The 206,110-nt window shown below is 65.8% G+C and carries 197 protein-coding genes and 1 riboswitch (1 of these 198 cut by a window edge); of the genes, 83 read left to right on the forward strand and 114 right to left on the reverse strand.

The window, feature by feature from the left end; genetic code table 11:
• From JQ633_RS29190 to alaS, 3 genes are all read right to left on the reverse strand, one after another.
• On the reverse strand, positions 1-66 hold the beginning of the coding sequence (locus JQ633_RS29190; protein ID WP_211988633.1) for a hypothetical protein. It extends 324 nt beyond the left edge of the window; 66 of the gene's 390 nt are visible here — the first part of the coding sequence; the start codon lies at positions 64-66; its stop codon lies beyond the left edge, outside the window.
• 152 nt (positions 67-218) lie between these two features.
• The gene (locus JQ633_RS29195; RefSeq protein WP_433995705.1) at positions 219-1,472 is read right to left on the reverse strand and encodes a cyclic nucleotide-gated ion channel; all 1,254 of its coding nucleotides are present in this window, start codon (positions 1,470-1,472) and stop codon (positions 219-221) included.
• 15 nt (positions 1,473-1,487) lie between these two features.
• Positions 1,488-4,160, reverse strand: coding sequence for an alanine--tRNA ligase (alaS, locus tag JQ633_RS29200; protein ID WP_211988634.1), 2,673 nt, complete (start codon positions 4,158-4,160; stop codon positions 1,488-1,490).
• Between the two features lie 204 nt (positions 4,161-4,364).
• Positions 4,365-4,452, forward strand: a riboswitch (glycine riboswitch).
• A 140-nt stretch (positions 4,453-4,592) separates the two neighbouring features.
• On the opposite strand from alaS, the gene gcvT reads away from it, so the two are divergent.
• From gcvT to JQ633_RS29220, 4 genes are all read left to right on the forward strand, one after another.
• A complete protein-coding gene (gene gcvT / locus JQ633_RS29205; RefSeq protein ID WP_211988635.1) occupies positions 4,593-5,738 on the forward strand; it encodes a glycine cleavage system aminomethyltransferase GcvT in 1,146 nt (381 codons plus the stop codon).
• A gap of 17 nt (positions 5,739-5,755) precedes the next feature.
• Complete coding sequence (gene gcvH, locus JQ633_RS29210) at positions 5,756-6,121, forward strand: glycine cleavage system protein GcvH (protein WP_211988636.1); 366 nt, start codon at positions 5,756-5,758, stop codon at positions 6,119-6,121.
• Positions 6,122-6,144: 23 nt separating this feature from the next.
• Complete coding sequence (gene gcvP, locus JQ633_RS29215) at positions 6,145-9,018, forward strand: aminomethyl-transferring glycine dehydrogenase (protein ID WP_211988637.1); 2,874 nt, start codon at positions 6,145-6,147, stop codon at positions 9,016-9,018.
• A 147-nt stretch (positions 9,019-9,165) separates the two neighbouring features.
• Positions 9,166-9,615: an acyl-CoA thioesterase gene (locus tag JQ633_RS29220; RefSeq protein WP_211988639.1), complete on the forward strand. Its 450-nt coding sequence runs from the start codon at positions 9,166-9,168 to the stop codon at positions 9,613-9,615.
• Between the two features lie 6 nt (positions 9,616-9,621).
• Here the strand turns inward: JQ633_RS29220 and JQ633_RS29225 are convergent, their stop codons facing one another.
• From JQ633_RS29225 to JQ633_RS29235, 3 genes are all read right to left on the reverse strand, one after another.
• A complete protein-coding gene (locus JQ633_RS29225) occupies positions 9,622-10,605 on the reverse strand; it encodes a hypothetical protein (protein WP_211988641.1) in 984 nt (327 codons plus the stop codon).
• 106 nt (positions 10,606-10,711) lie between these two features.
• On the reverse strand, positions 10,712-11,800 hold the full coding sequence (recA, locus tag JQ633_RS29230) for a recombinase RecA (protein WP_211988645.1): 1,089 nt from the start codon (positions 11,798-11,800) through the stop codon (positions 10,712-10,714).
• A gap of 934 nt (positions 11,801-12,734) precedes the next feature.
• On the reverse strand, positions 12,735-13,556 hold the full coding sequence (locus JQ633_RS29235; RefSeq protein WP_211988647.1) for a hypothetical protein: 822 nt from the start codon (positions 13,554-13,556) through the stop codon (positions 12,735-12,737).
• A gap of 511 nt (positions 13,557-14,067) precedes the next feature.
• On the opposite strand from JQ633_RS29235, the gene JQ633_RS29240 reads away from it, so the two are divergent.
• On the forward strand, positions 14,068-14,970 hold the full coding sequence (locus JQ633_RS29240; protein ID WP_211988649.1) for a transposase: 903 nt from the start codon (positions 14,068-14,070) through the stop codon (positions 14,968-14,970).
• On the opposite strand, the gene JQ633_RS29245 is transcribed toward JQ633_RS29240, so the two are convergent.
• Both JQ633_RS29245 and JQ633_RS29250 read right to left on the reverse strand, forming a co-directional pair.
• Positions 14,967-15,179, reverse strand: a complete 213-nt coding sequence (locus JQ633_RS29245) for a hypothetical protein (RefSeq protein WP_211988651.1) — start codon at positions 15,177-15,179, stop codon at positions 14,967-14,969. The genes JQ633_RS29240 and JQ633_RS29245 overlap by 4 nt on opposite strands.
• A 38-nt stretch (positions 15,180-15,217) precedes the next feature.
• A complete protein-coding gene (locus tag JQ633_RS29250) occupies positions 15,218-15,499 on the reverse strand; it encodes a hypothetical protein (RefSeq protein WP_211988652.1) in 282 nt (93 codons plus the stop codon).
• A 624-nt stretch (positions 15,500-16,123) separates the two neighbouring features.
• Here JQ633_RS29250 and JQ633_RS29255 point away from each other — a divergent pair.
• From JQ633_RS29255 to JQ633_RS29270, 4 genes are all read left to right on the forward strand, one after another.
• Positions 16,124-16,303 carry a hypothetical protein gene (locus tag JQ633_RS29255; protein ID WP_211988653.1) on the forward strand — a complete coding sequence of 60 codons (180 nt, stop codon included), beginning with the start codon at positions 16,124-16,126 and terminating at the stop codon, positions 16,301-16,303.
• Positions 16,304-16,713: 410 nt separating this feature from the next.
• Positions 16,714-16,887: a hypothetical protein gene (locus tag JQ633_RS29260; RefSeq protein WP_211988654.1), complete on the forward strand. Its 174-nt coding sequence runs from the start codon at positions 16,714-16,716 to the stop codon at positions 16,885-16,887.
• A 64-nt stretch (positions 16,888-16,951) separates the two neighbouring features.
• Positions 16,952-17,143 carry a hypothetical protein gene (locus tag JQ633_RS29265; protein ID WP_211988656.1) on the forward strand — a complete coding sequence of 64 codons (192 nt, stop codon included), beginning with the start codon at positions 16,952-16,954 and terminating at the stop codon, positions 17,141-17,143.
• Between the two features lie 1,552 nt (positions 17,144-18,695).
• A complete protein-coding gene (locus JQ633_RS29270; protein WP_211988994.1) occupies positions 18,696-18,899 on the forward strand; it encodes a hypothetical protein in 204 nt (67 codons plus the stop codon).
• Positions 18,900-18,907: 8 nt separating this feature from the next.
• Here JQ633_RS29270 and JQ633_RS29275 read toward each other — a convergent pair whose 3' ends face one another.
• The 3 genes from JQ633_RS29275 to JQ633_RS29285 all read right to left on the reverse strand — a co-directional run bounded on the left by JQ633_RS29275 (position 18,908) and on the right by JQ633_RS29285 (position 19,743).
• Positions 18,908-19,138 carry a hypothetical protein gene (locus tag JQ633_RS29275; RefSeq protein WP_211988658.1) on the reverse strand — a complete coding sequence of 77 codons (231 nt, stop codon included), beginning with the start codon at positions 19,136-19,138 and terminating at the stop codon, positions 18,908-18,910.
• A gap of 117 nt (positions 19,139-19,255) precedes the next feature.
• Positions 19,256-19,537: a hypothetical protein gene (locus JQ633_RS29280; RefSeq protein WP_211988660.1), complete on the reverse strand. Its 282-nt coding sequence runs from the start codon at positions 19,535-19,537 to the stop codon at positions 19,256-19,258.
• A 74-nt stretch (positions 19,538-19,611) separates the two neighbouring features.
• Complete coding sequence (locus JQ633_RS29285; RefSeq protein ID WP_211988662.1) at positions 19,612-19,743, reverse strand: peptidylprolyl isomerase; 132 nt, start codon at positions 19,741-19,743, stop codon at positions 19,612-19,614.
• A 166-nt stretch (positions 19,744-19,909) separates the two neighbouring features.
• Between JQ633_RS29285 and JQ633_RS29290 the strand changes: the two genes are divergently transcribed.
• Together JQ633_RS29290 and JQ633_RS29295 are read left to right on the forward strand one after the other, a co-directional pair.
• The gene (locus JQ633_RS29290; protein WP_211988665.1) at positions 19,910-21,385 is read left to right on the forward strand and encodes an amidase; all 1,476 of its coding nucleotides are present in this window, start codon (positions 19,910-19,912) and stop codon (positions 21,383-21,385) included.
• A 35-nt stretch (positions 21,386-21,420) separates the two neighbouring features.
• Entirely contained in the window at positions 21,421-21,885 is a 465-nt protein-coding gene (locus JQ633_RS29295) for a PaaI family thioesterase (protein ID WP_211988667.1), read from the forward strand.
• Between the two features lie 504 nt (positions 21,886-22,389).
• On the opposite strand, the gene JQ633_RS29300 is transcribed toward JQ633_RS29295, so the two are convergent.
• The 4 genes from JQ633_RS29300 to JQ633_RS29315 form a co-directional block, all read right to left on the reverse strand.
• Complete coding sequence (locus JQ633_RS29300) at positions 22,390-22,683, reverse strand: HdeA/HdeB family chaperone (protein WP_211988670.1); 294 nt, start codon at positions 22,681-22,683, stop codon at positions 22,390-22,392.
• Positions 22,684-23,042: 359 nt separating this feature from the next.
• Positions 23,043-25,067 (reverse strand): pyrroloquinoline quinone-dependent dehydrogenase, encoded by a 2,025-nt coding sequence (locus tag JQ633_RS29305; protein ID WP_211988672.1) that lies wholly within the window; start codon positions 25,065-25,067, stop codon positions 23,043-23,045.
• A 72-nt stretch (positions 25,068-25,139) separates the two neighbouring features.
• Positions 25,140-26,600: a caspase family protein gene (locus tag JQ633_RS29310; protein ID WP_211988674.1), complete on the reverse strand. Its 1,461-nt coding sequence runs from the start codon at positions 26,598-26,600 to the stop codon at positions 25,140-25,142.
• 129 nt (positions 26,601-26,729) lie between these two features.
• The gene (locus JQ633_RS29315; protein WP_211988677.1) at positions 26,730-26,954 is read right to left on the reverse strand and encodes a hypothetical protein; all 225 of its coding nucleotides are present in this window, start codon (positions 26,952-26,954) and stop codon (positions 26,730-26,732) included.
• A gap of 159 nt (positions 26,955-27,113) precedes the next feature.
• Here JQ633_RS29315 and JQ633_RS29320 point away from each other — a divergent pair, with 159 nt between their 5' ends.
• The 4 genes from JQ633_RS29320 to JQ633_RS29335 all read left to right on the forward strand — a co-directional run bounded on the left by JQ633_RS29320 (position 27,114) and on the right by JQ633_RS29335 (position 29,411).
• Entirely contained in the window at positions 27,114-27,524 is a 411-nt protein-coding gene (locus tag JQ633_RS29320; protein WP_211988679.1) for a hypothetical protein, read from the forward strand.
• A 172-nt stretch (positions 27,525-27,696) separates the two neighbouring features.
• Positions 27,697-28,023: a hypothetical protein gene (locus JQ633_RS29325; protein ID WP_211988681.1), complete on the forward strand. Its 327-nt coding sequence runs from the start codon at positions 27,697-27,699 to the stop codon at positions 28,021-28,023.
• Positions 27,995-28,165 (forward strand): hypothetical protein, encoded by a 171-nt coding sequence (locus tag JQ633_RS29330; protein WP_211988683.1) that lies wholly within the window; start codon positions 27,995-27,997, stop codon positions 28,163-28,165. Before JQ633_RS29325 ends, JQ633_RS29330 begins: the two co-directional genes overlap by 29 nt.
• A gap of 52 nt (positions 28,166-28,217) precedes the next feature.
• The gene (locus JQ633_RS29335) at positions 28,218-29,411 is read left to right on the forward strand and encodes a GNAT family N-acetyltransferase (protein ID WP_211988686.1); all 1,194 of its coding nucleotides are present in this window, start codon (positions 28,218-28,220) and stop codon (positions 29,409-29,411) included.
• A 27-nt stretch (positions 29,412-29,438) separates the two neighbouring features.
• Here the strand turns inward: JQ633_RS29335 and JQ633_RS29340 are convergent, their stop codons facing one another.
• Together JQ633_RS29340 and JQ633_RS29345 are read right to left on the reverse strand one after the other, a co-directional pair.
• On the reverse strand, positions 29,439-30,077 hold the full coding sequence (locus JQ633_RS29340; protein WP_211988693.1) for an NIPSNAP family protein: 639 nt from the start codon (positions 30,075-30,077) through the stop codon (positions 29,439-29,441).
• A 79-nt stretch (positions 30,078-30,156) separates the two neighbouring features.
• Positions 30,157-30,822 (reverse strand): DsbA family oxidoreductase, encoded by a 666-nt coding sequence (locus JQ633_RS29345; protein ID WP_211988695.1) that lies wholly within the window; start codon positions 30,820-30,822, stop codon positions 30,157-30,159.
• 158 nt (positions 30,823-30,980) lie between these two features.
• Here JQ633_RS29345 and JQ633_RS29350 point away from each other — a divergent pair, with 158 nt between their 5' ends.
• The gene (locus tag JQ633_RS29350; RefSeq protein ID WP_211988697.1) at positions 30,981-31,778 is read left to right on the forward strand and encodes a thioesterase family protein; all 798 of its coding nucleotides are present in this window, start codon (positions 30,981-30,983) and stop codon (positions 31,776-31,778) included.
• Here JQ633_RS29350 and JQ633_RS29355 read toward each other — a convergent pair.
• Together JQ633_RS29355 and JQ633_RS29360 are read right to left on the reverse strand one after the other, a co-directional pair.
• Complete coding sequence (locus tag JQ633_RS29355) at positions 31,766-32,593, reverse strand: helix-turn-helix domain-containing protein (protein ID WP_211988699.1); 828 nt, start codon at positions 32,591-32,593, stop codon at positions 31,766-31,768. The two genes, JQ633_RS29350 and JQ633_RS29355, sit on opposite strands and share 13 nt — an antisense overlap.
• 54 nt (positions 32,594-32,647) lie before the next feature.
• Positions 32,648-33,472 (reverse strand): helix-turn-helix domain-containing protein, encoded by an 825-nt coding sequence (locus JQ633_RS29360; protein ID WP_211988701.1) that lies wholly within the window; start codon positions 33,470-33,472, stop codon positions 32,648-32,650.
• Positions 33,473-33,573: 101 nt separating this feature from the next.
• On the opposite strand from JQ633_RS29360, the gene JQ633_RS29365 reads away from it, so the two are divergent.
• Both JQ633_RS29365 and JQ633_RS29370 read left to right on the forward strand, forming a co-directional pair.
• Entirely contained in the window at positions 33,574-33,792 is a 219-nt protein-coding gene (locus JQ633_RS29365; protein ID WP_211988702.1) for a hypothetical protein, read from the forward strand.
• A gap of 30 nt (positions 33,793-33,822) precedes the next feature.
• The gene (locus JQ633_RS29370; protein WP_211988704.1) at positions 33,823-34,221 is read left to right on the forward strand and encodes a hypothetical protein; all 399 of its coding nucleotides are present in this window, start codon (positions 33,823-33,825) and stop codon (positions 34,219-34,221) included.
• A gap of 197 nt (positions 34,222-34,418) precedes the next feature.
• On the opposite strand, the gene JQ633_RS29375 is transcribed toward JQ633_RS29370, so the two are convergent.
• A complete protein-coding gene (locus JQ633_RS29375; protein WP_211988706.1) occupies positions 34,419-34,883 on the reverse strand; it encodes a group III truncated hemoglobin in 465 nt (154 codons plus the stop codon).
• 84 nt (positions 34,884-34,967) lie between these two features.
• Here JQ633_RS29375 and JQ633_RS29380 point away from each other — a divergent pair, with 84 nt between their 5' ends.
• On the forward strand, positions 34,968-35,396 hold the full coding sequence (locus tag JQ633_RS29380) for an RrF2 family transcriptional regulator (protein WP_211988709.1): 429 nt from the start codon (positions 34,968-34,970) through the stop codon (positions 35,394-35,396).
• A gap of 107 nt (positions 35,397-35,503) precedes the next feature.
• On the opposite strand, the gene JQ633_RS29385 is transcribed toward JQ633_RS29380, so the two are convergent.
• Positions 35,504-36,169 carry an SET domain-containing protein gene (locus JQ633_RS29385; RefSeq protein ID WP_211988710.1) on the reverse strand — a complete coding sequence of 222 codons (666 nt, stop codon included), beginning with the start codon at positions 36,167-36,169 and terminating at the stop codon, positions 35,504-35,506.
• Between the two features lie 194 nt (positions 36,170-36,363).
• Here JQ633_RS29385 and JQ633_RS29390 point away from each other — a divergent pair, with 194 nt between their 5' ends.
• Positions 36,364-36,936, forward strand: coding sequence for a hypothetical protein (locus JQ633_RS29390; RefSeq protein ID WP_211988995.1), 573 nt, complete (start codon positions 36,364-36,366; stop codon positions 36,934-36,936).
• Positions 36,937-37,102: 166 nt separating this feature from the next.
• On the opposite strand, the gene JQ633_RS29395 is transcribed toward JQ633_RS29390, so the two are convergent.
• Together JQ633_RS29395 and JQ633_RS29400 are read right to left on the reverse strand one after the other, a co-directional pair.
• Positions 37,103-37,723: a DUF6321 domain-containing protein gene (locus JQ633_RS29395; RefSeq protein ID WP_211988712.1), complete on the reverse strand. Its 621-nt coding sequence runs from the start codon at positions 37,721-37,723 to the stop codon at positions 37,103-37,105.
• Between the two features lie 59 nt (positions 37,724-37,782).
• A complete protein-coding gene (locus tag JQ633_RS29400; protein WP_211988714.1) occupies positions 37,783-38,508 on the reverse strand; it encodes a TetR/AcrR family transcriptional regulator in 726 nt (241 codons plus the stop codon).
• 125 nt (positions 38,509-38,633) lie between these two features.
• Here JQ633_RS29400 and JQ633_RS29405 point away from each other — a divergent pair, with 125 nt between their 5' ends.
• The 5 genes from JQ633_RS29405 (at position 38,634) to JQ633_RS29425 (ending at position 42,869) form a co-directional block, all read left to right on the forward strand.
• Complete coding sequence (locus tag JQ633_RS29405; RefSeq protein ID WP_211988716.1) at positions 38,634-40,034, forward strand: carotenoid oxygenase family protein; 1,401 nt, start codon at positions 38,634-38,636, stop codon at positions 40,032-40,034.
• 316 nt (positions 40,035-40,350) lie between these two features.
• On the forward strand, positions 40,351-40,926 hold the full coding sequence (locus tag JQ633_RS29410) for a hypothetical protein (RefSeq protein WP_211988718.1): 576 nt from the start codon (positions 40,351-40,353) through the stop codon (positions 40,924-40,926).
• A 51-nt stretch (positions 40,927-40,977) separates the two neighbouring features.
• Entirely contained in the window at positions 40,978-41,532 is a 555-nt protein-coding gene (locus tag JQ633_RS29415; RefSeq protein ID WP_211988720.1) for an inner membrane-spanning protein YciB, read from the forward strand.
• A 79-nt stretch (positions 41,533-41,611) separates the two neighbouring features.
• The gene (locus JQ633_RS29420) at positions 41,612-41,908 is read left to right on the forward strand and encodes a hypothetical protein (RefSeq protein WP_211988722.1); all 297 of its coding nucleotides are present in this window, start codon (positions 41,612-41,614) and stop codon (positions 41,906-41,908) included.
• Between the two features lie 19 nt (positions 41,909-41,927).
• Positions 41,928-42,869, forward strand: a complete 942-nt coding sequence (locus tag JQ633_RS29425) for an SH3 domain-containing protein (RefSeq protein WP_211988724.1) — start codon at positions 41,928-41,930, stop codon at positions 42,867-42,869.
• A gap of 62 nt (positions 42,870-42,931) precedes the next feature.
• On the opposite strand, the gene JQ633_RS29430 is transcribed toward JQ633_RS29425, so the two are convergent.
• From JQ633_RS29430 to JQ633_RS29445, 4 genes are all read right to left on the reverse strand, one after another.
• Positions 42,932-43,507, reverse strand: a complete 576-nt coding sequence (locus JQ633_RS29430) for a hypothetical protein (protein WP_211988726.1) — start codon at positions 43,505-43,507, stop codon at positions 42,932-42,934.
• 51 nt (positions 43,508-43,558) lie between these two features.
• The gene (locus tag JQ633_RS29435; protein ID WP_211988728.1) at positions 43,559-44,092 is read right to left on the reverse strand and encodes a hypothetical protein; all 534 of its coding nucleotides are present in this window, start codon (positions 44,090-44,092) and stop codon (positions 43,559-43,561) included.
• A gap of 174 nt (positions 44,093-44,266) precedes the next feature.
• Complete coding sequence (locus JQ633_RS29440) at positions 44,267-44,941, reverse strand: DUF429 domain-containing protein (protein ID WP_211988734.1); 675 nt, start codon at positions 44,939-44,941, stop codon at positions 44,267-44,269.
• A complete protein-coding gene (locus tag JQ633_RS29445; RefSeq protein WP_211988735.1) occupies positions 44,938-46,593 on the reverse strand; it encodes a fumarate hydratase in 1,656 nt (551 codons plus the stop codon). Before JQ633_RS29445 ends, JQ633_RS29440 begins: the two co-directional genes overlap by 4 nt.
• A 229-nt stretch (positions 46,594-46,822) precedes the next feature.
• Here JQ633_RS29445 and JQ633_RS29450 point away from each other — a divergent pair, with 229 nt between their 5' ends.
• The gene (locus tag JQ633_RS29450; protein ID WP_211988736.1) at positions 46,823-47,143 is read left to right on the forward strand and encodes a Kazal-type serine protease inhibitor family protein; all 321 of its coding nucleotides are present in this window, start codon (positions 46,823-46,825) and stop codon (positions 47,141-47,143) included.
• A gap of 130 nt (positions 47,144-47,273) precedes the next feature.
• Complete coding sequence (locus tag JQ633_RS29455; RefSeq protein ID WP_211988737.1) at positions 47,274-47,765, forward strand: hypothetical protein; 492 nt, start codon at positions 47,274-47,276, stop codon at positions 47,763-47,765.
• 4 nt (positions 47,766-47,769) lie between these two features.
• Here JQ633_RS29455 and JQ633_RS29460 read toward each other — a convergent pair whose 3' ends face one another.
• Together JQ633_RS29460 and JQ633_RS29465 are read right to left on the reverse strand one after the other, a co-directional pair.
• Positions 47,770-48,210, reverse strand: a complete 441-nt coding sequence (locus JQ633_RS29460; protein WP_211988738.1) for an SRPBCC family protein — start codon at positions 48,208-48,210, stop codon at positions 47,770-47,772.
• A complete protein-coding gene (locus JQ633_RS29465; protein WP_211988739.1) occupies positions 48,210-48,536 on the reverse strand; it encodes an ArsR/SmtB family transcription factor in 327 nt (108 codons plus the stop codon). The genes JQ633_RS29460 and JQ633_RS29465 overlap by 1 nt, the downstream gene beginning before the upstream one ends.
• Before the next feature lie 145 nt (positions 48,537-48,681).
• Here JQ633_RS29465 and JQ633_RS29470 point away from each other — a divergent pair, with 145 nt between their 5' ends.
• Together JQ633_RS29470 and JQ633_RS29475 are read left to right on the forward strand one after the other, a co-directional pair.
• Positions 48,682-49,356, forward strand: coding sequence for a methyltransferase family protein (locus JQ633_RS29470; RefSeq protein ID WP_211988740.1), 675 nt, complete (start codon positions 48,682-48,684; stop codon positions 49,354-49,356).
• Positions 49,357-49,377: 21 nt separating this feature from the next.
• Positions 49,378-49,737 (forward strand): GFA family protein, encoded by a 360-nt coding sequence (locus tag JQ633_RS29475; protein WP_211988741.1) that lies wholly within the window; start codon positions 49,378-49,380, stop codon positions 49,735-49,737.
• 102 nt (positions 49,738-49,839) lie between these two features.
• On the opposite strand, the gene JQ633_RS29480 is transcribed toward JQ633_RS29475, so the two are convergent.
• Positions 49,840-50,547: a glutathione S-transferase gene (locus tag JQ633_RS29480; RefSeq protein WP_211988742.1), complete on the reverse strand. Its 708-nt coding sequence runs from the start codon at positions 50,545-50,547 to the stop codon at positions 49,840-49,842.
• A gap of 154 nt (positions 50,548-50,701) precedes the next feature.
• On the opposite strand from JQ633_RS29480, the gene JQ633_RS29485 reads away from it, so the two are divergent.
• Positions 50,702-51,121, forward strand: a complete 420-nt coding sequence (locus JQ633_RS29485) for a DUF3606 domain-containing protein (RefSeq protein WP_211988743.1) — start codon at positions 50,702-50,704, stop codon at positions 51,119-51,121.
• A gap of 71 nt (positions 51,122-51,192) precedes the next feature.
• Here JQ633_RS29485 and JQ633_RS29490 read toward each other — a convergent pair whose 3' ends face one another.
• From JQ633_RS29490 to flgB, 9 genes are all read right to left on the reverse strand, one after another.
• Positions 51,193-51,870, reverse strand: a complete 678-nt coding sequence (locus tag JQ633_RS29490) for a lectin (protein ID WP_211988744.1) — start codon at positions 51,868-51,870, stop codon at positions 51,193-51,195.
• A gap of 151 nt (positions 51,871-52,021) precedes the next feature.
• Entirely contained in the window at positions 52,022-52,987 is a 966-nt protein-coding gene (locus tag JQ633_RS29495) for a Tim44 domain-containing protein (RefSeq protein ID WP_211988745.1), read from the reverse strand.
• 187 nt (positions 52,988-53,174) lie between these two features.
• Positions 53,175-55,754, reverse strand: coding sequence for a cell cycle histidine kinase CckA (gene cckA, locus JQ633_RS29500; protein WP_211988996.1), 2,580 nt, complete (start codon positions 55,752-55,754; stop codon positions 53,175-53,177).
• 142 nt (positions 55,755-55,896) lie between these two features.
• On the reverse strand, positions 55,897-56,970 hold the full coding sequence (gene flhB / locus JQ633_RS29505; protein ID WP_211988746.1) for a flagellar biosynthesis protein FlhB: 1,074 nt from the start codon (positions 56,968-56,970) through the stop codon (positions 55,897-55,899).
• A gap of 10 nt (positions 56,971-56,980) precedes the next feature.
• On the reverse strand, positions 56,981-57,751 hold the full coding sequence (fliR, locus tag JQ633_RS29510) for a flagellar biosynthetic protein FliR (RefSeq protein ID WP_211988747.1): 771 nt from the start codon (positions 57,749-57,751) through the stop codon (positions 56,981-56,983).
• Between the two features lie 106 nt (positions 57,752-57,857).
• Positions 57,858-58,121: a flagellar biosynthesis protein FliQ gene (gene fliQ, locus JQ633_RS29515; RefSeq protein ID WP_139484865.1), complete on the reverse strand. Its 264-nt coding sequence runs from the start codon at positions 58,119-58,121 to the stop codon at positions 57,858-57,860.
• A 121-nt stretch (positions 58,122-58,242) separates the two neighbouring features.
• Positions 58,243-58,554: a flagellar hook-basal body complex protein FliE gene (fliE, locus tag JQ633_RS29520; protein ID WP_211988749.1), complete on the reverse strand. Its 312-nt coding sequence runs from the start codon at positions 58,552-58,554 to the stop codon at positions 58,243-58,245.
• A 27-nt stretch (positions 58,555-58,581) separates the two neighbouring features.
• Entirely contained in the window at positions 58,582-59,007 is a 426-nt protein-coding gene (flgC, locus tag JQ633_RS29525) for a flagellar basal body rod protein FlgC (RefSeq protein WP_211988751.1), read from the reverse strand.
• 20 nt (positions 59,008-59,027) lie between these two features.
• The gene (gene flgB, locus JQ633_RS29530) at positions 59,028-59,438 is read right to left on the reverse strand and encodes a flagellar basal body rod protein FlgB (protein WP_211988753.1); all 411 of its coding nucleotides are present in this window, start codon (positions 59,436-59,438) and stop codon (positions 59,028-59,030) included.
• A gap of 383 nt (positions 59,439-59,821) precedes the next feature.
• Between flgB and JQ633_RS29535 the strand changes: the two genes are divergently transcribed.
• The 4 genes from JQ633_RS29535 (at position 59,822) to JQ633_RS29550 (ending at position 63,687) form a co-directional block, all read left to right on the forward strand.
• Positions 59,822-60,766 carry a flagellar biosynthetic protein FliO gene (locus JQ633_RS29535; RefSeq protein WP_211988756.1) on the forward strand — a complete coding sequence of 315 codons (945 nt, stop codon included), beginning with the start codon at positions 59,822-59,824 and terminating at the stop codon, positions 60,764-60,766.
• Positions 60,763-61,515, forward strand: coding sequence for a flagellar type III secretion system pore protein FliP (fliP, locus tag JQ633_RS29540; protein ID WP_211988762.1), 753 nt, complete (start codon positions 60,763-60,765; stop codon positions 61,513-61,515). The genes JQ633_RS29535 and fliP overlap by 4 nt, the downstream gene beginning before the upstream one ends.
• A gap of 86 nt (positions 61,516-61,601) precedes the next feature.
• Positions 61,602-62,489: a hypothetical protein gene (locus JQ633_RS29545; protein ID WP_211988763.1), complete on the forward strand. Its 888-nt coding sequence runs from the start codon at positions 61,602-61,604 to the stop codon at positions 62,487-62,489.
• Positions 62,490-62,538: 49 nt separating this feature from the next.
• Positions 62,539-63,687: an aminotransferase class V-fold PLP-dependent enzyme gene (locus tag JQ633_RS29550; RefSeq protein ID WP_211988764.1), complete on the forward strand. Its 1,149-nt coding sequence runs from the start codon at positions 62,539-62,541 to the stop codon at positions 63,685-63,687.
• On the opposite strand, the gene JQ633_RS29555 is transcribed toward JQ633_RS29550, so the two are convergent.
• The 5 genes from JQ633_RS29555 to JQ633_RS29575 all read right to left on the reverse strand — a co-directional run bounded on the left by JQ633_RS29555 (position 63,684) and on the right by JQ633_RS29575 (position 70,969).
• Positions 63,684-64,907, reverse strand: coding sequence for a YbfB/YjiJ family MFS transporter (locus tag JQ633_RS29555; protein ID WP_211988997.1), 1,224 nt, complete (start codon positions 64,905-64,907; stop codon positions 63,684-63,686). The genes JQ633_RS29550 and JQ633_RS29555 overlap by 4 nt on opposite strands.
• A 156-nt stretch (positions 64,908-65,063) precedes the next feature.
• Positions 65,064-65,774, reverse strand: coding sequence for an SDR family NAD(P)-dependent oxidoreductase (locus JQ633_RS29560; protein WP_211988766.1), 711 nt, complete (start codon positions 65,772-65,774; stop codon positions 65,064-65,066).
• An 88-nt stretch (positions 65,775-65,862) separates the two neighbouring features.
• Positions 65,863-66,828: a LysR family transcriptional regulator gene (locus tag JQ633_RS29565; RefSeq protein WP_211988768.1), complete on the reverse strand. Its 966-nt coding sequence runs from the start codon at positions 66,826-66,828 to the stop codon at positions 65,863-65,865.
• 24 nt (positions 66,829-66,852) lie between these two features.
• The gene (locus tag JQ633_RS29570) at positions 66,853-67,089 is read right to left on the reverse strand and encodes a hypothetical protein (protein ID WP_211988770.1); all 237 of its coding nucleotides are present in this window, start codon (positions 67,087-67,089) and stop codon (positions 66,853-66,855) included.
• A gap of 70 nt (positions 67,090-67,159) precedes the next feature.
• Entirely contained in the window at positions 67,160-70,969 is a 3,810-nt protein-coding gene (locus JQ633_RS29575; protein WP_211988771.1) for a tetratricopeptide repeat protein, read from the reverse strand.
• Positions 70,970-71,231: 262 nt separating this feature from the next.
• Here JQ633_RS29575 and JQ633_RS29580 point away from each other — a divergent pair, with 262 nt between their 5' ends.
• On the forward strand, positions 71,232-71,531 hold the full coding sequence (locus tag JQ633_RS29580; RefSeq protein ID WP_211988773.1) for a HigA family addiction module antitoxin: 300 nt from the start codon (positions 71,232-71,234) through the stop codon (positions 71,529-71,531).
• Here JQ633_RS29580 and JQ633_RS29585 read toward each other — a convergent pair.
• The 7 genes from JQ633_RS29585 to fliL all read right to left on the reverse strand — a co-directional run bounded on the left by JQ633_RS29585 (position 71,528) and on the right by fliL (position 78,311).
• Complete coding sequence (locus JQ633_RS29585; protein WP_211988774.1) at positions 71,528-72,385, reverse strand: DMT family transporter; 858 nt, start codon at positions 72,383-72,385, stop codon at positions 71,528-71,530. The genes JQ633_RS29580 and JQ633_RS29585 overlap by 4 nt on opposite strands.
• A 73-nt stretch (positions 72,386-72,458) precedes the next feature.
• A complete protein-coding gene (locus JQ633_RS29590) occupies positions 72,459-73,100 on the reverse strand; it encodes a TetR/AcrR family transcriptional regulator (protein WP_433995707.1) in 642 nt (213 codons plus the stop codon).
• Positions 73,101-73,131: 31 nt separating this feature from the next.
• Complete coding sequence (locus tag JQ633_RS29595; RefSeq protein WP_211988776.1) at positions 73,132-75,171, reverse strand: acyltransferase family protein; 2,040 nt, start codon at positions 75,169-75,171, stop codon at positions 73,132-73,134.
• Between the two features lie 148 nt (positions 75,172-75,319).
• Positions 75,320-76,141 carry a MotE family protein gene (locus JQ633_RS29600; protein WP_211988780.1) on the reverse strand — a complete coding sequence of 274 codons (822 nt, stop codon included), beginning with the start codon at positions 76,139-76,141 and terminating at the stop codon, positions 75,320-75,322.
• Positions 76,138-76,605, reverse strand: a complete 468-nt coding sequence (locus JQ633_RS29605; RefSeq protein WP_211988781.1) for a DUF6468 domain-containing protein — start codon at positions 76,603-76,605, stop codon at positions 76,138-76,140. Before JQ633_RS29605 ends, JQ633_RS29600 begins: the two co-directional genes overlap by 4 nt.
• The gene (gene fliM / locus JQ633_RS29610) at positions 76,602-77,804 is read right to left on the reverse strand and encodes a flagellar motor switch protein FliM (protein ID WP_211988782.1); all 1,203 of its coding nucleotides are present in this window, start codon (positions 77,802-77,804) and stop codon (positions 76,602-76,604) included. The genes JQ633_RS29605 and fliM overlap by 4 nt, the downstream gene beginning before the upstream one ends.
• A gap of 18 nt (positions 77,805-77,822) precedes the next feature.
• Positions 77,823-78,311, reverse strand: coding sequence for a flagellar basal body-associated protein FliL (gene fliL, locus JQ633_RS29615; protein ID WP_211988783.1), 489 nt, complete (start codon positions 78,309-78,311; stop codon positions 77,823-77,825).
• A 384-nt stretch (positions 78,312-78,695) separates the two neighbouring features.
• On the opposite strand from fliL, the gene flgF reads away from it, so the two are divergent.
• The 7 genes from flgF to JQ633_RS29650 all read left to right on the forward strand — a co-directional run bounded on the left by flgF (position 78,696) and on the right by JQ633_RS29650 (position 84,963).
• Positions 78,696-79,460, forward strand: coding sequence for a flagellar basal-body rod protein FlgF (flgF, locus tag JQ633_RS29620; RefSeq protein WP_211988789.1), 765 nt, complete (start codon positions 78,696-78,698; stop codon positions 79,458-79,460).
• A 15-nt stretch (positions 79,461-79,475) separates the two neighbouring features.
• Complete coding sequence (flgG, locus tag JQ633_RS29625; protein WP_211988791.1) at positions 79,476-80,264, forward strand: flagellar basal-body rod protein FlgG; 789 nt, start codon at positions 79,476-79,478, stop codon at positions 80,262-80,264.
• A gap of 2 nt (positions 80,265-80,266) precedes the next feature.
• Positions 80,267-81,322 carry a flagellar basal body P-ring formation chaperone FlgA gene (gene flgA / locus JQ633_RS29630; RefSeq protein WP_211988793.1) on the forward strand — a complete coding sequence of 352 codons (1,056 nt, stop codon included), beginning with the start codon at positions 80,267-80,269 and terminating at the stop codon, positions 81,320-81,322.
• Positions 81,323-81,327: 5 nt separating this feature from the next.
• Positions 81,328-82,080 carry a flagellar basal body L-ring protein FlgH gene (gene flgH / locus JQ633_RS29635; RefSeq protein WP_211988795.1) on the forward strand — a complete coding sequence of 251 codons (753 nt, stop codon included), beginning with the start codon at positions 81,328-81,330 and terminating at the stop codon, positions 82,078-82,080.
• Positions 82,081-82,395: 315 nt separating this feature from the next.
• Positions 82,396-82,650: a hypothetical protein gene (locus JQ633_RS29640; RefSeq protein WP_211988797.1), complete on the forward strand. Its 255-nt coding sequence runs from the start codon at positions 82,396-82,398 to the stop codon at positions 82,648-82,650.
• Between the two features lie 80 nt (positions 82,651-82,730).
• On the forward strand, positions 82,731-83,249 hold the full coding sequence (locus tag JQ633_RS29645; RefSeq protein ID WP_211988798.1) for a hypothetical protein: 519 nt from the start codon (positions 82,731-82,733) through the stop codon (positions 83,247-83,249).
• A gap of 124 nt (positions 83,250-83,373) precedes the next feature.
• Positions 83,374-84,963 (forward strand): alpha/beta hydrolase domain-containing protein, encoded by a 1,590-nt coding sequence (locus JQ633_RS29650; protein ID WP_211988799.1) that lies wholly within the window; start codon positions 83,374-83,376, stop codon positions 84,961-84,963.
• 21 nt (positions 84,964-84,984) lie between these two features.
• Here JQ633_RS29650 and JQ633_RS29655 read toward each other — a convergent pair whose 3' ends face one another.
• Positions 84,985-86,304: a TAXI family TRAP transporter solute-binding subunit gene (locus tag JQ633_RS29655; protein ID WP_211988800.1), complete on the reverse strand. Its 1,320-nt coding sequence runs from the start codon at positions 86,302-86,304 to the stop codon at positions 84,985-84,987.
• Between the two features lie 334 nt (positions 86,305-86,638).
• Here JQ633_RS29655 and JQ633_RS29660 point away from each other — a divergent pair, with 334 nt between their 5' ends.
• The 3 genes from JQ633_RS29660 to JQ633_RS29670 all read left to right on the forward strand — a co-directional run bounded on the left by JQ633_RS29660 (position 86,639) and on the right by JQ633_RS29670 (position 88,015).
• Positions 86,639-87,076, forward strand: a complete 438-nt coding sequence (locus tag JQ633_RS29660) for a hypothetical protein (RefSeq protein WP_211988801.1) — start codon at positions 86,639-86,641, stop codon at positions 87,074-87,076.
• A 99-nt stretch (positions 87,077-87,175) separates the two neighbouring features.
• Entirely contained in the window at positions 87,176-87,469 is a 294-nt protein-coding gene (locus tag JQ633_RS29665; RefSeq protein WP_211988802.1) for an antibiotic biosynthesis monooxygenase, read from the forward strand.
• A gap of 201 nt (positions 87,470-87,670) precedes the next feature.
• Complete coding sequence (locus tag JQ633_RS29670) at positions 87,671-88,015, forward strand: hypothetical protein (RefSeq protein WP_211988803.1); 345 nt, start codon at positions 87,671-87,673, stop codon at positions 88,013-88,015.
• 89 nt (positions 88,016-88,104) lie between these two features.
• Here the strand turns inward: JQ633_RS29670 and JQ633_RS29675 are convergent, their stop codons facing one another.
• From JQ633_RS29675 to JQ633_RS29685, 3 genes are read right to left on the reverse strand one after another with little or no spacing between them, the layout of a single operon-like run.
• Positions 88,105-89,376 (reverse strand): MFS transporter, encoded by a 1,272-nt coding sequence (locus tag JQ633_RS29675; protein ID WP_211988804.1) that lies wholly within the window; start codon positions 89,374-89,376, stop codon positions 88,105-88,107.
• A gap of 57 nt (positions 89,377-89,433) precedes the next feature.
• Positions 89,434-90,918 (reverse strand): class I adenylate-forming enzyme family protein, encoded by a 1,485-nt coding sequence (locus JQ633_RS29680; RefSeq protein WP_211988805.1) that lies wholly within the window; start codon positions 90,916-90,918, stop codon positions 89,434-89,436.
• Positions 90,919-90,920: 2 nt separating this feature from the next.
• Positions 90,921-92,081, reverse strand: coding sequence for an acyl-CoA dehydrogenase family protein (locus JQ633_RS29685; RefSeq protein WP_211988807.1), 1,161 nt, complete (start codon positions 92,079-92,081; stop codon positions 90,921-90,923).
• A 110-nt stretch (positions 92,082-92,191) separates the two neighbouring features.
• Between JQ633_RS29685 and JQ633_RS29690 the strand changes: the two genes are divergently transcribed.
• The 3 genes from JQ633_RS29690 to JQ633_RS29700 all read left to right on the forward strand — a co-directional run bounded on the left by JQ633_RS29690 (position 92,192) and on the right by JQ633_RS29700 (position 95,988).
• Positions 92,192-93,205, forward strand: coding sequence for an AraC family transcriptional regulator (locus JQ633_RS29690; RefSeq protein ID WP_211988809.1), 1,014 nt, complete (start codon positions 92,192-92,194; stop codon positions 93,203-93,205).
• Between the two features lie 136 nt (positions 93,206-93,341).
• Positions 93,342-94,205, forward strand: coding sequence for a DUF427 domain-containing protein (locus JQ633_RS29695; RefSeq protein ID WP_211988811.1), 864 nt, complete (start codon positions 93,342-93,344; stop codon positions 94,203-94,205).
• A 19-nt stretch (positions 94,206-94,224) separates the two neighbouring features.
• Positions 94,225-95,988: an MOSC and FAD-binding oxidoreductase domain-containing protein gene (locus JQ633_RS29700; protein WP_211988813.1), complete on the forward strand. Its 1,764-nt coding sequence runs from the start codon at positions 94,225-94,227 to the stop codon at positions 95,986-95,988.
• Here the strand turns inward: JQ633_RS29700 and JQ633_RS29705 are convergent.
• The 5 genes from JQ633_RS29705 to JQ633_RS29725 all read right to left on the reverse strand — a co-directional run bounded on the left by JQ633_RS29705 (position 95,975) and on the right by JQ633_RS29725 (position 98,040).
• Positions 95,975-96,472 (reverse strand): GNAT family N-acetyltransferase, encoded by a 498-nt coding sequence (locus tag JQ633_RS29705; protein WP_249159739.1) that lies wholly within the window; start codon positions 96,470-96,472, stop codon positions 95,975-95,977. The genes JQ633_RS29700 and JQ633_RS29705 overlap by 14 nt on opposite strands.
• Before the next feature lie 62 nt (positions 96,473-96,534).
• A complete protein-coding gene (locus tag JQ633_RS29710; RefSeq protein ID WP_211988817.1) occupies positions 96,535-96,969 on the reverse strand; it encodes a DUF1801 domain-containing protein in 435 nt (144 codons plus the stop codon).
• A gap of 33 nt (positions 96,970-97,002) precedes the next feature.
• Positions 97,003-97,233, reverse strand: coding sequence for a hypothetical protein (locus JQ633_RS29715; protein ID WP_211988819.1), 231 nt, complete (start codon positions 97,231-97,233; stop codon positions 97,003-97,005).
• Positions 97,234-97,288: 55 nt separating this feature from the next.
• The gene (locus tag JQ633_RS29720) at positions 97,289-97,720 is read right to left on the reverse strand and encodes an SRPBCC family protein (RefSeq protein ID WP_211988820.1); all 432 of its coding nucleotides are present in this window, start codon (positions 97,718-97,720) and stop codon (positions 97,289-97,291) included.
• Positions 97,717-98,040: an ArsR/SmtB family transcription factor gene (locus JQ633_RS29725; protein WP_211988821.1), complete on the reverse strand. Its 324-nt coding sequence runs from the start codon at positions 98,038-98,040 to the stop codon at positions 97,717-97,719. Before JQ633_RS29725 ends, JQ633_RS29720 begins: the two co-directional genes overlap by 4 nt.
• A gap of 449 nt (positions 98,041-98,489) precedes the next feature.
• On the opposite strand from JQ633_RS29725, the gene JQ633_RS29730 reads away from it, so the two are divergent.
• Entirely contained in the window at positions 98,490-99,233 is a 744-nt protein-coding gene (locus tag JQ633_RS29730; RefSeq protein WP_211988822.1) for a carbonic anhydrase, read from the forward strand.
• Positions 99,234-99,414: 181 nt separating this feature from the next.
• Here the strand turns inward: JQ633_RS29730 and JQ633_RS29735 are convergent, their stop codons facing one another.
• Entirely contained in the window at positions 99,415-100,200 is a 786-nt protein-coding gene (locus JQ633_RS29735) for a 2-keto-4-pentenoate hydratase (RefSeq protein ID WP_211988825.1), read from the reverse strand.
• 87 nt (positions 100,201-100,287) lie between these two features.
• Positions 100,288-101,316: an SDR family oxidoreductase gene (locus JQ633_RS29740; RefSeq protein ID WP_211988827.1), complete on the reverse strand. Its 1,029-nt coding sequence runs from the start codon at positions 101,314-101,316 to the stop codon at positions 100,288-100,290.
• Positions 101,317-101,412: 96 nt separating this feature from the next.
• Between JQ633_RS29740 and JQ633_RS29745 the strand changes: the two genes are divergently transcribed.
• Positions 101,413-101,841 (forward strand): winged helix-turn-helix transcriptional regulator, encoded by a 429-nt coding sequence (locus JQ633_RS29745; RefSeq protein WP_211988829.1) that lies wholly within the window; start codon positions 101,413-101,415, stop codon positions 101,839-101,841.
• A 30-nt stretch (positions 101,842-101,871) separates the two neighbouring features.
• On the opposite strand, the gene JQ633_RS29750 is transcribed toward JQ633_RS29745, so the two are convergent.
• From JQ633_RS29750 to JQ633_RS29760, 3 genes are all read right to left on the reverse strand, one after another.
• Positions 101,872-102,678, reverse strand: coding sequence for a phytanoyl-CoA dioxygenase (locus JQ633_RS29750; protein WP_211988831.1), 807 nt, complete (start codon positions 102,676-102,678; stop codon positions 101,872-101,874).
• Between the two features lie 243 nt (positions 102,679-102,921).
• Positions 102,922-103,287 (reverse strand): RNA polymerase-binding protein DksA, encoded by a 366-nt coding sequence (gene dksA, locus JQ633_RS29755; protein ID WP_211988833.1) that lies wholly within the window; start codon positions 103,285-103,287, stop codon positions 102,922-102,924.
• 209 nt (positions 103,288-103,496) lie between these two features.
• Positions 103,497-104,108, reverse strand: coding sequence for an NAD(P)-dependent oxidoreductase (locus JQ633_RS29760; protein ID WP_211988835.1), 612 nt, complete (start codon positions 104,106-104,108; stop codon positions 103,497-103,499).
• Positions 104,109-104,213: 105 nt separating this feature from the next.
• On the opposite strand from JQ633_RS29760, the gene JQ633_RS29765 reads away from it, so the two are divergent.
• Positions 104,214-104,600: a winged helix-turn-helix transcriptional regulator gene (locus tag JQ633_RS29765; protein WP_211988837.1), complete on the forward strand. Its 387-nt coding sequence runs from the start codon at positions 104,214-104,216 to the stop codon at positions 104,598-104,600.
• Between the two features lie 23 nt (positions 104,601-104,623).
• On the opposite strand, the gene JQ633_RS29770 is transcribed toward JQ633_RS29765, so the two are convergent.
• Positions 104,624-105,037, reverse strand: a complete 414-nt coding sequence (locus JQ633_RS29770; RefSeq protein ID WP_211988839.1) for a flagellar assembly protein FliX — start codon at positions 105,035-105,037, stop codon at positions 104,624-104,626.
• A gap of 266 nt (positions 105,038-105,303) precedes the next feature.
• Here JQ633_RS29770 and JQ633_RS29775 point away from each other — a divergent pair, with 266 nt between their 5' ends.
• The 4 genes from JQ633_RS29775 (at position 105,304) to JQ633_RS29790 (ending at position 107,863) form a co-directional block, all read left to right on the forward strand.
• Entirely contained in the window at positions 105,304-106,428 is a 1,125-nt protein-coding gene (locus JQ633_RS29775; protein ID WP_211988841.1) for a flagellar basal body P-ring protein FlgI, read from the forward strand.
• A complete protein-coding gene (gene flgJ, locus JQ633_RS29780; RefSeq protein WP_211988843.1) occupies positions 106,428-106,784 on the forward strand; it encodes a flagellar assembly peptidoglycan hydrolase FlgJ in 357 nt (118 codons plus the stop codon). The genes JQ633_RS29775 and flgJ overlap by 1 nt, the downstream gene beginning before the upstream one ends.
• A 22-nt stretch (positions 106,785-106,806) precedes the next feature.
• Positions 106,807-107,304: a hypothetical protein gene (locus JQ633_RS29785; protein WP_211988845.1), complete on the forward strand. Its 498-nt coding sequence runs from the start codon at positions 106,807-106,809 to the stop codon at positions 107,302-107,304.
• A gap of 172 nt (positions 107,305-107,476) precedes the next feature.
• Positions 107,477-107,863, forward strand: coding sequence for a hypothetical protein (locus JQ633_RS29790; RefSeq protein ID WP_211988847.1), 387 nt, complete (start codon positions 107,477-107,479; stop codon positions 107,861-107,863).
• 18 nt (positions 107,864-107,881) lie between these two features.
• Here the strand turns inward: JQ633_RS29790 and JQ633_RS29795 are convergent, their stop codons facing one another.
• The 3 genes from JQ633_RS29795 to JQ633_RS29805 form a co-directional block, all read right to left on the reverse strand.
• Positions 107,882-108,247 (reverse strand): hypothetical protein, encoded by a 366-nt coding sequence (locus tag JQ633_RS29795; RefSeq protein WP_211988849.1) that lies wholly within the window; start codon positions 108,245-108,247, stop codon positions 107,882-107,884.
• A 30-nt stretch (positions 108,248-108,277) separates the two neighbouring features.
• Positions 108,278-108,643 carry a flagellar biosynthesis regulator FlaF gene (gene flaF, locus JQ633_RS29800; protein ID WP_211988854.1) on the reverse strand — a complete coding sequence of 122 codons (366 nt, stop codon included), beginning with the start codon at positions 108,641-108,643 and terminating at the stop codon, positions 108,278-108,280.
• Between the two features lie 195 nt (positions 108,644-108,838).
• Entirely contained in the window at positions 108,839-110,005 is a 1,167-nt protein-coding gene (locus JQ633_RS29805) for a flagellin (protein ID WP_211988855.1), read from the reverse strand.
• Between the two features lie 367 nt (positions 110,006-110,372).
• Here JQ633_RS29805 and flbT point away from each other — a divergent pair, with 367 nt between their 5' ends.
• Positions 110,373-110,804 (forward strand): flagellar biosynthesis repressor FlbT, encoded by a 432-nt coding sequence (gene flbT, locus JQ633_RS29810; RefSeq protein WP_211988856.1) that lies wholly within the window; start codon positions 110,373-110,375, stop codon positions 110,802-110,804.
• 70 nt (positions 110,805-110,874) lie between these two features.
• Here the strand turns inward: flbT and JQ633_RS29815 are convergent, their stop codons facing one another.
• The 5 genes from JQ633_RS29815 to JQ633_RS29835 form a co-directional block, all read right to left on the reverse strand.
• Positions 110,875-112,752, reverse strand: coding sequence for a flagellar protein (locus JQ633_RS29815; RefSeq protein WP_211988857.1), 1,878 nt, complete (start codon positions 112,750-112,752; stop codon positions 110,875-110,877).
• Positions 112,753-112,757: 5 nt separating this feature from the next.
• Positions 112,758-114,644 (reverse strand): flagellar hook-associated protein FlgK, encoded by a 1,887-nt coding sequence (gene flgK, locus JQ633_RS29820; RefSeq protein ID WP_211988858.1) that lies wholly within the window; start codon positions 114,642-114,644, stop codon positions 112,758-112,760.
• 43 nt (positions 114,645-114,687) lie between these two features.
• Positions 114,688-116,499, reverse strand: a complete 1,812-nt coding sequence (locus JQ633_RS29825; protein ID WP_211988859.1) for a flagellar hook protein FlgE — start codon at positions 116,497-116,499, stop codon at positions 114,688-114,690.
• Positions 116,500-116,744: 245 nt separating this feature from the next.
• On the reverse strand, positions 116,745-117,245 hold the full coding sequence (gene msrB / locus JQ633_RS29830; protein ID WP_211988860.1) for a peptide-methionine (R)-S-oxide reductase MsrB: 501 nt from the start codon (positions 117,243-117,245) through the stop codon (positions 116,745-116,747).
• Between the two features lie 107 nt (positions 117,246-117,352).
• Positions 117,353-118,846 (reverse strand): NAD(P)/FAD-dependent oxidoreductase, encoded by a 1,494-nt coding sequence (locus tag JQ633_RS29835; RefSeq protein WP_211988861.1) that lies wholly within the window; start codon positions 118,844-118,846, stop codon positions 117,353-117,355.
• 95 nt (positions 118,847-118,941) lie between these two features.
• Between JQ633_RS29835 and JQ633_RS29840 the strand changes: the two genes are divergently transcribed.
• Entirely contained in the window at positions 118,942-119,484 is a 543-nt protein-coding gene (locus JQ633_RS29840) for a SixA phosphatase family protein (protein ID WP_211988863.1), read from the forward strand.
• 143 nt (positions 119,485-119,627) lie between these two features.
• Positions 119,628-120,053, forward strand: a complete 426-nt coding sequence (locus tag JQ633_RS29845; RefSeq protein WP_211988865.1) for a universal stress protein — start codon at positions 119,628-119,630, stop codon at positions 120,051-120,053.
• Between the two features lie 219 nt (positions 120,054-120,272).
• Here the strand turns inward: JQ633_RS29845 and JQ633_RS29850 are convergent, their stop codons facing one another.
• A complete protein-coding gene (locus JQ633_RS29850; protein ID WP_349631628.1) occupies positions 120,273-120,416 on the reverse strand; it encodes a DUF1127 domain-containing protein in 144 nt (47 codons plus the stop codon).
• A gap of 274 nt (positions 120,417-120,690) precedes the next feature.
• Between JQ633_RS29850 and JQ633_RS29855 the strand changes: the two genes are divergently transcribed.
• A complete protein-coding gene (locus JQ633_RS29855; protein WP_211988870.1) occupies positions 120,691-122,031 on the forward strand; it encodes a PLP-dependent aminotransferase family protein in 1,341 nt (446 codons plus the stop codon).
• Positions 122,032-122,048: 17 nt separating this feature from the next.
• On the opposite strand, the gene JQ633_RS29860 is transcribed toward JQ633_RS29855, so the two are convergent.
• The 3 genes from JQ633_RS29860 to JQ633_RS29870 form a co-directional block, all read right to left on the reverse strand.
• Entirely contained in the window at positions 122,049-122,642 is a 594-nt protein-coding gene (locus JQ633_RS29860) for a YdcF family protein (RefSeq protein ID WP_211988871.1), read from the reverse strand.
• A 179-nt stretch (positions 122,643-122,821) separates the two neighbouring features.
• Complete coding sequence (locus tag JQ633_RS29865; protein ID WP_211988873.1) at positions 122,822-126,145, reverse strand: adenylate/guanylate cyclase domain-containing protein; 3,324 nt, start codon at positions 126,143-126,145, stop codon at positions 122,822-122,824.
• A 225-nt stretch (positions 126,146-126,370) separates the two neighbouring features.
• Positions 126,371-127,003 (reverse strand): hypothetical protein, encoded by a 633-nt coding sequence (locus JQ633_RS29870; protein WP_249159742.1) that lies wholly within the window; start codon positions 127,001-127,003, stop codon positions 126,371-126,373.
• 71 nt (positions 127,004-127,074) lie between these two features.
• On the opposite strand from JQ633_RS29870, the gene JQ633_RS29875 reads away from it, so the two are divergent.
• Entirely contained in the window at positions 127,075-127,509 is a 435-nt protein-coding gene (locus tag JQ633_RS29875; protein WP_211988875.1) for a hypothetical protein, read from the forward strand.
• A 168-nt stretch (positions 127,510-127,677) separates the two neighbouring features.
• Here JQ633_RS29875 and JQ633_RS29880 read toward each other — a convergent pair whose 3' ends face one another.
• The 3 genes from JQ633_RS29880 to JQ633_RS29890 form a co-directional block, all read right to left on the reverse strand.
• Positions 127,678-130,080 (reverse strand): EAL domain-containing protein, encoded by a 2,403-nt coding sequence (locus JQ633_RS29880; RefSeq protein ID WP_211988877.1) that lies wholly within the window; start codon positions 130,078-130,080, stop codon positions 127,678-127,680.
• A 150-nt stretch (positions 130,081-130,230) separates the two neighbouring features.
• A complete protein-coding gene (locus JQ633_RS29885; protein ID WP_211988879.1) occupies positions 130,231-132,237 on the reverse strand; it encodes a S9 family peptidase in 2,007 nt (668 codons plus the stop codon).
• An 82-nt stretch (positions 132,238-132,319) separates the two neighbouring features.
• Positions 132,320-133,708 carry an MFS transporter gene (locus JQ633_RS29890; protein ID WP_249159753.1) on the reverse strand — a complete coding sequence of 463 codons (1,389 nt, stop codon included), beginning with the start codon at positions 133,706-133,708 and terminating at the stop codon, positions 132,320-132,322.
• A gap of 632 nt (positions 133,709-134,340) precedes the next feature.
• On the opposite strand from JQ633_RS29890, the gene JQ633_RS29895 reads away from it, so the two are divergent.
• On the forward strand, positions 134,341-135,417 hold the full coding sequence (locus JQ633_RS29895) for a lysylphosphatidylglycerol synthase transmembrane domain-containing protein (RefSeq protein WP_211988888.1): 1,077 nt from the start codon (positions 134,341-134,343) through the stop codon (positions 135,415-135,417).
• A gap of 79 nt (positions 135,418-135,496) precedes the next feature.
• On the forward strand, positions 135,497-137,458 hold the full coding sequence (locus JQ633_RS29900; RefSeq protein WP_211988890.1) for a hypothetical protein: 1,962 nt from the start codon (positions 135,497-135,499) through the stop codon (positions 137,456-137,458).
• A 27-nt stretch (positions 137,459-137,485) separates the two neighbouring features.
• On the opposite strand, the gene JQ633_RS29905 is transcribed toward JQ633_RS29900, so the two are convergent.
• Positions 137,486-137,938 carry a hypothetical protein gene (locus tag JQ633_RS29905; RefSeq protein WP_211988892.1) on the reverse strand — a complete coding sequence of 151 codons (453 nt, stop codon included), beginning with the start codon at positions 137,936-137,938 and terminating at the stop codon, positions 137,486-137,488.
• Positions 137,939-138,492: 554 nt separating this feature from the next.
• Between JQ633_RS29905 and JQ633_RS29910 the strand changes: the two genes are divergently transcribed.
• The 5 genes from JQ633_RS29910 (at position 138,493) to JQ633_RS29930 (ending at position 143,956) form a co-directional block, all read left to right on the forward strand.
• A complete protein-coding gene (locus JQ633_RS29910) occupies positions 138,493-140,082 on the forward strand; it encodes an ABC transporter substrate-binding protein (protein ID WP_211988894.1) in 1,590 nt (529 codons plus the stop codon).
• A 57-nt stretch (positions 140,083-140,139) separates the two neighbouring features.
• Entirely contained in the window at positions 140,140-141,072 is a 933-nt protein-coding gene (locus JQ633_RS29915; protein WP_211988896.1) for an ABC transporter permease, read from the forward strand.
• A 67-nt stretch (positions 141,073-141,139) separates the two neighbouring features.
• Complete coding sequence (locus tag JQ633_RS29920) at positions 141,140-141,961, forward strand: ABC transporter permease (RefSeq protein ID WP_211988897.1); 822 nt, start codon at positions 141,140-141,142, stop codon at positions 141,959-141,961.
• The gene (locus JQ633_RS29925; protein WP_211988899.1) at positions 141,958-142,938 is read left to right on the forward strand and encodes an ABC transporter ATP-binding protein; all 981 of its coding nucleotides are present in this window, start codon (positions 141,958-141,960) and stop codon (positions 142,936-142,938) included. The genes JQ633_RS29920 and JQ633_RS29925 overlap by 4 nt, the downstream gene beginning before the upstream one ends.
• Positions 142,931-143,956, forward strand: coding sequence for an ABC transporter ATP-binding protein (locus tag JQ633_RS29930; RefSeq protein WP_211988901.1), 1,026 nt, complete (start codon positions 142,931-142,933; stop codon positions 143,954-143,956). The genes JQ633_RS29925 and JQ633_RS29930 overlap by 8 nt, the downstream gene beginning before the upstream one ends.
• Positions 143,957-144,036: 80 nt before the next feature.
• Here the strand turns inward: JQ633_RS29930 and JQ633_RS29935 are convergent, their stop codons facing one another.
• A complete protein-coding gene (locus tag JQ633_RS29935; protein ID WP_433995708.1) occupies positions 144,037-144,606 on the reverse strand; it encodes a DUF2147 domain-containing protein in 570 nt (189 codons plus the stop codon).
• Between the two features lie 124 nt (positions 144,607-144,730).
• Positions 144,731-145,759 carry an NAD(P)/FAD-dependent oxidoreductase gene (locus JQ633_RS29940; RefSeq protein ID WP_211988905.1) on the reverse strand — a complete coding sequence of 343 codons (1,029 nt, stop codon included), beginning with the start codon at positions 145,757-145,759 and terminating at the stop codon, positions 144,731-144,733.
• Between the two features lie 164 nt (positions 145,760-145,923).
• On the opposite strand from JQ633_RS29940, the gene JQ633_RS29945 reads away from it, so the two are divergent.
• Positions 145,924-146,385: an acyl-CoA thioesterase gene (locus tag JQ633_RS29945; protein ID WP_211988907.1), complete on the forward strand. Its 462-nt coding sequence runs from the start codon at positions 145,924-145,926 to the stop codon at positions 146,383-146,385.
• A 105-nt stretch (positions 146,386-146,490) separates the two neighbouring features.
• Here the strand turns inward: JQ633_RS29945 and JQ633_RS29950 are convergent, their stop codons facing one another.
• Together JQ633_RS29950 and JQ633_RS29955 are read right to left on the reverse strand one after the other, a co-directional pair.
• Positions 146,491-146,811 (reverse strand): 2Fe-2S iron-sulfur cluster-binding protein, encoded by a 321-nt coding sequence (locus JQ633_RS29950; RefSeq protein ID WP_211988909.1) that lies wholly within the window; start codon positions 146,809-146,811, stop codon positions 146,491-146,493.
• A gap of 164 nt (positions 146,812-146,975) precedes the next feature.
• Positions 146,976-147,353 (reverse strand): Hpt domain-containing protein, encoded by a 378-nt coding sequence (locus tag JQ633_RS29955; RefSeq protein WP_211988911.1) that lies wholly within the window; start codon positions 147,351-147,353, stop codon positions 146,976-146,978.
• Positions 147,354-147,730: 377 nt separating this feature from the next.
• Between JQ633_RS29955 and JQ633_RS29960 the strand changes: the two genes are divergently transcribed.
• Positions 147,731-154,003, forward strand: a complete 6,273-nt coding sequence (locus JQ633_RS29960) for a negative regulator of septation ring formation (protein WP_211988913.1) — start codon at positions 147,731-147,733, stop codon at positions 154,001-154,003.
• Positions 154,004-154,248: 245 nt separating this feature from the next.
• Here JQ633_RS29960 and JQ633_RS29965 read toward each other — a convergent pair whose 3' ends face one another.
• From JQ633_RS29965 to JQ633_RS29975, 3 genes are all read right to left on the reverse strand, one after another.
• Entirely contained in the window at positions 154,249-155,127 is an 879-nt protein-coding gene (locus JQ633_RS29965) for an MlaD family protein (protein WP_211988914.1), read from the reverse strand.
• Between the two features lie 109 nt (positions 155,128-155,236).
• A complete protein-coding gene (locus JQ633_RS29970; protein WP_211988915.1) occupies positions 155,237-156,007 on the reverse strand; it encodes an ABC transporter ATP-binding protein in 771 nt (256 codons plus the stop codon).
• Between the two features lie 2 nt (positions 156,008-156,009).
• Positions 156,010-157,143, reverse strand: a complete 1,134-nt coding sequence (locus tag JQ633_RS29975) for an MlaE family ABC transporter permease (RefSeq protein WP_211988916.1) — start codon at positions 157,141-157,143, stop codon at positions 156,010-156,012.
• A gap of 138 nt (positions 157,144-157,281) precedes the next feature.
• Between JQ633_RS29975 and dgcA the strand changes: the two genes are divergently transcribed.
• Positions 157,282-158,283 (forward strand): N-acetyl-D-Glu racemase DgcA, encoded by a 1,002-nt coding sequence (dgcA, locus tag JQ633_RS29980; protein WP_211988917.1) that lies wholly within the window; start codon positions 157,282-157,284, stop codon positions 158,281-158,283.
• Here dgcA and JQ633_RS29985 read toward each other — a convergent pair.
• Entirely contained in the window at positions 158,253-159,452 is a 1,200-nt protein-coding gene (locus JQ633_RS29985; RefSeq protein ID WP_211988918.1) for an MFS transporter, read from the reverse strand. The two genes, dgcA and JQ633_RS29985, sit on opposite strands and share 31 nt — an antisense overlap.
• A gap of 75 nt (positions 159,453-159,527) precedes the next feature.
• Here JQ633_RS29985 and JQ633_RS29990 point away from each other — a divergent pair, with 75 nt between their 5' ends.
• Positions 159,528-160,841, forward strand: coding sequence for a hypothetical protein (locus JQ633_RS29990; RefSeq protein ID WP_211988919.1), 1,314 nt, complete (start codon positions 159,528-159,530; stop codon positions 160,839-160,841).
• A gap of 121 nt (positions 160,842-160,962) precedes the next feature.
• On the opposite strand, the gene JQ633_RS29995 is transcribed toward JQ633_RS29990, so the two are convergent.
• The 4 genes from JQ633_RS29995 to thiD all read right to left on the reverse strand — a co-directional run bounded on the left by JQ633_RS29995 (position 160,963) and on the right by thiD (position 165,023).
• Positions 160,963-161,952 carry a threonine/serine dehydratase gene (locus JQ633_RS29995; RefSeq protein ID WP_211988920.1) on the reverse strand — a complete coding sequence of 330 codons (990 nt, stop codon included), beginning with the start codon at positions 161,950-161,952 and terminating at the stop codon, positions 160,963-160,965.
• 42 nt (positions 161,953-161,994) lie between these two features.
• Positions 161,995-163,086, reverse strand: a complete 1,092-nt coding sequence (locus JQ633_RS30000) for a glycosyltransferase family 4 protein (protein WP_211988922.1) — start codon at positions 163,084-163,086, stop codon at positions 161,995-161,997.
• A complete protein-coding gene (locus JQ633_RS30005) occupies positions 163,083-163,895 on the reverse strand; it encodes a UDP-2,3-diacylglucosamine diphosphatase (protein ID WP_211988923.1) in 813 nt (270 codons plus the stop codon). The genes JQ633_RS30000 and JQ633_RS30005 overlap by 4 nt, the downstream gene beginning before the upstream one ends.
• Before the next feature lie 330 nt (positions 163,896-164,225).
• Entirely contained in the window at positions 164,226-165,023 is a 798-nt protein-coding gene (gene thiD / locus JQ633_RS30010; RefSeq protein WP_211988924.1) for a bifunctional hydroxymethylpyrimidine kinase/phosphomethylpyrimidine kinase, read from the reverse strand.
• Between the two features lie 188 nt (positions 165,024-165,211).
• Here thiD and JQ633_RS30015 point away from each other — a divergent pair, with 188 nt between their 5' ends.
• The gene (locus JQ633_RS30015; RefSeq protein WP_211988925.1) at positions 165,212-165,457 is read left to right on the forward strand and encodes an Lrp/AsnC ligand binding domain-containing protein; all 246 of its coding nucleotides are present in this window, start codon (positions 165,212-165,214) and stop codon (positions 165,455-165,457) included.
• Here JQ633_RS30015 and JQ633_RS30020 read toward each other — a convergent pair.
• On the reverse strand, positions 165,454-166,386 hold the full coding sequence (locus JQ633_RS30020) for a cytochrome c (RefSeq protein WP_211988926.1): 933 nt from the start codon (positions 166,384-166,386) through the stop codon (positions 165,454-165,456). The genes JQ633_RS30015 and JQ633_RS30020 overlap by 4 nt on opposite strands.
• A gap of 166 nt (positions 166,387-166,552) precedes the next feature.
• On the opposite strand from JQ633_RS30020, the gene JQ633_RS30025 reads away from it, so the two are divergent.
• The gene (locus JQ633_RS30025) at positions 166,553-166,975 is read left to right on the forward strand and encodes a CHRD domain-containing protein (protein WP_211988927.1); all 423 of its coding nucleotides are present in this window, start codon (positions 166,553-166,555) and stop codon (positions 166,973-166,975) included.
• 150 nt (positions 166,976-167,125) lie between these two features.
• On the opposite strand, the gene JQ633_RS30030 is transcribed toward JQ633_RS30025, so the two are convergent.
• Together JQ633_RS30030 and JQ633_RS30035 are read right to left on the reverse strand one after the other, a co-directional pair.
• The gene (locus JQ633_RS30030) at positions 167,126-167,572 is read right to left on the reverse strand and encodes a c-type cytochrome (RefSeq protein ID WP_211988929.1); all 447 of its coding nucleotides are present in this window, start codon (positions 167,570-167,572) and stop codon (positions 167,126-167,128) included.
• A 106-nt stretch (positions 167,573-167,678) separates the two neighbouring features.
• Positions 167,679-169,988, reverse strand: coding sequence for a xanthine dehydrogenase family protein molybdopterin-binding subunit (locus tag JQ633_RS30035; RefSeq protein ID WP_211988931.1), 2,310 nt, complete (start codon positions 169,986-169,988; stop codon positions 167,679-167,681).
• A gap of 312 nt (positions 169,989-170,300) precedes the next feature.
• On the opposite strand from JQ633_RS30035, the gene JQ633_RS30040 reads away from it, so the two are divergent.
• Positions 170,301-172,742 (forward strand): EAL domain-containing protein, encoded by a 2,442-nt coding sequence (locus JQ633_RS30040; protein WP_211988933.1) that lies wholly within the window; start codon positions 170,301-170,303, stop codon positions 172,740-172,742.
• A 240-nt stretch (positions 172,743-172,982) separates the two neighbouring features.
• Here JQ633_RS30040 and murJ read toward each other — a convergent pair whose 3' ends face one another.
• From murJ to JQ633_RS30060, 4 genes are all read right to left on the reverse strand, one after another.
• Positions 172,983-174,512: a murein biosynthesis integral membrane protein MurJ gene (murJ, locus tag JQ633_RS30045; protein WP_211988935.1), complete on the reverse strand. Its 1,530-nt coding sequence runs from the start codon at positions 174,510-174,512 to the stop codon at positions 172,983-172,985.
• 44 nt (positions 174,513-174,556) lie between these two features.
• Positions 174,557-175,708 (reverse strand): DegT/DnrJ/EryC1/StrS family aminotransferase, encoded by a 1,152-nt coding sequence (locus JQ633_RS30050; protein WP_211988936.1) that lies wholly within the window; start codon positions 175,706-175,708, stop codon positions 174,557-174,559.
• Between the two features lie 35 nt (positions 175,709-175,743).
• Positions 175,744-176,760 carry a Gfo/Idh/MocA family oxidoreductase gene (locus tag JQ633_RS30055; RefSeq protein ID WP_433995706.1) on the reverse strand — a complete coding sequence of 339 codons (1,017 nt, stop codon included), beginning with the start codon at positions 176,758-176,760 and terminating at the stop codon, positions 175,744-175,746.
• A gap of 393 nt (positions 176,761-177,153) precedes the next feature.
• The gene (locus JQ633_RS30060) at positions 177,154-178,566 is read right to left on the reverse strand and encodes a mannose-1-phosphate guanylyltransferase/mannose-6-phosphate isomerase (RefSeq protein ID WP_211988937.1); all 1,413 of its coding nucleotides are present in this window, start codon (positions 178,564-178,566) and stop codon (positions 177,154-177,156) included.
• A gap of 333 nt (positions 178,567-178,899) precedes the next feature.
• On the opposite strand from JQ633_RS30060, the gene JQ633_RS30065 reads away from it, so the two are divergent.
• Together JQ633_RS30065 and JQ633_RS30070 are read left to right on the forward strand one after the other, a co-directional pair.
• Positions 178,900-179,865: a lysylphosphatidylglycerol synthase transmembrane domain-containing protein gene (locus JQ633_RS30065; protein ID WP_211988938.1), complete on the forward strand. Its 966-nt coding sequence runs from the start codon at positions 178,900-178,902 to the stop codon at positions 179,863-179,865.
• Between the two features lie 9 nt (positions 179,866-179,874).
• Positions 179,875-180,900 carry a glycosyl transferase gene (locus JQ633_RS30070; RefSeq protein ID WP_211988939.1) on the forward strand — a complete coding sequence of 342 codons (1,026 nt, stop codon included), beginning with the start codon at positions 179,875-179,877 and terminating at the stop codon, positions 180,898-180,900.
• 18 nt (positions 180,901-180,918) lie between these two features.
• On the opposite strand, the gene JQ633_RS30075 is transcribed toward JQ633_RS30070, so the two are convergent.
• The 6 genes from JQ633_RS30075 to rfaD form a co-directional block, all read right to left on the reverse strand.
• Entirely contained in the window at positions 180,919-181,860 is a 942-nt protein-coding gene (locus tag JQ633_RS30075) for an NAD-dependent epimerase/dehydratase family protein (protein ID WP_211988941.1), read from the reverse strand.
• Positions 181,857-183,071: a glycosyltransferase family 4 protein gene (locus JQ633_RS30080; RefSeq protein WP_211988943.1), complete on the reverse strand. Its 1,215-nt coding sequence runs from the start codon at positions 183,069-183,071 to the stop codon at positions 181,857-181,859. The genes JQ633_RS30075 and JQ633_RS30080 overlap by 4 nt, the downstream gene beginning before the upstream one ends.
• Before the next feature lie 46 nt (positions 183,072-183,117).
• A complete protein-coding gene (locus tag JQ633_RS30085; RefSeq protein WP_211988945.1) occupies positions 183,118-185,031 on the reverse strand; it encodes a nucleoside-diphosphate sugar epimerase/dehydratase in 1,914 nt (637 codons plus the stop codon).
• A 136-nt stretch (positions 185,032-185,167) separates the two neighbouring features.
• On the reverse strand, positions 185,168-186,448 hold the full coding sequence (locus JQ633_RS30090) for an O-antigen ligase family protein (RefSeq protein WP_211988947.1): 1,281 nt from the start codon (positions 186,446-186,448) through the stop codon (positions 185,168-185,170).
• A gap of 8 nt (positions 186,449-186,456) precedes the next feature.
• Positions 186,457-187,929, reverse strand: coding sequence for a D-glycero-beta-D-manno-heptose-7-phosphate kinase (gene rfaE1, locus JQ633_RS30095; protein ID WP_211988949.1), 1,473 nt, complete (start codon positions 187,927-187,929; stop codon positions 186,457-186,459).
• An 18-nt stretch (positions 187,930-187,947) separates the two neighbouring features.
• On the reverse strand, positions 187,948-188,928 hold the full coding sequence (rfaD, locus tag JQ633_RS30100; protein ID WP_211988951.1) for an ADP-glyceromanno-heptose 6-epimerase: 981 nt from the start codon (positions 188,926-188,928) through the stop codon (positions 187,948-187,950).
• 136 nt (positions 188,929-189,064) lie between these two features.
• Between rfaD and waaF the strand changes: the two genes are divergently transcribed.
• Positions 189,065-190,129: a lipopolysaccharide heptosyltransferase II gene (gene waaF / locus JQ633_RS30105; protein WP_211988954.1), complete on the forward strand. Its 1,065-nt coding sequence runs from the start codon at positions 189,065-189,067 to the stop codon at positions 190,127-190,129.
• On the opposite strand, the gene JQ633_RS30110 is transcribed toward waaF, so the two are convergent.
• Complete coding sequence (locus JQ633_RS30110) at positions 190,111-191,142, reverse strand: glycosyltransferase family 4 protein (protein WP_433995709.1); 1,032 nt, start codon at positions 191,140-191,142, stop codon at positions 190,111-190,113. The two genes, waaF and JQ633_RS30110, sit on opposite strands and share 19 nt — an antisense overlap.
• A 145-nt stretch (positions 191,143-191,287) precedes the next feature.
• On the opposite strand from JQ633_RS30110, the gene galE reads away from it, so the two are divergent.
• Together galE and JQ633_RS30120 are read left to right on the forward strand one after the other, a co-directional pair.
• On the forward strand, positions 191,288-192,301 hold the full coding sequence (gene galE, locus JQ633_RS30115; protein WP_211988956.1) for a UDP-glucose 4-epimerase GalE: 1,014 nt from the start codon (positions 191,288-191,290) through the stop codon (positions 192,299-192,301).
• Positions 192,302-192,399: 98 nt separating this feature from the next.
• Positions 192,400-194,211 (forward strand): ABC transporter ATP-binding protein, encoded by a 1,812-nt coding sequence (locus JQ633_RS30120; RefSeq protein WP_211988958.1) that lies wholly within the window; start codon positions 192,400-192,402, stop codon positions 194,209-194,211.
• 90 nt (positions 194,212-194,301) lie between these two features.
• Here the strand turns inward: JQ633_RS30120 and JQ633_RS30125 are convergent, their stop codons facing one another.
• A complete protein-coding gene (locus JQ633_RS30125; protein ID WP_211988960.1) occupies positions 194,302-195,480 on the reverse strand; it encodes a dipeptidase in 1,179 nt (392 codons plus the stop codon).
• Positions 195,481-195,624: 144 nt separating this feature from the next.
• Here JQ633_RS30125 and JQ633_RS30130 point away from each other — a divergent pair, with 144 nt between their 5' ends.
• Entirely contained in the window at positions 195,625-196,326 is a 702-nt protein-coding gene (locus JQ633_RS30130; protein ID WP_211988969.1) for a fumarylacetoacetate hydrolase family protein, read from the forward strand.
• Positions 196,327-196,519: 193 nt separating this feature from the next.
• Here JQ633_RS30130 and JQ633_RS30135 read toward each other — a convergent pair whose 3' ends face one another.
• The 5 genes from JQ633_RS30135 to JQ633_RS30155 all read right to left on the reverse strand — a co-directional run bounded on the left by JQ633_RS30135 (position 196,520) and on the right by JQ633_RS30155 (position 201,551).
• Positions 196,520-196,738: a hypothetical protein gene (locus JQ633_RS30135; protein WP_211988970.1), complete on the reverse strand. Its 219-nt coding sequence runs from the start codon at positions 196,736-196,738 to the stop codon at positions 196,520-196,522.
• A 150-nt stretch (positions 196,739-196,888) separates the two neighbouring features.
• Positions 196,889-197,275 carry an SPW repeat protein gene (locus tag JQ633_RS30140; RefSeq protein ID WP_211988971.1) on the reverse strand — a complete coding sequence of 129 codons (387 nt, stop codon included), beginning with the start codon at positions 197,273-197,275 and terminating at the stop codon, positions 196,889-196,891.
• 19 nt (positions 197,276-197,294) lie between these two features.
• Positions 197,295-198,635 (reverse strand): MFS transporter, encoded by a 1,341-nt coding sequence (locus JQ633_RS30145; RefSeq protein ID WP_211988972.1) that lies wholly within the window; start codon positions 198,633-198,635, stop codon positions 197,295-197,297.
• Between the two features lie 129 nt (positions 198,636-198,764).
• Positions 198,765-200,447: an NAD-dependent malic enzyme gene (locus JQ633_RS30150; protein WP_211988973.1), complete on the reverse strand. Its 1,683-nt coding sequence runs from the start codon at positions 200,445-200,447 to the stop codon at positions 198,765-198,767.
• Positions 200,448-200,621: 174 nt separating this feature from the next.
• Positions 200,622-201,551, reverse strand: a complete 930-nt coding sequence (locus JQ633_RS30155; protein ID WP_211988976.1) for an aspartyl/asparaginyl beta-hydroxylase domain-containing protein — start codon at positions 201,549-201,551, stop codon at positions 200,622-200,624.
• 374 nt (positions 201,552-201,925) lie between these two features.
• Between JQ633_RS30155 and JQ633_RS30160 the strand changes: the two genes are divergently transcribed.
• The 3 genes from JQ633_RS30160 (at position 201,926) to JQ633_RS30170 (ending at position 205,867) form a co-directional block, all read left to right on the forward strand.
• Positions 201,926-203,125, forward strand: coding sequence for an ABC transporter substrate-binding protein (locus JQ633_RS30160; protein ID WP_211988978.1), 1,200 nt, complete (start codon positions 201,926-201,928; stop codon positions 203,123-203,125).
• Between the two features lie 10 nt (positions 203,126-203,135).
• Positions 203,136-204,854, forward strand: coding sequence for an FAD-dependent oxidoreductase (locus JQ633_RS30165; RefSeq protein WP_211988980.1), 1,719 nt, complete (start codon positions 203,136-203,138; stop codon positions 204,852-204,854).
• 209 nt (positions 204,855-205,063) lie between these two features.
• Entirely contained in the window at positions 205,064-205,867 is an 804-nt protein-coding gene (locus tag JQ633_RS30170; protein ID WP_211988984.1) for an IclR family transcriptional regulator, read from the forward strand.
• The last annotated feature ends 243 nt before the right edge of the window (positions 205,868-206,110 follow it).

A 206,110-nucleotide genomic window follows, 5' to 3' on the forward strand; every position in this document is an offset into this window, starting at 1 on the left:
CGGGATATCGGCTTCGCCAAAATGGGACTCCCCGTCAGGCGTTGCATATATGCGCAGGCACTTCATCCCCGGCCTCCATTCGCTCCATCTGGCTTGGCATATGGTGTGGCCGCTGTTCGTGTAATGCAATGTCGGGGTTGGGTCACGAGGCGATATTGCCGGAGTCGGGTCGCGTGTCCGCTTCGCCCTCGAAAGCGGGCGTCCTCGCGAGTACACCGCTAATCCCGGTTGCCGCCGTCGGTCTCGACCGGCTCGGCTTGCGCGATCTCCGCGGGCGCGACATCGCCGCCGTCGGTCGCGACGGTGTCGGCGAGCCGCGCTTCCGCGGTTTCCTTGACATGCGCGGCGAGCGCCGGCATGCGCTCGATCAAGGCGTGGAAATCCTGCGCGTCGAGCGCCAGCAGCCGGGTCTTGCGCAACGCCGTCACGGTGCCGGAACGCTTGGTCCGGCGCAGCAGCGCGATCTCGCCGAAGAAGGCGCCGTCGGCCATCCGCACCCGCTGGCTCGGCAGATCGATCTCGACCTCGCCGGCGGTGATGAAATACATCGACGCGGCGGCCTCGCCGCGCCGCACCAGCACCTCGCCATGCTCGATGGTCTGCGACCGCAACAGCCGCATGATGTCGGCGATTTCGGACGCGCCGAGGCGGGCGAACAGCGGCACTCGCGCCAGCATGCCCCAGGTGACGACGAAATCGCGGCGGCGGACCTCCTCGGCGAAGGCGGTCGAGACGATCGCCACCGGCAGCGCGATCATCGCAAAGCCGACCACGATGGCGAACACCGTGACGATGCGCCCGAGCGGCGTCACCGGCACGACGTCGCCATAGCCGACGGTGCCGAGCGTCACGATCGCCCACCACATCGCCTGCGGCATGGTGCCGAACTTGTCGGGCTGCACCTTGTGCTCGATGGCATAGAGCAGCGACGCGAACAGCAGCACCGCGCCGGTCAGGATCACGAGGCAGCCGAACAGCGTCCGCCGCTCGGCGTGCAGCGCCGCCAGCAGCGAACGCAGCGCCGGCGAATAGCGCACCAGCTTGAGGAACGGCAGCATGCCGAACAGCACCAGCGCGGTCTTGTCGCCGATCACGAGAGCAATGGCCGATGGCAGGAAGGCGGCGAGATCGATCAGGCCGAGGGCCGAGAGGGCGTAGTCCAGCCGGGCCCGCAGCGGGCTCACGTCGCGCAGCGAATGGCCGACCACGCTCCACAGCCGCGCCGCGTATTCCAGCGCGAAGGCGATCACCGCCACGACCTCGATCGTCGTCAGCAGCGCGCCGAATTGCGCCTCGATGTCGGGCTCCGAGGCGAGGATCGCCGCCAGCACGTCGACGGCGACGATGGCGACGATCAGCCGGGCAAAATGCGAGCCACCGGAATGAGGCAGGTCATCGCGTTCGAGCAGTTCGTAGAGACGATCCCGCAGCTCCGGGCCGCTGCGCCTGCGCTTGCCCGGAACCGTGGTCACGATGATGCCTCTCCGTCAGGCGCCGGCCATCGCCTGCTCGATCGCCGACAATGCGGCACCGGCCTTGGCGCCGTCGGGACCGCCGGCCTGCGCCATGTCGGGCCGGCCGCCGCCGCCCTTGCCGCCGAGGGCTTCCGAGCCCTTGCGCACCAGCTCGACCGCGTTGAAGCGCGAGGTGAGATCGGCGGTGACGCCGACCACGATGCCGGCCTTGCCGTCCTCGGTGACGCCGACGATGGCGACCACGCCGGAGCCGATCTGCTTCTTGCCGTCGTCGACCAGGCTCTTCAGATCCTTGGTCTCGACACCCTCGACCGCGCGCGCCAGCAGCTTGACGTCGCCGACCTCGCGGACGGCCGACGCCGCGCCGTTCGATGAACCGCCGCCGCCCATCGCGAGCTTCTTGCGGGCATCGGACAGGTCGCGCTCGAGCTTCTTGCGCTCCTCCATCAGCGCGGCGATGCGCGCCGGCACGTCCTCGACCGTGGTGCGCAGCTCCTGCGCCGCGGTCTTGGCCAGCGCCATGGTGTCGTTGGCATGCTTGCGGGCATGGCGGCCGGTGAGCGCCTCGATGCGGCGGACGCCCGACGCCACCGCGCCCTCGCCGGTCACCGAGATCAGCCCGATATCGCCGGTGCGGCGCACATGGGTGCCGCCGCACAATTCGACCGACCAGCCGAGCGCGTTCTGGCCGTGGTCGCGGGCGGAGTTGCCCATCGAGACCACGCGAACCTCGTCGCCGTATTTCTCGCCGAACAGCGCGCGGGCGCCGGCCTCGCGGGCGTCATCCACCGCCATGATGCGGGTGGTGACCTCGGCATTCTCCAGCACGACGTCGTTGGCGATGTCCTCGACCCGCGCGAGCTCCTCCGGCGTGATCGGCTTCGGATGCACGAAGTCGAAGCGCAGCCGGTCGGGCGCGACCAGCGAGCCGCGCTGGGCGATGTGATCGCCGAGCACCTGGCGCAGCGCCTCGTGCAACAGATGCGTTGCCGAGTGATGCGCACGGATCGACGAGCGCCTCGTGTGATCGACCTCGAGCTGCAGCGCGGTGCCGACCTTGAGCGCGCCCTGCTCGACCGTGCCGAGATGCACGAACAGATCGCCGGCCTTCTTCTGCATGTCGGTGACGCGGAACTTGATGCCTTCGGCCATCAGCACGCCGGTGTCGCCGACCTGGCCGCCGGACTCCGCATAGAACGGCGTCTGGTTGAGCACGATCGCGCCGGTCTCGCCGGCCTTGAGGCTGTCGACCTCCGCGCCATCCTTGAGCAGCGCCGTCACCGCGCCTTCCGCCTTCTCGGTCTCGTAGCCCAAGAACTCTGTGGCGCCGAGCTTCTCGCGCAGCGGGAACCAGACCGCTTCGCTCGCGGCCTCGCCGGAGCCCTTCCAGGATTCACGCGCCTTCTCGCGCTGACGGTTCATCGCATCGGTGAACGAGGCCTGGTCGACGCTGATGCCGCGCGACTTCAGCGCGTCCTGCGTCAGGTCGAGCGGGAAGCCATAGGTGTCGTACAGCGTGAACGCTGTGTCGCCGTCGAACATGTCGCCCTTCTTGAGGCCCGCGCTCTTCTCGTCGAGCAGCGACAGTCCGCGCGTCAGGGTCTTACGGAAGCGCGTCTCCTCCAGCCGCAGCGTCTCCTCGATCAGGTTCTCGGCGCGCACGAGGTCCGGATAGGCCTGGCCCATCTCGCGGACCAGCGCCCAGACCAGGCGATGCATCAGCGGCTCGCCGGCGCCCAGCAGCTGCGCGTGGCGCATCGCACGGCGCATGATCCGGCGCAGCACGTAACCGCGGCCCTCGTTCGACGGCAGCACGCCGTCGGCGATCAGGAACGCCGACGAGCGCAGATGGTCGGCGATCACCCGGTACGAGGCGACGTTCTGCTTGGTCGGCCCCCGCCCGAGCGCGGACGAGGCGGCATCGATCAGGTTGCGGAACAGATCGGTCTCGAACACGCTCTCGACGCCCTGCAGGATGGACGCCATGCGCTCCAGCCCCATGCCGGTGTCGATCGAGGGGCGCGGCAGCGGCACGCGCTCGTCCTTCGTCACCTGGTCGAACTGCATGAACACCAGGTTCCAGAATTCGAGGAAGCGATCGCCGTCCTCCTCCGGCGTGCCCGGAGGTCCGCCCCAGATGTGATCGCCGCGATCGATGAAGATCTCGGAGCACGGACCGCACGGCCCGGTATCGCCCGCCGCCCAGAAATTGTCCGAGGTCGCGATGCGGATGATGCGGTCGTCCGAAAAGCCCGCGATCTTCTTCCAGTAGTCGGCCGCCTCGTCGTCGGTGTGGTAGACCGTGACCAGCAGCTTGTCCTTGTTCAGCCCGAAATCCTTTGTGACCAGGTTCCAGGCGAGTTCGATCGCGCGCTCCTTGAAGTAGTCGCCGAACGAGAAGTTGCCGAGCATCTCGAAGAAGGTGAGATGGCGCGCAGTGTAGCCGACATTGTCGAGGTCGTTGTGCTTGCCGCCGGCGCGCACGCATTTCTGCGCCGTGGTGGCGCGCTGATAGGAGCGCTTCTCGATCCCGGTGAAGACGTTCTTGAACTGCACCATGCCGGCCGCGGTGAACATCAGCGTCGGGTCGTTGCGCGGCACCAGCGGAGACGACGCCACCACTTCGTGGCCGTTCTCCTTGAAGTAGTTCAGAAATGTCGACCTGATGTCGTTGACGCTGCTCATGTTCATCCAATCGGAAAAAAAGGGCCGGTCGGGCGCGAAATACCGAACTTTTCCGGCGTACCGCTTTTAGACATTGCGTGCGGCGGTGTCCAGAAACTGTGCAGCTAGATCATGAACTTGCCGCAGCACACAAAGCCCATTGGATAGCGCGAGAGGCGCGTTGACAGGCTTGGCGGTGCCGTGTTTCTTACCTACCTGTAACTAGTAGTCACGTCGGGAGAGACCGGCCTCGTGCCGGCGCCGAAGGAGCAACCGCCCCGGAAACTCTCAGGCAAAAGGACCGCGTGACGTCTGACATCTGGAAAGAGGCGCTGGGGTTCTCCCCGATGCGTCCGCCGACGGGATAATACTCTCAGGCACAGCGACAGATGGGGCTTTCTGCAGGTTTCTCAAGGGGAAATAGGTCCCCGCGGGAACCGCGAGGGCCCTTTGATGCTTGCGCACGAAACCACCCCGCTGAAACAGACCCCGCTGCACGCGCTGCATCTTGCGCGCGGCGCGAAGATGGTGCCGTTTGCCGGCTATGACATGCCGGTGCAATACGCCGCCGGCGTGCTGAAGGAGCACCTGCACACCCGGAGCGCCGCCGGGCTGTTCGACGTCTCGCATATGGGCCAGCTCAAGCTGACGGCCAAATCCGGCAAGGTCGCGGACGCCGCGCTCGCGCTTGAGCAGTTGGTGCCGCAGGACATCCTCGGCATCGCCCCCGGGCGGCAGCGCTACGCGCAGTTCACCAACGCCGACGGCGGCCTGCTCGACGACCTGATGGTCGCGAATTTCGGCGATCACCTGTTCCTGGTGGTCAACGCCGCCTGCAAGGCGGAGGACGAGGCGCATCTGCGCGCGCATCTCTCGGAGACCTGCGAGATCGTCTCGCTCGCCGACCGCGCGCTGATCGCGCTGCAGGGGCCGAAGGCCGAGGCGGCGCTGGCAAAATTCTGCGCAGATGTCAGTTCGATGAAATTCATGGACGCCGGCCCGCGCCGCGTCGCCGACATCGACTGCTTCGTCTCCCGCTCCGGCTATACCGGCGAGGACGGTTTTGAGATTTCCGTGCCCGCCGCCAAGGCCGAGACGCTGGTCACCGCCCTGCTCGATAATCCCGACGTGCTGCCGATCGGGCTCGGCGCACGCGACAGCCTGCGGCTCGAAGCCGGGCTCTGCCTCTACGGCCATGACATCGACACCACGACGACGCCGGTCGAAGGCGCGCTGGAATGGTCGGTGCAGAAAGTCCGCCGCAGCGGCGGCGCCCGCGCCGGCGGCTTTCCCGGCGCCGACAAGATCCTCACCCAATTCACGCAAGGCGCCGCACGCCGCCGCGTCGGCCTCAGGCCGGAAGGCCGGGCGCCGGTGCGCGAAGGCGCCGTTTTGTTTGCCGATCCGGCCTCGGGCGAGCCGATTGGAAAAGTGACCTCGGGCGGCTTCGGCCCGAGCCTCAATGCGCCGGTCGCGATGGGCTATCTGCCCACCGCGCTTTCCGCCGCAGGCACCAGTGTTTTCGCCGAAGTGCGCGGCCAGCGGCTGCCGCTGAAGGTCGCCGCCACGCCTTTCGTTCCCAATACCTACAAACGCTAAACGCCAGAGGACCTCCCATGACGACGCTCTACACGTCCGACCACGAATGGCTCCGCATCGAGGGTGACGTCGCCACCATCGGCATCACCGACTACGCGCAATCGCAGCTCGGCGACGTCGTGTTCGTCGAACTGCCCAAGGTCGGCCGCAGCCTGAAAAAGGCCGAGGCCGCCGCCGTCGTCGAATCGGTCAAGGCCGCCTCCGACGTCTATGCGCCGATCACCGGCGAGGTGGTCGAGGTCAACGAGGCGCTGGCGGCCGAACCGGCGCTGGTCAATTCGGATGCCGGCGGCAAGGCCTGGTTCTTCAAGCTGAAGATATCAGACAAGGGTGAGCTCGGCGGCCTGATGGACGAGGCCGCCTACGCCGCGCACACCGCCTGACGACTGACAACGAGGACCACGTCATGAACGCGCCCTTCAAGCCGAGCAACGAAGCCGCCACCGATTTCGTCCGCCGCCACATCGGCCCCTCGCCGCGCGACATCGGCGCGATGCTGGAGACGGTCGGCGCCGCGAGCCTGCAGGCGCTGATGGGCGAGACGCTGCCGGCCTCGATCCGCCAGCAGGCGCCGCTCGATCTCGGCCGCGCGCTGAGCGAGACCGAGGCGCTCGCCCATATGAGCGAGCTCGCCGCGCAGAACCAGGTGTTCACCTCGCTGATCGGCCAAGGCTATTCCGGCACCATCCTGCCCGCGGTGATCCAGCGCAACATCCTGGAGAACCCGGCCTGGTACACGGCGTACACGCCGTATCAGCCGGAGATCAGCCAGGGCCGGCTGGAGGCGCTGTTCAACTTCCAGACCATGATCTGCGATCTCACCGGGCTCGACGTCGCCAACGCCTCGCTGCTCGACGAGGCGACCGCGGCCGCCGAAGCGATGGCGCTCGCCGAACGGCATTCGCAGGTGAAGTCGAAACTGTTCTTCGTCGACAAGGAGGTGCATCCGCAGACGCTGGCGGTGATGCGCACCCGTGCCGCCCCGCTGGGCTGGGCGCTGGTGGTCGGCGATCCCCTCACCGAGCTCGACAAGGCCGACGTGGTCGGCGCGCTGCTGCAATATCCGGGCACGACGGGCGCGGTGCGCGACCTCAAGCCCGCGATCGCCTCGCTGCGCGCCAAGGGGGCGCTTTCGATCGTCGCCGCCGACCTGCTGTCGCTGACACTGCTGGCCTCGCCCGGCGAGCTCGGCGCCGACATCGCGGTCGGCTCGGCGCAGCGCTTCGGCGTGCCGATGGGCTATGGCGGACCGCACGCCGCCTACATGGCGGTGCGCGATGCGCTGAAGCGCTCGCTGCCCGGCCGCATCGTCGGCCTGTCGGTGGATTCGCGTGGCGCGCCGGCCTACCGCCTCGCGCTGCAGACCCGCGAGCAGCACATCCGCCGCGAGAAGGCGACCTCCAACATCTGCACCGCGCAGGTGCTGCTCGCCGTGATCGCCTCGATGTATGCGGTCTATCACGGCCCCGAGGGCCTGACCCATATCGCGCGCAGCGTGCATCGCCGCGCCGCGGTGCTGGCGGCGGGCCTGCGCAAGCTCGGCTTTGCGCCGACCAGTGAAGCGTTCTTCGATACCGTGACGGTCGCGGCTGGCGCGAAACAGAACGAGCTGATCGCCCGCGCGCTGGCGGAGCGCATCAACCTGCGGATCGGCGACACGACGCTCGGCATCGCGCTCGACGAGACCACGACACCCGAGATCATCGAGGCGGTGTGGCGCGTGTTCGGCGGCAAGCTGGCTTACGCCGAGATCGAGGCGACCGCGCGCGAGGCGCTGCCGAAGGAGCTGAAGCGCAGCAGCGCCTTCCTCACCCATCCGGTGTTCAACACCCATCGCTCGGAGACCGAGCTGCTGCGCTACATGCGCAAGCTCTCAGACCGCGACCTCGCGCTCGACCGCGCGATGATCCCGCTCGGCTCCTGCACCATGAAGTTGAACGCCACCTCGGAGATGATCCCGCTGACCTGGCCGGCGTTCGGCCAGCTGCATCCGTTCGCCCCGGCGGATCAGGCCAAGGGCTATCACGCGCTGTTCAGGCGGCTGGAGCAGTGGCTGTGCGACATCACCGGCTATGACGCGGTGTCGCTGCAGCCGAACTCCGGCGCGCAGGGCGAATATGCCGGGTTGCTGGCGATCCGCGGCTATCACCTCGCGCGCGGCGAGCCGCACCGCAAGGTCTGCCTGATCCCCTCCTCCGCGCACGGCACCAACCCGGCCTCGGCCGCGATGGTCGGCATGGACGTCGTGGTGGTGGCGTGCGACGAGCGCGGCGACGTCGATGTCAATGATCTCCGCGCCAAGGCGGAGAAGCATTCCGCCAACCTCGCCGCGGTGATGATCACCTATCCGTCGACGCATGGCGTGTTCGAGGAGCACATCAGCGAGATCTGCGACATCGTGCATGCTCATGGCGGACAGGTCTATCTCGACGGCGCCAACATGAATGCGCAGGTCGGGCTGTCGCGGCCCGGCGATTTCGGCGCCGATGTCAGTCATCTCAACCTGCACAAGACCTTCTGCATCCCGCATGGCGGCGGCGGCCCCGGCATGGGCCCGATCGGCGTCAAGGCGCATCTGGCGCCCTATCTGCCCGGCCATCCCGCGAGCGACGGCGCCATCGTGCATCCGGTCGGCCCGGTCTCGGCCGCGCCGTTCGGCTCGGCGTCGATCCTGACCATCTCCTACATCTACATCCTGATGATGGGCGGCGAAGGGCTGACGCGGGCGACTGAGGTCGCGATCCTCAATGCCAACTACATCGCGGCGCGGCTGCAGCCACACTTCCCGGTGCTGTACCGCAACGCCCGCGGCCGCGTCGCGCATGAGTGCATCGTCGACCCGCGGCCGCTGAAGACGACCAGCGGCGTCACCGTCGACGACATCGCAAAACGGCTGATCGACTACGGCTTCCACGCGCCGACCATGAGCTTCCCGGTCGCGGGGACGCTGATGATCGAGCCGACCGAATCGGAATCGAAGCTCGAGATCGACCGGTTCTGCGACGCGATGATTGCGATCCGCAACGAGATCGCCGAGGTCGAGAAGCGCCGCTGGACGATCGAGGCCTCGCCGCTGCGCCACGCCCCGCACACCGTGCACGACATCGCCGACGATGGCTGGGATCGCGCCTATAGCCGCGCCGAGGGCTGCTTCCCGGCCGGCGTGTCGCGATCCGACAAATACTGGAGCCCGGTCGGCCGCGTCGACAACGTCTACGGCGACCGCAATCTGGTATGTTCGTGCCCGCCGGTGGAGGATTACGCGGAGGCGGCGGAGTAAGCGCAAGTTTGTAGGATGGGTGGAGCGAAGCGATACCCATCAATTCCGTCCATTCGGTGAGATGATGGGTATCGCTTCGCTCCACCCATCCTACGATCGGCCAAGATCCGGCTGATTGCCGCCGGCGATGCCGCGGCAGGAGGATTCATGCGCGAGGAATTCTGGTTTCATTTCCCGTTCCGCGTCCGCTATTCCGAGGTCGACGCGCAGGCCGTGGTGTTCAACGCCCACTACCTGACCTATTTCGACACCGCGATCACCGAATATTTCCGTGCGCTCGGGTACGACTATCTCGGCGAGGTGGCGCGGACCGGCATCGACTTCCACACCGTGAAGTCGGTGGTCGAGTACAAGGCCCCGATCCGGTTCGACGAGGACATCGACGTCTGCGTGCGCGTCGCGCGGATCGGCCGCTCCTCGATCAACCTTGCGCTGGCGATCTTCGCCAAGGAATCTGAGAGGGGCTCCGAAGACCTCCGCGCCACCGGCGAGATCATCTGGGTCGCGACCGACCAGAAGACCCATCAATCCGTCGCCGTGACGGAGGATTTGCGAGCGCTGATCGCTAGCCGGGAAAAGACGCTGGCGCAGGGCTGATACTGATCACTCCGCCCTCAGCGTCGGCTTCCAGCGCCAGAAGTTATCGTTGGTGAGGTGCGTGCCGCCCCACCAGCGATCGATCGGATTGTGATCCGTAAAATCCACCTTATGGGCGAGCACTGCCTTGCCGAACTCAGTCAACGACAACCGACTTCGCTGATAGGCGGCAAGGTGATCCTGCGAATTTCTGCGGCCAATGGCCCGCAACTCATCGTCGAGTCCTTCTATCGCCGGGCGCGGTCCGTGCGCCAGCCCTTGCAGCAGCGTGCCGATTTCCATGTCACTAAACACGCCGCGCTGGCGAAAGCCGCGCAGGTAGAACAGCATGTTGGTACCCATGAATCCCGCGCCGATTAGCTCGAGCAGTCGCATTTCGGTTGCACCAAGCCCTGATCCACTCCACGGAAGTTCTTGAAGCAGGTCAAGCAGTGCGGGTCTGAGCAGGGGAAACGCGCTCAGGTCATGCTGGAGCGCATCGAAGCAGGCCTCCGGTGTCGAGGCGCGATACGCCCGCCAGACCCCGCTTGCGGCCTCGACATGCGCCGGTCGGACTTTGACGAGTGGCACTTCGCGCCATCCAGCCCACGGGGGCTCTTTCGGCTCTATGGTCATCAGATAGAAGCCGACCAGACGCAGTTCCAACTTGGCCACCGTCGCGGGATGCGATCGGAAATGCTCGAGCAGACAAGCAAGTTGCAATTGATCGTTCGGATCGGGATCGAACCAGAGTTCGATGCGATCGAACAACGCGCAATATTCGATGAACGTAAGTTGCCGGACCGCGTCGCGCTCCCGACTCCGGAAAAGCCAGTCGGACCAGTGATCGCCGGTGCTCTGATCGCTACCCACGCCGAAATAGGCGTCGAGCTGTTCCAGTGACGGCAACGGTCCGCCAATGAACCGAAACCAGATTGTAAGGACGCTGTCAGCCAGCCCCATACGCGCCAGCTCGTGGCCGGACGAACTGGTCAGAATCAGACGCTTCATCCGCCCGCTCACTCAACATCCCACACAAACGAGACGGGCACCGAGGACGTCGGCAACTCAACGTCTTCAGCGCCCGCTTGCAGCGAACTTATCTCAGCCTTGAGGCTTACTCCTCGGTCGGCTCCTCGCCTTCGGCGTCGCGCTCGGGCGTGCCGGCGAGGATCTGCTCGGAGATCAGGCCGGAGTTCTGGCGGATCGCGGCTTCGATCTTCGAGGTGATGTCGGGGTTGGCGCGCAGGAACGCCTTCGAATTCTCGCGGCCCTGGCCGAGCCGCTGGCTGTCATAGGAGAACCAGGCACCGGACTTCTCGACCAGCCCAGCCTTGACACCGAGGTCGAGGATCTCGCCCATCTTGGAGACGCCCTCGCCGTACATGATGTCGAACTCGACCTGCTTGAAGGGCGGCGCCAGCTTGTTCTTCACCACCTTGACGCGGGTGGTGTTGCCGACCACCTCGTCACGCTCCTTGATCGCGCCGATGCGGCGGATGTCGAGGCGGACCGAGGCATAGAACTTCAGCGCGTTGCCGCCGGTGGTGGTCTCGGGCGAGCCGTACATCACGCCGATCTTCATGCGGATCTGGTTGATGAAGATCACCATGGTGTTGGACTTGTTGATCGAGGCGGTGAGCTTGCGCAGCGCCTGGCTCATCAAGCGGGCCTGCAGGCCCGGCAGCGCATCGCCCATCTCGCCCTCGAGCTCGGCCTTCGGCACCAGCGCCGCGACCGAATCGATCACCAGCACGTCGACCGCGCCGGAGCGCACCAGGGTGTCCGCGATCTCGAGCGCCTGCTCGCCGGTGTCGGGCTGCGAGATCAGCAGCTCATCGATGTTGACGCCGAGCTTGCGCGCATAGACCGGATCGAGCGCATGCTCCGCGTCGATGAAGGCGCAGATGCCACCCTTCTTCTGGCCTTCCGCCACCGTATGCAGCGCCAGCGTGGTCTTGCCCGAGGATTCCGGCCCGTAGATCTCGACGATGCGGCCCTTCGGCAGGCCGCCGACGCCGAGCGCGATATCGAGCCCGAGCGATCCCGACGATATCGTCTCGATATCCATCGAACGGTCGTTCTTGCCGAGCTTCATCACCGAGCCCTTGCCGAACTGACGCTCGATCTGGGAGAGCGCGGCTGAGAGCGCCTTGGACTTGTCCATAGAGGATCCTTCGACAATACGCAGTGCGGTAGCGGACATTTGGGATGTGCTCCTTATGGCGAGGATTCGCTAGCGGGACAAACGGCGCGGCGCGATCAGATTGAATGCGCTGTTGATGGGAACGTCGTACCACGTTTGTTCTATGTTCGCAATATGTTCTTTTCGGCACGGTGGTGCTGGCCTGCTTCCAACGTCAGTGGCCTGCTTTGATTTTCGGAGTGGCCTGTTTTCGATTTAACGAAGCGTCAACCAAGCCTTAGCCGCCGTTCTCGGTAGGACTACCAAGGCCCTGATCACGAGATGTTCTAGGATATCACTGCCTCTTATGCAGGCATCCATCACTATGCAGTTTGTGCCACCGCCGGGCGCTGCCCAGAGCGTCCGGGTGTTCTCCGTGAGGTGAACGGAGTTCCGAAATGATGAGGCGGGATTATCCTATGTGAATGGACTCTGGCGGGTTCCCGGAGCATTTTTCGGCCGCTTGGGTGGACTGCCGTGAACGAGTACCGCATCTATATTCTCGACGATGACGGGCACATAGACGCGCCGTCAATCAACGTCAGATGCCAGACTGACGAACAGGCTTTGTCGGCCGCGCGCAAATTTCTCGATAGGCATCCCGTTGAGGTCTGGGCCGGCAACCGGCGCGTCGGCCGTCTAGAGCCGAGGAAGTAAGCCCCGAATAGGAACCTTGCGTTCCAAGCGGTTTTTATTCCCCGTTCGGGCAGGGAGCCGAACACAAGGGGAATGCATGGAACCAAAGAAACGCCGCCGTCGCGTTGTGCAAACGGACTCTCTTGAAGCCAGACTTCTAGAACGTGCCAGACAGCTACGCGAGAAGGCTGCTGCGCGCGCCCCAGGTATCGAGAAAGAAGCGCTGCTGAAACTCGCACGTCAGGCAGAACAAGGCGCGAGCATGAGCGAGTGGCTTACTTCCCCGGCGCAGTAAGGCCGCCTCAGTTGGCGGCCTCTTTCATTTCACGGCTTCATTTTTCGGCCACGGCAGTCCTTCCGTTCCAACGGGCTGCTTGTTCGCGGCGGCATCCTTGTAGATCAATTGGAAGCTGCCTTCCAACAGTTGTAGCCACAGCTTGCGCTCCGCAACTGGCCAAACATCGCCAGACTTTGGCAATCGCGCCAGAAGTCCAGCAATGATGGGATCGACCGGCGGCGGCTTTCCGCCTCCACCACCATTCCCACCACCGTTGCTCTCCTCCTCTTCACGAGGCTTCTCTTCTTCGCGCTGCGCTCCGGACGCTATGCCCGGCATCACAAGTCGATTGCGTCCGTGCTCAAAATAACCGGCCTGATCGGCTGATCGCTCAAACACCTGTCGCGCGCGCTCCTTTTGCTTTTCAGCAACTCCGAGCCCCACCATCTCTCGCTCAAGTGCTGCGGCGGGCGGGATCACTCCGCCCCTGTGGCTTTCAAAGATCGCGCGATAGAGTGGGACCATCTGGAACGCCTTTGAGCGTGCGTCCCGAGACCGGTTCGGGTCTACAATTGCACGACCAAGCTCCGACAGACGATGGCGACTGCCTTCACCCTCCAACACTCCGAACATTCGGCCAGCGTATATCTGAGTGCGAAAACCACTGCTCTTGGCACTTTGACCCGTCCAAGCGGCTAGCTGGTCATCATCACATTCGCCGGAGCCTACATGGCTGTGGATAGCGTTTGCCAGCTCGACGGCCGCATTGAGATCGGCATACGGGAAGCCGATCGTAGATCGTTGACGAAGCTGAGTTTCTTCCTTCTGGGCGGCATTAGCCGCCGTCGCCTGCTCGCCTTCCATAAGGTGTTCTCCTATCCATTCCCAAGAATGGCACGGACGGCTTTATAATGCACAGTATCCACAACGTCAAGAATTAATGCGCCTATCCGCACTATCGGTTGACACTATCCAAAATCCGCAGTAAGGATTGGTTTAAAGGTGAGGTTCCGATGACAACAGTTTGAGCCCCTTGGGAGCGCTGGCCGAGCACCAAGGGGCGAGGAAAAAGGAAGGGCCGCAGCGATCTCCCCTGAACAAGGAACGCGGCGGCCCTGCAATCGGCTCTAGGACTTTCAGGGATCGTCTAAAGGTAGGACACCCGCCCCTACAAGTGTGGAGATGTCGGTCCGAGTCCGGCTCCCTGAACCATCGAACTAGTGGGACCGCTTTGGTTGCAGCCGCAGCGGCCCCGATCAACCGCACCGGGGATGAGCCCGAAGCGAATGACCATCCGGCAAATATAAGCGTTGCAGCGCTGTTTTGCTAGAGTCCTCGCGAAGCCATCCCCCTTCACACAGAAGGATGAGCTTCCGTGAACGTACTTCCCCGCGAAAAACAGATTGAGGTCATTGCCGCGCTTTGCGAAGGCGTCGGCATCCGCACCGCTTCGCGCCTGACTGGCGTCAACCGTGGCACCGTGGCGAACCTGGCCCTGCGTGTCGGCTTCGGCTGCATGGAATTACACGACCGGATCATGGTCGGCATCCGCACCGAGCGCTTGGAGTTGGACGAGCTATGGAGCTTCGTCGGCAAGAAGCAGAAGAACGTCCAGCGCCACGAGATCAACGCCAAGGGCGACCAGTATGTGTTCATCGGCATGGCCGGGACGCAGAAGGCAATCATTAGCTGGGGCGTCGGCAAGCGTAACACCGAAAGCACGATGGACTTCCTGCACGATCTGCGCGCCCGCGTGATCGGCCAGCCCGAGATCAGCACGGACGGCTTCCATCCCTATCGCTTGGCGATCCGAGACGCCTTCGGCGACAGCGCCTCGCATGGCGTGATCGTAAAGACGTACTCGGTAACGCATCTCGTAAAGGAAGCGCAGGGCCGCTACTCGCCGGCTCAGGTAGTAGCCGTAAGCCGTGAGGTAGTAACTGGCGATCCCGAGCAGTACGTCTCAACCAGCTACGTTGAACGGCAGAACCTCACGCTGCGCATGGCGTCGCGCCGGTTCACCCGCTTGACCAACGGTTTCTCAAAGAAGCTGGACAACCACGTTGCGGCCGTCGCGCTGTACGTCTGCCACTACAACCTGTGCCGCACCCATGAAGCCCTGCGCACGACGCCAGCGAAGGCGCTGGGCATCGCTGACAAGGCTTGGTCGGTTGCGCAGCTTGTGGACGCAGCTCTCTCTATGGCCCCCGCGTTGCCCACGGAAACCCCTCCCGACCGACGTCGGAAGTTCACCGTAATTCAGGGCGGCAAGGCCTAGTGAACGCCGCGCACGCGCGGGTAGTCGATGCCCAAATACATCTTTGCCCGCTCAATGGCCGCCTTGCGGTCAGTCGGAGATAACTCAGAGGGGCGCGTTATGAAGATAGAACGCGTCCCGTCCGACCATTCTTCGGTGATGATGGTGCCCACCCCAGTGCGCTCAAAACCGGCACTGCGGAACCAGTTTTCAAATTCTTCCTCACTCACACGCGAATCATCCTTCCACCCGATAGAGGGCAGATAGATTACCGCGCAAGCGCCCGCGCTGCAATTTCTGCGGGAACTGGAATCATGGGTATTGTGCGGGTGTGGTCATGCTGAGTGACCGGCCCCTGAAAAACTTCAATGTCCATGCCCTTATTGCGCTTAAACCAGAGCCGCATAATATTGGGCACGTCGCTTAGGATTTTATTCAAATCGCGGTGGCTGACGCACACGCCGGCAAGCTGACGGCTGGTCGCCGTGTAGAGCCCGTCATTGTCCTCAATTACCTGAAGGACTACGATTCCGTGTGGTTGGTCCTGCATTGTCTTCTCCATGTGCGCGTGTCAGCGCCGGGCGACTCTATAGAGTCCCCCAGCTCGGTAAATGAAAGGTTAACGCGCATTGTTTGACGTTTCCCGGTGCCAGCTTAGCGCTTGGTCTCGGCACACCTTCTGGTGGGCCTCATTGAACAAACGCCATCCTACGAGAGCGGTTCTTCGGGAACAAGCAAATCTGGTGCCGGAGTTTTCCGGTTATTTATGCGGTTCGCCAAAATAGGGCAAGTGCCCTGACGCAACCGTGAGTGGGCGCCCAGCGCGCCAGTGGCCTATTTCGCAAGTGCGAGTGGCCTGTTTCGGCCAGTACCGGCACGGTGCCGGACTGTTTCCATCCACAGTGGCCTGCTTGGATTTTCGGAGCGGCCTGCTTTCGGTTTAACGAAGCGGCAACCAAGCCTTAGCCGCCCGTTCTCGGTAGGATTACCGAGGCCCCGATCACGAGATGTTCTAGGATATCACTGCCTCTTATGTAGGCATCAATCACTATGCAGTTTGTGCCACGAACCGGGGTTCTCCGTGGGTGAACGGAGTTCCAATCCAGGCTAATGCAGAAAGAAACTATCAACGCGCAGAGCGATACTCTGGGCTGACACAACTTTGGGAAGAGCCATGGATAAGGTCGTCTTCTATTTCGTTATGGGCCTTTTCTACTTCGTCGAAGCCATCCATGCGGTTGGGCGCTTCCTGAGCTTCTACGGGCCGGCGATATTGATTTTCTGGCTCGTGGCTGGTGCCGGGGTCGGGCTTTATTTGGCCGCAACCAGCAAGTCGCAAAAGAAATTCTTTTAGAGGGGCGCTGAGGTCCTCAGGCTCACCGCCCAGACATGCCAAACCCGAGACAAGAACCGAGACTGCCTCCGGGGTGTACGGTCTTCATCATCATCGTGGGGGTCCTCTTGCTGGCCCCAGGCACGCTAGCCGTCGTGATCAGCGTCGCCTGGCATGGCGGCCGTGAGTTGACTACGGTTTCATCGCTTGTTGCCTTGGCCGGGATAGTCCTGATCGTGTTCGCGCGAACATGGAAATAGCTCGGTGTCCTGGTTCTCAGTTTGTGCCACAGCCCTTGCGCCGGGCGCCCCGCCCCCCCCAAGTTCCCCGTGTTCTTCGTGGAACTGAGTTCCAGAACTTAATCTAGGTTGTTGCTCGCCGGGTTCCGCATGCAATAATTCGCCGGCTACCGGCACGGAAGGGGCGCGCCCATGAAGGACATGAAGGCGCACTTGGAGAAGCTTCGGCGCGAGGCCGAAGAGTGCGAACTAATCAGCAAGCTCGCGACCAACGCGGCCAAGAAGGAGCTTTTCGCCAAGCTGGCTGCGCATCACCGCACGCTCGCCGATGAGGTCGAGCGGGCGATGCAAGCCCAATCGCAATAGGAACATTGCGCCCCCTTGCAGCTTGGAGTCCCCGTTCGGGCAGGGAGCCGAACGAGGGAAATGCATGGAAGCGAAGAAGCGCCGCCGTCGCGTTGTGCAAACGGATTCTCTTGAAGCCAGACTTCTGGAACGTGCCGAACAGCTACGCGGTCAGGCCGCAGCGCTGCTCCCGGATCTTGAGAAAGAAGCGCTGCTGAAGTTCGCACGTCAGGCCGAGACCGGCGCAGGCGTGAGCGAGTGGTTACGCCCGACATGAGCCGATCAGCGAAGCCAGGTCGCGCGCTTACGATGGCGGCTGGGGCGTCCGTTTTGCTCGCTTTGCTGCTCATGGGCTTCTTCTTCAGCGCATTCTAGCAGCAAGGCCGCCTCAGTCGGCGGCTTCCGATCTCCCGAAGGGTACCCGCCGAGGCCACGGCAACCAGTCAAATCGAAGCGATACTTCAACGGCCGATTGCCAACTGTTCCCGAAAAGGAACGACCCCGGCATCCTTGGAGCAATGCCGGGGCCGTCTCTTCCTATGCTGTTGGTGGCCGTGCTTTGCACAAATTTAGCGGCCTGCTGGGTCTGCAAAAATTGCCTTGATGAAATCTAGCCCCGCCCAGCTCACGAATGATCCCAGACGCGTTCGGATTTAGCAACCACATTAGTGAATCAAAATTAACGAGTCTTCCCGAAACGAAAAAAGGACCCCGGAGCAATGAGGCCCCGGGACTAGTCGGCAAGGGTATTGCGGAAAATATCGGGGTGCGTCCCGACACGACAAGGCTAGCACGTAGTTCCGGGATTGCCACTTTTTCCCGACCCGTAGTCGCACGGAGTGCATACCCAGGTCTCCTCGGCCAGGTCTCCTCGGCCAGGTCTCGTCGGCCAGGTCTGGTCGGCTAGGTCTCGTCGGCCAGATGACTGGCGCAGCTAGTGGAGACTCTCTATGCCGATCAACGGGCCCAGGCCCTGGTCACCAGGCCATGACGCCGCGCTGAGAGCGCTGACCGGCGTATCCTCGGCGGGTGAACATAGTTCCGCCTTGCCGGTTTTGCTAAGTCGTCATCCGGCGAGCCGTGGGGTGCGGGATATGCGTAAGACAGACGTGACATGCGCGAGCTGCGGCGCAGGATTTCGGCGGCTGGAGTTATGGTCCGAACCCGGGGCCAAGGGCGAATATCGTTGCCCGGTCTGCGACTACACCGTCGAAGCCTACGATGGGGCCACCTTGGTCGCCTATCGGCTTACGATCCAGCCGGTTCGCGCACCGGCTGGCGGGGCCACCCGGGCCGCGTAACGCGAGTGACCCCGCCTTACCCGCGCTGGTGGTCACCCGCAGGCTAAGCGGATGACAATCTGACCAAGTCGCCATTGCAGTTTCGTGACGGCGCGCTGCTTGTCCACAAATCAGGGGGCGCGACGGTTCGCAGCCCCTCCTCACCTGACCTCGCAGCGGCTGAGTGCACGGGAAAGTTGCCGGCCGGCCGCCGGCTCGCGTGTCCGTAGTTCTCCGGCATAGAACAAAGTTCCGGGGCGCTGAAACCCTGCCGCGCGCCTCAATTTTCTTGTGAAGAGTCAATTGGTTACGAGGGAATGGGCGTCGCGCGTCCGGCTCCGGAAGGCGGCGTCAAGCACCGGATACCTACACCTTGGTACACTGACGGATGGTAAAGAAATTGCTTAACCTTCGGGGAACATGCCGGTTCCGGCGCACCGGGCGCCGGGTCGCCCGTTACCACATGGCACCCTATCATTTGACGAGCTAAAATTTATCAATACAACCTATAGTTTAGATTCCGGCTTGAAGCGCACGGAACCTTTGCTGATGATTCACCGGGGCATCGAATACAGCGTCACCCAGACGACGGCCGGCATCTGGAAATGGCGCTTCCAGATCGGTGACCGGGTGTTCGCCGGCAAGACCGAGGCAAAGCTCGACCTGCTGGCGATCCGCCGGGTGCAGTTGCGGATCGACCGTGAGCTGAAGAAGCTGGGTCAGGACCGCGGTGGACGCCGCGACGCGGACTGAGCTGCGGATCAGTCCGCGCTCGCAAGCCGCCGCATCGTGAACTCGATGTCGCCGCCCGGCAGCTCGCGCCAGCTCTCGACGGAGCTCATATAGGCCGCCTTCGGATAGCGATCGAGGAAGTCACGCGCCCGCAGCCGCGCCTGGTCGCGCGGCAGGGTGAAGGTCTCGCGCAGATAGCCGTCGCCAGCCTTGCGGCGCCCGGCCATTCGGCTGGCGAGGTCGCGCGGGCGAAACACCATTGTCGCAACTCCGGACCACATGACGACACCAGCCCAATATAGGGCCGGCGGCGGCGGAATCCGAGTCTGCGGGGACCTGCGTCGGTGCAGGACGGCTTCGGTGCAGGACGGCGAGCCCTACTGACCGCGCTGGGCGGTGCTTCCGGACTTGGTCTTCTTGGCGGGATTGGCGGACGCCTTAGGCGGGTCGCTGCGCACCTGCCCCCACGGATCGCTCGATCCCTTGGCGTCGGGGATCTTGCTGAGCGAGTCCTTGTAGGCGCGCTGATTGACGGCGTCCTGATCCTTCTCCTCCTGGGTCTTGGTCTTGACCTCAGGCATCAGGTTGATGTTCGGCATCTGCGCATAGGCCGGCGCCGTCAGCAGCATCGCGACCGCAACCGCGCTCAGAATTCTCATAAAGCCGCTCCCTTCCATATTCGCTGGGGGTATATCACCGCAGAAAAGCCGTCGCCAAGCGCGCCGGCTGCGGCCTAAAGGTTGTCCGACTTGCAGGATTTCGGCGACTGCATCCAGTCGTCCCAGATCGGACCGCATTTGGTGCAGCCACTCAGCGCAAGCCCGATCGCAATCGCGCTGCCGAGCATGATCAACCTGCGGAACATGATGACCCCATCCCCCTGACGAAGGCGCCATAGGGCGTCAAAACTGGGGCATTTTCAAGCCGTGGCAGCTGGCCGCGGCGCCGCTACGCCGCAATGTTCCGTGAGCGTTTGACCCGGCGCCACCGCAAATTACAGTGCGACACAAAGCAGAAAAGGAATCGACGGCATGACTTTGGCGATGAGCTGGGACGAGTGGGCGCGGCATGACGGCACGGCGCTCGCGGCCCGTGTCCGGAAGGGCGAATTGACGCCGCGGGACTTGGCCGCCCAGGCCGCCGCCGCCGTCGCCAGGGTCGATCCCCCGCTCTCCGCCGTCGTCGAGCTGTTCGACGACGTGATCGCCGACCCCGCCCGCGACGGCGCTAATCTCGACGGGCCGTTCGCCGGCCTGCCGTTCCTGATGAAGGACCTCGGCCCGACGCTGAAGGGCCGGCTGCAGGAGATGGGCTCGCTGATGATGCGCGGCAATCGCGCCGCCGCCGATACCTTCCTGACGGCGCAGATGCGCAAGGCCGGCCTCAACCTGATCGGCCGCACCACGACACCGGAGTTCGGTGTCTGCAGCTCGGCGGAAAATCCCGCGGTCTATGTCACGCGCAATCCCTGGAATACCGACTACACCACCTGCGGCTCGTCGGCCGGCAGCGCGGCGATGGTCGCAGCCGGCGCAGTGCCGATCGCGCATGCCACCGACGGCGGCGGCTCGATCCGGATCCCGGCCGGCGTCAACGGCAATATCGGATTGAAGGTGTCGCGCGGCGTGTTCTCGATCGCGCCGCATCTGTCCGATCTCACCGGCCTCGTCTCGATCCAGGGCTGCCAGTCGCGCTCGGTGCGCGACACCGCGGCTTTCGTCGACGCCTGCCGCGGCGGCGCGCCCGGCGAGTTCATGCCGTATTGGAGCGCGCCGGAGCCGTACACCGCCATGATCGCGCGCGATCCCGGCCGGCTGCGGATCGCGCTGTCGCACCAGTGGGGCGATTATCGCGCGACGCCGCACATCGCCGCCGAGCTCGAACGGGTCGGCCGCTTCCTCGAGGGCCTCGGCCATCATGTCGACTACGCCCTGCCCGCGATCGATTACACGGAGGCGTTCGCGGCGCAGACCACTTGCTACATCTCGAATTTCGCGGTCGTGATCGGCAACATGCTGGCCGCGCGCGGTCTGGAGCGGCCGCCGGCAGAGCTGATCGAGCCGGTCAACATCCGGATCTGGGAGCACGGCAAGGACACCAGCTTCGCCGATCGCGCCCGCATGCAGGCGGTCTTCAACACCACCTCGCGCGGCTTCGGCGCTTTCTTCGAGGATTGGGACATCATCCTGACGCCGATCACCGCGCTGCCGACGCCGAAGGTCGGCACCACGGAGTACCTGACCATCTCGGACAATCCGTCGGTGCTGGACTGGTTCGGCAATCTCTGGCGCAACTTCGCCTTCACCCCGCTCGCCAATCTCTGCGGCATCCCCGCGATCTCGCTGCCGCTCGCCACCAACGAGCACGGCCTGCCGCTCGGCATCCAGGCGATCGGAAAGCAGGCCGACGACGGCTTGCTGCTGCAGCTCGCCGCGCAGATCGAACGCGCGATCGGCGGCAAATGGAACGACGGCAAGACGCCGCGCGTGCATGTGACGCGTAGCTAAAACAATCACGGATAGCTCAGAGGGAACGCGACGTCATGCAGCAACAGGCCGGGGAATTCGGGATCGACGAGGCGAGGCGCGTGCTAGGCGATGTCTTTGCGCCGTGGGTGCAGGACCTCAATCTGTCGATCGAGCAGTTCGACCATTCACCGCCCGCTGCCGGCGCCGCGGACTGGCAACCCGGCGCGATCCTGCGCATGCCGTTTTCCGAACGGCTCTGCCGCAATGGCGGCATCGTCTGTGGCCAGGCACTGATGGCGTTCGCCGACACCGCGATGGTGCTGGCGAACCTCGCCGCCAACAAGGGCTACCGTCCGATGACCACGGTCGACCAGACCACGCATTTCATACGCGCGGTGACCGCCTCCGACGTCCTCGCCGACGCGCGCGTGGTGCGGCTCGGCCGCACCATGAGCTTCGGCCGCGTCACACTGTCCTCCGCCACCGACAACAAGCCGGTGGCGATGGTGTCGAGCGCCTTCGCGATGCTGCCGGGGTAGGACGCTTGCATCAAGGACGTGTGCCTGCTCATCCTGAGAGGATGTGAGGCGTTGTCCCCCCTCCGCCGTCATCGCCCGGCTTGACCGGGCGATCCAGTACGCCGCGGCCTGTCGGCTCAAGCACTACTGTCTTTGGAATACTGGATCACCCGGTCAAGCCGGGTGATGACGCCGCGGTGGTGGATGGGACCTCCGCCACAAACTCGCTGTCGTCCCCACCCTCCGCCGTCATCGCCCGGCTCGACCGGGCGATCCAGTACGCCGCGGCTTATCGGCTGAATAACAACCGTCTCTGGAATACTGGATCACCCGGTCAAGCCGGGTGATGACACCGCTGTGGTGGATGGGACCTCCGCCACAAACTCGCTGTCACCCCCACCCACCGTCGTCATCGCCCGGCTCGACCGGGCGATCCAGTACGCCGCGGCCTGTCGGCTCAATAACGACTGTCTCTGGAATACGTCATCACCCGCGCGCGCGGGTGATGACACCGAGCAAGCAAGCTTACTTGCCCAGCACCGCCTCGGCGGCATTGACGATGCTGATGGTCGGATTCTTTCCGCAATAGGTGCCGAACTTCTTGGCGTTCTCGGTGAACACGTCGGTGTCGATGATCGCCTCGTCGGAATCGCCCTTGTACCAGCCGTCCATCCAGACCAGCACCAGCTTGATGGTGTCGTCGCCACCCTCGACGAACTGCTTGCAGGTCATGGTCGAAAGATCGAGGACGGTGGCACTGGCCGGCGCGGACGACAGCGCGAGCGCGGCGGCAACAAGCATCGAGGCCGTGGTCTTCATCGGAAATCTCCATCAGCAATGAGTCTGAAAAACAACAGATCGCCGAGAGCCCCCAGCGCGTCTGCGCGCGGAGTCGTAGACGAGGCATCGCGGCCGCGGCAAGTGAGCCATCCCACACATTTGCGCGGCATCTTGCTTCGCTGCGCGGAGTGAGAATTCGTGTTTCTGATTTGTGACGGCGCAGCGCTGAAGCTTGATGGGATCAGCGTCGCTCGAGCCGAGCGAGATGCCCTTGCGCGATTTCGGAATATTGGAAGAATACCCCTGAGTTGCCCGACGTGTCAAGCTTGACGTGTCGAACGCCGGCAGCCGCCGGCTACTTTGCATGGGGTTGTTTTCGCAGTTTTGGCAGCGCGCCTCTAGGCGGATCGCATCCGACGCCTCCGCCGCCAGCGCCACAGCAACGCAACGAGGGCGACGAGCGCGAGACCGGCGACCACAGCCTTGGCCGTAAACCGCCCACCCGGACGATCGATGATGCGCGACCACAGCGAGGCGCCCTCGCCGGCGCGCGGCAGGCGGAATGCCACCACGCTGTCGCCGACCGAGGTGCCGGCCTCGGAGTGGCCGCCGGCCCCGATCGCGACATACTGCTCGCCCTTCCAGAGATAGGTCATGGGATTGGCGACACCCGGCACCGGCAGCCGGCCCTGCCACAGTTCCTGCCCCGATCTGGCATCGAACGCGCGCAGATAGGCATCCATCGCGCCGGTGAACACGAGGCCGCCCGCGGTGATCGCGACGCCGTTGACCAGCGGCGTGCCAGTATTGAGCGCGATGCCGAGCGGCGCGAGATCCTCGCTGGTGCCGACCGACGAATGCCAGAGGATCCTGCCGGCCTTGAGGTCGACCGCGACCGTCTCGCCCCATGGCGGCTTGTTGCAGAGCGTGCCCAGCGGCGACTTCGCCACTGCGCGCGTCATCGCGAACGGCGTGCCTTCCTGCCGGCCGAAATCGTGCCCCGGCGGCGGATTGAAGTCCTTGGCCTGCTCGCGCGGGATCAGCGTGACGATCTGCACGGCATGGCTGACATTGGCGTAGAGAATCTGGTTGACCGGATCGAACGCCGCGCTGCCCCAGTTCACCCCGCCGCCGGTCATCGGATAGATCACCGTGCCCTGCGTCGATGGCGGCGTGTAGAGACCGTCATTGCGCGATCGGCCGAGCAGCTTCTCGCAGGCGGCGCGCTCGTAGAACGGCATCAGGCCGAATGCATCGTCGGCCGCGATCCGCTGCGTCAGCAGCGGCGGCACGTGGGTCGGGAACGGCTGCGTCGGCGACAGCACTTCACCCTCGGCGCCGTTCTGCGGCACCGCGCGCTCCTCGACCGGCCACACCGGCTTGCCGGTGTCGCGATCGAGCACGAACACGAAACCCTGCTTGGTCGGCTGGATCACGACGTCGCGCACGCCATTGCCGGTGTCGATCCGCGCCAACGTCGGCTGCGCCGGCAGGTCATAGTCCCAGACGTCGTGATGCACGGTCTGGAACGCCCAGGCCATGTCCCCGGTCTCGATCCGCAGCGCCACCACCGAGTTGCCGTGCTCGTCGTTGCCCGGCCGCTTGCCGCCCCAGAAATCCGGGCTCGGCGAGGTCGTCGGCAGGAACACGAGGCCGCGCTCCTCGTCGACCGACATCGGCGCCCAGACATTGCTGTGGCCGGCGGCGACGCCGTCATGCACCAGCGGATCGAAGCTCCAGCGCGGCGTGCCGGTCCGCGCGTCGAAGGCGCGCACCGCGCCGAGCGGCGCGTCGACGCGGCGGTTGTCGGCGATCGCCGATCCCACCACGACCATGCCGCGCCCGGTGACCGGCGCCGAGGTGATCTGGAATTCGCCCGGCCATTCCAGCTTCATCCCGGCGTCGATCCGGACCTCGCCACGGTCGCCGAAATCCTCGCAGGGCTTGCCGGTCTTCGCATCGAGCGCGATCAGGCGGACATCGTTGGTGCCGGTGAAGATCCGCGACCGGCAGGCTGCGCCTTCAGGCGCGCGATCGTCGAGCCAATAGGCGACGCCGCGGCAGACGAAGCGATTGGCCGGACGCTGCGCGGTCGAGAGCTTCGGATCGTAGCGCCATTTCTGCGCGCCGGTGCCGGGATCGAGCGCGATGACCTCGTTGAACGGCGTGCAGAAGATCAGGCTGTCCTCGACGAGCAGCGGGGTCGTCTCGAACTTGGTGCGCTTCATGACCTCGGGCGGGCGGACGTCGAGATCGCCGGTGCGGAACGCCCAGGCGCGGACCAGCGTGCCGACATTGCCGGGCGTGATCTGCGTCAGCTCCGAGAATCGCTGTCCGCCGCGATCTCCGCCCCAATATTCCCACGCGAAGGCCGGTGTAACGCCGAGCACCAATACCGTAACGAAACGAAACAGCATTCGCATCGCGCCCTCCACCGATGCGATCAATTGCAGCCGTCGCATCTTGAGCGGAGAAGCATTTACGCGATCGGCGCGTCAGTATCCACCCCGGCGATAGCCGTCCCCGCCATGGCCGCGGAAACCGCCGCCGCCGATGCCAATGCCGATCCCGATGCCGATCGGCGGCGCCACCGGCTCATAGACCACGCGCGGCGGCGGACGGCGCACCACCACGACATCGTCCTCGACCACGACGCGCGGCGGGCGCGTGCGCCGCGGCGGCTCGGGATCGGCGACGCGCTTCTTCCTCGCCGGCGCATCGGCCTTCTGCTGCGGCAGCGGTTGCGCTGGCGGCACCGCATTGCACGGACAGGTCGGCCCGGCCAGCGCGACATTGGTCGCCGGCGCGCTGACGGCGACCGGCGTGGTGTCGGGACGATAGCGCAGCCGCTCGATCATCTTGCGCGCGGTCGCAGTGAGGTCGCTGTCGGGATACAGCACGAGGAAGGCGCGATAGCCCGCTGCGGTGTTGACGATCACCGCATTGTTCCACGCCACCATGCGGCGATGCCGGTCGAGCCAGTCGCGCGCCTGCAGGCCGCGCGGCGTACCGGCATAGAGCGCGGCGAAGGCCTCATAGGCCTCATCGGTGCCGTCGACCACCATCAGTTCGTTCGCGACTTCGACGGGCTTGCCCTGCAATTCCTGCTTCCATTGGTCGACGGTGCGTCTGGCCGCTTCCGGTTTCGGCATATCCGCGGACGCCTGTGCCTGCGCCGGCGCGGATGCCGGGCCGGCGATGAAACGGAAATCCTCGGTGAGCGACGACGAGTCCCACGGCGTCTGGCGGCCGTCGGTCGCCTTGTTCACCGCAAGGCGCACGCGCTTGAAGGTGTCCTCGATCGCAATGCCCGGCTCCTTGGCGGTGGCCAGCAGCGCGGCCGTATACGGGCTGTTGGCGCCGCTGCCGTCCTCGGCTTCCGCGCCCGGCGAGGTCGAGAACGACACGAACGTGCCCGGCGCGCCGATCCTGGCGTCGACGATCGCGAGTCCGTGGCCGGTGCTCTTGCCGAGTTCCGGGAACGGATTGTTGCGGCAGGCATCGAGCAGCACGATCCGCATCCGGCTCGGCACCGAGGTCAGCGTGTTCAGGATATCGTTGAGCCGAACCGCCTGCAGCGGAATATCAGCCTCGCGCTTCGGGTCGACATCGACAGGCACCAGATAGTTCTCGCCGTCGATCTGCAGGCCGTGGCCGGCATAGAACACCAGCGCCACCGTGTCGGCGCCCTTCTGCGACACCTGGCCGGCGAAGTCGCTGATCCTCGTCCGCATCTCGTCCTGCGACAGGTCCGACACCGAGGTCACCACAAAGCCGGCATCGGTCAGCATCTGCGTCATGGCCTTGGCGTCATTGGCGGGATTGGGCAGCGCCGGCACCGACTTGTAGGCCGATTGCCCGATCACGAGCGCAAGCCGGCTTTCCGCGAGCGCCGGCCCGCCCCCGAGCAGAATCGCAGCCGGAAGGATCAGGCTGAACAGCGCGCGACGAAGCATGGCGATCTCCCGACGACGGAATCAACAATGGGTCGGAAGTATCAGGTGAAGGTTCACGCCGATCTGTGACGGCCCTCACAGCCGGCTGGACTGTCGAATTTGTCGCAAGACGCGCAGCGCGGCGCGAAGCTATTTCGGCTTCTTGGCCGGCTCCGCCGGCTTGGTGATGCCCCAGGGATCGTATTTCTCCTTGGGCTCGGGGATGCGGTCGAGCGCGGCCTTGTAGGCCTTCTCGTCGACCTTGGGCTTGGTGTCGGCCGCCTTGTCCTGCCCGCCTCCACCGCGCCGCCCCTGGGCCAGGGCCGGGCTGGCGATCAGCGCCAGCACCACGGCCGCTACCGTCATGCGCTTCATGTCAGTCCTTCTCCCCCACGGCCCTGGAAACATCCCGCAATACCGTCACGTCAAGTTAGCTTGTCTCTCGACATTTGTTGATCGAGAAAGCGCTGCGTAAGCAAAATTCAACCCCATCAGGGGGGCGCAATCTTGGCGGCGGCATATTAAATCAATTCCATGGGACAGGGACATATTTCAACCGCAGCGCTGCTGACGGCCACAGCGCTCATGCTCGGCGGCTGCGGCCTTGCGGACAGCCACGCGGTGTGGCCGGAGGCCTTGAAGGTCAAGGCATCGGAGCCGGCGCCGCTCGAGACACCACCAGACGTCAAGCATCTGGTCGCCAGCAAGCTGGACTCGGTATTCACCGCCGGCTCGCAGCCGACCCATGTCCGGGTCTCGGCGCCGTTGCACGATCCGCAGGGCACCGGCTGGATCGCCTGCGTGCGCGCCGACCTGAACTCGGTGCTCGGCAAGCCGCTCGGCACCCAGACCTACCGCGTCTCCATCAGCAACGGCATCATCCTCGATCGCCGCCTCGTCGAAGCAGACGACAACTGTCTCACTGAAACGTACTCACCGATCTGAGCAGCTTGCGCGCCGCGCGAGCGAATCGTGGAGCGCATGTCGTCCCGCGCGCGCTCGGTCACGGCCTCGTCGATCGACGCGGATGCAGTGGAACTCAAAGAAACCTTCGGAACGAATGCCGTCGCCCCTGTTTGTCTCGCGGAGGGCAGTACCGGTATGAGGAGGTGGAACCATGAGGAATATTGCGATCGCACTGCTTGCCGGCGTCGGCGCGCTGTCCGTCGGCAGCGCGGCCAGGGCGTCGGACATGATCAGCAGCACGGAATATGCGAGCCCCGGTCTGGTGCAGCAGGTCCGCACGGTCTGCGACGAGGACGGACGCTGCTATCGCAGCCGCGGCAGCCGCACCATCGTGCGTGAATCCTACGGCTATCAGCCGCGCGCGCGTTACATCGAACGCCGCGTCTATCGCGATCGCGATTGGGACGACGGCCCGCGCGTCGGCATCCGGGCGCCCGGCGTCAGCGTCGGTGTCGGCGTCGACCACGATCGCTGGTAACGATCCGCAGCGCGATGAGGCCGCCGGCGGCTCCGGCGGCCTTGTCATGCGCGGCATCGCGATGCTGAACGGCGTGTTAACACTACCGTTCAAATTACCGGATGGCCTCAACGGCATTGTCCATTTCTTTCCGCTAGCGTGACAGCCGACGAACGCGGGCCGATCGGGAACGGCCTTGCGCGGGGAACAGGGACGTGGCCGATATTGCTGACCGGGCGATGATCCGCCGGGCATCCGCTGGCGATGCCAGGGATGCGCGCAGGCTGCCGCCGTTGGCCGCAACTCCGGCCGGCCCGTGGCGTGCGCTCGCCGATCGCGCGATCGAGCCGAACGGCTACTACCAGCCCGACTGGGAATTGGCGGTCGATGCCTCCGCGCGCGGGCGAACCGATGCGTCGGTGCTGAGTGCCGGCAACGATGCGGGACAGCTGATCGGCCTGCTGCCGGTCGTCTCAATGCAGCGCATCTACAAGATCCCCCTGCCCGCGCTGGTCGGCGCCGAGCCCTACGGCACGCTGTGCACGCCGCTGCTCGATCGCGACGCGGCGGAGGATGCGGTCACCAAAATGTTTCGGCAGGCGCGCAATGCGGGCGCGCATGCGCTGATCCTGCGCACCATGTCGCTCGAGGGTCCGGCGATGTCGGCGATCCGCGCCGTGCTTACACGCGACGGCTTGCAGCCGCGCGTGTTGAGCGCATATCAGCGCGCCGAGCTCGACGCGACGCGCGATGCCGATGAACTGCTGCGCGATGCGCTCGGGCCCAAAAAGGTGAAGGAGCTGCGCCGGCAGAGCAACCGCCTCGCCGATCACGGCGCGGTGCGCTTCGATGTCGCCCGACCCCCGCGCGAGGTCGCATCAGCGCTCGAAACTTTCCTCGCGCTCGAAGCCGGTGGCTGGAAGGGCAAGCGCGGCACCGCGCTCGGCCAGCATGCCGGCGATGCGACCTTCATCCGCCGCGCCACCGTTGCGATGGCCGAGGCCGGCCGCTGCGAGATCATCACCCTGTTCGCCGGCGAGACGCCGGTCGCCGGCGGCATCGTGCTGCGCCACCAGGACCGCGCCTTCTTCTTCAAGATCGGGATCGACGAGCGCTTCGCGAAATATTCGCCCGGCACGCAATTGACGCTGGAGCTGACGCGGCACCTCTGCGCCGATCCCGCGATCGCCTCCGCCGATTCCACCGCGGCCCCCGGCCATCCCATGATCGATCCGATCTGGCGCGGCCGTTTCGCGATAGGTGACGTGCTGCTGCCGCTGCGGCGGCATGATCCGCTGGTCCCGGCGATCCACGCCGCCGTCAGATTGCACGGCCTGGCGTGGGAGGCCGCACGCAGCGCAATCCATCTCATCCGCAACCGGCGCGGCAAGTCCGCGCCGGCGCAATAGCCTCTTACGATAAGCTCCGCCTTGAGGTCACTTCAGCGGCGAGTGCGGCGCCGGCAGCATGATGGTCGAGTGCATCTCTTCCAACAGCTGCGTGCCCTTGCCCAGGAACTCCTGCCAGGCCGGATCCTTCATCGCGTTGCCGCGCGCCTCGGCGCGGGCGTTGAGATCGGGATAGGCCCAGATGTGGCAGACCTCGTTTGGCTGCCCGGCGTCGGTGTACCAGAGCCCGACGATCTTCGAGTATTTCTCGCGCGTCGGCATCACGCCGGTGAACAGGTCCTGCCATTGCTTTGAGGCGCCGAGCGGCTTGGCGCGGTAGTTGCGGAATTCATAGACGTTGCCCGAAGTCGCTGGCGCGACCGGCGGGATGATCGCATTGAGCAGGCGGACCTCCTGACGCACCAGAAACGGACGGATCGCCGGAATATACTCGCCGGTCCAGCGCGAATTCTTGCCAAGCTCGCCGCGCAGCCGCGTCCGCTCGTTGAGATCGGCGTAGCTCCACATATGCATGACCTGGTTCAGTGGGCCGATCTCGGTGATCCAGTAGCCTTCCAGCTTGCCGAAATTGTCGCCACGGATATCGCGCGACAGCGTGCTCGCCGCCTTCACCATCTCGCCGACGGTGCCCGGGCGCACCGTGTAGGTCCGCAACTCATAGATCATGATTGTCTCCCTGATTGTTCCGATGGATCGTGCAAAACGAAAAGCCCGGCGGGGAGCCGGGCTTTGAAAGACTTGCGGCCTACTCCGCGGCCTCGGCGTTGATTTCGGCCGAGACCTGGCGGATGGCGCGGGCGAGCTGTTCGGCCGGCTGGGCGCCGGAGACGGCGTATTTCTGCGCGAAGACGAAGGTCGGCACGCCGGAGATGCCCTTCTCGGTGGCTTCCTGCGCCTGCGCCGAGACCAGCACAACGTCTTCATCGGTGGAAAGGCGGCGGCGCACGTCATCCGCGTCGAGCCCGACATCGGCCGCCGCTTGCACCAGCACGTTGGTGTCGGTGAGATCGCCGCCGTCGCGGAAGTACAATTCCATCAGCCGCTGCTTCATCTCCGCGGCCTTGCCCTGCGCCTCGGCCCAATGGATCAGGCGGTGGCAATCGATCGTGTTGGGCTGGCGCTTGACCATCTCCGGGCGATAGCTCAGCCCCTCCTCGGTAGCGGCTGCGACAACGCGGCCGGCAATGCCCTTGTAGGCCTCGACCGAGCCGAACTTGGCGGTGAGATACTCGTCGCGGCTGATGCCCTCGCGGGGGATCCAGTTGTTGAGGAAGAACGGCCGCCAGTGCACCTCGACCGGCACGTCGGGCACCTGCTTAAGCGCATCCTCGATCCGGTGCTTGCCGATGTAGCACCACGGGCAGACCACATCGGAGACGATGTCGAGGCGAAGCGGCTTCAGGGTGCTCATGTGGCGTCCTTTCGGAATGAGGCCCGCAAGGTAAGCCCCCCGCCCGGCAACACAAGGCCGCCGGCCGCATGTCTCGCATCACATAACCTCGGCGGTTATTGTGCAGGACGCCCCCGCTTTCTAGACATCGGCCAGCTCAACCCGCTGCGGAGACGCCGATGACCGCCATTTTCCAGCCCGAAGGACCGCTGTTTCGCGCCACCGAGCAGGCCGGCGGGCCGTGGTCGCCGGACATGCTGCAAGGCAGCGCCACCACCGCCCTGATGACCCGCGAGATCGAGCGGCTGGCGCTGACCTCGGGATTCGTGGTCCGCCGGCTCACCTTCGACCTGTGGCGGCCGGCCGGCCTGCGCGCCTTTGCGCTCGAGACCGCCCTGCTGCGCGACGGCCGCAAGGCCAAGACGCTCCAGGTCCGGCTGATGGACGGCGAGACCGAAATCGGCCGCTGCACCGCGCTGCTGACCGCGCAGGGCCTGGACACACCGATCGATCCGTTCGCGATGACGGCCGCGCCGGACAGGGCGCCAGAGGATGGCACGCCGCCGCCGGCCGTTGCACAGAAATGGAGCCGCTATTTCCAGAACGTCTCGGTGCGGCTGATCGAAGGCGCGTTGGAAAAGCCCGGCCCCGCCGCGGCGTGGATGCGACTCGACGTACCGCTGGTCGCCGGCGAGACCAACACGCCGCTCTTGCAGGCGGTGCAGGCCGCGGACTTTTCCAGCGGCGTCGCGCAGATCGTCGACATGCGGGAATGGACCTTCATCAATCCCGAGATCAGCCTCTATTTCTTCCGTCCGCCCGAGGGCGAGTGGATCCTGATCCGCTCGCGCACCCGCGTCGGGGCCGGCGGCGCCGGGCTGACGACCGCGACGTTAAGTGATCGCGGCGGACCGTTCGCCGAGGTGATGCAGGCGATGAGCTTCGAACGCCGCGCGGCGCAGGCTCAGGCATCCTGAGCCGCGAGCGCCGACAGCGTCGCCTCGGAGGCGACGTCTGCCGGCATGAACATCTCGACGCGCAGCTCCTGCAGCGTGACGTCCTGCGGCGTGCCAAGCGTCAGGACGGTGCCGATCAGGCCGATGCCGATATCGCCCTTGCGCAGCCGTACCTCGCACAGCGGGCCCGGCGTCTCGCGTTCGTTGAACTTCGGCGCGGCGATGTCGGGCAGCTTCAAGAGTTCGCGCCAGGTCGATTGCAGTGCGAGATCGAGCGGTGCGGCCATCGCCTCGTGCCTTGCGCGGACAAGAAGCGCCGCGGCGACGTTCGGCCAGTTCTCGACAAACGGCCGCAGTTCATCCGGCGCCAGGAACATCCGCATGTGGTTGAGCGGACGCCGCATGCGCTCTGGTCCCAGCAGCATCGTCATCAGCCGCATCGCGGCGCGGTTGGTCTCGATCACATTCCACTGCCGGTCGGTGACGATGGCAGGGAACGGCTCGTGCCGGCGCAGCAGCAGGTCGATCGCGCGTCTGGCGTCCGCAATCTCCGGCGCCGACAAATCGCGCTCGCCGTATTGCCGTGCAAAGCCGCCGGCCTCGAGCAGCGCGTTGCGATCGCGCAGCGAGAGGCCGAGCGCGGCGGCAAGCTGCAGCAGGATCTCGCGGCTCGCGGCCGCCTTGCCGGTTTCGACGAAGCTGAGATGCTTGATCGAGATGCCGGCATCGAAGGCCAGATCGGCCTGACTCATGGCGCGCCGCCCGCGCCAGTCGCGCAGGAGGTCGCCGACGGGATTGGCCGGCGGTCCTGGATTTCTCGACGGTCGTGTATCCATGGTCGGATTATGCAGCCGCGCCGCTTCCGCTGCAAAGGCTTCGCAGCACTCGGCTCAGCCCATGGCGGCGGCCATTTCGCGCATCCTTCGCGCCGTCAGCTCATCGGCCGGAAAGAATGTCTCCAGCGCCAATTCCTGCAGCGTGATGTCGACCGGGGTGCCGAACACCATCGTGGTCGAGATGAAACTCAGCACCTCGCCGTTGAGCCGTAGCTTGAACGGAAGCGCGACGTTGTTGTCGGCTGTGATCGGCGCCGAGCGCGCCGGGATCGGATAGGACTTCAGGTCCTGATAAAGTTTGATGAGCTCCGGATCGGCAGTGGCTTCACATTGGCGGTGCAGCCGCTCCAGGAGATGCGCGGCCCATTCGGCCAGGTTGACGGTGCGCGGCGCCAGGCCCTCGGGATGGAAGGCGAGCCTCAGGATGTTGAAGGGCTGGCCGAGCAGCCGCTGCGGCACGCCATCGAGCAGCGGCGCCACCATGCGATTGGCCGAGACGAGGTTATAGTGCCGGTCATAGGCCAGCGCCGGATTCGGCTCATGCGCCTTCAGCACCAGGTTGATCGCCTCGCGCGCCGATCGCAGCGCCGGATCATCCAGCGCGCGTTGCGGGAATGCGGGCGCAAATCCCGCGGCGACCAGCAGCACATTGCGTTCGCGTAGGGGCACGTCGAGGCGCTCCGCCAGTTTGAGGACCATGTCGCGCGACGGCGCCGACCGGCCGGTCTCGACAAAGCTCAAATGCCGCGCCGAGATCTCGGCATCGACCGCAAGGTCGAGCTGGCTGAGGTGGCGGCGCTGCCGCCATTCGCGCAGGTGCTCGCCGATATGGACGGGTCTTGCGGGCTCGGCCCGCGCCGTGGATGCATGTGCGTTCATGCTGCAAAACCTACCACGCGAATTTCACCCGTTCCATTACGCCTGAGGTAATCGAATCGGCGCGCGCGGCCGGTCATCTTCCCCATCACAGGAGATGACCCATGCTGATGCTGTCCCTTGTCCGCGCCTTCGCCGCAGCGATCCCCTGGTTGGTCCATCTGGCCACCTGGCTGGTCGCACGTTCCCTGAACATGCCGCAGCCGGTCGTGCACGACACAGGCGTGTTCGTGGTTGCGCAGGTCTACGCGGTCGAGATGAGGGTCGGCAAGGCGCTGTGTCCGCTCCGCCTGTGGCGCCGGCTTCAGTCCTGGTTCCGCTGACTTCAAACCCCAACGAGAGGAGACACTGCCATGATCCATTCATCCCAGCTGCTACGCCGCGCGTTCATCGCCGATGCCATCTTCAGCGGCGTATCGGCTGTCACCATGGTGCTCGATGCCGGCGCGCTGGCATCGTTCCTCAATCTGCCGGAGGCGCTGCTGCGCGAGACCGGGCTGTTCCTGATCGCCTACACCGCGCTGGTCGGCTGGCTCAGCACGCGCAGCGAAGTGCCGAAGCCGCTGGTGATGCTCGTTGTGGTCGGCAATGCGGCGTGGACGCTCGCCAGCATCGCGCTGCTGTTCTCCGGTGCGGTGGCGCCGAACCTGCTCGGCATCATCGTGGTGGTGGCGCAGGCGATCGCGACCGGCGTGTTCGCCGAGCTGCAGTATGTCGGCATGCGCCGGAGTGAGGGCGTGGTCGCGGCGTAAGACTGATCGTCATTGCGAGCGAAGCGAAGCAATCCATTCCTCGACCCGGGGATAGATGGATTGCTTCGTCGCTTCGCTCCTCGCAATGACGGATGAACTGAGCTGCGTAGGGTGGGCAAAGGCGCGCAGCGCCGTCCCCACCATCCGCGACGTGCTCGTGATGGCGGGCACGCTTTCGCTTTGCCCACCCTACGAAGTCATTGAGCGACGGCGCCCGCCCCACTTCGCCTGTAGCGCTCCCCCACCCCGAGCATCACCCCCTGCCCGCTGGCGACGCCCATCTCGAGGCTGGAGGCGATGCGGCGGGCGCGGTCGATGAAGTGCCCCGCCGCGACCGGCGGGCACAGCTCCTGCGCAGTCGCCTCGAACAATGTGAGCCAGCGGTCGAAATGCGCGGCGTCGATCGGCAGCCTCATGTGCTTGACCATCGGCGTGCCGTGATAACGGCCGGTCATCAGCGCGACCGACGACCAGAACGCGCACATCTGTGCCAGATGCGGCTCCCAATCGGTGATTTTCGCGTCGAACACCGGTGCCAGCATCGGATCGCTGCGCACCTTTGCGTAGAAGCCGTGCACCAGCGCTTCGATCATCGCCTCGGTGATGCCGGTCCGTTCGACAATGCCGGCCGTGATCTGCTCGCGGCGCTCCGCCTCCGCCATCGCGGTCTCCTTCAAATAGGTATTTCAAATACCTATTTAGGGCGCTATAGCAGGCTTGCCAAGTTCCAATTGTGAGGGGCTTCCATGCGCCTGACGTCGTTCACGGATTTCGCCCTGCGCGCGCTGATGCGGCTGGCCGGCGAGCCCGGCCGGTCGTTCGCCACCGGCGAGATCGCAGCCGAGTTCGGCATTTCCCGCAATCATCTCGCCAAGGTGGTACGCGACCTCGCCGAGGCCGGCTTCATCGCGACCCAGCGCGGCGCCGGCGGCGGATTTGCGCTGGCGCGCCCGGCGGAGACGGTCACGCTGGGCGAGGTCGTGCGGGCGCTGGAGGGCGGCAGCGCGCTGGTCGAATGTTTCAGGGATGATGGCGGCGATTGCGTGCTGCTGCCGCGCTGCCGGCTGAAGGCGAGGCTGGCCGCGGCGCGCGAGGCGTTCATGCGCGAGCTTGATGGAACCACGCTGGCGGAATGCGCCTACCTGCCGCGGCCGTCCCGCAAGACAATTGCGTAGCTTGCGTAGGGTGGGCAAAGGCGCGAAGCGCTGTGCCCACCTTCAAGTGACGTGCTCGCGATGGTGGGCACGCGTCGCTTTGCCCACCCTACGAAATCCCGCTCGGTCTAGGCGTGCAGCGTCCGCGCCGACGCGCGCTTTGAGGAAGCAGATTTCTTGGCGGAGCTGCCGGTCAGGCTGTGACCGTTGAGGTGCTTGCCATTCAACTTGCCGTTGGCCTTCGCGCCATTGGTCTTCGGCTTTGCGCCCGCTTTGGCCATCGCTTTTTCCTTGGCCAGCTTCTCGGCTTTCCGCTGCGCTTTGCGCTCGGCCTTTTCCTTCAGCCGTTGCCGCTCCGCCCGCGCCTCTGCGCGCTGCTTCTTGCGCTTCTTCTCGCAGGAATCGCACTTGCAGCCGATCGGCTTCAGGTAGGCTTTGAAATAGTCGGTGCCGTAGTCGTAGTTGATCTCGTCGCCGGGCTCGATGTTCCTGATGGCGCGGATGAACACCTTGCGCTTGCGCGGGCGAACGTCGGATTCGGCGTTCGGCCGGCAGGAATGATTGATGTAGCGGGCGATGTTGTCCCGGGTCGAGCCGTCGATGGTCCAGCGGTTGGTCAGCTCGAACAGGTATTTGTTCTCGATCGCGTCCTCGTCCTTCTTCTTGGAGTCGAGGATCGGGCCGATATAGCGGATGATCTTGTCACCCTTCTTGATCGGCTTGGTGGCGAAGAGACCGAGGCCGGTACGGGAGCGGCCGACGCGATAGGGCTTGTTGGGTGATACCGTGGGCATGATGATCGAGGTTACGGCACGCTGGAGCGCACGCGACAAAGTTGCGAAGCCGCCCTTCTAGGACGATTCCGCGCGCCTGTCAGGTGTTTCCCGCATGTCTGTTGAACCTTCCCCAGATTGCATATGTCAGAGCAAAAGTAACGTCCGGATCGCAGGTTTCCCCGATGAAATACCTTGCATTTGCAACAGCCATTATGGCGCTTGCCGGCGCGGGCCCCGGTCAGGCCGGGGCCGAGACGATCCGCAGCAGCTACACGTCGACCGCGCCGAAGAACTGCCGCATGATCGGCAAGCCCAACGAGGAGGACGGCAGCACCAGCCGCGTCTGCCCGGGGAAATCCGGCCTCGTGGTGCTGATCAACGAGGGCGACCTGCGCGAGGTGGTCTCGGTCGGTCCCAACAGGCAGGCGGCAGCAAGGGAACCCGCGGCGCAGGCTTGGTTCGGCCCATTCAGTTCGACCGGCGATACCGTCGAATGGCGCGCCGCCGGCAGCAAGCCCTTCGCCATCATCCAGCGCTGGCTGATCGCCGACAACAGCGAGCAGGACAAGCAGGATCGCCCAGTCTCGCGGCCGATGCTCGCCGTGACGCGGCTACCGCCGGGCGCGGTGTGTCACGTCGCCTATGTCGACGTCGCGGCCAATCCCAACGCCAACGAACTGGCCCGGCAGGCCGCCGACGATTTGGCCCGCGATTTCAAATGCGGCGAAGATAGCGTGAAGACGATCGGCCAGAGCGGCCGGACCACGTCACTGGTCAAGCGCTAGGCTCCCTCTCTCCCCGTTCTTACAGGGAGAGAGATAGGGTGAGGGGCCGCTTCCGCATAAACGGTTACAGTCGGACTCGCGGAGGCTCCCCCTCACCCGGAACGCATCTAACGATGCGTTCCGACCTCTCCCCGCAGGCGGGGCGAGGTGAAGAGGCCTCGTCTACCTAGGCCTTCTTCGCCCTCTTGTAGCGTTGCAGCAGCCGCTTGCCCTTGGCGGCGATGCGGCGCGCGGCGGCGACGGTTCGCGGAACCGGCTCGCCCCAGGCATGGGCCGAGAGCGCATGCCGGGTCGGCCGTCCATGATCGTCGACCAGCGGCGGCAGCTGCTTGCGGCCGTAGAAGCGCACCGCCCAGCTACCCTTGCGCCGCATCTCCTGCGGCGTCATCTCGCTTTCCTTCTTGGTGACGCCGGGCTTCAGATGCGCGCCCTGCTTCTCGGCGAATGCCTTGCGTCCGGCCGCGGTGAGACCGCCGCGCGGATCCTTCTCGCGCGCTTTGGCCGCACGCTTTCGCAATGACGTCTTCGCTGTCTTCCGCTTGCTCGCAGTCCGCTTGCTCGCCGTCTTCCGCTTCTTGTACGCCGCCCGCTTCCTTCCCGACGTCTTGGTCTTCTTGGTCTTCGCTGCCATGCGCATGTTGTCCACGAGGTTGGGATAGCGGCGGCCGGCGCGTCGCGCGGAGGCCTTGGCCGCGGCCTTCTTCGCCGGCGACAGATGCTTCGAGGCCTTTCCCGCCCGCTTGCGCGGGTTGGGACGCTTCCAGGGGACGCGCGGTGATCTCGCCATGCGCGTCAACGCGCAAGCATCGCGAGGGTTGCTGCGCGACGGAGCGGCTGGGCCGCCGGTTACGGCCGCGGCGGGCGGCTCGCGGTCAACCGCAGCATCGCGGTCAACAGCAATTCCGGGGTCGTGCCTTCGGGCGACAGGTTCAGAATCTTGGAGAGGCGCCCGTCGAGCAGCAGCATGGTGAAACCGTGCACCAGCGACCAGGCCGATGCGATCGCGGCGGCCTGCTCCAGCGACAGCGACTCGCTGGAAATCTGCTCGTGCCGGCTGGCGCCGACGCCGCGGGCCAGCCCCGCGAACGAGGCTTCGGACGACTCGTGCAGCGACGGCCGCGAATAATCCAGCCGCTCGCTGCGGAACATCAGCCCGTACATGCCGGGATGTTCCTGCGCATAGGCGACATAGGCCTTGGCGCTCGCCATTCCCTTCTCGCCCGGCGTCGCCGCGGACGCGTTCGCCGCCGCCATCGCCATGCCGAATTGCCGGAAACCGATCGCCGCGAGTTCGCTGAGCAGGCCGGTGAGATCGCCGAAATGATGCGTCGGCGCTGCGTGCGACACGCCCGCCTCGCGCGCCACCGCGCGCAAGGTCAGCCCCGGCAGTCCGTCGCGCTCGAGCACCTGCTCGGCCGCCTTCAGCAGCGCCTCGTGCAGATCGCCATGATGATACGGCGCATCGCCGGCGCGCCGCTTCGGTGCCGGACGATCGGCGGCGGTTCGCGCGATCCGGCGAGTTCGCGCCGGCGCCGGGCGGCTCGCTTTGTTTTCCCTGGATAATCTTGCCATGCGTGCCCCTGTTCGGGTCACCTTATATGACGCAATTTTTACACTGTAAAGATTTTGCTTGACGATCATGCATGTCGCACCTAGAGATATCTTGACGATGTAAAGATAAATCCAGGAGAGGTGAAATGCTGGACAAGGCGAAGCTCGACACGGTGCGGCCCAATCTGGCGCCGATTCCCTTTGAGGCCGATGCGCCGTTCCTGAAGATCACAGGCGAGTTGCCGCGCGAGCTGAACGGCACGCTGTACCGCAACGGCCCCAATCCGCAGTTCGAGGCGCCGGGCGCGCACTGGTTCGTCGGCGACGGCATGCTGCACGCCTTCCATCTCGAGAACGGCCGCGCCAGTTATCGCAACCGCTGGGTCCGCACGCCGAAATGGCAGGCCGAGCATGACGCCGGCCGCGCACTGTTCGGCGGTTTCGGCCGCAAGCTGCCGGATGCGCCGGAAGCCATCACGACCGATGGCGGCGTCGCCAACACCAACATCATCTTCCATGCCGGCCGCCTGCTCGCGCTCGAGGAAGGCCATCTGCCGACCGAGATCGAACCCGGCACGCTCAATCGCCTCGGTTATTGCGACTACAAGGGCGCGATCTCCGGTCCTTTCACCGCGCATCCCAAGATCGATCCCGTCACCGGCGAGATGGTGTTCTTCGGCTACAACGCTGCGGGTCCCCTGACCCCTGCGCTGTCGTTCGGCGCGGTCAACTCGTCCGGCGTGGTGACGCGGTTCGAGCGCTTCGAGGCGCCCTATGCCAGCATGGTGCACGACTTCATCGTCACCGAGAACCACCTGCTGTTCCCGGTGCTGCCCATCACCGGCAGCATGCAGCGTGCGATGCGCGGACAGGCGCCCTACGCCTGGGAGCCGGAGAAAGGCGCTTACGTCGGCGTGATGAAGCGCAGCGGCTCGTCGAAAGACATCATCTGGTTCCGGGCCGAGAGCTGCTACGTGTTCCACGTCATGAACGCTTGGGAGGACGGCAACCGCATCATCGCCGACGTGATGCAGTTCGAGGAAGCGCCGCTGTTCAACCATCCCGACGGCTCGCCGACCGACCCGAAGAAGAGCCGCGCGCGCTATTGCCGCTGGACCTTCGATCTCTCGGGGAATACGGACCGCTTCACGCAGACCTATCTCGACGATCTGACCGGCGAATTCCCGCGCGTCGACGACCGCCGCGCAGGCTTGAAGAGCAATCACGGCTGGTACGCCTGCGCCAACCCCGACCTGCCGATGTTCGCGCTGTCGGGCGTCGTTCATGTCGACGGCAATGGCAAGCGGCTTGGCCATTATCTGTTGCCCGCCGGCGATACGATCTCGGAGCCGGTCTTCGTCGAGCGTAGCAGCGATGCCGCCGAGGGCGACGGCTGGCTGCTCGCCGTGGTCTGGCGCGCCCGCGAGAACCGCAGCGACCTCGCCGTCTTCAACGCGCAGAACGTCGAGGCCGGTCCGACCGCGCTGGTGCATCTCGGCCACCGCGTGCCGGATGGATTCCATGGCAATTGGGTGAGCGCGGAGTAGCGGCGCGCCGTTGCGCTCAGCTCGCACCCGTCATTGCGAGCGAAGCGAAGCAATCCATTTCTCCACTTGCGGAGGCGATGGATTGCTTCGTCGCTTTCGCTCCTCGCAATGACGAACTTCACGGATTCGATCGCTGTGGGGAGTAGTAACAACGGCACTACCGCAACTACACGCCTCGCAATACTCATTATAAGATATTGATATAATTACGTATTTATCGCAGATATCTACAATTTTTACACTGTAAAGATTTTGCTTGACGCGCCCGTCCTCCGCCCTTAGGGTATCTTTACGCTGTAAAGATTGGAGCCTTCCGATGACGATCTTCCTGATCCTCGCTCCCTACGGTGCCTTCGCCACGCTGATGCTGGTGACCTCGGCCACCGTCAGCCTGCTCGCCGCCGCGCTGATCTGCCTCGGTGTGATCGCGCTCGATGTCGCGCGCGGCCGCAGCATCAAGATCCTCGGCGTCGGCTCGGTGATCGTGTTCGCCGCGATCGGCCTCTACCTCACCTTCGTCGACGCGACGCTCGGCACCATCGCGGTGAAGATCGCGGTCGATGCCGGCATCCTGGCGGTGTCGCTCGGGTCGATCCTCGTCGGCCGTCCCTTCACGCGGCAATATGCACTGGAGGAAGTCGACGCCGAGACCGCGAAATTGCCCGGCTTCACGAAGGCCAACTACCTGATCACCTGGGCCTGGGTCGGCGCCGTGCTGCTGATGATGATCGGCAACCTCGCTGTGTACTACGTGCCTTCGATGCCGCTGTGGACGGGTCTGCTGGTTGCGTTCGCCGCACGCAATGCCGCGGTCTACTTCACGCGATGGTATCCGCACTATCGCACGACCAAGGACAGCGCGCCGCCGGCCCGCGCGCTGCCCTCGCACTAAGACATGCAATCACCAAACAGACGTCCACCCCGAGGAAACGAAAGCACGACGATGAAGAGCGTATTTGCCAGGCTTGCGAGCGACTTCCTCTCCACCATCGTGTTCCTGGTGATCTATTTCGCCACCGACAACGTCCTGATCGCCACCGGCGTCGCCATCGCCGGCGCGATTGCGCAGGTGATCCATGCCCGCGTGAAGGGCGCAGAGCTCGGCTACATGACCTGGGCGAGCCTTGGGCTGGTGATCGTGCTCGGCGGCGCGACGCTGCTCACCAATGATCCGCGCTTCGTGCTGGCCAAGCCCGCGATCGGCCACATCGCGATCGGCGCCATCATGCTCAAGCGCGGCTGGATGCTGCGCTACCTGCCGCCGATCGTGACGCAGACCATTCCGGACTACGCCACCTTCGCCGGCTACGCCTGGGCCGTGCTGATGTTCGTGCTCGCCGGCGGCACGATCGCGATCGCCGCGACCGGGGACATGAAGCTGTGGGCGTTCTACGTGTCGGTCGTGCTGCTCGGCGCCAAGATCGCCGCCTTCGCGATCCAGTACGTCGCCTTCCGCGTCCTGATCGGAGGCCGCCTGCGCGCCGCGGCCCGCGCCTGATCGCCGCAGTCGCAAACTAGGCTTGGATTGCAAGATGGGCTATACCGCCGCGCACGCCTTACCTCGAGGGGAGAAATAAATGGCAGTGGACGGAAACTGGAATCTTGTCATGACGACGCCGATGGGCGAGCGCAAGGCGACGCTGTCGCTGCAGAGCTCGGGCGGCACGCTCACCGGCACGCAGGGCGCCGACGGTAATTCCACCGACATCTTCGACGGCACCGTGAACGGCGACAACCTCGCCTGGAAGGTGTCGATCACCAATCCGATGCCGCTGACCCTCGAATTCACCGGCACGGTGGCCGGCGACGGCATTTCCGGCGAGATGGGCATCGGCCCGATGGGCAGCTTCCCGTTCACCGGCACGCGCGGCTAGCCGCGCCATTCGCTGCCGCATGCGCATCCTGACCTCCATCGCCGTGGCAGCCCTGCTCGCCACGGCGGCTGCGGCGCAAGATGCGAACGAATCCGAGCCGGCGTGGCGCACCAGCGCGCTCACGCTGGTGCCCACCGGATACGTTGCCGGCAAGGCCGCGACCGATGCCGCCGGCACGACCGGCTATCTCGCGGTCTATCCAGCGACCGCAAACGACCCGAAGACGCCGGCTAGCGTGTTCGCTCCACGTCAAATGCTCGTCGTGGCGCTGGACAAGGATAAATCGCGCGCCGTCTCCGCCGAGTTGAAGCCGCGCGCCGGCCACGAGGCCGCGGCGCTGGACGGCGACGGCGCCGATCGCGATGAAGCTGAGCGCCAGGCTGCGCTCGGCGCAAAGCGCACGACGCTCCCGCAAGGCACCGAGCTGTGCGACATCGGCGCATGGTCGGACGACAAGGACCCGGCAGGGCTCAACGTGCGCGCCGAACCATCGGTGAAGTCACGCGTGCTGGGCACGTTGCCACCGCCTTATCGGCTGAAGATGGGCGGCAGCGAGAACACGCCCGACGGCGGCTGGCTGACCGAGTTTCGCATCATCGGTTTCAAGGACGGCTGGTTCCTGATCGAGGGCGCGACGCCGCCGGGCAAGGACTACGAAGACGAGCGCCGCTATCCGCGCAACGCGCCAAAGCCCTATGCGGGGCGCGGATGGGTCGCCGCCAGCAAGGTCGGCGCGAACTACGCCAATGGCGGCACTCGCATGGGCGGGCTGTTTCAGGCCCCCTCCGTCGATGCGAAGTGGATGCCGGCGCTGCGCAAGCTCGGCGGCCCGCTCGACACCGACGGCGGGCCGAAGCGGATCTTCGCCTGCAGCGGAGATTGGGCGCTGGTGGAGAGCGAAGACGGCGTGCGCGGCTGGTGGCGCAGCCTGTGCTCGAACCAGGTGACCAACTGCAGCTAGGAAATTCAGGCGAACGCGCCAGCCGTTACGCGCACGCACGCCCGTCAGGAGATGCCGTTCGCTCAGCGACGGCCGTTGGCCTCGTTGCGATAGGCCTTCTGCATGTTGCTGCGCTCGAGCTCGGCAGACGCCGCGGCGGCCGCGTCAGCCGATTTCTGGATGTTGCCCATGTTCGCCACCGCGGCAGCGGCCATCGCCGGATGGATGCGCGACATCTCGAACGGCCGATGCTCCAGCGTGGAGGAGATGCGCTCCTGCATCGCGACGAGATAGAGGTCGCGGATCTTGGGATTGTCCGCGAGGTTCTTGGCATAGTCCTGGGTGCGCCCCTTGGCGCCTTCCAGCTTCAATTGGACGCGGGTCGCGGTGCCCTTCTCTTCCGATGTGAGCTGCGCGGTGTAGCGGAACAGCTCCTCGCTCTTCCTGCGCACGATCCACACCACCTCGGTGTCGCTGGTGCGGACCGTGGTGTCGAGCGGCTGGCTCCCGAACACCTGGGGCGGCAGCTCGGTTCGCGCGAGGTCCTGCCGCGCCTGGCCGATCGGCACGGGATAGACCACGTTACCCTCGCCCGGATAGATGTAGTACAGATAGGCCGCCACGCAGGCGACCAGAAATCCACCAAACAATTCCTTCATCACCAATCTCCTTGCATGTGCGCGCCGGCCGTTACGGTCCGGCACGCGCGATCAATCGTCGACGCGGAACACCAGGCCCGACCCGAGGCCGCCACGCTGAACGTTGCAAACCGTGTCCTTGCCCGGACCGACGCGCTGCACGTCGAATTTGCGGCCTTCGAGAATTGCGGCGACCTGCTCCTGCACCGCTGGACGAAGCGGCTGGTTGAAAGCCGGCCGCTTGTAGAATTGCGAGCCGTCATACATCTCGCCGTTGCCGGCCGGAGGGATGCGGATCTCGACCTTGGTCTGCTTGTCGTTGAACGCGGTCAGCACCGCGGTGAACTGCACGACCTCACGGCCGCTGCTGTGAACCTTCCAGGTGACCTGGCGGTCGGGCACGCCGACCGGCGTCACATGCACGAGGATGCCGCACTGCTTGGCGTAGACCATGTCGGCAAATTTGTCGGCGAACAGACGGCGATAGGCTTCGCTGACGCTGACGTCATACACGCCCGGCGGCCGCTCTTCCTTGCAGCCGGCAAGGGCGAGCGCGCTGAGGACGAGCACCGCCCGTCCGATCCGCTTCATCGTCGATTGTTTCATGGCCACCCACCCCTGCTCGTTCGGTCGGCAGGATGGCGCGCAGCGTCGGCGAGAAAGATTAAAGGTCCTCCGCGGAATTCGGTTGCTTTCTTCGCGGACTGCAACCCGTCACGCGCCAAAACGTCGCAGCCGCCGCATCATGGTTAATGCTAACGATACGGCCCGACAGTGCGGCTAGTACCAGATCTGCATCGGCAGGCCGTGTGCGTCCATTGGCGGCGCCCCTTCCGGAACGCAGCCACCAGGCTCGCGCGCGGCAATTGCGACGGCGCAGGCATCCAGCACGTCGTCGCGCTTGGCACCGCGGCCAATCCGAGTCTCGGTCAGCCAGCGGTCGAGCTCGCGAAAGCCCGCGCGCCTGAGCAGCTTGCAGCGGAGAGCATCGCCCTCCTCCGACTTCTTGCGCGGCAACGGCTTGCCGCCGTTCAGCCGCAGGAATACCAGTTCGGGATGCACCTCGCGGATGTCGCGCGTGGCTTCGGCGCGGAGGAACGCGTCGACTTCCATGATCTTGTTGCCGAGATGCCAGAGTTGGCGCGAGACCTTCGTCTGACCGCGACGCTCCGCTTCCGCATTCGCGCGGTCCGGATCGCGAAACTCCTGCCAGAGCCAGCGCCGCGCGCCGGTGAAGACGCGCGAGGTGTGCGGCCGCAAGCTCGCGCGCGCCAGCAGATCGCAGTCACGCCTGCCGTCTTCGGTCATGCCGATCGGGATGTCGATGCCGGCGCGATCGAACGGACGCGCCAGCGCTTCCGCGATGTCGGTGTGGAAGGAGATCGTCCGACGGTCGCCGTCGATCGAGACGGTGACCCAGCCTTTGGAAAATCCGTCGAGGCCGACCGCCCTCAACCGAGATTCAATTCCTTGAAGAAGTCGTTGCCCTTGTCATCGATGATGATGAAGGCCGGGAAGTCGACCACCTCGATACGCCAGATCGCTTCCATGCCGAGCTCGGGATACTCGACCACCTCGACCTTCTTGATGCAGTGCTCGGCGAGGTTCGCCGCGGCGCCGCCGATCGAGCCGAGATAGAAGCCGCCGTGCTTCTTGCAGGCCTCGCGCACCGCGACCGCGCGGTTGCCCTTGGCGACCATCACCATCGATCCTCCGGCAGCCTGGAACTGGTCGACGAAGGAGTCCATGCGGCCGGCGGTGGTCGGGCCGAACGCGCCGGAGGCGTAGCCGTCGGGCGTCTTGGCGGGACCGGCATAGTAGATCGGATGGTTCTTGAAGTAATCCGGCAGCGGCTCGCCCTTCTCCAGCCGCTCGCGCAGCTTGGCATGCGCGGAGTCGCGCGCCACGATCATGGTGCCGGTCATCGAGACGCGGGTCTTGATCGGATATTGCGACAGCGTTGCAAGGATCTCCTTCATCGGCTTGTTGAGGTCGATCTTCACGACCTCGCCGCCAAGCGACTGCTCGACCGCGGGCAGATACTGCGCCGGATTGTGCTCGAGCTCCTCGAGATAGACGCCGTCCTTGGTGATCTTGCCGAGCACCTGGCGGTCCGCGGAGCAGGAGACGCCGAGCCCGATCGGCAGCGAGGCGCCATGGCGCGGCATCCGGATCACGCGGACGTCATGGCAGAAATATTTTCCGCCGAACTGCGCGCCGACGCCGAGCGACTGCGTCATCTTGAGGATTTCCTGCTCCATCTCGACATCGCGGAACGCATTGCCGTCGGCCGAGCCGTGGGTCGGCAGCGCGTCGAGATAGCGCGCGGAGGCGAGCTTCACGGTCTTCATGCAGAGCTCGGCCGAGGTGCCGCCGATCACGATCGCAAGATGATAGGGCGGGCACGCCGCGGTGCCGAGCGTCAGCACCTTCTCCTTCAGGAACGCGAGCAGACGATCCTTGGTCAGCACCGAGGGCGTCGCCTGGAACAGGAAGCTCTTGTTGGCTGAGCCGCCACCCTTGGCCATGAACATGAACTTGTAGGCGTCATCGCCCTCGGCGTAGATCTCGCACTGCGCCGGCATGTTGTTGGCGGTGTTCTTCTCCTCATACATCGACAGCGGCGCGACCTGCGAATAGCGCAGATTGCGGCGCAGATAGGCGTCGCGCGCGCCCTCGGAGAGCGCGGCCTCGTCGTCGCCGTCGGTGATGACGTTGCAGCCCTTCTTGCCCATGATGATCGCGGTGCCGGTGTCCTGGCACATCGGCAGCACACCGCCGGCCGCGATGTTGGCGTTCTTCAGGAAATCGAAGGCGACGAACTTGTCGTTGTCGCTGGCTTCCTTGTCCTCGAGGATGTTGCGGAGCTGCTTCAGGTGCCCCGGCCGCAGATAGTGGTTGATGTCGCCGAACGCGGCCTCGGAGAGCGCGCGCAGCGCCTCGCGCGACACCACCAGCATGTCCTTGCCCAGCACCTTCTCGACCCGGACACCCTCGGCGGTGACCTTCTTGTAGGGCGTCGTATCGGCCCCCAGCGGGAACAAAGGGGTGTGCTTGTAGGGCGGAACGGGCTTCTGCTGGTCGGGGAAGGCGGTTGGGGCGTTCATGGGCTGCTCGTCGGTTGGAATGGCCGGATGACCCGCAGGGGCGCCGGCAACGTAGAGCCGTTCTAAGCCTTTTGCCGACAAAAGGAAGGAACAAGGCGCCGGGAACGCCCCACGGAACGCTCATGGCTCCCGGCCGCCCCACGCAGCAATCCATGTGGGATGCTTCACAAGTATATAATCTAAGGTTGTGCAATGATGAGCTCCCATGCACCGACCAAGGGAGGCCATCATGAAGACCGGACTTTTCGTCTCGCTCGCCGCGCTGGCATTGCTGATCGCAATCCCCTCCGGCGCCAATGCCGTCGTCGGCCAGAAATGCGGCGGCATCGTCCCGCTGCAGTGCGGGTTCGACGAGTATTGCCAGTTCAAGCCGGGCACCTGCGGCCGCGGCGACCAGATGGGCATCTGCGCGCAAAAGCCGACCGTCTGCACCAGGATCTTCAAGCCGGTGTGCGGCTGCGACGGCAAGACCTACGGCAATGATTGCGAACGCCAGGCCGCCGGCGTCTCCAAGCTGCACAACGGCAAGTGCAAGAAGCCGGCCTATTAGCCTTCCTGCGCCCTGATCCGGCTAGGCGTGGACGGTCCACCGTGACTGCGTCACGCAGTCATGGCACGTATTGACGCGCCTCGCGGGAGCCTGCATGAACCTTCGCGCATTTCATGCCGCGGGGGTATTCATGACCGGATCGTTGCGCCGACATCTGCCGTGGAGCATTAGCTCCCTTCTGCCGGCTGCGCTGCTGGCGTTCGCCGCGAGCTTCGCCGCGGCGCCGGCGCATGCCGACCCCTGCGCCGATATCGCCAAGCAGCTCGCCGGCCAGATCGATGGGCTGAAGGTCAATTTCACTGCGGCCAATATCACCTACCTGAAGCATCCGGCGGCCAGGGAGCTGTCGATCGGCTGCCGCGGCAAGGACTATTCGACCGAGCTCTACGCCAAGACCGACCGCAAGATGAAGCCTGAGTTCTTCAACCTGGTCGGCGCGGCCACGGCGCTGATCTTCACCGTGCCGAAGGACGACGCCACGACCGGCACCTCGCGCTGCCTGAAGCGGATGGGCATCCTGCGCGGCAACACCATCACGATGCGCTATCGCCGCCTCAACCTGGAATGCACCCGAACCAGGACCGAGGCCTCGATCACGGTCCGACGCGGCAGGGACGAGTGAGCCGTCAGGCTTCCGCGGTCACCCGGCCGATCGCATCGACGATCTTGCCCCAGCCCGGGGTCATCATGTCGAACGCGTAGCGGTTGCCGGGGAACACGAAGCCGTCGTGCACCATGTGGACCCTGGTGCCACCCTCGACCGGCGTCAGCGTCCAGGTCACGACCGAGTCGAGTTTCGAGCCGTATTCCGGATTGGTATCGGCGCCGCCCTTCCAGGAATAGCGCAGCAGCCGCGGCGGCTCGCAGTCGAGCACCTCGCAATGCACGACGCCGTCCCAGTCGCCGATCGGCCGGGTGCGGAAATTGAACTTGTGTCCGACGGTCGGTTCGAAATCATTCGGCATCAGCCATTTCACCAGCAGCTCGCTCGTGGTCAGCGTTCGCCAGATCTTGTCGGCGGCGTAAGGCAGCACCTTCTCGACGGTGATCGCGTGCGTCTCACTCATCACTCACTCTCCTTCAACAGTTTCTCGAGATTTTCGAAACGCTCCTGCCAGAACGTCTGGTAGTGGCCGAGCCAGTCGATCAGCGGGCCGAGCCCCTTCGGCGCCACGCGGTAGTGGATGTGCCTGCCCTCGCGGCGCTCGGCGACCAGCCCGGCATCGCGCAATGCGCGCAGATGCTGCGACACCGCAGGCTGCGAGACCTTCGAGCCCTGCACCAATCCGGTCGCGGCCACCTCGCCTTCCCGCGCGATCCGCTCGAACACCGCGCGGCGCGTCGGGTCCGCGAGGGTCTTCAGGACATTTGTCAGCTGCACGGCTGCGGTCATGCCGATATATAAGTAAACACTTATATGAATGTCAACCCCGTGCGATGCAGGAACGCACCGCCCGCTCCGAAAGTTGATGATCGCGGTCGCGAGCTTGCCGGAAAAACAGTGCGATAATCGCGGCCGGAATCGCGCGGAGCCGCCAATGATCGCAAAGCTCCTCATGCAGAACACCTTCTTCGTCGTCGCCATGGGCGCGCTGCTGTTCGCCGCCGCCGGCACGACGGATTGGCCGGGCGCATGGGCCTATCTCATCACCTCCGCGGTACTCGGCCCGGTCTGCGGGCTGTGGCTCGCCAAGGTCGATCCTGCCCTGCTCGCCGAACGGATGCGGTTCACTGCGCGCGAGGGTCAGCCAACCGAGGACAAATACTTCATGCTGGCGATCATGACCCTGATCGTGCTCTGGCTTGTCGTCATGGGGCTCGATCGCAGGTTCACCGGCGCCGGTGCCGGCGTCACCCTGATGGTGCTTGGTCTTGTGCTCTACCTGATCTCGACCGTGCTGATCCTCTGGGTGTTCCGCACCAACTCCTTCGCCGCGCCGGTCGTGAAGGTGCAGGCCGAGCGCGACCATCAGGTGATTTCGACCGGCCCCTACGCGCTGGTCCGCCATCCCATGTACACGAGCATCATGCTGTTCTTCATCGGCGTCCCGCTCTCGCTTGGTTCCTGGTGGGGCCTGGCGTTCGTGCCGCTGTTCTTTGCGATGTTCGCATTCCGCACGCGGATCGAAGAGCGCACGCTGGTCGCGGGACTGCAAGGCTATGCCGACTACAGGGCGCGGGTGCGCTATCGCCTCGTGCCGGGACTTTGGTGAACGCGCTGTGGCGAGGTGATCATGGCAGACAGCAAGACCTACACCGGCGGCTGCCATTGCGGTCAGGTCCGGTTCGAATGCACCACCGACATGGCAATGGTGACGGCCTGCAACTGCTCGATCTGCACCAAGAAGGGGCTGCACTTCGTGTTCATGCCGCCGTCGAGCTTCCACCTGCGCGCGGGGGCCGAGAACCTGAAGGAATATCTGTTCAACCGCCACGCCATCCACCACCAGCTCTGCGTCGATTGCGGTGTCGACGTCTTCGCGCGCGGCAAGAAGCCCGACGGCAGCGACATCGTGGCGCTCAACGTCAGCTGCATCGACGGCGTCGACTTGTCGAAGATCGCGATGACACCGGTGGACGGGCGGAGCCGATGACACACTGTCATTCCGGGGCACGCGAAGCGTGAGCCCGGAATCCCGAGATTGCAGTGCGAGATTCCGGGCTCGATGCTGCGCATCGCCCCGGAATGACGACTGCTAGATATCCAGCGCCTTGTAGCGCCGGAAAATCCCCTCCTCGTTGAACGGGATCCGCCGCTCGCTGGCGAGATAGGCTTTGATGTTCGGCCGCTCGGCGACGCGGTCGCGTAGCGCGATCAGCCGCGGCACGTTCTTCTCGAAAGCCGCCATGCGCTTCGGGAAGGCATAGCGCAGGCCCTCGACGATCTGGAACAGCGACAGGTCGACGTAGGTGACGCGACGCCCGGTGACGAAAGCGCCGCCATTGGTTCGAACAAGATCCTCGAAATAGCCGAGATATTTCGGCACCCGCGAGTCCCAGAACTCCTCGGTGCGTTTCTTCGCCGGCGCCTTCTGGTCCTCGTAGTAGAGCGACGGCCCGAGCGGATGATGGGTGTCGTGAATCTCCAGCACGAAATCGGCGATCGTGAGCTGCAGTTGGTGCACCCAGAGCTCGCCGCCCTCCGCCTTCGGCGCCAGGCCATGGCGCGCGCCGAGATAGAGCAGGATGTTGGCGGTCTGCCCGATCACGAGCTTGCCGGCCTTGAGGAACGGCGGCGCGAATGGCGGCGTGCCCTTGTGTGCCTCCATCATCTTCGTCATCGCGCCCATGCCGGCCTTGCCGCGCGCCACATCTTCATAGCCGGCACCGGCATCCTCCAGCGCGAGCCTGACATATTCGCCGCGGCCCTGGATCATCGGCCAGTAGTAAAGCTGATAGCGCATCCGTTCACCTCCGCGGCGTGCACGCCGCTTGTCATTTCGCTGACATCGTAGCCGTATCGGTGTCGCATCGTCGAGCGCGCACGGGCTGTCTGTGCGAACCGCGCCGAGGCTGCTAAGGTTCCAAACGTCGAATCCTTCGATGGGGAATCATCTCATGGCCGATAGCAAGAAGAAGCGGGGCGGCGCCGATCGCGCCTTGATCGCGCTCAGCGAGTCCTACGAGGACGCGTACTGGTCCAAGAAATTCAAGATCACGCCGGCACGGCTGAAGGCCGTGGTCAAGAAGGTCGGCCATTCCGCCAGGAAGGTCGAGGCCTATCTCAAGGAGCAGAAGCACAAGGCCGCCGACCGCGCGCGGATCGCGATCAGCGAGCCCTACGAGGTCCGCTACTGGTCGAAGAAGTTCAAGGTGACGCCGGCAAGGCTCAAGGCCGCGGTGGCCGAGGTTGGCCACTCCTCGAAGAAGGTCGGGACCTATTTCGCGGCCAAGAAGAAAACCGCGAAGAAGAAGGCGGCCAAGAAGACGGTCAAGAAGACCGTGAAGAAGACGACCAAGCGCAAGAAGGCGGCTTGAGCAGTCGCCGCAAAACGAACGGCGCCGAGACGGCGCCGCTCAATAATCTTGGGGCTCGATAACCCTGGGACTCAATTCGCCGCGAAGCAGTACATCAGGCCGTCGCCGCCGGTGCTCTTCAAATCCGCCTGCGAGCAGCCGCCGTCCGGGCCGCGCGACGGATGGGACATGTTCCAGGATTTCGACGGCTCGTCGTCGCGCAGGCCCTTGCGGTCGAAATGCCCGACCATGGCGGCGCCCTGCGTGCTGCTCGTCCAGTTCTTGCAGGTGCGATCCTCGCCGGCCGCAAACGCGGTGCCGTCGGCCTGCGAGCCCGTCAGCACGTCGTGGCGGTTCGGCGTGTCGCCGGCGCCGTTGACGACGTCGCCCTTCTCGGACAGTGCGGTCTGTTTGGTGAGATTGTTGCCGGCGCTGTGCAGATCGGCGACATCCTTTGCGACCACGACGCCCTTGACGTTCTTCCACGGGCCCTTGCCGATGCGATCGCGCGCGTTCTCCGCGGGCTTGCCGTCGGCCGCCTGGGTCGACAGATAGGCCTTCCAGGTCTTCGGCGCGCCGAACCCTGCCGCCTGCGCCAAGGTCTGGCAGTGATTGTCGGCGCCGGCGAGCCCGCCGAGATTGCCACCATTGCCGATGCCGTTGCTGGTGAGGAAGAAGCTGGTGTCGGCGGTCTGCGCCATCGCCGGCGGCGCGGCGATGACCGCAATCGCGAGACACGCAGGAACTGCAATCAGAGCCTTGATCTTCATGTCGTCCTCCCGATGGTTGTTATAAGTCCGCTGAGATCAACCCGCGGCTTCGGCGGATATTCCCGCGCCGCGTCACGCCAATGACGCCCAAAAACAAAAGCGCCGCGGGGTGAGCCGCGGCGCCTTGCATTTGCTGATGACGGGCAATCGATCAGTTGGTCTGCTGGATCGCCGAAAGTTCCCAATTGCCGCCGCGCTGGCGCACGAAGGTCCAGACCTCCGTGACTTCCTGCGGCTGCTCGCCGCCGCCGACCAGACGGCCGGTGCCGCGCTCGAGCATGGTGTCGACCAGCGAGAAGCGCATCGCGACCGTCGCATATTCGCTCTCGCCTTCGCGCCAGGCCTCCGCCAGGTCGCCCTGCAGCAGCTTCACAGCGGTCACCTTGTTGGTGACGTTGCGCGCCTTGTTCTCCTCGAGGTCCTTCGAGAAGTACGACACCATCTCGGGCGTCGCGAGCGTGTGCAGCTTCGCGATGTCCTCGTTCGACCATGCGGTCTGGACGTCGCCGAGCAGCCGCTCGAACGCCTCATAGTCGGCGGGCGCGATCTCGACCGGCGCGTTGGCGCCGCCCCCGAGGCCAAAGCCGAAGCCGGAACGATAGTTCGGCTGCGGGCCACCGGGGCCGACGTCAGGGCCGCTGGCATAGGCTGCGGCCGGCGCGTTGCGGCGCTGCCACCACGACATCGCCAGACGGACCACCAGCACGATCAGGCCGATCTGCAGCAGCAGGCCGAGGATCGACGACAGGCCGCCGAGGCCGGAGAACAGGCCGCCGCCGAACAGCATGCCGAACAGGCCGGCGCCGAGGAAGCCGGCGGCGAGGCCGCCGAGCAGACCACGGCCCATGCCGCCACGGCCGAACAGGCCGCCGGAATTCGCCGCCGCGGGCGCACCCATGTTGGGGCTGCCGGGCTGGCTGAAGGTACGGTTCATCGGCGCGGCCGTGCCCGGCGCGGTGTTGGTCGAGGGCGGCGCGGAGAAGGTGCGCGAGCCGCGCGAACCGCCGCCACCGACGCGTGCATCGGCCGCCGAAACGGTCATCACCACGGGCAGCGCCAGCGCCATCGTGACGGCGATCGCCCGAACCATTCCACGCGTGCGTTGCGAGAATTTCATATCGGTTTCCTCAAAGGATTCCCCGCCATGGGGAAGCGCCCCTAAGATGGGCAGGGCCGGTTAAAAGTGAAGCAGGAAACCGGAACCACGGCTGCGGCCCTCGGTCGCGGAGATGTGACACTATGGTCCTTGTGGCTGCGACGGCGTGTCCTACGCCTCGATGCGGCCGCAGATTTCGCGGCACGCCCTACTTCGCAACCATGGTTTCCTTCACCGCGGCGACCAGCTGGGTCAGGGTGAACGGCTTCGGCAGGAACGCGAACTGCTGGTTCTCGGGCAGGCTCTTCTCGAAGGCATCTTCGGCATAACCGGAGACGAAGATGATCTTCAGTTCCGGATTGCGGCCGCGCATTTCCTTGAGCAGCGTCGGCCCGTCCATCTCCGGCATCACGACGTCGGAGACGACGAGATCGACGGCGCCGTCCTTCTCCTCGAACGCCTCCAGCGCCTCGACGCCGTTGGCAGCCTCGATCACGCTGTAGCCGCGCGAACGCAGGCCGCGGGCATTGAGCGCGCGCAGGCCGTCCTCGTCCTCGACCAGCAGGATGGTGCCCTGCCCGGTGAGATCGGGCTTCGGCTTGGCGGCTTCAGCCACAGCCACGCTGTCTTTGGCCGCGCCGTTGCCGGCGTGCGCCTCCGTTGCAGCCTCCTGCTCGGCATGATGCCGCGGCAGGTAGATGCGGAATGTGGTGCCCTCGCCCGGCACTGAATCGACATAGACGAAGCCGCCGGTCTGCTTGACGATGCCGTAGACCGTGGAGAGGCCGAGGCCGGTGCCCTTGCCGACTTCCTTGGTCGAGAAGAACGGCTCGAAGATCTTGTCGATGATCTCATGCGGAATGCCGGTGCCGGTGTCGGAGATCTCGATCTTGACATAGTCCGCCGCCGGCATGCCCTTGTTGGCGAGCTGCGCGGCTTCCTCGGTCGACACGTTGCCGGTGCGGATGATCAGCTTGCCGCCGTCGGGCATCGCATCGCGCGCGTTGACCGCGAGGTTGACCACCACCTGCTCGAACTGCGAGACGTCAACCTTCACCGGCCAGAGGTCGCGGCCGTGCACGAGGTCGAGCTTGACCTTCTCACCGATCAGCCGGCGCAGCAGCATGGTGAGGTCGCTCAATGCATCGCCGAGATCGAGCACCTGCGGCCGCAGCGTCTGGCGGCGCGAGAACGCGAGCAGTTGCCGCACCAGCGTCGCGGCGCGGGTCGCGTTCTGCTTGATCTGCATGATGTCCTGGAACGACGGATCGGTCGGCTTGTGCGCGTTCAGCAGGAAGTCGTTCGCCATCATGATGGCCGAGAGCACGTTGTTGAAATCGTGCGCGATGCCGCCGGCGAGCTGGCCGACCATCTCCATCTTCTGCGACTGGTTGATCTGGTTCTCCAGCGCGCGCCGCTCGGTGGTCTCGAGCATGTAGACGATCGCGGTCTCGGCGTCGCGCTCGTCCTTGCCGACGGTGGTGACGAAGAACTGGGCGAAGCGCTCCTTGGCGCCGTCGAGCATCACCTCGACAGGCTGGATGTCGCCCTGCCCCTCGGCGGCCTGGTTGATCGCGGCGATCAGGAGGCCACGGTCGCGCGGATTGACCGCATGGAAGATCGACTTCGCCGCGCCGCCGTCGCCGTTGAGGCCCTGTGCCAGCTTGGCGTAGCGGGCATTGGCACCGACCACGTTGCCGCCGCGATCCACGGTCGCGATCGCCATCGGCGTGTGGTCGAAGAAGCGCATGAAGCGCACCTCCGCCGCGTGCTCCGGATCGGAACGCTCGTCGCGGGCGCGGCTGATCACCAGCGTGCGCGAGGCGCCCGCCGCGCCGTCGGCGCCGAAAGCGAGCTTGTGATAGAGCCGCACCGGCACGGTCTTGCCGCCGCGCATCCGCAGGTCGATGTCGAACACCTCGGTCTTGACCTCGCCCGGCACCGGCTGGATTCCGGCCAACAAAGCCGCGCCGTCGCCGGAGACGATGTCGGACAGTTTCAGGCCGCCCGAGCCGATCTCGGCGAGGTCGTAGTCCAGCCAGTTCGCCAGCGTCGCATTGACATAGCCGATCTCGCCGGCCGGATTGACCGAGAAGAAGCCGCACGGCGCGTGGTCGAGATATTCGATGGCGTGCCGCAGCTCCTGGAACACGTCCTCCTGGCGCTCGCGGTCGCGAGTGACATCGGCGATCGACCACACCGCATATTTCGCATCCCGCTTGCTCTCGCCGAGCGGACGAACCCGGAGCCGCAGCCAGCGGCCCTGTCCGTTCTGGCTGCCGTCCGGCCCGGCGATTCGGACCTCCTCCTGCTGCCGCTTGCCCTCGCGCGCGGCCTTGAGCAGGCGGAACACCGCCTCGGAGACGTCGGGGTTGCCGATGAAGACGCGCTCGACGGGGCGGACCTCCTGCGGCGAGGTTGCACCGGTCAGCGTCAGATAGGCGGCATTGGAATACACCACATGGCCGCGCGAATCGGTGACGACCAGCCCCTCCTGGGCGTGATCGGCGATCCGCCCCATCACCGGGTCATCGATGGCGCGGTCGGAGAAACGGATGATGCCGGCGGCGAAGGCGAACAGGTTGAACAGCCCGACGGTGGCGAGCAGCGCCAGCACGCCGAGGATATAGGGCTGCGCCTGGCTGCGGCCGATGGTCATCAGCCAGACCGCCACGGCGACGATGCCGGCCGCGATCAGCAGCACCAAGAGGATGCTGCCGCCCCGCCGCACCGGCCCGTGAGCCACGAATGGCTCAGTCGCGGAATGATCGTTGCTGTCGGCGGTCATCTGGAGAGACATGGCTCGTCTGCATCACGAAGGCGTCCGGTCCGGCCGCCTTGCCCCTGAGTGCCTGAATCGGACCCGAAAACGCAAGTCCATCAGGCGGCTATTTCGCAAAATACGCGCATTTCAAGCGGATTTCCGGCCCTCACTGCCGCATTCCGGACAGCCCCCGCCGCAGCCGCATCACGTAGCCGATGATTTCGGCGACCGCATGATAGTGCTCGACCGGGATTTCCTGGTCGACCTCGACGGTGGCGTAGAGCGCGCGGGCCAGCGCCACGTTCTCCACGATCGGGATGTCGTGCGCCTTGGCGAGCTCCCTGATCCGGAAGGCGAGGACGTCGACGCCCTTGGCGACACAGATCGGCGCCGTCATGCTGCGGTCGTAGGCCAGCGCCACCGAGAAGTGGGTCGGGTTGGTGATGATCACGGAGGCCTTCGGTACCTGCGCCATCATGCGCTTCTTGGCGCGCTGCACCCGCAGCTGCTTGATCCTGCCCTTGACGTGCGGATCGCCTTCCGACTGCTTGAATTCCTCTTTCATCTCCTGCAGCGACATCTTGTGCCGCTCGTACCAGGTCCGGTACTGGAAGAAATAGTCGCCGATCGCGACCGCGGCGAGGATCGCCACCACCGCCGCCATCAAGTGCACCGTCATGCTGGTGATGGCGGGCAACAGCTCGGCCGGATCGACGCGCAGGAACGCTTCCATGCGCATCCGCTCCGGCCACAGCACCACCACCATGACGGCGCCGAGCGCTATCAGCTTGAACAGGCCCTTCAGGAAGTTCGCTACCGCCTGCTTGCCGAACAGCCGCTTGAGGCCGGCGCCCGGCGAGATCTTGGAGAGCTTCGGCTTGAGCTGCTCGCCCGACCACACCAGGCGGTGCTGGATCATGTTGCCGGCGATCGCGGCCAGCGCCAGCAGCAGGAACGGCACGCCGACCGCGGCGATCACGGCATAGCCGATCGACTGGGTCAGCTGCATCAGGCCCGGGCCGTCGGTGCGGATCATCCAGGAATTGGCGATCAGATTGCGCATCGGCATCATGATGCCGCCGCCGACCGAGCCGGAGAATGTCGACAGCACCAGCGTGGCGCCGGCGATCACGAACCAGGTGTTGACCTCCTGGCTCTTGGCGACGTCGCCCTTCTCGAGCGCTTCATCGAGCTTTTTTTGCGTAGGGTCTTCTGTTTTGTCTTCGGTATCGTCAGCCAATTGCTGTCTCCTATCGCATTGGAGCGAGCTGGCGCATGACGCCGAGGAAATAGTCGAGATAGGTGCCCATCATCGCGGCGAGCACGACGGCGAAGATCACGAAGCCGATCATGATCGAGAGCGGCACGCCGACGAAATAGACCTGCATCTGCGGCATCAGGCGCGCCAGGATGCCGAGCCCGATGTTGAAGACGAGGCCGAACACCAGGAACGGCGCCGAGAGCTGCAGGCCGATCTTGAAGGCGGCGGCAAAGGCGTTGGTGGCGAGCGCGGCGACGTCGCCGGTCGGCATCAATTCACCCGGCGAGAAGATGCGGTAGCTCTCGCTCAGCGCCGCGATGACGAGGTAGTGGCTGTCGGTGGCGAACAGCAGCGTCAGGCCGAGGATGGTGAGGAAGTTGCCGATGATCTGGCCCTGCTGGCCCTGGGTCGGATCGACGGCGGTGACGAAGCCGAGCCCGAGTTGCTGGGCGATCACCGAGCCGGCGACGTTGAGCGCCGACAGCGTCACCCGCGCGGTCGCGCCGAGCACGACGCCGATGATCAGTTCATGCACCATCAGGACGCCGAGCGAGGTGATCGACGTGACGTCGACATGATAGGCATTGCGATGCAGCGGCAGGATGATCAGCGTCAGCAGCAGTGCGATCGACAGCTTCACCCGCGCCGGGATGTTGGTCTCGCCGAAGCCGGGCAGCAGCATCACCATCGCGCCCACGCGCGCGAAGACCAGCACGAAGATGGCGGCCAGCGCCGGCAGCACGGAGACGTCGAGGCGCATGACCCGGTCATCTTGAAGCGCGAGGTGACTCGCGCCTCAGCTCCTTGTTTGAGCACGATCGCTCCGGAAAGCCGCTTCGCACCTTTCCGGATCATGCTGTAGTGCCTCAACCGCCGATGATTCGCGACGAAATCCGCATCATGTGGCTGTGCAGCGAATCCGCCATGAACGGCAGCGCCAACAGCAATGTGACGAAGATCGCGAGGATCTTCGGCACGAAGATCAGCGTCTGCTCCTGGATCTGCGTCAGCGCCTGGAACAGCGACACCACGACGCCGACCACGAGGCCGACCACCATCAGCGGCGACGACACCACCACGATGGTCCAGATCGCATCGCGCGCCACGTCGAGGGTTTCAGGGCCGGTCATTGCTGTTCTCGCTGTTCGATTTTGTACCGTCGTTCCGGGGCGATGCGCAGCATCGAACCCGGAACCTCGAGATCCCGGGTTCGATGCTACGCATCGCCCCGGGATGACGTCGCAAGCGACGTCAAATCGGCATCTTCATGATGTCTTCATAGGCCTGGATCACGCGATCGCGGACCGAGACCAGCGTCGACACCGCGACGTCGGTCTCCGCGACCGCGGTCACCACGTCCATCACGTTCGCCTTGCCGGAGGCCATCGCAACGGTCTGCGCGTCGGACTTCTTGCCCGCCTCCAGCACGCTGCCGACGGAGTCCTTCAGCAGCGCGCTGAATGACGGGCCGGCGGTGGCCTGGCCCGCCTTCTCGGCGCCGCCCCGCTCCATCATCCTGGCGAGGCTGGCATAGGCGTTGGCGGCGACGGTCGGTGAAGCCATGATCTACGATCCCTGTTCTCGTTGTCTTCAGGACTTGAGGATGTCGAGCGTGCGCTGGATCATCCGCCGCGTCGCGCTGATGATGTTGAGGTTCGCCTCGTAAGAGCGCTGGGCATCCCGCATGTCGGTCATCTCGATCAGCGGATTGACGTTGGGATATTTGACGTTGCCCGATGCGTCGGCGGCCGGATTGCCCGGCTCGTGCTTCATGCGGAACGACGACTGGTCGGGCCGGATCTTGCCGAGCGTCACCACCTGCGCATCGAGGGTACGGTCGAGCGTGGAGGAGAAGGTCGGCACCTTGCGGCGGTAGGGATCGCCGCCCGCGCCCTGCGCCGTCGAATCGGCGTTGGCGATGTTTTCCGAGATCACCCGCATCCGTCCCGCCTGCGCGCGCAGACCGGAGGTCGCAATGCTCATCGAGCGGGCGAAATCGCTGGTTCCGTCGGCCATGGTCTACTCCTTCCGGTGCTTCAGCGCTTGCCGATCGCGGTCTTCAGCATCCCGAGGCTGCGGGTGTAGAGCGAGGTCACCGCCGCATAGTCCATCTGGTTGGCCGAGACCTTCAGCATCTGTTCTTCCAGATTGACCGCGTTGCCGGCCGGCCGGGTCTGGAAGCCGCTCCTGCCGCGGTCGTTGTCGAAGGTCTCCACCGCGCCCGCCGCCGCCATGTGGGTGGTGCTGGTCTGCATCATCGGCAGCGTCCCGAAGCCGCCGCCGACCGTGGCGCCCGCCTTGTCGAATTTCGGCTCGACCAGGTCGCGCGGCCTGAAGTTCGGCGTGTCGGAGTTGGAGATGTTCTCGGCGAGCACGCGCTGGCGTTCCTGGTGCCACTGCATCTTGGTGCGCAGCGCCGACAGGATCGGGAGATCGTTCATGGACATTGACGCCGCTCCGTTAACCTTTGGACGGACCCTTGCGCTTCCTTTGGGCCGTCAGAGGTAGGCAGAATTTGCCCGGTGTATGGTTAACGCTTGGTTAAAATGCCGGCCTGATCCGTGGAGAACGTCTTAACCGAGGCGTGCGAGCGCATTTTCGCCACGATGGCTGCGTTAACCAGCACCGGCCAAGCAAGCGTGGGGCGCTGAGAAGTCGTTTTGGGACAAGCGATTCTTGGTTTATTAATAGAACGGTCGGCGGTCACCGCCGCGGGGGATTAAGAATTGAGGCGAATCTCGGGCGCGATTCGCTTTGCGCAAACAGCACCATCAGTCCGCGCTCGCTGAAGACGGAAGCTGAGGAAGGCCACATGGCCGGGGATTCCAGTATGCAGACAGTGACATTCGTGGTGGCGTTCGTGGCCGTGCTGGCGCTGATCCTGGTCGCCGGCTGGCTGCTGCGCCGCTTCGGCACCAGTCGCCTCGGCGCCAACGCCAACCGTGGACGGATGCCGCGGCTGGCCGTGATCGACGCCGCCGCCGTCGACGGCCGCCGCCGCCTGGTGCTGGTTCGCCGCGACAACATCGAGCATCTGCTGATGATCGGCGGCCCGACCGATATCGTCGTGGAGCCGAACATCGTCCGCGCGATGCCCGGACGCGACCAGATGTCGACCCGCCCCGCGGTTGCTCCCGACGCCGCGCCGCCGCGCGTCGCGCCACTGCCCGACGCGGCCTGGAACGAGAGCGAGGCCGCCCGCACCGAGAATTTCGACGAGCCGGAGCTGCCGCCACGCCCGCCGCGCCCGGCTTTCGCCGACGAGCCTCGCCGTGCCCCGGAACGCCGCCCCGATCCGCTCGCGGGCTTCTCGCCCGAGCCGGTGGGCGCACGTCCCGAGCGCACCGAACCGCGCCCCGATCCGATGCCCCCGCGGTTGCCGCCGCGCAGCGAACCCTTGGTCCCGCGCCCGCCGCGCGCCGCCGAGCCGCCGAAGATGCCGCCGCCGCTGCGCACGACCGAGCGTGCCGCTGCGCCGCCCCCACCGCCGCCGCCTCCTCCTCCGGCTGCCGCAACGCCGGCTCCTCCGCCCCCGGCATCGAGCGCCGACGCCAATCTCGCCGAGATGGCGCAGCGGCTCGAGGCGGCCCTGCGCCGTCCGTCCGGTGGCGGCGAGCCCGTCGCGCCACCGGTCGCCCCCGAAGCGCCGCCGGCCCGTCCGGCTCGGCTTGAGCCGGCTGCACCGCCGGCTGCCCCGGCGCCGCAGAAGACCGGGTTCGAGAATCTCGAGGACGAGATGGCCTCGCTGCTTGGCCGGCCGAAGAACTCTTCGTGAGGTTCCAGGCAGTCCCGCGTAGAGTTTTTTTCATCGCTGTCCTGATTGCCGCCGGGTCCTTCGCAGGTCCCGCGATGGCGCAGGACATCAGCATCAATCTCGGCGGCGGCAATGGCGGCGTCACCGAGCGCGCGATCCAGCTGATCGCGCTGCTCACGGTGCTGTCGATCGCACCGTCGATCCTGATCATGATGACGTCGTTCACGCGCATCGTGGTGGTGCTGTCGCTGCTGCGCACCGCGCTCGGCACAGCGACCGCGCCGCCGAACTCGGTGATGATCGCACTGGCGATGTTCCTCACCGCCTTCGTGATGGGGCCGGTGCTGCAGAAATCCTATGACGACGGCATCAAGCCCTTGGTCGCCAACCAGATCGGCGTCGAGGAGGCGCTGCAGCGCGCCTCGGTGCCGCTGCGCGGCTTCATGCAGAAGAACGTCCGCGAAAAGGACCTCAAGCTGTTCATGGACCTCTCCGGCGAGCCGCCACCGGCGACGCCGGAGGAGATGTCGCTGCGCATCCTGGTGCCGGCCTTCATGATCTCCGAGCTGAAGCGCGCCTTCGAGATCGGCTTCCTGCTGTTCCTGCCGTTCCTGATCATCGACCTCGTAGTCGCCTCGGTGCTGATGTCGATGGGCATGATGATGCTGCCGCCGGTCGTGGTCTCGCTGCCGTTCAAGCTGATCTTCTTCGTATTGGTCGACGGCTGGTCGCTAGTCGCCGGCAGCCTGGTGCAGAGCTACGGGGGGTAGCCCCGCGGAACGCTCATGGCCGCGGCGCTGGATCGGCCGCGTCGTTGCACTATCATGCGCGACACCGCATCCGGGGATCAGCGTCCATGCAGCAGCCATTCGACCGCGCCGCAGAAGATCTCGGCAATTCGATCCACCTCGAACATGTCAACGTGCAGGTGCCCGATCAGCGCCTCGCAACGCTGTTCTACGTTGCCGGCATTGGGCTGACGCGCGATCCCTACCTGATGGTGTCCGACACCAACATGTGGGTGAATGTCGGCCGCAGCCAGTTTCACCTGCCGAGCGGCCGGCCGCAGCTGTTGCGCGGCCACACGGGAATCGTGATCGCCGGACGGGAGGCGCTGCTGGCGCGGCTTGCCGCGGTTGCGCCCAAGCTCGAAGGCACCGCCTTCGCCTGGCACGAGCGCAATGATCACGTCGAAGCCACCTGCCCCTGGGGCAACCGGCTGCGCTGCTATGAGCCCGACTCCGCGCGCTTCGGCCGCATCACGCTCGGCATTCCCTATGTCGAGTTCGACGTGCCGCGCGGCACCGCCGAGGCGATCAGCCGGTTCTATCCTGACGTCATGGGCATCCCGGCGAGCGTTGCGAACGGCGACGGCACGGTGGCGCGCGTCAAGGTCGGCAAGGACCAGTATCTCCAGTTCCGCGAAAGCGACGCAACACAGCCGGAGTTCGATGGCCACCACGTCCAGATCTACATCACGGACTTCTCCGGCCCCTACAACCGGCTGCGCGAACGCGGGCTGGTCTCGCGCGAGGACAACCAGTATCAGTACCGCTTCCGCGACATCGTCGATCCCGCCGACGGCAGGCGGCTGTTCACCGTCGAGCACGAGGTGCGCAGTGCAACGCACCCGATGTATCTGCGGCCGCTGATCAACCGCAACCCGGCACAGACCAACCGCACCTTCGCGCATGGCCACGAGCAGGCTCCCTGGGCGATGGGCCCGGATCAGTACGACGGATGACGGCGCCGCCCCGAGTCATCATCCACAAACCGAGAACCCACGAGACGACATGCTTGCTTCGCAACGCCACCTGTTCGATGTCCCGCGCGACGTCTGCTACCTCAATTCGGCTTCGTACAGCCCGCTGCCGCTGATAACGCTGGAGGCGGGCCGCGCGGCGGTCGGACGCAAGGGCCGGCCGTGGACGCTGGATGCGGGCTTTGCGCACCGCCAGCACGAGCGCGCCCGCGCCGCGGCAGCGCGGCTGATCAACGCCGATGCCGACGACGTCGTGCTGATTCCGGCGATCAGCTACGGCGTCGCGACGATGGCCAAGGTGCTGACCATTCCGCGCAGCTCGCGCGTCATCGTGCTGGAGAACGATCATTCCTCGCCGTTGCTGGAATGGCACGGCCGCGCCGAGGCGCAGGGTTTTGTCGTCGAGACCGTGCGCCAACCCGCGGACGGCGATTGGACGTCCGCGGTGCTCGCAGCGATCGAGCGGCCCGGCGCGCCGCCAGTCGGACTCGCCTCGATCTCCTCGGTGCATTGGTCGGACGGCGGCATGATCGACGTCGACGCCGTGCAGGCCGCGCTGCGGCGGCACGGCGCGATGTTCGTGATCGATGCGACGCAAGGCGCCGGCGTCATCGCGATGGATGTCAAGCGGCTCGATCCCGACGCGGTGCTATTCCCGACCTACAAATGGCTGATCGGCCCCTACGGCCGCGCCTTCCTCTACGTGGCGAAGCGCCACCAGGGCGGCGTCCCGCTGGAGCAGACCTCGTCCGGCCGCCGCAACGTCAACTCCGAGAACCCGGTCTATTTCGGCGATCTCGGCTATGTCGACAACGCCCGGCGCTACGACATGGGTGAGCGCGATCATTTCATCTCGCTTGAGATGGCATCGATGGGCATGGAGATGATGGCTGACTGGGGCGCTGCCACCGTCGGCGAACGGCTCGCGATGCTGACGCAACGGATCGCCGACGGGGTGCGCGAGCTCGGCCTCAACATGCTCGACCACCGGCTGCGCGCGCCGCATATCCTGAGCCTCGGCAGCGCCGGCGGCATCTCGAAGGATCTGATCGCGCGCCTCGCCGCAGAGAATATTTACGTCGCACCGCGGCTCGGCCGGATGCGGATCTCGCCGCACGTCTTCAACGATGAGGAAGACACCGACCGCTTCGTCGCGGTGCTGGCGCAGAATCTGCGCTAACGCCGCGCCGCAACGACGCCAACCAGTTCGATCGCCAGCGCCGCGACCACCGCGGCGGCGCCGATCGCGAACAGCAGCGCATAGTCGCCGCCGCTGTGCGCGAACAGGTAGGACAGCCCGTAGGCGCCCGCGGCCTGGAACAGCGCGAAGGTCGTGGTGGCCTGCGCCCAGGCGGCGCGCTGACTCGCGGCGGAATGCGGGATCAGCTCGTGGATGCGGCCGATCACCAGCGGCACGATGCCGGGCGTGAAGCCGCCGACGATGAGGCTCGAGACGATCAGCGCGAAGGGCGACGCGCTGATGGCGGGGATTGCGACCGCGACGCCCTCGATCAGGAAGGCGACGCGAAGCGCCGCGGCAAAGCCTGCGCGATCGGCGAGATGCCCAGTCAGCAGCGGGCCCACGACCGCGCCGAGGCCGTACAGCACCCAGTAATGCGATCCCGCGGCGATCCCCTGCCCCAGCCCGCGCGCCACGTAGTCGACCAGGAACACCATGTGCGGCACCAGCGCCAGCGCGTTGAGGCCATATTCGACGCACAGCGCGATCACCAGCGGCGAGCGCACGCCATGCGCCGCGGCGTGATGCGTTTCGCCATCATGTGCCGCCGGCGCCTCGGCCGGCCATGCCTTCCAGCTCAGCAGCGTCAGCACCGCCGACAACAGGCCGAGGCCATTCCATGCCTGCTTGACGCCTTGCTGCAGCAGCAGCGGCACCAGCGTGCCCGACGCCGCAATGCCGAGCCCGACACCGGCGAAGATCACGCCGCCGACCAGGCCGCGCTTGTTCGGTGCCGTGTGCGGCAGGATGGCCGTCGCCGCCAGCACCATGATCACGCCGCCGGCAACGCCGGCCAGCACGCGGAAGCCGAAGAACCAGATGAAGGAGATCGGCACCGCGCAAGCAAAACAGGTGATCGCGGCGAGCGCCATCATGCTGCGCAGCGCCCACACCTGGCCGATCCGCGCGCCGAGATCGCGGGCGATCAGCGCGCCGGCGAGATAGCCGGCCAGATTGGCAGCGCCGAGATAGACCGCCTCCGCCGGCGTGAACCATTTTGCTGCGATCAGCGCCGGGATCAGCGGCGTGTAGGCAAATCGCGCCAACCCGAGCCCGACCAGCGAGGCGCAGAGCCCGGCGGCCGCCGCGAGCCACAGCGGCCTGCCTGCGTCCTGTTGGCTGGAGTGGTGACGGCGATGACGATCGACATTGGCGGACATCGACATGGCGTTAAGCCCTTCGGCAGTTCGTGAAAAATGATTAGTTCCGATCGCAGCGATCGTTCGCAGCGATGGTGGATGGGTCACCTCTTCCAATAGGGAGAGGTGACCCGATCGAAGTGACCAAGAGCGTCGTGTGCAGGACGCCGGCGCTCCTCAATGACCAGCGCTCTGGCCGCCGTCGACATGCAGGATCTCGCCGGTCACGAAGCCCGAGTTCTCCAGGAACAGCACGGCGTCGACGATGTCCTTCACCTCGCCCATCCGCCCAACCGGATGCAGCCTGGCGAGGAAGTCATGCGTCGCCGGTGCGTGCATCGGGGTCTTGATCACGCCGGGCGACACCGCGTTCACGCGAATGCCCTTAGCGGCGTACTCGATCGCGAGCGACTTGGTCGCGGCGTTCAGCCCGCCCTTGGTCAGCGACGCCAGCACCGAGGGCACGCTGCTGTTGGCGTGGTCGACGAGGCTGGTCGTGACCTGCACGATGTGGCCGGAGCCCTGCTTCTCCATCTCCTTCGCGACGCGCCGCGTGATGTAGAAGAAGCCGTTGAGATTGATCGCCAGCACCTTGGCGTAATCCTCGTCGGTGTAGTCGGTGAACGGCTTGGCGACGAAGATGCCGGCATTGTTGACCAGCGTGTCGATGCGGCCGAAGCGATCCAGCGTCTGCGACACGATGCGCTCGGCGGTCGCGGGATCGGCAATGTCGCCTGCGATGGCCAGAACATCGCTTTCGGTCGACGGCTTGATGCTGCGGGAATTGGCGACGACGCGGTAGTTGCGGTCGCGATAGCCCCTGACGATAGCTTCGCCGATCCCCTGCGATGCGCCGGTGATGATCGCGACTTTCTGCTCTGCGCCCATGGTCTCTCTCCATCTGTTGGTGAAGCGGCATCAGCACCGCCCCGATGGAGGCCAACCTAGATACATCCGATTTTCGTGCGAATGCCCGCTATTCGGCAGACACTCTTCCGCGCCGCGAACGACTGGCTTGAGCTCTATTGGCCTCGCGCGACAGCTGCTCGAAATAGCGCTTCAGCCGCGGCGTGGCGAAATCGACGAAGGCGCGCACCTTCGGCACGTCGAAGCGGCCCTGCGGCGCCAGGAGATGCACCGGCAACGGCGGATGCTCGTCCTTGGCGAGCAGGATCTGCAGCCGCCCGTCGCGTATTTCCTCGGCGATATGATACGAGAACAGCCGCGTGATGCCGTTGCCTTCGGTCGCCGAGGCCACCGCCGCGCGCACGGTGTTGACGACCAGCCGCGGCGCGAACTGCACCGCGCGCGCGACCTTCGACTTCGCGGCCGGCGGGAAGCTCCAGGAGTCGAGCCCGAAATGCGTCATCGCGATGATCTGGTGCTTGGCGAGGTCAGCGGGCTCGCCGATCACGGGATGCCGCGCGAGATAGGACGGCGATGCCGCGACCACGCGGCGCACCTCGCCGAGCTTGATCGCGACGAAATTGGAATCGGCGAGATGCGCAATGCGCAGCGCGACGTCGATGCCCTCGTCGATCAGGTTGACGGTGCGATCGAGCATCACGAGCCGAACCGTCACCGCCGGATGTTCGGCCATGAAGGCGTCGAGCACCGGCCGCAGCAGATCTTCGCCCACGACAACGGGCGCGGTGATGGTCAGCGTGCCGCGCGGCGCGCTGCGCTCGCCGCCGGCCGATATGTCGGCCTCCTCGAGTTCGGTGAGGATGCGGCGGCACGCCGTCGCATAGCGCTGGCCGGCCTCGCTGAGCTTCAGCGAGCGCGTGGTGCGATGAAGCAGCTCGGCGCCGACATGATGCTCGAGGAACGCGATCGCCCGGCTCACCGCGGCCGGCGAGCGCCGCAGCCGCCGCCCTGCTCCCGCAAGGCTGCCCTCGTCGACCGCCGCGACGAAGACCTTCATGGCGTCGATGCGGTCCATCGCTCCTTCGCTCCGCGGCCGCCGCTACTCCTTCACGTCAAACTGCTTGCTGAGATGGTCACCGATCTGCACCAGCATCGCGACGCATTCGGGATAGCCGGGCTTTGAGATCGTGGCCTCGTCGGCGCTGGCGCGGAATTCCCAGCTGTCGCCGTCGCGCAGCACGGAGATGTTGATGCCGTCGGGGCAATCGGAATGCACCTTCAATTCGGCACGCGCCATCGCGATGAGTTCGGCTTCGGTCTTGATCGGTCTCGACATGGTAACGGCACCTCCCGGCTGGCAATCGGCGCAAGGTTGCCGATTTGACGGCCGTCTGTCGAGGGGGACGCTACTGCGAGGCGCTGGCGCGGCGTTCGCCCTTGATGGCGGGCAGCGTGCTCACCGGCGCCGCCTTCGGCTGGTCCGGCAGCGTTCCGGTGGTCACCGGGTCGGGCAGCGGCGCGCGGGCGGTGGCGTCGGGGAAGCGGGTCTTCATCTCGCGGATGAAACCGTCGAGCGTGTCGACGCTCGCGGCCATCCGCGCGATCTGGGCGAACTCGGCACTCGAGGTCGCGACCGGCTTGCTGGCGGCGTCGAAGGCCAGCTTGTCGGCATCGCCCGACATCAGCGGCGCGTATTTCTCACGGAACCGCGACAGCCCGATGGCGTCCTCGGCGAGCGCGTAGCCGACCACGGCGCGGATGATGTCGGCCTTCTCGCCGGCATTGAGCGGGGTGAAGTCGCGCCAGCGGTCGGCGTAATACAGCTCGATCTGCTCGGAGGCCTCGCGCCAGTGCCGCGACGCCCAGTAGATGTCGGCGCGCAGCCGGATCGCCTCGCGTCCCGTGATGTTGGAGATGATGTCGAGCGCGAGGTCGTGGCGGCCGACATCGCTCTGCGCGCGCGCCTCCAGCAGCAGCCGCTGCTGGCGCAGCTCGCCGGAGAGGTCGGCGATCCGGGTGGAGCGCAGCGCGGCGATGGCTCGGTCGGGCCGGTGGTTCATCAGATAGACCATCGCAAGGCGCGCAGCGACCTGGGCGCGCGCCGCGCCCTCGAGCCGCTTGTCGACCTGGTATTGCAGGAGGTCGGCGGCTTGATCCAGCAGGTCGACGCCGACGAGGCGGTCCGACAGCCGGCGGATCATCTCGTCGCCGCGGCGGCCGATCGGGGTCAGCTCGCGATATTCGTAGAAGGTGCCGAGCGCGTCGATCGGCGACATCTCGTCGCCCTTCGAGCCGAGGAACAGCTGCATGAACAGTGCCGAGGCCGCATCCTGCGCCTGGCGCGATTCCGGCGCGTTCGGCTGCAGCCGCGTCGCGGCGCGCGTCACCGCGAAGGCGTCGGCATAGCGTCCGGTCTCGGCATAGAGCCTGGAGAGCACGTACAGCGTCTTCAGCTCGATCGCATCGCCGCGCCACAGCATCGACAGCAGCTCGAACTCCTTGAGCACGTCGTCGCGGCCGATCTCGCCGCGCTTCTGCCGCAGCAGGGTCTCCAGCAGCTTGCCCTCGGCGGCGGCCTGGCGGTCGCCCGAATTGGCGGCGAACCGGTAGGCATCGAGCGCGTCCTTTTCCTGGCCGAGCGCTTCGGCCAGCCGGCCGCGCAACACCGCGGCCGCCGGCTTGAGCCCGGTGGGGACGCCGACCACGTCGAGATCGCTCTTGCGCCGCGCGGCGCCGGCGTAGTCCTTGACCTCGAGCGAGGCCTTCATCGAATCCATCGTGATGACGCGCTGCAGGTCGGGCGGCAACGTCGCGATGGCGAACTCGGCGTTCTTGAACTTCTCGCGCGCCTCGGCCCATTTGCCTTCGCGCGCGAACGCCAGCCCTTTCCACAATTGGGAATCGTAGCCGTTGCCGATCACGGGATTAGCGAGGTCCTTGAGCCCCTGCGCCGGGCGGCCGATCAGGATGCTGGCCACCGCGTGCACCATCACCACCGACGGCGCCTCGCTGCCGCGCTTGCTCTCGGACAGGATCAGGTTGGCGACGCCGTGGGCCTCCTCATACATGCCGTGCGCCATGTAGAAATCGGCAAGGTCGAGCCGCGCCTCCGGCAGCTGCTCGGCATTGGCGGCTCCCGCGGCCGCGATCAGGCTGTCGAGCCGCTTGAGGAAACTCTCCGACTTGTTCTTGCGCCACTCGTCCATGTCGAACAGCGGTTTCACCGCGGCGGTGGCGCGCTCGGCGGCGACGTCGGCCGACGACAGCGTCAGCCCGCCGGGCCGGCCCAACGTCACCTTGTCGGCGCCGACCTCCGCCTTGACGTCGTCGGCATTCGGATGAACCACGACGCCGTGGATCGATTCCAGCAGCGACAGCTCGACGAAATCCTGCCGCTTCATGACGCCGCGGGTCGGCGGCGGCGCCGTGATGACCCAGAGCGTATCGCCGGCATCGGGATCGACCAGCTTGTGCAACTGGCCGGGATTGGCCAGCGGCACGCTGACGTTGGCGAATGCGGGATCGCTGATGTTGCGCAGCACATTGAGCGGCAGCGGCGGCTTCTGCACACGGTCGGCAAACGTCAGCGTCCAGCTGGTGCCGCGCGAGCGGTCGTCGCTGTCCAGCGCCGGCATCTGCGGTCGGTTGAGGCGGAAGCGGACCGCCTGGCCCTTCTCCAGCGCCACGCGCGTCACATCTGAAATCAGCGAGCCGCCCTTGGCGCGGATCGGATCGATGTCGATCGCGTCAGGCGTGTCGAACACCATCCACACCGTGTCGGCGCGGCGGAACAGCGCGGCCGGCGTCGCCGCCGGGAACGAGAAGGAGACGCGCAGCCCGTCGCTGTCGCGCTGCGCCTCGACCGATGGCTTGTCGGCCGACGCCTTGTCCATCGAAGCCTTGTCGATGGAAGGCTTGCGGGCTGGACTTGCCTCGGCAGGCGGTGACGGCGCCGCGGCCGGCTTCGGCGGCTCCATCGCCGGCGCCTCCGCGACAACATCGGCCGGCTTCGGCGCTTCGCCGGCGGCCGCCTTAGTGTCGTCAGCCGTCGGCATGGCCACGGCTTCACGCGGCGTGGCCGGCGTGGCTGCGCTTTCCACGGCGGGCGGCGCCTGCTCGGCCGGCGTGGCCGCGATCTTCGGCAACTCCTGATTGGGCAGCTCGGATCTCGGCTGCTCCGGCTTGGGCGGAGCAGGTGCCGGCGGTTCGGTGGCAGCGGGTTCGGAGTGCGGCTGCTCGGCCTTCGGCGGCTCCGGCTTGATCTCGATTTTGGCCTCGCGCGCGATGGCTTCCGATGTCACCGGCGCAATCGCCGCGCCCTTCTTGCCGCGCGGCGCGGGCAGCAGCGAGTTGATCGCGGCTTTCGGCGACTGCTGCTCGTTCGGCTGGATTGCGACATCGACGATATAGTTCTTCTCGTCGCGGAACGAATGCACATCGGCATCGCCGATCAACGTCATATCGACCGCCGATGTATCGCTATCGGCACGGGCGCTGATCGACGCGACGTTCGGCGGAGCGGCGATCTTGGCGTCGGCGAGATCGAAGGTCAGCACCGAATTGAAGGACAGCGTCAGCTTCTGCTCATTCAGCACCGAGGAGACGCCGACGCCGTCGGGAACCTCGAACACGAAGCGGACGAAGGTCGGCTGCACCAGGGCGCGCACGCGCAGCGGCGGCTTCTTTTTGGCGGCATCGGCGGCGCGCTGGGCGCGCAGCAGCCGCTCGGCGGCGCGGGCGCGCTCGGCCAGCTCGCGGATCACCTGCTGCGGCAGCGACGGCGGCGGGCCGGTCCAGCCGTCGGGCAGGAAGTCGACGAAGATGCGCTCGCCCGCGGTCATGGTGTTGACGGTCACGCGCCGTGCCAGCGACAGGCGGATCGCCGTGCCGTCCGGGTCGCGCCGCGCCGCGCCGACATAGTCGGGGACGGCGTCGATCAGTTGCTCGACGGGGATGTCGACCGGACGCTTGAAGCGGATCACGATGATCGAGCCGGCGGTGGAGACCTCCGACTCGACGTCCTCCTTGAGCTTCAGCACCAGCCGGGCATAGCCATTGGCAGCGGAGAACGTCGCCTCGCCCGGCACCGCATCCTCGGCATGCGCGGCGGTCGGGATGGCGGCGGCCGAAAGGCAGGCGGCGAGCAGGCACAGCCGCGCGGCCCGCGCAAAGGCGCGGCCTAGCAACCATGTTTCAGCGGCAGCCGTTCGCGCCATCTCGAAACGTCTTCTTGGAACCTCAGCCATACCAGCGCGAAGCGCCCTCGCCCACGCGCCCCGATCTTGGATTGGCGGCGTTAAGGAGCTGTTAACGTCAACGGATTGTTGCGGACGGAGGCGCGGGGTCACTCCGGCCGGTGGAATCTGCGCCCATTGCACGTATCATGTCATGATACGGCGCGTGGACGTGGAATTCACCGACTATCACTCCTAGCTATTGGATCGGTGCAGGATCACCAAACCGCGGAAAGGGGCGCACATGGCAAAAAGACTAGCCCCGATGCATCCCGGCGAGGTGCTTCGGGAAGAATTCCTGATCCCATTGTCGCTGTCTGCCGGCGCGCTCGCCAAGGTCTGCGGCGTGCCGCGCACCCGGATCGAGCGCATCACGAATGAAGAGACCGCGATCACGGCGGATACCGCGCTGCGGCTTTCGAAGGCGCTGAACACATCTGCCCAGCTTTGGCTGAACCTGCAGAACGCCTATGACGTTCAGATGGCAGAAACTTCACTTGCTGGCGAGCTCAGCAAGATCAAGCCGGTGGTGCAGGCCGCCTAACGCAGGACACGGAGCCTGACCTGCGTGATGGCGACGCCGGAGATGGCGAGCAGCCCGCCGACGATCAGCCTTGGCGTGACGCGGTCGCCAAGGAACAGCACGCTCGACATCAAGGCGAACACCGGAAGCAGCAGGCCGAACGGGGCGATACGGCCCATCGAGCAACGGGCGATCAGCCAGAACCAAAGCCCGAACCCGACGATGCCGCCGATGAAGATCGTATAGGCGAGTGCCAGCCAACCGCGTTCATGGGCCGTCGCAAGGCTCGTGACTTGTCCATATTCGAGCAGCAGCGACATCAACATGACCTGCGGCACCGTGAGCAGCGACGACCACCCCATCAGCATCAGGGGGTCGAACGGCCCGTAGCGTTTGGTGAGGACGTTGGACACCGCGAACGCGAAGGCCGACCCAACCACGAGCAGCAGCGGCAGCACGTTTGCCGGCAGGCCCGGTTCCGCTGCCAGCACGACCACGCCGGCGAAGGCAAGCACCACGCCGGCGGACACGGTGAGCGACGGCCGCTCCGCGAGCAGCGGCCAGGCCAGCAGCACGGTGAAGGGCGTGACGAGTTGGTAGGCGACCGCCGACATGCTTCCCGAGCCGAGCCCGAGGCCAACGTAAAACAGCCCGAAGTTCAGCCCGCCGAAGAAGACGGAAATAGCTGTGATCGGGCCAAACTGCCGGCGCGTGGGCCTTTTGACGAACGGAATGAGCAGCAGCGCGATGGCCAGGAAACGCAGTGCGAGGAAGAACAGCGGCGGAAACTCCGTGACGCCCACCTTGATGGCCACGAACTGATAGCCCCAGAGCAAGGGAACGGCCACGGCGCAGACGATCTGGATGGCGGACATGGCACTCTTCCTTTCAAGACCGATCGGTCCATATATTGACGCGAGAGCGGAGATCGGAGGCGGCCATCGGTGTCTACCTGATGAAGCGGTCGAGCAGCGCGTCGACGGTGGCCTGCGACGTCGTCCGTGCCGGCGCCGTCTTGCCGACCACACGCAGCCCCTCGACGAAGCAGACGAGGATTCGGGCCGCGCTCGAAGGCTCGACACCGTGAGCTAACTTGCCCGCCGTCCCGGCACGGGAAAGCGCCTCCGCCACCCTGCCCTCCATGGCTTTGAAAAAGCCCGCGACGCGGCGGCCGACTTCGGCATCCTGGCCGGCCAGTTCCATGGCCGTCGCCACCAGCAGGCATCCGCGTCGGCCATTCGCGCCGCTGGTGCGCTCGACGTAGCCGGCAAGGTAGGCCCGCAGGCCGTCGACCGGATCTCTGCGGGGATCGAACTCGTCATCCATCCGTGTCAGGGCGTCGGCGATATAGCGATCGAGCGCACGCAGGAACAGCGAGTGCTTGTCGCCGAACGCGGCATAAAGGCTGCCGCGCGAGAGCTTGGTCGCACGAAGCAGGTCCGGCAGCGCCGTGGCGTGATAGCCGCGTGACCAGAATACATCCATCGCGCGCCCAACCGCGGCTTCGACGTCGAAGCTGCGGGGGCGGCCACGGAACGACTGCACTGGGGCTTGGCGGCGCATCGCCGATATATAGACCAATTGGTCCATATATCGCAAGTGGCCCCGCCCGGCTAACCGGTCACCGACGCCGGCGGGAGGCCATCTCCTGCACGACCGGGTCGAACAGAGGTTTCAACAGCAAGACCCCGCGCCGGTTGAGGTGGTCGTCATCGTGGTAGATCGGCAATCCATCACGCACCGCCGGGCAGCGGTCGCCGGGACATAACAGTGGAGTTGGGTCCAGGACGTGAACATCGGCGAATTTTGTTTCGGCAGCGATCAATGAGCGATCGACGAAGGTGCGGCTGTCGAGATGTTTCGCTCGACTGGTCCAGAGCCGGTCAAGCCGGCCGGCCTCGAAGCCCATCAGCGCGTTTGTCGCCAAGGCGTCGGTCACCGGGATCGGCTGAAGCGGTGGATCCTCCAGGACGTAAACCTTGCGGCCCTGAAGCTCCCTGAGCGTACGGTCGAGGCTGGTCACGAACACGGAATGGGCATCGGTCGGATGCTCCCAATCGTCCGCGAACCTGAGGTAGCCGCTGGTCTTGAGCGACGGCTCCCCATCCGTGTACATGCTCCAGCGATCGACCATGATGACGTACCGGATGTCGTTGCGCACGATCAGTTTGAACACCGACTGATAGAACTCGCTGCATTTCTGCGTCCTGCCCTGTTCGCGGGTCGCCGTGTGCGAGAGCGACGGGCATCCCTGCATCACGGCAAGGATGCCGCGCAGGCCGGCACGCGAAGCCCAGCCCGAGAGAGCGTGCGCGAACGCCGCAGCGTGGCTGTCGCCCCACAGGATGAAATCATCGGTCTTGCGGCTTTCATCGCCGATCCGGCAGAGCGAATTGGACTCGGCCATGGCGATGCTTTCCGGCTGCCCGCCCGGCGGCACGAGGCATCGCAGCAGACGATCGTCCCATGTCGATGCCGTAATCGTCATGACCTGCGGCGAGAGCCGCCACGGCGCGCCATCGGCCTTGATGATCGTCGCGGCGAACAGTGCGATGGCGGCGGTGGAAACGCTCCCCATGGCAAAGATCAGCGCCTGGCGTCCACGCAATCGCCGACTGAACCGCGCGGGGCGCTCGATGGCATAATAGGTGATCACCGAGAGCAACACAGTTGCCGTCAGGATGATGGCGGTTTGTGTGCCGTCGAGTCCGCCCGCCCAATAGATCCGGCCGAACACCAATGCCGGCCAGTGCCACAGATAGATCGAGTAGGACAGCACGCCGACCACCCGGAGCGGTGGAGACGACATGATCCGGTAAACCGGATCGACGCGTACCGGCCGCGCGAACAGCATCATCGCCGCCCCGACGCAGGGCACAAGCAATCGCTGAAAGGATGGAACGCCGGTTCCGATGAGCCCGTCGCCGCTCCCGCCGAGCCAATTGATCGCGCCATCGCTGAGCAGCGCAAATCCGATCAGGCCGAGCCCCACGAAGCGAAGCGCGATCGACAGCATGGGGCCTGCAGTGAATCGTCGATAGGCCAATGCTGTGAGACATCCGATCAGCGGCTCGAAAGCCCGGCTCGCGGAGTTGTAGAACGCGGAATCAAGGCTGACATGATCACCCAGCCAGCGCGCGTAGGCGATCGAGGCCATGCACAGCACGGCCAGCACGATGAAGCGCCGCGCCGCGGTGGTGAGGATCAGCAACAGGAAGGGATAGAAGAGGTAGAATTGCTCTTCGATCGACAGCGTCCAGGTGTGCAGCAATGGCTTGCTGGCCGCGGGCGCCGCGAAATATCCGACGTCGTTGAGAAAATACCAGTTCGAGGAGAAGAAGACCGCGGCAAGCAGGCTCTTGCTGAAGAGCGTGAAGGCCTCCGGCAACAACATCCACCAGGCCAGCGCCGCGGATACTGCGAACATGACGGCCGCGGCCGGAAGGATCCGCCTGATACGCCTTTCGTAGAAAGCCGCGAGGGAGAAGCACCCTGCTTCGATCTCTCCCGCGATCAGATTGGTGATCAGGAACCCGGAGATGACGAAGAAGATATCGACGCCGAGGAAGCCGCCGCCGAGACCGCCGATGTTGGCGTGGAACAGAACGACCGAAGAAACGGCCAGCGCGCGCAAGCCATCAACGTCTGCCCTGTACTTCATTCCGATTCTACCTTCAGTAGAGCGGAATACGTGCTCGAATGGCTTGAGGCAAGTCAAAAGTCGAGCTGCGCCGTGATGCCACCTATGAGAGTTGTGGATCAGCGGCGCCCAATTCTCCCGGCAGCCGAGGGCGCAGCGACGCCGCCCCTCAGTTCGTCTTCGGCGCGAGCAGCTTGCCTTCGATCTTGGGAAGATCCTCGACGGCGGCCGACTTGTCGCCGCTGGCTCTGCGGGCGAGTTCGACGGTGAGGCGCTCGGCGGCTTCGGGCTGCATCAGGCCGAGGATGTCGGACATCTTGCGCGGCTGGATCTGCGAGGCGATCTGGTAGAGCACGTTCATCTCGAGGCGGTCGAACACCTTGGCGGCGTCCTTCGGCTTCATGTTCTCGTACATGGTGACGATGCCCTTGAAGCGGGCGGCGTCCGCCTCGGCCTTCGCCGCCGCGTCCGCGCTCGCCTTGGCGTCGTTGGCCTTGGCTTCCTCGACCTTGGCCTCGATACGCTTCTCGGCGGCCTTCAAGAGGCTCTCGCGGATCTCGACCTCGCGCGCGCGCTGCTCGAGCTCCTGGCGGCGCGCCTGCAGCCGCTCCAGGATCGCGCGCTCGGATGCCGGCACCGGCGGGGGCTGATCGAGATTGACCACCACGCCGTCGGGCTTGGGCGCCTCTGCCGCGGGGGCTGCCGGCTTCGGCGCCTCTTCCGCTTTCTTTTCTTCCTTGCCGTGCACCGATCCGGTGATGTCGGCGGGATCGCCCTTCAGCCTGTTGTCGACGGCGGCGGGCTTGCTCGCGCCGGGAAAGTTGAAGTTCTGCTGGGCCCAGGATGCTCCTGCCTGCGGCCCGGCCGCCTGCGCGTCATCGCTGAACACATAGCCGCCATCGAGCACGAGGCCCGCGATCTTCAGCACCATCAGGCCGAAGATCGCGACCAGGACGACGGGCATCACTCTGATGTCACGGAACCACTTCATGCAGCGAGGCCGCCGGCCCTCCTGCGCTCGGTGAAGGCTTCAGCCGCCGCAGCAACCGCGCGCGCGGCGGAGAGCCGGGGCGCCGGCGCCACCGGTGCGGGCGCGGGCGCCGCGACGGCCGGTGCCGCCTCCGGCGGCCTTGCCGCCAGCGCGATCTTCGACAGGCGGCGCACCACATTGTCGCCCTCGGCGAGCTGGTTCTTCAGCTGCATCGACATCTGCGTCGCCGCCTCGAGCCGGTTGCCGAGGTCCTCGTTGACGTCGCGCACCGCGTGCTTGAGCCCGCCGATCGCGCGCTCGGCGATCTCGGTCGCGGTGATCAGTTCGGCGATCGTCGCCTTCAGCGAATGTTCGTCGGCTTTCAGCCGCTGCAGGCGCTTGTTGAGCAGCCAGCAATAACCGATCGTCAGCATCAGCAGCACGGCCACCAGACTCTCTATCGCCAGCCCAAGCACATGACTCATGGTGCCTCCATCATTTTGGTTCGCTCATCCGCCTTCTCGAACATCGCGAAGGTGGTTTGGGGTTTACGCAAATTCTTGGTGACGCGGATCGCGACGCGGTCGCCGACGCGGCCCATCCGGCCCTCGGTCAGGGTGACGTTGCCGCAACGCACCGAGACCTGGGCGTCGGCGCCGATCTCGAGCGGCAGGGTGTCGCCGACCTTCAGCTTCATCAGCTGCTTCAGCGGGATGTCGGCCTCGTAGAGCACCGCCTCGACCGCGATCTCGGCCTGCGCCACTTCGGTGGCGAAATGGCCTTCCCAGATCGGGTCACGGCCGAACTTCTCGCCCATGAACATCTGCAACAGCACGTTGCGGATCGGTTCGATGGTGGCGTAGGGCAGCAGCAGTTCGACATTGCCGCCGCGGTCTTCCATGTCGATGCGCAGGCGCACCAGGATCGCGGCATTGGCGGGACGGCTGATCGCGGCGAAGCGCGGGTTGGTTTCCAGGCGATCGATCGAGAACGTCACCGGCGACAGCGGCCGGAACGCCTGCTCGGCATCCGACAGCACCACCTCGACCAGCCGCTTGACGAGGTTGGTCTCGATCGTGGTGTAGGGCCGGCCCTCGATCTTGAGCTGGGTCTGGCCGCGGCGGCCGCCGAGCAGCACGTCGATCATCGAATAGATCAGGTTGGAATCGACCATCGCGAGGCCGAAATTCTCCCACTCCTCCGCCTTGAACACCGAGAGCACCGCCGGCAGCGGGATCGAGTTCATGTAGTCGCCGAACCGCACCGAGGTGATGCGGTCGAGCGAGACCTCGACGTTGTCGGAGGTGAAATTGCGCAAGCTGGTCGTCATCAACCGCACCAGGCGGTCGAACACGATTTCGAGCATCGGCAGACGCTCGTAGGACACCATCGCGGAATCGATGATGGCGCGGATGCCGGAATGATCGTCGAGGCTGACGTCGCCAACGGTGAAGCCGAGGAGATTGTCGATCTCCTCCTGCGACAGCACCCGCTCGCCGTTGGTGCTCTTGCCGCCGAAATCGCGGCTGCCGTCCTCGACCATGGCCGCCCATTGCAGCGCCATGCTCTCGGTGAGCTCGTTCTTGGCGGCCTCCTCCGCGGCGGCCGCGGGATCCTCGGAATCGAGCGAGGCTTCCCACTGCGCCGCAATGGCGTCCTGGTCCATCTGGTCGTTGCCGGCCATGGCGCTACTTCCACCCCGTCACTGGATCACCACTTCCTTGAACAGCACCGCGTTCACCTGGTTGGGCGCCAGCGCGAGATTGACGCGCTTGGTCAGCTCCTCCTTGAGGCGGAACAGGCCGGCCGAGCCGTTGAGATCGCTGGGGCGCAGCTCGCGCATGTAGGTCTGGAACAGGTCGGTGACGCGCGGCAGCGCCGGCTTGATCGCTTCGGCCTGCTTCTCTTCCTTGACCTCGAGCACGAGCTTCAGCTTGAGATATTGCACGCGCTCGCCGGGCGCGCCGACCAGATTGACCAGCATGTCCGGCAGGTCGACGAAGGACGGCGGCTTCGGCGGCGGCGCCTCGGCGTGCTGCTCCTCGCCGTGACCGCGCATGAAGAAGAACCATCCCGCGGCACCCGCGCCGACCACGACGAGGAAGCCGACGGCGGCAATGATCAGCTTGAGCTTGCCCTTCTTGGGCGCGGGGGCTGCGCCTTCCCCGCCTTCCGTCTTCTCGTCCGCCATCGCCCGCCCGCTTCATTATGAAGGATGCGAACGCGATTGCCCCAGCCTTGGCCCGATGACGCGATACAAATGCCGCCGGCGCACACGCGCCCCACTGCCGTCAACGCTAGGGTAACAATGGTTAACGGAAGCTTAGGATTTAGCTTCAACTAGGAAAAAACTGCCGGGCAAACATGGTCAACAAGACCTTTCTGCCGCCCCGCCCCACGCCCGGCCGAACACCTAACCATCTCAAAAATCATCACATTTCCAGTTGGCACGGCTTTCGCTGAGAGGACGGCGTGACCCGAAGGTTTGGGAGAGCCCGACAGGTCGCTGACGGTCCGAACGTGACGGCTTGGGAGAGCCCGGCGCATCGGATCACCTCACAGGGGAGAACCACCGATGCAGAATACGCTTCTGGTCGGACTATCGAAGCAGATGGTGCTGGAGCGGCAGCTTGATGTCGTGTCCAACAACATCGCCAACATGAACACCAACGGCTACAAGGCCGACCGGTCGCTGTTCCAGGAATATCTGGCCTCGAACGCGCACGAGGACAATTTCATGTCCTCCGACCGCCGCGTCTCCTTCGTGCAGGACCGCGCCACCTTCCACGACTTCGCGCAGGGCCCGACCGAGGAGACCAAGAACCCGCTCGACGTCGCGATCGACGGCAAGGGCTTCCTCGTGGTGCAGACCCCCGGCGGCGAGCGCTACACCCGCGAGGGCAATCTACAGATCAACAACCGCGGCCAGTTGGTCACCATGTCCGGCTACCAGGTGCTCGGCACCGGCGGCCCGATCACCTTCCAGCAGACCGACCACGACGTCAGCATCGCGCCCGACGGCAACATCACCGTGCTCGAGGGCACGTCCCGCCTCGACTCGATCCGCGGCAAGCTGCGCGTCGTCTCGTTCGCGGAGGCCCAGCGCCTCCTCAAGGAAGGCTCCAACCTCTACTCCGCCGGCGAAGGCGCGGTGCCGCTCGCCGAAACCAAGTCGCAGATCCGCCAGGGCTTCATCGAGAAGTCGAACGTCAATTCCGTCGTCGAGATGAGCCGCATGATCGAGATCACGCGGACCTACACCCAAATCGCCTCGCTGCTGCAGCAGGAGAGCGACCTGCACAAATCGGCGATCGAGAAGCTCGCCGACGTGCCGGCCTGATCGGGAGACTGACTGATGCGCGCACTCTACACCGCTGCGACCGGAATGGCGGCACAGGAACTCAGCGTTCAGGTGATCTCCAACAACATCGCGAACCTGCGCACCACCGGCTACAAGAAGCAGCGCGCCGCGTTCCAGGACCTGATCTACGACCATGTGCGCCGGGTCGGCGCGCAGGCCTCCGACCAGAACACCATCCTGCCGATGGGCATCGACCTCGGCGGCGGCGTCAAGACCGTCGGCACGCCGCGCATGATGACCCAGGGCACGCTGTCGCCGACCGGCAACGATCTCGACGTCGCGATCCGCGGCGAAGGCTTCTTCAAGATCCTGATGCCGGACGGCACCTTCACCTACACCCGCGACGGCTCGTTCCAGATGGACAACCAGGGCCGCATCGTCAACGCGCAGGGCAACCTGGTGCAACCGACGATCACGATCCCGCAGAACGCCTCCGGCCTCACCATCAACGCGCAGGGCCAGGTCTCGGTGACGCTGCCGGGCCAGACCGCATCGACCAATATCGGCCAGATCGGGCTGACGCGCTTCATCAACAAGGCCGGCCTGATGCCGATCGGCGACAACCTGTTCCAGGAGACGCCGGCCTCCGGCCAGCCGCAGGACGGCATCGCCAACACCGACGGCTATGGCGACATGCAGCAGAGCAGCCTCGAACAGGCCAACGTCGAGGTGGTCTCGGAAATCTCCGACCTGATCGCCGCCCAGCGCGCCTACGAGATGAATTCCAAGGTGGTCTCCGCGGCCGACCAGATGATGCAGTCCACCGCCAACCTGTTCCGCTGAGGATGATGCCGATGATCGCCCGCCAGCTCCTCCTCGCCGCCGCCCTGCTCGCTCTCGGTGTCACTCCGTCGGCCGCGCAGACCCGCAGCGCTGCCATCGCGGTGCCGGCGTTGCGCGCCAGCATCACGGTGGCGGACGAGATCGTGCGGGTCGGCGACCTCGTCGACAATGCCGGCGCTGCCGGCAGCATCGCTGTCTACCGCGCGCCCGATCTCGGCACCACCGGCACGCTGCCGGTCGCGCAGGTGCTGAACACGCTGCGCAGCCACCAGGTGATCGGCGTCGACACCCGCGACCTCAAGGAGATCACGGTGACGCGGCTGGCGCGCACCGTCGAGAGCAAGGAGATCGAGCAGCAGGTCGCGCGCGCGCTGGAGAACCGCCACGGCCTCGGCCGGGCCGGCAGCATCAGCGTGACCTTCGACCGCGATCCCGGCGACATCCGTCTCGAGGCCACCAATTCCGGCGCGCTGCAACCGGTCGCGGTGCGCTACGAGCCGCGCTCGACCCGTTTCGACGTCAGCTTCGAAATCGCCAACGACGCCGGCACCGCGCCGACCAAGCTGCGCTTCACCGGCACCGCGATCGAGACCATCGAGGCCGCCGTGCTGGTGCGCAATGTCGAGCGCGGCGATCTGCTGAAGGCCTCCGACGTGGTGATCGAGCGGCGGCCGAAGGCCGAGGTCGGCACCGACGCGGCGGTGCGCGACAGCACCATCGGCATGCAGGTCCGCCGCCAGCTGCGCGCCGGCCAGGCGCTGCGCGTCGCCGATCTCGTCAAGCCCGATCTCGTCACCCGCGACCAGAGCGTCACGCTGGTCTACCGCACCGCCGGGCTTTACCTGACGATCCGCGGCAAGGCGATGGATGGCGGCGCCGAAGGCGACGTCGTCAGCGTGATGAACCTGCAGAGCAAGCGCGTGATCTCCGGCGTCGTCACCGGCCGCGGCGAGGTTTCGATCTCGGTCGCCGCCCCGCAGGGCGTGCCCGCCGCCGACGCCTCCGAACCCAATTCCGCACCCGTCAAGCTGAGTTCAGTCGCACCCAACGCCGAGTAAAAGTTATGTCCCAGTACCGTATCAACCGCCTCATCCTGTCCGGTGCGCTGCTGGCGCTAGGCACCGTCGCCAGCGGTTGCTCGTCGATCGACCGTCTCTCGCAGATCGGCGAGCAGCCGAAACTGTCGTCGATCGACAATCCGACCACGCAGCCGGGCTACAAGCCGGTGCAGATGCCGATGCCGAAGCCCGAGGTCGCGTCCTACAGCCCGAACTCGCTGTGGCGCAACGGCTCGCGCGCCTTCTTCAAGGACCAGCGCGCCGCCCGCGTCGGCGACATCCTGACCATCTCGGTGAACTTCACCGACAAGGCCGCGATCGCCAACGAGACCCAGCGCAGCCGCACCAATTCGGAAGATTCCGGCGTCACCAACTTCCTGGGATCGCAGACCATCACCCAGGCCAACAAGATCCTGCCCGGCCGCATCCTCACCGCCGACTCCACCGCGTCGAGCGACGGCAAGGGCTCGGTGAACCGCCAGGAAGCGTTGCAGACCAACGTCGCCGCCGTGGTCACCCAGGTGCTGCCGAACGGCAACCTCGTGGTCGAGGGCAAGCAGGAGATCCGGGTCAATTTCGAGATCCGCGAGCTGGTCGTCGCCGGCATCGTGCGCCCGGAAGACATCCAGAGCGACAACACCATCGATTCCTCGAAGATCGCCCAGGCCCGCATCGCCTATGGCGGCCGCGGCCAGATCACCGACGTGCAACAGCCGCGCTACGGACAGCAGGTGCTGGACGTGCTGCTGCCGTTCTAGTCACTTCTCAGAGCTCCCACATCTCGTCGCGAACCTAGGCGCGACGCGGTGTACCGACACGGCCCTCGCCAGCTCCCCTGGCGAGGGCCGTGGCATTTTTTGCAGCGTGAAATGAAAAATCCAGCCGGCGACTACGGGCTTCGCCAAAGTTGGCCGAAGCAAAGAGAGGGGCGCGGATCACCGAAAAGCGAGTACCGCACTTCATCTGATCACGTTCGGTCTATTGCGGGAATTTGTTGGAATTGCCGCAGATAATGCCCCTGCGGGTCCCGGAAGGCTCGCCGCCAGACCCACCCATGCGCCCCAGGAAATATCGTGTCAAAGTTCCACACCCTCACGCCGGCCCCGTTTCACAGCGCCAGCTTCGGCGAACGCCTCGGCCTCGAGATGATCAGTGCAGTGCTCTGGCCACTCGGTGAAGACGAGCGGATGACGGTGCTGCTGTCGATGCTGGGGACGCAGATCATCAATATTGCCGACAATGAAGACCAGATCGATGCGCTGATCGAAGCGCTGCGAGCACGGCTGAAGCTGAGCCTGAGCGATGGCGATCGCCAATCGCCCCGCTGACCGGTTGATGAAGGAATTTTCAACACACACGTCCGCCCACACCTTCACGGTTGGGTGGATTCCAGCATGAGAGGTCACGCATGTTTCGCAATATCGCGCCTGGAATGACGATCACTCTCGCAATGGCTCTAACCGCGCCGGTGGCCATTGCGCAGCAAAAGCACCACGTCAGCTATGATACGCCGGCAACTCAGACGGTATACACCCAACAACACGTCATCGACGTTGGCGACATTCCGGGACATCAAGCCCGGCTCTTCGAAATTCGGCGGACCTATGGTGACGATGCCCCCCTCATCAACGGATCGAGGTTGAAGGAGCAGTGGACACGCGGCATGTCGGACTACATCGACAACAACGGTCCGGCCCTCATCTACAACGTTTGGATACTGGAGAACGGGGAGAAGTTCTTTGTCAGGACATCCCTGGTCGCTCAAAGCAGTGGAGATGGGAAGCTTACGAACATGACATCGGGCGTCATTACCGGTGGCACGGGCAGCCTCGCCAGAATGCGTGGCATCATCAGCAGTCATGGCCCGTCCGAGCCGAAGGCCGCCATCAATGCCAATCAGACGGACATCGACTATTGGATGGAGTGAGAAGGCCATCGCGACAGGCGATGGACCGGTGAAAAAGTTGCCGGTCCATCATGTCCGTTCTGATACGGCGTGTCGTGATCAAGAAATGCTCGGAACCAGCCGCTATCCCCTATGGAGAATTCCCATGCCGCACCGTCGAAACGGGCGGATTGTGACGTTCTTGTTTTGCTTGTTCAGCTTGATCTCGACGGCGCGGCCTGCGGGCGCAGAAGTGACCCGGATCGAGTTCACGTCGAAGCAGCCTTACGGCACATTTCGCGCCGGCGACTATGTGATCTGGCAGGGCAAGATCCGCGGCGACCTGTCGCCGCAAGAGGCCATCCCCGGGATCGACAAGGCGCCGCGCAATGAACGCGGGCGCGTCGACTACGCGGCGAAGATCATTCTCATGATGCCGGCGGCTCCGCGCGGAGAAAACGGCGCGTTGCTGGTGGACGTACCCAACCGCGGACAAGTCTGGGCCGAGGCGATCTACAACTCGCCACGCGACGCGCGGTTTCTCCCGGGCACGCTGGAGCACGGCACCGGCTTTCTTCAGGACCATGGTTTCGCGGTTGCGGAGGTTTTTTGGGAGCTTGGACAGGGTGCGGACCTGCCTTCGTTCGCTGACGCCGATGGCAAGACACGCTTCGTCGAGGGAGTGGGCTTTGCGATCGTCCGCGATGCCGCAGATTTCTTCGCGCATGCAGCTTCCGACAAGGGCGGAACGCCCAACCCGCTCAAGGGAGCGATCAACCGCGTGCTCGCGAGCGGCAGGTCCCAGGATGGACGATTCCTGAAGACCTTTCTCCTGAACGGCTTCAACATGACGGGCAACCGCCGTGTCTTCGACGGAATGCATGTGTTCGTCTCGGCCGCTGGCCTGCTTCCGATCCTGCAGACGGGTCTTGGACCAATGTCGAGCGCCGAGGGGGCTCCCACATTCGACAACCCGGATTTTCCCGGCGTGAATGACGGACCGCTCACGATCGGGGAGATCACGGCCAAGGTCGAGGCGCGCGGCGAGGTGCCTCCGAGGATGATACTCGTGAGCTCCACCACGGACTACTATTCGCTGCGCGCTTCGCTTGGCCGCACGGGCGCGTCCGGAACCGCGGATCAGCCACTGCCCGCCAATGTGCGGATGTACGATATCGCGGGAGGCCCGCATGTACCCGCCCCCAAGGCACCCGCCTGCACACTGACGCCGGGCCGGCTCGATTGGTCGCCGCTGTCGCGGGCGCTGCTGCTGCACCTTGATGCCTGGGTGAGCCGCAACACCGAGCCGCCCGCCAGCGAACTGATGCCGCTTGAAGCCGCGGGCGGCGAGCCAGTTGCGCTGCGCGCCCCGACCCGGCTTTCCGCCGCAGTGATACAAGTGCCGAAGCGCGATCAGGACGGCAATGCGCTCGGCGGCGTGCGGCTGCCGGATGTCGCGGTGCCGACCGGGACCAATGGCGCCCAGAACCAGCCGCAGACATTCACCTGCATGCTGATCGGGTCCTTCTCGCCATTCGCAGCGACCAAAGCGGAACGAGAGCGTACCGGTGACGCCCGCCCGTCGATCGAAGAGCGCTATCACGGCCGCGACGATTACGTGAACCGGATCCGGATCGCCGCCCAGGATCTGCTGGCGCGTGGCTTTCTGCTGCCGGAAGACGCGGCGGTGATCGTTCAGGAAGCCGCGTCGACCAACCTGTTCGCGCCCGCACCAACGAATGCCGAGCCACGTTGAGTGGGCCAAGCCGGCTATCGACTATGGCGAGCCGCGAAGCACTGTTCGCCGCTGCCGTATCAAGTGATGGAGCCTTTGCGTAGCAAGACCGAGCGCAGTCAACTCGTTGCTGTCGACGCTATCTGCGCTGGCGTTCCTGGCGAGCTCTGCCCTCAGTATGTCGTCAATGCGCTTTTCCGTTTCGTCGAGTTCGGCCTCGCTCCGCGCATTCCTGACCTCGTCGCCAAGCGCGTAAAGCGGCTCCAGCATGCTTTTCGACCCGACTCCGGCATTCGTGAATCGCCATGCAGCCAGAACGATCGAAATCAGCGACCCCAGCAGAAGCGAGCCGTAATATAGCTTGTCGTCGTACTTATCGAGGAAGCTCTGCTGGTTTCCGTTGTAGTAGGTCGCCGCTCCCGGATGAATCGGGATCAAGGCATTGGTATCCGTGCTGGGGGCTGCGGCCTGCGCCAGCACCGGGTATTGTGACAGCAGATCGCGCCGGACATCGACAAGGGACTGCGTCAGGTCCGTGATGGTGTCGGCATCCACCGATTTGTTGGCGACCAGAAAGAGCGACACCCGCAGCGACGTCAGGTCGTCGGACGGAACGGGCGGTGCTCCGCGCAAGGTGCCCTTGGGAATGTCATAGCTTTCATAATACGGCGCGACATTGGCGACCGCCCCGGCCGATTCGATCTCAATCAGCTTGGGGACCGCGCCTTTCGCGCCGGCCCCCTGAAAGAATTGCCGCAGCCTTGCCAGATATTTCTCGGTGACCGGCACGACGGCAAGGAGCGCCTGCACCTGTCCGGACGACAGCGCCGCCGTACCTTCCGTCACCGCGACATCCTGAAATCGAACCTTGGCGCGGTCGAACTGATAGACCTGCTTCAGCGCATCGACGACCGGCCGATTGATGGGGCCGCCGATGACCCCGACGGTGGCGTCGCGCAAATCGCCAAGATCATCGGCGCTCGCGCTCGATGGCGCCGCGATCAGGACGACGCCGTGCGTCAGCAGGAGGACGCTTCTTGCATCGGCGAGGCCTGCGGTATCGCCGCGAACCACAGCAAGGTCCGCCTTGCCCGAGGCTAATAGCGCCGATGCTCCGGCCGACGTCTGGCTGTCGACGACCCGCAACCGGGTGTGGGCGTTCGACGCCGCCAGGCGCGCTGCGATCGCCGAGATCAGCGACAGCGCCTCGCCATCGACCGAACCGGCGGCAACGGTGAGGTAAACGGGCTTGGCAAAATAGCGGTACGCAAACCATCCACCGCTGATGGCGGCGGCGGCCGCGATACCGACCAGCGCTATTCGCAGCGATCGCGGCCATAGGTTGACAGCAAGGCTCGGCATCGCGTCTCCCTCGGGCATTGAGCGAGCCGGGCGTGCTCTCGCCGCCGCGATCTTACATAGGGCATCGCGCGAAGCGAGGGTAAACTGCATACGATTTGGCGGCTACGCAATTTCGGAATAAATGAAACGTCTCCGTGAGGTGCCCGACATATCAAGTTACCTTTGCCGAACGCCCCGCAAGCCCGGCTACTTTGCATGGGGTTGTTTCCGATATTTGACAGCACAAATTGCAACACCGCCTTGTCGGTTCGTTAACCGTCGCAGCAACGCGCAGTGGAAGTTGCTGCGCTTGCAACGTAGGGAAGCGCAGCGCAGGGGTTTCTCGCATCACATCATGGACAGAGACGGTCGATATGCGGCCTGGTTCCGGACGCCGAACGGCGAAGGCACCGGAGTAGTCCGTCTGGCCAACGGCACCATCACCGGCGGTGACGCCGTGTTCACCTATGGCGGCTGCTACGACCTCGATGCTGACAGCTTCACCGCGACGCTGACGACGCGCCGCTATGCCGACGGCCCGACCACGCTGTTCGGCTGCGACGAGGTCGAAGCGCAATTGATCGGCCACTTCAACGGCAAGCGAGCGGTGTGCTCGGGAACTGCCAAGCAGGCCCCCGGCCTGCGGTTCGAGGCGACGCTGTTCCTGCAGGAGCAGGAGATCGAGCCGGCGCCGGGTCCCGAAGGCACCCCTGCCCGCGCCGACCTGGCGCGGCTGCCGAAGCTGCCGAACCGACGCGGGGCCAAGCGGCTGGTCGCCAAGCGCTTCGCCTGATCCCCGTCCCGATGGGCGATGGCGTCTGCGCCCGGGCCGGCGTACGATCGCGCCTGCGCAAAGCGCAGCAACGATCGATCCAGCCGGGAGGAGCACGCCATGTATGCCGCCATCCGTCAGGCCAAGGCCAAGACCGGCACCGCCGAAGAACTCGCGCGCCGGATCAAGGAAGGCGCGATCCCGATCATCAGCGACGTCGAAGGCTTCATGGCCTATTACGTGGTCTATGCCGGCGACGACACCGTCACCGCGATCAGCGTCTTCAACAATTATGCCGGCGCCGAGGAGGCCAATCGCCGCGCGCTGGCCTGGATCGACGACAATCTCGGTCCGCTGCTGGTCGGGCAAGCAACCGCGGTTGCGGGTCCGGTGATCGTGCACACCAAGGCCTGATGGGCCGCAACCGAGGTTGCGGGTCCGGTGATCGTGCACACCAAGGCCTGACGACTGCGGCCCCGGCAAAGCTCGCCCGGCAGAAGCTGCCCGCCGTGCATCCTGCGCGTGCGGGGTGTTGCGCTATCCCCTTGAAATCATGGCGACGGCGCATGGCACGCCATTTGCTCCGCAAGCGCAGCATTGCATTGGGGGACGCGCATGCAGACGTCGTCGATCTCGGCCTATGGCTCGCTGGTGGCCAGCATGAGGAGCGGATCGCTGAAGAAGCCGCAGGACGGCAGTTCGGCGGGATCGGCGCAATCCGTATCCGGCATGCTCGGCGACAACAGCGTCGAGCAGCAGTTCCTCAAATACGCGCAGATGAGCCCGATGGACCGGATGCGCGCCAACATCCTCAAGAGCATGGGCCTGTCGGAAGAAGACCTGAAGAACATGACGCCCGAGCAGCAGAAAGCAGTCGAGCAGAAGATCAAGGATCTGATCGAGCAGCAGTTCGAGAAGAACGCCGGCAAGGCCGGCCAGACGGTCGACATCTCGGCATAGTCGCGCAGCAAAGCCGCAGTCCAACGTCCGGACGCGGCTTTTTCAATCCAAGCCGCTCCGGTTCGTTGGGTACGGCGCTCGCGCCCGATCTAGCTCAGCGCGCGTCCACGCGTCTCGGGAATGAGAAGCGACATGATGAAGAACAGGCCATAGGCGATCAGGGCGAAGATCGCGATCGCGAGGCCAAGCGACAGTTTTGCCGCCAGGATGCCCACCAGCGTCGGAAACAACGCGCCGAAGCCGCGCCCGAAATTGTAGGCAAATCCCTGTCCTGAGCCGCGCAGCCGGGTGGGAAACATCTCGGTGAAGAACGGACCGAGCCCCGAATAATACGCGCTGGCGCAGAAGCCCAGCGGGAAGCCGAGCACCAGCATCAGATTGTCCGAGATCGGCAGGATCAGATAGGCGACCACGAGCAGGGGCGACAGGATCGAGAACAGCAGGAACAGATTGCGCCGCCCGATGCGATCGGAGAGCCAGGCGCCCGCGAGATAGCCGCAGAACGAGCCGGCGATCAGCACCGCGAGATAGCCGCTCGACCCGATGATGGAAAGATGCCGCTCCGACTTCAGATAGAGCGGGACCCAGGTGGTGATCGCATAATAGCCGCCCTGCGCGCCCGTCCCCAGCAACGCTGTCAGCAGCGTCGCCTTCAGCACCGGCGGCTGGAAGATCTCCCAGAACGACCCCCGCTCGGTATCCGCAGACAGCGCGCGTCCCGAAATCGCCGGCTCGGGAACGTAGCGCCGCAGCACCAGGATGAGCAGTGCCGGCGCCATTCCGAAAGCGAACATCCAGCGCCAGGCTTCTTCGGGCGGCAAAGCGAGATAGAAGATCGCCTGCAGCAGAACCGCGATCCCCCATCCCACGGCCCAGCCCGATTGCACCGAGCCGACGGCCCGTCCCCGGAACTCGGCGCGAATGGTCTCGCCCATCAAGACGGCACCCGCGGTCCATTCACCGCCGAAGCCGATGCCGAGCAGCGTCCGGAAGATAGTCAGCTGGGTAAAATCCTGCGCGAAGGCGCACAGCAGGCTGAAGATCGAAAACCAGAGGATGGTGATTTGCAGCGTGCGTACCCGCCCGATGCGGTCCGAGAGAATGCCCGCCGCCCAGCCGCCCACCGCCGACGCCAGCAATGTCGCCGTCACGGCGAAACCGGCATGCGCGGGAGCCACGTGCCATTGCGCGATCAACGTGCCGATGACGAGCGGATAGATCATGAAATCCATCCCGTCGAGTACCCAGCCGGCGAAGCAGGCCCAGAACGTCCTGCGCTCGGTGGCATTGAGGCTGGCATAGAACTCGGTCAGGCCGTGCCCCGCCAGTTCGACGTTTCGGGCCTCGATGGTTTGGCTCATTGGTTTCCCCTGTCTGTTTGTTGATTGACCGTCTGCTCTCGAGGCGGATCGGTTTCGTTACGTGCTTATTGTCGCTGCTAGCTTGATGACCTCGTGCCGCTTGATCTTCTCGGTCTCGGTCTTCGGCAGCGCATCGGCAAAGACGAAAGATCCGGGCAGCAGATGCGCGGCGATCCGCGCTCGCATGAACTCGCGCAGAACGTCTGCCGCGAGCGGCCGGGCGGCGACGACGACCGCGACCACCTGCTCGCCGAGCAGTTCATCGGGCACGCCGACCACAGCGCATTCGCGCACCTCGGGATGCTTCAGGAGCTGGGTCTCGATCTCGGCGGGCGAGATCATCTCACCCGCACGCCTGATCAGATCCTTGAGCCGGCCCTCGAAGAACAGGAAGCCGTCGGCGTCGATCGATCCGCGGTCGCCGGTGTGCAGCCAGCCGTCACGAAGCGTCGCCCCGGTGGCCTCCGGATTGTTCCAGTATTCACTCAGGAACACCGTCGGGTCGGCCGCGCGGGCAACGATCTCGCCGGATGTTCCCTGCCGCGCATCGCCGCCATCGTTGCGGATCGCGACCTCGATGCCCTGGCGCGGGCGCCCGACCGAGCCCAGTCGCGACGCCTCCGCCGTGTTCATCGTCACCCAGCCGCCGGTCTCCGTCATGCCGTAGAGCTCGCGGACGGCGATGTTGAAGCGCTGCTCGACGCTGCGCCAGATGTTCAGCGGCGCACCGCCGCCGACGCACCAGCGCAGACCATGGTCGCGCTGCTCCTCTTCGTGGCGCTTGATCAGGATGCTCAGGACGGTCCCGACATAGGTGAAGCCGGTGGCACGGTGCCGGCGCGCATCGGTGAAGAAATCACCTGCGCTGAAGCGCGGCCGCAGGATCAGCGCGGCGCCGACCTCGAGCGCGGGCAGCACCGCGTACATCTGCGGGTTGGCGTGAAACAGCGGCAGGAAGACCATGATGCGGTCGTCTTCCGTCAGGCCGAGTGAACGCGCCATGTCCTTGCCGGCCTGCAGGTACGAGCCATGCGGCAGCACCGCGCCCTTCGGCAGCCCCGTCGTCCCCGACGTATAGAGGATGCTGTTCGGCTCTGTATCGCCCCCGGCAACGATCTCGACGGCATCGCCGTCGGCGCCATCCGTCTCGACCGATTGATCCAGCAGCATCGTCGGAAGCTTCGACGGCAGTTGTTCGAGGTCCGCGGCCATCGTTGCCAGCAAGTCGGGCTCGATCAGCAGCAGCGAGGAATTGCTCTGCGTTAGCGTGTAACGAAGTCCCTCGCCGACGAGTCCAGTGTTCAGCGGCACCGTGATGGCGCCGAGGTCGTTCAGCGCGAACCATGCAATCAGGAATGCCGGCCGGTTTCCGCAGATCAGCGCGACCGATTGTCCGCGCCGCACGCCACTGCCGGCCAGCCGCGATGCAAAGCGCCGCACCAGAAGCGACATCTGCCCATAGCTGATCGTGACCTCGTCGGTGACGACGAATTCGCGGTGTGGACTTGTCGCGGCCCGCCGGTGCAGCGCTTGCGTGATCATGGTCAGACCGGTCCCGGCCGGGGTGCAACGGGCTCGCGCAGGCGCTTTGCGATCGTGTTCTTGAGGATCTCCGATGAGCCGCCGGCGATCTCATAGGCCTTCGCATCGCGCAGATAGCGGCCGAACGGCGCGGTCTCCATCACGCCATAGGCGCCGCAGATCTGGATCGCCTTGGCGGCAACCCTTGTCGCAACGCGACTCGCCATCAGCTTCGCCTCACTCGAGAAGCGGGCGATCTGGTCGTGCCGGTCGAGCGCGCGGGCCGCATCGTAGGTCAGCAGCCGGGCCCCATCGATCTCGGTGAGCATCTCGGCGAAGTACCACTGGATGCCCTGCATGTCGAACACCGGCCTGTCGAACACGATCCGCGTCTTGGCAAACTGCAGCGCGCCGTCGAAGGCGGCCCTCGCGATGCCGGCGGAAATCGCGGCTGCGACCGTGCGCGAGAAGTCGAGCGTGGTCACCGCCTGGCGAACGCCCTTGCCCTCCTCGCCGATCATGTGATCGAGCGGGATCGCGACATCATCGAGAACGAGATCGACATGCGGCCCGTTACGCAGGCCGAAGGTCGTGGCGTTCGGGCCCTTGAAGGTCGATACACCCTCGAAGTCGCGCCTGACGAAGAAGGTCGAAACACCGCGCTCGGTTTCGGCGAGAATGCAGTAGGCCTCGGCCGCGGAGCCTGACGTGATGAACGACTTGCGGCCATTGAGCACCCAGCGGTCGCCGCGCCGCACCGCCTTGGTGTCGAGGCTGCGGATGTCGCTGCCGTGGTTCGCCTCGGTCAAGGCATAGGATGTGATCAGGCCCTCGCGGAATTCCGGCAGCACCGCCGACTTCAGGCTGTCCTGGCCGAACATCTGGATGATGGTCTGGGCCTGCAGGATGGTGATGAGGCTGATGCCGACCGCGGCGCTCGCATAGGACGTTTCCTCGAAGACGGCCGCGCTTTCGGCGAAGCTCGCACCGCGGCCGCCATACTCGGCGGGAAGCGTCATGCTGGTGTAGCCGAGCCGTGCGAGGGCCTTGATGCTGGCGACGGGATAGATGTCATCGCGGTCGATGGCGTCGGCCAGCGGCGCGACATATTTCGCCACCGCCTCGCGCAAGGCGGCCACGAAGTCGGGCGCGACGTGATCAACCCACAGTTTGGCCTCGTGCATTGCCTCTCCTGACCCGTGTTTTGCAGGATTTATTTGCACAAGGCGGTATCGCAAACGATAGCAAAACTGTTTAAAAATGCTGGCCGAGTTTGCCATATTGCAGTGCACACATGATCAAGGACCGCAACGACGTTGTTCCCATCGGGTTCGTGTTCGACGCGCTGAACAGCGTGCGGGCGCACCAGCTCTCGCCTGAACGAATCCTGCAGACAGCGGGCCTTTCCGACATCGTGGCGACGTCCGGCGTCGACGCCAGGATCTCGGTGAGCCAGTTCGCGCGGCTGTGGCGCACCGTGTCGGCTGCGATCGATGACGAAGCCTTCGATCTCGGTGCGCGCGCGATGCGTCCCGGCAGCTTCGACATGATGTGCAATTGCGCCATCCATTGCGGCTCGCTCGGCAAGGCGGTGCGCCGCGCGATCCAGTTCCTGAACCTGATCCTGGATGATCCCAGCGCATCGATATCGACCGAAGGCCGCACCGCCAGGATCATTCTCGAAGATCATCGCCGTCCGGGCTCGGCTTTCGCGTATCGCTCCTACTGGGTCATGCTGCACGGCATGATGTGCTGGCTCGTTGGCCGCAACGTCGCACTGCTGCAGATGGACATGACGGCGGCGGCCCCCGAGCCCACCAGCAGCTTCAAGACGTTCTTCGGCGCGCCGGTCCGTTTCGAGCAACCGGTCGGACAGATCGTGTTCGACAGCCGTTTCCTGAAACTGCCGATCGTTCGCTCGAGCCGCAGTCTCGGACAATTCCTGCGTCGCGCACCCGAGAACCTGCTGGCCGGCTACTATCACGATCAGGCGATGGCCGACGTGCTTCGCCAGCATCTGCTGGCCAAACCCGCCAGAGACTGGCCGGACTTCAACGAGCTTTGCCGCGCGCTCGAACTACCGCCCAGAACCCTGCGGCGGCGGCTGCACCTGGAGGGGCAGAGTTTTCATGCCTTGAAGGACGAGGTACGGCGCGACAAGGCGATCGAACTTTTGCTGACCACCCGCACCTCGATCGGCGATATCTCCACCGAACTCGGCTATCGCGAGCCGAGCGCCTTCTATCGCGCGTTCCAGAACTGGATGGCCTGCAGCCCGGGCCGGTATCGCGAGATGCTGGCGTCCTAGCCACGGCTCTGGCCCGAAAGTCGCCATCCTTGTCGTGGAAATTTCGCACGCCTTTCCATGCTGCGGCACTATAGAGCGGCGGCATAGAGCGGCGGCATTTGCCGGTCTCGATCGTCCAAGCAATGGGAGGAGAGCTATGGGATTGTCCTGGCAACAAGGTCCGCTGTCACCCGGTGCAGTCGGCCGCTTCCTCGTGCCGGAACCATTACCCAAGCGCTTGCTGTACGTCGAACGGCTGCGCCGGCGGATGCGCGTGCGTTTCGGCGGTGCCTGGGTCGCCGACAGCGAAGACGTGCTGCTGCTGTTCGAGCCGGCCCGCTATCCGGTCGCTTATTTCCCGGAGGCCGATATTGCGGCAGGCGTGCTGGAGCGCGCCGATCAAATCACGCAGCACGCCGATCTCGGCCCGACGTCCTGGTACAGCGTCCGGGCGACCGAGCAGCACGTCGCGGCGCGCGGCGCATGGCAGCACACCGGCCTGCCCGCCCACGCCAGCGATCTGCAGGGCCGCATCGCCTTTGCATGGCGCGCGATGGATGCGTTCTACGAGGAAGACGAACGGATCGTCGGCCACGCCGCCGATCCCTATCACCGCATCGACATTCGCCAGGCCTCGCGCAACCTCGTGGTCCGCCACGGCGATCGCGTCATTGCCGACACCAAACGGCCGCTGGTGCTCTACGAGTCGGGCTTCGCGCCGCGCTGGTACGTGCCGCGCGACGACATCGACGAGGCGGCGCTCACGCCGGTCAAGCTGCAGACCTTCTGCCCCTACAAGGGACTTTGCAGCTATTACTCGATCGGCGACGCGCGCCAGGCGGCGTGGTCGTATCCCGAGCCCTACCCCGAGGTCCGCCGCATCTCCAACCTGGTGTCGTTCGAGCCCGACATCGTGACGGTCCATCTCGACGGCGCTCAACTTCGCCTCGAGCCGGGTCAAGCGGTGGTGCCGCACGGCCCCGATCGCAATCTCGACGTCGAAGAGTTCGCCCGTCCGTAAGCCAGAAGCGGAGCGTAAGATGGCGCGACTGCTGTCGGTGAATGTCGGACTGCCGCGCGACATCGCGTGGAAGGGCCGCATCGTGCATACCGGGATCTGGAAGGATCCGGTGCAGGGACGTTGCAAGGTCGGCCGGCTCAATCTCGCCGGTGACGGCCAGGGCGATCTCGGCGGCCATGGCGGCGAGATGCGCGCCGTGTTCGTCTACCAGATCGAATCCTATCGCCACTGGCAGGACGAGCTGAAACGGACCGATTTCGTCCATGGCCAGTTCGGCGAGAATTTCACCATCGAAGGCTTGCCCGACGATACCGTCTGCATCGGCGACCGATACCGGATCGGCAGCGCGCTGTTCGAGGTCACGCAGCCGCGCGTGACCTGCTATCGCGTCGGCATCCGGGTCGCCGAGCCGCGAATGCCGGCGCTGCTGACATCGAGCGGGCGCCCGGGCTTCTATTTCCGCGTCCTTGAGGAAGGCGAGGTCGGCACCGGCGACGAGATCGTCAAGGTCGCTGAAGCGGACGAGCGCATGACCATCGCCGAGATCAACGCCCTGCTCTATTCGTCCGATCATCCGCGCGAGCGCCTGGAGCGCGCGTTGCGGATCGGCGCTTTGTCGCCGGGATGGCGCTGGTCGTTCGAAGCCTTGCTGAAGGGCAAGGCGACCAGTTCAGCAACCGGCAACGCGGGGCTGGCACCGGCATCCGCTGCGCATCCGGTCGCGCCGGGATTTCGTCCGCTCGCAATCACCGCGATCGAGCAGGAGTCCGCCGATGTGCTCTCGCTGTCGCTGCGCGACCCGGATGGTCGGCCGCTGCCGCCGGCTCTTCCCGGCCAGTACATCGTGCTGCGGCTGCGGCCGGCCGGCGATGGCCCGCCGCTGCTGCGCAGCTACTCGCTGTCGGGCCCGCCCTCGGCCGAAGCCCATCGCATCAGTGTGAAGATCGAGCCGAACGGAGCCGCTGGAAACTATCTGCGTCACCATATCAAGGTCGGCGATTTCATCGACGTCAGCTCGCCGCGCGGCAGCTTCATCCTGCAATCCGGCGCGCGGCCGGTGGTGCTGCTCAGCGCGGGAATCGGCGCAACGCCGGTGCTGGCGATGCTATCTGCGCTGGCTGCGGCGCGCTCGCCCCGAGAAGTCCTGTGGCTGCATGCGGCGCGCGACCGGCAGCATCACCCCTTTGCCGCCGAGGTCCGCCGTCTGATGCGCGCGCTCCCGCAGGGCCGCCTCCATGTCCGTTACAGCAGGCCGGATGCACTCGACAAAGTGGACGAGGATTTCGATGCTCCGGGCCACCTGTCGCAATCGGCGTTCGAAGCAGTCGGCATGCCGCGCGACGCCGACGTCTATATCTGCGGGCCCAATCGCTTCATGACCGACATGAAGGCGGCGCTCGCCGCTTACGGCGTGGCGCCGGAGCGGCAGCATCTCGAGATCTTCAGCGGCGGCGAAGCGCTCAATCCCGGCATCGTCGGCGCCACGTCGCGCGCGCCGCATCCGCCCGCCGGCGATGCCGCGACCGGTCCGCTGGTCTCGTTCGCGCGCAGCGGCGTTGCCGCGCACTGGAACGCGTCAGCCTATCAAAACATCCTTGAGCTCGCCGAGGCATGCGACGTGCCGGTGCGCTGGTCATGTCGGACCGGCGTCTGTCACAATTGCGAAAGCGGCTTGATCTCCGGTGCGGTCGCCTATGGAACGCAGCCGCTCGACATGCCGCCCGATGGCAACCTGCTGATCTGCTGCACGCAGCCGACCGGCGACGTCGTCATCGATCTCTGAAATTTGCAGGCAGCGCGGCGGGCGCGTCGCTCAGCACGATGAAGGGGTCACCCCTGAGCTCATATCGCGCCACCTCGCGCATGCCGAGCCGCAGATGCGCCTTCAGCGAGCGCGGATTGTCCGCCCTGATGAACAGGATCGCCTCGCGGCCCGCCAACGTCACCCGCAGCTTCGCATGCAACGCTTCGAGGACTCCGAGGCCGCGCGCGTCGTGGGCAATGCACACGGGACCATAGACATACGCATCCGAACCTCCGGGCCATGCGGCCAGCATGGCCCGGACCGGCGCGGCCTCGTCATATTCCTTCTCCGAGGTCAAGAGCGCGCCCAGCAAGCGGTCCTGATCACCGGTCGCAACGATGATCGGCTGTCCGCCCGCAATCCGCGCCGCGATGACCTCGCGCGGCCATTGTCCCAGCAGCGTGCCGCCGCGATCCACGGTGTTGGCGACCAGCAGCGCGGAGATCGCCGCGGCGTCGGACAATTCAGCGAGCCTGGTCGCGATCATCCCGGATGGACCGGATCCGGTGACAATGCGGGAAAAATTCACGCCTTTTTCTTCGCCGTTGTGCGCCCCTTCGCGGCGGCAGGCTTCGTCGCCGGCTTTTTGGCCGGCTTCTTCTTCGCCTGGTTGAACGCGATCGCGGCGCGGATCATGGCCTTCAGCGCGCGTTCGTTGACCTTGTCGCCCTCGAACAGGTCGATGGCGCGGCGCTCATTGCCCTCGAAGCCGGCGTTGAACAGCTTGTCGGGGTCCGGCAGCTTCGCGCCGTACATGAAGGTGAGCTTCACCTTGCCCTTGTGGGCGTTGCCGACCGCGATGATGCCGTCGCGCTCCCACACCGGGCTGCCCATCCACTTCCATTCCTCGATGATCTCAGGGTCGGCGGCGAGGATGCTCTTGCGCAGGCTGGCGAGCGTCTTGCCACGCCAGTCCGCGATCTCCTCGATCATCCGGTCGATCCGTTCAGATGCCGTCATTGCTGCCTCACGTTGCGGTCCGATTGCATGCAATCATATTTGCGATGCCGCGGTCGAGCCCTTGATCTGCCGCGGCGCCAGATACGGCAGCGCGAACATATAGAGGCCGGTGAGCAGCAGGGGAATCAGCGGAACCAGCGCAAGGAGACCGATCCAGACGGCCGGCTGCTGCAGCATCATGGCAACGATATTGGCGATCACGGCCACCGTGAACGCGATCGAGAGCCAGCGGTGGATTTGTCGGATCAAGCTGTTCGAGTTCAATGGGACCTCCTGTTGGTGTTGTGAATTTGTGACGGCATCCTGAACGCGAGGCGCCCTACTCCTCGCGCGCCACCACCTGATCGAGCTTCTCGAAGAACTGTTTCCATCCGGCGTGGGCGCCGCCATAGGCCTGCTTCTGATGCGGCTGGAAGCCGGCCTGCTCGACGCGCAGGTGGGTGCCGGTCGCCGTCGGCGTCAGCGTGAACGTCACCACGCTCTCCAGATTGTAGGCGGCATCCTCATGGGCGAAATTCCAAGTGTAGGACAGCGTCCGGTGCGGCTCGACGGCCAGCACCTTGCAGTCCAGCACGCCGCCCCACTCGCCGCGCAGATTGAAGCTGTGCCCGACCTCGGGCTTGAAGTCGTTCTTCATCAGCCACTCCTCCATCAGGTGCGGTTGGGTCAGCGCGCGCCAGAGCTTTTCCGGCGGATGGGGAAATTCACGCTCGACGATCGCCGAGCGCGTTTCGGTCGCGGTCTTGTTCATTGGTCCATCCTTTTGAGAAGATCTTCGAGGTGGTCGAACCGGTTCTGCCAGAAGCCGGCCATCCGGCTGGTCCAATCGATCAGCGGCGCCAGCGCGCCGAGTTGCGCGCTGTAATGGGTCTGCCGGCCTTCGTGGCGGTCGCGCACCAGCCCGGCCTGCTTCAGAACGCCGAGATGCTTCGAGACTGCCGGCTGCGATATGCCGGCCTGCGACGTCAGGCCTCCGACCGTCTGTTCGCCGTCACGGCACAGCCGCTCGAAGATCGCCCGGCGGGTCGGATCGGCGAGCGTTCGGAACAGGACGTCGTGCGCGGCAGGCATCGGGGAATCCATAACCTGTTGGCTATGGATTATTCATAACCGCGGAGCTATGGGTCTGTCAACTGGGAATGCTCACCGGGTCGAAAGCAACTAACCGGTATTTTCAGCGAAAGCCCGGGTCGCGCTCCGCTCATTCGTCACATAACCGATGGGTAATACCGGCCCTGCTCCGTCATCCGGGGCGCCTGCGCCGCGGCGAGCCCGGGGTGACGGGGGCAAGACGCAACTCGGCAAATCCTGTCAATCTCCATGCATGAAAATGTTTCGCTTTTTCGGAATCGATGCTCAGTGTATGGATACTCCCGTCTCACCCGGTGAGGGCGAGCGAGACGCAAAAGCTCGGGCGTGCTGCGCCGCGCAAATACAATTTTACGTCGTGCTGTCATTGCTCGTTATTCCTGCCCCACTACCATTGTTCTCATCGATTCCCGCTCACGGAGATTGCTCGTATGTGCCAGTTCTGCGACGTGTCGCACTCCGCTAAAACCTCCCGGCGCCGCTTCATGATCGGCGCAGGCGGCCTCGCCGCCAGCCTCGCGCTCGGATCGCAGGCTTTCGCCAAGGAGAAGAGCAAGGAGACCAAGCCGCCGCCGAAGCCGCAGAACGTGCTGTCGCCGGATGCCGCGCTTGAGCGGCTGGTCAAGGGCAATACCCGCTACATCGACGGGGTGACGCGGCGGCATGATTTCAAGCACGAGCGCGAGGCGCTGGCCGGCGGGCAAAATCCGTTCGCGGGCATCCTGAGCTGCGCGGACTCGCGGATCGCGCCGGAATACGCCTTCGACAGTGGCCGCGGCGACCTGTTCGTCTGCCGCGTCGCCGGCAATTTCGCCAATGACGAGAGCATCGCAAGCCTGGAGTACGCCGTCGCCGTACTCAACGTGCCGCTGTTCATGGTGCTCGGCCACGGCAGCTGCGGCGCGATCGACGCCACCATCAAGTCGCTGAAGAACGGCACCACCCTGCCCGGTCACTTGCCCTCGCTGGTCGATGCGCTGGCGCCGGCGGTGAAGGCGAGCCAGGGCAAGCCCGGCGACCTGCTGGCGAACGCGACCCGGCAGAACGTCATCGACAACGTCGCAAAACTCAAGGCGGCAACTCCGATCCTCAATGCCGCGGTCGAGCAGGGCAAGCTCAAGGTCGTCGGCGGCATCTACCGGCTCGAAGACGGCAAGGTCGAGATGGTGGTGTGAGGAAGGCGTCGACAAGAATTCGGTGTCGTCCCGGCGAAGGCCGGGACCCATAACCACCAATATTCGTTGTTACGCGAAGCTGGGGCCACAACTGGGCCAAACCACACAATCCTGTGGTTATGGGTCCCGGCCTTCGCCGGGACGACAGGGGTTATGTGGCACGCGTCAGACTCACACGACACTACGTAAACGTCGCCTCCACCTTGCCGAGCCCGTCGAGCTCCATCACGACCGCATCGCCGGCGTTCAGCCACACCGTCTTCACCAGGCTGCCGGTCAGCACGATCTGGCCGGCGTGGAGGCCACGGCCTTCCGCGGCGAGATGATTGGCGAGCCAGGCGAGCGCGTTGTGGGGATGGCCGAGCACGTCGGCGCCGGTGCCGCTGCCTTCCTCCTTGCCGTTGATCAGCGCGCGTCCCTTCACCTCGCGGAGATCCGGCGCGGTGATGCGCGGCACTCCCTCGCCGAGCACGCAGCCGGCGGCAAAGAAGTCGTCGGCGATCAGCGTCGGCGCGCCCAGCGTCTCCCATTTGACGTAGCGGTCGTCGACGATCTCGATCGCGGGATAGTAGGCCTCGATCGCCTCGCCGACCCATTCGGCGGTGAACGGCGCCTCGCCGGGGGAAAGATTGCGCGCCAGCCGCACCGCGATCTCGCACTCGACGCCGACATGGACGAAGTCGGACGCCGCCAGCCGAACGCCGCTCTCATGCACCACTTTCTCGAAGACGCCGCCGCCGCAGGGATGCGGGATGTTGATGTACTCCTGCATCACCGCGCTGGTGCAGCCGATCTTGTAGCCGACGAGGCTACCGACCTGGCTTTGCATCAGATCGTGCAGCGCGCGCTGCACCTGATAGCCTTCGGCTTCGTCGCGCGGCACGATGTCCTTGGTGAGCGCCTTCAGCGGCGCGTTGCTGCGGCGTGCACCGGCGATCGCCTTTGCCGCCGCGAGGACCCTGTCCATTGACGCTGCCTCCGTGTCATTGCGTTTGCTTGCGGCAATTCAGCACCCGGGGACGCATCTGGCAAGCGCGCCGGACGCGCAGCGTCGTCACACCTTGACGAGGCCGAGCCTGATCAGGCTCTCGGCGGTCGCCACAATCATCTCCTCATTGCCGCGCGGGCTCCAGCCGAGCAGGTCGCGCGCCTTCGCGCCGGTGGATCGCCGGACCTTGCCAAGCAGCGGCAGCGCCGCGCGGACCATCGGGTTGCGGCGGGCGGCGATCCGCATCAGCCAGTCCGGCGCCTGGAACCGCGGCACGCGCCGCGCCCGCACCCCGAGCTTTGCCCGCAGCACGCGGCCGACCTCGAGGATCGACATGGTCTCGCCGGCCACCGCGAGGAACCGCTCGCCGGCGGCCCTGGGCGAAGTCATCGCGCGCAGATGCAGGTCGGCGACGTCGCGCACGTCGACGAGGCCGAAATGAATGCGCGGCACCGCCGGCATCGCACCGTCGAGCAGCGCCTTGACGATGCCGATCGATTCCGAAAAGTCCGGCCCCAGCGCCGGACCGAACACGGCGGTGGGATTGACCACGGCAAGTTCGAGGCCACCTCCCTCGCGCGCGACGAAATCCCAGGCGGCGCGTTCGGCCAGCGTCTTCGATTTCGGATAGGCCTGCACGTCGCCACTGTCGAGATTGCTCCACACCGTCTCGTCGAACGGCGTCGCGCGCGGCAGATGGCCATAGCCGATCGCGGCGAACGACGACGTCAGCACGACGCGCCTGACGCCGGCCTCACGCGCCGCGCGCAGCACGCGCAACGTGCCTTCGCGCGCCGGAATGATCAGCTCGTTCTCGTCCTCGGGCATGTAGGCGCCGAGCGGTGACGCGACATGGAGCACGTACTCGCAGCCGGCAGCAGCCTCCTGCCAGCCGTCATCGCGCGTCAGATCCGCGGTGACGAAGCCGACCTTGTCAGGCTCAGCAGCGCCGCCCTCGCGCAGCATCGCGCTCACGTCGGCGTTGCGGACGGGATTGCGCACCGTGGTCCGCACCTCGTGCCCGGCGGCCAGCAACTGCAGAATCGCGTGTACGCCGATGAAGCCGGAGCCGCCCGTGACCAAAACCCTGCTCATTGTCGCCCTTCTCCCTGGTTCGGCGGCGGCGCGGAAATCGCGCCGCCCACCCTGCACCGGCCGCATCTGGTCACTATCTGAGCCGGGGCAAGTAGAATGAAATTCGAGACCGGTATGGAAAACAATACTACCGATATGTGTGACGGCGGCGACTGCGCGAGCTGCACCTCGGATCCCGCGACGCTCGTCGATTTCAAGCACGCCGTCCACGCGCTGGGCGGCAAATGGAAATTGGAGATCCTGTTCACGCTGATGCATGGCGGCATCCGCTTCGGCGCACTGCGCCGCGCGCTGGCGCCGATCACCCAGCACATGCTGACGGCGCAACTGCGCGAGCTTGAAACCGACGGGTTGGTGCTACGAAAGGTGCTCGCCGAGAAGCCGCTGCAGGTCGCCTACGAGCTGACCGACGCAGCCTGGGGCCTGACGCCGGCATTCCGGGAATTGCTGAGCTGGTCGAAGGCGCACGGCCTACGCCGCGGCGTGGCAGCGAGCGAGGCAACACTCGGAGCCGGACTGGCCTGAATGTCGCCTCGCCTTTAGATCGATGCGCGACTAATCAATCCCGAGCGCGCGCCGGATCGCGATCTCGACCGGCGAATACGCGCCGTCCTCTCGTTCGAGCCGGTACGGCTCGCCGGCGGCGAGCGCCGGCTGCGCCATGAAGCGCGGCGCCTTGCCCCGATGCATCTGCGCGGCGTGCACAAGGAAGGGATGGCACAGATAAACCGTGCCGGCCTCGCCGGTCGCGAGCGCGACTTCGCAATCGGCGCCGACATCGTCGAGCACCATGCGCGAACGTCCCGCCTCTCCGGCCGGCGCCAGGTAGCGCGCCATCGGCAGGTGCGAGCCGACCCTGATCCGGGTCGGCGCATCGTCCTCGCCGACGTCGGAGAACAGGAACAGCAGCAGCAGCGCCCGGCCCCGCGACGTGATGTTCACCCGCCACGCGGAGAAATCGAGCCGCTCGTTCGGGTCGCAATCGTCGCCGGGGAAGCTGACATCGACATGCCAGCCTGCATCACCGGGATCGTCCGGATGCGGGAACCGGACCGGGAAGGTTCCGATGTTGTCGCGCGACCGCCAGCGGCCGGGGCCGGCGATCTGGTCGAACGCCCGGTGCAGCAGCGGCATGTTGATCGCCTGCCGGAACGGCTCCCCGCCGTAACCCGGCAGCCGGATCACCGGCTGCGTCCAGGTCGAGGGATCGTGCTCGCGGCACGGCAGGTCGCGCCACATGATGGCCCGGCCTTGATCGGCGAGTTCCCGCGGAAAGGCATTGTCGATCCTGACACAGCCCCGTTCGATGAAATGCGAAATCTGCGCGGCATCAAGCGCGCGCGTGTCGTCTCGATCAGTCATGATAGTTTCTCAAGCTGTCGCCAGCCGTCGGCGGCCCGCTACGCGCGGAACCTGGCCGGCTCGTTCGGTTTCACTGGAGTTCCGCGGGGCATAAAGCCCGCGGGGCCGATCAGCGCTTCAGGATGGAAGCGGGATCAGCAGCCCAGGAAGAAGACCGCGGCGATGCTGAGAGTACGTGTCATCATGGCGGCGCGAACCTACAAGCGGCGCGCGCCGTAAGCAATGTATGGCGTTACGCCGCCACTATTCGTCGCGATAGACCTTCTCGCGCTTCTCGTGACGCTCCTGCGCCTCCACCGACAGCGTTGCGATCGGACGGGCTTCGAGCCGCTTCAGCGAAATCGGCTCGCCGGTCTCTTCGCAATAGCCGTAGGTGTTGTCCTCGATGCGCTGGAGTGCCGCGTCAATCTTCGAGATCAGCTTGCGCTGGCGGTCACGGGCACGGAGCTCGATCGCGCGGTCCGTTTCCGAGGACGCGCGGTCGGCCAGGTCGGGATGATTGACGTTCTCTTCCTGGAGAGTCTGCAGCGTGACTTTCGATTCGCGGAGGATCTCGTCCTTCCAGGACATCAGCTTGGCGCGGAAATATTCGCGCTGCCGATCGTTCATGAAAGGCTCTTTTTCAGTCGGCCGGTAGTTCTTCAGCTTTTCCAAAGGCAGCCATGTCCCTATCAGGCGGAGGGAACGGGCCCCCTCCGCGCGGCGCCTTATATAGCCACGTCTTGTGACAGACAATATCTGCCACCAGGAAAGGCGGGCTGCCCCCAAGGCCTTGCACAGGCAAACTTATCCGGCCCGGCCGGGGACAGCCCTCCGCCTTAATAACCGACCGTAAAACGCCGGTGCGGATAGGCCGGGCGCTCGATTTCGTCGGCGAGTGCAACTGCGAAGTCCTCGAACGAGATCCAGCTCTTTCCGGCCGGATCGATCAGAAGCTGGTCGGTCCCGAGACGGAACTTGCCGGTCCGCTCGCCCTCCACGAACAGCGCCGAGGGCGACAGGAAGGTCCAGTTCAGGTCCTTTTCCTGCCGCAGCAGGTCGAGGAAGGCGCCGCCCTTCTCGGCCTCGGCCTTGTACTGGGCCGGGAAGTTCGGGGTCGTCACCAGGCGGACGCCGGGGGCGACCTCGAGGCTGCCGGCGCCGCCGACCACGAGGTAGCGGCCGACCCGGGAGTCCCTCGCCGCCCCGATCAGCCTGACCGGGTCGCTGTCCAGGAAATGCACCGAGCTGATTGCAGCGTCATGGCCGGCCCACAGCGCGGCGAGCCCGGCCTGGTCGAGCACGTCGCCCTTCCTGGCGGTGACGTTAGGCAGTGCAGCAATTTTCTCCGGGTTGCGGGCGATGGCGGTGACGGTGTGGCCGCGGCGGGCGAGTTCCGCCGTGATCCGCGAGCCGGCGCGGCCGGATGCACCGGCGATGGCGATCTTCATCAGATATCTCCGAATACTTGGTTTCCGATGGTGACTAGATAGCGAAAAGGATGTAGGTGTGAAGAACGCACTTACGCCTCACCTGATTACGCCGGAGTGACCGCGATGAAAGCCTCGCACCTGAAGCCGGACGCCTATTCGGCGAAATGCCCGACGCGCCAGATCCTCGACCGGATCGGCGACAAATGGGCGGTGCTGATCCTGCTGCTGCTGCGCAGCGAACCCATGCGCTTCAATCAGTTGCGGCGGGCAATTGAAGGAATTTCGCAGAAGATGCTGTCGCAGGTTCTGAAGAGCCTGGAGCGCGACGGGCTGCTCCGCCGCCGCGCCATCGCAACCGTTCCGGTGACGGTGGAATATTCGATCACGCCGCTCGGGCTGACGCTCGCCGAAGCGGTCGATCCGCTGCGCGACTGGGCCGAGCAGAACCTGAAAGAGGTGCAGGCGGCGCAGCGCCGCTACGACACGCAGCAGAAGTCGCTGGCGGCGTGAGAGGCGTTAGCGGACGCTGAGGATCAATATTGCCCGGCCTTGGCGAGTTCGACTTCGACGCGCAGCTCGATCTCGCCGAGCACGGCATCGAGACCGGGATCGCCGGAGGATTCCTTCAGACTCGCGGCAGCGTTGCGCAGCCGGTTCACCGTGCCGGCGTCGAAATTGCCGGACAGCAGCCCGAGCTTGAGCTCGTCGAGCACGTCGAGCGCGCCCTTGCCGCGCGCGACCGAGCGCTTGCGGCGTTCGGTCGGGTCCTCGACGCCCTGCAGCGCGAGCAGCGCATCGATACCGGCCGCGGCCTTCGGCGCCGTGGTGGAACGAACCTCTTCCTGCGCGGACGTGGTGTCGGGCAGCGAGAAGCCGCCCGACGAAGCGCGGCGCGTCGGGCCGCTGGGCGCGCCCACCGTGGTGCCGTTCGGTCCGTAGATGCGCATCGTCGTGAATCTCGCAGGCCTGTTCGCCGCGAGCATCGCCGCCTTATGGTTAATGATGCGTAAACGACCCGGCAATTTCTGCCGCAGCACGGCAGTTTCGCGCGCCCTGCCAAACCGGAGCAAAACGGCGATCAGACAATTTCGATAAAGCTATCAATACATTGCACTCACGAAGCGAGATGGCACGGGGCTCGCATGGTTAATCGCGGATCGCCGTCATGGGAGTGTCGCGCAATCCGCCAAGTGAGTTTGAGGGGAGCATCGGGATGCCCGGCATCCGCACCGCAAGATTATTCGGGCTGGCCTGCGCAGCACTGCTGGCGCTGGCGGCATCCGCCATGCCGGCGGGCGCGACGTCGCGGATCAAGGATCTCGCCAATATCGAAGGCGTGCGCCAGAACCAATTGATCGGGTACGGCCTCGTGGTCGGCCTCAACGGCACCGGCGACACGCTCAACAACATCCCCTTCACCAAGCAGTCGCTGCAGGCGATGCTCGAACGCATGGGCGTCAACATCCGCGGCGCCACCATCCGCACCGGCAACGTCGCCGCCGTGATGGTCACCGGCAATCTGCCGCCGTTCGGCACCCAGGGTACGCGCATGGACGTCACGGTGTCCGCGCTCGGCGATGCCAAGGATCTGCGCGGCGGCACCCTGCTCGTCACCCCCCTGCTCGGCGCCGACGGCAATGTCTACGCGGTGGCGCAGGGCACGCTGGCGATCTCCGGCTTCAACGCCGAGGGCGAGGCTGCCAAGGTGGTGCGCGGCGTGCCGACCGTCGGCCGCATCGCCAACGGCGCCATCATCGAGCGCGAGATCGAGTTCGCGCTGAACCGGTTGCCGAACGTGCGCCTCGCGCTGCGCAATGCCGACTTCACCACCGCCAAGCGCATCGCCGCCGCGGTCAACGACTATCTCGGCGTCAAGACCGCCGAGCCGCTCGATCCCTCCACGGTGCAGCTGTCGATCCCGCCGGAGTTCAAGGGCAACGTCGTCGCCTTCCTGACCGAGATCGAGCAGTTGCAGGTCGATCCGGATCTTGCCGCCAAGATCGTGATCGACGAGCGCTCCGGCATCATCGTGATGGGCCGCGATGTCCGCGTCGCCACCGTCGCGGTGGCGCAGGGCAACCTCACCGTGACGATCTCCGAAAGTCCGCAGGTCAGCCAGCCCAATCCGCTGTCGCGCGGCCGCACCGTGGTGACGCCGCGCAGCAGCGTCCAGGTCACCGAGGACGGCAAGAAATTCGCGGTCGTGAAGAACGGCGTCTCGCTGCAGCAGCTGGTCGACGGCCTCAACGGCCTCGGCATCGGGCCGCGCGACCTCATCAGCATCCTGCAGGCGATCAAGGCCGCCGGCGCGATCGAAGCCGATATCGAGGTGATGTGATGGCAAGCCTGATCAACTCCACCAGCGGCAGCATGCCGAAGAACGCGATGATGCCGATGTTCAACGGCCGGCCCGATCCGGTGCTGCAGGACGCGCTGAAGAAGGTGTCGCCGCAGGCGCAGGCCAAGGCGAAAGCCACCGCGACCGATTTCGAATCGATGTTCCTGAACACGATGTTCTCGCAGATGACGACCGGCCTGAAGGGCGACGGCCCGTTCGGCGACACCGTCGGCACCGGCGCGTGGCGCTCGATGCTGACCGACCAATACGCCAAGAATTTCGCCAAGGCCGGCGGCGTCGGCATTTCCAGCGACGTGTTCCGCTCGCTGATCCTGCAGCAGGCGAACAAGAGCTGATTTCGCTCAGAGGAGAAGCGCGATGAACCAGCGTCCACAGCAGCGGCCCGTATCCGCCCCCGCCGCGCGGCCCGCGACATCGACGCATCCGGATGTCGCCCGGCTCGCCAATGAGCTCACCGAGGTGATGAGCGGGCTGCTCGCCGTGATCGAGCAGGAGACCGAATTCGTTCGCGCCGGCAAGATCCGCGAGGGCATGAAGCTCGAGGTGCAGAAGTCCGACCTGTCGCGCCGCTACATGCTCGCGGTGGAGCACCTGAAGTCGATGCAGAAATTGCTGTCGCAGACCGATCCCGAGTTGCTGGCGACGCTGCGGCGTCATCACGACACGTTCCGCGCCATGCTGCAGGTCAATCTGACCGTGCTCGCGACCGCGCATGCCGTGTCGGAAGGGATCGTGCGCGGCGTCAACGCCGAGGTGCAGCGCCGCAACATCCCGAACACCTACACCGCGACCGGCCAGCGCGCGACGCCGGGCCCGCGCAACATGCGGCCGATCGCGGTCAGCCGCTCGCTCTGAGCCGACGCAGCGCGCGTTCGCCTACACTTTTCTTCAAATCGACACGCCGGCGTCAGGGCGACATTCAGCGAGTTCCCTAACAGGCTATTGATAGGTTCCCCGTACTGTTGCGGATCGAGAGGGGTTGGGATTTGACTCAAGCAAACTAGTGCCTGTGCACTACGAGGCTTTCATGAGTGCAGATTTCAACATCAAGCCGGCGGGGGCGCCGGTTGCGGCGCCGATGGTCTCTCCGGCCAGCCATACGGCGCAAAAGGCGGTTCCGACCGAGCTGCCGGCGAGCCAGAGCGTCACCGCTCCGGAACCGATCGTGCGCGTCACCCTCGACCCGAACGCCGTCAATGCTTCGCTTTCAAATCAGGCCGCAACGGTGAAGAACCAGGTCATCATCGACCGCGATGCGCGGGCGGTGGTCTATCAGGTGGTCGACAATCGGACCAACCTCGTGGTGCGGCAATTCCCGGAAGAAGCGGTACTGCGCCGCCGCGCCTATTTCCACACGCTCGACCTCAGCAAGGATGCGCCGACGCGGTTGAGCGCAACCGACCGCCGTGCCTGAGCCGAGATCGGAGAGCCCTCACGTCTTCTGCGAGGCGTAGGCCTGATCGAGATAGGTCTGGCCGCTGGCGGGATCGGTGACGACGTTGCTGATCTGCGCCGTCCCCTGCTTGATCAGCGAGAACTTGGTGTCGCCGATCCGGAAAGCACCGTCCTTGATCAGGACGTCCTGATACTTGCTGGTGCCTTCGCTCTGATAGTGAACCTTGGCGCGGAAGCCATCAACGTTCGACACCTGGACGGTGAACGACTTGTTGTTGGCGTACTTGCCGGTCCAGCTGCCTTCATAGAGGTTCGGATCGACCGCCACATAGGGTGTCTTTGACGGAACCGACAGGCCGACCGCCTTGTAGTTGGCCGACAGGATGCTCATCAGGTCGGCCATGCCGAGGCTCCCTCGAAAACCAGGGACCGATCAGGCGCGGCCGGAGAGGCCGGCGGCGAGATTGCAGTTGATGTCGATCAGCGACTTCAGCTTCGCCGGATCGGGATTCATCTGGATGTCGACGGTCTGCTTCATCACGAACACGCCGATATTGGCAATCTTCTGCCTGACCTCGAGCGGCTGCGGATTGTCGTCGCCCTGCGCCGCGCTCAGGAAGATCGACCACAGCCGGCGGTTGAACAGCAGCGCCTGATCCAGCGCCCGGTCGGCGCCGTTCCAGTTGGTCTGCACGTCCTGCAACTGCCTGGCAGCCTTCAGCAGCGCCTGCGCTTCGATTTCGCGTGGGGACGCCGTCACCGTGGAGGTGCGAGCGTAGGCCTGGGCTGCATTCGACATTCAATGACCTCGATGGGAAGCGGATTTCTCGAGCCGCGGAGACGCAATTCTAGCGCTCGTTATTTATGCACCTCGTGCCTTTAAATATGGTTAGCAGCCGTTACCAAATGCGTCCTTCTCGTGACCGTAATATCCCGGACCAAAAAAGAAAAACGGCGGGGTCGCCCCCGCCGTCTTGAACCATCGTCGCAGCGCTTAGCGGAGCAGCTGCAGCACGCTCTGCTGGCTCTGGTTGGCCAGCGCCAGTGCGGACACCGCGATCGACTGGCGGGTCGACAGCGCCTGGCTGTTGGCCGCTTCCTCATTGGTGTCGGCCAGCGTCAGGTTGGACGAGCCGGTCTGTAGCACGTTGATCAGGTTCTTCGAGAAGTCCTGGCGGATCTGCACGATCGACAGGTTCGAACCCAGGGTCGAAGCTTCGCTGCGCAGCGACGAGCTCGCCGAGTTCAAGGTCGAGATCACCTTGTTCGCCGAGTTGTTGTCGAGGAAGTCGGTGCCCGCGGCCAGCGCATTCAGTCCGAGGCCGGCAGCGTCGAACTTGACGCCGGTGATCGAGAGCGTCGACTTGCCGGTTTCGTTGAAGGTCAGCTTCAGGCTGTCGCCGCTCAGCAGGTTGATGCCGTTGAACGAAGCGTCCTGGGCCGTGGTCGTGATCTGGGAGATGGTGTTGTTGTACTGCGTCACCAGTGCGGCGCGAGCCGACTGCGAGGCCGCATCGGCGACCGGCGCCGTCGCAGCGCCGAACGTCGCGGTACCGCCGCCGGTGTTGGTGTAGGTCACCGCACCGATCGTCGAAGACGCCGCATCGTTGGTCGTGGTGATGACGAGCTTGTTGGAGCTGTCGAGGGTGGCCGACAGGTTGCTCGCCGACAGCGCCGTGTTCAGTTGCGCGAGCGACGTGTTGGCGCCGAACGTGAAGCTGAAGGCCGGCTGGCCAGCGGAAGCCGCGATCGCCAGCACGTCACCGCTCTTGATGGTGGTGCCGTCGACGAGGTTCGCCGCGGTGCCGCCCACGGCCGCAGCCGAGCTGACGGTCGAGCGGGCCGAATAGCCGACCGGGCTCTGCAGCACCTGGTTGGCGATCGACTTCGCAGTATCGACCAGCTTCTGCAGCGAGGTGATGCCGGTGTTGGCAGCCTGCAGCACCTGCACACCGTTGCCGATGCCGTCGAGCAGGTTGTTGATGTCGCTGGCGCGGTTGTCGAGCGACTGCGCGGTGAAGAAGTTGGTCGGGTTGTCGAGCGCCGTATTGACCTTCTTGCCGGTGGCAAGACGGTTCTGCGTGGTGGAGAGCAGATCGGCGGTGGACTGGAGGGAGAGGAGGTTCTGGCGAACGGAAGAGGAGAGAACGATGTCAGACATTTTCATACCTTTCTGGTGTGAAACTGAGGGAAAAAACCGCTCCAATCCTTTCTGACCGGGCGGATGCGCCGAACATGCGGTCAAGCCGCGAAGGAAATTAAAATCTCCGCAACGGCATTTGAGACAAATGCAGAAGAATAAAATTGTCGCGATTGGGTGAGCTCTGCCGCGAAAACTACTGAGACGGCTGGTAGTTTTCGCGCAGCACTGGCGGCTGCGGGCGCGCGGCGTTCACCAAGCGTTAACCATCATGGGAAAGGATCGCTGTCGCATCGGCGACCTGCCGCGACGGCGGCTGCTAAGCATGCCGAACTCAACGACGATCTGCAGCAACGACGCGCGCGACTGCCGGCAAAGGAGAACGGGCATGGCCTTGAAGGTCGAACTCAAACCGAACGAGCGCATCATCGTCGGCAGCTGCGTGATCACCAACACCGACCAGCGCGCCCGCCTCCTGATCGACGGCGACCGCATCCCGATCCTGCGTGAGAAGGACATCCTGACGCCGGAGACCGCCGATACGCCGGCCAAGCTGATCTATCTCGCCGTGCAGCTGATGTATCTGTCGCCGGACCCGATGGCGCACCACCCGACCTATTTCAGCCTGGTGCGCGACATCATCACCGCGATGCCGAGCTCCTGGCCGTTCATCGAGAGCATCAACAACTTCATCCTCAACGGCGATCTCTATCACGCGCTGAAGGAATCCAAGAAGCTGATCGCGCACGAGGACCAACTGCTGGAACGCGCGCGGAACCAGAAAGCGGCAGATCAGGACGACACCCGCAAGAGCGCGTGAGCCGCCCTCCTCCCGATCGCAAAAAAGGCCTCCGCAAGGAGGCCTTTTCATTTGGGTATCCTGCCGCGCATCAGATCGGCAAATACTTCAGCAGCGTCGTTTGATACAGCATCGAGGTGGTCTGATACGACGCCTGCAGGCTGGTCTGCAGCGCCAGGATCTTGGTCGCGACCTCGTCCTGGTTCACGCCCTCGACTGAGTCGAGCATGGTTTCCGCCATTCCCTTGAGCTGGGTCTGGCGGTCGGTGGCGGCCTTGGTCGCCGTCTGGGTGCCGGCGAACTCGGCCTGCACGTCCTGGATCTGCTGCTGGCCGTTCTGCGGCGCGAGGTTCGCCTGGATGCGTTGCGCCAGCGCCGTCACCTGCGCGCTGGCGTTGGGATTGCTGGCATCGGTCGTCACCGCCGCATACACCGCGACGTTCTGCAGGAGATAGCGGAACGCCTGCTCGTTGGCGCGCGCGCCGTACTGCACCGAGATCGACTGGTCGACCTGCGCCACCGCGGTGTCGCGCGCCGAGCCCGCGCCGTTCTCGCCCGTGTACCAGTAGACCGTGTTGCCGGGCGTGCCCGCCACGAGGCCGGTCGCGGTGTCGAACGGCGGGCCGCCGACCCGCAGCGGCGCCGGGTTGGCGGTGGTGTTGTTGGCGATGCCGAGCGCGCCGAGCGCTGCCGGATTCGAGCTGGAGATCGACAGGTCCGCGCCGTCGGCGCCGTGCAGCGTGATCGCGCCGTTGCTGATGGTCGCCGGATTGCCGGTGCCGCTGACCTGATCGATCTTCGCCAGCAGCGTCTGCACATTGTCGGTGATGTTGACCTGGTTGCCGGTCGCGCCCGAGGCCACGAAGGTGATCGGCGTGCCGTTCACCATGATGGTGTCGCCGGCGGCGAAGCTGGCCGACAGCGAGTCGGTCCCCGTCGCGCCCGACAGCGCGGTGGCGCCGGTGATCGGCGCCGGCGGCGTGTTGTGATTGTTGACGGCAGCGCCCGAAACCGTCGCGACCGGATTGAAGAAATTGTTCGAGGCCGCGACCGCCGAGGCCGCGACCAGCGAGGTGTCGCTCAGGGTCTTGATCGACGAGGTCAGCGTCGTCTGCAGGTTCGCGGTGGTGGCCGCGGTGTCGGCGCCGATCAGGAACGAACCTGCCGGCGGCGGGTTCGTCGTGGTCGCGGTCAGCTCGATTGCTTCGGTCGTGCCGTCGGGCAGCGTGAAGTTGAACTTGACCGTGTCGCCTTCGCTCGGATTGACCGCGCCGAGATCGACCGATGCCGATTTCGGCGAGCCGGCCGGCTGGGTCACCGTGGCGCCGGTCAGCGACGACTGCACCGACAATAGCTTCAGGCCGAACGCCGAGCCGTCCTCGGCAATGCTGGTCACCGTTGTGGTCGCCGGCGGCGACGACACGGTCAGGCGGCCCATGCCGCCAGTGCCCTGATCGGCGAGCTTGCGCTCCTTGATCAGCTGGGTGAGGCCGGCCTGGGTCGCGGTGCCGTTGAGCATCGTGTTGGCGGGGACCGTCGCTGGCGTGTCCATGCCGCGGCCGGAAAACAGATAGCGGTCGCCGGACTGGCTGTTGAGCATCGACACCGCGTTGGAGAACGCGGCCTGCGCCGTGATCTGGCCCGAGGTCTGGCCGTTCTGGTTGAGCGTCAGCGTCGCCGTGGTCGCCGCGTTCTTGACCTGGGCGTTGACGTCGGCCAATCCCTGCAAGGCGAGGTTGGAGACGCTCAGGCGGGTGTTGAGGTTGGTCGCGGTGTCGGCAAACGCGTTGATGCTGCTGATCTGCGCCCGCAGGCTGAGCGCAAAGCCGCGATCCAGCCCCTGCCCCGCATAGCTCGTCGACACCTTGCCGGTCGCGAGCTGCGTCGTCAGGTCGTTGAGCTGGTCGCGCAGGTTGAGGATCGTGCTGCCGATATAGGAAGTCCGGCCGCTGACGCCATCGATCGACATGTTACTTACCCTCCAGCGATCTGCAGCAGCGTGTCGTACATCTGTTTGATCGACGACATCACGCGGGCATTGGCGGAATAGGCGTTCTGCAGCGCCAGCAGATGCGCCATCTCCTCGTCCATGTTGACGCCGGAGACCGAGTTCATCTTGTTCTGCAGCGTGTTCAACACGACGTCCTGGCCGTCGGCCAGCTGCTTGGCGGACGTTGCCGCCTCGCCCTGCGCGCTGATGAACTGCCTGGCGAAGTTGAGCAGCGTGCCGGTCAGTGGGGCTGCGGTGGTGCCGAGCCCGGTCTGCGGCGAATAGGTGTGCGACGCGTTCGCCAGTTGGTCGAGGATGAAATCGGACCGCGTGGTGTCGCCGGCCGGCGTCTGCGGATTGGTCGACGACACCACCATGCGCGAGGGATCGCCGATCAGGCCGGTGTTGACGCTGATGCGCGCGGCAAGGCCGGTGGTCTGTGAGCCGTTCGCGGTAATCGCGCCGGTGTAGAGCGCGCCATTGTCGGTGAACATCGCCAGCTGCGGATTGCCCGAGGTGAGCGAGGAGACCGTGGTGGTGACGGACGCCGCGGTGACGTCGACGCGGTTGGGCGCACCGTCGTCGAGCACGCGCAGCGTCGATCCCGACGGGTTGGAGAATTGCAATCCGGCGGTGGTACCCAGCGCGCCGTTGAGCTGCGCCAGCACCGAGCTCATGCCGCCCGAGAAATCGATCCCGAGCACCTCGTCATTCGGATCGACGGTCGCATTGTTGCTCAGCGGCAGCGCGCTCGGATCATCGACGCGGATGATCGACAGATTGTGCGTGACGCCGGTGGCGTTGTCCTTGTAGGTCAGATGGATGGTGTTGCCGCTCTGCAGCCCGGACAGGTCGAGGTCGTAGCCGGCCTGCGCGCCCGCCGTCGCCGCGGTGCCCGCGGTGGTCTTGTCGGACAGCGCGCTCGCCATCGAGGCGGCGAACTGGTCGATCTGCGTCTGCGCCTTCACCAGCGTGTCGTCGCGCAACTCGAGATAGGCCGCGATCTTGCCGGAGCGGATCGAGTTGGTCGACACCATGTCATAACTGCCGCCATGCGGGAAGTTGATGGTGATGGTGCCGACGGTGCTCTTGGTCGGATCGGTGCTGTACAACGTGTTGGGCGTCATCGTGCCCTGGGCGTTGAAGCTCAGCGTCGCCGCTTCGGTGCCGACCAGTTGCACGCCGGAATTGGTGAACACGGTCACCTGGTTCTGGCTGTTGGTGACGGTACGGATGTCCATCAGCTGCGACAGCTGCGAGATGTACTGGTCGCGCTGGTCGAGCAGCGCCGCGGTCGACGCGTCGGAGACGCCGGTGCTGCCCTGGAGCTGGACGTTGATGCGCGCGATCTGCTGCATCGCGTTGTTGGCGGTGCTGACGGAATCGCTGAGGCCCGCCTCGGCATTGGCGCGCAGGGTCTGGATGCCCTGCGAGGTCGCGTTGAGCTGCTGCGCCAGCGCCTGCGCGGCATTGACGGCGCCGATCCGCGCCGACTGCGATTCCGGGCTGGTCGACAGGCCCTGCAGCGCGGTCAGAAACTTGTTGTAGGCATCCTCGATGGTGCCGGTGGAGTCGGGATTGCCGTAGACGCCCTGCAGGTTGGTCAGGAAGTCCGAGCGGACGCCGGCATAGGATGCGCCGGACATCTCGGTGCGCAGCTGCGACTGCAGGAATTCGTCGAGCTGGCGGTTGACGCCGGTGATCAGAACGCTCGATCCGAATTCGCCGGTGGTGCCGCTGACCTGGTTCAGCGTCTTCCTGACGTAGCCGGGCGTCTCCGAATTGGCGACGTTCGACGACACCAGCGACAGCGAAGCCTGCGTAGCGCGCAGGCCCGACATCGCGTTGGAGAGGGCTTGGCTCAAACCCATCTGTGTTACTCGCCTTTACTGCGCGTGCGTATCATCGAGATGATCAGCGCATCACGTTGAGGAGGTCCTGCACCATCGAGTTGGTGGTCGTGATCACCTTGGTGTTCGCCGAATAGGCCTGCTGCGTCACGATCAGCTTGGTGAACTCGTCGGCGATGTCGGTGTTCGAGCTTTCCAGCGACGAACCGACGATGGTGCTGCCGCCCTTGCCGAACAGCGCGGCGCCGGACTCGTCGGTCGCCTCGAACGCGCCGCCGTCGATGCGCTTGAGGAAGTTGGTGCCGTTGAAGGTCGCGACCGAGATTTCGGCGAGGTCGATGTTGCGGCCGTTGGTGTAGTTGCCGACGATGCGGCCGTTGGTCGAGACGCTGACCGATTGCAGCTGGCCGGCGGGGAAGCCGTCCTGCTGGATCTGGTTGACCTGCACGTTGCCGTTGGAATCGGCGAACTGGGTGACGCCGCCGGTGCCGAAGTTGATCACGGGGCTGCCGAGCGACACGCCGTTGACGACGGCGTTGTTCAGCGTCACCGAGGCGATCGCCGGCGACATCTGTCCGTTCGCGCCGAAGGTGAAGTTGACGTTGACGTTCTGCCAGGCAACGTTGGTGCCGGTGGCATTGGGGTCGACCTGGTAGAACAGGTTCCAGGTATCGGGCTGGCCGCCGCCGGACGCGGAGCTCGTGGTCTTGGCCCAGCGGAACTGCAGGTTCACCGGCGCGCCCGACACGTCATAGGCGGTGACCGAGCCGCCGGCGATCGATTCGTCGCGGAAGGTGGTGGCATCGTTGCCGATCACCTGGCCGGTGCCCACCGTGCCGCCGCCGCCGCGGTTCGCCACCGCCGAGCCGGTGAAGCCGAGCGCCTGCAGCGCCGCCGTGTTCGAGCTCTGGACCAGCAGGTCGGCGTTGGTGCCGGAATGCAGCGTGATCGCACCGTTGCTGGCGATCGAGGACGCGGGCGAGGAGCCGGTGATGCCGTTGATCGTGGTGAGCAGCGTGCCGATGGTGTCGGTGATGTTGAACTGGTTTCCGGTCGCACCGGAAGCGACGAAAGTGTAGACGGTGCCGTTGATCGTGATGGTGTCGCCGGCGGCGAAATTGGCGGAAATCGAGTTGGTGCCCGCGGCACCGCTCAGCGCGGTGGTGGCGCTGTTGGCAACCGACGGCGTCGCCTTGTTGCTTTGCGCGCTGCCGGTCACAGCGGCATCGGTATAGGGCGTGGCCGGCGTGCCCAGCACCACCGGGTTGTGACCGGCGCTGAACGAGCCCGGCCGCAGCAGTTCGGAGCCGGGCACCGAGGTGTCGTGCTGCGCCGTCAGCGGATAGGACGCGAGGTTGGCGCGGTAATCGATCTTGGTGGTCTGCTGCGCCGGCAGGAAGTCGTTCTTGAAGCGCAGCACCTCCGGCGCCGAGCCGGCCGGGTTGCCGGTGGTCGGGTCGATCGGCACGCCCTCCAGATAATAGCCGGCGCCATTGACGAGATAGCCGTCCTTGTTGAGCTGGAAGTCGCCGCGGCGGGTGTAGCGGTCGACGCCGTCGAACACCGGTGAGCCGTCGGAGAAGCTGCCGGGCTTTTGCACCGCGAAGAAGCCGTTGCCGTTGATCGCCATGAAGGTCGCGACCTGGGCCGACTGCACGTCGCCCTGCACCGAGTTGGTGGAGCGGGACTGCGCGGTGACGCCGCCCGCGAGCTGCGCCGTCAGCGAGGTCTGCGGGATCAGGTCGAGGAACGAGGTGTCGATGCGCTTGAAGGCGGTGGTCTGCGAGTTGGCGATGTTGCCCGAGACGTTTTCCAGTGCGTACGACTCTGCGCGCAAGCCGCCGACAGCCGTCGTAAGAGCGCCGAAGATACCCATGACATGTTCTCCAATTCGATTCCGGGCGGCCGGCAATCGGATCTGGCCGCATCGGCGGAGCATGTCGCAAGGGTCGTGCCAGGAAACAAAGCGCAACAAAATCATGCGCTTGAAAAAAAGGCGCCGGCCGTTTAACCGGGGCACAATTGCCGGGGCGGCAACAATTGCCGGGGCGGAACGCGGTCCTGACCGCGCTCCTCAGCTTTGGCTTTGACGCGTTTTCCTCACGTCGAAACGCTATGCGGTCAGGTCGCCGACGGCGCCGCCGGGTGGAACACCAGCGCAAAACCGTCCATGCAGTAGCGCAAGCCGGTCGGCTTCGGGCCGTCGTCGAAGACGTGGCCGAGATGGCCGCCGCAGCGGCGGCAATGCACCTCGGTGCGCAGCATGCCGAAGGTGCGGTCGGAAGTGGTGCCGACGGCGTTCTCCAGCGGCTGATAGAAGCTCGGCCAGCCGGTGCCGCTCTCGAACTTGGTGTCCGACGAGAACAGCGGCAGGTCGCAGCCGGCGCAGGCGAAGATGCCCTTGCGATGCTCCTTCAGCAGCGGGCTCGAGCCCGGCCGCTCGGTGCCCTGCTTGCGCAGGATCTCGTATTGCTGCGGGGTGAGCTGCGCTCGCCATTCGGCGTCGGTCTTCTCGATCTCGAATTTCTCGGCGGCCTCGGCCGGCGCGGCGCGCAGCCAGCGGAAGCCGACGAGGCTGAACAGACCGGCGGCGGTAGCGAGCAGGATACGGCGATCGACCATCAATCTTCTCCGGTGCGGAAGGCCCAAGGTCTTAAAGGCCCAGCGGTCTTAAGGGCACAAGGGTCTTGGATGGGTTCGAGATCAAATACGAACACCGCCGGACCACGTTACATCCGCCCGTCGGAGATCCGCTCACTTTCTTGCGAGGCGTGAGGATGGGGCTCGGCACCCTCCTCGGCTTGCCGCGGCGCAGGCGGCGATACCGGCCGCGCGGCGGCCTCGAGCGGACGGCGGGGCGCTGGCCCCCTGGTTCCAGCCTTGAGATTGGCCTCCGCCAGCCGCGCCTCGCGGGCGCGCTCCCTGCTCCGCGCCCCCTCGCGATAGCGCGCCAGCACGCCCGCCGCGGACGAAGCGCCCCTCGCCCACAGGCCGATGACATGGCCGGCGACGCGGCCGGTGGCGCCGCCCGCCCAGACCAGCTCGAACGGCGAGAACAGCCGCCAGCGGTCGTCGCCCCAGAGGATGCTGCGTGTGATCAACTGCCCGGCAAGCGCCGAGGTGTTGAGCCCCTGCCGGCCGAAGCCGCTCGCCACCCACAGGCCCCTGCGCAGCTGGCCGATCTGCGGCATGCCATGCACGGTGACGCCGACCGCGCCGCCGAACACGTCCGCGATCGGCACCTTGCCGAGCTGCGGAAACTGCGTGGCGATGCGGCGCTGCACCGCTGCGCCGAACCGCTTCGGCCGCGCGTCCCAGGTGGTTTCGGGGCTGGCCCACAGCAGGCGATCGCCATCGACGATGCGGAAATGGTCGATGCCGTCGCTGTCGACGACCGAACCGGAAAAGCCGATCACATCGGACAGCCGCTCCCCCAGCGGCTCGGTCAGCGCCGCGTAGCGCCACACCGGCAGCAACGTGTCCGACAATCGCTTCAGCGGCGCGCCGAGATGGATGTTGCCGGCGAGCACGATATGCGTGGCGCGCAGCCGCGCCGACGGCGTCACGATGCGCTTGCGGATGCCGGAAAAGTCGATGCTGACCACCGGCGTTTCCTCAAAGATCCGCGCGCCGGCCTGGGTCGCCAGCGCCGCGAGGCCATGGACATATTTACGGCCGTCGATCTGGAGCGCCTTCGGATAATAGATGCCGTGGAAGTAGCGCCTGGTCTTGAGCACGCTGCGGACGCGCTCGACCTGCCAGCCCTCGACATCGGTGGAAAAATCCTCGGCCAGGGTCTGCAGGCGGCTGATCAAGGATTCGCCGGCGTCGACATTGGAAACCTCCAGCGCGCCGTCGCTCGGGCTGATGCCCGGGATCAGGTCCTCGGTCGCTGTGGCGCGGATATAGTCGACGCCCTCCTTCGACAGTGCCCACAGCTCGCGCGCATTCTCGCGGCCGACGCGCTCGATCAGATCGGCGACCGGCAGGCCGAAGCCCGGCAACACCGTGCCGAGATGATGGCCGGACGCGTTCCAGCCGACCTTGCGCCCCTCGAGCACGGCGACGCTGGCACCGAGCCGCGCCGCCTCGCGCGCCACCGTCAGGCCGGCAAGCCCTGCGCCGACCACGCAAATGTCGACATCGAGGTCGAACGCCAGACGGTCGCGGGACGGCGAGGTCTCGTTGGGGCCGTCTGCCGCACTTGTGGAAGTCTCGCTCATGGCGTTTTCTTACGAACCGCTGCGGCGCTTGTCACCTTGTCCAAGGCATGAGCCTGTAGAATTAATGCCACCTGACCGAATCGAGACCGATATCCATGCGCCGTTTGCTGCTGCTGCGTCATGCCAAGACCGAAACCGACTCGCCTTCGGGGCACGACCAGGACCGCCGTCTCGACGAACGCGGCCACCGCGACGCGGCGGAGATCGGCGGCTGGCTTGCCGACAATCCGCCCCGGCCCAACCGCGTGCTGGTGTCGCCGGCGGTCCGCACGCGCGAGACCTGGGAGATCGTGCGCGAGGCGATGAAGGAGGCGGGACCGCAGCCGAAAGTCGAATTCGTGCCGGAACTTTACGGTGCCGACCCGGCGCAATTGCTGACCACGATCCGGATGGCATCCGTCACCGATCCGAAGCGGCTGATGCTGATCGGGCACAATCCCGGCATGCATGAGCTCGCGCTGACGCTGACCGGCAGCGGCGACGAGGCCTCGAAGCGCGCGCTCCACGACAATCTGCCGACCTCGGGACTGGCGATTTTCGATTTCGCGATCGACGACTGGAATGAGGTGTCGTTCCGTCGCGGCAAGCTCGTGCTGTTCGTCAGCCCGAAACTGTTGAAGCAAGCCTCCCGCAACTGACGCGAGCGGACATCGCCGATTCGCCGTGATATATTGCTGTTGCGCGACAGGGGACTGGTTCGCGTCAACGGCATAACAAGAGGGCGCGCGTCCTCACCACGAGGACAAGACGGCTCCAGACCAATCGCGGACAGGAGGCGTAGATGTACAAGTCCATTCTCGTGCCGATCGACCTCGCCGATACCGATCTGGCGAAGGGCGCGATCGCAACCGCTGCGACGCTATCGAAGACATGGAGCGGCTCGGTGCGCCTGCTCAACGTGCTGCCGATGACGCCGGTGATGCTCGCCGAATATGTGCCGGCGGATTTCGACAGCCAGCAGCGCGAAACCTCCGAAGAGGCGTTGTCCATCGTGGCGCGCGAATCCGGCATCGAACCCGGGCGCATCTCGGGCGTCGTCCGCCAGGGCGGCATCTATCACGAGATCCTGGAAGAGGCTGCCGCGATGAAGGCCGACCTCATCGTGATGACCTCGCACCGGCCGGCGATGCGCACCTACTTCCTCGGCTCCAATGCCGGGCACGTCGTGCGCTACGCCAAATGCTCGGTGCTGGTGGTGCGGCACTAGCGCGCGATGGGGTTAGGTCGGATTGCGACGGCACTGCGCTCCCTCGCCCCGTTCTTACGGAGAGAGGGTTGGGGTGAGGGGCCGCTTCCGCATAAACGGTTGCAGCTGGACTCGCGGAGACTCCCCCTCACCCGGAACGCATCTGACGGATGCGTTCCGACCTCTCCCCGCAAGCGGGGCGAGCTTCAAACAGCGCCACACCGCTTGTGCAGCTGCAGCTCAGCGGATCCGCACGAGCTCGTAATCGATATCGCCGATGACGGCGGTCTCGATGTGGCAGCGCGACAGGCCGATATCGCGCAGCGCCCGGTCGTCGAGCTGGCGCAGCGTCTTGATGGCCTCGCGGCGCATCCAATAGGTCACCAGTGCATCGCTCCAAACTCGGAGCAATCGGAGCAATCCACCCAACATACTTGACCGCGCGGGTGGCACCGCGGCTGAGGCTATCGTGGTCATTGTCTTCTCCTTCGATCCCGCATACGCAATGCTATATCATTGACGCAGATGCACTTTCGGCATCTGCGCCGTGGCGGCTGAGGATTGCTTGCGCGCTCTTCAGTGCAATCGCGGGCTTGTTCCCGTAGCAATGATCCGATACATTGCTCGGAGCAAGGAAAACATTGCTCTCGGTGCAATAATGTCGCGATTCGAATATCTGAAGCTGGCGGATGTCGTTGCCGCCGAGATCGCCAGCGGCGCGCTGAAGGCCGGCGATCGTCTGCCGCCGCAGCGCCACTTCGCCTATGAGCGCAAAATCGCGGTCTCGACCGCGAGCCGGGTCTATACCGAGCTGCTGCGGCGCGGGCTCGTAGTCGGCGAGGTCGGCCGCGGCACCTTCGTGTCGGGCGAGGCGCGCCGCGCCACCGCGCCGAACGAGCCACGCGGCGCCCGCATCGACCTCGAATTCAACTATCCCCTGCTGCCGCACCAGGCGACGATGATCGCAAAGAGCCTCGAAGGGCTCGAGCGCCCCGAGGTGCTCGAAGGCGCGCTGCGGCCGGCGACGAGTTACGGCACACGGCCGGCGCGAACCATCTCCGCCGAATTCCTCGCGCGCAAGAGCTGGACGCCGAACCCCGACCAGATCGTGTTCACCGCCAACGGGCGGCAATGCATTGCCGCTGCGCTCGCCGCCGTCGTGCCGCCCGGCGGACGCTGCGGCGTCGAGGCGCTGACTTATCCCTTCGTCAAAGGCATCGCCGCACGCCTCGGCGTCACGCTGGTGCCGCTCGCGATGGACGAGCATGGCGTGCGTCCGGACGCTGTGCAGAAGGCGCATCGCGAGGCGCATCTATCGGCGATCTACATCCAGCCGACGATCCAGAACCCGCTCAGCATCACGATGCCGGCGGAGCGCCGCGGCGAGCTGCTGCGGCTCGTCGAGAAGCTCGACCTCATCGTCATCGAGGATGCCGTCTACGGCTTCCTCGACGACGAGGTGCCGCTGGCTGCGATGGCGCCCGACCGCTGCATCGTGCTCGACAGCCTGTCGAAGAAGGTGGCGCCAGGGCTCGCGCTCGGCTTCCTCGTCTCGCCGCCGCGGCTGCGCGAGAGCGTCATGGCCGCGGTGCGCTCGGGCGGCTGGACCGCGTCGGGCTACGCCTTCGCCGCGGGACAGCGGCTGATGGCCGACGGCACGGCGGGCGAATTATCACGGCTGAAGCGGATCGATGCCGCCCGCCGCCAGCAGCTGGCGGCAAAGCATCTGGCCGGTTTCGAGGTTCAGACCAACGCCAAATCCTATCATCTCTGGCTGACCTTGCCGCCGCACTGGCGCTCGCAGACCCTGGTCGCCGCCGCGGCGCGCCGCGACATCGCGCTGACGCCATCGACCACCTTCGCCGCCACGCCGGGGCATGCGCCGAACGCGGTGCGGCTCGCGCTCGCCGCGCCGCCGATGGAGCAGCTCGACATCGGCCTGCGAACGCTCGCGGGAATGCTCGGCGCGACTGAAGAGGATTTCGACTCGACGGAGTAGCGACAGGCGCTTCGCCCTCAGGCGACCGGCCACTCCGTGATGAAGCCCGCGGCCTTGTACGGTTCGATCTTGTCCCATTCGTGCAGCATGCGGCGGCGGAATTCAGCATCGGTGTGCCAGCGCGCGCGGGGAACGGCAAAACTGTCGACCGTGACCAGCATCTTCTCGACCTCCGGCCAGTGCCGCTGCAGCGTCATCGGATAGCGCCGCGCGGTCCAGGTGTTGCCGAGGCAGATCACGCTTGCGACATTGGCACGGCCAAGCGCCGCATCGATCACCGGCAGTGAGAAGATCACGTTCTCGCCGGTGTTCCGCGCGCGATGCTCTTCGAGGATCCGCATCGCCGGAACGCCGCGCGCCACCATCGCCGCCTTGATGATCTCGCATTCGGAGCGGTGATCGCCCGGCGTCACGCCACCGCTGACGATCGCCCAGCGCGCAAAGCCGTCGTGCCAGAGCCGCACCGCGGTATCGACCCGATCGGCAACATCAACGCGGGTGCCGAACACGAACAGCAGATCGGCAGGCTTCAGCGGCGTCTCGATTAGATGCTGTGCGTTAATTGCGGCGATCTCCGCGTCGGACGGCATCCGCAGACTTCGATCCTCCACGCCCCTGCTCCACGGCCACGGCATCGTGTCGCGACGATGCCCCGCACGGCCGCGCCGACGAAGTCACGTTTCATTGCGCTTGGTTGCGGCGGAAAGCGGTATTATGGCGCAAACGCCACAAAGGCCTGCGGAAGTTCTCGGTGGGCCAAGCTCGAAAGTCGCTAGACCATTGGACTGGCTCACGACGCCAAGTCGTCGAGCAACGCCTTGGCCTCCTTCAAGTCGAGCGTGTCGAACCCTTCAGTGAACCAGCCGTAAACCGGAGCCAGCAGATCACGTGCCGCGGTGCGTTTGTCCTGATCGCGCCAAACGCGGGCAAGGCTCGTCGCTGCCCGGAGCTCAAGTGATTTCGCCCGTTGTTGCCGAGCGGTCTGTAGGGACTTCAGCAGCCATGCGTTGCTCCCTTTGAGCTGGCCGCGAGAAAATGCCGCCAACCCTCGCAGCCGAGAGATTTCCGCATCCCACCAGTGCTCGCCGCTTCGTTCCGCAGCAGCAGCACCCGTCAGGGCTGCTTCGGCTCCGCCGGGGTGGTTTCCCGTGCGACAAAGCACCTCGCAAAAGAGCGCAAAGCTATAGGGAGCGTACTGGATCGTGCCTTGCTTCGCCGGATCGGCAAGCGCGGCGCGGTAGGAGGCAATCGCCGCCTCAATCCTATCCGGTGCCAACAACGCCCAGCCGCGGAGGACTCGTGGATCGAGCGGCAAGGCAACGCGCTTCTCAGCCGCTAGGGTCTCTGCGCTCTCAATGCACTGCAGCACCGAAGCCGAGTCACGTCGGAACTGGTGCAGTATCGACGCATGCAGATGCGCCAGAGCAAGACTGAAGGGATGGTTCACCCGTTCCGCAAGCGCCAACGCGTCATTCACGCGAGCGAGCGCCGTGTCGGGGTAGCCGAGCAGCCAGGCGCTCCAGGCGCCTAGCGTTCCTGCACAGACTCCAGGGTCGTGGCCGTAGATGTGTGCGTGCGTCCGATGCTGCTCGAACGCATAAAGGGTTCGGCCCTTCTCGCAATGCTCCTGCGCCGGAGCAGGTTCGCCGCAGAAGAAATGTGTTGTCCAACCCGTATGATGAGCTTCGAGCCGAAGGCCGACATTATTATTCTTTTCGACCAGGCTCAGGAGACTATCTGAAAGCTGGCGCGCCGCATTCCAATCCGACGTGCGTCGGAAAGTCCACAACCCCCATATCGCGGTGAACTGGGAATCGATGTCCCCTATCTTATCGGAAAGCTCGTGCGCGCGAGCGTGCGCTTTTGCTGCTTCGGCCGAGGAGAAGCCGTTGGCGTTACTAAGAGACACGCCTTTGGCGAGTTGCAGCCTGATCTCCTGCCGATCGCGCTGCAAATCCAGGAGAGATGGCAGCAGGGACAAACCACGATCGAAATGACTGACCGCCTCGGCATACGCGGAGCGGGAAGCCGCAAACTGGCCCGCTTTTAGCCATTGATCAGAGGCCCGTTCCGCCTGTCCGGCACCCGTCAGATGATAAGCCAGTATCTCGGGCTGCCGATCGACCAGATCTGCGAAATGCTGCTCCAAGGTGGTGGCAATTCGTGCATGCAACTCTTGCCGTCTTTGGCGCAGCAGCGTGCCATAGGCAGCGTCCTGCACCAGAGCGTGCTTGAATAGATAGCTGGAATACGGAGGCACACCCTGTCGGAACAACAAGCCAGCGGAGATCAGGTGGTCCAAGGCGGATGCCAACTCTGGCTCCGGCTTGCTCGCAACGGAAAAAAGCAGGGTGTGAGAGAACTCTCGCCCGATCGCGGAACCGATCTGGGCCACCTCCTTGGCGGGCCCGAGCTGGTCGAGCCTCGCCATAAGCGAGGCGTGCAGGCTTGCGGGGACCGCCGCCGCAGGTGACGGAATATGGCCCGTAGTTCGCCGCGCTTCGCCGTCACTCTTGGTCTCCAGGACCGCCTTCGTCATCTCCTCCACGAAAAGGGGAATCCCGTCCGTGCGCTCAATGATGTCCTGCCGCACGCTCGCCGAGATAGGCTGATTGCCCACGATGTGATCAATCACCGTCTCGATTTCGCGCTGCGCCAGCCGATTGAGGGTGAGAGCAGTGACGTAGGGCCGCCCGATCCAGTGCGGTTCGAATCCTGGACGAAACGTCACAATCAACAGCACACGGTAGGTCCGAAGCCGGTCAACGACTCCGCTGAAAGCTTCCTGACTCGAGGGATCGGTCCAATGTGCATCCTCGACGATCATGAGCACAGGCGTGGAGCGCGACAATGCCTCCACCTGTGACCCGAGCGCTTCAAATGTCCGCTGTCGGTGCTGTTCGGAGGGTATGTCGAGCGCCGCGTAGCGTCCGTCTTTTGGCAGCGACAGCATGTCGGCGAATAGCGCCCTATCCTCCAAGGAGGTTGAGGTCTGCGCCAATACCGTATCGAGCTTGTCCAGCTTTATTTCCAGCGCGTCGTCATGCGCAAATCGTGCAGCCCGTTCCATCTGGCCGATGATCGGATAAAACGCGCTGTCGGTATGCTGCGGCGAGCAGAAATAGCGCAATCGGGTATGCGGCTCGTCAGCGATGCTTTCCAGCAGCGCCGCCGTAAGCCGCGATTTGCCAATACCAGCCTCGCCGGAGAGCAGCACTACCTGGCCTTCACCACTCTTTGCCTTGGACCAGCGTCGCAACAGGAGTTCGAGTTCTTCGTCACGCCCAACAAGCTCGGTCAATCCGTTCGCGTGCAAGGCCTCGAAGCGGCTTTCGACCGAAGCGGGCCGCAACGCAGCCCATGCCCCTACGGCGCCTGAGATACCCTTGAGTTCTTTCGGCCCAACTTCTTCAAGCTCGAACAGATTGCCCAACAGCTTCCGAGTACTCTCCGCAATGACGACGCTGTTCGGCTCAGCAACGCCCTGCAAACGCGCCGCAAGGTTTGGCGTTTCACCGATTATGGCGTGCTCCTGAGAAGCGCCGGAGCCGATGAGGTCGCCGACAACCACCAGTCCCGTTGCGATGCCGATACGCGTCTGCAGGGGCGCACGGATCTTCAGAGCACCTACGCCAGCCACCAACTCCAGCCCCGCCCGGACGGCCCGTTCCGCATCGTCTTCGTGCGCCTGCGGATACCCGAAATACACCAGTACCCCATCGCCCATATACTTCGCAACGAAGCCGCCGAACCGCTGCACGATGCCGGCGACGCATTTCTGATACGCGGAAATGATCTCGCGCAGGTCTTCAGGGTCCATGCGTGCTGAAAGTGCTGTTGAACCCACAAGGTCCGAGAACATCACAGTGACTTGGCGACGTTCGGCGGCATCTTGGGGCTTCGACTCGGCCGTAACGCGTTGAGCTACGCCAGGGCTCCCAGGCTCCTGGATAGCCGCAAGCATTATGCGCCGATGCCCGAGCAGCACGCCGATGTCCTTGAGGTCCTGATCAGTCAGATGACGAAGTGCTGCGAAACCTATCCCGTTTTCAGCAAAACGCTTCGCGTACTCGGACATTCCGAGCGTTTCGAGCCAGTCGGCAATTTGCTGCATCGCGGCCCTCCCAACCCACTCTGGACCGATAGGACCGAAAGTCTAACACGCGCGCCTTATTCTAGCGCCCGCCGCGAGGTCGCATGTCCGGTCAGGGTCATTTTCGACGGTTTTGGCGAAGATTGAGGGCTGGTGATGTCCGCTCTTGTCCGTAAGCGCCGTACCAGGGTCGGGCCACTGAAATCCGGGTCAATGCTGCTTGCCGCGACGCACGCTATTCGGCGCTTAGCCTTGTGGCGTTTGCGCCATCGTACCGGCGGGAAGCAGGGCATCCGGCAAATCGTCAAAGCTGTAGCGGCGCGGCCGGTTGCGCGTGATGAAGCCGCCGATCTGCCAGGTGAACAGCGCGGCAAAGCCGACCAGGAACAGCGCGCCGGTCCATTCGGCGGTCAGCAGCGCGCGCAGCAGCAGGCCCGCCATGGCAACGGCAAGGCACGCCAGCAGCGCCAGCGCCGCGGTGTAGGTCGTCGGCCCGAGCCCGCCGACCAGCGCGGCCTTGCTGGCCGCCGCGTGCATCCGGCGATGCAGCTCGATGATGAAGTCGCGATAGAGATGCCCCTGCGGCGCTACCAGCGTCGCGGTCTGCCATGTCGTCGAGAGGATCGCGATGCGCCCGCCCTTGGCGTTGTCGATGTCGGCGCGAAACCGTTGCTGCTGCATCGACACCGGCCGATAGGACAGTTTTACGGTGGAGATGTCCCGGTAATCCCACACACCGGAACGGCCGGCGATCCGCCACGACAGTCCGGCATCGGTCAGCTCGAACTGATGCGCGGAGCCGATCAGGGAGGCCTTGTACGCATAGCGCACGGCGTCGCCCTCACCCGCATCCGCCCGGTCCTGCAAGTCTGTTGGCAATCCGCCGTTCCACCTGTTCACATGCACGCGCGTGCTTGCGCGGGCCACGGTGCCTATCCTACAAGCGAGCCATGCCCGATACGACCTATTTCCCGCGTTATCTCATCCTCGGCGGCGCGATGATCACAGGCGTGCTGCTGGCGCTTGCCGTGCACATGCTCGGCGCACGCTACGGGCTCGATCTCGGCGGCCTCTGGCGTTCCGACAGCCGTGAATTCATTCCGGCGGGCGCCGCGATCGCATGGTGGCTGATCGCAACCGTCGGATTCTCGGGCGGCTACTTCACCGCCAATTTGTTGCATAGCGCGGTGGCCGGCCAGATTCCGCAGCGGATGCGCAATTTCCTGATCGTGATCGGCGTCCTGATCCTGGCCGGAACGGGCCAGGTCGCCTCGGCGCCGGGCACGGTCTCGACCATCTCCGCCGTCCTCGCCGGCATTGCCGCGCTGTGCCTCGGCGCGGCGATGGCGTTCTGCGGCGCCTACTTCGCCTTGCGCAAAACCTAGCCCATGGGGCGCCGGCACGATTTCTGAATATTGGAAGAATACCCATGAGTTGCCCGACGTGTCAAGCTTGCCTTGCGGTCCGCCGGCAGCCGCCGGCTACTTTGCATGGGGTTGTTTTTCGGTATTTTGGACCGGCGCCCGGCTCAAGCCGATCTCATCATGCTCCGGTCAGGCCACCGAGCGTTCGGGGGCCTTGTACAGCATCTTGGCGACCTCGGCGGCCGGCCGCGGCGGGCTGAACAGGTAACCCTGCGCCTGCGTGCACCCCTCCTGCCGTAGCAGATCGAACTGGGTATCGGTCTCGACGCCCTCGGCCGTGGTCACGATGCCAAGACTCTTGCCGAGACCAGTGACCGCACGGACGATCGCCATCGATTCATCGCGCGTCGCAAGGTCGGTGACGAAGGAGCGGTCGATCTTGATCTTGTCGAACGGGAAGCTGCGCAGATAGCTCAGCGACGAGTAGCCGGTGCCGAAATCGTCGAGCGAGATCCGCACGCCGAAGCCGCGCAGCTCGTGCAGCACGGCGAGCGTCGACTCGCTGTTCTGCAGCAGCACCGATTCGGTGATCTCGAGCTCGAGGCGATCCGCCGACAGGCCGGACGCTTCCAGCGCCGCCTTCACCGACGTCACGAGATTCGGATTCTTGAACTGCACCGGCGACAGGTTGACGGCGACCGCGATGTCTTGCGGCCAGCCTGCGGCATCTTCGCAGGCCTGGCGCAGCACGATATCGCCGAGCGGAACGATGAGGCCGGTTTCCTCGGCGAGCGGAATGAAGTTGTTCGGCGCGATCAGGCCGCGCTGTGCGTGATTCCAGCGCACCAGCGCCTCGAATGCGACGACCCGGTCGCCCGCGACGTCGCGGATCGGCTGGTAATAGACCGCGAACTCGTTGCGCTGCAGCGCCAGCCGCAAATCGCGCTCCAGCATGCGACGCGCCTGCGCGCGCGCGTCCATGCCGGTTTCGAAGAACCGGTAGGTGCCGCGGCCGTCGGCCTTGGCACGGTAAAGCGCCAGATCCGCCTTCTGCAGCAGCTCGTCGGGATCGGTACCGTCCTCCGGCGCGAGCGAGAGGCCGATGCTGACGCCGATCACGAGCTGATGGCCGCCGATCTCGTAGGGCGCCGCGAGCCGCTCGACGACGTGGCTGGCGAGCGCGGACACCACCGACGGTTCGCAATTGCTGCAGAACTGCACGATGGCGAATTCATCGCCGCCGAGCCGCGCCACGGTGTCGTGCTCGGTGACGCATTCGCCGAGCCGGCGCGCCACTTCGCGCAGCAGCGCATCGCCGATCGGGTGTCCGAGCGTGTCGTTGATCTCCTTGAAATGGTCGAGGTCGAGGCACAGCACCGCGAGCTGATCGGCGCGCTTGGCCAGCCGCAGCGCCTTTTCGAGTTGCTCACGGAACAGGGTGCGGTTCGGCAGATTGGTCAGCGCGTCATGCCGCGCCATGTGCGAGATCTGTTCCTGGGCCTGCTGCCATTCGGTGATGTCCTCGAAGGTAGCGACCCAGCCGCCGCCCTTCATCGGCTGGTCGACGACACGGATCGCGCGGCCCTGGCGGCTGACGATCCGCGTCGCGGTGTTGCCGGCCTTTGCTTCCGCGACCAGGCCGGAGCAGAACTCCTCCGGATCGCCTTCCCATTCGCCGATGCCGCGCAGGTCCTGCAGGACGTCGATCAGCAGGCGCCCCTGCAGCGGGATGGTGTTGTGTCCCATCAACTCGCTGTAGCGCTCGTTGAACAGCATGATGCGGCCATCGGCGTCGAACATGCACAGGCCCTGCGACATGTTCTCGAGCGCGGTGTCGAGCACCATCTTCTGCTTGTGCAGTTCGGTCTTGGCGCGGCGATCGAGGATGGAGGCGATCAGCGACAGCCCGAGGATCGCGAACGCCGCAACCGCCGTCATGAACGACAGCACGCGCGGCGAGACCGAAAGCCCGTCGAAGACAATGGTGGGATCCGGCACCAGCGTCACGGCGCCCATGCCGGTGAAATGATGCGAGACGATCGCGACGGTCAGAAGACCGGTTGCCGCCGCGGTATAGCCGAGCCGCTCACCGCGCGTGGCGACGACGAGGGCAAGCGCACCGAACAGGCTTCCGAACGCGACCGACGCCGCGACGATGCCGGGCGACCAGACGATGCGCGCGGGCAGTTCGAGACCGAGCATGCCGGTGTAATGCATGGCCGCGACGCCGAAGCCGACGATCGCGCCGCCGGAGGCGACCGTCCACCAGCGCTCGTCGAGCGAGGCGACGGCGAGGCCGACGGCCAGGATCGCAATCGCGAGCACCAGCGACAGCAGCGTGATCGGAATGTTGTATCCGGCCTCGATGCCGGGCTCGTAGGCCAGCATCGCAACGAAGTGGGTGGCCCAGATGCCGCAGCCGCCGACCGCCGCGTCGAGACCGATCCAGATGTCCCGGGTGCGGCCCTGCGCCGCGCGAGCGCGATGAAACAGGCTGATCGCGACCGCGCTGGCAAGCAGGCAGATCACGCCACCAAGGACGACAAGACGCCAGTCATGTTCCAAGGTGAGACAGGTGAGTACGCGATACATATAGGCCCCCGTTATGGACCCATAAAAACGTCCCCATTCGTGTACGAACGGTAACGGCGCCTGCTTGCGCTCCACGCATGGTGAAGAAGCCTTGAACGGCGAAGCGAAAACGCCGGAGAAACCGGCGCAGCGTCGTGCACGCTGACGGCGCTAGCCGGGCAGCCCGGGGATCAATTCGGCCCCGGTCTCGACCTTCAGCGACGAGCCGGCGAAATCATTGCCGATCGGCTGGCAGCGGCCACCGAGATGCCGGGCGAGGAAGGCCTCGGTCACGCCATAGCAGGCAAGCCGGTTCTCCGGCCGCACGAAGCCGTGCCCCTCATCGGCGAAGGTGATGTAGGTCACGGGCACGCTGCGCTGCTTGAGCGCACTGACCATCTGCTCGGACTCGGCGGCCACCACCCGGACGTCGCGCATGCCCTGCGCGATCAGGATCGGCCGCCTGGCGCGATCGATATGCGTCAGCGGCGAACGGTCGACCAGGAAGGCACGGCCGGCCTCGGTGTCGGGATCGCCGAGCCGGTTCTTCCAGACGCTGATCCACGGCCCCCAATAGGGCGGGATCGTCGCCATGAAGGTGACGAGGTTGGAGATGCCGAACAGATCGACGATGCAGGCGAAGACCTCCGGCGTTTTGGTCGCCGCCATCAGCGCGGAATAACCGCCATAGCTGCCGCCGAAGAAGCCGATGCGTTTGGGATCGGCGACCCGCTGCGCGATCGCCCAATCCACCGCATCGATCAGGTCGTCATGCATCTTGCCGCCCCACTCATGGTCGGCAGCGGTGACGAAGGCTTTGCCGAAGCCGGTCGAGCCGCGATAGTTGACGCTGAGCACCGCATAACCGCGGCTCGCCAGCCATTGATGGATCGAACTGAAACCCCAGCTGTCGCGCGCATACGGCCCGCCATGGACCACCAGCACCAGCGGCAATGGGCCGCTTGCGACTTCCGCCGGCCGCGTCAGGTAGCATTGCAGGCGCAGCCCATCGCGCGAGGTGATGATCACCGGCTCGAGCTTGTGCAGCGCCACGCCGGCAAGCGATTTGCGCTGGGTGAACAGCTTGCGGACCTCGCGCGTCCTGCGGTCGAGCAGCGCGTATTCGCCGCTTTCGGTGTCGCGCTCGAAATACACGGTGCCAAGCCGAAGATCGTCGCTGTTGCTGACGAAGGTGATGTCGCCGCCGCCGTGGCGGGCGAGATCGGCGAGATCCGCCGCCACCGATTGATCGACGGCATGCCAGCGCATGCGATCGGTCATGGCCATCGCCGCGAGCGGCCGGCGCGCTTCGTCGAAGATGGCGCGCGTGATGTCGGCCTCATCGTCGGCGGCAAGCAGCGTCTGTTCGTGCGTCGCCATGTCGAACGCGAAGAACGCCGCCTTGTCGCGGCCGCGCGAGTCCGTGAGGTACAGCGTCTTGCCGTCGGCGCTGAAGTCCAGCAGATGGGTGGTATCGACGTCGGTGATCGGCACCGTCATGAACGGCGCCCAGCCGCCGTCCGGGCGGCGCTCGAAGATTTCGGCCGAGCCGGCGGCAGTCAGGCGGGATGCCAGCCGCAGCTGGAACGCGCTGTCGGTGATCAGGCCGGCATAGTCGCGGTTCTCGTAGACGAGCTCGCTCGTGCCGGTCACGATGTTGGTGCGGAACACATCGAAATAGCGCCTGTCGCGCTGATTGTGCCGCAGCAGCATTTCGTCGGGAAACTTGCGGTCGGCCTCCTGCAGGAACGACTTGACGCCGGCCTCCGGTGTCAGCGGCACGATCTCGCCGCCCGCGATGTCGACGCTGGCAGCGCGGAAATTTTCGTCACCATCGCGGTCGCGGAAGAACACGATGTGGCGGTTGGTGTAGCCCCAGCGGTAATAATTCGAGATGTTGCGGTCGGTGGCGCGGGTGACCGGCCGCGCCACCTTGAGGTCGTCGAGCGGCGCGACCCAGAGATTGTTCACGCCGTCGAGCGGCGCGATCCAGGACAGCTGCGTCCCGTCCGGGCTGAGACGGACATTGATGTAGTCGGGGTTGTCGAAGAACACCCTGCGAGCGACCAGATCGCGGGCCTGTCCGCGCGCCGCGCCGAGCAGACCGGCGAATGGCAGCGTGGCGCCGAGTGTCGCGGCGCTGGCGATGAAGCGGCGACGGTCGATTGGCGCTGGCATCGGGATCGGCCCCCGTCGTCGGTAATTACCGACCGTCGCGACGTTAGATGCAGGTCAGCCATTCCACAACCGCGGGCGTTGCTCATTGCCGAACTTGTGATGATGCGCCGATCCAGATCAACGCGCCTGCCGCCAGCAGCACGGCGGCGGAGATGACGAGCGCGGTATGCAGGCCGGTGATGAAGGCCGCGGAGCTGCCGACCAGCGAGCCGAACAGCGCGACGCCGAGCACGCTGCCGGTCTGCCGCGTTGCGTTCAGGACGCCGGCGGCGATCCCGGCGCGCTGCGGCTCGACGCTGCCGAGCAGCGTCGATGTCAGCGGCGGCACCAGCAGGCCGAGCCCGCCGCTCATCGCGATCAGTTGCAGGCAGATCGCCGGATAGCTGGTGTCACGGTCGATGCCGAGCGTCGCCAGGCATCCGGCCGCCGTGATCGCAGCGCCGAGCGCGATGGTCGCGGGCGCGCCGATCCGCTCCGCAAGGCGTGGCGCGGCCAGATTGGCCGGCAACACCACGCCCAGCATCGGCACGAAAGCGAGACCGGTCTGGAACGCCGACAGGCCGTTGACCTGCTGGAAGTAGAGGCTGAGCACGAAGATCAACCCATAGAACGCGACGTTGACCAGCAGACCGACCAGCGAACTCAGCGCGAACAGCCGCTGGCCGAACAGCGCCAATGGCAGCATCGGCCGCGGCGCGCGTGCCTCGCGCCAGACGAACAGCACGGCGAAGCCGGCTGACAGAACGAAGCCTGCGACCACGAACGGATGGCTCCAGCCGAGCGCGCCGCCTTCGATCAGCGCGCCGGCCAGCGTTCCGAGCGCGGCAATCGCCGCGAGCTGGCCCGGCAGATCGAGCTCGTGGCTCTGATGCCGCGTGGTTTCGCCGGCATAGCGAAAGGTCAGCCACAGGCCGGCAAGGCCGATCGGCAGATTGACCAGGAAGATCGCGCGCCAGCCGACCAGCGTGATCAGCGCGCCGCCGATGAACGGGCCCGCGGTCAGCGCGAGGCTCGCGCCGGCGGCCCAGATGCCCACCGCGCGGCCGCGCGCCGTCTCGTCCGCATAGGCATGGCGCAGCAGCGCAAGCGAGTTCGGCACCAGGATCGCCGCCGCCAGGCCCTGCACGCAGCGCGCCACGATCAGGCTCACGGCATCAGGCGCCAGCGCGCAGGCCGCCGAGGCGACGGTGAAGAGTGCGAAGCCCGCCATGAAGATGCGTTTGGCGCCGATGCGATCGCCGAGCGCGCCCGCGGTCAGGATGAAGGCGGCAAAGGCGATGGTGTAGGCGCTGACCACCCATTGCAGCTCGGCAACGCCGCCGCCGAGCGAGCCACCGATCGCATTGAGTGCGGTGTTGACGATGGTGACGTCGAGTTGCACCACGCCGTAGCCGAGGCTCATCGCGGCAAGCGTCAACGTCGTCGCCAGCCCGGCCGCTGCCGGGGCGAGCGCTGCGGATCGATCCGGCATCGGCCGGAGGTTTTGGGATATCTGCTGCATGGGCGAGCCTCGATGTTCGCTGACCAATGCGCGACATAGGCAATCGTTCGCCGCGATACTTCGCTGCTGAGCGAAATGTCGTATCCGTATCGATCCGGGCACGCCGCGGCGCATTTGCGCGGCGTTTTGCCTCAATAGACCTACGGATCGGTCCGATGCGCCTCCCGCCCCTTCCGATCCGGCCGTCCGTGGCCATATCACCGGCGATCGCGCAGCGACTTGACGCCTTGGTAAACGCCGCCGCGGGCTCCCGTGTCCCCACCGGGATGCATATCGTCTATTCGTATGGCGGCCGACGGCGCGCGGAAGCGCATAGAAAGTGGCAAAATCGCGGAAAACGCTGCTGAAACCCGCTCGGAACGGTGGAACGTGCCGCACTTCGCACGCAGCGAACGCAATTGCGGCGACTCACAATCCGCAAGGCGGAAACATATGTAGGCTGTATGACAATGACGACCGACGAGGACTTAAGCTTGGCTTGTCAAGGGCTGCACAACGCACCGGTTTTGCCTTATGGGTCATCGCGCACGGTGCGTTTGCCCGTCGCCCGTCGTCGTCCGTGACCGGGTCCCACTGAAATTGCCGCCCCGCCGGGAGGATGAATGCATCGGCTGCTGACCACGCTCGGGCGTGGCTTCAAGGAAAAGATCGGCTGGAAACGGCTCGGGATCGCTGCGAGTCTGCTCATCATCGTGTTCGCAGTCACGACGCTGGTCCACACGCTGAAGGGCGTCGACACCGGTATCATCCTGACCGCGCTGACCGACATCGCCCCGCACCGGATCGCGCTGGCCGCGCTCTGTGTGATCGGTGCGTTCTGCACGCTGACCTTCTATGACTTCTTCGCGCTGCGCACGATCGGCAAGACCCACGTCCCCTACCGCATCGCGGCGCTGTCGAGCTTCACCAGCTACACCATCGGCCACAACATCGGCGCCACCGTCTTCACCGGCGGCGCGATCCGCTTCCGGATCTATTCCGACTACGGCCTCTCCGCGATCGACGTCGCCAAGATCTGCTTCCTGTCCGGCCTGACCTTCTGGCTCGGCAACCTGTTCGTGCTCGGGATCGGCATGGCCTGGCACCCAGCCGCGGCGTCGGCGATGGACCTGCTGCCGCCGGCAATGAACCGGATGATCGCGATCGGCTGCCTCGCCGGTATCGGCGCCTATTTCGTCTGGCTCTTGACCGGCGAGAAGCGCCGCGAGCTCGGCCAGAACGGCTGGAAGGTGGTGCTGCCCTCGGCGAAGCTGACGCTGCTGCAGATCCTGATCGGCGTGGTCGATCTCGGCTTCTGCGCGCTGGCGATGTACCTGTTGATGCCGACCGAGCCGCATATCGATTTCGTGTCGCTCGCGGTGGTGTTCATCCTGGCTACCCTGCTCGGCTTCGCCAGTCATGCCCCCGGCTCGATCGGCGTGTTCGACGCCGCGATGCTGGTGGCGCTCCCCGAATTCAGCAAGGAACAATTGCTGGCGACGCTGGTCGTGTTCCGCATCCTGTATTTCCTGATCCCGTTCGGGATTTCGATCTCGATCATGGGCATGCGCGAGCTCTGGCTCAACGTGGTGCAGCCATGGCAGGAAAGAAGGCGACTAAGCCAGGCCTGCACGGCTTCGGCGACCGTGCGGCAACCGATCGAAAGCCGGCCGCAGCGGGTCAGGCAAATGAAGCGGTAACAGCGGCGTTATCGACCCCGTCCCGGCCTTCAGCTCCCGGAGCACTTATTTTCGCCTCACCCGTGACGTCAAACGCGCCATGCTTGGGTTTCTGGCTCGATCCTCATTTCGTTTGACGGTTGCAGCCGTGCTGCTCGGCAGCGCGCTGACGGCGGCCTTCGCCTCCGCCGCGGCGGCGCAGGACGCCCAGCCGCTGCAAATCTCCTGGGAGGTCCGCAACCGCTTCCGCCTGTTCCGCGAGGAACGTGACTTCCGCCTGCACGTCGAAAGTGGCCTCGGCCGCAGCGTGTTGGCCTCGGAGCAGGCGCTCGAGTTGCAGAGCGACGGCCGCGGCTGGGCACGCAACGTGGTCAACCGGCTCTGCATCGACCTGCAGGGCCGCGTCAGCGAGCCCTGCACCCGCGACAACGTCAAGGAAAGCTATCTGACGCCGATCGACCACCCGATCGTGGTCCGCCTCACCGGCCCAGTCCCGGTCGGCGCGACCTGCGCCTGGTCGTTCGACGACGGCGACGGGCCGCAGAGCTCGACCTTCGACTGCGCCGAACCGGTCAATCTGCGGGTGCGCTACGGCCGAACCACGGTCGCAACCGTCGATGTCGCGAGCGGCGCGGATGCGAACCAGCGGGTCTCGACCGAGATCGCAGTGCGGGACTTCTTCATCGCCGGTCTCGGCGACAGCATCGCCTCCGGCGAGGGCAATCCGGACCGTGCGATCGGCCTGTCCGACGAGGGCTTCTGCTTCCGCTCCTATCTCGGCGGCGCATCCTACTACCGGCCGAGCCGCGCCGGCTTCAAGGGCGGCCGCGCCTGCGAGGCGCCGGATACGCTGTCGAACTGGCAGCGCCACAGCGCGCTGTGGCTCAACTCGGCCTGCCACCGCTCGCTCTACAGCTATCAGACCCGCACCGCGCTGGCGCTCGCGGTGCAATATCCGCACATCGCGGTGACCTACCTGCCGCTGGCCTGCACCGGCGCCACCATCGCCGACGGCCTGCTCGGCTCGCAGCAGGCGCGGGAATGCCTGCCGACCAAGAGCGCCAGCAGTTGCTCGGGCACGGTCAACGGCCAGCTTGCCGAATTGCGCACGGCGCTCGCGGCCGCCAAGCGCCGCCAGCCGGACCGCACGCTCGACCTCGTGCTGCTGTCGATCGGCGCCAACGACATCTATTTCTCCGGCCTCGTCGCCAACGTGATCGTCGACACGCCGACCGAGCGCACGCTGTTCAGCCAAGGCGGCTCGATGGCCAGCGTCGAGGACGCGCGGTCGGCGCTGATGCATGATCTGCCGTCCGGCTTTGCCAAGCTGCGCGAAGCGCTGAAGCCGCTGGTCGGCGGCGACCTCTCCCGCGTGATCTATACGGCCTACGCCAATCCGGCGCTGAGCAATGGCGGCACGCCCTGCCCCGGCGGCCGCGCCGGCTTCGAGATCCATCCCTCGTTCAATGCCGATCCCAAGCGGCTCGCCTCCGTCTCGGGCTTCGTGCAGAACGAGTTCCTGCCGCAGATCAAGGGGCTCGCGCAGTGCCAGTCCGGCACCATCTGCCGCAATCCGCAGACCGACCGCATGACCTTCGTCGATGCGCATCAGGAAGCGTTCGCGAGCCACGGCTTCTGCGCGCGCGCACCCACCGATCCGCAGTTCGACCGCGACTGCTTCGCCGCCAATGGCGACAGCTTCGAGTCCGACATCGTCGCGGCGGCCAGCCAGCCGCTCAAATGCGGCCGCAGCGCCGGCGAGTATCGCGCCTACCTGCCGCGCGCGCGCTGGATCCGCGATGCCAATGACAGCTATTTCGCCGCGATGACCTATCCGCAGGGCCTGCCATCCTCGATGCAGCCGAGCGATATCCACGATGCGACCTGGGGCATCCTCTCGGCGGTCTATGGCGGCGCGGTGCACCCAAGCGCGGAGGGCCATGCCGCGATGGCGGACGCCGCCGTCCCCGCGGCCGCCAGCGTGCTACAGCTCGATACCGCCGTGGGCGAGGTGATCTCTCAGCCGGTGGCGCCGCTGCCGGTCACGCCGGAGCAGCGCTAGGTCCGGCGACCGATCCACGCATCGCAGTCAGGTCGTCCCTTTCGCACTGCAGTGTCGAATGAACCTGACGTCCCTGGCGTACAGGTACGTATAGGGATCGACGTGCTCGAGCGCGTGGTGCCGGAGCACCCAGTCTCGAACCTCGGGGGCATAGGCATTCAGCATGTTCTGCGTGCCCCTCGCGTTGAACGTGCGGTCGCCGTTCAACATATGCGCCGCATGAAACATGAAGTATCCGCGCGGAGTGATGCAGATTCTTGCCAGCGGGACGAGCCCCAGCACCATCGTGCAGGATGATTTGCAGCGGCCGTCGATCACCACGCGGTCATATTCCGCAGCGACCTGCTGGAATTTCGCGTAGTGCTCGACCACGCTGCCGCCCGGGCCGTCATGGATGTAGTAGATTTTCTCGGCGAAGGCGGACGTTGCGATCATCGATGTGAAGATGAACATGCCGGCTGCGGCCAGTATGCGATACATGTCGTCCCCAACCTTCCCTGCCTGCGATGTGAGGCAAAGCACCCCGCCTTACCCGACCGAACTCACGGTCATCGTCGCCGACCTCTACCCAAGGTTATTTTGACCGGATTTCGCTCGCAGTCGAGCCGAAGTTTGTTTCGGGCCGTTGCGGCCGCTGCTGGTTAAGGTCGATCCCGCAAAAGCCGAGGCCGGGCGTACGCTCCGACGCCGTGGCGTCTTGGCCGACTTCAACCCAAAATTCATTCATTCGCAACGACTTGCACAGCCAACCGCACGCGCGGAGGCGGTCGGATTGGATTTCGACGGATCGGTCGTGCACAACTTCCGGGTGTCCGCGCCTGCACGCCCGGGTTTTCATTTCCGCGCAGCCGGGTCAGCCCGCCGGCATCGGCCCGCACCAGATCGCGCACCACGCGCAACGTTGCAACTGTCCGCCGTTCTCTCACTTTGACTCTGCACAAGTCGCCCCGATCGCCATCAACCGGAAATGTGCAGCTTGCGCTCGACGTGCTTCGAATGATCAACTCGCTGATCACTACTCCCGTTGGAGACGCATGATGTTCAAGAAGATTGCGATAGTGGTTGGTTTGGGGCTGGCGCTGTCGGCCACGGCGGAGGCCCAGACGCCCCGCAAGGGCGGCACCATCAGGATGACGGCGCCCTACGGTTCAAGCTTCACCAGCATGGACATCCATACGTCCCCGCGCGCCCAGGACGAGATCTACGCCAAGGCGCTGCATCGGTCGCTCTACATCTGGAACTCGGCCGAAGGCAAACCGGTTCTCGAGCTCGCCAAGGAGGACATCGTCTCCGGCGGCGGTCTCGTTCATACCTTCAAGCTGCGCGACGACGTCTATTTCCACCATGGCCGCCGAATGACGGCCGACGACATCATCTGGTCCTACAATCGCATCATCGACGGCAGCAAGGCCTATCCCGGCGCACGCTTCGTCCGCGTCATCGAGGGCGCCGCCGAGGTCGAGAAGGGCCAGGCCAAGGAGATCTCCGGCCTGAAGAAAATCGACGACTTCACATTGGAGATGAAGCTGACCGAGAAGGTCGATCCGGGCTTCTACTTCTTCAACGCGATCACCTCGATTTATCCCGCCGACGAAGCCGCCAAGGAGGGCTTCATCCAGAAACCGATCGGCCTCGGGCCGTTCAAGTTCGTCGAGCACGTGCCGGGATCGCGCGTCGTTCTGGAGCGCTGGGAGAAGTTCTACAAGCCCGGCAAGCCTTACGCCGACAAGCTCATCATCTCGCTGATGAGCGAAGCCGCAGCGCGCGACGTCGCCTTCCGCAACAAGGAAATCGACACCTCGGTGCTCGGGCCTGCGCAATATCTCGCCTATCAGGCCGACCCGGCGCTCAAGAGCACCATCGTCGAAGTCGCCGAGGTGTTCACGCGCTACATGGGGATGAACCCTTCGTTCAAGCCGTTCGCCGACAAGCGAGTGCGGCAGGCGATCAACCATGCGATCGACGCCGACCTGATCATCAACAAGCTGGTCAAGGGCAAGGCCTATCGCGCCACCAGCTGGCTGCCGCTGACCTCGCCTGCCTACGACAAGGCCATGAAGCCCTACGCCTTCGATCCTGCGAAGGCGAAGCAGTTGCTCGCGGATGCCGGCTATCCCAATGGCTTCGAATTCGAGTGGACCACCAGTCAGAATGAAAGCTGGGGCCTGCCGATCGTCGAGGCGATCATCCCGATGCTGGATCGCGTCGGCATCAAGGTGAAGGTCAAGCAGGTCGAGACCGCGGTGCTGGCCGAGGCCATCCGCAAGGGCGACTTCCAGGCCTATATCTATTCGCAGGCGACCGGCCCGGACCCGCAGGCCGCGCTCAAATGCTTCCACTCGTCGACGCCGCAATCGGCCTGCAACTACATGAGTTTCAAGAACGCCGACTTCGACAAGGCGCTCGATCAAGCCGGGCAAACCGACGCTCCTGAACAACGCGTCGCGCTGCTGCAAAAGGCCAATGCGCTGCTGCAGGACGAAGCGCCGGTGTGGTTCTTCAACTACAACAAGGCGGTCATGGCGGTGCAGCCGTGGCTCAAGGGGATTCAGCTCAACGCGACCGAACTGACCCATCAGAACGTCGAAGACCTCTGGGTCGACGAGACCTCGCCGGCGAAATGACGCGCGCTCGCCCTCCCCCGGTCGCAACCGCGATCGAGGGAGGGAGGAACAGGTGCAATGCTCTCCTTCCTGATCCGTCGAATCCTGCAAACCGTTCCGATCGTGCTGGCCGTCGTGCTGGTGATCTTCGTGCTGTTCAGCGTCGTTCCCGGCAGCATCGCATCGACCGCCGATGACGGCCGGGGTCCGACCGACCCCCAGGTCGTGGAGCGCATGAAGAAGCAGCTCGGCCTCGACGACCCCGTCTACATCCGCTTCGGCAAGTACATCGCGAGCCTCGCCAAGGGTGACTTCGGAACCTCGTTCCGCACCCGCGAGCCGGTCACATCGATGATCGCCAAGCGGATGTGGCCGACCCTGCAGCTGATATTCGCAGCCATCGCGTTTGCGATCGCGATCGGCGTCCCGCTCGGCTTCATCGCCGCGCTGCGGCCGGGCGGCATCGTCGACACGGTCTCGATGGTGGTGGCCGTCTCGGGCCTCTCGATCGCCAAATTCTGGCTCGGCTTGCTGCTGATGTATGTGTTCGCGCTGAAGCTCGGCTGGCTGCCGAGTTTCGGCTATGGCGACGGCGGGCTGAAATACCTGATCCTGCCGGCCGTATCGCTCGGGGTCTCGCCGATGGCACTGCTGGCACGGACGACCCGTGCCGCGGTGCTCGAGATCATGACCGCGGATTTCGTCCGGACTGCGCGCTCCAAGGGCATGAGCGAGACCCGCCTCGTGCGGTGGCATGTGATGCGCAACGCGCTGGTGCTCATTCTCACGACGGTCGGCCTGCAGTTCGGCGCGCTGATGGGACAGGCCGTCGTCGTCGAGAAGCTGTTTTCCTGGCCTGGCATCGGTTCGCTGCTGGTCGACAGCGTGTTGCAGCGCGACATCCCCGCCGTTCAGGGTTCGATTCTGGTGGTGGTGCTGTTCTTCCTAACCATCAACACGTTGATCGACGTGCTCTACGGCGTGATCGATCCGAGGATCAGATACGCATGAGTGCCGGTCCCTGCCATCGCGCCTGCGCAGCATTGCCGGCGACGCCCGTCGCGGCGGAGCGGTCGTGATGAAGCTCGGAACCAGTCTCATCATCGGCGGGCTACTGTTCACGCTCGCGATTGTCGTCGGCCTGCTCGCACCCTGGCTGGCGCACACCGATCCCGTCATGGACGCCAACCTGATGAATGCGGAGGAGCCACCGAGCTGGATGTGGTGGTTCGGCACCGACGCGCAGGGCCGCGACATCTATTCCCGCGTGGTCTACGGCGCGCGCATCTCGCTGACGGTCGGCATCGTCTCGCAGCTCGTCAACAGCGTCATCGGCGTGACACTGGGCCTGAGTGCGGGCTATTTTGGCGGCTGGTGGGACGACATCGTCAATGGGCTGACCAATCTGATGCTCGCGATCCCCTCGCTGATCTTCGCGCTGGCCATCATGGCGGTCCTCGGACCCGGCCTGACCAGCCTGTTGATTGCGCTCGGCCTGACCAACTGGTCGTTCACCTGCCGGATCGCGCGCGCATCGACGCTGTCGCTGAAGAGCCAGGGCTATGTGCAGGCGGCGCGCGTGCTCGGCTACGGCGATCTGCGCATCATGATCACGCAGTTGCTGCCGAACATGCTCGGGCCGATCATCGTCATCGGCACGCTCGGCATGGGTAGCGCGGTGCTGGCCGAAGCCTCGCTTTCGTTCCTCGGACTCGGAATCCGCCCGCCCTATCCAAGCTGGGGCAGCATGCTGTCGGAGGCCCGCGACCAGATCACGACGGCGCCGTGGCTCTCGGTGTTCCCGGGCCTTGCGATCTTCCTGACGGTGCTCGGCCTCAATCTGCTCGGCGACGGCCTGCGCGACATCCTCGATCCACAGTCGCGGAGCCGGCGCACATGACGGGACCCGCGCTGATCGACGTCGAGGACCTGCGCATCGACCTCAACCTCGGATCCAGCCGTGTCGCGGCGGTCGAGGGCGTTTCGTTCCACATCGATCGCGGCGAGACATTCGGCCTGGTCGGCGAATCCGGCTGCGGCAAGAGCATCACGGCGCTGGCGCTGATCGGCCTGTTGCGCCGGCCGCTTTCGGTCGGCGCCGGCGCGATCCGGTTCGAAGGCCGCGAGATCCAGAACCTCCCCGCGGTCGAGCAACGGACGCTGCGTGGCAATCGCATCGCGATGATTTTTCAGGAGCCGATGACGGCGCTCAATCCGGTCTCTCCGGTCGGCCGGCAGATCGCCGAGATGTTCGTGCTGCACGGCGGCAAGAGCTGGCGGGACGCCAACCGGCTCGCGGTCGAGGCGCTGGCGAGCGTTCGCGTCCCCGCTCCGGAGCGGCGGGTGAAGGACTATCCGCATCAGCTCTCGGGCGGCATGCGCCAGCGCGTGATGATCGCCATCGCGCTGGCATGTGGACCGGACCTCCTGATCGCCGACGAGCCGACCACTGCACTCGACGTGACGGTGCAGGCGGAGATCATCGAGCTGATGCGCAATCTGTGCGCCGCGCGCGGCACGGCGGTCCTGATGATCAGCCACGATCTCGGCCTGGTCGCCAATTTCTGCCGCCGTGTCGCGGTGATGTATGCCGGCCGCATCGTCGAGCAGCGCAGCTCGGACGATATCTTCCGCGCCTGCTCGCATCCCTATACGCAGGGCCTGGTCGACTCGCTGCCGCGGCTCGGCAGCCGGGCGAGACTCGGCCGGAGCCGGCTCAGGGAGATCGCGGGCGTCGTGCCGGCGATCACGAATTTCCCGTCCGGGTGCCGGTTCAATCCGCGCTGCGCGCAGGCGACCGAGGTTTGCCGAACCACCGCGCCGGAAACCACGATGCTCGGGGCCGATGGGCTCGTCAGGTGCCACCACCATGCTTGAACCGGCGCCGAGGCCCAGCAGCGACGTCATTCTCAGCGTGCAGGATCTCGCGGTTCATTTTCCGATCGGCGGCGGCTTGCTCGGCCGCGGCCAGCGGCTGGTGCGGGCCGTCGACGGCATCGATCTCGACCTCAGGCGCGGCGAATGCCTCGGCCTGGTCGGCGAATCCGGATGCGGCAAGTCGACCGTGGCGCTGGCGCTGCTCGGGCTGCTGACGCCGACACGCGGCCGCATCGTGCTGGACGGCAAGGTCGTGGCGGTCCGGCAATCGGGCGATCGAAAGGCGCTGGCCCGCGTCGTGCAGATCGTGTTTCAGGATCCCTATGCGTCGCTCAATCCACGCCAGACCGTTCGCCGCACGCTGGAGGATCCGCTGCGCCTGCATGGCGTGACGGCCAAGAGCGAGATCGACGGACGCGTCGAGACGATGCTCAGGCAGGTCGGCCTGCGGCCCGAACAGGCCGGCCGCTATCCGCATGAATTCTCCGGCGGCCAGCGCCAGCGCATCGGCATCGCCCGCGCCCTGATCCTCAACCCCAAGATCGTCATCTGCGACGAGCCGGTATCGGCGCTGGACGTCTCGATCCGTGCGCAGATCATCAATCTGCTGCTGGAATTGAAGGACACGCTCGGCCTCTCCTACATCATGATCAGCCACGATCTCGGTGTCGTCGAGCATATGAGCGACCGGGTCGCCGTGATGTATCTCGGCCGTATCGTGGAGACCGGCGACTGGCGCGAAATCTTCGAGCGGCCGGCGCACCCCTATACGCAGACCCTGATCGCCGCGATTCCCGATCCGCTGCACCGCGCGCCGCTCGCGACGACGAGGGGCGAGCCGCCCAATCCGCTCAATCCTCCGGACGGATGTGCGTTCAACCCGCGCTGCCGCTACGCCGAGGCCGTGTGTCATCGCGCGCCCGGGCCGTCGCTTGAAACCCGGCCGGACGGGCACGCGGTCCGATGCTGGCGCGCTGACGAGATTGCCGGTCAGAGATCGGCCGCCGCCTCTACCTGATCGAACGGCTCTCGCGGCAAAGCGATCCCCTGTCGCATAGGGGATCGCCGTTCAAATCGGATCGAATTGTGGAGCGAGCGTTAGCGCTTCTTCGCCGGTGCGGGCAGAGGGGCTGGCGGCTTGACCGCGGCGGCCTGCGCCGGCAGGTACTTTGCGACGATTGCGGGATCGAGCTGGGCCATCGCAGTGTCGGGCAGTCGGGTCCAGACCTCGTCCTTGCCGAGCCAGGAGATGCCGAGATAGCCGCGCATCGTCAGCGTCTGCCCGTCGGCGCTCAGCGTCATCTTGGCCTTGTAGACTTTGCCATCGCGCGGATCGAGCACGTTGCCGTTCTCGTATTTCAGCCCCTCGCGCTTCATGTCGCGGATGAAGGGCAGCCCGAGCCACGGCGCGTTCTTGCGGTCATCGGTGCATCTCGAGCAGATCGGATTCGGCGGCTCGCCGGGATCGGAAAATATCCTGGCGATCACGCCCTCGAAGATGCCGTTGCGATCGACCACCAGAAACCAGCCTTCGGGCTTGCCGTCCTCGGTCTTCTGCCAGAGGCCGGCTGCCGACGGCTCGGCGGCCGGAGCCGCAACGATCGTCGCGACGACACAGGCCGCCGCGAGCGCGAAGATCAGCCGAAGTCTGGATAGCGTGTTCCGCATCATCATCACCTGATCAATCGACAAACCGACGCCCGGACTCTACGGCCATTTTACGACGTATGAAAGTACCTGCGCCCCGGCGGAAAATACCGTGCTGCAAGCTTAGGTCGCAATTCGGGCGAAATCAGTTCACCCCGAGCTTCTTCTGCAGGCTCGATGACGATGTCGTGTACTGGAACACCAGCCGCTTGTCCGGATAGACGTAGCGATGCGCCTTCTGCGCCATCAGCGCACCTTCGTGGAAGCCTGACAGGATCAGCTTCAGCTTGCCCGGATAGGTGTTGATGTCGCCGATCGCGAAGATGCCGGACACGTTGGTCTCGAACGCCGCGGTATCGACCGGCACCAGATTGTTCTCCAGCGCGACGCCCCAATTGGCGACCGGGCCGAGCTTCATGGTGAGGCCGAAGAACGGCAGGATCGTATCGCAGTCGACCTTGCTCATCGCGTTGTCGTTGCCCTTGACGTGAGCACCGGAGACCTGGCCGCTCGCGCCTTCGAGCTCGGTGACCTGGCCGATCTTCAGATCCATCTTGCCGCCGGCGACCAGCGTACGCATCTGCTCGACGCTGTGCGGCGCCGCGCGGAAATCGTCGCGCCGGTGCAGCAGCGTGATGCGCTTTGCGATCGGATGCAGATTGAGCGTCCAGTCCAGCGCCGAGTCGCCGCCGCCGACGATCAGGATGCTCTTGTCGCGAAACTGCTCCATCTTGCGCACGGCGTAGAACACCGAGGTGCCCTCATAGGCCTCGATGCCGGGCACCGGCGGCCGCTTCGGCTGGAACGAGCCGCCGCCGGCGGAGATCACCACCACCTTGCACTCGAACTCCTTGCCGGCGTCGGTCTTCACGCGGAACAGGGGATCGCCGATCTTCTCGATCGTCTCCACCATCTCGTTGAGATGGAAGGTCGGGTTGAACGGCTTGACCTGCTCCAGCAGCTGGTCGGTGAGGCCCTGGCCGGTGACGAAGGGAATTCCGGGAATGTCGTAGATCGGCTTCTCCGGATAGAGTTCGGCGCACTGGCCGCCGATCTTGTCGAGGATGTCGACCAGATGCGTCTTCATGTCGAGCAGGCCCAGTTCGAACACGGCGAACAGTCCGCACGGGCCCGCGCCAATAATCAGCACATCGGTTTTGATCACTTCGCTCATATCCGCTTCTTTTCGTTTGAAATCGGCTGGGACGGCGTCTCGCCAGTCCAGCCCGGGGATGCCGGATCGGGACATGCATAATAGGGGTAGAGGGCGGCGCGGCAACCCCTTGCCGAGCCTCCACAACTCGGCTGTATGGACGGCAAACCGACGGAGATCCCCTCGTGAACGCCCCTGCCCGCGCCGACGATGCGCCGCGCCTGGAAGACTTCCCCTACCGGCTCTCGGACAATGTGCGCTTTGCCGATCTCGACCCCAACGGGCACGTCAACAACGCGGTCTATGCCAGCTATTTCGAGACCGGTCGCGTCACGCTGGTGAAGGATCGCAGCATGGGGCTGATGCCGCCGGGGCTGGGCTGGATCATGGTGCGCCTCGACATCCATTTCCGTGCCGAGTTGCATTGGCCGGGCCAGATCGAGCTCGGCCTTGGGCTTGTCAAGTTCGGCAGGACGTCGACCACCTTCGACCAGGTGGTGTTCTCCGAAGGCCGCTGCGTGGCATCGGCGAAGGCGATCACCGTGATGATCGATGAGGCGACGCGTCGGCCGACGCCGCTGCCGGCCGAGGTCAGGGAAAATTTCCGGCGCTGGGTTCGCCGCGGAGTCAATCCGGACGCGGACTAGATCCGGAAAAGCCTGAAGCGATTTTCCGTCGCGACAAACGCCGAACGCGTTTGCGTGGAGATCATGCGCAAGCAAAACGCCAGAGCGCGATGATCTCGCCGCGCTTTAAGCCTGCCGCTCCGGCGTCGATACGGTGAGGCCGTCGAGATCGTCGGTGACCTTGATCTGGCACGACAGGCGGGAGTTCGGCCGCACGTCGAAACCGAAGTCGAGCATGTCCTCTTCCATCGGCGAGGGCGCGCCGACCTTCTCGCGCCAGGCTTCATCGACATAGACGTGGCAGGTCGCGCAGGCGCAGGCGCCGCCGCATTCGGCTTCAATGCCCGGAATCGCGTTGCGGATCGCCCCTTCCATGACGGTCGCGCCGTTCTCGATCTCAATGGTGCGTTTCTCGCCGGAATGGTCGACAAAGTGGATTTTGGCCATGATCGCTCGTGCTGCCGGAGTATGCCGGACAATAGATGGAAGGTCCCCGGCAGTCCCTATAACGGGTCGACCCGCACAGCGCTAGCGGGCGGGGGTCGAAAACCTGCCGGTCGATTCCGGGTGGACCGCAAGGCCGGCTGCCGGCCTCCAGGATCGCCTCGGGCCTAGGACCGGCGAAGAATCAGCTCGATCGCCGCGCGGGTCTCGGCAATCGCCGCGCCGAGCGCAGCGAGCGGCTGGGAAGGGTCGGAACCGGCCGAAAGCGCGGTTTCCAGCCCGGCCGCGGCGTCCGCCACCGCGAATGCGCCGATCGCGCGGGCCGATCCCTTCAGGGTGTGGGCGTGCTGCCCCGCCTCGGCCGGCAGGGCTGCCAGTTCGCCGAGGATCCGGGCGGACTGGGTCGCGAACATCGCCAGCACCTCCCGTTCGAGGGCGGCGTCGCCAAGGGTCATGCGCTGGAGGTGGTCGAGGTCGATCGGACCGTCGCCGGGCGCCAGCGGCGGCGATTGCGTCCATTCGATCCGTTCGACGTGAAGCGGCATGGCCTGTCCCCGTGGTCTCCGCCGGTGCTCCGGACGGATTGTTGGGCCTAGCCAATCATGAAACTGGTTAACGGATTCTTGTCGGGATCATCGGCAAATTCGCCCGATTCCGGACAATTTCCCGTCACAATCGACCCCATAGGGCAGGAATTTTGAGTACCCATAAGGCCTTATGGCGCAAAGCTGTTAACGATGATTAAGAAAGTATTAATCGCAAGCATTTCATTCGCATCGCTCAGCCAATAGGATGTTTGCGGATGTAGCGGACAAGCCGCCGAGGGGGGCGCTTGCCTCCGCTTGTGGGCACCGGCTTCGAGCTTGCGGGGGACGCAGGCAGGCTCGCCGACGCGTAAATAGTGAGAGGGCTCAGACTGAACATGGCAAACACACCAAAGAAGGTCAAAGATCCCACCGAAGTCGCGCTTTCTGCCATTCAGGAAGCCCTCAACATCAGCGAACAGGGCGCAGAAAACCGCGCCGTCAACGACGGCAACGCGCCGCCGAACCATCCGCCGGCAGCGCCTGATTTCGCCGCTTCACCCTTCGAGCCCCACTCTGCCCCGGCGTTCCAGCCGATCGAGGAACCGCGCAGCCCGCGCCGCGCCGCCAACGACGATCGCGCGACCATCGGCCAGATGCTGCAAGCGCTGCAGGGCGGCCGTCCCGCGCGCAACGCCTTCACGCTGTTCTTCATCTGCTCCGGCGCCTGGCTGCTCGGCGGACTGATCCTCACGATCGCGTTCTGGCCGTCGCTGCAGGCCGCGATGGCGCAAGGCACCGGTGTGTTGGTGCTCGCCGGCCTCGCCGTGCTGTTCGCCGTGCCGGTGCTGCTGTTCTACTATCTCGCCAGCCTCGCCTCGCACGGCCAGCGCATGCAGATGATTGCGCAGTCGATGGCGCAGGTCGCGATCCGCTTCTCGGAGCCGGAAAACGCGGCCGCCGATTCCATGGTCACCGTCGGCCAGGCGATCCGCCGCGAAGTCGCGGCGATGGGCGACGGCGTCGAGCGCGCGATCGCGCGCGCCGGCGAACTCGAATCCCTCGTCGCCAACGAGGTCGCGGCGCTGGAGCGCGCCTATTCCGACAACGAAGTGCGCATCCGCGCGCTGCTGCAGGACATCGCCCATCAGCGCGACAACCTGGTCGGCCAGGCCGAGCAGGTGCGCAGCGCGATCTCCGGCGTACAGATCGACCTGCGCCACGACATCGCGCTGATCTCGGACGCGATCGCCTCGCGCGTCGACGAGGTCGCCAAGAGCATCACCAGCGCACTGGAAGAACGCGGCCAGCACATCACGACCGCACTGAGCCATGCCGGCGACAACATGATCCTGGCCCTCGGCGAGCGCGGCGGCGACCTGCTCGACCGCCTCGAGGAAGCCAGTTCCGAGACCACGCGCGCCGTGCTCGAGGCCTCCGAGCGGCTGACCACCAGCCTCAACTTCAAGACCGGCCACGTCCATGACGAGTTCGTCGACCTCGCCGATCGCGTCCACGAGCTGCTCAACGAGCGCATTGACCGCATCACCGGCGAGTTCGAGCAGCGTTCGGCGACCATCATCGACGGCATCACCGATCGCACCGAGCAGGTGCACGATTCCATGAAGAACTCCGGCGATTCGTTGCTGCTCGAGCTCGAGCTGCGCAGCAACGACCTGATCAGCAAGATCGACGACGCCGGCAACCGCCTCGCCGGCCAGATCATGACGAGCGGCGACAAGGCGACCGAAGCGCTCGACGTCACGGTCAATTCGCTGGTCGCCAAGGTGGTGAGCCAGACCGAGACCGCGCACGATTCGCTGTCGCTGCAGATGACCGCGTTCGACGAGCTCGTGAAGGACCACGGCAGCGAGCTCGCCGAGAGGTTCGCCCGCGACTCCGGCACGCTCGGTGCGCTGATCACCCGCCACATCTCGGAGTTCGACCGCACGGTGAAGACCTTCGGCGGCGACATCGTCGAGCGCATGGGCCAGCGCACGCAGGATATCGCCGAGAGCCTGAAGACCTATGTCGACACCTTCGACCATCGCGTGACCTCGAACAGCGGCCAGATCACCGCCTCGCTCGACCAGCGCCTGCTGCAGTTCGAGACCACGCTCGGCAGCCGCGTCAACAATCTCGACGCCTCGCTGAACGACAAGCTCTCGACGTTCGACAGCGCCCTCGCCAACAAGATCGGCTCGCTGGATTCTTCGCTCGCCACCAAGATCGGCACGCTGGACACCTCGCTCAGCGGTCATCTGTCGACGCTCGATACCTCGCTCGGCGGCCACCTGTCGACGCTCGACTCTTCGCTCGACAACCGCCTGCGGTCGCTGGACGACACCATCGACGGCCGGCTCAAGACGCTCGAGGTCACCTTCGACAGCCGCGCCAAATCGGTCACCGAGACCATCGACGGCCGCCTCGGCACGCTCGCGACCTCGCTCACCGAAGGCGCCGCCCAGGCGATCCAGTCGATCGACTCGCGCCTCGGCCTGCTCAACACGACCCTGATCGACGGCACCGCGCAGGCGATCGCCGCGGTCGATCACCGCATCAACAACGTCGCCGAGACCATCGACGGCCACAGCCAGCGGCTGGCCGATACCATCAACGGCCGCAGCGCGCATCTCACCGACGCCATCTCGGCGCGGTTTGCCGATATTCATCAGGGCATCGAGACCCGTGTCGGCGCGGTTGCCAACGACATCGACACCCGCGTCGCGCAGTTCGAGGACCTGCTCGGTTCGCGCGTCGAGGCGGTCGCCGGCCGCATCGAGAGCTCCGGCCGCCAGGCCAGCGAGGACCTGATGTCCCGCGCCGAGCTGCTGTCGTCGAGCATCAAGTCCCATGTCGAGGACGCCGAGCGCTCGCTCACCAACCTCGTGGTCAACACCAGCGAGACCATCCAGACCGGCGCGCGCACCGCGCAGCAGGCGCTGCTCATGGTCTCCTCGGACGTCGGCGCGCAGCTCAAGCTGAGCTCGGCCGAGGTCGAGGGCGTGCTGACCGCGGTCGGCACCAGCGCCGCCAATTCGATCCTCACCAGCGCCCGCGACGCGCAGGCCTCGCTGGTCTCCGCCTCGGGCGACGTCGCCTCGCAGATCAAGTCGCTGTCCGAAGATGTCGAGCGGACGCTGCAGGCCGCCGGTACCGCCACCGCGTCCTCCGTGTTGTCGGGCGCCCGCGAGGCACAGACCACACTGGTCTCGGCCTCCGCCGATGCCGCCAGCCAGGTCAAGTCGCTGGCCGCCGACATCGAGCGCTCGCTGTCGATGACCGGCACCGCCACCGCGGAAGCCATCATGACCGGCGCCCGCGAGGCACAGACCACGCTGGTCTCGACTTCCACCGATGCCGCAACCCAGGTCAAGTCGCTGGTCGCCGACGTCCAGCATTCGCTGTCGATGGCGGGCACGGCCACTGCGGAGGCCATCATGACCGGCGCCCGCGAGGCGCAGACCACGCTGGTTTCGGCCTCCACCGATGCCGCAACCCAGGTCAAGTCGCTGGCCGCCGACGTCCAGCATTCGCTGACGATGGTAGGCACGACCACCGCGGAAGCCATCATGACCGGCGCTCGTGAGGCACAGACCACGCTGGTTTCGGCATCCACCGATGCCGCAACCCAGGTCAAGTCGCTGACCGCCGACGTCGAGCGTACGCTGTCGATGGCCGGCACGGCCACCGCGGAAGCCATCATGACCGGCGCCCGCGAGGCCCAGACCGCGCTGATCTCGGCATCGAGCGACGTCACCGGTCAGGTCAAGTCGCTCACCAGTGACGTCGAGCGCTCGCTGTCGATCGTCGGCTCCGCCACCGCGGAATCGATCGTCGCCAGCGCCCGCGAGGCGCAGACCACCCTCGCCGGTGCATCGACCGAAGCCACCAACCTGGTGCGTACGCTGGTCGCGGACGTGCAGCATTCGCTCTCGACCGCCGGCACCGCTACCGCGGAATCGATCGTGTCCAGCGCCCGCCACGCCCAGAGCACGCTGGCCGGCGCTTCCACCGAGGCCGCCGACCTGGTCCGCACGCTGGCGGCCGACATGGAGCGTTCGCTGTCGATGGTCGGCTCGGCCACCGCCGAAGCGATCACTGCCGGTGCACGCGAGGCCCAGACCACGCTGGTCGACACCTCCACCGAGGCCGTGACCCGGGTGTCGGCGCTTGCCGCCGATATCCAGCGCTCGCTGTCGATGGCCGGCAACGGCACTGCCGAGGTGCTGACCGCCAGCGCCCGCGAGGCGCAGAACACCCTCATCTCCGCCTCGTCGGAAGCGGCCAACCACGTCAAGTCGCTTGCTGTCGATATCGAACGCACGCTGACCACGGTCGGCACCAACACGGCGCAGACCATCCTCGGCAGCGCCCGCGAGGCCCAGACCTCGTTCACGGCAACCGCCAGCGAGGCGGCAAGCCAGATCCGCGAGATCTCCAGCGAGATCGAGCGCTCACTGACCACCAGCAGCGCGGAAGCCGCCCAGACCATCCTCGGCAACGCCCGCGAGGCACAGAGCCTGTTCGCGGCAACCTCCGGCGATGCCGTCAACCAGATCCGCGTGCTCTCGACCGATATCGAGCGCGCGCTTGGCGCGGTCACGACCAAGACCACCGACAACATCCAGACCTCGGCGCAGAATGCCCAGGCGGCGCTGGTCAGCATGTCCAGCGAGGTCTCGACCAAGGTCAAGACCACCGCGGCCGACATCGAGCGTGCGGTGCTGTCGGCCTCCAGCGCCTTCGGTTCGGCGATGACCGGCAAGACCGACGAGATCGTCACCTATGTGGCGCAGCAGGCCGACCGCCTATCGCAGATGGTCGACGGCCGCCGCGGCAGCCTGGTCGAGGCGCTGGGCGTCAAGTCCAGCCAGCTCGCGACCGACATCGATCGCGCCACCGCCGATGCGCTGAAGGCGATCGAGAGCCGCGGCATGGCGTTCTCGCAGTCGATGGCGACGCACGGCAACGATGTCGCGCGCAACATCACCACGGCCGGCGACCAGGCGACCGGCGCGGTGGCGAAGTCGCTCAAGGACCTCGAGCAGGCCTCGCGCGCGGCGATCGACCAGTCGCGCCAGGTCTCGATCTCGGCCGTCACCGAGATGCAGGAGACCAGCAAGATCCTGCGCACCGACACGGTGGCGCTGTTCGAGCGGCTGCGCGAGGGCAACATCCTGCTGCAGGAGGTGCTGACCGGCGCCCACGACAACCTCAACTCGCTGGAGCGCGCGCTGGTGACCCGCGTGGCCGACTTCGTGTCCGCCATGAACGACGTCACCTCGCGCAACGGCGTGGCGACCCAGACGCTGGAAGACCAGCTCACCGTGTTCAACAGCAAGACCAGCAAGGCGCTGGAGGACCTCGGCGAGCTGTCGACCCAGTTCGAGACCCATGGCAAGGCGCTGATCGATGCGGCTGCCACGGTCGAGCAGGCCAACCGCTCGACGACGGCTTCGGTCAACGACCGCAAGTCGGCGCTGGAAGCGCTGGTCAACACCATCGACCTGCGCACCACCGATCTCGACCAGCGGCTGTCGCGCTTCACCGGCCTGCTCGATGAATCGCTGGCCGCGGCCGAAGAGCGTGCCCGCGACATCGCCCGCGTGGTGGCGGAGACCGCGGGCGCCGGCTCGGCAGCGATCAGCAGGCAGTTCGAAGCGGTGCGGCTCGCCGCCGAGAACGAGCGCCAGCAGACCGTCGACGCGATGAACGATCTCTACCAGCAGAGCAACGCAGAGACCGATGCGATGTTCAAGGAATCGACCGAGAAGTTCACCGCGATGGTCGCGGCGATGAAGCAGATGGCGGGCGAGATGCACTCCGAACTCGAGGCTACCCGCAACGAGCTGCGCCGCGGCGTGCTGGAGATGCCGCAGGAGGCCGCCGAGAACACCGCGCAGATGCGCAAGGTGATCGTCGACCAGATCGAGGCCCTCGCCGAGCTCAACCGCATCGTGGCCCATCACGGCCGCGGCCTCGACGTGGTCAGCGCCGGCCGCAGCAGCGCCCGCCAGGAGGAGCCGCTGATGGCCGCCGCCGGTGGCCGCAACGAGGCGCGGATGCGCGACGCAGCGATGCGTGACACCAGCATGCGTGACACCGTCATGCGCGACAACAGCAACAGCGCCTCGACACTGCCGCCGCCTGATCTCGGCATGCCTGCCTCGCGCCGCACCGAGGCGCCGCCGGTCAGCCCGGCAGGCCCCGACAACGGCCGCGGTGACGGCTGGCTGTCCGATCTCTTGAACCGCAGCGACGCACCGCCGCCGGCCCCGCCGAGCCGCGAGGCTCCGCGCCCCCGCCCGCAACAGCCGCCGCAGGCCGCCGCCAATCCGCTGGAGTCGCTGTCGCTCGACATCGGCCGGCTGATGGACCGCAACCTCGCCGCCGAGATGTGGGACCGCTACCAGCGCGGCGAGAACAAGGCGTTCAGCAAGCGCCTCTACACGCCGGCCGGCCAGAAGGCGTTCGACGAAGTGGCGCGCAAGTACCGCTCAGAGCGCGGCTTCAAGCAGACGGTCGACCGCTACATCGCCGAGTTCGAGCGCGTGCTCGACGAGGTCGCCCGCGAGGGCCGCGGCCAGCAGGAGCTGCGCAGCCACCTGACCTCGGAGACCGGGCTGGTGTACACCCTGCTCGCCCATGCGGCCGGACGGCTAGGGTAAGTTTCGCGAATAGTGAGTAGCGAATGGAAACGGAGGCCGATCGGCCTCCGTTTTCGTTTGGGCTAGCGCGAATGCGAGAGCGGATTGGTTACCGGCCGCGCTGCTACAGTCTCAACACGTCATTGCGATGAGCGAAGCGACGAAGCAATCCATCGCTCCGCGCGTGCGGACAGGTGGATTGCTTCGCTTCGCTCGCAATGACGGGATTGGCAGACGGGAAAACTACTCGCTGCTCGCAGACCGACTCACTGCCGCCGCCGCGGCCCCGGCCCGGGCGCCGCGGGGGCCGGCGCCGGCGCGGGCTCCGGTGCGGCGTTGTTGCTGCCGCCGAAGATCACGCGGCTCGGGTTGCGATCGAAATTGTTCACGGCGCGGCTGATGTCGGAGAGCGTGCGGCGGCCGTCGGAGATCAGCGCGCCGGAGCGCTTGTCGAGATCCTCGGCGAGGTCGCGGATCGACTTCACCATCTGGTTGAGCTCGCCGCCGGTCTTGCCGCCGGCGATGGTATCCAGTCCGAGCATCAGGCTGTCGGCCTTGCCCATCACGCCGTCGACCTTGAGCATGACGTTGTCGATCTTCTCGGAGTTGCGCGCCAGGGCCTGCGTGAACGTCTCGAGGTTCTTCAGCGAGTTCTTCACCGACTGCTGGTTGTCGGCGACGATGCGGTTGACGTTCTGCAAGGTGGCGCGGATCGCCTCGGTGACGTCCTGCAGCGCGTTGGGGTCGGCGGTCAGCACCGGGATGCCGTCCTCGTCGAGCGGCACCGGCGGGGCAGCCTCTTCGCCGCCCTTCAGCGAGATCGCGGCGACGCCGGTGAGGCCCTGGAATTCGAGGCCGACGACGGTGTCCTTGCGGATCGGGGCGTTGTTCTCGATCATCGCCAGCGCGACCACGCGCCGGGGATTGTCGAGCTTGACGGAGATGACCTCCCCTATCCGAATACCATTAAAATTGACATTGCCGCCGTTGCGCAGGCCGGAGGCCGGGCCCTCGAAAATCACCCGCAAAGGGCTGCGCTGCTTGGTGGTGTGCAGGCTCTGGAACCAGAGCACAAAGCCGAACGCGGCCGCGATCACCGCCAGCGTGAATGCCCCGATCAGGACGTAGTTCGCCCGCGTTTCCATCGATTGCTTCCTAGGCCCTCGCGCAGCTCGGCTGCATCTGGGCCCGTCGAACTCCCTGTTGGCACATGATCCGGCCGGAGCACCGGCCTCCGCGATCGGGGATCATGCGCTATGCCACAACGGCGCGGGCGCGCTTGCCGTTGAAATATTGCTGCAGCCACGGATGCTGCGATGCCTTCATGTCGGCGATCGATCCTGCAGCAATGATCTTACCGTTCCCTAAAACGGCTATACGGTCGCACGCGGTATAAAGACTGTCGAGGTCGTGGGTTACCATGAAAACCGTCAGCCCCAAAGTGCGCTGCAGGGTGCGCACCAAATCGTCGAAATCGCCGGCGCCGATCGGATCGAGGCCCGAGGTCGGTTCGTCGAGAAACACCAGCTCGGGATCGAGCGCGAGCGCGCGCGCCAGTGCGACGCGCTTGACCATGCCGCCGGACAGTTCCGACGGATAGCGGTCAGCAACCTCCGGCTTCAGCCCGACCATTACCAGCTTGGCCGCCACGATCTCGTCGAGCAGCCGCTGCGAGACGCGCAGATATTCGCGCACCGGAAACTGGATGTTCTGTCGCACCGTGAGCGATGAGAACAGCGCGCCCTGCTGGAACAGCACGCCCCAGCGCCGCTCGACCGCGCGGCGCTGCGCGGTATTGGCGGCGTCGAGATCGACGCCGAACACCTCGATGCGGCCGGCGACCTTCGGCACCAGGCCGATGATGGTGCGCGTCAGCACCGACTTGCCGGCGCCCGACGGCCCGACGAAGCCGAGGATCTCGCCGCGCTTCACGTCGAGGTCGAGGCCGTCGAGCACGCGCGTCTTGCCGAATTGCACGGTGACGTCGCGGACGCGGATGATGGCGTCTTGCTCCTGCTCCGCCATCGTCACATCCCGATCGAGGCGAAGAAGATCGCGAACACGCCGTCCATCACGATCACGAAGAAGATCCCTTTCACCACCGACGAGGTGGTGTGCTGTCCGAGCGATTCCGCCGAGCCCTGCACCGCAAGTCCCTCGACGCAGGCGACGATGCCGATCACCGCGGCCATCACCGGCGCCTTGACCAGGCCGACGATGAAATGGTCGATCGATATGGCGTCACGAAGGCGGAGCAGGAACGCTTCCGGGTCGACGCCGCCGTAGAGCCACGCCACCAGGCCGCCGCCATAGAGCGCGGCCATCGCGCCGAGGAAGGCCAGAATCGGCAGCGCCAGCACCAGCGCGAGCATGCGCGGCAGCACCAGGACCTCGATCGGATCGAAGCCCATGGTGCGCAGCGCGTCGATCTCCTCACGCATCTTCATCGAGCCGAGCTCGGCGGTGTAGGCCGAGCCGGAGCGGCCCGCCACCATGATCGCGACCAGCAGCACGCCGATCTCGCGCAGCACCAGCACGCCGAGCATGTCAACGACGAAGATGTCGGCGCCGAACCTGCGGAAATGGAAGATGCCCTGCTGCGAGATGATGCAGCCGATCAGGAACGTGATCAGCACCACGATCGGCACCGCGCGCCAGCACACCTGCTCGAGGTGATGCACCGTCGAGGTCAGGCGGAAGCTGCGCGGACGGATCAGCACCTTGCCGGAGGCGGCCAGCACCGCACCGAGCATGTCGACCAGGCTGACGATGGTGCCGCCGATGCCGACCACGACGCGGCCGATCTGCTCGAGCATGCCCGTGACCGACAGCGCGTCGCCATCGCCCTTCGGGGCTTCGCCGACGCGGCTGACTTCGTCGACCAGGCTGGAGTAGTTGGCGGAGAGGCCCGCGATCTTGGCTTCCGCCGAGGCATCGCTGAGGCTGCGGCGCAGCCGCTCGATCAGCCAGGCGCCGAACGTATCGAGGCTTGCGACCTGCGACACGTCGATGAAGATATGCGGCCGGCTGCCGCGCAGCTTCTCGGCATCGGAGACGATCCGTTCAAGGGCGGGGGCAAAGCGGGCGGTCCAGTCGCCCGCCGCGCACAATGCCAGTCCCTCGCCTTGGGCTATCCGCTCCAGTGTCGGGTCGCCGCTCAATGTTGCCTAACCCCTTGCCCGGCTGTCGGTTTGAACGCAGGCTCCGGCACGGCCGGATCGGCTCGTCGAATCTGTCACTAAACAGCCATAGTTGGTTGCGCCTCGCAAGCCACGGTTCAGGAAATAGTAGATTTTAAAATGACTTCCAGCCCTTCCCGAACCATTTCCTTGAGCGCGCGGATCGAGCGCTGGCCGATCGCGGGCAGCTTCACGATCAGCCGCGGCGCCAAGACCGAGGCCGTGGTCGTGGTGGCGGAGGTCAGCCAGGGCGGCTTCACCGGCCGCGGCGAATGCGTGCCCTATCCGCGCTATGGCGAGACGCCGGAGGCGACGCTGCAGGCGGTGCTGGCCATGCAGGCGCCGCTGGCGAACGGCATCGACCGGAGCGCCCTACAGGCCGCAATGCCCGCCGGTGCGGCCCGCAACGCGCTCGACTGCGCGCTGGCGGACCTCGAAGCCAAGCGCGCCGGCGAGCGGATCTGGAGCCTGCTCGGCCGGCCGGCGCCGGAGCCACGCACCACCGCCTACACGATCTCGCTCGGAACGCCGGAGGTGATGGCCGAGGCCACCGCGAAGGCCGCGCACCGCGCGCTGCTCAAGATCAAGCTCGGCGGCGACGGCGATGCGGCGCGGATCGCCGCCGTGCGCAAGGCGGCGCCGTCGTCCGAACTGATCGTCGATGCCAACGAGGCGTGGACCGAGGACAATCTCGCCGCCAATCTCAAGGCCTGCGCCGATGCCGGCGTCACGCTGATCGAGCAGCCGCTGCCGGCGGGCAAGGACGAGGCGCTGGCGCGGATCGACCGCCCGGTGATGGTCTGCGCCGACGAGAGCGTGCACGACCGCGCCTCGCTCGAGGCGCTGCGCGGCCGCTATGACGCGGTCAACATCAAGCTCGACAAGACCGGCGGGCTGACCGAGGCGCTCGCGATGGCGGACGCCGCCGACGCGCTCGGCTTCGAGATCATGATCGGCTGCATGGTCGCGACCTCGCTGTCGATGGCCCCCGCGATGCTGATCGCGCAAGGCGCGCGCTTCGTCGATCTCGACGGCCCGCTGCTGCTGGCACGCGACCGCGACCACGGCCTGCGCTACGCGGGCAGCCTGGTCTATCCGCCGGACGCGGCGCTGTGGGGATGAGAGGTGAAGCGCTTACGCGCCAGCCACATCACGAGCCCGCCTGAACCGGCCATCGCCGCCATCATGTAATAGGCGCCGAGCCCGTAGCGCGCATAGACCATGCCGCACAGGATCGAGGTCGTGCTCGCGACAATGCCGCCGCAGGCCGCCAGATAGCCCTGCCCGCGCGCCATGATGTGTCCGCCGACGTGATGCATCATCAGTCCCATGATGCCGACCTGGGTCAGCCCGAAGGTCAGTCCGTGCCCGAGTTGCACCACGGCGAGAACAGGCAGCGGTGGATCCTGCGCGGTGATGGTCCAGCGCGCCACCGCGCTCAAAGCCGCGATCACCACCAGTGTCGCCGGCGGCAGCGTGAAGCGCGGCGACAGCGCGAACAGCACGATCTCGGCGACGACACCGAGCACCCACAGGCCGGCGATCGTGAGACCACTGAGGCCGGCCTGCTGCCAGGCGATCGAGGCGAAGATGTAATAGGCGGAGTGGCTGCTCTGGATCAGCGCCGAGGCCACGATGATGGCGAGGAAGGCCGGATCGCGCAGCAGTTTTCGCGCGCTGCCCGTCGGCACTGTTGCGGCCGTCGGGCGTTGCAGCGGCCGCAGCGTCAGGCTGACCAGCGCGCCCAGCACGGTCACCGCCGTGATGATCCAGATTAGATGCACCGCGGCGACATAGCCGAGCAAGAGCCCGCAGATCAGCGCGCAGACCACGAAGGCGGCGGAACCCCACAGCCGCAGAGGTCCGTAGTTGAGGCCGTACTGCCTGACGCCGCGCAGCGCATAGGCATCGGTCAGCGGCACCATCGGCGTCCACACGCAGCAGGTCAGCGCGTAGACCGCGAGCACGAGGAACGGCTGATGCTGGGTGCCGACCAGCGCGAAGCCGAACGCGGTGGCGAAGGCGGTAGCGATGATCGCGCCGCGCAGCATCTGGCGCCGCTCTGCAGCTGCCGTGACCATCGGCAGCACGGTGAAGCGCGTCACCGGCGGCACCGCCGTGATGATGCCGATCCAGGTGGCGTCGATGCCGATAGCCTTCAGCCACACCGTGAAGAACGGCAGCTGGGCCCCGGTCACGCCGAACAGCGTGGCATAGAACGCCGCGAGTCGCGCCGCGAATCGCCGCGATGCAACTTTGGCTGCGATGGGGATTTGTGATTCGGAAGACATCAATTCAATTGCGATTCGCGCGATATCGTGGTGATCGTTAGCGTAACGCGCAGTGATTTGCGCGGAGAGATTGTGATGGCCGAAGAAGCATTCGCCCTGTCGCCGATTTCCGCTCGCGCGGCCCAGCCGAGCGAGGAGGACTATGCCGCGATCAGTGCGGCCTTCATGGAGACCTCGCGGGGCCGCTGGTTCCTCGGCGAGTATGCCAAACGCAACCGCAATGCCGATACGCGGATGGTGCTCGACGCCGTGGCGCGGATCGAGGAGAGCCTTTCCGCGCAGCGCCAGGCCGCCGCGGACGCTTTCCGGGACGAGCAGCTGGAACAGGCGCTGGGCGCTCTGCGCGGCGTCATCGAATCCGCCCAGGCCTCGGCCGCCGGCGCGCTCGACGGTATCAGCTTCGAGCAGACGCTGGCGCCGGTGCGCAAGGGCGTGCGGGTGATTCGCGAGATCTCCTGGCGGCTGCGCGAGATCGGCAATGACGGCCGGATCTGCGACATCATCGATTCGCAGGTCAGCGCCATCGAGGCCGGCGCTGCCCAGCTCTCGATGGGCGAGGCCAAGGGCGTGCTGGATGCCGCCTTTGCGACGCTGGCGCGCCGGCTCGCCGAGTTCAATCCGAATCAGGCGGTCGCGACTGCCGGAGAGCCTGAGGTCGCCGAGGCTGCTGTCGCGGAGCCGGCTGCGGCTCCGCCCTCACCGCCGGTGGCCGAAAGCCCGGCGTCCGACGCGATGACCACCGAGCCAGCTCCGCCGGCTCAGACGGTCGTCTCGCCAATGCCTGCTGCTGAGTTCGTCGCATCGCCCGTCGCCAATGCCGAAACAGCTTCGCCGAGCGATACGGCGCTGGCCAAGGCCGAGGCTGCGCTCGCGGAAGCCGAGGCCGCCGAGCTCGCCCGCGCCACCGAGGAAGCCGCCGCCGACGCGCATGATGAAAGCGTGCTCGACCTGATCGCGGCCGAGATGGGTGCGCCCGATCCGATCGACGAAGAGGCGATCGCCGAGGAGATGCGCATCGCTGAGGAGATGCGTGTCGCCGAAGCGATGGCTGCCGAGCCGGAAATGACCATGCAGGCGCCCGAGCCCGCGCGGACGCCGGAGCCTGTACGGGTACCGGAGCCTGCTCTGCGGGTACCGGAGCCGGTGCGGGTCCTGGAGTCGGTCGGCGCGCCGGCGGCGATGGCCGCCACACGAATTGTGGAAGCGCCTGCGAGCCCGCCTCCACCGCCGGTTCGCACCGAAGCTGCGCCTGAGCCGAACGCCGAGATATCGCTAGGATCGACCATCATCGCGAGCGGCCTCGTCAAGCGGCCGAACCTTGCCGCCAACGATCCGCTGGCGCCGATCCGCCGCATGAGCCAGACCGAGAAGATCGCATTCTTCTCGTAAGGCGTTCGTGATTCTCAGCCCGTCACCCCCGCGCAAAGGCTTCGCCTTTGTCGCTGGAGGTGCGAGCCTCGAAGGGTGACGGCTCTATCGTTCCTTGCAAGGTGAGCAACGAGTCACAGGCTCAAGCGACCAGCTTCGCAAACAAGTCCGCGTCGACATTGCCGCCCGAGAGCACGATCACGACGTTCTTGTCCTTGACGTCGATCCGCCCCGCCAGCAGCGCTGCGAGTCCGATCGCGCCGCCGGGCTCGACCACCAGCTTCAGCTCGCGATAGGCGAACGCGACGGCGGCGCCGACTTCATCGTCGGAAGCGTTGACGCCGGCCGCGAGCAGCTTGCTGTTGATGGCGAAAGTGAGCTCACCCGGCATCATCGCCATCAGCGCATCGCAGATGGTGCGCGCCGCGACCGGATGCGCCTCGCGATGGCCGGCCTTCAACGACAGCGCGTGATCGTCGTAGCCCGACGGCTCGGCGACGATCACCTGCGCCTGCGGGAATCTCGTCTTCACCGCGGTGGCGACACCCGCGATCAGGCCGCCGCCGGAGGCTGGCGCCACCACGATGTCCGGTGTGAGCCCGAGCGCGGCCATGTCCTCGGCGATCTCGCGGCCGGCGGTGCCCTGGCCTGCGATCACGAACGGATCGTCATAGGGCCGCACCAAGGTCGCACCGCGCTTGCCGGCGATGCCGTTGGCGATCGCCTCGCGGTCGTCGCGGTCGCGGTCGTACAGCACGACCTCGGCGCCGTAGGATGCGGTGCGCTGGCGTTTCGTGAGCGGCGAGTCCGCCGGCATCACGATGGTCGCCTGCATGTTGAGGATCTTTGCCGCGGCCGCCACGCCCTGGGCGTGGTTGCCCGAGGAGAACGCGACCACACCGCCGCCGCGCTTGTCCTGCGGTATAGAGGCGAGCTTGTTGAAGGCGCCGCGGAACTTGAACGATCCGGTCCGCTGCAGCATCTCGGGTTTCAGGAAGACCTTGGTGCCGACCCGTTCATTGAGGACGGGGAAGGTCAACAGCGGCGTGCGCACCGCGAACGGCGCGACCACCCTTGCGGCGGCATCGATGTCCGCGGCAGCGACGGGTGGATTTAGAGCGGTGTCCGTCATCCGCGATTTGTATCGCGGCAGCGGACGGCCCGGCAAGACGCTTTATCTTGATGTGGCTTGGGGGGCCGGCAGGGCGGCAAAATGGTGTTTTTCGGCACCGAACTCGATCGCCTCCCCCTCGCCATCGGGCGGTACGGGGCGGACATTCATGCAGCGGTCGATGAACACCCGGGCCGAGGCCTGCCAGGTGTGGAGTGCGGCGAAATCGACGCAGGCCTGACGCGAAATGCTGAGCGCTTCCAGGCAGGCCTGGCGCAGGTCCTCGTCGAGCACGCCGACCGGCGCGGAGCCGATCACGTCGCTCGGGCCGGTGACCGGAAAAGCGGCAACCGGCAGGCCGCTGGCCAGCGCCTCCAGCAGCACGAGGCCGAACGTGTCGGTCCGGCTCGGGAACACGAACACGTCGGCGGCGGCATAGATCTCGGCCAGTTCCTCGCCATGGCGGGCGCCGAGGAATACCGCCTCCGGATACTTCCGCTCCAGCGCCAGCCGCGCGGGACCATCGCCGACCACGACCTTGGTGCCCGGCAGATCGAGATCGAGGAAGGCCTCCAGATTCTTCTCCACCGCCACCCGGCCGACGCTGAGATACACCGGCTGCGGCAGGCAGAGATCGACGTCGCGCGGATGAAACAGCGCGGTGTCGACGCCGCGCGACCACAGCACCACGTTGCGGAAGCCGCGCTGGCGCAGTTCAGCCGCCAGCGCCGGCGTCGCCGCCATCACCGCCTGGCTCGGCCGGTGGAACCAACGCAGCGCACGCCAGACCCAACCTTCCGGAATCGGCGTCCGCGCCGAGACGTATTCGGGGAAGCGGGTGTGGAAGCTGGTCGTGAACGGCAGGCCGCGCTTGCGGCAGTAGCGGCGAACCGCAAGCCCGATCGGGCCTTCGGTCGCGATGTGGATGCTGTCGGGCCTCGCCACCTCGATCATGGCTGCGACCTTGGCCTGGTACGGCAAAGCCAGTCTGAGATCGCGATAGCTCGGCATCGCGAAGGTGCGGAACGCGTCCGGCGTCAAGAAACTCACCTCGACGCCGAGCGACTTCGCCGCTTGCGCCATCATGGTCAGCGTGCGGACAACCCCGTTGACCTGGGGATGCCACGCATCGGTCGCGACCAGGATATGCGTCATGCAGCGCGTGCCGTGACCCGCGGCACCGGCGTCACACGGCGCACCGGGTCGGTCCAGGTGATGATCTCGAAGCGGCCATCCTCATGCTCGGCGAGCGCGGTGCAGCTCTCCACCCAGTCGCCGCAATTCATGTAGCGGATGCCGTGCTCGTCATGGATCGTCGCGTAGTGGATGTGGCCGCAGATCACGCCGTCGCAGCCGTGGCGGCGCGCCTCGCCGGCCAGCGTCGATTCGAACGCGCCGATATAGTTCACGGCCTTCTTGACCTTCAGCTTGGCCCATTGTGACAGCGACCAGTACGGCACGCCAAACATCTTGCGGAAGAAGTTGACGAAGCGATTCATCTGGATCGCGAAGTCGTAGGCCTTGTCGCCGAGATGGGCGAGCCAACGTGCGTTCTGCACCACGAGATCGAAGATGTCGCCGTGGATCACGAGATAGCGCTTGCCGTCGGCGCCGGTGTGGACGGTGTTCTCCACCACGTCGATGCCGCCGAAATGGGTGCCGTAATATTTGCGCAAGAACTCGTCGTGGTTGCCCGGGACGTAGATCACCTTGGCGCCCTTGCGCGCCTTGCGCAGCATCTTCTGCACGAAATCGTTGTGCGTCTGCGGCCAATACCAGTTCGACTTCAGCGCCCAGCCGTCGACGATATCGCCTACCAGGTAGATCGTGTCGGCATCGTGGGAGCGGAGGAAGTCCAGCAGGCGATCGGCTTGCGAACCGCGGGCTCCGAGATGGACATCGGAGATAAACAAAGTGCGAAAGCGCCGCTCGGGGCTTTCTTCACTCAAGGAGTCACTTCCCATGCCGTGCACCTAACAGATTCCTGTGACAAGGCGATGACGATCCCCGCGACCCAAGGCCCCACAATCAGTTAACGAGAATCAGTTGCACGCCCCTTCACTGCCGATAACAGCGGCATGCGACAATCTGGCGACATCGCGGCCGCAAGCTGTGCGGAACATTGCGATGTGTTGCTTGTGTAACGCGATGGGACAAGATTGCGCGCGTCATTGCTTCTTCGCTGCGCAATGACGGTGCGTAGCCCGGATGGAGCGAAGCGCAATCCGGGGCCGCTGTAACCGCGGATGGCCCTAACCCGGATTACGCTTCGTTTCATCCGGACGACGGGAGCTTCAATAATACTTGTGGAAATGATGCACGGGACCGTGGCCGTGGCCGACGGCGAAGCGATCGGCTTCGGCGATCGCCTGGGTGATCCAGGCCTTGGCGCTGCGCACCGCGGCTTCCAGACCCTCGCCTTTCGCAAGCCCTGCTGCGATCGCCGACGACAGCGAGCAGCCGGTGCCGTGCGTGTTCGCCGTCGCGATGCGCGGCGCGACCAGCGCGACGCTGCGCTCGCTGTCGATCAGATAGTCGATGCTCTCGGCGCCATGGCCGTGACCGCCCTTGACCAGCACCGCGCGGCATCCCATCGCCAGCAATCGCCTGCCCTGGGCTTCGACGTCGGCCTCGGTCTCTGCGACCTCTTCGTTCAGCAACGCCGCGGCCTCCGGCAGGTTCGGCGTGATCAGCGACGCCAGCGGAAACAGTTTTGTCCTCAGCGCATCGACCGCCTCGGCCGCAAGCAGCCGGTCACCCGAGGTTGCGACCATCACCGGATCGAGCACGACATGGCGCGGCGCCCAGCGCTTCAGCCCGTCGGCGATCACGGAGATGGTCTCGACCTGCGCCACCATGCCGATCTTCACCGCGCCGACCGCAAGGTCGGAGAACACGGCATCGATCTGCGCGGTGACGAAGTCGGCGGGCACCGGATGGATGCCGGTGACGCCCCTGGTGTTCTGCGCCGTCAGCGCCGTGATCACAGAGGCACCGTAGACGCCGCGCGCGGCAAAGCTCTTCAGGTCGGCCTGGATGCCGGCGCCGCCGGAGGAATCCGAACCGGCAATGGTGAGCGCGACCGGCGTCATGACAGGGCGCACGCGGTGGATGGGAACGGGGTCATGGCCTTTCCTACCGCGGGAAGCCTACCTGCAGCAAGTTCGGCTGGATTTGCCGTGACTTGCCATCGCGCCCGGCCGCAGCCTAGGCCGCCACTTGGCCTTGCCACGGCCGTCGGTTTTTGGCCTATTGTCGGCAATTCCCCGGAGACAAAGCGATGGTTCCCTTCTTCGTCCAGATCAAGTGCAAGCTCGGCCAGTCCTACACCGTCGCGAACGCGCTGGCGGAGGCCGAGATCGCATCGGAGATCTACTCCACCGCGGGCAACTACGATCTCCTGGTCAAGTTCTACGTCGACCACGACACCGACATCGGCCACTTCATCAACGAGAAGGTTCAGGTGATCCCGGGCATCCAGGACACCCTCACCATCATCACCTTCAAGGCGTTCGGCGGGCGTTAGGACTCTTTCTTCTCCGGCTTCTTCGGCCGCGGCGGTCCCTCGACCGCCGGCAACGACTTGATGTACTCGGCGATCGCGTCGCGATCCTGCGCCGAGAGCTGCGAGGTGTTCTTGATCACCCGCGTCATCGCGCCGCCGGCGCTGTCGCCATCCGGCGTCTGGCCGCTTTCGAGGAAGTAGGAAATATCCTTCGCGCTCCAGTCCGAGAGCCGCTTCTGCGTGATGTTGGGCACCCAGCCCTCGCCCTCCGGATTCGGGCCGCCGGCGAAGCGCTGCGCCGTGATGATGCCGCCGAGAAAATTGCGCGGGCTGTGGCATTCGGCGCAATGGCCAAAGCTGTTGACGAGATAGGCGCCGCGATTCCACTGCTCGGACTTGCTCGTATCAGCGACGAGCGGCTTGTCGTCCATGAACAGCAGTTTCCAGATGCCGATGTTGCGGCGGATGTTGAACGGGAACGGCACGTCGTGGTCGCGCACCTTGCCGACGACAGCGGGCAAGGTCTTCAGATAGGCGAAGAGATCGCGCACGTCGCTGATTTTGGCGTGCTCATACGAGGTATAGGGAAACGCCGGGAAGAAATGCGTTCCCACCGGCGAAGTTCCCTTCATCACCGCCGTGACGAAGTCGGCCTCGCTCCAGCGGCCGATGCCGTCGTTCGGATCAGGCGAGATGTTCGGCGCATAGAACGTGCCGAACGGCGACGGGATCGCGAGCCCGCCGCCGAGCTTCAGCCGGTCGTCCTGCTTCGGCACGGCATGGCACGAAGAGCAGCCGCCCGCGTTGAATATCTCGCGGCCGTTTGCAAGATCAGCCTGATGCGCGGGCAGCGCGCTCGCGGCAACGGTTGCGGGGATGGTCAGCCACCAGAACACGCCGAAACCGGCGATACCGGCCAGAATGGCCAGAAGGAGAATTCGTCGCAGCATTCACTGATCCGTCATTGGGCGCTTCACTGCATCAACCAGTATGATCGAAAACCGGGCCAACAAGCTCGCATCAAATTTCGCGCCTTCACGATGATTTGGGGAATAAACCGGCGCAACCGCTGTTTGAAGGTCGAAACCATCTTGTGACGTCAAAAGGGAGAGCACCATGCAGAACAAGACCTTGCTTGCCACACTGACGCTGGGCGCCGCGATCGCATTCGCCGGCCCGGCCTTCGCCGAGAAGATGAAGGCGACGCTGGACGCCAAGTCCGAAGTACCGGCGAATACCAGCGCCGGCACCGGCACTGCCGACATCGATTACGACGCCGCCACCAAGAAGCTGAGCTGGAAGGTGACTTATTCCGGACTCAGCGGTCCCGCCACTGCGGCACATTTCCACGGGCCCGCCGAAGCCGGCAAGAACGCCGGCGTCGCGGTCGCGATCCCGAATGCGACGTCGAGCCCGGTCGAAGGCAGCGCGACACTGACCGACGCGCAGGCCGCCGATCTCCTCGCCGGCAAGTACTACGTCAACATCCACACCGCGGCGAACCCGGGCGGCGAAATCCGCGGCCAGGTCACGAAGTAAGGCGAAGCCCGACGAGAGAGGTCGCACGACGTGAGTTGAGCGACCTCGTTCCAACAAGAAGAATGCCGGCACAACGAAAAAGGGCGGACGCTTCGCGGCGTCCGCCCTTTCTTGATTGCCTGTCGCGCGATCCGCGCGGAGATGTGATCATCAGCCCTTCTTGAGGCGGAATGTCTCGTGGCAGCCGCCGCACTGCTTGCCGATGGCGCCGAGCTCGGCCTTCAGCGTGTCGACATCCTTGATCTTGCCCTTGGCATCAGCGACCGCCTTGGCGTAGCTCGCGATGTGCTGCTCGAAGCCGGCCTTGTCTTCCCAGATCTTCGGCGAGGCGGAGTAGTCGCCATCCGGCTTGAGCCCCTTGGTGCTCTCGGGGAACAGGGTCGGCAGCTTCTTGGCGGTGTCCTCGAACGTTGCCAGCGCGGTATTAACGGTGGCCTGATCATAGGGCTTCTCGCCCTTGACGATCGCCCCCAATGCGCCGGCATTCTTGCCGGTTTCCTTCATCTGGGCCTGGGTCTGCTTGACCTGGTCCTGCTGCGCAACGACCGCACCGGCGCTGAAAGCCAGCACCGCTGCAACGACGACAATCCGCTTCATCGCAAATCCCCTCAATTCCGGTTGCCCCCGGTCCGCGGTCTGCGCCGGGCTTGTTTGCAAACACCGCAGGCGGGACCTTCATCCCGCCTGCGACATTTTATCATTATCAGAGATTATGCTGGCGTTGTGCCTCGCGGATCGCGATCCAGACCCGCTCCGGGGTTGCCGGCATGTCGATGTGGTCGATCTTGTACTCGCGGTGCAAGCCCTCGACGATCGCGTTGACCACCGCCGGGCACGAGCCGATTGCGCCGGCCTCGCCTGCCCCCTTCACGCCGAGCGGATTGGTGGTGCAGGGCACGTTGTTGGTCTCGAACACGAAGGACGGCCCATCGGACGCGCGCGGCAGCGCGTAGTCCATGAAGGTGCCGGTGACGAGCTGGCCGTCGGCCTGGCTGTACACCGCCTGCTCCATCAGCGCCTGGCCGATGCCCTGCATCGCACCGCCATGCACCTGGCCCGCCAGCATCAGCGGATTGAGCGTGACGCCGAAATCGTCGACGATGACGTAGTTGACGATCTTGATGATGCCGGTGGCGGGATCGATCTCGACCTCGGCGAGATGCGTGCCGTTCGGATAGGTGCCGTCGGCGCTCGCGAACGTCGCGCTGGCATTTGTGTCGGAGGCATTGCTGCCGGGCCGCTTGGCGAGATCGGCAAAGCTGATCGAACGGTCGGTGCCGGCGATGCGGATGCGGCCATCGGCGATCTCGAGGTCGCCGGCGCCGGCTTCAAGCGCCTGTGCAGCAAGCTGCTTCAGCTTGTTGCCGAGGTCGTGCGTGGCGCGCTGCACGCTGACGCCGCCCGACGGGATCGAGGCCGAGCCGCCGGTGCCGAGCCCGGTCGCGATCTTGTCGGTGTCGCCCTGCAGCACGTGAACGCGCTCAGGCGGCACGCCGAACTGCTCGGCGACGATCTGCGCGTAGGCGGTCTGGTGGCCCTGCCCGCTCGACTGCGTGCCGATCAGGATCGAGATGTCGCCATTGGGATCGAGTGCAACGTTGGCGGTCTCCTCGCCCATCGTGCCGCAGACCTCGACATAGCTTGCCATGCCGATGCCGCGCACAAGGCCTTCCTTCTTCGCGGCCTTGGCGCGCTTTGGAAACTCCTTCCAGTTCGCGATCTCCATCGCGCGCTTCATGTGCGCGACGAAGTCGCCGGAGTCGTAGACCTTGCCCGTCGCGGTCGTGTAGGGCAGCGATTTCGGCGGAATAAAATTCTTCCGCCGGATTGCATCGGGCGTCATGCCGAGCTTGCGCGCAGCGGCATCGACCAGCCGCTCGATCACATAGGCAGCCTCGGGGCGGCCCGCGCCGCGATAGGCATCGACCGGCACCGTGTTGGTGAACACGGTGCGGACACGGCAGTGGAAGGCCTGGATGTCGTAGAGGCCCGGCAGCATGCCGGCGCCCCCATGCGGGATGTAGGGCGCGAAGGTCGACAGATAAGCGCCCATGTCGCCCATCAGGTCGACATCCATGCCGAGGAACCTGCCGTCCTCGGCCAACGCCATCTTCGCGGTGGTGAGATTGTCGCGGCCCTGCGCGTCGCCCATGAAGTGATCGGAGCGCTCGGCGGTCCACTTGATGGTCTTCTTCAGCTTGCGCGCAGCGACCGAGATCAGCGCGTATTCCCGGTACGGGAACAGCTTGGTGCCGAAGCCGCCGCCGACATCCGGGCAGATCACCCGCATGTTCTCCTTCGGCATCTTCAGGATCATGTCGCAGAGGATCTCGCGCAGGCGATGGCTGCCCTGGCTGCCGATCGTCAGCGTCAGGTGATCCTTCTTGGCGTCGTATTCGGCGACCGCCGCGCGCGTCTCCATGAAGTTGGTGATGACGCGCGGATTGACGATGGTGATCTCGGCCACCGCATGCGCCTTCGCGAACGCCTCATCCGCCGCCTTCTTATCGCCGATCGAGACGTCGAACAGCAGATTGCCGGGCTTGTCGGGCCAGACCTGCGGTGCGTCCTTCTTCACGGCATTGGCGAGGCCTGCAACGGCCGGCAGCGGCGTCCATTTGACGTCGATCGCCTCGATCGCATCGCGGGCGTGATCGACGGTATCGGCGACCACGAAGGCGACGGCGTCGCCGACATGGCGCACCTCGTCCCTGGCGAGGATCGGGTAAGGGGGTGCGGTGAACGGATCGGTTTCGAGGTTGAACAGGCACGGCAGGCCGCCGAGTTCGGCGACGTCGTCGGCAGTCAGGATCAGCGCCACCCCGGCCATGCCGCGGGCCTTGCCGACGTCAATGGTGTAGGTCGCGTGCGCATGCGGCGAGCGCAGCATCAGCGCGTGCAGTGCGGGAGACGGGGCAACGTCGTCGGTGTAGCGGCCCTTGCCGCGAATCAGGGCGTCATCTTCTTTGCGCCGCACGCTCTGTCCGACGCCGAATTTGATGGGGGCTGCCATAATCTCTCCGGTTGCAGTCTTCTTGTTCCGCCATATTGGCGTGGTTGTCGGGTAAGCGCAAACGGCTTTGGGCCGGTCGCGGGATTCACGGAAACTACACCAAATATGCCGAGGATTCCCCGATTGTGACCGGCTTCGCTCCAAGGTTGTCGAACCGTGTGGTAGCGTATCTGCCGCGTAATTGTACGTTGGCGTTTTGGTTGGGGACCGATGGCCGTTCGCAGGTTGCCGCAGGGGCAAGCCCCCACGGGGGTAGCGCGTCACCGCTGGCATGAAGAACGGTCGCTGCGATGCGCCATCAGGATGGCCCGCATGGGCTACTGGGAGTCGCGCAGCGCGGCTGCGACCGATCTCTGGATATCGCCCGAGTTCGCCGCCTTCTACGAATTCGATACAGTCGACGGCTTCATCCCGATCGCGACGGTACGCGAGCGCTACCTCCCTGAAAGCCGGAAGCTCCTGCAGGCGCATTACGCGACCTGCTGGGCGGAAGGGCGGCCCTATGCGGTGCAGACGAAGCTGCGCAGGCCGGACGGCAGCGTGCTCGACTGCGTGGTGCATGGCGAGGCGGAATTCGACCCCAGCGGTCAGGTCCGGCGCGTGTCCGGCATCGTGCGCGACGTTACGGAGGAGACCACGGCGCTGCGGCGCCTCGCGGAGAGCGAGCAGCGGCTCGCCGATTTCGTCAGCACCGCTTCGGACTGGTGCTGGGAGAGCGACGCGGCGCATCGGCTGCTGCCCTATCCCAAGTCGCTTGCCGGCAATGCGGCCTTCCAGAGCGTGGCCGCCGGCGGGCGGGCGCGTTGGGAACTGTCGTACGCGCCCGAGGACACTGATGCGATGGCGCGGCACCGGGCCGACATGGAGGCCCACCGCCCTTTTCGCAATTTCACATATACGCTGATCGGCACGGACGGATCGCGCGTCAGCATCTGCACCAGCGGCAAGCCGATCTTCGCCGATGACGGCAGCTTCCTCGGCTATCGCGGCACCTCCAGCGACATCACCCAGCTCAGGGCGGCCAAGGCGCTGCTCGACCAGCGCACGCGGGCGCTGGAGGAAGCCCACCAGCTCGGCAAGATCGGCACCTGGAGCTACCGGCTGAACGCCGGGCGCACGATCTGGTCGCCCGAACTGTACCAGCTGCTCGGTTTCGACCCCGATACGTTCCAGCCGAGCTATGCCAACATCAGGCCCTATTTCCTCGGCAGCGACGCCGACCGCTTCCGCGACGTGCAGAACAGGGTGCTGCGCAGCCGCCGGACCGAGGCCACCGACCTGCGGATGCTGCACGCGGACGGCACCGCGCGTGATCTCGCCGTGATCTGCAAGGCGGAGATCGTCCACGACAAGGTGATCGGCATCATCGGCACGGTGCAGGACGTCACCGAACGCAAGGACGCCGAGCGTCAGCTCGAGCAGCTCGCCTACAGCGATCCGCTGACCGGGCTGGCCAACCGCGCGCTGTTCACGCGCCAGCTCGCCGCCCTGATCGATGGCTGCGCCGTGGATGGCCGCGGCGGCGCGCTGCTGCTGATCGACCTCGACCGCTTCAAGGAGGTCAACGACTCCCTCGGCCATGCCGCCGGCGACAAATTGCTGATCCAGGTCTCGGCCGCGCTGCGGCAGGAACTCGGGACGCGAACCTTCATCGCCCGGCTTGGCGGCGACGAATTCGCGGTGCTGGCCGAGGACTACGGCATGTCCGACGCCGCGCTGACCGGGCTTGCCGACCGGCTGATCGCAAAACTGTCGGTGCCCGTCGATCTCGCCGAGGGCGAGGCCTGCGTCGGCGCCACCATCGGCATCGCCCGCCTGCCCGAGCATGGCGCAACCGCGGAGACCGCCGTGCGCAACGCGGACCTCGCGCTCTACATGGCCAAGGAGGCCGGTCGCGGCCGGGCAAAACTGTTCGAGCCGGTCTATGCCCAGGCGGTCGATCAACGGCTCGATCTCAGCCGGCATCTGCGCCACGCCGTCGAGACTGGCGCCCTCCAGGCGCATTACCAGCCGCAGATGGACCTGCGGACCGGCCGCGTCACCGGCTTCGAAGCGCTGCTGCGCTGGACCCATCCCGAGCGCGGGCCGATCTCGCCGACCGAGTTCATCCCGATCGCCGAGAGCAGTGGTCTGATCGTCGATCTCGGCCTGTGGGTGCTGCGCGAGGCCTGCCGGCAGGGCCGCGCCTGGCTCGATGCCGGGTTGCCGCCGCGCTCCGTCTCGGTCAACGTCTCGCCGGCACAGATCTGGAACGTCGACTTCGAAACGGCGGTCTCGGCCGTGCTGGCGGAGACCGGCTTCCCGGCGGAGCTGCTCTGCCTCGAGCTGACCGAAAGCCTGTTCGTGGATCATACCGAGCAGCGGATCAGCCGTACGCTGACGGCGCTGTCGGGCCTCGGCGCTCGCCTTGCGCTCGACGATTTCGGCTCGGGCTATTCCTCGCTCGGCTATCTGACCCGCCTGCCCTTCGACTGCCTGAAGGTGGACCGCGCCTTCGTCGACGGCATCTCCACCGCGCCGGAGAAGCGCAAGCTGCTCGGCGGCATCATCGCACTGTCGCACGGGCTCGGCATGACGGTGGTCGCGGAAGGCGCCGAACTGCCGGCCGAGCTCGACGTGCTCGGTGGGCTCGACTGCGACGTGGTGCAGGGCTTCGTCTTCTCCCCGCCGGTCGCCGCCGACCAGGCGCCACTGGTCGCCGCCAGCATCGAGCGCGAGGCATGGCGGATCCAGCCGAGACGGAAGCGCGTCTAGGGGACGCGCTTCGCATATCGGTGCAGCGAAGAACTTCCCCTCGAGGGGACGCTCTCTCAAAGTGGCGAAAACAACCCCATGCAAAGTAGCAGGCGGCCGCCGGCGCTCGAAACAAGCAACTTGACGCGTCGGGCAACTCAGTAGTATATTTTCATTATTCCGAAATCGCGCAGATGCCCCGCAGTAGCGCGCGCCCTTGGCGATCGCGGCCAATCCAAATCATTGACCCGCTACGGAGTGCTACACGCGTCGCAGCGCGAAAATCCAGCCGCGGCCGAACAGCGTGAGGATCGATAACAGGTAGACGAAGATGCCGACGGTGACCAGCAGCAGCAGGATCATTTCCTCGCGGAGGAACTGCATCGGTGCGAACCAGACATAGGCGAAGTGCGAGGTCAGCCACAGCGCCACCGCGAGCAGGATGCCGCAGATCGCAAACGTGCCGAACGAGCGCAGCAGCGCGCGGTCGAGCACGAGGAAGCCGCGGCGCACCGCGAAGAACAGCACCAGCAAGAGATTGACCCAGGCGCCGACCGCGGTCGCCAGCGCGAGGCCGACCTGGGCCAGCGATGAGACCAGCGCGATCTTCAGCGCGACGTTGACGGCAACGCCAGTCAGCGCCGCCTTCACCGGGGTCGCGGTGTCCTTGCGGGCATAGAAGGTCGCGACCGCGCTGCGGATCATCACGAAGGGGATCAGCCCCACCGCATAGGCCGCCAGCGTCGCGCCGGCGGTGGCGGCATCGGCCTTGGAGAACGCGCCGCGGGCGAACATCGCGCGCATGATCGGATCAGCGACGGTGAGGAACGCCGCCACGAACGGCACCGAGAACAGCAGCGTGAAATCGAAGGCGCGGCGCTGCGCGGCCATCGCCCCGGTGTGATCGTCGGCCGAGAGGCGCCGCGACATCTCCGGCAGCAGCACGGTACCGATCGCGATCCCGATCACGCCGATCGGCAACTGGTTGAGGCGGTCGGCATAGTACAGCGCCGACAGCGCGCCGGCCGGCAGGAAGGTCGCGATGATGGTGTCGGCGAACAGCGCGACCTGCGTCCCCATCGAGCCGATGGTGGCCGGGCCCAGCGCGCGGAAGAAGGCCCGGACGTCCTCGTCGAGCTTGAGCGGCGCGAAGCGCGGCAGACCGCCATGGCGCGACAGGTCGCCCGCGAGCAGGAAGAACTGCAGGAAGCCCGAGATCAGCACGCCCCAGGCCGCGGCATGGCCTGCGCTGGGAAAGAACGCGGCCAGCGCCAGCGTCATCATCATCGCGAGGTTGAGGAAGATCGGCGCCGCCGCGGCGCTGGCGAAGCGATGCATCACGTTGAGCATGCCGCCGTAGAGCGTCACCAGCGTGATCAAGAGCAGATAGGGAAAGGTGATCCGCGTCAGTTCGATCGCGAGCTGGCGCTGCGAGGCGTCCTCGGTGAAGCCGGGCGCGAGGATGCTCATCGCCTGCGGCATGAAGAGCATCGCCACCACCAGCAGGATCACCTGCGAGGCGAGCAGCAGAGTGAAGATGCGGTCGGCGAATAGCCGCGCCGAGGCCTCCCCGCCCTCGCCGCGAACGTGGGCATAGGCCGGCACGAAGGCGGCGTTGAAGGCGCCCTCGGCGAAGATCGCGCGGAAATGATTGGGCAGCCGCAGCGCCACGAAGAATGCGTCGGCGACCGGGCCGGCGCCGAGGATCGCCGCGAGCATGATGTCGCGCGCGAATCCGGTCACCCGGGAGAGGAGCGTGTAGCCGCCGACGGTGAAGATGCGCCCGAGCATGCGCTGCTTCTTAGCGCATGATCAGCCTACGTCAAAATGGCGTATCAGGAAGAGAGCGCACCACGCACCGCCTCGATGACGCGCTGCTGGGCCGCTTCGTCGAGATAGGCGTGCATCGGCAGGCTGATGACGTCCTCCGACAGGCGTTCGCTGACCGGCAGGCCGCCGTCGGCGACCGGGAAGCTGCGATAGGCGGTCTGCTGGTGCATCGACCTGGTGTAGTAGATCGCGGTCGGGATGCCCTGCGCCTTCAGCGCCGCCGCGAACGCGTCGCGGTCGGTCCCCTTGGGCAGGCGGATGGTGTATTGCGCCCACACCGAGGTGCAGCCGGCAGCGAGCCGCGGCACGGTCACGAGGTTGCCGAGCCCGCGCGCATAGCGGTCGGCGACCACGTTGCGGGCGGCGATCTCGTCGTCGAAGATCTTCAGCTTCTCGATCAGCACCGCAGCCTGCATGGTGTCGAGCCGGCCGGTGAGACCGAGGCGGACATTGTCGTACTTGTCCGAGCCCTGGCCGTGAACGCGGATGCTGCGCAGCGTGTTCGCGAGCTCGTCGTCATCGGTGAAGATGGCGCCGCCGTCGCCGAAGCAGCCGAGCGGCTTGGCCGGGAAGAAGCTGGTCGCAGTCGCAAGCCCGAAGGTGCCGAGCTTGCGGCCCTTGAAGCTGGCGCCAAAACCCTGCGCGGCGTCGTCGAGCACGAACAGGCCTTCGGCCTTGGCGACCGCGGCCACCGCATCGTGATCGGCGCTCTGGCCGAACAGGTCGACCGGGATGACGCCGACCGGCTTCAGGCCGCGCGCCTTCGCGGTCGCGATGCCGCGCTTCAGCGAATTGACGTCGATGTTGAAGGTGGCCTCGTCGACGTCGACGAACACCGGCGTCGCGCCCGCCAGCGCCACCGCCTCGCCGGTCGCGCAGAAGGTGAAGGACGGGCACAGCACGGCATCGCCGGGGCCGACATTCTTCGCCATCAGCACCATCAGCAGCGCATCGGTGCCGCTGGCGCAGGTCACCACATGCTTCGCGCCAGAATAGTCCGCGAGCGCCTTCTCGAGCGCCGTGACCTCCGGGCCGTTGATGAACTGGCAGTGGTCGAGCACGCGGGCGACCGCCTCATCGATCGCTTTGCCGATCCGCCGGCGCTGCGCGGCGATGTCGATGAACGGAATGGGTTCGGGACGCATGTGCTGGTTCATGAAGTCTTTTCGTGCGTGTTTTTATTGAAGGATGATCAGCCGACGACGCGGCGCGGACCCTTGCGCACCGTCGTTGCGGCGGGCCGGGCCGGCGATTCCAGGCAGCGGATCGCGATCTCGAGGCTGGCGACGCCCTCGTCGCCGGAGACCGCCGGCAGCTTGCCGGTTCTGACGGCATCGAGGAAGGCGATCAGTTCGGCACGCAGCGGCTCGTCGTGGCCGACCGGCAGATGACGCATCGAATAGCTGCCGTCCGGCTTGAAGCCGAAGCATTCGGTGACCTGACGGGTGAGCAGATCGCCCATCACATATTTGCCGCGGGTCGCCACCGTGACGTTGCGCGCCTTGAACGGCGTCAGCCAGTTGGTGTTGATGTGGGCGAGCACGCCGGAGGCGGTGCGGAACTGGAGCAGCGCGATGTCCTCGCGCTCGGCGACCGCGCTCGACAGCTGCGGCTGCACCTCGACGATATCGGACTCGGTGAACCAGCGGATCAGGTCGATGTCGTGCACGGCGAGATCGATCACGACGCCGACATTGGACATCCGCGGCGGGAACGGGCCGACCCGGGTGATGCCGATCGACAGGATGTCCTCGCCCGAGATCGCCTGCTTGATCGCGGCGACCGCCGGATTGAAGCGCTCGACATGGCCGACCATCAGCGTCACGCCGGCGCGCTGCGCGGCCTCGACGATCTCGCGGCCCTCCTCGACGGTGGAGGCGACCGGCTTCTCGACCAGGATGTGGATGTTGCGCGCGATGCAGGTCAGCGCGATTTCGTGATGCAGGTGGGTGGGGGCCGCGATCGTCACCGCGTCGACGCCCTCGGCGAGCAGCTCATCCAGCGTCTCGAACGCACGGCAGCCGACCAGTTCGGTGGCCCGTGCCCGGTGCTCCGGCAGCGGATCGACGATGCCGATCAGCACGACGTCCGGCAACCCGGCCAGCACGCGGGCGTGGTTGCTGCCCATGACCCCGGCCCCGATCACGCCGACACGCAATGCGCGCTTGATATCGGCCTTCGCGCCGGGCGCGGACAGTTTTGCATTCATATCGTAGACCCCAAGTGAAGTTCTGGCGGTTGTCCCGGCCTATTTTGGGAGCCACCCCGGCTCCCAAGGGAATCAGCGCAAGAGGCTATCCCTGTTTGGCGTTTTGACGCGAACCACGACCCGCTTCGTTGGCAGCCGCTATAGCACGGCGTCACAGATGTGGCGAATGCCAACAACGATATCCGGACACGTTTTGATTCAAAGAGTTACATCGTCCCGCGACTCATTTTTGGGCATCGGAACCCGGTCTGCGGAGGTTCGTGGCGGAAGATTGCGCCAACATGACGTCCGCCCGTCGTGGGGAGCCTGGCGAGGCAATCACCCCACGTCGTCCCGGCCCCGTGCGCAAGTGCGCACTAGGCCGGGACGACGCCGCGGGTGGTTCTCGCAACCTCAGCTGCGCCGGTAGTCGTCCTCGATGCGGATGATGTCATCCTCGCCGAGGTAGCTGCCGGTCTGCACCTCGATCAGCTCGAGCTGGATCTTGCCGGGGTTCTCCAGCCGGTGCACCGCGCCGATCGGGATGTAGATCGATTCGTTCTCGTGCACGGTCTTGACCAGTTCGTTGACGGTCACCTGCGCGGTGCCGCGCACCACGATCCAGTGCTCGGAGCGGTGATGGTGCTTCTGCAGCGACAACCGTCCGCCCGGCTTGACGACGATGCGCTTGACCTGATGGCGCTCGCCATTGTCGACCGACTGGTACGAGCCCCAGGGCCGATGCACCTTGATGTGGCTCTCGGTCACCTCGGGCGCCGTCACCTTCAATTTCGCAACCAGGCGCTTCAGTCCGTTGGCGTCCTTCTGCCGCGACACCAGCACGGCGTCCTGGGTGGCGACGACGACGAGATCGTCGACGCCTTCCAGCGCGACCAGCGCGCGGTCGGTGGTGACGTTGCAGTTGCGGGAATCCTCGAACACGGCGACGCCGCGCGCCGCATTGCCCTGGCCGTCCTTGTCGGAAAGCTCCCAGACCTGGCGCCACGAGCCGATGTCGGACCAGCCGCAGGCCACCGGCACCACCGCCGCCTGCGAGGTCTTCTCCATCACCGCATAGTCGATCGAGATCGCCTTCGCGGCGGCAAAGGATGGCACGTCGAGCTTGACGAAGCCGAGATCGCGCGCCGCATCCGTCACCGACTGTTCGATCGAGGCGACGCTGTCGGCATCGACATTGCGATACTCGTCCAGCAGCGTCGCTGCGCGGAACATGAAGTTACCGCTGTTCCAGAGATAGCCGGCATCGATATAGCCCGCCGCGGTCGCCGCGTCCGGCTTCTCGACGAATTTTGCCACCGCCCTCACCTCGCCGGCGACGGTCTCGCCGGGATTGATATAGCCGTATTCGGTGGCGGGACGCTCCGGCCGGACGCCGAAGGTCACGATGCGGCCCTGCTCCGCCGCCGCCTGCCCCTCGCGGCAAGCCGCGACGAAGGCCGCGGTGTCGCGCACCAGATGATCGGCGGCGAGCGCCAGCACGATGGCATCCGGATCGCGGCTCTGCGCGAACGCCGCGCCGGCTGCGATCGCCGGGCCCGAATCGCGGCGCATCGGCTCCAGCAGCACGTCGGCCTCGAGGCCGATCGCGGCGAGTTGCTCCAGCACCATGAAGCGGTAGGCCTCGTTGGTGATCACGATCGGACGCTCGAACGAGGCCGCATCCGAAACCCGCAGCAGCGTCTCCTGGAAGGTCGAGCGCGCCCCGAACAGCGACAGGAACTGCTTCGGATGCACCTCGCGGGAGGCCGGCCACAGCCGCGTGCCCGCGCCGCCGCACATGATCAGGGGGATAATTCGTCGGTTCATCGATGCCTCAAGTCCTGTCAGGTCGGTGGATGACACATCAAGATCGCGGGAAGGCCGCCGGCGTCAACGGCCCGGTTGCCCGGGAAACCACGGGAGCAATACCACTCAAACCCGAAGGTCCGGCGGCACTTTGGTGGTATCGTAAACCCCCGGTATGCGGCTGACTGTCCCCGTTCCGGCCTCTTTAGCCGCCGGATCGAGCCTGCCGCAATAGGGACCCGGTCCGCCTATTGCCAGATCGTCGCAGAAACCATACCAAGGCCGGCGAATTTGGGCGCGCGAAGGCGTTTTGCGCTGTTTTTGACACATTCTGAACTGGCTAGCGCGGGCGACATGCGCCGAATCCTGCTTTCTGCACTCAAGATCCTGGTCTCGGCCGCGCTGCTTTATCTCTCGTTGCGCAAGGTCGATCTGCATGACCTCGCCTCGCGCATCCAGCTGGGGAGCCTCGGCTGGCTGGCGCTGGCGATCGCGATCACCTTCCTGCAGATCTTCCTCGGCGTACTGCGCTGGCGGGAGATCGGCGTCGAGTGCGGCGCGCCGCTGCAGACCTCGCAGGCGATGCGCTTCAACGTCATCGGCACCTTCTTCAACCAGACGCTGCCCTCCTCGATCGGCGGCGATGCGGTGCGGCTGTGGCTCGTCGCCCGCAACGGCGCCGGCTGGCGCGCCGCCACCTATTCGATCTTCGTCGATCGCGCGGTCGGGCTGATCGCGCTGGCCGTGGTGATCGGCGCGACCTTGCCGTGGAGCTACCGGCTGATCTCCGATTTCCATGGCTGGACGGCGCTGCTGCTGCTCGACCTGGCGGCGCTCTGCGCCGGATTCGGCTTCCTCCTGATCGGCGTTTTGCCCTGGCCCTGGCTGAAGCGGTGGTGGGGGACGCATCACATCCATGCTTGCGCCGTGATCGCGAACCGGGTGCTGTTCAGCCGTGCGCACGGGCTGAAGGTCGCGGTGCTGTCGGTGCTGATCCACGTGATGGCGGTCGTGATCGCCTGGTGCGTGGTGCAGTCGATCGCCGCGCCGGTCACGTTCGGCGAGATTTTCCAGCTGCTGCCGCCGGTGATGCTGATCACCATGATGCCGATCTCGATCGCGGGCTGGGGCGTGCGCGAAGCCACCATGGGCCTCGCCTTCGGCTATGCCGGATTGGCCGCCAATGAAGGCGTCAACATCTCGCTGCTGTTCGGCGCGGTGTCGTTCGTGGTCGGCGTGTTCGGCGGCCTGGTATGGATCCTGAGCCCGGAAAAAGCCGCCAAGGGCTCCGAGCCGATCGAAGCCCCCGTATCGCAATAGCCGGCCAGAATGACCAGTTTCGAAATCCTCCTGTCGCTGATCGCAGCGATCCTCGCCGCGGCGCTCTCGGCACTCCTGATCCAGGCGACGCGGCCGCTGCTGCTGCGCGTGGCGCTGGCCAAGCCGAATGCGCGCTCCTCGCACCGGATCCCGACGCCGCAGGGCGCCGGCATCGCGGTCGTGGTGGCGACGCTGCTCGCCGGCGGCATCGTGATCGCGCTGGCGGGATCGCCGGACCTCACGGTTCCGCTCACCGTGTTCGCCGCCGGCCTGTTCATCGCGGTGGTCGGTTTTGCGGACGACATCCGTCCGCTGCCCGTCGTGCCCCGCCTGCTGCTGCAGGCCGCCGCGGTCGCCGCCGTAGTGTTTGCCGCGCCCGCCGAGCTGCGGATCGTTCCGGCCTGCCCGCTGCTGCTCGAACGCGCCCTGCTGCTGATCGGCGGCCTGTGGTTCGTCAACCTCGTCAACTTCATGGACGGGCTCGACCTGATGACCGCGGCCGAAGCGGTGCCGATCACGGTGGCGGTCGCCCTGCTCGGCAGCCTCGGCCACGTCCCGGCGGCAACGGCGATCGTCGCCGCCGCGCTGTTCGGCGCGCTGCTCGGCTTTGCGCCGTTCAACCGGCCGGTCGCCAAAATATTCCTCGGCGATGTCGGCAGCCTGCCGATCGGCCTCTTGCTGGGCTGGTGCCTGCTCGAGCTCGCCTGGCACCAGCAGTTCGCCGCCGCGCTGCTGCTGCCGCTGTATTATCTGGCGGATGCGACCGTGACGCTGTTGCGCCGCATGGCGCGGCGCGAAGCGTTCTGGGCCGCGCACCGCTCGCACTTCTATCAGCGCGCGACCGACAACGGCTTTTCGGTATGGCAGGTCATCGGCAGTGTGTTCGCGCTCAATGTCGTGCTGGCGCTGCTCGCCTTCGCGTCGGTGGTGCTGAACTCGCTGGCCGCCGATATCGCGCTGCTGCTGGCCGGCGCGCTCGCCGTCGCCTTGCTGCTGCGCCGATTCTCGCGGCCGCGCGCGGCCAAATCCGCGTGACGCAGAACGCCGCAGCGTTCAGTCCGCGGCGTGATCCAAAGCGAGCCTGAGGCCCTCGTCGAGACTGACCGGCGGCGACCAGCCGCTTCCGGCGAGCTTGGAGAGGTCGAGCTCGAGCGAGCCGAGCAGGCTGTCATTGGCTTCAGTGCGACCGCTGACCTTGAGCAACGAGCGCAGCAGCGGTGCCGGCAACCGGAACAGACGCGGCGAGGTGTGCGCAGCGTAAGCGAGGCGCTCGATGAACTGCGGCGTCGACACCTGCTCGCTGTCGGCCACCAGGAACACATCGAAATCCTGTCCCGGATACGTCAGGCGATGCAGGATGAACGCGGCGAGATTCTGCACCGACAGGAACGCGCGGCGGTTGTCGATGTTGGCGAGCGGCAGCGGAATGCCGCGCTTCACCGCCTTTTCGAGCAGCGCGAAATTGCCCTTGGCCCCAGCGCCGTAGATCAAGGGCGGCCGGATCACGGTCACCCGCATGCCGCTGCCCGGCGCCAGTTCCTTCAAGCCGACTTCGGCGGCCGCTTTCGACATGCCGTAAAGGCCGCGCGGCGTCAGCACATCGTCCTCGCGAAACGGCGGGCGCCCGTTGTTGCTGCGCCCGTGGACCAGGATCGTGCTGACGAAGACGAAATCGCGCACGCCGGCTGCGATCGCGGCGCGCGCCAGATGCAGCGTCCCGCCGACATTGATGTTGTGGTAGAGCTCGACCGCATGCTCCTCGTCCTGGTGATGGACGCGCGCGGCAAGATGCACTACGGCATCCACCCCGGCGAGCGCGGCGCTCCAATCCGTGGTCGGGCCGAGCGCGTCGATCCTGACGTCATTGGCGTACTGCGGCGAGGTTCGCACCGCGCGGCGCGTCGACCAGCCGTGGCGCTCCAGCACGGGCAGCACGTGGCGGCCGACGAAGCCGCTTGCGCCCGTCACCAGAACCTTCGGTCGACCGTCGTTCATGCCGTCCGCTCCAGCTCGCGATTGCACAGCAACTCCCCGATCAGGGCGGCATAGCTGCCGAGCGCCCGCTCCGGACTGAAGGTCCGCGCCGCCGCCACCGCCCGCTCGGCCATCGCGGCGTCCTGCGATCGCGAGGCGAGCCGAACCGCGTCGGCGAGCTGATCGGGCCGGCCCGGCGTCACGACCCAGCCGAGCCCGCTCTCCTTCACCGTCAGCGCGGCCTCGGCCTCCGGCTCGGAGACCAGGATCACCGGACGGCCGGCCGCGAGCAGATTGTAGAACCGGCTCGGCACCGACACGCCGGCGACGTCCTTGCGGTAGGGAATAAGCCACACATCGGCGCTGGAGAGAAGCGCATCGAGCTCGCCGTCGGCGACACGGTCGACCAGCGTGACATTGCCGAGCTGCGCCGCGGACTGCATGTCCTTCAGGCGATCGAAGCCGATGCCCCAGCCCGAGAGCAGGAAGTGGATGTCAGCCTCGTCGCGCAACAGCCGTGCCGCCTCGAACACGATGTCCGGATCGTGGGTGAAGCCGAGATTGCCCGACAGCCCGACCACGAAGCGCGCGGCGATCGCCTTGCGGAACGGATTGTCCGGGCTCACCGGCCGCGCGGCGGGCGCGAGCGTCGCCCAGTTCGGGATGAACCTGATCTTGTCCGGCGTCATGCCGCGGTAGCGCAGCAGCAGCTTCTCGGCGTCGCGGCCGATCACGATCACCGCGTTCAGCGCGCGGAACATCAGCGCGTTGATGCCGCGCATCGCGCGCGCGACCAGCGAGGTCGGCCGCAGCAGGCCGGCCATGACCAGCACATCCGGAAACAAATCATGCAGGATCAGCGCCGACTTGGCGCCCTTGAGCCGCGCCGCGGCGGCCACCGCATAGGGCAGCACGAAGGGCGCGGTCACGGTCAGCGCGACGTCGCCGCGCTTGAGCCGCGTCAGCAGCGCGATGAAAATCCGCACCGTGAACAGCAGCTCGGCCAGCGCGCGCTTGATCAGCGCCGCCTTGCCCGGCAGGCGGTTCTTGATCTCGACCACGACGGGCCGTCCGGGCGCCGCCGGATTTGCCGAGCCCGGCATGCCGGAGACCACCATCACCTCGGCATCGTCAGCGATCCGCTCGGCGATCGCAGCCATGATCGCGGCGGTCGTCGAATGATCCGGCGGATAGTGCTGGCTGACGACGACCACTTTGTTGGGACTACGCATCAGCGGCTTTCGCGATGGAGCGTCCGTGCCGCGCGCGAGGGCGCGATCAGGCGGCATTCGATCCGAACTCCGGCACGGCGTCCTGCAGCACGGCGCGGATGGTCAGGCGGTCGTCCTTCTCGATCGCCTCCTCCAGCGCCGCGAGCCATTTGCGCAGCGTCAGCATCGGCGGCTGGTTCGGCTTGGCCGCCATCATGCCGTCGACGCCGATCTCGATGGTCGGCTCCTGGCTGGCGAACAGGATCTCGTTCAGCCGCTCGCCGGGGCGGATGCCGCTGAACACGATCTCGACGTCGACGCCCGGCTGCAGGCCGGACAGGCGGATCATCCGCTCGGCGAGATCGACGATCTTGACCGGCTGTCCCATGTTCAGCACGTAGACCGAGACGTCGGGCCGCGCCGGCGTCATCGCGTGCGTCGCCGCCGTGATCACGAGGTCGCAGGCCTCGCGGATGGTCATGAAGTAGCGGACCATGTCCGGATGGGTGACCGTGATCGGCCCGCCGGCCTCGATCTGGGCCTTGAACTTCGGCACCACCGAGCCGTTGGAGGCCAGCACGTTGCCGAACCGCACCGAGATCAGGCGCATATGCGGCTTGCTGCCGGCCTGGGCCATCAGGTCGTGATCGAGCGCCTGGCAGTACATTTCCGCGAACCGCTTGGTCAGCCCGAGCATCGACACCGGCTCGATCGCCTTGTCGGTCGAGATCATGACCATGGCGCTGGCGCCGGCGGCGAGCGCGGCGTCGGCGACGTTGACCGAGCCGAAGATGTTGGTCTTGACGCCCTCGCTCCAGTCGCGCTCGAGGATCGGCACATGCTTGAGCGCCGCCGCGTGGAACACGATATCGGGCTTGAACTCGCGCATCAGTCGCGCGATGCGCTCGCGGTCCCTGATGTCGGCGATGCGGCCCTCGATCAAGGCGCCGGTGTCGCGGGCGGACAGCGCCTCGGTCACGGCATAGAGCGCCGGCTCCGAATTCTCGACCACCAACAGGCGCGCCGCGCCGAAGGTCGCGACGCGGTCGCAGATCTCCGCGCCGATCGAGCCGCCGCCGCCGGTCACGATCACCGACCTTCCCTTCACCAATGCCTCGAGCCGTGCATAGTCGATCTTCTGGGTCGGCCGCAGCAAGAGGTCCTCGACCGCGACATTGGTGAGGCGCGGCGCGTCACCGCTCTCCAGCGACGGCAGGCGGCTGACCATCATGCCGAGCCGCTTGGCGCGCATCAGCACGCTTTCCGGGTGCGCCTCCGGCTCGAACGCCGACGGTGTCATGACCACCCGCTTGATCGGGCGCTGCCGGGCCTCGAAGTCGCGAATCACGGCCTCGATGTCGTCGACGCCGCCGACCACGGGGATGTTGCGGATCATCTGGCCGCGGTCCGACGGCGATGGCGACACCACGCCGACCGGCCAAAGCCGCTTGATGGCGCCGTTCTCGATGCCGCGCAGCACCACCTCGGCGTCCGCGGTGCGTCCGACCAGCAGCGCCGGCGCGGCGTTGTCGGAGCGGGCATGCAGGCGGGTGCGCGAGTAGCGGAAATAGCGATAGCCGAGCCGCAGCGCGCTCAGCGCGGCGACTTCGAGGAAGAAGAACAGGATGATCGTGATGCGGCCGAGGAACACCGAGCCGTGCGCGCCCGCCCCGGTGAAGAAGTAGACATAGTCCAGCACCACGAGCGCCAGCGTCAGTATCACCGCGACGCGCAGGATGTTCACCGCATCCGGCAGCGAGGTGAAGCGCCATTTCGCCGTGGTCAGGTTGGACAGATAGCTGACCACGATGCTGAACAGCACGAACCAGGGCAGGATGCGCAGCAACTGCGGCAGCCGGTCGGCGAGCAAATTGCCCTCGAACCGCAGATAGAAGCTCGCCAGCAACGCGAACGCCGTGGCGAGCGCGTCATGGGCCAGGATCAGGAAGTTGCGCAGAGTGAACTGTGAAAGGCGCGTCATGCAGTGGACGGGTCAACGACAAAGCTGGAATTTGGGACGAGACGTCATGGGCTGATAGCGCATCTGCTGCGCGCATGCCAGCGATCATGAACGGATTGGGATCATTGCCGGATTGGGATCATGGGCGGACTTGCGATCATGGCCGGATCGGACGTTCGGGTTCCGTGCCGGCCCCCGCCCGCCCCTTCAACGCCATGCCGCCGGCGACGCCGACCCCCAGCACATACATCCATCCCTCGTGAAAATCGAATATGTGAGAATTGAACAATGATGAAAAAACATTCTGTACCACGACGAGGAGCCCGACCCAATTGACGAGACCGCCGCCGCGGAACAGCAACAAATGCAGTATCCACATCGCATACAGCAGCGCAACGCCGATCATGCCCCACTGCACGGCGACGTTCAACGTTTGATTGTGCGGATTGCCGATTACCTCACCCGAGGCGCTTCTGACGCCGCCGGTGGCGACGCGCTCGAACAGCCCCCGCGTGGCGCCGGTACCGTGGCCGATCAGCGGCGCCTCGGCAAAGAAGCCGAGCGACTTGCGCCAGAATTCCAGCCGCAGCCCGATCGAGGTCGGCGCGTTGCGCTGCTTGTAGAGCTGGTAGTCGCGGTTGAACGACTCGGCGGTCTGGCGCAATTGCGGCGATGAATACCACGCCACCACGGAGAGCGCGGCGACCCCGCACAGGATCAGCACGATGCTGCGCCAGCGCAGATGCAGCAGCGCGAACACCGTGAACATGATCGGCACCGTGACCAGCGCGGTCCGCGACACCACCACGAACGCCATGTTGGCGAAGAAGCTGACCGCGATCACCGCCAGCAGCGCGGCCGGCAGGAAGCGCTTCGCGCGCAGCAGCATCACGATCGGATAGCACAGCGCCACCGCGCACAGGGTGAACTCCTGGCTCTGGTTGATGTGATCCTTGACGAAGATGCCGCGCTCGGCGGTGCTCGGCGGCTTCAGCGTGAGACCTGGATATTTCAGCACCAGCCAGGACATCGCCATCAGCAGCGTGCAGGAGACCAGGAACGCGACGAACACCCAGGTGCCGCGCGTCGAGCGCTGGAAGTGATAGAACAGCACCGGCAGCACCAGCAGCTTGGCGGTCGGCTCGACCGCGTAGAACCGCGCGCGCCAGACCGCATCCGACCAGAGCGTGCCGACCAGCGCGAGACCGAACAGCATGATCGGCACCACGCAGATCGGCCGCTTCAGCAGCGCCCAGAAGGCCCGCAGGTCGATCGTCGGCGCGATCGCGAGCAGCAGCACCACGCCGAAGATGCCGACCAGCGAGGTCGACCACGGCAATGACAGCGCAATCAGCACCGCGACCACATCGCTGGTCAGCCGCCATCGCACCGGATCGCGCCATGCGGGCAGCGCCGCGGCCGGCGGCAAGGAGGCCATGCTCACGCTCACGCCTTGCCTCCGCGGGCACGATCGACCAGCGACGTCGTGCTGTGGCCCGGCAGGATATCGATCAGCAGCACCTCGCCGCCGGCGGCCTCGACGATCTCATGGCCGACCACCTGGTCGCGGGTGTAGTCGCCGCCCTTGACCAGCACGCTCGGCCGCACCCGCCTGATCAGTTCGATCGGCGTGTCCTCCTCGAAGATCGCGACGAGGTCGACCGCCTCGAGCGCCGCCAGCACCTCGGCGCGCGCCCGCTCGTCCTGCACCGGGCGCCCCTCGCCCTTCAGCCGCTGCACCGAGGCATCGCTGTTGAGGCCGACGATCAGGCGGTCGCAGGCCTTGCGCGCCGCGGTCAGCACCTTGACGTGGCCGGGATGCAGGATGTCGAAGCAGCCATTGGTGAAACCGATGCGCAGATCCTGGCTGCGCCATTCGGCGAGATGCGCGTCGAGATCGCCGCCGGCCGGGACGATCTTGTCCTCCGCCACCAGCGAGGCGTGCGGCAGGATCCGCCGCCGCAACTCGTCCGGCTTGACGATCGCGGTGCCGGTCTTGCCGACCGCGACCGCGGCCGCGGCGCTGGCGATCCGCAACGCGCCGTCCCAGTCCGCGCCGGCGGCCAGCGACAGCGACAGCGCCGCGGCGACGGTGTCGCCGGCGCCCGAGACGTCGCGCACCTTGACCGGCAATGCCGGCACGTGAATGGACTGGCCGTCGCGCGTCACCAGCGTCATGCCGCGCTCGCCCTGCGTCACCAGCATCGCCTCGCAATCGGCAAGCACCATCGCATCGGGCGCGGCCTGGGCGATGCTGTCCTGGGTGTCGGCGCGGCTGCGCGTCGCCTCGGCGAATTCCTTGCGGTTCGGCGTCAGCACGGTGGCGCCGCGGTAGATCGCAAGATTGGCGCTCTTCGGATCGACGATCACGCGCTTGCCCGCCTGCCGCGCGGCGTCGATCACGTTGCGGATCACCCGCGCGGTGAGCACGCCCTTGGCGTAGTCGGACAGCAGCACGATGTCGGCGCGCGCGAGCTGCGGCAGGATCGCATCGATCAGCTGCTGCTCGACGGCGGGCGCGGCCGGCGCGGCCAGCTCCCAGTCGGAGCGCAGCATGTGGGTGGAGAAGTGCTCGGAGACGAAGCGGACCTTGCGCGTGGTCGGACGGGTGGCATCGCGCACCAGCACGCTCTCGATGCCGCTCTCCTTCTGCAGCTGCGCCGTCAGTGCCGCGCCGGCGGCATCCTCGCCGATCAGGCCGATGAAGATGCAGCGGCCGCCGAGCGAGGCGATGTTGCGCGCGACATTGCCGGCGCCGCCGATATTGGTCTCGCTGCGCCTGACGGCGATCACCGGCGCCGGAGCCTCCGGCGAGATCCTCGACACCTCGCCATAGACGAATTCGTCGAGCATGAGGTCGCCGACACAGAGCACGGTCTGGCCGGACATCGCACGCGAGATGGCTTCAAAATCGAACATCTGTGACCATGACCCGCTTCAGCGATAGCGATCGGCGCGGTTGAGGAAGCCCTTCACATAGGCCTCGACCGCGTCTTCCAGCGCAGTGAAGCCGCCGTTATAGCCCGCGTGCTGCAGGCGATCGACCGCGGCTTGCGTGAAGTACTGGTAGCTGCCGCGAATCTGCTCCGGCATGTCGACATATTCGATGTTGGGCCGCAGGCCCAGCGCGCCGTAGGCCGCAACGATCAGGTCCTTGAAGCTGCGCGCCGCGCCGGTTCCGACATTGAACAGCCCGCTCACCTTGGGCGTTGCGAGCAGCCACATCATCACCGTGACGACGTCGTCGACATAGATGAAATCGCGGCGCTGGTCGCCATCGGCGATCCCGTCGCGATGCGACTTGAACAGCTGCACAACTCGGCCGGCTCTGACGTCGTCGAAGCGCCGCGCCAGCACGCTCATCATCGTGCCCTTGTGATACTCGTTCGGGCCGAACACGTTGAAGAACTTCAGCCCCGCCCATTGCGGCGGCAGGCGGTCGCCGCGCGCCGCCCGCTCCGCGACGACGAGATCGAACAGCTGCTTGCTCCAGCCATACAGGTTCATCGGCCGCAGCCGCTTCAACGCCGCGACCGACGGATCGTCGTCGAAACCCTGCTCGCCGTCGCCATAGGTCGCGGCCGAGGAGGCGTAGAGGAACGGCGTGCCGGTCTCGGTGCACCAGTCGAGCAGCCGCAGCGAGAGGCGGAAATTGGTCTCGACCACGAGGTCGCCATCGGTCGCGGTGGTCTCCGAGATGGCGCCGAGATGGATGACGGCATCGAGCCGCCGCCCCTTCAGCCAATCGCCGAGCTCGGCCGGCGGCACCAGGTCGGCCAACTGGCGCTTGCCGAGGTTCCGCCACTTGCCATCGTGCCCGAGGGTATCGGCGACCACGACGTCGCTGCGGCCGGCCTCATTGAGCGCCGCCACGACGTTCGATCCGATGAAACCGGCACCCCCGGTTACCAGAAACATATGGAAATCCCACCAAATTTCACTGCGGCTGCCAGCTTTGCCCCACTCCAGCGCCACAGGCAACGACGGCTTTACCTGCCTGTGCGAACCAGTTACCGGAGTGGCCGCAATCGCCCCGGCTTGGCCATTTTTAGATATGAATAATGATTCAGTCATAGGTATCGAGACCCAGGACGCCTCGGATACGCGTCCGATCCTGGTGATTCCCTATGTCTGGATCGGGGACTTCGTCCGTGGCCAAACCGTGGTCCGGGTGCTTCGCAAGCGCTGGCCGAACCGGCCGGTCGACCTCCTGGTAACGAAACTCTGCGCGCCGCTGGTCGATTACATGCCGGGCGTCCGTGCCGGGGTAGTTTTCGACCTGCCGCGCAGCCGGCTGGCGCTGGCCCAGCAGTGGGCGCTTGCGGCCGAGTTCCGCAAGCGGAACTACGCCACCGCCCTGGTGCTGCCGCGCACCTGGAAGGCGGCGCTGGCGCCGGCCCTCGCTGGTATCCCGGAACGCATCGGCTTCTTCGGCGAGGCCCGATTCGGCCTGATCAACGCGATGCGCTGGGGCGAGCGGCGGCTGCCGCGCTTCATCGACAAGAATGCCGTGCTGGCGCTGCCCGACGGCGCGCCGCGGCCGCCGGAATGGCCGGTGCCGCAGCTTAAGGTTCCCGCGGACGAGATCGCAAAGTGGCGGCAGGCCAACGGATTGGGCAGCGGCCCCGCCATCGCGCTCGGGCCGGGCTCGGTCGGCGAGTCGAAGCGCTGGACCTATTACCCGGAGGCCGCCCGGCAGTTTGCCGAGCGTGGGCTCGACGTTTGGGTGGTCGGCGGCCCCGGCGAGAAGGCGCTGGCGCAGCAGATCACCGCCGCCGGCGGGCCGCGGGTCCGCGATCTCACCGGCACCGACCTGCGCAATGGCGTGCTGGCGATGGCCGCAGCCAGCGTCGCGATCTCGAACGATTCGGGGCTGATGCATATCGCGGCCGCGATCGGCACGCCGACCATGGGCATCTTCGGCCCGACCAGCCCCTATCTCTGGGCTCCGCTCAACGGCCTTGCCGCCACGGTGCTGCAGACCAAGAGCAAGCTGCCGTGCCAGCCCTGCCAGCGCACGGTTTGCACCATGAACGATCATCGCTGCATGCGCGATCTCGCGGCCGAAGAAGTGGTCGGCATCGCCCAGCGCGTGCTGGCTCAGATCAGCGAACGATAGACCGCGGCGATCGCCCTCGCCTCGGCATCGAGGCTGAACTTGTCCACAACCCGCGCCCGCGCCCGCTCCCCCATCGCCTCCGCCGCTGCGACGTCGCGCATCAAGGGCTCCAGCGCGGCGGCCAGCGCAACGGCGTCGCCCGGCAGCGTCAGCACACCCGTGACGCCGTCCTCGACGACGAATTCGGCGGCGCCCGCACGCGCCGCCACCAGCGCCGCGCCGGCCGACATCGCCTCGATCAAGGTCAGGCCGAAGCCTTCGTTGCGCGAGGTGAAGGCGTAGATCGTCAGGCGCTGATACCAGCGCACGACATCCTCGATCGGCAGCTCGCCGGTGATGATGATGCGCGACGTAAGGCCCGCGGCCGCGATGCGCTGCTTCAGCTCATTGGCAAAGCCCTGCTGCTCCGGCACCACGGCGCCGACGATCACTGCGGTGAAATCCGGATAGCGCGGCAGCAAGGCGCACATCGCATCGACGAACACGTCGCTGCCCTTCTGCGCGCGCACGCGGCCGAAGCAGCCAATCGCGTATCGTCCCGGCAGCCCGCTCTCGGCAAACGCCGCCGCGCGATCGGCCGGCGGCGCGTAGCGATCGGTGTCGACGCCATGCATCACCACCGTCGCGTCGCGCTTGAGATAGGACGCCGACAGCGGGCTGGTCGCGATGATCGCATCCATGTTGCGGATCAGCCACCGCGTCAGCCAGGTGTGATGACGCTGCGCCGCGGAGGTGAAGACGAGTTTCAACGGCCAGCCGAGCGCGCGCAGCAACAGCCCTGCGATCATCTCGTCGTTGCGCCGCGCGTGCCAGATCAGCGGCGTCGCGCGCCGCCACAGCCGCAACAGATCGAAGAAGCCCATCGCGGCGATGCCGTCCGGCCGGTGCGATCCGAGCCAGGCCGCGCGAAACATCCCGGCGAGCAGCGGCGCGACCATGCGGTTGGTCGCGGTGACGCCGGAATAGCGTCTGTGCAGATTCGGCACGATGAGCTCGAGCTCGCCGGCGGACATGTTCTCGATCGGCACGCAAGTCTCCGTTTCGCGCCAGTTCCTATACGCAACATTAAGCATGGTGGCCAGTTCGGCCGGGGCGAAACGCCCTCTTCACCACGCTCCCGCTAGCATCGCCAGTTAAAGATATCGGGAGAGCTGTTCGATGACCGTGCTTGTGACCGGCGGCGCCGGCTATATCGGAAGTCACATGGTGCATGCGCTGGTCGATGCCGGCGAGAACGTCGTCGTGGTCGACAATCTCTCCACAGGTTTCTCCGCGTTCCTCCCCGAGGGTGTTCCGCTGTTCATCGGCGATGCCGGCGACGAGAACCTCGTCGAGGGCGTGATCGCCCAGCACGGCATCGACAGCATCATCCATTTCGCCGGCTCGATCGTGGTGCCGGAATCGATGCGCGATCCGCTCGGCTACTACCGCAACAACACCATGACGACGCGCAGCCTGCTCAACGCGGCCGTGAAGGGCGGCGTCCGCCGCTTCATCTTCTCCTCGACCGCGGCGGTCTACGGCAATCCGGACCAGGTGCCGGTGCCGGAGATCGCGCCGACCCGGCCGCTGTCGCCCTATGGCTCCTCGAAGCTGATGACCGAGATCATGCTGCACGACGTCGCTTCGGCGCACGGCATGGGCTACGTCGTGCTGCGCTACTTCAACGTCGCCGGCGCCGATCCGCATGGCCGCTGCGGCCTCGCCACCGTCGGCGCCACGCATCTGCTCAAGATCGCGGTCGAGGCCGCGACCGGCCAGCGCGCCAAGATCGACGTGTTCGGCACCGACTATCCGACGCCGGACGGCAGCTGCGTCCGCGACTTCATCCATGTCAGCGACCTCGTCGAGGCGCATCGCGCGGCGCTGTCCTATCTGCGCGGCGGCGGCCAGTCGATGACGCTGAACTGCGGCTATGGCCGCGGCTATTCGGTGCTCGAGACGATCGAGGCGGTGCGCCGCGTTTCGATGCGCAATTTCGCGGTCGCCTATGCCGCGCGGCGGCCCGGCGACATCACGGCGATGGTCGCAGACACCACCCGGATCCGCTCGACGCTCGACTGGACCCCGCGCTACGACAATCTCGAGACCATCGCGACCCATGCGCTGGCCTGGGAGGAGAAGCTGTTCCGGGAACGGGGCGGCCTCCCGCGACAGGCAGAATCGGCCTAAAGATCAAGCCTTTATTGGACTTGAAAAAGCCCCGCCAAGCGGGCAAGGAGTCTCCGCAACCCTGATGGCCGGCACAGCCCGCCGTCAATGGAACGCGGATGGCCCAGTTTCCAAAGAAAATTACCGACGATCCCTATGGCGCGGCGATCCTGATTCGCCGCCTGGTCATGGAACAAGGCGTCATCTACTGGCGACGGTATCTGATGGCGTTCGGCCTGATGGCGATCGCCGCCGGCGCCACCGCCGGCGCCACCTATGTGCTCGGCCAGGTGATCAACCAGGCCTATGTCGACAAGAACATCGCCGGCATCGCGATGTTCGCCGGCATCACCTGCGTGCTGCTGTTCATCAAGGGCGTTGCGACCTACGGCCACATGGTGATCCTCAACAAGATCTCCAACGCCATCCTCGCCAACAACCAGCGCCAGCTGTTCGCCAAGCTGATGAACGAGAGCATCGGCTTCTTCTCGGAGCGGCACTCTTCGGAATTCCTGGCGCGGCTGACGGCCGGCGCCAAATCGATCACCGACGTGCTCAACATGCTGGTGAATGCGATCGGCCGCGACTTCCTGATGTTGATCAGCATGCTCGCGGTGATGATCTGGCAGGACCCGCTGATGTCGATCATCGGCCTCGTCGCGGTGCCACCGGCGATGCTGGTGCTGCGCAAGCTGGTGAAGAGGATCAAGGGGCTCGCCTACAACCAGTTCACCGGCACCGCCGACATCCTGGAGACGATGCAGGAATCGTTGCAGGGCATCCGCACCGTGAAGGCGTTCACGCTGGAAAGCGCGATGCAGCAGCGGATCGACCAGCACATCGCGACCGTCGAGAACAACGCCAACAAGATGGCGCGCGTCGCCAACCGCTCCAATCCGCTGATGGAGATGCTCGGCGGCTTCGCGGTCGCCGGCTGCCTTCTGTACAGCGGCTACCGGGTGGTGGCGCTCGGCTCCTCGCCGGGCCAGTTTTTCACGTTCCTGACCGCCTTCCTGATGGCGACCGAGCCGGCCAAGCGGCTGGCGCGGCTCAACATCGATCTCAACAGCCAGTTGGTCGGCGCGCGGATGCTGCTCGAAGTCATCGACAGCCCGGCCAGCGAAAAATCCGATGACGACAAGCCGGCGCTGCAACTCTCCGACGCGCGGATCGAGCTGCGCGACGTCAGCTTCGCCTATCGGCCCGGCGAGCCGGTCCTGAACCGCATGAGCTTCGTCGCCGAGCCCGGCAAGGTCACCGCGCTGGTCGGTCCCTCCGGCGGCGGCAAGTCGACGGTGCTGGCCCTGCTGCTGCGCTTCTACGAGACGACGGCGGGCTCGATCCTGATCGACGGACAGTCGATCTCGTCGGTGTCGCGCAAGTCGCTGCGCCAGCAGACCGCCTATGTCGGCCAGGACGTCTATCTGTTCCGCGACTCGATCCGCAACAACATCGCCTTCGGCCGGCCAGTCGCCAGCGAGGCCGAGATCATCGACGCCGCGAAGGCGGCCTGCGCGCATGATTTCATCATGGGCTTCCCGCTCGGCTACGACACGCCCGTCGGCGAGCACGGCACCCAGCTCTCCGGCGGCCAGCGCCAGCGCATCGCGGTCGCCCGCGCGCTGATCAAGAACGCGCCGGTCATCCTGCTCGACGAGGCCACCGCCGCGCTCGACTCGGAATCGGAGAAGCAGGTGCAGGAGGCGATCGAGCATCTCTGCCGGAACCGCACCACGATCGTGATCGCGCACCGCCTGCACACCATCATGCACGCCGACGCGATCCTCGTCGTCGAGGGCGGCCAGATCGTGGAGCGCGGCCGGCATGACGAGCTGTTGCGTAGCGGCGGCCGCTACGCCTCGTTCTTCCGCCTGCAGCATCGTCACGACGCGACCGTGCTGGAGCTGGCGCCGATCAGCGCCACCGCGTAGCGCTCAGACCTTTGCTAAAGCGCGATGATCGCGCTTTAGATTTTTGTCTGAGCATGATCTCTTCGGAAAACCGCTTCACACTTTTCCGGATCATGCTTTCGGCATGAGCCCTGCGCGCAGCACGCGCAGGACGTTGCCGCCCATCACCTTGCGGATATCGTCCTCGGAGAATCCGCTCTGCATCAGCGCCTGGGTCACGGCGACGATCTCGCTCGCATCGAAGCCGGTGGTGGTCGAACCGTCGAAATCCGAGCCGAGACCGACGTAATCGATCCCGACGAGATCGCGGACATGGGCGATCGCCCGCGCGACGTTCTTCGGATCGAGCGAGCAGACCGCACCCTGCCAGAAGCCGATCCCGACCACGCCGCCGGTCCGCGCCACGCCCTTGATCTCGTCGTCGGTGAGGTTGCGGTTGACCTTGCAGGTCGCCTGCACGCCGCCGTGGCTCGATACCACAGGCCGCGTCGCCATCGCCAGCACGTCGGCGACCGTCGCGTGGCTGGCATGCGCGATGTCGACGACCATGCCGACCGCCTCCATCCGCTGCACCACCTTACGGCCGAGCGGCGTCAGCCCGCCCTTGGCGACGCCGTGCATCGAGCCGGCGATGTCGTTGTCGAAGAAATGCGCCAGGCCCGCCATCCTGAACCCGGCCGCGTAGAGCACATCGAGATTGTCGATGTTGCCCTCGAGGTCGTGCAGGCCCTCGATCGACAGCATGCCGCCGACCACCGCAGCGCCGCCCTTGCGGTCGGCGAGCAGCCGGTCGATGTCGGAGGACGTCGCGATCACGCGCAGCCGCCCGCCTGAGGCATCGGCAAAGCCGCGCAGCTTCTCGGCGTGCCACAGCGAGCGCTGCAGCAGCGAGAACCAGGTCCGCGGCGGCTGCAGGTCGACGATCGCGAGCTGGGTGATCGTGTCGGTGTCGCCGGGGTTGGAATCGTAGTTCTGCCCCTTCGGCGATTTGGTGAAGGACGCGAACACCTGCAGGGCGTAATGCCCCGCGATCAGGCGCGGCAGGTCGACATGGCCGTGATCGGCCCGCGCCAACAGATCGCGCTTCCACGCCAGGCTGTCGGCATGCATGTCGGCGACGTCGAGCGTCGCCTGCAACGCCTGCGCCGCGGGCGTGATGTCGAGCGCTGTGCGCTGCACCCTGTTCTGGGCGCGGTCGATCTTTTCCGGCATCACCGCGAAAACCACGGCGCCACCGGCGACGAGGACGGCCGCGACCACCGCGAGGCCGATCAGGAGCCATTTCCTCACGGACACGGCCCCGCTCGCCGGGCCCTGCCCGGCGGAAAGCTGGCCTCACATCTGCGCCCGGCGCGGCCGGGGGCCCTAGCCCCGACCGCCGCAACCGCGTAAACACGGGTCGCTTTCCCTCCTTCAACCCTCCGAGACCCGTTCATGAACGCCGCCTCCTATGTCATTCCGCTTCCGCAGCAAGCCTCGCTCCCCGTCGTCGGAGAGGCCGGCGTCTATCCGGTGCGCCGGATCTGGTGCGTCGGCCGCAACTATCTCGAGCATATCAGGGAGATGGGCAATGACGAGCGCGCGCCGCCGTTCTTCTTCGCCAAGCACGCCGACATGCTGGTGCCTGACGGCGCCACCATCCCCTATCCGCCGCTGACCAAGGATCTGCATCACGAGGTCGAGCTGATCGTCGCGATGAAGAGCGGCGGGCTGAACATCCCGGCCGACAAGGCGCTCGATCACGTCTACGGCTACGCCGTCGGCATCGACCTGACCCGCCGTGACCTGCAGATCGCCTCGCGCAAGAAGGAGCGCCCCTGGGAGATCGGCAAGTCGTTCGACTATTCCGCGCCCTGCTCGGCGATCCAGCCGGCCGCCAAGATCGGCCACCCGACCGCGGGCAAGATCTGGCTCACCGTCAACGGCAAGGAGACCCAGAAGGGCGACCTTACCGAATTGATCTGGAACGTGCCCGAGATCATCTGGCAGCTCTCGCAGCAGGTGAAGCTCGCCGCCGGCGACATCATCATGACCGGCACGCCCGCCGGCGTCTCGCAGCTGCAGCCCGGCGACAAGCTCGAATGCGGCGTCGACGGTGTCGGCACGCTGAAGGTCTCGATCGGCCAGCCGGAGTAGGTTCCCGACCGATCCGTAGCCCGGATGGAGCCAACGGGTCGCGCGAACGCGCGCCCGATGACAGGCTCCGCGAAATCCGGGAAGGTCTCTCCGCGGAGGGACTGCCCCGGATTGCGCTGCGCTTCATCCGGGCTACACATCGATCGCTTTGAAGAAAGGCCCCGGACATCGCGTCCGGGGCCTTTTGCTGTGGTCAGTACGCCGCCGTGCCGGGCAGGCAGGGCGGGGCCTTATACGGTGCCGTAGCGAATGCGCCGACGTCAGGCGCGCGCACGCAACCGCCGGCGAAGCTGTCGGTCATTGCGCTCGCCTCGGCGTGACGCGTCGCGATGTGCCGGGTTGCGGCAGAGGCATCGGTCGCGAATGCTGCCGTTGCGATCAGAGCGGCCGCGATGAAGATCGATTTGGTCATGGTTTTCTCCACACGATGGTCGAGCCGGGCAGACCCGGCTCCCATGAACAAAACGTCGAGCGCGCCGATACATTTCCATCACGGGGAATCAATGGCGCGCGACGCCTCGCAGAGGCGTGTTTGCGCCGTCGCGTTCTATGCCGCACCGCCTCAGCCGACGCGATGCCGCTCAAGGGCCTGCGATGCGGCCGGCGCAAGATGCGTCTTCTCGTATTCCAGCCACAGTTCGAGCAGCGCCATGAACGCCACCACCGCGCCCGCGGCGATCGCAAAATGCATCGCGCGGGTATGCGTGAAGCCGAGCAGCCACGGCGAGACGATCAGCCAGCATCCTGCCAGCAGATTGATCCATTCCTCCCACACCGAGAACGCAACCATCGCGGCCAGCGACAGTACCGCGATCACCGCGCCGCTCACCCGCAGGTCCACGGCCGCGGTCACGTTGGCGCGCACGAACAGCCACGGCGCCGCAAGCAGGAAGATCGCTGCCGCAAGGTTATACAGATCGAGCGCCGCTTCCTTACGCCACTTCATCATTTGGGGTCTCCCTTGCTGCTCAAACCCGCCGCTGATGCGCGTCCGCCGCGTTGATGTCCCTGCCGGTGTAGTCGGTCATCAGCGCGGTCGCGATCAGGGTGATGACGGCGCAGACCGCGATGTAGATCGCGATCGCGGTCGCCGAATGATAGGTGCCGAACAGCCAGGCTGCGATCAGCGGCGCGGGACCGCCAGCGATCACCGACGCGAGCTGGTAGCCGAGCGATGCGCCGCTGTAGCGCAAGCGGCCGGTAAAGCTTTCGGCGATCAAGGCGGCCTGCGGCCCGTACAGCATGTCATGTGGAACCAGCGAGAGAATGATCGCCAGGAAGATGATCGCCGCCGATCCGGTGTCGAGCATCGCGAAATAGATGAAGCCGAAGATGCCGGTCACCACCGCGCCGATCATGTACATGTTCTTGCGGCCGATCTGGTCTGACAGATGCCCGAACACCGGGATCGAGACGAACGACAGCACCGAGGCCGCCAGCACCGCCGTCAGCAGGAAGTCGCGCGACACATGCAGCGTGCCGGTGCCATAGGAAAACACGAAGGCGGTGAAGATATAGAACGGCGCCTGCTCGGCCATGCGCGCGAGGGCGGACAGCAGGATCTCCCGGGGATGATTCCGGATCACCGTCAGCATCGGCGTGCGGTCGAGCTGACGCTCGGCGAGCAGCCTGGTAAACACCGGCGTTTCGAGAATACCGAGCCGGATGTAGAGGCCGACGCCGACCAGCACGAGGCTGAGCGCGAACGGAATGCGCCAGCCCCAGGCCAGAAACTGGTCGCCCGCCATCTGGCTGAAGGCGAGCACGGCAAGGTTGGCGAGGAACAGGCCGCAGGGCACGCCGAACTGCGGCCATGACGCGATCAGGCCGCGGGAGCGATCGTTGCGCGCCCATTCCATCGACATCAGCACCGAGCCGCCCCATTCGCCGCCGACGCCGACACCCTGGATGAAGCGGAGGACGGTCAGGATCACCGCGCCCCAGATGCCGACACTGGCATAGGTCGGCACGATCGCGACCGCCGCCGTCGCCAGTCCCATCAGCAGCAGCGTCGCGATCAATGTCGATTTGCGGCCGATGCGGTCGCCATAGTGGCCGAAGATCGCCGCGCCGATCGGCCGTGCGACGAAGCCGACGGCATAGATGGCGAATGCCTCCAGCGTGCCGACCCAGGGATCGGAATGCGGGAAGAACAGCTTGGCGAAAACCAGGCCGGTGACGGTGCTGTAAAGGAAGAAATCATACCATTCGATCGCGGTCCCGACTGTGGAGGCGATCACCGCGCGACGCATCTGGAGCTGGTGCTCAGCGGGCGTAAGTCGGTTGACGTCGAGGCCAAGTGTTGCCATGGGAGCCTCTCCCTCGGACAAGCCCCCTGGGTGGATCTTGCGTCTTGGTCGTTTGATTACAAACGATCGACCGGCCCGGGAGTTCCTCCCGGGCACCGCGCGCCGTGTAGAACTTTAGTCGGTCGCCGGTCAGGCCCGCTTGTACGGCACGTAGCGCGGCGCCCACATCTTGGCGTGGATGCGCGCCTCGATCTGGTCGAGCGGCACGTCGCCGACGAGGCCCTCCTTGTGCGCCTGCAGCGCCACCGCGAGCGCGACGGTGACCGCGACCTCGCGCAGCGCGCTGACCGGCGGCAGCAGATTGTGCTTCGGATTGTTGCGGGCCGGCGAGACGCTGGCCAGCGCCTTGGCGGCCGCCATGAACATGCCGTCGCTGACGCGGCGGGCGCCGACCGCGAGCGCGCCGAGGCCGACGCCGGGGAAGATGTAGGAGTTGTTGGTCTGGTCGACCTTGAAGCGCGCGCCCTCGCGCGTGATCGGCGGGAACGGACTGCCGACGCCGATCAGTGCCCGCCCCTCGGTCCAGGCCTCGATGTCGGCCGGCGTCGCCTCGGCGCGCGAGGTCGGATTGGATAGCGGGAAGATCACCGGCCGCTTGTTGCATTCGGCCATCGCGCGGACCACCGGCTCGGAGAACGCGCCGGCCTGGCCCGAGACGCCGATCAGCACGGTCGGGTGCGCGTTGCGCACGACGTCGAGCAGCCCGATCTTGTCCGGATGGGTGAGCTGCCAGCCGGCGACCGCCTGCTTGTTCTGCAGGAAGGGCAGTTGGAACGGCGCCAGCCCGCTCATGCCCTCGACGAGCAGCCCGTCGCGGTCGACCATGAAGAACCGCGTCGCCGCCTCGCTTTCGGACAGGCCGGCATCGCGCATCGCGGCGCGGATCAGGCCCGCGATGCCGCAGCCGGCCGAACCGGCGCCGAGCACCGCGACGCGCTGCTCGGTGAGCGGCACGCCGGTGACGTTGATCGCGGAAAGCAAGGTGCCGGTCGCGACCGCCGCGGTGCCCTGGACGTCGTCGTTGAAGGTGCAGAGCCGGTCGCGATAGCGCTCCAGCATCCGCGTCGCGTTGTTCTTGGCAAAATCCTCCCACTGCAGCAGCACGCGGGGCCAGCGCTTCACCACCGCCGCGATGAAGGCCTCGATGAAGTCGTCATATTGCTGGCCGCGGACGCGCTCGTTGCGCCAGCCGATATAGAGCGGATCGGCGAGGCAGTCCGGATTGTCGGTGCCGACGTCGAGCAGGATCGGCAGCGTCGTCGCCGGATGCAGCCCGCCGCAGCCGGTATAGAGCGACAGCTTGCCGATCGGGATGCCCATGCCGCCGGCGCCCTGGTCGCCGAGGCCGAGGATGCGCTCGCCGTCGGTGACCACGATCGCCTCGACCTTGTCGAAGCGCGGGTGCGCCAGGATGCGGTCGATCCGGTGCTGGTGCGGGATGCTGAGGAACAGCCCGCGCGGCTTGCGGAACAGCCGGCTGAACTGCTGGCAACCGGCGCCGACGGTCGGCGTGTAGACGATCGGCAGCAGCTCCTCGAGGTTCTCGACCAGGAGCGCGTAGAACAGCGTCTCGTTGGTGTCCTGCAGCTCGCGCAGGAAGGCGTAGCGCTCCAGGTCGGTCTCGAAGCCGCGCAGCGCCTGCAGGCGGCGCGACACCTGCTCGTCCAGCGTCAGCACACTGGGCGGCAACAGGCCATGCAGGTCGAACACCTCGCGCTCGGCCTCGGAGAACGCCGTGCCCTTGTTGAGCTGCGGATCGGCCAGCAACTCGTAGCCGCTCAGCGCGGTGGTGGCGAAAGACGTCTCGGACATGACAGGTCCCCTCAAATCAAAATGCCGGCGCCCGACTGTAGCACCTCGGTGCGACGGATCGGAACGCGAAGGCTACCCGTTTGGTCAAATTGAAGTCGATTGACAAGACAAAAGCCCCGAACAATGCGTTCGGGGCTTTGCGTGAGCGATCGCAGGAAAGTCAGACGGCTCAAATCACCTGATCGCAGACATCACGATCAGGCCGAGGATCAGCGCGGTCACCGAATATTTCAGCGTGTAGTACACCTTGCGATTCCACTCCTTGACCTTGCGGCTGGCGAGGTGGACCTCGTAGAGCTTGCCGAACACCTTGTTCAGCGCGCCGACATGCTCGCCGTCGACGTTCTGGGTCGCCGACGCCTTGACGATGTTGTGGCTGACCCAGCGGTTCATACGCGTCATGAAGCCGTACTTCATCGGCCGCTCGACGTCGCAGAACAGGATGATGCGGTTGACGTCGGTCTTGTTCTCGGCGCTGTGGATGAAGGTCTCGTCGAACATGAAGGCCTCGCCGTCGCGCCAGACGCATTCGACGCCGTCGACGAGGATCCGGCACTGATTCGAGTTCGGCGTCACCAGGCCGAGGTGATAGCGCAGCGAGCCGGCGAATGGGTCGCGGTGCGCGCCGAGCTTGCCGCCCGGCGGCAGCATCGCGAACATCGCGCCGTGCACGTTGGGGATCGAGTTCAAGAGCTCGACCGTCTTCGGGCATAGCGTGCGCGCCGACGGCAGGAAGTCGTCGTACCATTTCAGATAGAAGCGCTTCCAGCCGCTCTTGAAGAACGAATAGAAGCCCCAGTCGTTGTTCTTGGCGGCGGCGCGGATGAAGCCCTCGTCGAACAGGCGGGAGGCTTCGTCGCGGATCGCCTCCCAATTGTCCGACAGCTTCTTCAGCTCGGGAAACTGCTCGACCGGGATCACCGGCGTATTCGGCACCGCCGAGCCGGCATACATCAGCACGTTGTAGGGCGCGAGGTAGGTGGAGTGATCGCCGAGTTGGCGCGCGAGGCGCAGCCGCTGCTTGCCGCGGAAATGAACGTAGAGTGTGGAAGCCACCAGCACGTAGAGAATGACGAGCTGTGGCGCAAAGAGCTGTCTCAACATGGTCCGTCTATGATCGAGGCCGCTCGACGCGATGCGCCGTCCCGGTCACCCGGAACGGACGAAGACACGACGGGCTTACGAAAATTCCCCTTGGTTCATCGGGACTTGCCGCCACCGCAGTGATGCCGGAGCAACGCCCACCCCTGCCGAAGTGCCGTCCCGTAAGGTTCCTGTAAGCGTTTGCTCACCGATTGTGAAGTGTCACGCCGATCCGCGCCCGCTGACATTCGCGTCATTGCAGGGTGACCGCCACGGTCATGCTCCGAACTGCCGTCGTGGGACAAATCCAATAATTAGTTATTGACAAATAGATTGTACAATTACTAATTCAGGCCATCCCGCCGCAGAGCGGGGCGTCGAACAGGAGGAATTTGATGAGATCCGTTTTCGCGGCTGCCATTCTCGCGGCCATGGCGTCGGCCGCGCAGGCCCAGGTGTCCGATGATGTCGTTCGCATCGGCGTGCTGACCGACCTGTCGAGCTGGGGCCGCGACAATTCCGGCCCGGGATCGGTCGAGGCGGCGAAGATGGCGGTGGAGGAATTCGGCCCGACCGTGCTCGGCAAGCCGATCGAGATCGTCTCCGCCGACCATCAGATGAAGACCGATGTCGGCGTGCAGATCGTGCGCGGCTGGTTCGACAACGGCAAGGTCGATGCGGTGGTCGACATCCCGAACTCCGGCATCGCGATCGCCGTGCACAACATGGTGCGCGAGCGCAACAAGATCGCGCTCTTGTCCGGCCCCGGCGCGAGCTCGCTGACGGACGAATTATGCAGCCCGAACACGGTGCATTTCACCTACGACACCTATGCGCTGTCGAAGGTGACGGCCTCGGCGGTGATCCAGCAAGGCGGCAAATCCTGGTTCTTCGTCACCGCGGACTACGCCTTCGGCCAGCAGCTCGAGAAGGACGCCACGCGCTTCATCAACGAGATGGGCGGCAAGGTGCTCGGCGGCGTCCGCCATCCGACCAACACCGCCGACTTCTCCTCCTTCGCGCTGCAGGCGCAGGGCTCGAAGGCCGACGTCGTGGCGTTCGCCAATGCCGGCCAGGACACCGACAACGCGATCAAGCAGTCCGGCGAATTCGGCCTCGTGCAGGGCGGCCAGAAGCTGGTCGGCCTGTTGATGTTCGACACCGACGTGCACGCGATCGGGCTCAACGCCGCGCAGGGCACCTACATGACGACGGCATCCTACTGGAACATGGACGATGCGACGCGCGCCTGGTCGAGGAAGTTCTACGCCCGCGCCAATGTGATGCCGACCATGATCCACACCGGCGTCTACGGCTCGGTGCTGCATTATCTCAAGGCGATCAAGGCCGCCGGCACCGACGATCCGAAGGTCGTGATGGCCAAGATGCGGGAGCTGCCGATCGAGGATACTTTCGTGCACGGCGGCAGGCTGCGCGAGGATGGCCGCGTCATCCGCGACATGTATCTTGCGAAGGTGAAGAAGCCGTCGGAATCCAAGGAGCCGTGGGACTATCTCGACATCGTCAAGACCGTGAAGGGCGAGGACGCCTTTCGTCCGGTCTCCGAGTCGAAATGCCCGCTGCTGAAGCACTAGGATCGACCAATTGGCCAACGAAGAAACCCATGAGTGCGACGCGCTGGTCGTCGGCTCCGGCTGCGCCGGGCTGTCGGCGGCGGTCACCGCTGGCCATCACGGCCTGAAGGTCCTGGTGGTCGAGAAGGAGCCGAAGTTCGGCGGCACCACCGCCCGCTCAGGCGGCTGGCTGTGGATCCCCGGCACCTCGCTCGCGAGGGCCTGGGGCATCGAAGAGAGCCCCGATCAGGCCAAGACCTATCTGCGCCATGAGGCCGGCAACAGTTTCGATGCCGCGCGGGTCGATGCGTTCCTGAGCGAAGGGCCGAAGGCGGTCGACTTCTTCACGACCAAGACCGCGGTGCGCTTCGACATGCCGCTGACCTTTCCGGACTATCATGCCGAGGCACCCGGCGGCGCACAGGGCGGCCGCTCGATGGTAACGCGGCCGTTCGACGGCCACGAACTGGGCAAGGCCATCAATGATCTCGGCAGCCCCCTGCCCGAGCTCACCGTGTTCGGCATGATGCTCGGCTCCGGCAAGGAGATCATCCACTTCATGCGCGCGACAAAGTCGCTGCCGTCGGCGCTCTATGTCGCGAAACGGCTGTCACGGCACGCCATGGACGTCGCGCGCAACGGCCGCGGCATGACGCTGACCAACGGCAACGCGCTGGCCGGCCGGCTGGCGAAATCGGCGTTCGACCTCAAGATCCCGCTCTGGCTCAACTCGCCGGTGCGCGAATTGATCGTCGAGAACGGCGTCGTGCGCGGAGCGGTCGTGATGCGCGAGGGCCGCGCCATCCGCGTCATCGCGAAGCGCGGCGTCGTGCTCGCCTGCGGCGGCTTCCCGCATGACGTTGCGCGGCGACAGAAGATGTTTCCGCATGCGCCGACCGGCAAAGAGCATTACTCGCCGGGGCCGACCGGCAACACGGGCGACGGCTTGCGCCTTGCGGAGTCCGCCGGCGGCCGCGTCGAGGACTCGCTGCCGAACGCGGCGGCCTGGGTGCCGGTCTCGGTCACGACGCGCAAGGACGGCTCGAAGGGCGTGATGCCGCACTTCATCGACCGCGCCAAGCCCGGCGTGATCGCGGTGATGGCCGACGGCAAGCGCTTTGCCAATGAGGGCAACTCCTACCACGACTTCGTGCAGGCGATGATCAAGGCGGCGAAGCCCGGCGAGGAGATCGCCGCCTACTTGCTGTGCGATCACCAGACGCTGCGCAATTATGGTCTCGGCTGCGTGCCGCCGCGGCCGATGCCGCTCGGCCATCATCTGAAGACCGGCTATCTCAAGCGCGGCGCGACGCTCGCGGAACTCGCCGCCCAGACCGGCATCGACGCCAAGGCGTTAGAGGCCACCGTCGCCGAGTTCAACAAGACGGCGGCCGAGGGCCGCGATCCCGCCTTCGGCAAGGGCTCGCGCGCCTATAACCGCTACCAGGGCGATGCACTGCACGGGCCCAATCCCTGTGTCGCGCCGATCGAGCACGGACCGTTCTACGCCATCAAGATGGTGATCGGAGATCTCGGCACCTATGCCGGCATCAGGACCGACGCCAACGCCCGCGCGCTCGATGCCGACGGCCAGCCGATCGAAGGGCTCTATGCCGCCGGCAACGACATGGCGAGCATCATGGGCGGCAACTATCCCGGCGCCGGCATCACGCTCGGCCCGGCGCTGACCTTCGGCTATATCGCGGGCAAGCATATTGCGGGGGCGGCGGGAGTAGAAAGCACACTGTGAGTCCCGTCATCCTGAGGTAACCGCCACTTCGGCGGCCCTCGAAGGATGCACGGCCACCAGCCAGGCCGATTCATCCTTCGAGGCTCGCTCCGCTCGCACCTCAGGATGACGGGATTGATACACTGCGCCAGGATCGATCGTGCCGTCGCACGCCTCGCGGGCCGGCTGGTTTCCTGCTAGGTGCAAGGCCGGAACGCGAACGGGGCGACATGACGAGAGAAAGCCGCGGCATACAGTCGATCGAGGTCGGCGGGGAATTACTCCGTGCGCTCGCCCGCAGCGGCGAGCCGATGATGCTGCGCGATCTGGCGCGCGAGGCCGGCATGCCGCCGGCCAAGGCGCATCCCTATCTGGTGAGCTTTTCGCGCATCGGCCTGATCGAGCAGGACGAGGCCACGGGCCGCTACGAGATCGGCGCGCTGGCGCTCGAGCTCGGGCTGATCAGCCTGCGCCGACTCTCCGCGGTGCGGATCGCGACGCCGCGGATCGCAACGCTCGCCGACGGCATCAGTCACGCCGTGTCGCTGTCGGTGTGGGGCACCCATGGCCCGACCGTGGTGCGGCTCGAGGAGCCGAGCCATCCGGTGCATATCGCGATGCGCGTCGGCTCGGTGGTGGCGCTGCTGGAGACCGCGACCGGCCGCGCCTTTGCCGCCTTCATGCCGCCGAACGCGGTGAAGAGCGCGCTCGAGAGCGGCCTCGACCGGCTCGGCGTAGGCTACAATCCGAAGCGCGCGCCGGCGAGCGCGAAGACGGCGGAGATGCTCGCCGAGGTGCGCAGCCGCGGCCTCGCCCGCGCGATCGGCGATCCCCTGCCCGGCGTCAACGCCTTTGCCGCACCGGTGTTCGATCACGCCGGCCACGTCGCGTTGGTGATCACCGCGATGGGTCCGGAAGGCACCTTCGACGTCGATTGGGACAGCACGATCGCCGCCGCGCTGCGCGGCTGCGCGAACGAGATCTCGCGGCAGCTCGGGCACAACGGCGGGCCGCGCGGTGCCGGTGCCCCGTAGGATGGGTAGAGCGAAGCGAAACCCATCGATTGCACTCGCGGTGAGATGATGGGTTTCGCTTCGCTCTACCCATCCTACGAGCCAACTGTATCCCACCCACCGCTGTCATCACCCGGCTTGACCGGCTGATCCAGTATTCCAGAGGCAGCAGTGCTTGAGCCGATGGGCCGCGGCGTACTGGATCGCCCGGTCAAGTGTTCAGCCCGGGGACATGACCGACGGGTGTTCGGGGACATAGCCGAC

The sequence above is a fragment of the Bradyrhizobium tropiciagri genome (genome assembly GCF_018130505.1).
Taxonomy (GTDB): Bacteria; Pseudomonadota; Alphaproteobacteria; order Rhizobiales; family Xanthobacteraceae; genus Bradyrhizobium; species Bradyrhizobium tropiciagri_B.

Excerpts from the sequence above, each read along its gene's own strand:
- alaS (WP_211988634.1), bottom strand. The coding sequence starts at position 4,160 with ATGAGCAGCGTCAACGACATCAGGTCGACATTTCTGAACTACTTCAAG.
- gcvT (WP_211988635.1), top strand. The coding sequence starts at position 4,593 with ATGCTTGCGCACGAAACCACCCCGCTGAAACAGACCCCGCTGCACGCG.
- gcvH (WP_211988636.1), top strand. The coding sequence starts at position 5,756 with ATGACGACGCTCTACACGTCCGACCACGAATGGCTCCGCATCGAGGGT.
- gcvP (WP_211988637.1), top strand. The coding sequence starts at position 6,145 with ATGAACGCGCCCTTCAAGCCGAGCAACGAAGCCGCCACCGATTTCGTC.
- JQ633_RS29220 (WP_211988639.1), top strand. The coding sequence starts at position 9,166 with ATGCGCGAGGAATTCTGGTTTCATTTCCCGTTCCGCGTCCGCTATTCC.
- JQ633_RS29225 (WP_211988641.1), bottom strand. The coding sequence starts at position 10,605 with ATGAAGCGTCTGATTCTGACCAGTTCGTCCGGCCACGAGCTGGCGCGT.
- recA (WP_211988645.1), bottom strand. The coding sequence starts at position 11,800 with ATGTCCGCTACCGCACTGCGTATTGTCGAAGGATCCTCTATGGACAAG.
- JQ633_RS29235 (WP_211988647.1), bottom strand. The coding sequence starts at position 13,556 with ATGGAAGGCGAGCAGGCGACGGCGGCTAATGCCGCCCAGAAGGAAGAA.
- JQ633_RS29250 (WP_211988652.1), bottom strand. The coding sequence starts at position 15,499 with ATGCAGGACCAACCACACGGAATCGTAGTCCTTCAGGTAATTGAGGAC.
- JQ633_RS29255 (WP_211988653.1), top strand. The coding sequence starts at position 16,124 with ATGGATAAGGTCGTCTTCTATTTCGTTATGGGCCTTTTCTACTTCGTC.
- JQ633_RS29260 (WP_211988654.1), top strand. The coding sequence starts at position 16,714 with ATGAAGGACATGAAGGCGCACTTGGAGAAGCTTCGGCGCGAGGCCGAA.
- JQ633_RS29265 (WP_211988656.1), top strand. The coding sequence starts at position 16,952 with ATGGAAGCGAAGAAGCGCCGCCGTCGCGTTGTGCAAACGGATTCTCTT.
- JQ633_RS29270 (WP_211988994.1), top strand. The coding sequence starts at position 18,696 with ATGATTCACCGGGGCATCGAATACAGCGTCACCCAGACGACGGCCGGC.
- JQ633_RS29275 (WP_211988658.1), bottom strand. The coding sequence starts at position 19,138 with ATGGTGTTTCGCCCGCGCGACCTCGCCAGCCGAATGGCCGGGCGCCGC.
- JQ633_RS29280 (WP_211988660.1), bottom strand. The coding sequence starts at position 19,537 with ATGAGAATTCTGAGCGCGGTTGCGGTCGCGATGCTGCTGACGGCGCCG.
- JQ633_RS29285 (WP_211988662.1), bottom strand. The coding sequence starts at position 19,743 with ATGTTCCGCAGGTTGATCATGCTCGGCAGCGCGATTGCGATCGGGCTT.
- JQ633_RS29290 (WP_211988665.1), top strand. The coding sequence starts at position 19,910 with ATGACTTTGGCGATGAGCTGGGACGAGTGGGCGCGGCATGACGGCACG.
- JQ633_RS29295 (WP_211988667.1), top strand. The coding sequence starts at position 21,421 with ATGCAGCAACAGGCCGGGGAATTCGGGATCGACGAGGCGAGGCGCGTG.
- JQ633_RS29300 (WP_211988670.1), bottom strand. The coding sequence starts at position 22,683 with ATGAAGACCACGGCCTCGATGCTTGTTGCCGCCGCGCTCGCGCTGTCG.
- JQ633_RS29305 (WP_211988672.1), bottom strand. The coding sequence starts at position 25,067 with ATGCGAATGCTGTTTCGTTTCGTTACGGTATTGGTGCTCGGCGTTACA.
- JQ633_RS29310 (WP_211988674.1), bottom strand. The coding sequence starts at position 26,600 with ATGCTTCGTCGCGCGCTGTTCAGCCTGATCCTTCCGGCTGCGATTCTG.
- JQ633_RS29315 (WP_211988677.1), bottom strand. The coding sequence starts at position 26,954 with ATGAAGCGCATGACGGTAGCGGCCGTGGTGCTGGCGCTGATCGCCAGC.
- JQ633_RS29320 (WP_211988679.1), top strand. The coding sequence starts at position 27,114 with ATGGGACAGGGACATATTTCAACCGCAGCGCTGCTGACGGCCACAGCG.
- JQ633_RS29325 (WP_211988681.1), top strand. The coding sequence starts at position 27,697 with ATGAGGAATATTGCGATCGCACTGCTTGCCGGCGTCGGCGCGCTGTCC.
- JQ633_RS29340 (WP_211988693.1), bottom strand. The coding sequence starts at position 30,077 with ATGATCTATGAGTTGCGGACCTACACGGTGCGCCCGGGCACCGTCGGC.
- JQ633_RS29345 (WP_211988695.1), bottom strand. The coding sequence starts at position 30,822 with ATGAGCACCCTGAAGCCGCTTCGCCTCGACATCGTCTCCGATGTGGTC.
- JQ633_RS29350 (WP_211988697.1), top strand. The coding sequence starts at position 30,981 with ATGACCGCCATTTTCCAGCCCGAAGGACCGCTGTTTCGCGCCACCGAG.
- JQ633_RS29355 (WP_211988699.1), bottom strand. The coding sequence starts at position 32,593 with ATGGATACACGACCGTCGAGAAATCCAGGACCGCCGGCCAATCCCGTC.
- JQ633_RS29360 (WP_211988701.1), bottom strand. The coding sequence starts at position 33,472 with ATGAACGCACATGCATCCACGGCGCGGGCCGAGCCCGCAAGACCCGTC.
- JQ633_RS29365 (WP_211988702.1), top strand. The coding sequence starts at position 33,574 with ATGCTGATGCTGTCCCTTGTCCGCGCCTTCGCCGCAGCGATCCCCTGG.
- JQ633_RS29370 (WP_211988704.1), top strand. The coding sequence starts at position 33,823 with ATGATCCATTCATCCCAGCTGCTACGCCGCGCGTTCATCGCCGATGCC.
- JQ633_RS29375 (WP_211988706.1), bottom strand. The coding sequence starts at position 34,883 with ATGGCGGAGGCGGAGCGCCGCGAGCAGATCACGGCCGGCATTGTCGAA.
- JQ633_RS29380 (WP_211988709.1), top strand. The coding sequence starts at position 34,968 with ATGCGCCTGACGTCGTTCACGGATTTCGCCCTGCGCGCGCTGATGCGG.
- JQ633_RS29385 (WP_211988710.1), bottom strand. The coding sequence starts at position 36,169 with ATGCCCACGGTATCACCCAACAAGCCCTATCGCGTCGGCCGCTCCCGT.
- JQ633_RS29390 (WP_211988995.1), top strand. The coding sequence starts at position 36,364 with ATGGCGCTTGCCGGCGCGGGCCCCGGTCAGGCCGGGGCCGAGACGATC.
- JQ633_RS29395 (WP_211988712.1), bottom strand. The coding sequence starts at position 37,723 with ATGGCGAGATCACCGCGCGTCCCCTGGAAGCGTCCCAACCCGCGCAAG.
- JQ633_RS29400 (WP_211988714.1), bottom strand. The coding sequence starts at position 38,508 with ATGGCAAGATTATCCAGGGAAAACAAAGCGAGCCGCCCGGCGCCGGCG.
- JQ633_RS29405 (WP_211988716.1), top strand. The coding sequence starts at position 38,634 with ATGCTGGACAAGGCGAAGCTCGACACGGTGCGGCCCAATCTGGCGCCG.
- JQ633_RS29410 (WP_211988718.1), top strand. The coding sequence starts at position 40,351 with ATGACGATCTTCCTGATCCTCGCTCCCTACGGTGCCTTCGCCACGCTG.
- JQ633_RS29415 (WP_211988720.1), top strand. The coding sequence starts at position 40,978 with ATGAAGAGCGTATTTGCCAGGCTTGCGAGCGACTTCCTCTCCACCATC.
- JQ633_RS29420 (WP_211988722.1), top strand. The coding sequence starts at position 41,612 with ATGGCAGTGGACGGAAACTGGAATCTTGTCATGACGACGCCGATGGGC.
- JQ633_RS29425 (WP_211988724.1), top strand. The coding sequence starts at position 41,928 with ATGCGCATCCTGACCTCCATCGCCGTGGCAGCCCTGCTCGCCACGGCG.
- JQ633_RS29430 (WP_211988726.1), bottom strand. The coding sequence starts at position 43,507 with ATGAAGGAATTGTTTGGTGGATTTCTGGTCGCCTGCGTGGCGGCCTAT.
- JQ633_RS29435 (WP_211988728.1), bottom strand. The coding sequence starts at position 44,092 with ATGAAACAATCGACGATGAAGCGGATCGGACGGGCGGTGCTCGTCCTC.
- JQ633_RS29445 (WP_211988735.1), bottom strand. The coding sequence starts at position 46,593 with ATGAACGCCCCAACCGCCTTCCCCGACCAGCAGAAGCCCGTTCCGCCC.
- JQ633_RS29450 (WP_211988736.1), top strand. The coding sequence starts at position 46,823 with ATGAAGACCGGACTTTTCGTCTCGCTCGCCGCGCTGGCATTGCTGATC.
- JQ633_RS29455 (WP_211988737.1), top strand. The coding sequence starts at position 47,274 with ATGACCGGATCGTTGCGCCGACATCTGCCGTGGAGCATTAGCTCCCTT.
- JQ633_RS29460 (WP_211988738.1), bottom strand. The coding sequence starts at position 48,210 with ATGAGTGAGACGCACGCGATCACCGTCGAGAAGGTGCTGCCTTACGCC.
- JQ633_RS29465 (WP_211988739.1), bottom strand. The coding sequence starts at position 48,536 with ATGACCGCAGCCGTGCAGCTGACAAATGTCCTGAAGACCCTCGCGGAC.
- JQ633_RS29470 (WP_211988740.1), top strand. The coding sequence starts at position 48,682 with ATGATCGCAAAGCTCCTCATGCAGAACACCTTCTTCGTCGTCGCCATG.
- JQ633_RS29475 (WP_211988741.1), top strand. The coding sequence starts at position 49,378 with ATGGCAGACAGCAAGACCTACACCGGCGGCTGCCATTGCGGTCAGGTC.
- JQ633_RS29480 (WP_211988742.1), bottom strand. The coding sequence starts at position 50,547 with ATGCGCTATCAGCTTTACTACTGGCCGATGATCCAGGGCCGCGGCGAA.
- JQ633_RS29485 (WP_211988743.1), top strand. The coding sequence starts at position 50,702 with ATGGCCGATAGCAAGAAGAAGCGGGGCGGCGCCGATCGCGCCTTGATC.
- JQ633_RS29490 (WP_211988744.1), bottom strand. The coding sequence starts at position 51,870 with ATGAAGATCAAGGCTCTGATTGCAGTTCCTGCGTGTCTCGCGATTGCG.
- JQ633_RS29495 (WP_211988745.1), bottom strand. The coding sequence starts at position 52,987 with ATGAAATTCTCGCAACGCACGCGTGGAATGGTTCGGGCGATCGCCGTC.
- cckA (WP_211988996.1), bottom strand. The coding sequence starts at position 55,754 with ATGACCGCCGACAGCAACGATCATTCCGCGACTGAGCCATTCGTGGCT.
- fliR (WP_211988747.1), bottom strand. The coding sequence starts at position 57,751 with ATGCGCCTCGACGTCTCCGTGCTGCCGGCGCTGGCCGCCATCTTCGTG.
- fliQ (WP_139484865.1), bottom strand. The coding sequence starts at position 58,121 with ATGACCGGCCCTGAAACCCTCGACGTGGCGCGCGATGCGATCTGGACC.
- fliE (WP_211988749.1), bottom strand. The coding sequence starts at position 58,554 with ATGGCTTCACCGACCGTCGCCGCCAACGCCTATGCCAGCCTCGCCAGG.
- flgC (WP_211988751.1), bottom strand. The coding sequence starts at position 59,007 with ATGGCCGACGGAACCAGCGATTTCGCCCGCTCGATGAGCATTGCGACC.
- flgB (WP_211988753.1), bottom strand. The coding sequence starts at position 59,438 with ATGTCCATGAACGATCTCCCGATCCTGTCGGCGCTGCGCACCAAGATG.
- JQ633_RS29535 (WP_211988756.1), top strand. The coding sequence starts at position 59,822 with ATGCAGACAGTGACATTCGTGGTGGCGTTCGTGGCCGTGCTGGCGCTG.
- JQ633_RS29545 (WP_211988763.1), top strand. The coding sequence starts at position 61,602 with ATGCAGCAGCCATTCGACCGCGCCGCAGAAGATCTCGGCAATTCGATC.
- JQ633_RS29550 (WP_211988764.1), top strand. The coding sequence starts at position 62,539 with ATGCTTGCTTCGCAACGCCACCTGTTCGATGTCCCGCGCGACGTCTGC.
- JQ633_RS29555 (WP_211988997.1), bottom strand. The coding sequence starts at position 64,907 with ATGTCCGCCAATGTCGATCGTCATCGCCGTCACCACTCCAGCCAACAG.
- JQ633_RS29560 (WP_211988766.1), bottom strand. The coding sequence starts at position 65,774 with ATGGGCGCAGAGCAGAAAGTCGCGATCATCACCGGCGCATCGCAGGGG.
- JQ633_RS29565 (WP_211988768.1), bottom strand. The coding sequence starts at position 66,828 with ATGGACCGCATCGACGCCATGAAGGTCTTCGTCGCGGCGGTCGACGAG.
- JQ633_RS29570 (WP_211988770.1), bottom strand. The coding sequence starts at position 67,089 with ATGTCGAGACCGATCAAGACCGAAGCCGAACTCATCGCGATGGCGCGT.
- JQ633_RS29575 (WP_211988771.1), bottom strand. The coding sequence starts at position 70,969 with ATGGCGCGAACGGCTGCCGCTGAAACATGGTTGCTAGGCCGCGCCTTT.
- JQ633_RS29580 (WP_211988773.1), top strand. The coding sequence starts at position 71,232 with ATGGCAAAAAGACTAGCCCCGATGCATCCCGGCGAGGTGCTTCGGGAA.
- JQ633_RS29585 (WP_211988774.1), bottom strand. The coding sequence starts at position 72,385 with ATGTCCGCCATCCAGATCGTCTGCGCCGTGGCCGTTCCCTTGCTCTGG.
- JQ633_RS29590 (WP_433995707.1), bottom strand. The coding sequence starts at position 73,100 with ATGGACCAATTGGTCTATATATCGGCGATGCGCCGCCAAGCCCCAGTG.
- JQ633_RS29595 (WP_211988776.1), bottom strand. The coding sequence starts at position 75,171 with ATGAAGTACAGGGCAGACGTTGATGGCTTGCGCGCGCTGGCCGTTTCT.
- JQ633_RS29600 (WP_211988780.1), bottom strand. The coding sequence starts at position 76,141 with ATGAAGTGGTTCCGTGACATCAGAGTGATGCCCGTCGTCCTGGTCGCG.
- JQ633_RS29605 (WP_211988781.1), bottom strand. The coding sequence starts at position 76,605 with ATGAGTCATGTGCTTGGGCTGGCGATAGAGAGTCTGGTGGCCGTGCTG.
- fliM (WP_211988782.1), bottom strand. The coding sequence starts at position 77,804 with ATGGCCGGCAACGACCAGATGGACCAGGACGCCATTGCGGCGCAGTGG.
- fliL (WP_211988783.1), bottom strand. The coding sequence starts at position 78,311 with ATGGCGGACGAGAAGACGGAAGGCGGGGAAGGCGCAGCCCCCGCGCCC.
- flgF (WP_211988789.1), top strand. The coding sequence starts at position 78,696 with ATGCAGAATACGCTTCTGGTCGGACTATCGAAGCAGATGGTGCTGGAG.
- flgG (WP_211988791.1), top strand. The coding sequence starts at position 79,476 with ATGCGCGCACTCTACACCGCTGCGACCGGAATGGCGGCACAGGAACTC.
- flgA (WP_211988793.1), top strand. The coding sequence starts at position 80,267 with ATGATGCCGATGATCGCCCGCCAGCTCCTCCTCGCCGCCGCCCTGCTC.
- flgH (WP_211988795.1), top strand. The coding sequence starts at position 81,328 with ATGTCCCAGTACCGTATCAACCGCCTCATCCTGTCCGGTGCGCTGCTG.
- JQ633_RS29645 (WP_211988798.1), top strand. The coding sequence starts at position 82,731 with ATGTTTCGCAATATCGCGCCTGGAATGACGATCACTCTCGCAATGGCT.
- JQ633_RS29650 (WP_211988799.1), top strand. The coding sequence starts at position 83,374 with ATGCCGCACCGTCGAAACGGGCGGATTGTGACGTTCTTGTTTTGCTTG.
- JQ633_RS29655 (WP_211988800.1), bottom strand. The coding sequence starts at position 86,304 with ATGCCGAGCCTTGCTGTCAACCTATGGCCGCGATCGCTGCGAATAGCG.
- JQ633_RS29660 (WP_211988801.1), top strand. The coding sequence starts at position 86,639 with ATGGACAGAGACGGTCGATATGCGGCCTGGTTCCGGACGCCGAACGGC.
- JQ633_RS29665 (WP_211988802.1), top strand. The coding sequence starts at position 87,176 with ATGTATGCCGCCATCCGTCAGGCCAAGGCCAAGACCGGCACCGCCGAA.
- JQ633_RS29670 (WP_211988803.1), top strand. The coding sequence starts at position 87,671 with ATGCAGACGTCGTCGATCTCGGCCTATGGCTCGCTGGTGGCCAGCATG.
- JQ633_RS29675 (WP_211988804.1), bottom strand. The coding sequence starts at position 89,376 with ATGAGCCAAACCATCGAGGCCCGAAACGTCGAACTGGCGGGGCACGGC.
- JQ633_RS29680 (WP_211988805.1), bottom strand. The coding sequence starts at position 90,918 with ATGATCACGCAAGCGCTGCACCGGCGGGCCGCGACAAGTCCACACCGC.
- JQ633_RS29685 (WP_211988807.1), bottom strand. The coding sequence starts at position 92,081 with ATGCACGAGGCCAAACTGTGGGTTGATCACGTCGCGCCCGACTTCGTG.
- JQ633_RS29690 (WP_211988809.1), top strand. The coding sequence starts at position 92,192 with ATGATCAAGGACCGCAACGACGTTGTTCCCATCGGGTTCGTGTTCGAC.
- JQ633_RS29695 (WP_211988811.1), top strand. The coding sequence starts at position 93,342 with ATGGGATTGTCCTGGCAACAAGGTCCGCTGTCACCCGGTGCAGTCGGC.
- JQ633_RS29700 (WP_211988813.1), top strand. The coding sequence starts at position 94,225 with ATGGCGCGACTGCTGTCGGTGAATGTCGGACTGCCGCGCGACATCGCG.
- JQ633_RS29710 (WP_211988817.1), bottom strand. The coding sequence starts at position 96,969 with ATGACGGCATCTGAACGGATCGACCGGATGATCGAGGAGATCGCGGAC.
- JQ633_RS29720 (WP_211988820.1), bottom strand. The coding sequence starts at position 97,720 with ATGAACAAGACCGCGACCGAAACGCGCTCGGCGATCGTCGAGCGTGAA.
- JQ633_RS29725 (WP_211988821.1), bottom strand. The coding sequence starts at position 98,040 with ATGCCTGCCGCGCACGACGTCCTGTTCCGAACGCTCGCCGATCCGACC.
- JQ633_RS29730 (WP_211988822.1), top strand. The coding sequence starts at position 98,490 with ATGTGCCAGTTCTGCGACGTGTCGCACTCCGCTAAAACCTCCCGGCGC.
- JQ633_RS29735 (WP_211988825.1), bottom strand. The coding sequence starts at position 100,200 with ATGGACAGGGTCCTCGCGGCGGCAAAGGCGATCGCCGGTGCACGCCGC.
- JQ633_RS29740 (WP_211988827.1), bottom strand. The coding sequence starts at position 101,316 with ATGAGCAGGGTTTTGGTCACGGGCGGCTCCGGCTTCATCGGCGTACAC.
- JQ633_RS29745 (WP_211988829.1), top strand. The coding sequence starts at position 101,413 with ATGAAATTCGAGACCGGTATGGAAAACAATACTACCGATATGTGTGAC.
- JQ633_RS29750 (WP_211988831.1), bottom strand. The coding sequence starts at position 102,678 with ATGACTGATCGAGACGACACGCGCGCGCTTGATGCCGCGCAGATTTCG.
- dksA (WP_211988833.1), bottom strand. The coding sequence starts at position 103,287 with ATGAACGATCGGCAGCGCGAATATTTCCGCGCCAAGCTGATGTCCTGG.
- JQ633_RS29760 (WP_211988835.1), bottom strand. The coding sequence starts at position 104,108 with ATGAAGATCGCCATCGCCGGTGCATCCGGCCGCGCCGGCTCGCGGATC.
- JQ633_RS29765 (WP_211988837.1), top strand. The coding sequence starts at position 104,214 with ATGAAAGCCTCGCACCTGAAGCCGGACGCCTATTCGGCGAAATGCCCG.
- JQ633_RS29770 (WP_211988839.1), bottom strand. The coding sequence starts at position 105,037 with ATGCGCATCTACGGACCGAACGGCACCACGGTGGGCGCGCCCAGCGGC.
- JQ633_RS29775 (WP_211988841.1), top strand. The coding sequence starts at position 105,304 with ATGCCCGGCATCCGCACCGCAAGATTATTCGGGCTGGCCTGCGCAGCA.
- flgJ (WP_211988843.1), top strand. The coding sequence starts at position 106,428 with ATGGCAAGCCTGATCAACTCCACCAGCGGCAGCATGCCGAAGAACGCG.
- JQ633_RS29785 (WP_211988845.1), top strand. The coding sequence starts at position 106,807 with ATGAACCAGCGTCCACAGCAGCGGCCCGTATCCGCCCCCGCCGCGCGG.
- JQ633_RS29790 (WP_211988847.1), top strand. The coding sequence starts at position 107,477 with ATGAGTGCAGATTTCAACATCAAGCCGGCGGGGGCGCCGGTTGCGGCG.
- JQ633_RS29795 (WP_211988849.1), bottom strand. The coding sequence starts at position 108,247 with ATGGCCGACCTGATGAGCATCCTGTCGGCCAACTACAAGGCGGTCGGC.
- flaF (WP_211988854.1), bottom strand. The coding sequence starts at position 108,643 with ATGTCGAATGCAGCCCAGGCCTACGCTCGCACCTCCACGGTGACGGCG.
- JQ633_RS29805 (WP_211988855.1), bottom strand. The coding sequence starts at position 110,005 with ATGTCTGACATCGTTCTCTCCTCTTCCGTTCGCCAGAACCTCCTCTCC.
- flbT (WP_211988856.1), top strand. The coding sequence starts at position 110,373 with ATGGCCTTGAAGGTCGAACTCAAACCGAACGAGCGCATCATCGTCGGC.
- JQ633_RS29815 (WP_211988857.1), bottom strand. The coding sequence starts at position 112,752 with ATGTCGATCGATGGCGTCAGCGGCCGGACTTCCTATATCGGCAGCACG.
- flgK (WP_211988858.1), bottom strand. The coding sequence starts at position 114,644 with ATGGGTTTGAGCCAAGCCCTCTCCAACGCGATGTCGGGCCTGCGCGCT.
- JQ633_RS29825 (WP_211988859.1), bottom strand. The coding sequence starts at position 116,499 with ATGGGTATCTTCGGCGCTCTTACGACGGCTGTCGGCGGCTTGCGCGCA.
- msrB (WP_211988860.1), bottom strand. The coding sequence starts at position 117,245 with ATGGTCGATCGCCGTATCCTGCTCGCTACCGCCGCCGGTCTGTTCAGC.
- JQ633_RS29835 (WP_211988861.1), bottom strand. The coding sequence starts at position 118,846 with ATGAGCGAGACTTCCACAAGTGCGGCAGACGGCCCCAACGAGACCTCG.
- JQ633_RS29840 (WP_211988863.1), top strand. The coding sequence starts at position 118,942 with ATGCGCCGTTTGCTGCTGCTGCGTCATGCCAAGACCGAAACCGACTCG.
- JQ633_RS29845 (WP_211988865.1), top strand. The coding sequence starts at position 119,628 with ATGTACAAGTCCATTCTCGTGCCGATCGACCTCGCCGATACCGATCTG.
- JQ633_RS29855 (WP_211988870.1), top strand. The coding sequence starts at position 120,691 with ATGTCGCGATTCGAATATCTGAAGCTGGCGGATGTCGTTGCCGCCGAG.
- JQ633_RS29865 (WP_211988873.1), bottom strand. The coding sequence starts at position 126,145 with ATGCAGCAAATTGCCGACTGGCTCGAAACGCTCGGAATGTCCGAGTAC.
- JQ633_RS29875 (WP_211988875.1), top strand. The coding sequence starts at position 127,075 with ATGCCCGATACGACCTATTTCCCGCGTTATCTCATCCTCGGCGGCGCG.
- JQ633_RS29880 (WP_211988877.1), bottom strand. The coding sequence starts at position 130,080 with ATGTATCGCGTACTCACCTGTCTCACCTTGGAACATGACTGGCGTCTT.
- JQ633_RS29885 (WP_211988879.1), bottom strand. The coding sequence starts at position 132,237 with ATGCCAGCGCCAATCGACCGTCGCCGCTTCATCGCCAGCGCCGCGACA.
- JQ633_RS29890 (WP_249159753.1), bottom strand. The coding sequence starts at position 133,708 with ATGCCGGATCGATCCGCAGCGCTCGCCCCGGCAGCGGCCGGGCTGGCG.
- JQ633_RS29895 (WP_211988888.1), top strand. The coding sequence starts at position 134,341 with ATGCATCGGCTGCTGACCACGCTCGGGCGTGGCTTCAAGGAAAAGATC.
- JQ633_RS29900 (WP_211988890.1), top strand. The coding sequence starts at position 135,497 with ATGCTTGGGTTTCTGGCTCGATCCTCATTTCGTTTGACGGTTGCAGCC.
- JQ633_RS29905 (WP_211988892.1), bottom strand. The coding sequence starts at position 137,938 with ATGTATCGCATACTGGCCGCAGCCGGCATGTTCATCTTCACATCGATG.
- JQ633_RS29910 (WP_211988894.1), top strand. The coding sequence starts at position 138,493 with ATGATGTTCAAGAAGATTGCGATAGTGGTTGGTTTGGGGCTGGCGCTG.
- JQ633_RS29915 (WP_211988896.1), top strand. The coding sequence starts at position 140,140 with ATGCTCTCCTTCCTGATCCGTCGAATCCTGCAAACCGTTCCGATCGTG.
- JQ633_RS29920 (WP_211988897.1), top strand. The coding sequence starts at position 141,140 with ATGAAGCTCGGAACCAGTCTCATCATCGGCGGGCTACTGTTCACGCTC.
- JQ633_RS29925 (WP_211988899.1), top strand. The coding sequence starts at position 141,958 with ATGACGGGACCCGCGCTGATCGACGTCGAGGACCTGCGCATCGACCTC.
- JQ633_RS29930 (WP_211988901.1), top strand. The coding sequence starts at position 142,931 with ATGCTTGAACCGGCGCCGAGGCCCAGCAGCGACGTCATTCTCAGCGTG.
- JQ633_RS29935 (WP_433995708.1), bottom strand. The coding sequence starts at position 144,606 with ATGCGGAACACGCTATCCAGACTTCGGCTGATCTTCGCGCTCGCGGCG.
- JQ633_RS29940 (WP_211988905.1), bottom strand. The coding sequence starts at position 145,759 with ATGAGCGAAGTGATCAAAACCGATGTGCTGATTATTGGCGCGGGCCCG.
- JQ633_RS29950 (WP_211988909.1), bottom strand. The coding sequence starts at position 146,811 with ATGGCCAAAATCCACTTTGTCGACCATTCCGGCGAGAAACGCACCATT.
- JQ633_RS29955 (WP_211988911.1), bottom strand. The coding sequence starts at position 147,353 with ATGCCGCTTCACGTCGAACGGATCGAATGGACGCAATCGCCGCCGCTG.
- JQ633_RS29960 (WP_211988913.1), top strand. The coding sequence starts at position 147,731 with ATGGCAAACACACCAAAGAAGGTCAAAGATCCCACCGAAGTCGCGCTT.
- JQ633_RS29965 (WP_211988914.1), bottom strand. The coding sequence starts at position 155,127 with ATGGAAACGCGGGCGAACTACGTCCTGATCGGGGCATTCACGCTGGCG.
- JQ633_RS29970 (WP_211988915.1), bottom strand. The coding sequence starts at position 156,007 with ATGGCGGAGCAGGAGCAAGACGCCATCATCCGCGTCCGCGACGTCACC.
- dgcA (WP_211988917.1), top strand. The coding sequence starts at position 157,282 with ATGACTTCCAGCCCTTCCCGAACCATTTCCTTGAGCGCGCGGATCGAG.
- JQ633_RS29985 (WP_211988918.1), bottom strand. The coding sequence starts at position 159,452 with ATGTCTTCCGAATCACAAATCCCCATCGCAGCCAAAGTTGCATCGCGG.
- JQ633_RS29990 (WP_211988919.1), top strand. The coding sequence starts at position 159,528 with ATGGCCGAAGAAGCATTCGCCCTGTCGCCGATTTCCGCTCGCGCGGCC.
- JQ633_RS29995 (WP_211988920.1), bottom strand. The coding sequence starts at position 161,952 with ATGACGGACACCGCTCTAAATCCACCCGTCGCTGCCGCGGACATCGAT.
- JQ633_RS30000 (WP_211988922.1), bottom strand. The coding sequence starts at position 163,086 with ATGACGCATATCCTGGTCGCGACCGATGCGTGGCATCCCCAGGTCAAC.
- JQ633_RS30005 (WP_211988923.1), bottom strand. The coding sequence starts at position 163,895 with ATGGGAAGTGACTCCTTGAGTGAAGAAAGCCCCGAGCGGCGCTTTCGC.
- thiD (WP_211988924.1), bottom strand. The coding sequence starts at position 165,023 with ATGACGCCGGTCGCGCTCACCATTGCCGGTTCGGATTCCTCCGGCGGC.
- JQ633_RS30015 (WP_211988925.1), top strand. The coding sequence starts at position 165,212 with ATGGTTCCCTTCTTCGTCCAGATCAAGTGCAAGCTCGGCCAGTCCTAC.
- JQ633_RS30020 (WP_211988926.1), bottom strand. The coding sequence starts at position 166,386 with ATGCTGCGACGAATTCTCCTTCTGGCCATTCTGGCCGGTATCGCCGGT.
- JQ633_RS30025 (WP_211988927.1), top strand. The coding sequence starts at position 166,553 with ATGCAGAACAAGACCTTGCTTGCCACACTGACGCTGGGCGCCGCGATC.
- JQ633_RS30030 (WP_211988929.1), bottom strand. The coding sequence starts at position 167,572 with ATGAAGCGGATTGTCGTCGTTGCAGCGGTGCTGGCTTTCAGCGCCGGT.
- JQ633_RS30035 (WP_211988931.1), bottom strand. The coding sequence starts at position 169,988 with ATGGCAGCCCCCATCAAATTCGGCGTCGGACAGAGCGTGCGGCGCAAA.
- JQ633_RS30040 (WP_211988933.1), top strand. The coding sequence starts at position 170,301 with ATGGGCTACTGGGAGTCGCGCAGCGCGGCTGCGACCGATCTCTGGATA.
- murJ (WP_211988935.1), bottom strand. The coding sequence starts at position 174,512 with ATGCTCGGGCGCATCTTCACCGTCGGCGGCTACACGCTCCTCTCCCGG.
- JQ633_RS30050 (WP_211988936.1), bottom strand. The coding sequence starts at position 175,708 with ATGAACCAGCACATGCGTCCCGAACCCATTCCGTTCATCGACATCGCC.
- JQ633_RS30055 (WP_433995706.1), bottom strand. The coding sequence starts at position 176,760 with ATGAATGCAAAACTGTCCGCGCCCGGCGCGAAGGCCGATATCAAGCGC.
- JQ633_RS30060 (WP_211988937.1), bottom strand. The coding sequence starts at position 178,566 with ATGAACCGACGAATTATCCCCCTGATCATGTGCGGCGGCGCGGGCACG.
- JQ633_RS30065 (WP_211988938.1), top strand. The coding sequence starts at position 178,900 with ATGCGCCGAATCCTGCTTTCTGCACTCAAGATCCTGGTCTCGGCCGCG.
- JQ633_RS30070 (WP_211988939.1), top strand. The coding sequence starts at position 179,875 with ATGACCAGTTTCGAAATCCTCCTGTCGCTGATCGCAGCGATCCTCGCC.
- JQ633_RS30075 (WP_211988941.1), bottom strand. The coding sequence starts at position 181,860 with ATGAACGACGGTCGACCGAAGGTTCTGGTGACGGGCGCAAGCGGCTTC.
- JQ633_RS30080 (WP_211988943.1), bottom strand. The coding sequence starts at position 183,071 with ATGCGTAGTCCCAACAAAGTGGTCGTCGTCAGCCAGCACTATCCGCCG.
- JQ633_RS30085 (WP_211988945.1), bottom strand. The coding sequence starts at position 185,031 with ATGACGCGCCTTTCACAGTTCACTCTGCGCAACTTCCTGATCCTGGCC.
- JQ633_RS30090 (WP_211988947.1), bottom strand. The coding sequence starts at position 186,448 with ATGGCCTCCTTGCCGCCGGCCGCGGCGCTGCCCGCATGGCGCGATCCG.
- rfaE1 (WP_211988949.1), bottom strand. The coding sequence starts at position 187,929 with ATGTTCGATTTTGAAGCCATCTCGCGTGCGATGTCCGGCCAGACCGTG.
- rfaD (WP_211988951.1), bottom strand. The coding sequence starts at position 188,928 with ATGTTTCTGGTAACCGGGGGTGCCGGTTTCATCGGATCGAACGTCGTG.
- waaF (WP_211988954.1), top strand. The coding sequence starts at position 189,065 with ATGAATAATGATTCAGTCATAGGTATCGAGACCCAGGACGCCTCGGAT.
- JQ633_RS30110 (WP_433995709.1), bottom strand. The coding sequence starts at position 191,142 with ATGTCCGCCGGCGAGCTCGAGCTCATCGTGCCGAATCTGCACAGACGC.
- galE (WP_211988956.1), top strand. The coding sequence starts at position 191,288 with ATGACCGTGCTTGTGACCGGCGGCGCCGGCTATATCGGAAGTCACATG.
- JQ633_RS30120 (WP_211988958.1), top strand. The coding sequence starts at position 192,400 with ATGGCCCAGTTTCCAAAGAAAATTACCGACGATCCCTATGGCGCGGCG.
- JQ633_RS30130 (WP_211988969.1), top strand. The coding sequence starts at position 195,625 with ATGAACGCCGCCTCCTATGTCATTCCGCTTCCGCAGCAAGCCTCGCTC.
- JQ633_RS30135 (WP_211988970.1), bottom strand. The coding sequence starts at position 196,738 with ATGACCAAATCGATCTTCATCGCGGCCGCTCTGATCGCAACGGCAGCA.
- JQ633_RS30140 (WP_211988971.1), bottom strand. The coding sequence starts at position 197,275 with ATGATGAAGTGGCGTAAGGAAGCGGCGCTCGATCTGTATAACCTTGCG.
- JQ633_RS30145 (WP_211988972.1), bottom strand. The coding sequence starts at position 198,635 with ATGGCAACACTTGGCCTCGACGTCAACCGACTTACGCCCGCTGAGCAC.
- JQ633_RS30150 (WP_211988973.1), bottom strand. The coding sequence starts at position 200,447 with ATGTCCGAGACGTCTTTCGCCACCACCGCGCTGAGCGGCTACGAGTTG.
- JQ633_RS30155 (WP_211988976.1), bottom strand. The coding sequence starts at position 201,551 with ATGTTGAGACAGCTCTTTGCGCCACAGCTCGTCATTCTCTACGTGCTG.
- JQ633_RS30160 (WP_211988978.1), top strand. The coding sequence starts at position 201,926 with ATGAGATCCGTTTTCGCGGCTGCCATTCTCGCGGCCATGGCGTCGGCC.
- JQ633_RS30170 (WP_211988984.1), top strand. The coding sequence starts at position 205,064 with ATGACGAGAGAAAGCCGCGGCATACAGTCGATCGAGGTCGGCGGGGAA.